193 protein-coding genes, 1 tRNA gene, 2 pseudogenes and 1 riboswitch (1 of these 197 running past the window's edge) are annotated in these 212,566 nt (G+C 64.6%); of the genes and pseudogenes, 57 read left to right on the top strand and 139 right to left on the bottom strand.

What is annotated here, in order from left to right:
• A protein-coding gene (typA, locus tag O3684_RS01785) for a GTP-binding protein TypA/BipA (protein ID WP_500063037.1) crosses the window boundary here: on the bottom strand, nucleotides 1-73 show its start. 1,847 nt of this gene lie to the left of the window's left edge; the window shows 73 of its 1,920 coding nt (coding positions 1-73); the start codon lies at nucleotides 71-73; its stop codon lies off the left edge, out of view.
• Between the two features lie 237 nt (nucleotides 74-310).
• Here typA and O3684_RS01790 point away from each other — a divergent pair, with 237 nt between their 5' ends.
• The 3 genes from O3684_RS01790 to O3684_RS01800 are packed head-to-tail and all read left to right on the top strand — an operon-like array spanning nucleotide 311 to nucleotide 2,732.
• A complete protein-coding gene (locus tag O3684_RS01790; protein ID WP_500064657.1) occupies nucleotides 311-1,165 on the top strand; it encodes a D-hexose-6-phosphate mutarotase in 855 nt (284 codons plus the stop codon).
• A 47-nt stretch (nucleotides 1,166-1,212) separates the two neighbouring features.
• Nucleotides 1,213-1,791, top strand: a complete 579-nt coding sequence (locus tag O3684_RS01795; protein WP_500064658.1) for a 1-acyl-sn-glycerol-3-phosphate acyltransferase — start codon at nucleotides 1,213-1,215, stop codon at nucleotides 1,789-1,791.
• Entirely contained in the window at nucleotides 1,788-2,732 is a 945-nt protein-coding gene (locus O3684_RS01800; RefSeq protein ID WP_500064660.1) for a hypothetical protein, read from the top strand. Before O3684_RS01795 ends, O3684_RS01800 begins: the two co-directional genes overlap by 4 nt.
• A 61-nt stretch (nucleotides 2,733-2,793) precedes the next feature.
• Here the strand turns inward: O3684_RS01800 and O3684_RS01805 are convergent, their stop codons facing one another.
• Nucleotides 2,794-4,287 (bottom strand): glutamine synthetase family protein, encoded by a 1,494-nt coding sequence (locus O3684_RS01805; protein ID WP_500064662.1) that lies wholly within the window; start codon nucleotides 4,285-4,287, stop codon nucleotides 2,794-2,796.
• A gap of 187 nt (nucleotides 4,288-4,474) precedes the next feature.
• Here O3684_RS01805 and O3684_RS01810 point away from each other — a divergent pair, with 187 nt between their 5' ends.
• A complete protein-coding gene (locus tag O3684_RS01810) occupies nucleotides 4,475-5,641 on the top strand; it encodes a family 20 glycosylhydrolase (protein ID WP_500064664.1) in 1,167 nt (388 codons plus the stop codon).
• A 91-nt stretch (nucleotides 5,642-5,732) separates the two neighbouring features.
• Here O3684_RS01810 and O3684_RS01815 read toward each other — a convergent pair whose 3' ends face one another.
• Together O3684_RS01815 and O3684_RS01820 are read right to left on the bottom strand one after the other, a co-directional pair.
• On the bottom strand, nucleotides 5,733-6,197 hold the full coding sequence (locus O3684_RS01815) for a MerR family transcriptional regulator (RefSeq protein WP_500064665.1): 465 nt from the start codon (nucleotides 6,195-6,197) through the stop codon (nucleotides 5,733-5,735).
• A 137-nt stretch (nucleotides 6,198-6,334) separates the two neighbouring features.
• Nucleotides 6,335-6,922 (bottom strand): GNAT family N-acetyltransferase, encoded by a 588-nt coding sequence (locus tag O3684_RS01820; protein WP_500064667.1) that lies wholly within the window; start codon nucleotides 6,920-6,922, stop codon nucleotides 6,335-6,337.
• Nucleotides 6,923-7,203: 281 nt separating this feature from the next.
• Between O3684_RS01820 and O3684_RS01825 the strand changes: the two genes are divergently transcribed.
• Nucleotides 7,204-10,083, top strand: coding sequence for a hypothetical protein (locus O3684_RS01825; RefSeq protein ID WP_500064669.1), 2,880 nt, complete (start codon nucleotides 7,204-7,206; stop codon nucleotides 10,081-10,083).
• 15 nt (nucleotides 10,084-10,098) lie between these two features.
• Here the strand turns inward: O3684_RS01825 and O3684_RS01830 are convergent, their stop codons facing one another.
• Entirely contained in the window at nucleotides 10,099-11,187 is a 1,089-nt protein-coding gene (locus O3684_RS01830; protein ID WP_500064671.1) for an EcsC family protein, read from the bottom strand.
• An 85-nt stretch (nucleotides 11,188-11,272) separates the two neighbouring features.
• Nucleotides 11,273-12,361 carry an EcsC family protein gene (locus O3684_RS01835; protein WP_500064672.1) on the bottom strand — a complete coding sequence of 363 codons (1,089 nt, stop codon included), beginning with the start codon at nucleotides 12,359-12,361 and terminating at the stop codon, nucleotides 11,273-11,275.
• 107 nt (nucleotides 12,362-12,468) lie between these two features.
• Here O3684_RS01835 and O3684_RS01840 point away from each other — a divergent pair, with 107 nt between their 5' ends.
• A complete protein-coding gene (locus O3684_RS01840) occupies nucleotides 12,469-13,287 on the top strand; it encodes a YbjN domain-containing protein (protein ID WP_500063026.1) in 819 nt (272 codons plus the stop codon).
• 65 nt (nucleotides 13,288-13,352) lie between these two features.
• On the opposite strand, the gene O3684_RS01845 is transcribed toward O3684_RS01840, so the two are convergent.
• Together O3684_RS01845 and O3684_RS01850 are read right to left on the bottom strand one after the other, a co-directional pair.
• Nucleotides 13,353-14,840: an alpha-amylase gene (locus O3684_RS01845; protein WP_500064673.1), complete on the bottom strand. Its 1,488-nt coding sequence runs from the start codon at nucleotides 14,838-14,840 to the stop codon at nucleotides 13,353-13,355.
• A gap of 130 nt (nucleotides 14,841-14,970) precedes the next feature.
• Nucleotides 14,971-15,981 carry a hypothetical protein gene (locus O3684_RS01850; protein WP_500064674.1) on the bottom strand — a complete coding sequence of 337 codons (1,011 nt, stop codon included), beginning with the start codon at nucleotides 15,979-15,981 and terminating at the stop codon, nucleotides 14,971-14,973.
• Nucleotides 15,982-16,127: 146 nt separating this feature from the next.
• Here O3684_RS01850 and O3684_RS01855 point away from each other — a divergent pair, with 146 nt between their 5' ends.
• A complete protein-coding gene (locus O3684_RS01855) occupies nucleotides 16,128-17,000 on the top strand; it encodes an EamA family transporter (RefSeq protein WP_500064676.1) in 873 nt (290 codons plus the stop codon).
• 21 nt (nucleotides 17,001-17,021) lie between these two features.
• Here the strand turns inward: O3684_RS01855 and O3684_RS01860 are convergent, their stop codons facing one another.
• The 3 genes from O3684_RS01860 to O3684_RS01870 form a co-directional block, all read right to left on the bottom strand.
• Complete coding sequence (locus O3684_RS01860) at nucleotides 17,022-17,495, bottom strand: hypothetical protein (protein WP_500064678.1); 474 nt, start codon at nucleotides 17,493-17,495, stop codon at nucleotides 17,022-17,024.
• A 448-nt stretch (nucleotides 17,496-17,943) separates the two neighbouring features.
• Nucleotides 17,944-18,822: a DUF6318 family protein gene (locus tag O3684_RS01865; protein WP_500064679.1), complete on the bottom strand. Its 879-nt coding sequence runs from the start codon at nucleotides 18,820-18,822 to the stop codon at nucleotides 17,944-17,946.
• Nucleotides 18,823-19,085: 263 nt separating this feature from the next.
• Nucleotides 19,086-22,016: an AAA domain-containing protein gene (locus O3684_RS01870; protein ID WP_500064681.1), complete on the bottom strand. Its 2,931-nt coding sequence runs from the start codon at nucleotides 22,014-22,016 to the stop codon at nucleotides 19,086-19,088.
• Nucleotides 22,017-22,138: 122 nt separating this feature from the next.
• Between O3684_RS01870 and O3684_RS01875 the strand changes: the two genes are divergently transcribed.
• Nucleotides 22,139-23,338: a DNA recombination protein RmuC gene (locus tag O3684_RS01875; RefSeq protein ID WP_500064683.1), complete on the top strand. Its 1,200-nt coding sequence runs from the start codon at nucleotides 22,139-22,141 to the stop codon at nucleotides 23,336-23,338.
• On the opposite strand, the gene mcrC is transcribed toward O3684_RS01875, so the two are convergent.
• The 4 genes from mcrC to O3684_RS01895 all read right to left on the bottom strand — a co-directional run bounded on the left by mcrC (nucleotide 23,310) and on the right by O3684_RS01895 (nucleotide 28,069).
• Nucleotides 23,310-24,395, bottom strand: a complete 1,086-nt coding sequence (mcrC, locus tag O3684_RS01880) for a 5-methylcytosine-specific restriction endonuclease system specificity protein McrC (RefSeq protein ID WP_500064685.1) — start codon at nucleotides 24,393-24,395, stop codon at nucleotides 23,310-23,312. The genes O3684_RS01875 and mcrC overlap by 29 nt on opposite strands.
• Complete coding sequence (locus O3684_RS01885) at nucleotides 24,362-26,533, bottom strand: DUF8426 domain-containing protein (protein ID WP_500064687.1); 2,172 nt, start codon at nucleotides 26,531-26,533, stop codon at nucleotides 24,362-24,364. The genes mcrC and O3684_RS01885 overlap by 34 nt, the downstream gene beginning before the upstream one ends.
• Nucleotides 26,534-26,847: 314 nt before the next feature.
• Nucleotides 26,848-26,973: a hypothetical protein gene (locus O3684_RS01890; protein WP_500064688.1), complete on the bottom strand. Its 126-nt coding sequence runs from the start codon at nucleotides 26,971-26,973 to the stop codon at nucleotides 26,848-26,850.
• A 283-nt stretch (nucleotides 26,974-27,256) separates the two neighbouring features.
• Nucleotides 27,257-28,069: a hypothetical protein gene (locus O3684_RS01895; RefSeq protein ID WP_500064690.1), complete on the bottom strand. Its 813-nt coding sequence runs from the start codon at nucleotides 28,067-28,069 to the stop codon at nucleotides 27,257-27,259.
• Between the two features lie 61 nt (nucleotides 28,070-28,130).
• Here O3684_RS01895 and O3684_RS01900 point away from each other — a divergent pair, with 61 nt between their 5' ends.
• Nucleotides 28,131-28,688, top strand: a complete 558-nt coding sequence (locus O3684_RS01900; protein WP_500064692.1) for a terminase — start codon at nucleotides 28,131-28,133, stop codon at nucleotides 28,686-28,688.
• 78 nt (nucleotides 28,689-28,766) lie between these two features.
• Complete coding sequence (locus O3684_RS01905) at nucleotides 28,767-29,069, top strand: S-adenosylmethionine synthetase N-terminal domain-containing protein (RefSeq protein WP_500064693.1); 303 nt, start codon at nucleotides 28,767-28,769, stop codon at nucleotides 29,067-29,069.
• Here O3684_RS01905 and O3684_RS01910 read toward each other — a convergent pair.
• The 4 genes from O3684_RS01910 to O3684_RS01925 form a co-directional block, all read right to left on the bottom strand.
• The gene (locus tag O3684_RS01910; protein WP_500064694.1) at nucleotides 29,027-29,398 is read right to left on the bottom strand and encodes a type II toxin-antitoxin system VapC family toxin; all 372 of its coding nucleotides are present in this window, start codon (nucleotides 29,396-29,398) and stop codon (nucleotides 29,027-29,029) included. The two genes, O3684_RS01905 and O3684_RS01910, sit on opposite strands and share 43 nt — an antisense overlap.
• The gene (locus tag O3684_RS01915; protein ID WP_500064696.1) at nucleotides 29,395-29,589 is read right to left on the bottom strand and encodes a type II toxin-antitoxin system VapB family antitoxin; all 195 of its coding nucleotides are present in this window, start codon (nucleotides 29,587-29,589) and stop codon (nucleotides 29,395-29,397) included. The genes O3684_RS01910 and O3684_RS01915 overlap by 4 nt, the downstream gene beginning before the upstream one ends.
• A gap of 149 nt (nucleotides 29,590-29,738) precedes the next feature.
• Nucleotides 29,739-30,107 (bottom strand): HigA family addiction module antitoxin, encoded by a 369-nt coding sequence (locus tag O3684_RS01920; protein ID WP_500064697.1) that lies wholly within the window; start codon nucleotides 30,105-30,107, stop codon nucleotides 29,739-29,741.
• A complete protein-coding gene (locus tag O3684_RS01925; protein ID WP_500064698.1) occupies nucleotides 30,034-30,315 on the bottom strand; it encodes a type II toxin-antitoxin system RelE/ParE family toxin in 282 nt (93 codons plus the stop codon). Before O3684_RS01925 ends, O3684_RS01920 begins: the two co-directional genes overlap by 74 nt.
• A 396-nt stretch (nucleotides 30,316-30,711) precedes the next feature.
• Between O3684_RS01925 and O3684_RS01930 the strand changes: the two genes are divergently transcribed.
• From O3684_RS01930 to O3684_RS01950, 5 genes are read left to right on the top strand one after another with little or no spacing between them, the layout of a single operon-like run.
• A complete protein-coding gene (locus tag O3684_RS01930; RefSeq protein WP_500064699.1) occupies nucleotides 30,712-31,155 on the top strand; it encodes an Asp23/Gls24 family envelope stress response protein in 444 nt (147 codons plus the stop codon).
• A gap of 32 nt (nucleotides 31,156-31,187) precedes the next feature.
• Entirely contained in the window at nucleotides 31,188-31,364 is a 177-nt protein-coding gene (locus tag O3684_RS01935; RefSeq protein ID WP_500064700.1) for a hypothetical protein, read from the top strand.
• Nucleotides 31,361-31,783, top strand: coding sequence for a hypothetical protein (locus tag O3684_RS01940; protein WP_500064701.1), 423 nt, complete (start codon nucleotides 31,361-31,363; stop codon nucleotides 31,781-31,783). The genes O3684_RS01935 and O3684_RS01940 overlap by 4 nt, the downstream gene beginning before the upstream one ends.
• Complete coding sequence (locus tag O3684_RS01945) at nucleotides 31,780-32,328, top strand: DUF6286 domain-containing protein (protein ID WP_500064702.1); 549 nt, start codon at nucleotides 31,780-31,782, stop codon at nucleotides 32,326-32,328. The genes O3684_RS01940 and O3684_RS01945 overlap by 4 nt, the downstream gene beginning before the upstream one ends.
• 13 nt (nucleotides 32,329-32,341) lie before the next feature.
• The gene (locus O3684_RS01950; protein ID WP_500064703.1) at nucleotides 32,342-32,983 is read left to right on the top strand and encodes a hypothetical protein; all 642 of its coding nucleotides are present in this window, start codon (nucleotides 32,342-32,344) and stop codon (nucleotides 32,981-32,983) included.
• 173 nt (nucleotides 32,984-33,156) lie between these two features.
• Here the strand turns inward: O3684_RS01950 and O3684_RS01955 are convergent, their stop codons facing one another.
• A complete protein-coding gene (locus O3684_RS01955; protein ID WP_500064705.1) occupies nucleotides 33,157-33,465 on the bottom strand; it encodes a HigA family addiction module antitoxin in 309 nt (102 codons plus the stop codon).
• Between the two features lie 57 nt (nucleotides 33,466-33,522).
• The gene (locus O3684_RS01960; protein WP_500063357.1) at nucleotides 33,523-34,233 is read right to left on the bottom strand and encodes a hypothetical protein; all 711 of its coding nucleotides are present in this window, start codon (nucleotides 34,231-34,233) and stop codon (nucleotides 33,523-33,525) included.
• 745 nt (nucleotides 34,234-34,978) lie between these two features.
• On the opposite strand from O3684_RS01960, the gene O3684_RS01965 reads away from it, so the two are divergent.
• The 8 genes and pseudogenes from O3684_RS01965 (at nucleotide 34,979) to O3684_RS02000 (ending at nucleotide 41,357) form a co-directional block, all read left to right on the top strand.
• Entirely contained in the window at nucleotides 34,979-35,281 is a 303-nt protein-coding gene (locus O3684_RS01965) for a helix-turn-helix domain-containing protein (protein ID WP_500064707.1), read from the top strand.
• Nucleotides 35,278-37,029, top strand: coding sequence for a DNA primase family protein (locus O3684_RS01970; protein WP_500064709.1), 1,752 nt, complete (start codon nucleotides 35,278-35,280; stop codon nucleotides 37,027-37,029). The genes O3684_RS01965 and O3684_RS01970 overlap by 4 nt, the downstream gene beginning before the upstream one ends.
• 58 nt (nucleotides 37,030-37,087) lie before the next feature.
• A complete protein-coding gene (locus O3684_RS01975) occupies nucleotides 37,088-37,402 on the top strand; it encodes a hypothetical protein (protein WP_500064711.1) in 315 nt (104 codons plus the stop codon).
• Complete coding sequence (locus O3684_RS01980; protein ID WP_500064713.1) at nucleotides 37,399-38,100, top strand: hypothetical protein; 702 nt, start codon at nucleotides 37,399-37,401, stop codon at nucleotides 38,098-38,100. Before O3684_RS01975 ends, O3684_RS01980 begins: the two co-directional genes overlap by 4 nt.
• Before the next feature lie 134 nt (nucleotides 38,101-38,234).
• Nucleotides 38,235-38,516 (top strand): annotated as a pseudogene (locus tag O3684_RS01985) (relaxase/mobilization nuclease domain-containing protein); the annotation flags it as partial.
• Between the two features lie 409 nt (nucleotides 38,517-38,925).
• Nucleotides 38,926-39,879 carry a hypothetical protein gene (locus tag O3684_RS01990; RefSeq protein ID WP_500064947.1) on the top strand — a complete coding sequence of 318 codons (954 nt, stop codon included), beginning with the start codon at nucleotides 38,926-38,928 and terminating at the stop codon, nucleotides 39,877-39,879.
• 105 nt (nucleotides 39,880-39,984) lie between these two features.
• Entirely contained in the window at nucleotides 39,985-40,497 is a 513-nt protein-coding gene (locus O3684_RS01995; protein WP_500064714.1) for a transposase, read from the top strand.
• A gap of 32 nt (nucleotides 40,498-40,529) precedes the next feature.
• Nucleotides 40,530-41,357 (top strand): IS3 family transposase, encoded by an 828-nt coding sequence (locus O3684_RS02000; RefSeq protein ID WP_500064716.1) that lies wholly within the window; start codon nucleotides 40,530-40,532, stop codon nucleotides 41,355-41,357.
• 64 nt (nucleotides 41,358-41,421) lie between these two features.
• On the opposite strand, the gene O3684_RS02005 is transcribed toward O3684_RS02000, so the two are convergent.
• The 6 genes from O3684_RS02005 to O3684_RS02030 all read right to left on the bottom strand — a co-directional run bounded on the left by O3684_RS02005 (nucleotide 41,422) and on the right by O3684_RS02030 (nucleotide 49,130).
• Nucleotides 41,422-41,955 carry an antirestriction protein ArdA gene (locus O3684_RS02005; protein ID WP_500064718.1) on the bottom strand — a complete coding sequence of 178 codons (534 nt, stop codon included), beginning with the start codon at nucleotides 41,953-41,955 and terminating at the stop codon, nucleotides 41,422-41,424.
• A 568-nt stretch (nucleotides 41,956-42,523) separates the two neighbouring features.
• Nucleotides 42,524-44,065 (bottom strand): recombinase family protein, encoded by a 1,542-nt coding sequence (locus O3684_RS02010; RefSeq protein ID WP_500064719.1) that lies wholly within the window; start codon nucleotides 44,063-44,065, stop codon nucleotides 42,524-42,526.
• A 250-nt stretch (nucleotides 44,066-44,315) separates the two neighbouring features.
• On the bottom strand, nucleotides 44,316-45,884 hold the full coding sequence (locus tag O3684_RS02015; RefSeq protein WP_500064721.1) for an Eco57I restriction-modification methylase domain-containing protein: 1,569 nt from the start codon (nucleotides 45,882-45,884) through the stop codon (nucleotides 44,316-44,318).
• Nucleotides 45,871-46,752 (bottom strand): XamI family restriction endonuclease, encoded by an 882-nt coding sequence (locus tag O3684_RS02020; RefSeq protein ID WP_500064723.1) that lies wholly within the window; start codon nucleotides 46,750-46,752, stop codon nucleotides 45,871-45,873. Before O3684_RS02020 ends, O3684_RS02015 begins: the two co-directional genes overlap by 14 nt.
• A gap of 172 nt (nucleotides 46,753-46,924) precedes the next feature.
• The gene (gene ychF, locus O3684_RS02025; protein ID WP_500064725.1) at nucleotides 46,925-48,025 is read right to left on the bottom strand and encodes a redox-regulated ATPase YchF; all 1,101 of its coding nucleotides are present in this window, start codon (nucleotides 48,023-48,025) and stop codon (nucleotides 46,925-46,927) included.
• A gap of 37 nt (nucleotides 48,026-48,062) precedes the next feature.
• Nucleotides 48,063-49,130, bottom strand: a complete 1,068-nt coding sequence (locus O3684_RS02030) for a 4-hydroxy-3-methylbut-2-enyl diphosphate reductase (RefSeq protein WP_500064727.1) — start codon at nucleotides 49,128-49,130, stop codon at nucleotides 48,063-48,065.
• A gap of 208 nt (nucleotides 49,131-49,338) precedes the next feature.
• Between O3684_RS02030 and xseA the strand changes: the two genes are divergently transcribed.
• From xseA to O3684_RS02045, 3 genes are read left to right on the top strand one after another with little or no spacing between them, the layout of a single operon-like run.
• Nucleotides 49,339-50,667 carry an exodeoxyribonuclease VII large subunit gene (gene xseA, locus O3684_RS02035; protein ID WP_500064728.1) on the top strand — a complete coding sequence of 443 codons (1,329 nt, stop codon included), beginning with the start codon at nucleotides 49,339-49,341 and terminating at the stop codon, nucleotides 50,665-50,667.
• Between the two features lie 56 nt (nucleotides 50,668-50,723).
• The gene (locus O3684_RS02040; protein WP_048677678.1) at nucleotides 50,724-50,954 is read left to right on the top strand and encodes an exodeoxyribonuclease VII small subunit; all 231 of its coding nucleotides are present in this window, start codon (nucleotides 50,724-50,726) and stop codon (nucleotides 50,952-50,954) included.
• 43 nt (nucleotides 50,955-50,997) lie between these two features.
• Entirely contained in the window at nucleotides 50,998-51,933 is a 936-nt protein-coding gene (locus O3684_RS02045; protein WP_500064729.1) for a carbohydrate kinase family protein, read from the top strand.
• A gap of 79 nt (nucleotides 51,934-52,012) precedes the next feature.
• Here the strand turns inward: O3684_RS02045 and O3684_RS02050 are convergent, their stop codons facing one another.
• On the bottom strand, nucleotides 52,013-52,774 hold the full coding sequence (locus O3684_RS02050) for an isoprenyl transferase (RefSeq protein WP_500064731.1): 762 nt from the start codon (nucleotides 52,772-52,774) through the stop codon (nucleotides 52,013-52,015).
• A gap of 186 nt (nucleotides 52,775-52,960) precedes the next feature.
• Here O3684_RS02050 and trhA point away from each other — a divergent pair, with 186 nt between their 5' ends.
• Together trhA and greA are read left to right on the top strand one after the other, a co-directional pair.
• A complete protein-coding gene (gene trhA / locus O3684_RS02055) occupies nucleotides 52,961-53,644 on the top strand; it encodes a PAQR family membrane homeostasis protein TrhA (protein ID WP_500063367.1) in 684 nt (227 codons plus the stop codon).
• A gap of 113 nt (nucleotides 53,645-53,757) precedes the next feature.
• Nucleotides 53,758-54,237 (top strand): transcription elongation factor GreA, encoded by a 480-nt coding sequence (gene greA / locus O3684_RS02060; RefSeq protein ID WP_016460188.1) that lies wholly within the window; start codon nucleotides 53,758-53,760, stop codon nucleotides 54,235-54,237.
• Nucleotides 54,238-54,336: 99 nt separating this feature from the next.
• On the opposite strand, the gene O3684_RS02065 is transcribed toward greA, so the two are convergent.
• Complete coding sequence (locus tag O3684_RS02065) at nucleotides 54,337-55,821, bottom strand: AI-2E family transporter (protein WP_500064733.1); 1,485 nt, start codon at nucleotides 55,819-55,821, stop codon at nucleotides 54,337-54,339.
• 100 nt (nucleotides 55,822-55,921) lie between these two features.
• Between O3684_RS02065 and msrA the strand changes: the two genes are divergently transcribed.
• Nucleotides 55,922-56,548, top strand: a complete 627-nt coding sequence (gene msrA / locus O3684_RS02070) for a peptide-methionine (S)-S-oxide reductase MsrA (protein ID WP_500064735.1) — start codon at nucleotides 55,922-55,924, stop codon at nucleotides 56,546-56,548.
• Between the two features lie 73 nt (nucleotides 56,549-56,621).
• Here the strand turns inward: msrA and O3684_RS02075 are convergent, their stop codons facing one another.
• From O3684_RS02075 to galK, 12 genes are all read right to left on the bottom strand, one after another.
• A complete protein-coding gene (locus tag O3684_RS02075; RefSeq protein WP_500064737.1) occupies nucleotides 56,622-57,020 on the bottom strand; it encodes an FKBP-type peptidyl-prolyl cis-trans isomerase in 399 nt (132 codons plus the stop codon).
• Nucleotides 57,021-57,053: 33 nt separating this feature from the next.
• Entirely contained in the window at nucleotides 57,054-58,040 is a 987-nt protein-coding gene (locus O3684_RS02080; RefSeq protein ID WP_500064739.1) for a Bax inhibitor-1/YccA family protein, read from the bottom strand.
• 156 nt (nucleotides 58,041-58,196) lie between these two features.
• Nucleotides 58,197-58,270 (bottom strand) — tRNA-Leu (locus O3684_RS02085).
• Nucleotides 58,271-58,323: 53 nt separating this feature from the next.
• The gene (locus O3684_RS02090; RefSeq protein ID WP_500063372.1) at nucleotides 58,324-59,292 is read right to left on the bottom strand and encodes a Ppx/GppA phosphatase family protein; all 969 of its coding nucleotides are present in this window, start codon (nucleotides 59,290-59,292) and stop codon (nucleotides 58,324-58,326) included.
• A gap of 60 nt (nucleotides 59,293-59,352) precedes the next feature.
• Nucleotides 59,353-59,862, bottom strand: a complete 510-nt coding sequence (locus O3684_RS02095; protein WP_500064740.1) for a DUF501 domain-containing protein — start codon at nucleotides 59,860-59,862, stop codon at nucleotides 59,353-59,355.
• On the bottom strand, nucleotides 59,859-60,608 hold the full coding sequence (locus tag O3684_RS02100) for an FtsB family cell division protein (RefSeq protein WP_500064741.1): 750 nt from the start codon (nucleotides 60,606-60,608) through the stop codon (nucleotides 59,859-59,861). Before O3684_RS02100 ends, O3684_RS02095 begins: the two co-directional genes overlap by 4 nt.
• A gap of 107 nt (nucleotides 60,609-60,715) precedes the next feature.
• Nucleotides 60,716-61,993, bottom strand: coding sequence for a phosphopyruvate hydratase (gene eno, locus O3684_RS02105; RefSeq protein ID WP_034480333.1), 1,278 nt, complete (start codon nucleotides 61,991-61,993; stop codon nucleotides 60,716-60,718).
• Nucleotides 61,994-62,177: 184 nt separating this feature from the next.
• Nucleotides 62,178-62,768, bottom strand: a complete 591-nt coding sequence (locus O3684_RS02110; RefSeq protein WP_500064809.1) for a hypothetical protein — start codon at nucleotides 62,766-62,768, stop codon at nucleotides 62,178-62,180.
• A gap of 60 nt (nucleotides 62,769-62,828) precedes the next feature.
• Nucleotides 62,829-66,407 (bottom strand): transcription-repair coupling factor, encoded by a 3,579-nt coding sequence (gene mfd / locus O3684_RS02115; protein ID WP_500064810.1) that lies wholly within the window; start codon nucleotides 66,405-66,407, stop codon nucleotides 62,829-62,831.
• 57 nt (nucleotides 66,408-66,464) lie between these two features.
• Nucleotides 66,465-67,067, bottom strand: coding sequence for an aminoacyl-tRNA hydrolase (pth, locus tag O3684_RS02120; protein ID WP_500064812.1), 603 nt, complete (start codon nucleotides 67,065-67,067; stop codon nucleotides 66,465-66,467).
• On the bottom strand, nucleotides 67,057-67,920 hold the full coding sequence (locus O3684_RS02125) for an SGNH/GDSL hydrolase family protein (protein ID WP_500064813.1): 864 nt from the start codon (nucleotides 67,918-67,920) through the stop codon (nucleotides 67,057-67,059). Before O3684_RS02125 ends, pth begins: the two co-directional genes overlap by 11 nt.
• A 101-nt stretch (nucleotides 67,921-68,021) precedes the next feature.
• Complete coding sequence (gene galK / locus O3684_RS02130) at nucleotides 68,022-69,269, bottom strand: galactokinase (RefSeq protein ID WP_500064814.1); 1,248 nt, start codon at nucleotides 69,267-69,269, stop codon at nucleotides 68,022-68,024.
• Between the two features lie 133 nt (nucleotides 69,270-69,402).
• Here galK and O3684_RS02135 point away from each other — a divergent pair, with 133 nt between their 5' ends.
• On the top strand, nucleotides 69,403-69,951 hold the full coding sequence (locus O3684_RS02135) for a 2'-5' RNA ligase family protein (protein ID WP_500063382.1): 549 nt from the start codon (nucleotides 69,403-69,405) through the stop codon (nucleotides 69,949-69,951).
• A gap of 634 nt (nucleotides 69,952-70,585) precedes the next feature.
• Here O3684_RS02135 and O3684_RS02140 read toward each other — a convergent pair.
• From O3684_RS02140 to glyA, 3 genes are all read right to left on the bottom strand, one after another.
• Entirely contained in the window at nucleotides 70,586-71,413 is an 828-nt protein-coding gene (locus O3684_RS02140) for an exodeoxyribonuclease III (RefSeq protein WP_500064816.1), read from the bottom strand.
• A gap of 131 nt (nucleotides 71,414-71,544) precedes the next feature.
• Nucleotides 71,545-72,453: a bifunctional methylenetetrahydrofolate dehydrogenase/methenyltetrahydrofolate cyclohydrolase gene (locus O3684_RS02145; protein ID WP_500064817.1), complete on the bottom strand. Its 909-nt coding sequence runs from the start codon at nucleotides 72,451-72,453 to the stop codon at nucleotides 71,545-71,547.
• Nucleotides 72,454-72,455: 2 nt separating this feature from the next.
• A complete protein-coding gene (glyA, locus tag O3684_RS02150) occupies nucleotides 72,456-73,739 on the bottom strand; it encodes a serine hydroxymethyltransferase (RefSeq protein ID WP_500063385.1) in 1,284 nt (427 codons plus the stop codon).
• A gap of 39 nt (nucleotides 73,740-73,778) precedes the next feature.
• Nucleotides 73,779-73,863, bottom strand: a riboswitch (ZMP/ZTP riboswitch).
• 309 nt (nucleotides 73,864-74,172) lie between these two features.
• Between glyA and O3684_RS02155 the strand changes: the two genes are divergently transcribed.
• Entirely contained in the window at nucleotides 74,173-74,868 is a 696-nt protein-coding gene (locus tag O3684_RS02155) for a sugar transferase (protein ID WP_500064819.1), read from the top strand.
• Nucleotides 74,869-75,715: 847 nt separating this feature from the next.
• On the opposite strand, the gene O3684_RS02160 is transcribed toward O3684_RS02155, so the two are convergent.
• The 4 genes from O3684_RS02160 to O3684_RS02175 all read right to left on the bottom strand — a co-directional run bounded on the left by O3684_RS02160 (nucleotide 75,716) and on the right by O3684_RS02175 (nucleotide 85,262).
• Nucleotides 75,716-76,501, bottom strand: a complete 786-nt coding sequence (locus O3684_RS02160; protein ID WP_500064821.1) for a WecB/TagA/CpsF family glycosyltransferase — start codon at nucleotides 76,499-76,501, stop codon at nucleotides 75,716-75,718.
• Between the two features lie 5 nt (nucleotides 76,502-76,506).
• On the bottom strand, nucleotides 76,507-79,977 hold the full coding sequence (locus O3684_RS02165) for a fibrinogen-like YCDxxxxGGGW domain-containing protein (RefSeq protein WP_500064822.1): 3,471 nt from the start codon (nucleotides 79,975-79,977) through the stop codon (nucleotides 76,507-76,509).
• A 225-nt stretch (nucleotides 79,978-80,202) separates the two neighbouring features.
• Entirely contained in the window at nucleotides 80,203-83,658 is a 3,456-nt protein-coding gene (locus O3684_RS02170) for a fibrinogen-like YCDxxxxGGGW domain-containing protein (protein WP_500064824.1), read from the bottom strand.
• Nucleotides 83,659-83,774: 116 nt separating this feature from the next.
• Entirely contained in the window at nucleotides 83,775-85,262 is a 1,488-nt protein-coding gene (locus O3684_RS02175) for a flippase (protein WP_500064825.1), read from the bottom strand.
• A gap of 59 nt (nucleotides 85,263-85,321) precedes the next feature.
• Here O3684_RS02175 and O3684_RS02180 point away from each other — a divergent pair, with 59 nt between their 5' ends.
• Nucleotides 85,322-85,975 (top strand): hypothetical protein, encoded by a 654-nt coding sequence (locus tag O3684_RS02180; RefSeq protein WP_500064827.1) that lies wholly within the window; start codon nucleotides 85,322-85,324, stop codon nucleotides 85,973-85,975.
• On the opposite strand, the gene O3684_RS02185 is transcribed toward O3684_RS02180, so the two are convergent.
• The 7 genes from O3684_RS02185 to purU all read right to left on the bottom strand — a co-directional run bounded on the left by O3684_RS02185 (nucleotide 85,896) and on the right by purU (nucleotide 93,482).
• Nucleotides 85,896-87,413 carry an O-antigen ligase family protein gene (locus O3684_RS02185; RefSeq protein ID WP_500064829.1) on the bottom strand — a complete coding sequence of 506 codons (1,518 nt, stop codon included), beginning with the start codon at nucleotides 87,411-87,413 and terminating at the stop codon, nucleotides 85,896-85,898. The genes O3684_RS02180 and O3684_RS02185 overlap by 80 nt on opposite strands.
• Nucleotides 87,410-88,753: a glycosyltransferase family 2 protein gene (locus O3684_RS02190; RefSeq protein WP_500064830.1), complete on the bottom strand. Its 1,344-nt coding sequence runs from the start codon at nucleotides 88,751-88,753 to the stop codon at nucleotides 87,410-87,412. Before O3684_RS02190 ends, O3684_RS02185 begins: the two co-directional genes overlap by 4 nt.
• Nucleotides 88,750-90,159 (bottom strand): YveK family protein, encoded by a 1,410-nt coding sequence (locus O3684_RS02195; protein ID WP_500064831.1) that lies wholly within the window; start codon nucleotides 90,157-90,159, stop codon nucleotides 88,750-88,752. Before O3684_RS02195 ends, O3684_RS02190 begins: the two co-directional genes overlap by 4 nt.
• Nucleotides 90,156-91,064: a glycosyltransferase family 2 protein gene (locus O3684_RS02200; RefSeq protein WP_500064834.1), complete on the bottom strand. Its 909-nt coding sequence runs from the start codon at nucleotides 91,062-91,064 to the stop codon at nucleotides 90,156-90,158. The genes O3684_RS02195 and O3684_RS02200 overlap by 4 nt, the downstream gene beginning before the upstream one ends.
• Entirely contained in the window at nucleotides 91,057-91,863 is an 807-nt protein-coding gene (locus tag O3684_RS02205; RefSeq protein ID WP_500063400.1) for a CDP-alcohol phosphatidyltransferase family protein, read from the bottom strand. Before O3684_RS02205 ends, O3684_RS02200 begins: the two co-directional genes overlap by 8 nt.
• Nucleotides 91,860-92,357 (bottom strand): FAD synthase family protein, encoded by a 498-nt coding sequence (locus O3684_RS02210; RefSeq protein WP_500063401.1) that lies wholly within the window; start codon nucleotides 92,355-92,357, stop codon nucleotides 91,860-91,862. Before O3684_RS02210 ends, O3684_RS02205 begins: the two co-directional genes overlap by 4 nt.
• A gap of 270 nt (nucleotides 92,358-92,627) precedes the next feature.
• The gene (gene purU, locus O3684_RS02215; protein WP_500064835.1) at nucleotides 92,628-93,482 is read right to left on the bottom strand and encodes a formyltetrahydrofolate deformylase; all 855 of its coding nucleotides are present in this window, start codon (nucleotides 93,480-93,482) and stop codon (nucleotides 92,628-92,630) included.
• Nucleotides 93,483-93,977: 495 nt separating this feature from the next.
• Here purU and O3684_RS02220 point away from each other — a divergent pair, with 495 nt between their 5' ends.
• Both O3684_RS02220 and O3684_RS02225 read left to right on the top strand, forming a co-directional pair.
• Entirely contained in the window at nucleotides 93,978-95,516 is a 1,539-nt protein-coding gene (locus O3684_RS02220; protein WP_500064836.1) for a hypothetical protein, read from the top strand.
• A 254-nt stretch (nucleotides 95,517-95,770) separates the two neighbouring features.
• Complete coding sequence (locus O3684_RS02225; RefSeq protein WP_500064837.1) at nucleotides 95,771-96,292, top strand: GNAT family N-acetyltransferase; 522 nt, start codon at nucleotides 95,771-95,773, stop codon at nucleotides 96,290-96,292.
• Between the two features lie 786 nt (nucleotides 96,293-97,078).
• On the opposite strand, the gene O3684_RS02230 is transcribed toward O3684_RS02225, so the two are convergent.
• Entirely contained in the window at nucleotides 97,079-98,068 is a 990-nt protein-coding gene (locus O3684_RS02230) for a malate dehydrogenase (protein WP_009057671.1), read from the bottom strand.
• Between the two features lie 202 nt (nucleotides 98,069-98,270).
• Here O3684_RS02230 and O3684_RS02235 point away from each other — a divergent pair, with 202 nt between their 5' ends.
• Entirely contained in the window at nucleotides 98,271-99,302 is a 1,032-nt protein-coding gene (locus O3684_RS02235; RefSeq protein WP_500064839.1) for a cation diffusion facilitator family transporter, read from the top strand.
• Between the two features lie 192 nt (nucleotides 99,303-99,494).
• On the opposite strand, the gene pgi is transcribed toward O3684_RS02235, so the two are convergent.
• The 4 genes from pgi to O3684_RS02255 form a co-directional block, all read right to left on the bottom strand.
• Complete coding sequence (gene pgi / locus O3684_RS02240; protein WP_500064841.1) at nucleotides 99,495-101,174, bottom strand: glucose-6-phosphate isomerase; 1,680 nt, start codon at nucleotides 101,172-101,174, stop codon at nucleotides 99,495-99,497.
• Nucleotides 101,175-101,326: 152 nt separating this feature from the next.
• Complete coding sequence (locus O3684_RS02245; protein ID WP_500064842.1) at nucleotides 101,327-103,582, bottom strand: 6-phosphofructokinase; 2,256 nt, start codon at nucleotides 103,580-103,582, stop codon at nucleotides 101,327-101,329.
• 171 nt (nucleotides 103,583-103,753) lie between these two features.
• Nucleotides 103,754-105,085 carry a dicarboxylate/amino acid:cation symporter gene (locus tag O3684_RS02250; RefSeq protein ID WP_500064844.1) on the bottom strand — a complete coding sequence of 444 codons (1,332 nt, stop codon included), beginning with the start codon at nucleotides 105,083-105,085 and terminating at the stop codon, nucleotides 103,754-103,756.
• Nucleotides 105,086-105,252: 167 nt separating this feature from the next.
• Nucleotides 105,253-105,522, bottom strand: coding sequence for a hypothetical protein (locus tag O3684_RS02255; protein ID WP_048674694.1), 270 nt, complete (start codon nucleotides 105,520-105,522; stop codon nucleotides 105,253-105,255).
• 225 nt (nucleotides 105,523-105,747) lie between these two features.
• Between O3684_RS02255 and pta the strand changes: the two genes are divergently transcribed.
• From pta to O3684_RS02275, 4 genes are all read left to right on the top strand, one after another.
• The gene (pta, locus tag O3684_RS02260) at nucleotides 105,748-107,226 is read left to right on the top strand and encodes a phosphate acetyltransferase (RefSeq protein ID WP_500064846.1); all 1,479 of its coding nucleotides are present in this window, start codon (nucleotides 105,748-105,750) and stop codon (nucleotides 107,224-107,226) included.
• Between the two features lie 96 nt (nucleotides 107,227-107,322).
• Complete coding sequence (locus O3684_RS02265; protein WP_500064848.1) at nucleotides 107,323-108,522, top strand: acetate/propionate family kinase; 1,200 nt, start codon at nucleotides 107,323-107,325, stop codon at nucleotides 108,520-108,522.
• A gap of 200 nt (nucleotides 108,523-108,722) precedes the next feature.
• Nucleotides 108,723-109,685, top strand: a complete 963-nt coding sequence (locus tag O3684_RS02270) for a DUF3800 domain-containing protein (RefSeq protein WP_500064849.1) — start codon at nucleotides 108,723-108,725, stop codon at nucleotides 109,683-109,685.
• Nucleotides 109,686-109,828: 143 nt separating this feature from the next.
• Nucleotides 109,829-110,584 carry an NAD-dependent protein deacylase gene (locus tag O3684_RS02275; RefSeq protein WP_500064850.1) on the top strand — a complete coding sequence of 252 codons (756 nt, stop codon included), beginning with the start codon at nucleotides 109,829-109,831 and terminating at the stop codon, nucleotides 110,582-110,584.
• A gap of 201 nt (nucleotides 110,585-110,785) precedes the next feature.
• Here the strand turns inward: O3684_RS02275 and O3684_RS02280 are convergent, their stop codons facing one another.
• Both O3684_RS02280 and O3684_RS02285 read right to left on the bottom strand, forming a co-directional pair.
• A complete protein-coding gene (locus tag O3684_RS02280; RefSeq protein ID WP_500064851.1) occupies nucleotides 110,786-111,691 on the bottom strand; it encodes a diacylglycerol kinase catalytic domain-containing protein in 906 nt (301 codons plus the stop codon).
• 2 nt (nucleotides 111,692-111,693) lie between these two features.
• Entirely contained in the window at nucleotides 111,694-112,704 is a 1,011-nt protein-coding gene (locus O3684_RS02285; RefSeq protein WP_500064852.1) for an SPFH domain-containing protein, read from the bottom strand.
• A gap of 100 nt (nucleotides 112,705-112,804) precedes the next feature.
• Between O3684_RS02285 and O3684_RS02290 the strand changes: the two genes are divergently transcribed.
• From O3684_RS02290 to O3684_RS02320, 7 genes are all read left to right on the top strand, one after another.
• Complete coding sequence (locus O3684_RS02290) at nucleotides 112,805-113,554, top strand: NUDIX hydrolase (RefSeq protein WP_500064855.1); 750 nt, start codon at nucleotides 112,805-112,807, stop codon at nucleotides 113,552-113,554.
• A gap of 21 nt (nucleotides 113,555-113,575) precedes the next feature.
• Nucleotides 113,576-115,657: an NAD(+) synthase gene (locus O3684_RS02295; RefSeq protein WP_500064856.1), complete on the top strand. Its 2,082-nt coding sequence runs from the start codon at nucleotides 113,576-113,578 to the stop codon at nucleotides 115,655-115,657.
• 489 nt (nucleotides 115,658-116,146) lie between these two features.
• Nucleotides 116,147-117,160: a siderophore ABC transporter substrate-binding protein gene (locus tag O3684_RS02300; RefSeq protein WP_500064857.1), complete on the top strand. Its 1,014-nt coding sequence runs from the start codon at nucleotides 116,147-116,149 to the stop codon at nucleotides 117,158-117,160.
• A gap of 57 nt (nucleotides 117,161-117,217) precedes the next feature.
• Nucleotides 117,218-118,270, top strand: a complete 1,053-nt coding sequence (locus tag O3684_RS02305) for an ABC transporter permease (protein WP_500064861.1) — start codon at nucleotides 117,218-117,220, stop codon at nucleotides 118,268-118,270.
• Nucleotides 118,267-119,352: an iron chelate uptake ABC transporter family permease subunit gene (locus O3684_RS02310; RefSeq protein WP_500064864.1), complete on the top strand. Its 1,086-nt coding sequence runs from the start codon at nucleotides 118,267-118,269 to the stop codon at nucleotides 119,350-119,352. Before O3684_RS02305 ends, O3684_RS02310 begins: the two co-directional genes overlap by 4 nt.
• Entirely contained in the window at nucleotides 119,349-120,104 is a 756-nt protein-coding gene (locus O3684_RS02315) for an iron ABC transporter ATP-binding protein (protein WP_500064866.1), read from the top strand. Before O3684_RS02310 ends, O3684_RS02315 begins: the two co-directional genes overlap by 4 nt.
• A 148-nt stretch (nucleotides 120,105-120,252) precedes the next feature.
• Nucleotides 120,253-120,609 carry a permease gene (locus O3684_RS02320; RefSeq protein WP_500064868.1) on the top strand — a complete coding sequence of 119 codons (357 nt, stop codon included), beginning with the start codon at nucleotides 120,253-120,255 and terminating at the stop codon, nucleotides 120,607-120,609.
• A 109-nt stretch (nucleotides 120,610-120,718) separates the two neighbouring features.
• Here the strand turns inward: O3684_RS02320 and O3684_RS02325 are convergent, their stop codons facing one another.
• From O3684_RS02325 to O3684_RS02395, 15 genes are all read right to left on the bottom strand, one after another.
• On the bottom strand, nucleotides 120,719-121,090 hold the full coding sequence (locus O3684_RS02325) for a cupin domain-containing protein (RefSeq protein WP_003790431.1): 372 nt from the start codon (nucleotides 121,088-121,090) through the stop codon (nucleotides 120,719-120,721).
• On the bottom strand, nucleotides 121,087-121,908 hold the full coding sequence (locus O3684_RS02330; RefSeq protein WP_500064872.1) for a class I SAM-dependent methyltransferase: 822 nt from the start codon (nucleotides 121,906-121,908) through the stop codon (nucleotides 121,087-121,089). The genes O3684_RS02325 and O3684_RS02330 overlap by 4 nt, the downstream gene beginning before the upstream one ends.
• Before the next feature lie 80 nt (nucleotides 121,909-121,988).
• Nucleotides 121,989-123,662 carry a phospho-sugar mutase gene (locus tag O3684_RS02335; RefSeq protein ID WP_500064873.1) on the bottom strand — a complete coding sequence of 558 codons (1,674 nt, stop codon included), beginning with the start codon at nucleotides 123,660-123,662 and terminating at the stop codon, nucleotides 121,989-121,991.
• 5 nt (nucleotides 123,663-123,667) lie between these two features.
• Complete coding sequence (gene deoC, locus O3684_RS02340; protein WP_500064875.1) at nucleotides 123,668-124,321, bottom strand: deoxyribose-phosphate aldolase; 654 nt, start codon at nucleotides 124,319-124,321, stop codon at nucleotides 123,668-123,670.
• Between the two features lie 20 nt (nucleotides 124,322-124,341).
• Nucleotides 124,342-125,049, bottom strand: a complete 708-nt coding sequence (gene deoD / locus O3684_RS02345; RefSeq protein WP_016460265.1) for a purine-nucleoside phosphorylase — start codon at nucleotides 125,047-125,049, stop codon at nucleotides 124,342-124,344.
• 112 nt (nucleotides 125,050-125,161) lie between these two features.
• Nucleotides 125,162-126,145, bottom strand: a complete 984-nt coding sequence (locus O3684_RS02350; RefSeq protein WP_500064877.1) for a sugar-binding transcriptional regulator — start codon at nucleotides 126,143-126,145, stop codon at nucleotides 125,162-125,164.
• Nucleotides 126,146-126,182: 37 nt separating this feature from the next.
• Nucleotides 126,183-127,469, bottom strand: a complete 1,287-nt coding sequence (locus O3684_RS02355; protein WP_500064879.1) for a thymidine phosphorylase — start codon at nucleotides 127,467-127,469, stop codon at nucleotides 126,183-126,185.
• Nucleotides 127,456-127,911: a cytidine deaminase gene (locus tag O3684_RS02360; RefSeq protein WP_500064881.1), complete on the bottom strand. Its 456-nt coding sequence runs from the start codon at nucleotides 127,909-127,911 to the stop codon at nucleotides 127,456-127,458. Before O3684_RS02360 ends, O3684_RS02355 begins: the two co-directional genes overlap by 14 nt.
• 8 nt (nucleotides 127,912-127,919) lie before the next feature.
• A complete protein-coding gene (locus O3684_RS02365; RefSeq protein ID WP_500064883.1) occupies nucleotides 127,920-129,200 on the bottom strand; it encodes an ABC transporter permease in 1,281 nt (426 codons plus the stop codon).
• A complete protein-coding gene (locus tag O3684_RS02370) occupies nucleotides 129,187-130,326 on the bottom strand; it encodes an ABC transporter permease (protein WP_500064885.1) in 1,140 nt (379 codons plus the stop codon). The genes O3684_RS02365 and O3684_RS02370 overlap by 14 nt, the downstream gene beginning before the upstream one ends.
• Nucleotides 130,323-131,888: an ABC transporter ATP-binding protein gene (locus tag O3684_RS02375; RefSeq protein ID WP_500064887.1), complete on the bottom strand. Its 1,566-nt coding sequence runs from the start codon at nucleotides 131,886-131,888 to the stop codon at nucleotides 130,323-130,325. Before O3684_RS02375 ends, O3684_RS02370 begins: the two co-directional genes overlap by 4 nt.
• A 92-nt stretch (nucleotides 131,889-131,980) precedes the next feature.
• Nucleotides 131,981-133,075 (bottom strand): BMP family lipoprotein, encoded by a 1,095-nt coding sequence (locus O3684_RS02380; protein ID WP_500064889.1) that lies wholly within the window; start codon nucleotides 133,073-133,075, stop codon nucleotides 131,981-131,983.
• A 152-nt stretch (nucleotides 133,076-133,227) separates the two neighbouring features.
• Entirely contained in the window at nucleotides 133,228-135,531 is a 2,304-nt protein-coding gene (locus O3684_RS02385) for a bifunctional metallophosphatase/5'-nucleotidase (protein WP_500064890.1), read from the bottom strand.
• Between the two features lie 68 nt (nucleotides 135,532-135,599).
• Nucleotides 135,600-137,894 (bottom strand): ExeM/NucH family extracellular endonuclease, encoded by a 2,295-nt coding sequence (locus O3684_RS02390; protein WP_500064892.1) that lies wholly within the window; start codon nucleotides 137,892-137,894, stop codon nucleotides 135,600-135,602.
• A 274-nt stretch (nucleotides 137,895-138,168) separates the two neighbouring features.
• Complete coding sequence (locus O3684_RS02395; protein WP_500064893.1) at nucleotides 138,169-139,293, bottom strand: GuaB3 family IMP dehydrogenase-related protein; 1,125 nt, start codon at nucleotides 139,291-139,293, stop codon at nucleotides 138,169-138,171.
• Between the two features lie 100 nt (nucleotides 139,294-139,393).
• Here O3684_RS02395 and O3684_RS02400 point away from each other — a divergent pair, with 100 nt between their 5' ends.
• On the top strand, nucleotides 139,394-140,146 hold the full coding sequence (locus tag O3684_RS02400) for an exonuclease domain-containing protein (protein ID WP_500064894.1): 753 nt from the start codon (nucleotides 139,394-139,396) through the stop codon (nucleotides 140,144-140,146).
• Nucleotides 140,147-141,367: 1,221 nt separating this feature from the next.
• On the opposite strand, the gene O3684_RS02405 is transcribed toward O3684_RS02400, so the two are convergent.
• From O3684_RS02405 to O3684_RS02430, 6 genes are all read right to left on the bottom strand, one after another.
• Nucleotides 141,368-142,057, bottom strand: coding sequence for a transaldolase family protein (locus tag O3684_RS02405; RefSeq protein WP_500064895.1), 690 nt, complete (start codon nucleotides 142,055-142,057; stop codon nucleotides 141,368-141,370).
• Nucleotides 142,058-142,145: 88 nt separating this feature from the next.
• Complete coding sequence (locus O3684_RS02410; RefSeq protein WP_500064897.1) at nucleotides 142,146-143,312, bottom strand: macrolide family glycosyltransferase; 1,167 nt, start codon at nucleotides 143,310-143,312, stop codon at nucleotides 142,146-142,148.
• Complete coding sequence (locus tag O3684_RS02415; RefSeq protein ID WP_500064899.1) at nucleotides 143,305-143,943, bottom strand: TetR/AcrR family transcriptional regulator; 639 nt, start codon at nucleotides 143,941-143,943, stop codon at nucleotides 143,305-143,307. Before O3684_RS02415 ends, O3684_RS02410 begins: the two co-directional genes overlap by 8 nt.
• Before the next feature lie 313 nt (nucleotides 143,944-144,256).
• On the bottom strand, nucleotides 144,257-145,780 hold the full coding sequence (gene guaB / locus O3684_RS02420; RefSeq protein ID WP_500064900.1) for an IMP dehydrogenase: 1,524 nt from the start codon (nucleotides 145,778-145,780) through the stop codon (nucleotides 144,257-144,259).
• A gap of 101 nt (nucleotides 145,781-145,881) precedes the next feature.
• Complete coding sequence (locus O3684_RS02425; protein WP_500064902.1) at nucleotides 145,882-147,156, bottom strand: AGE family epimerase/isomerase; 1,275 nt, start codon at nucleotides 147,154-147,156, stop codon at nucleotides 145,882-145,884.
• 117 nt (nucleotides 147,157-147,273) lie between these two features.
• Nucleotides 147,274-148,194, bottom strand: a complete 921-nt coding sequence (locus O3684_RS02430; RefSeq protein WP_500064903.1) for a MerR family transcriptional regulator — start codon at nucleotides 148,192-148,194, stop codon at nucleotides 147,274-147,276.
• Nucleotides 148,195-148,493: 299 nt separating this feature from the next.
• Between O3684_RS02430 and O3684_RS02435 the strand changes: the two genes are divergently transcribed.
• Both O3684_RS02435 and O3684_RS02440 read left to right on the top strand, forming a co-directional pair.
• The gene (locus O3684_RS02435) at nucleotides 148,494-148,790 is read left to right on the top strand and encodes a WhiB family transcriptional regulator (protein ID WP_003790481.1); all 297 of its coding nucleotides are present in this window, start codon (nucleotides 148,494-148,496) and stop codon (nucleotides 148,788-148,790) included.
• 89 nt (nucleotides 148,791-148,879) lie between these two features.
• Entirely contained in the window at nucleotides 148,880-149,692 is an 813-nt protein-coding gene (locus O3684_RS02440) for a DsbA family protein (RefSeq protein ID WP_500062628.1), read from the top strand.
• A gap of 1,194 nt (nucleotides 149,693-150,886) precedes the next feature.
• Here the strand turns inward: O3684_RS02440 and groES are convergent.
• Nucleotides 150,887-151,183, bottom strand: a complete 297-nt coding sequence (gene groES, locus O3684_RS02445) for a co-chaperone GroES (protein ID WP_003790486.1) — start codon at nucleotides 151,181-151,183, stop codon at nucleotides 150,887-150,889.
• A gap of 241 nt (nucleotides 151,184-151,424) precedes the next feature.
• Between groES and O3684_RS02450 the strand changes: the two genes are divergently transcribed.
• The 4 genes from O3684_RS02450 to O3684_RS02465 all read left to right on the top strand — a co-directional run bounded on the left by O3684_RS02450 (nucleotide 151,425) and on the right by O3684_RS02465 (nucleotide 158,247).
• Nucleotides 151,425-152,666, top strand: a complete 1,242-nt coding sequence (locus O3684_RS02450) for a THUMP-like domain-containing protein (protein ID WP_500064904.1) — start codon at nucleotides 151,425-151,427, stop codon at nucleotides 152,664-152,666.
• 65 nt (nucleotides 152,667-152,731) lie between these two features.
• Nucleotides 152,732-153,901: a glutamate--cysteine ligase gene (locus O3684_RS02455; protein ID WP_500064905.1), complete on the top strand. Its 1,170-nt coding sequence runs from the start codon at nucleotides 152,732-152,734 to the stop codon at nucleotides 153,899-153,901.
• 147 nt (nucleotides 153,902-154,048) lie between these two features.
• Nucleotides 154,049-156,679: a bifunctional lysylphosphatidylglycerol flippase/synthetase MprF gene (locus tag O3684_RS02460; protein ID WP_500064906.1), complete on the top strand. Its 2,631-nt coding sequence runs from the start codon at nucleotides 154,049-154,051 to the stop codon at nucleotides 156,677-156,679.
• Nucleotides 156,676-158,247 (top strand): alpha/beta hydrolase, encoded by a 1,572-nt coding sequence (locus O3684_RS02465; RefSeq protein ID WP_500064907.1) that lies wholly within the window; start codon nucleotides 156,676-156,678, stop codon nucleotides 158,245-158,247. The genes O3684_RS02460 and O3684_RS02465 overlap by 4 nt, the downstream gene beginning before the upstream one ends.
• A gap of 13 nt (nucleotides 158,248-158,260) precedes the next feature.
• Here O3684_RS02465 and tsaD read toward each other — a convergent pair whose 3' ends face one another.
• The 12 genes from tsaD to glmS form a co-directional block, all read right to left on the bottom strand.
• Entirely contained in the window at nucleotides 158,261-159,316 is a 1,056-nt protein-coding gene (gene tsaD / locus O3684_RS02470) for a tRNA (adenosine(37)-N6)-threonylcarbamoyltransferase complex transferase subunit TsaD (protein ID WP_500064909.1), read from the bottom strand.
• A 63-nt stretch (nucleotides 159,317-159,379) separates the two neighbouring features.
• Nucleotides 159,380-159,634, bottom strand: coding sequence for a hypothetical protein (locus O3684_RS02475; protein WP_500064910.1), 255 nt, complete (start codon nucleotides 159,632-159,634; stop codon nucleotides 159,380-159,382).
• 183 nt (nucleotides 159,635-159,817) lie between these two features.
• Nucleotides 159,818-160,561, bottom strand: a complete 744-nt coding sequence (locus O3684_RS02480) for a succinate dehydrogenase/fumarate reductase iron-sulfur subunit (protein WP_016460287.1) — start codon at nucleotides 160,559-160,561, stop codon at nucleotides 159,818-159,820.
• Nucleotides 160,558-162,537: a fumarate reductase/succinate dehydrogenase flavoprotein subunit gene (locus O3684_RS02485; protein WP_500062635.1), complete on the bottom strand. Its 1,980-nt coding sequence runs from the start codon at nucleotides 162,535-162,537 to the stop codon at nucleotides 160,558-160,560. The genes O3684_RS02480 and O3684_RS02485 overlap by 4 nt, the downstream gene beginning before the upstream one ends.
• Before the next feature lie 16 nt (nucleotides 162,538-162,553).
• Nucleotides 162,554-163,267: a succinate dehydrogenase cytochrome b subunit gene (locus tag O3684_RS02490; RefSeq protein WP_034474786.1), complete on the bottom strand. Its 714-nt coding sequence runs from the start codon at nucleotides 163,265-163,267 to the stop codon at nucleotides 162,554-162,556.
• A 231-nt stretch (nucleotides 163,268-163,498) separates the two neighbouring features.
• The gene (gene rimI / locus O3684_RS02495; RefSeq protein ID WP_500064911.1) at nucleotides 163,499-163,948 is read right to left on the bottom strand and encodes a ribosomal protein S18-alanine N-acetyltransferase; all 450 of its coding nucleotides are present in this window, start codon (nucleotides 163,946-163,948) and stop codon (nucleotides 163,499-163,501) included.
• On the bottom strand, nucleotides 163,945-164,640 hold the full coding sequence (gene tsaB, locus O3684_RS02500) for a tRNA (adenosine(37)-N6)-threonylcarbamoyltransferase complex dimerization subunit type 1 TsaB (RefSeq protein ID WP_500064912.1): 696 nt from the start codon (nucleotides 164,638-164,640) through the stop codon (nucleotides 163,945-163,947). Before tsaB ends, rimI begins: the two co-directional genes overlap by 4 nt.
• Nucleotides 164,641-164,649: 9 nt before the next feature.
• Complete coding sequence (gene tsaE, locus O3684_RS02505; RefSeq protein WP_500062638.1) at nucleotides 164,650-165,225, bottom strand: tRNA (adenosine(37)-N6)-threonylcarbamoyltransferase complex ATPase subunit type 1 TsaE; 576 nt, start codon at nucleotides 165,223-165,225, stop codon at nucleotides 164,650-164,652.
• Nucleotides 165,218-166,492, bottom strand: a complete 1,275-nt coding sequence (gene alr, locus O3684_RS02510) for an alanine racemase (protein WP_500064914.1) — start codon at nucleotides 166,490-166,492, stop codon at nucleotides 165,218-165,220. The genes tsaE and alr overlap by 8 nt, the downstream gene beginning before the upstream one ends.
• A 63-nt stretch (nucleotides 166,493-166,555) precedes the next feature.
• On the bottom strand, nucleotides 166,556-168,328 hold the full coding sequence (locus O3684_RS02515; RefSeq protein ID WP_500064915.1) for a bifunctional ADP-dependent NAD(P)H-hydrate dehydratase/NAD(P)H-hydrate epimerase: 1,773 nt from the start codon (nucleotides 168,326-168,328) through the stop codon (nucleotides 166,556-166,558).
• 123 nt (nucleotides 168,329-168,451) lie between these two features.
• Entirely contained in the window at nucleotides 168,452-169,351 is a 900-nt protein-coding gene (locus O3684_RS02520) for a GRP family sugar transporter (protein WP_500064916.1), read from the bottom strand.
• A gap of 329 nt (nucleotides 169,352-169,680) precedes the next feature.
• Nucleotides 169,681-171,594 (bottom strand): glutamine--fructose-6-phosphate transaminase (isomerizing), encoded by a 1,914-nt coding sequence (gene glmS, locus O3684_RS02525; protein WP_500064917.1) that lies wholly within the window; start codon nucleotides 171,592-171,594, stop codon nucleotides 169,681-169,683.
• 88 nt (nucleotides 171,595-171,682) lie between these two features.
• Between glmS and coaA the strand changes: the two genes are divergently transcribed.
• Nucleotides 171,683-172,723, top strand: a complete 1,041-nt coding sequence (coaA, locus tag O3684_RS02530; protein WP_500064918.1) for a type I pantothenate kinase — start codon at nucleotides 171,683-171,685, stop codon at nucleotides 172,721-172,723.
• Nucleotides 172,724-172,803: 80 nt separating this feature from the next.
• On the opposite strand, the gene O3684_RS02535 is transcribed toward coaA, so the two are convergent.
• From O3684_RS02535 to O3684_RS02555, 5 genes are all read right to left on the bottom strand, one after another.
• The gene (locus tag O3684_RS02535) at nucleotides 172,804-176,502 is read right to left on the bottom strand and encodes a cadherin-like beta sandwich domain-containing protein (protein WP_500064920.1); all 3,699 of its coding nucleotides are present in this window, start codon (nucleotides 176,500-176,502) and stop codon (nucleotides 172,804-172,806) included.
• A 159-nt stretch (nucleotides 176,503-176,661) separates the two neighbouring features.
• Complete coding sequence (locus tag O3684_RS02540) at nucleotides 176,662-177,594, bottom strand: carbohydrate ABC transporter permease (RefSeq protein ID WP_500064921.1); 933 nt, start codon at nucleotides 177,592-177,594, stop codon at nucleotides 176,662-176,664.
• A complete protein-coding gene (locus O3684_RS02545) occupies nucleotides 177,591-178,502 on the bottom strand; it encodes a carbohydrate ABC transporter permease (protein WP_500064922.1) in 912 nt (303 codons plus the stop codon). Before O3684_RS02545 ends, O3684_RS02540 begins: the two co-directional genes overlap by 4 nt.
• 106 nt (nucleotides 178,503-178,608) lie before the next feature.
• Nucleotides 178,609-180,021, bottom strand: coding sequence for an extracellular solute-binding protein (locus O3684_RS02550; protein ID WP_500062646.1), 1,413 nt, complete (start codon nucleotides 180,019-180,021; stop codon nucleotides 178,609-178,611).
• Between the two features lie 163 nt (nucleotides 180,022-180,184).
• Nucleotides 180,185-183,007, bottom strand: a complete 2,823-nt coding sequence (locus O3684_RS02555) for a glycoside hydrolase family 2 TIM barrel-domain containing protein (protein ID WP_500064924.1) — start codon at nucleotides 183,005-183,007, stop codon at nucleotides 180,185-180,187.
• Between the two features lie 111 nt (nucleotides 183,008-183,118).
• Here O3684_RS02555 and O3684_RS02560 point away from each other — a divergent pair, with 111 nt between their 5' ends.
• A complete protein-coding gene (locus tag O3684_RS02560; protein WP_500064925.1) occupies nucleotides 183,119-184,201 on the top strand; it encodes a LacI family DNA-binding transcriptional regulator in 1,083 nt (360 codons plus the stop codon).
• A gap of 101 nt (nucleotides 184,202-184,302) precedes the next feature.
• The gene (locus O3684_RS02565; RefSeq protein WP_500064927.1) at nucleotides 184,303-185,304 is read left to right on the top strand and encodes a hypothetical protein; all 1,002 of its coding nucleotides are present in this window, start codon (nucleotides 184,303-184,305) and stop codon (nucleotides 185,302-185,304) included.
• A 115-nt stretch (nucleotides 185,305-185,419) separates the two neighbouring features.
• Here the strand turns inward: O3684_RS02565 and O3684_RS02570 are convergent, their stop codons facing one another.
• Both O3684_RS02570 and O3684_RS02575 read right to left on the bottom strand, forming a co-directional pair.
• Entirely contained in the window at nucleotides 185,420-186,322 is a 903-nt protein-coding gene (locus O3684_RS02570) for a DUF4862 family protein (protein WP_500064928.1), read from the bottom strand.
• 5 nt (nucleotides 186,323-186,327) lie between these two features.
• Complete coding sequence (locus O3684_RS02575; RefSeq protein WP_500064929.1) at nucleotides 186,328-187,803, bottom strand: MFS transporter; 1,476 nt, start codon at nucleotides 187,801-187,803, stop codon at nucleotides 186,328-186,330.
• A 263-nt stretch (nucleotides 187,804-188,066) separates the two neighbouring features.
• Between O3684_RS02575 and O3684_RS02580 the strand changes: the two genes are divergently transcribed.
• Nucleotides 188,067-190,304, top strand: coding sequence for an exo-alpha-sialidase (locus O3684_RS02580; RefSeq protein WP_500064931.1), 2,238 nt, complete (start codon nucleotides 188,067-188,069; stop codon nucleotides 190,302-190,304).
• Between the two features lie 138 nt (nucleotides 190,305-190,442).
• Here O3684_RS02580 and glmM read toward each other — a convergent pair whose 3' ends face one another.
• The 36 genes and pseudogenes from glmM to O3684_RS02760 all read right to left on the bottom strand — a co-directional run.
• Nucleotides 190,443-191,795, bottom strand: coding sequence for a phosphoglucosamine mutase (gene glmM, locus O3684_RS02585; protein ID WP_500064933.1), 1,353 nt, complete (start codon nucleotides 191,793-191,795; stop codon nucleotides 190,443-190,445).
• Nucleotides 191,796-191,976: 181 nt separating this feature from the next.
• Nucleotides 191,977-192,468 carry a 30S ribosomal protein S9 gene (gene rpsI / locus O3684_RS02590; protein ID WP_016460311.1) on the bottom strand — a complete coding sequence of 164 codons (492 nt, stop codon included), beginning with the start codon at nucleotides 192,466-192,468 and terminating at the stop codon, nucleotides 191,977-191,979.
• A gap of 38 nt (nucleotides 192,469-192,506) precedes the next feature.
• On the bottom strand, nucleotides 192,507-192,950 hold the full coding sequence (gene rplM / locus O3684_RS02595; protein WP_009057965.1) for a 50S ribosomal protein L13: 444 nt from the start codon (nucleotides 192,948-192,950) through the stop codon (nucleotides 192,507-192,509).
• 203 nt (nucleotides 192,951-193,153) lie between these two features.
• Nucleotides 193,154-194,062, bottom strand: coding sequence for a tRNA pseudouridine(38-40) synthase TruA (gene truA, locus O3684_RS02600; RefSeq protein WP_500064936.1), 909 nt, complete (start codon nucleotides 194,060-194,062; stop codon nucleotides 193,154-193,156).
• Nucleotides 194,059-194,808, bottom strand: a complete 750-nt coding sequence (locus tag O3684_RS02605) for an ROK family protein (RefSeq protein ID WP_500064938.1) — start codon at nucleotides 194,806-194,808, stop codon at nucleotides 194,059-194,061. Before O3684_RS02605 ends, truA begins: the two co-directional genes overlap by 4 nt.
• Before the next feature lie 83 nt (nucleotides 194,809-194,891).
• Complete coding sequence (gene rplQ / locus O3684_RS02610; RefSeq protein WP_285098240.1) at nucleotides 194,892-195,476, bottom strand: 50S ribosomal protein L17; 585 nt, start codon at nucleotides 195,474-195,476, stop codon at nucleotides 194,892-194,894.
• Nucleotides 195,477-195,519: 43 nt separating this feature from the next.
• Nucleotides 195,520-196,515, bottom strand: coding sequence for a DNA-directed RNA polymerase subunit alpha (locus O3684_RS02615; RefSeq protein WP_016460316.1), 996 nt, complete (start codon nucleotides 196,513-196,515; stop codon nucleotides 195,520-195,522).
• 124 nt (nucleotides 196,516-196,639) lie between these two features.
• Entirely contained in the window at nucleotides 196,640-197,050 is a 411-nt protein-coding gene (gene rpsK, locus O3684_RS02620; protein WP_009057967.1) for a 30S ribosomal protein S11, read from the bottom strand.
• Nucleotides 197,051-197,111: 61 nt separating this feature from the next.
• Complete coding sequence (gene rpsM, locus O3684_RS02625) at nucleotides 197,112-197,486, bottom strand: 30S ribosomal protein S13 (RefSeq protein ID WP_016460317.1); 375 nt, start codon at nucleotides 197,484-197,486, stop codon at nucleotides 197,112-197,114.
• A gap of 148 nt (nucleotides 197,487-197,634) precedes the next feature.
• Nucleotides 197,635-197,748, bottom strand: a complete 114-nt coding sequence (gene rpmJ / locus O3684_RS02630; RefSeq protein ID WP_003790577.1) for a 50S ribosomal protein L36 — start codon at nucleotides 197,746-197,748, stop codon at nucleotides 197,635-197,637.
• A 40-nt stretch (nucleotides 197,749-197,788) separates the two neighbouring features.
• Complete coding sequence (gene infA, locus O3684_RS02635) at nucleotides 197,789-198,010, bottom strand: translation initiation factor IF-1 (protein WP_003790580.1); 222 nt, start codon at nucleotides 198,008-198,010, stop codon at nucleotides 197,789-197,791.
• A 1,133-nt stretch (nucleotides 198,011-199,143) separates the two neighbouring features.
• Nucleotides 199,144-200,052, bottom strand: coding sequence for a type I methionyl aminopeptidase (locus tag O3684_RS02640; RefSeq protein WP_500064940.1), 909 nt, complete (start codon nucleotides 200,050-200,052; stop codon nucleotides 199,144-199,146).
• Between the two features lie 3 nt (nucleotides 200,053-200,055).
• On the bottom strand, nucleotides 200,056-200,634 hold the full coding sequence (locus tag O3684_RS02645) for an adenylate kinase (protein WP_048676548.1): 579 nt from the start codon (nucleotides 200,632-200,634) through the stop codon (nucleotides 200,056-200,058).
• Nucleotides 200,631-201,923, bottom strand: a complete 1,293-nt coding sequence (secY, locus tag O3684_RS02650; RefSeq protein WP_500064942.1) for a preprotein translocase subunit SecY — start codon at nucleotides 201,921-201,923, stop codon at nucleotides 200,631-200,633. Before secY ends, O3684_RS02645 begins: the two co-directional genes overlap by 4 nt.
• Nucleotides 201,924-202,181: 258 nt before the next feature.
• Nucleotides 202,182-202,646 carry a 50S ribosomal protein L15 gene (gene rplO / locus O3684_RS02655; protein WP_500064944.1) on the bottom strand — a complete coding sequence of 155 codons (465 nt, stop codon included), beginning with the start codon at nucleotides 202,644-202,646 and terminating at the stop codon, nucleotides 202,182-202,184.
• 2 nt (nucleotides 202,647-202,648) lie between these two features.
• Complete coding sequence (gene rpmD, locus O3684_RS02660) at nucleotides 202,649-202,834, bottom strand: 50S ribosomal protein L30 (RefSeq protein ID WP_016460322.1); 186 nt, start codon at nucleotides 202,832-202,834, stop codon at nucleotides 202,649-202,651.
• Complete coding sequence (rpsE, locus tag O3684_RS02665) at nucleotides 202,834-203,523, bottom strand: 30S ribosomal protein S5 (RefSeq protein WP_009054680.1); 690 nt, start codon at nucleotides 203,521-203,523, stop codon at nucleotides 202,834-202,836. Before rpsE ends, rpmD begins: the two co-directional genes overlap by 1 nt.
• 28 nt (nucleotides 203,524-203,551) lie before the next feature.
• Nucleotides 203,552-203,923 (bottom strand): 50S ribosomal protein L18, encoded by a 372-nt coding sequence (rplR, locus tag O3684_RS02670; RefSeq protein WP_003790591.1) that lies wholly within the window; start codon nucleotides 203,921-203,923, stop codon nucleotides 203,552-203,554.
• On the bottom strand, nucleotides 203,923-204,465 hold the full coding sequence (gene rplF / locus O3684_RS02675) for a 50S ribosomal protein L6 (protein WP_500062659.1): 543 nt from the start codon (nucleotides 204,463-204,465) through the stop codon (nucleotides 203,923-203,925). The genes rplR and rplF overlap by 1 nt, the downstream gene beginning before the upstream one ends.
• Before the next feature lie 15 nt (nucleotides 204,466-204,480).
• The gene (rpsH, locus tag O3684_RS02680) at nucleotides 204,481-204,879 is read right to left on the bottom strand and encodes a 30S ribosomal protein S8 (protein ID WP_009054660.1); all 399 of its coding nucleotides are present in this window, start codon (nucleotides 204,877-204,879) and stop codon (nucleotides 204,481-204,483) included.
• 62 nt (nucleotides 204,880-204,941) lie between these two features.
• A complete protein-coding gene (locus tag O3684_RS02685) occupies nucleotides 204,942-205,127 on the bottom strand; it encodes a type Z 30S ribosomal protein S14 (RefSeq protein ID WP_003790603.1) in 186 nt (61 codons plus the stop codon).
• A gap of 3 nt (nucleotides 205,128-205,130) precedes the next feature.
• Entirely contained in the window at nucleotides 205,131-205,676 is a 546-nt protein-coding gene (gene rplE / locus O3684_RS02690; RefSeq protein ID WP_009058550.1) for a 50S ribosomal protein L5, read from the bottom strand.
• Nucleotides 205,677-205,678: 2 nt separating this feature from the next.
• Nucleotides 205,679-206,110, bottom strand: coding sequence for a 50S ribosomal protein L24 (gene rplX / locus O3684_RS02695; protein ID WP_009054686.1), 432 nt, complete (start codon nucleotides 206,108-206,110; stop codon nucleotides 205,679-205,681).
• A gap of 3 nt (nucleotides 206,111-206,113) precedes the next feature.
• Nucleotides 206,114-206,482 carry a 50S ribosomal protein L14 gene (gene rplN, locus O3684_RS02700; protein ID WP_003790609.1) on the bottom strand — a complete coding sequence of 123 codons (369 nt, stop codon included), beginning with the start codon at nucleotides 206,480-206,482 and terminating at the stop codon, nucleotides 206,114-206,116.
• Nucleotides 206,483-206,570: 88 nt separating this feature from the next.
• Nucleotides 206,571-206,837, bottom strand: coding sequence for a 30S ribosomal protein S17 (rpsQ, locus tag O3684_RS02705; RefSeq protein ID WP_500062660.1), 267 nt, complete (start codon nucleotides 206,835-206,837; stop codon nucleotides 206,571-206,573).
• A 5-nt stretch (nucleotides 206,838-206,842) separates the two neighbouring features.
• Nucleotides 206,843-207,076, bottom strand: a complete 234-nt coding sequence (rpmC, locus tag O3684_RS02710) for a 50S ribosomal protein L29 (protein ID WP_003790613.1) — start codon at nucleotides 207,074-207,076, stop codon at nucleotides 206,843-206,845.
• Nucleotides 207,076-207,495: a 50S ribosomal protein L16 gene (gene rplP / locus O3684_RS02715; protein ID WP_016460326.1), complete on the bottom strand. Its 420-nt coding sequence runs from the start codon at nucleotides 207,493-207,495 to the stop codon at nucleotides 207,076-207,078. The genes rpmC and rplP overlap by 1 nt, the downstream gene beginning before the upstream one ends.
• Before the next feature lie 5 nt (nucleotides 207,496-207,500).
• Nucleotides 207,501-208,310, bottom strand: a complete 810-nt coding sequence (gene rpsC / locus O3684_RS02720; RefSeq protein WP_500062661.1) for a 30S ribosomal protein S3 — start codon at nucleotides 208,308-208,310, stop codon at nucleotides 207,501-207,503.
• A gap of 1 nt (nucleotide 208,311) precedes the next feature.
• Complete coding sequence (gene rplV, locus O3684_RS02725) at nucleotides 208,312-208,683, bottom strand: 50S ribosomal protein L22 (protein ID WP_003790620.1); 372 nt, start codon at nucleotides 208,681-208,683, stop codon at nucleotides 208,312-208,314.
• Between the two features lie 29 nt (nucleotides 208,684-208,712).
• A complete protein-coding gene (gene rpsS / locus O3684_RS02730) occupies nucleotides 208,713-208,994 on the bottom strand; it encodes a 30S ribosomal protein S19 (RefSeq protein WP_003790621.1) in 282 nt (93 codons plus the stop codon).
• Between the two features lie 16 nt (nucleotides 208,995-209,010).
• Complete coding sequence (gene rplB, locus O3684_RS02735; RefSeq protein ID WP_009054709.1) at nucleotides 209,011-209,847, bottom strand: 50S ribosomal protein L2; 837 nt, start codon at nucleotides 209,845-209,847, stop codon at nucleotides 209,011-209,013.
• 22 nt (nucleotides 209,848-209,869) lie between these two features.
• The gene (gene rplW, locus O3684_RS02740; protein ID WP_003790626.1) at nucleotides 209,870-210,175 is read right to left on the bottom strand and encodes a 50S ribosomal protein L23; all 306 of its coding nucleotides are present in this window, start codon (nucleotides 210,173-210,175) and stop codon (nucleotides 209,870-209,872) included.
• Entirely contained in the window at nucleotides 210,172-210,816 is a 645-nt protein-coding gene (rplD, locus tag O3684_RS02745) for a 50S ribosomal protein L4 (RefSeq protein WP_009054699.1), read from the bottom strand. The genes rplW and rplD overlap by 4 nt, the downstream gene beginning before the upstream one ends.
• A gap of 2 nt (nucleotides 210,817-210,818) precedes the next feature.
• Entirely contained in the window at nucleotides 210,819-211,484 is a 666-nt protein-coding gene (rplC, locus tag O3684_RS02750; protein ID WP_500062662.1) for a 50S ribosomal protein L3, read from the bottom strand.
• A gap of 11 nt (nucleotides 211,485-211,495) precedes the next feature.
• Nucleotides 211,496-211,804: a 30S ribosomal protein S10 gene (gene rpsJ, locus O3684_RS02755; RefSeq protein ID WP_003790631.1), complete on the bottom strand. Its 309-nt coding sequence runs from the start codon at nucleotides 211,802-211,804 to the stop codon at nucleotides 211,496-211,498.
• 556 nt (nucleotides 211,805-212,360) lie between these two features.
• Nucleotides 212,361-212,566: pseudogene (locus tag O3684_RS02760) on the bottom strand (hypothetical protein); the annotation flags it as partial.

The raw sequence follows: 212,566 nt of genomic DNA on the forward strand, positions 1-212,566 counted from the left end.
CAACCAGCGTGGTCTTTCCGTGATCGACGTGTGCGACGATCGCGACGTTTCGCAGGTCGGGACGCGTGGACATATGTGGACTCCTCAAATGTGGATACAGATTTATGCGTGTTGGGAGGCGAGCACGTCGCGGAGGCGACCGGTTCGAATCGATTTCACGCACATACGTCTTCAAGAATATCGGCTCAACGACGGGCAATGCGATCCCCGCCCTGCGAATTCCACCACGTCACGGTCGACAGGTGGTCATCTCAGCGACCTCCGGCCGGTCTATTTGCTCGATAACAAGCGATGGCGTTTACTGAATACTATGACTGACATCGCGACGCTCAGCGCAGACGTTTCCGCGGCCTCGGCCCTTGTCACCCCCTTCGGCGCGCACCTCTTGTCATGGCGTCCCACCGGCTATTCCGACGTCCTGTGGCTTTCCTCCCGCGCGGTGCTCGATGGCACGAAGGCAATCCGCGGCGGCATCCCCCTGTGTCTCCCCTGGTTCGGCAGCCCCACCGATTCGCCGACGAGGCCGGGGGACGGCGCAGGTGCGCACGGCTTTGCCCGCACATCGCTGTGGACGCTGCGCTCGTCCGCCCTGCCCGCGGACGACGCCCCGGCCTCGTTCACCTTCGAGCTGCACCACACGGGCGAGACGTCCCCCCTCTACCCCCACTCGTTCTGCGCACGCCTTGACATATCCGCGGGGGACGAACTGAACGTCACCCTGACCCTCACGAACGAGGACGACCACCCCTTCGCGATCGAGGCGGCCCTGCACACCTACCTGCACATCGGCGACGTCAAGGACGTGACGGTGGAGGGATTGGACGGCGAACGCTACTACGACAAGGTCCGGGAGCGCTATGCCACCCAGAGCGGCGACATCACCTTTATCGGGCCGACCGACCGCGTCTACACCTCCACGGCGCAGGTCCAGGTCATCGACCCGAAGCTGGGACGGCGTATCGTCGTGGACAAGAACGGCTCGGGCTCGACGATCGTGTGGAACCCCTGGTCACAGGGCGCGGCCACCATGAGCGACATCGGTGAGGGCGAGTGGCAGAACTTCGTGTGCGTGGAAACAGCGGCAGTGCGCGAACGGGCGCTCACGCTGTGGCCGGGGCATCCCCACATCATGACGCAGACGCTCGCCGTGGAGTCACTGGACTGACCGCCCCACGGGTAGGATTAGCTCCAGCTACGACCAGAAAGGCCCCCATGGCTCTCACCTCCGCGATCGCGTCCGCATACCTGTCCGTTTCCCGGTGGAAGCTGACCACCCAGCCCCTGCCGGACAAGGTCATCGTCATCGGCGCCCCGCACACCTCGAATTGGGATGGCGTCTTCATGGCGATCTCCATGTGGAAGTCGGGGCGCACGTTCTCATTCTTGGTGAAGGATTCCGTCGTCAAGGCACCGCTGCTCGGCTGGTTCGTCAAGAAGATCGGCGCCGTCCCGGTGGAGCGCAGCGCCGCGCACGGCCTCGTCGACCAGGTCGCTTCGCGCATCCGCGAGGCGGATTCATTCACGCTGTGCATCACCCCGAAGGGCACGCGTTCGCACCGCGATTACTGGAAGTCCGGTTTCTACCGGATCGCGATGGAGGCGGGCGTGCCGATTCAACTCGGCTTTATTGACCGCAACACCCGCACCTTCGGCTGGGGTCCGACGTACCAGCTGACGGGCGACGTGCGCGCCGACATGGAGGTTATCCGCGCGTTTTACGCGGACAAGGTGGGGATCCGCCCGGAGAAGACGTCGGTTCCTCGCCTGCGTGCGGAGGACGAGGCCGCATGAGGTGTGTGCGAGCGTTGCTCGGTACCGCAGGGGCTCTCGCCCTGACCGCGGGCGGGGCTGCAACGCTCGCCGACAACCCGACGCAGATCCGCCTGGCCGAGGTCTACGAAATGACGCCGGGCGTCAGCGCGACCCATCAGGTGACGCTGGTGACGGATCAGGCGCTCATTGGCGAGCAGTGTCAGTCGATGGGCACGGCCGCCAAGGCGACGTCTTCCCTCCTCGTGACGGTCGACGGCGTGGACGGGTGCCGTTTCACGTGGGACCTTGAGGACGGCGGCGCTGAGGTCGTCTCGGTCGACGACGGCGGGGTCTTCCACTTCAAGTCGACGTCGACGCGTCTCCTGGAGGGCTTCGCAACGCCCGACGCTGTTGCGTCCATCGAGTCCGTCACTCTGATCGCGCACAGCTCCGTCATCGTCGATGCCTCGAACGACGGGCAGATCACCACCCCCGGGGCTTCGACGAAGACGGACGCGAGCACGGTCACCTGGCACGATGTCACCGGCAACGTGAGCGCGACGGGCACTGTTGACACCGATGCGCCCACCGCGGCGCCCTCCCCTAGCCCATCGCCGTCGGCACCCGTTGCAGCATCCTCCGACGGGCGGGTGCACACCTCCACTGCACGGTCGCTGACACCGATCGCGGCCATCACGGGCAGCGTCCTTGCGCTGGCTGTCATCACTGGTCTCGCGCGACGATCTGCGCGCTCGCGCCAGGTGGCTGCGGACGCGCAGTTCGAGCGTGACGCTACGCTGCGTGACGCGCAGCGACGCTCCGCTTCGACGCGCAAGAGCGCTGCCACCCCCTACGGGAGGCGGTCTCTCGCGCCGACCTCGTCAACGTCCGAGGAGAATGCACCCGCGAGTGCTCAGGCCTGCGACCGTCCTGACGCTCAGTCAGCCACTGAGCGCTTTTCCCCGCCCGACCACTCTTAGGCGTCCACGGACCACAGTGGCCCCGACCTCGGGGACGAGGTCGGGGCCACTTGTCGATGGATCAGCCGATGTGGAAGTAGCGCTCCACAAGTTCCTCGACTGACACGCGCGAGTCTGCCAGGTCATCACGCAGGTGTTCGTCTCCCAGGTCGATGAGGCGGGACGCCCACGAGTCGATGAGGCCTGCCGGGAAGACATCCTTCGCTTCATAGTCCGCGCGCTGAGCGAGAAGCCTGTCGGCAGCCTCGAAGCAGGAGGCCGGCAGCTGGTCGAGGCCGGGGGTCTGCGATGCGTCGCCGTCGACCTTGCGCTCGCGGGCGTACTCTTCCATGCCCGGCTGTGTCAGGCCGAGACGCGCGGCGACGGCGATGCCGGCGAGGAGCAGGTGGACTGCTGCGGACCCGTCAGGGCTGCGCAGCTCCACGGTCTGAGAGTCATTGGGCAGATCGACGATCGGCGGCTCGTTGGGGTTGGCATCACGGAACATCGAGTCGTCGATGTTCTGCCAGCCGAGTGGGACGCGCACGAGCACGGAACGGTTGCGGTCACCCCAGCAGATCGAGGTCGGTGCTTCCTGGTGGGGAACAAGACGCAGGAACGAGGTGGGGACCGTGTTGCCGAATGCGGTCAGTGATGCCGCATGCGACAGGTAGCCGCCAATCACCTTGAGCGCGGTGTCCGTCAGACCGGATCCTGTCGAGAACTGGTTGACGCCGTCCTTCACGATGCGGGTATGGAAGTGCATGCCGGAACCCGCCTGTCCCACGGCGATCTTCGGCGAGAAGGAGACATGGATGCCGTAGGAATGGGCGACTTCGCGCAGCACCCATTTGGCGAGTACCATCTGGTCGGCCGCGTCCAGGGCGTCAACGGGCAGGAACTCGATCTCCTGCTGAACCATCTGACGTCCGTCGGCAACGAAGTTACCGACCTCGGAATGGGCGTACTTCACCGAGGCGCCGATGGCAACGAGGTGTGCGAGTGTCTCCGTGCGCATGTCCTCCCACTTCGAGAAGGGACCGGACTCGTGGTAGCCGCGCTGGGGCTCGACGGGGAATAGTTCTTCTTCTTCCGAGAATAGGTAGTACTCGAGTTCGCCGAGTGCCTGCAGTTCGCAGCCCGTCTCCTCTTTGAGCGCACGCTGCGCCTTGCGCAGGATTTCCTGGGGCGCCGAGGCCAGGGGCTGGCCGTCAACATCGTAGAAGCCACACAGAATATCCACGGTCGGGATGTGCGCGAAGGGATTGAGGAACGCCGTGGCCACGCGCGGCACGACATACAGGTCCGAGGAGGTCGCCTCGACGAATGCGAACAGCGAGGAACCGTCGACGCGTTCTCCGAGCGTCAGCACCCGGTCCAGGTGAGCCTTGGATTGGATCGCGAAGTTCAGGGTCTTCAGACGCCCATCCCCTCCGACATAGCGGAGGTTGAGCATCTGGATGTCATTGTCTTCGATGTAGCCGATGATGTCGGCTTTCGTGAATTCCTTCGCGGGCTTTCCGAGGGCCTGCACCAGCGGGTTGGGGTTCAGAGACACTGTGTCAGTCGACAGCATAAAACACTCCTCTTCGAGTATGACTAGGTTCACATTAGCAGAGGTATTGTATCCCTAAATGACAAACCCGACAGTCGGAAGATATTCACCATTTCCCTTGAAACTGAAGAGATTGACACCCTTTAAACCGACCCTCAGCACAAGTGACGCTTGTTACACTTTAATAAGTCCACTTCTAGGAAACGCAATGGCGACATCACCCTCCCCCTTCCCTCACGATCCCACCAAGCCACCGGCATGCTCGTGGCGCGGCCTCCTCATTGACTCCGCACGCACATTCTGGTCAGTGCCCGTCATGGAGCTCATCATCACCGTCATGGCGCGTTACCGCCTGAACATCCTGCACTGGCATCTGACAGACAACGCAGGCTGGCGTCTCCCAGTACCCGGCTACCCGGCGCTCACATCTGTCGGAGCACAGATTCCACGAAATCCGGCACACTGGTACGACCGCACGTGCACACCCCAGCAATCAGGCTCATGGCGTACGTCACCCGCACGCACCACTCAGGGTTTCTATTCCGACGCAAACATTCGACACCTCGTTCGCTTCGCCGCGCTGCGGGACGTGCGCATCATTCCGGAAATCTCAATCCCATCCGCAGCCGGCGCTGCAATCCACGCATACCCGCACTTGGGCAACCCCGACCTCGTCTCCCCCCAAGAGGACAACTCAACGCTGTGGCCCCTCGCCTCATCCCTCCAATTCGTCGAGGCCGCCTTCCATCACGCCTGCGATCTATTCCCCTCCCCCATCATCCACATCGGCATACCCCGCACGGACTGGAGCCCATGGGAACGGGACCGACGGCTCGCACAGGCTGGCCTCGGCTCCGGACGAGACATTGAGCGCCTCTTCATCGACAGAGCCATGCGCGTCCTCCACTTCCACGGCCGGCGCGCGGCCGCATGGGACACGGCAATCCACGCCTACGGCGGCCCACCACCTGGGACGATCCTCCTCTCCTCACGCCACAGTGGAACCGAGAACGAGGACGCAGCCACGTCGGGTGCCTCATGGATACTCGCAGACTCCGACCTGCTAACCCTCAGCCACCCCTCACTCGATTCCTCGTCACCACAGCCCCCACTCACCGCGCACCAGATCGCCGAGCAGCTCCCGCCCATGCTTCACAGCGAGCGACTCAAAGGCGTCGAGGCCGTTGCCTGGTCCACATTGGTGACGACCCCCGACCTACTCTTCTACCACCTGCTCCCCAGACTCCTCGTCGTCAGTGAAATCTCATGGCACGGGGACGATGCGCTCCCCTTGGAGCACCTTGCCCGGGCGATCGAGCGAGAGATGGCCTACTTGAGGCAGCACATCCCCTACTGGACTCCGGGGCGATCATGAATGAGGGCCGCGCATCCACCCGGATACGCGGCCCCGTGCCCCCTAGCGGGGCGACGTTCGGAGCAGGCATGAAGACCGCCCCACTAGGCTTTCACGAACGCATTGACCACTTCTTGAGGCGCTCCGCGAGCGCGCGCGCATCGATATCCAAGCGCTCAGCTTCTGCGGCATCCTCGTGTTTGATCGCGCGCCAGTAAGCAATCTTTGTGCGCAAGAACTCACGACGAAGGTCAATAATCTGCGCCTCCTCCTGGAGGCGGGCATCCTGCTGTTCCAGCCGGGTCACGAACTCGGAGATGTCCCTGTCCCCACCCAGGCCGGAGCGGACATATTCGCGCATGTCCGCGATCGACATCCCGGATGCAGACAGGCACGACACCCAGGTCAGTAGCTCGAGATCATCCTCGGTGTATATGCGATGCCCGCTCGAGGCATCGCGAGCGATGGCAGGAATAACGCTGACATCCTCGTAATAGCGCAGGGTGGACGGGGGCAAGCCAACGAGCGCCGCTACCTCCTTAATGGAGTACGTGCGCCCGGAGCCAGTTCCTGCCATAGCTTCACCCTAAAAGACCTCAAGCCCTTGAAGTCAAGCGGAACTGCGGGACGTGCATCACGCGCTACGACCTGCGAAAAGACTAGGCTGCGGACGAAGGGCCGGAGCGCAACGCAATTGGCCCGTTGGATCGCTCATCAAAGACGCTCTGCGCGCCTCTGAAAGGACCAAATCGGACATGTTTCATCACGCATATGTATGTCGAATCGATCCAGAAGCTCACACCCACCATTGAGGTAAAAGCGCGCGTTCTCTTCGGTGGACGTCACAAATCCATACGCGCGCCCACCACGTTTGGCCACATAGTCCGGAAGAACCTGCGAGACGAGCCAACGACCGACACCACGCCCTCGCATCTGCTTATCGACGGAGAGCACCTCCAGATACCAGTCGAAGTCACCTTTCTCAGCCGTCACTTGGTCCCCTGAATCCACAGCGTCCGAGAACTCTTTCACGAGCAAGGGCGATGCATAGCGAAAGAACTCATACCCGCCACTGAGGAAGCTCCGGACAAATCCAACCTTGCGATCGTGCAGGAGTGCCGCGCCCACAACCCGCCCTTCATGCTCAACGACGAGGGCATGACGGACCCGCTGGTACGAATCCGCAAGCATGCGATTGATTACAGTGACGCATTCCGGGTAATGCTCCGACCGGTAGAGGTAGGGCTTCAGCATGATGTGCAAGGGATAGTCAAGGAATCCCTCGGTGATAATTCGTGTCATCTCGGGAATATCGGCACGCGTGGCAGGTCGACACTTCACAGGACCCCTCCTCAGTTCATTCAGCTTTTCACCTAACCGGCCATCGAAAACCTGACCTTAGGTAGATACCTGTCATACTACGTGACAGGGCACGATCTCACCTTGTCAATACGGAACACTCGCCTTTGACAGTCCCCTCAGCTTTATTTGACGACCGGTCAGGCTAGATCACTCCCGACGCCCCTCGTTGCTTTGTATCCACGAACAGACGATAATCGAGTGGTTCATACCAGGAGGACTGCATGCGATTCTTTCGCGCCCTGTGTGCCACGCTCGGGGCTTTACTCATCACGTCGACGGTCGTATTCGGCGCTCACGCAGCGGACGCCCAGACTCTGTCTGAGGCATACGTCCTCACCAAGGACGGCCAGCTCGTCGACACCTTGACCATCGTCGATCCCTCTCGGACGATGAGTGAATCCGCATGCACGCCCTATGCAGGTAGCTCCACAGACCAGCACGTCGAGTTTGTCACGCGCGACGACGCCACTATCTGCCACATGCAGTTGATGTACACGCGCGCCCAGGATGAATCCGAGTTCACCCTCCAAAACTCGGGGACATTCGTGCTCTCTGCTCGCACTGACCAGACCCTGGCCGCGTATCGAAAGACGTTCGGCGCTTCCCTCACTTTCGTCTCCGTGTCTCTCAGCGTCGAGGGCGAAGTACAGTCCGCAACATCGGGCGCAGCGACCTCTGCAACGACCTACGAAGGACGAGCTCTCTCCGTGTCGACATGGACCGACACTGTCCCGCAGGTCATCACAGTGAATGGAACACTTGCAGCCGGCGGGAATCCGGCCGCAGCGGCCGGCGCGAACGCGCTGAAGGATCCGTGGGGTGCAACCCCCGTGCCCGGAAGTAAAACAGCCTCCGACAACACAACCCCTGCCTCATCCGATTCCGATTCTTCTTCTGGTCCCTCCCTCGGACTCCTGATCGGCTTAATTGTCGGCCTCATCGTCATCGTGCTGGTCGTCGTCATCGTCATTTACGTGGTTCGCTCGAAGCGCTCGAAGGAGTCCGCGCAGGGCGTGGGACAGAGCACGCCTCCGTCCCGCGTGCGTCGCCCGAGCGCCCCTCAGGGGATGCAGGGCTCGGGGCCCTACGCTCCGGAGCGATCCGCAGACATGTCACCACGGACTGCCACCGCCCCGGCGGTGGATCAGGGCCGAGGAGCAACGGTTTCGTCCGAGGAGGCGCGACGCCCCTCCGCAGCCGATTCGTCTGCGCTCGATCTCGCCTCGCTCCCACAGCCCAAGCCGCGTGATACCGGCTTTGTCTGGCAGCACAAGTCGCGTCCCGAACCTGCGGCTCCCGCACCCGAGGCTCCCGTTCAGGCAGCGAAGCCTCCAAAGCGCAGGCGCTCGCGCAACGGGCACCGCCCCGCCGTTTTCCCTGCGCAGCCGACACAGCCGATGCAGCCGATGGCTCAGGGGTCGGATGCACCTGCTGCGAACTATGCTCCGGGGTTCCCCCAGGGGCAGGACGCCACTGCGATTGCAGGCACCCCCCAGCGTCGCTCCGATCGCTATGTGCCCTCAGCTCCCGCAGATCCTGCTCCTGCGCCCGCTCCTGCGCCCGCCCGGGACATCTCGGCTGAGCAGGTCTCGACGGCTAAGGCCGTCACGCGCGAGGCCGAGGTCTACCACGAGCACCCGGCAACTGAGCGTGCACATAGCGAGTCGCGCGTCTCGGACCCTGTGCCGGTGCCGCCCGCAGACCAAGATGATGCTCCTGCAACAATGCTGATCCCGAAGGTTCGGCATGCCGTCGCACCTGAGCCAGAACCCATCGTTGTTCCTCAGCCCGAGCCTAAGCCCGAAGCGATCGTCATCCCCCAGCCTGAACCGGAGCCGGAACCCATCGTCGTTCCTCAGCCCGAGCCTGAACCGATCGTCATCCCCCAGCCCGAACCGGAACCGGAGCCGGAACCCGTCCCCGTACCCGAGCCCGAGCCGGAACCCATCGTCGTTCCTCAGCCCGAGCCCGAGCCAATCATCATCCCCCAGCCCGAACCGGAACCGGAGCCGGAACCCATCGTTGTTCCTCAGCCCGAACCGGAACCCATCATCGTACCCGAGGCCGAACCCGAGACAATTCCGACACCGACGCGCATTCCAATTCCGCGACTCGCGCCGGTCACGATTCCTCAGGTCGCGCCTTCACCCGAGCCCGAACCCGAGCCGATTGCGGTTCCCGAGCCCGAGCCCGAGCCCGAACCGGAACCCATCGTCGCACCCGAGCCCGAGCCGGAGCCGATTGTGGTTCCCGAACCGGAACCCATCGTCGCACCCGAACCCGTCGTCGTACCCGAGCCCGAGCCCGAGCCGGAGCCGATTGTGGTTCCCGAACCGGAACCCATCGTCGCACCCGAGCCCGAGCCCGAGCCGATTGCGGTTCCCGAGCCCGAGCCGATTGCGGTTCCCGAACCGGAACCCATCGTCGCACCCGAGCCCGAGCCGGAGCCGATTGTGGTTCCCGAGCCCGAGCCCGAGCCGATTGCGGTTCCCGAACCCGTCATTGCGCCCGAGCCCGAATCCGCACCTACGCAGCAGGCCTCGTTCGTTCCCGTGATCGATGACGGCGAGCTACCGACCGCCCAGATCCCGCGTGTTCGCCGAGTGAATTCCTTCGATTGGTCTGCACCTTCACGTACGGAGGCCGCACCAGCCGCGCCCGAACAGGCGGCTGCTTCCGTTCCGCCGGCCGCGCCGTACACGCCTGCAACGCCTCGGGTCGCGCAGACACAGGAGCCTCAGACGTCCATGCCGCAGGCTCCGTTCGTGCCGCAGACTCCGGCCATGCCGCAGGCTCCCCAGGCGCCCGTCGCCCCACAGCCGTCCGTCACGCCCCAGGCACCGGCGGTACCCGCCCAATTCCAGGAAGATTGGAACTCCGAATTCTCGTGGAATGAGGAGGCGCGCCGCGAACAGGAGGGCGAGTCGAAGCGCCGCAAGCGCTGGGGTTGGGGCAAGCGCCGCAAGCAGCGCGAGGACCACAACGATGCCATTGAGGCGGAGAACGAGGACCAGGCCTCGTCCGCGCGTATGCCGATGATCTCGGTCGACGCTCAGGACGACGACTGGAACGACTGGCAGAACTGGAACTCGAGGAGCTGATCAGGGCGGGGACCGCTATCGGCGGCCCTCGGCCTCGGCCAGCTCCACGTAGCGGGTGACCTCCGCATCCAGATCATCTTCGTTGGATTCCCCCGTAGCACCCGCTGCGGGGGAATCCTCATCCTCCCCCTGCGCGTAACGCTCCATCAGAAGGCGTTCACGGTAGAGGTGATCCGCGGTCACGCCGATCGTACGGATGAGGGACGCGTTGAGGCTCACGCCCACGATAATGCCGACAATCGGCACAATCTGGGCCATCTTCAGGCCGACGAGTCGCGCTCCGAGAGCCGCGAACAGGGAGTTGACCGACGCGGTGAGCGCATTGTTCCCGATGGTCTCCATCGATCCGCGCCGAGCGAGCTTGCGCATCACCTTGTTGAGGAGGAGCATCGACGTCTCTTTCTCGACGACGAAGGTGCGCCCCTCGCTCTCCGGAGATATCGCCTGGGACAAAACCATCGCGGCGAAAAGGTCTTCCGCGGGGTCTGCGGTGTCGTACCCGTAGTAGGCAGCCGTGTGAGAAACCAGGCGCGTCGCGGATGCCAGGAACGTCATAATGTCGAGTCCGATCGCGCCCGCCACCACGCCGACGCCGGGGGCCGAAGCAACGCCTAGTCCGGCAAGTGCAGCGACCGATCCTCCTGACGCGACGATGCTGCTGATTGCTCCCTCAGTAGCCGCGACTCCGCAATAGCCCACCTTCAGGTGCGGCTTCACTGAGCGAATCTGCGCCAGGCTCAGGTGTCGGATGTCCTCGAGACACTCGATATCACACCCAGCCCGACGGAAAGCCCTCACGATTCGCGCGCGGTTGATCGAAGACTCGGCGGCTGATGTCCCGAGCTCGACGAGCCTGAGGATCCCGGAGGCCACCGCACCAGTGACAGCTGCCCCACCGGGCACCTTGCGGGCAAGAGAAACGGCCTTCGCCAGGGGCGCGAGCAGATACGAGCGAATACGCTGCGAGATCACACGAGGCCTGATGGGGCGAATCTGCGCGGCTTTCCATTCCTGGATTGCGTCCCACTGGGCGAGATCGTCAGTGCTCATGCGCGCACGCATCTCGTCGATCGCGTCGTTCATCTCCTCCGTACTTTCGCTCATGACCATCCCTGCGCACCATCAGGCGGCGGCGTTTTCGCATCCGCAAGCAACGCCGAAGTCTTTCGCCTGATAGAGAGCCACCGCTCTACGCACGGCTCTCAGCCTCGGTCAGTTCGAGGTAGCGAGCGACGTCCTCGTTCAAGTCTCTTCCCTGCGTGGCAACCACGAGGGCAGTCGACGGCTCGCCATTGCCCATCGCGCGACCGTAACGCTCCGCGAGGAAACGTTCCCGGTAGAGGTGATCCGCCGTTTCCCCGATGGTGCGCATGAGCGCCGCGTTGAGCCCTGCGCTCACGACGATTCCTGCGACGGGAACGATCTGCGCGAGCTTGCGGCTGGCCAGACGAACGCCCATCGCGGAGAAGAGTGTTTTCATGGCGCTCACGATCGCGCTTCCGCCGAGCGACTCGAGGGATCCCTTGCGCGCGAGGTCGCGCATCACCTGGTTGAAGGCGAGCATTGTCGCTTGCTTTTCGACGATGAAGTCACGCCCGCTGCCGGCCGGGTCGATCGCCTGGGAGAGCACCATCGTGGAAAAGAGGCGCTCTGAGGGATCCTCGGAGTCGTAGCCGTAGTAGGCCGCGGTGTGCGCGACGAGACGCGTGGCCGCTGCCAGAAAGGTCGTAATATCGACGGCCATCGCCGAGGCCGTGACACCCACGCCGGGCGCCGACGCGACCCCCATGCCGAGCACAGCGGCGAGAGAGCCCCCGGAGGCGAACACGCCGCTGACCGCCCCCTCCGCGGCTGCCGTACCCGAGTATGCGAGGCTCAGGCGAGGCTTGACCGCGAGCACCTGGTCGAGGGGCAGAGAGCGGATGTCTCGCAGGCTTGTCACGTCGTGTCCGGCCGCGCGATAAGCCTTGAGGATGCGCGTGCGGCGCACCGAGGCCTCGGATGCGGAGGCAGCCAGCTCGACCAGTCCGAGGGCTGCGGATGACATAGTTCGGGTCAGTGCTTCCCCGCCGGGGACCTTGCGTGCGATGGACACTGCTTTGCCTACCGGTGCGAGGGCGGCGGACCTCACCTTGTGCGTGATAGCACGGGGGCGTTTGTCACTCAGCTGAGAGGCTTTCCACTGCTGGATTTCGTCCCACTGGGCGGCGTCGGCCTCGCTCATACGCGCACGCAGGTCGTCGTTCACGCGGTCCTCATTCATGCCGGTCTGGTCCATCCTGTCAGCCTACACAGCGAGCGGTCCATCAGCGGCTCGGAGCCGACACGCGCCCTGTTATGCTTGTGATCAGGCAGTCACATTCGGCATCGTTTGAAGGAGATTCCGTGGATTCTCGCTCGTCGCTCATCGACCAGATTAATCTCTTGCACGAGGAGAAGGAACACCAAAAGATCATCGCGCTCATCGAGGGGCAGCCCCCGTCGGTGATGGATTACGAGCTGACGAGTCTGCTGGCGCGCGCCTACATCAACTACGCGCAGCCCTACATGGATTCGTTCCGCGATCACATCACGCACGCGATCGAGCTGCTGCGCAGCGTCGAAGCTGAAGGAATGGCGGACCCTCGCTGGTACTACCGGATTGGCACGGCCCTGTACTGGCAGGACGAGGAGGAGAGCGCGCTGACGTACCTGGAGCAGTGCGTCGCCATGGATCCGACCAACGAGGACGCGCCGGAAATCATCGCCGAATGCAAGGCTGCCATTTCGCGCCGCACCATCGTGCGTCCGCTCAACGTGCAACGGCTAATCGATTACTTCGACCGTAACGACTTCAACTACAGGGTGGAAGACCAGAGCCTGCACATGGGCATCGGGCGCGGCTACTTCATCTTCTCGATCGCGAACGATGGCACGGACCTGAGCATGTGGGCCGCGATCCCCGAGGACGTGTCGATGGAGCTTCGTCAGCGCCTCATTCAGGCGTGCAATGACTGGAACGGGGCGACCACGTGGCCGAAGGTCTACGTGGCGTCGCTGGACGACGGCCGTCAGCGCCTGTGCGCCGAGCAGTTCGTCACCGCCCGCTACGGGCTCACGGACGCGCAGGTCTCGACCAGCATCGAGCGTTTCGTCGCGTCGGCCGAGGCCTTTTTCAAGGATCAGATCGAACGCATTCCCGCCCTGGGTGGGACCCAGGAGTAGCGCTCGTACGCACACGTTTCCCGGCCTCGTCGACATCATGGACGAGGCCGGGGCGTGTGATGCGCTCACGCGCGCGGCGCGTAGACGCTGAGGCCTCCGTCGCTCACGGTGCCGGTGAGGGTCCCATCGTCCGCGACGCGCACGCTCGGGTGGCCGCCGATGACGCATTCCCATTCCTCGCCCACGTGACGCGTTCCCACGTAGAGGGTCTTCTCGGCGGCCATCCGATCGGAGAGGATGACGGCGCAGCCGGAACCGGGGATCTCGTCCTTGCCTTCACGTGCGAAGCCGACCACGTCGGGATCATCGAAGGCATTGTGCTGCGGGCCGACGGCCGCGCGGGCACGGATCCCCATGAGGATCGGCAGCTCGCGCACGGCGGGCAGGTCGTCAGAATCAGGAGAACCGAGGAGGTCACCCCAGAAGACGCAGGGAACCCCGGCCTCGTGGAAGAGGATGAGGGCGTAGGCGGCGGCCTTGAACCAGGGGGCAACCGTGGAGGCCAGGGACTGTCCGGGCTGGGTGTCGTGGTTCTCGACGAACGTGACGGACTGGTCGGGGTGGGACGCTGTCAGCGTGTTCTCCCACAGTCGGGACAAGTCAACGTTGCCGTCCGAAATCGACGCGTCGTGGAGGTGGTAGTGCAGGGGTACGTCGAAGAGCATGGCGTTGGGGACCTCGCGCAGGTATGCCTCGAGTTCGCGCACGTCGCCGCTCCAGTACTCGCCGACGGCGGGTAGGAGGCGGCCCGTGGAGGTGCGCAGGTCGCTCAGCCAGCGCGCGTAGAAGTCGGAGCCGACGTGCTTGACGGCGTCCAGGCGCAGCGCGTCCACGCCGGTCGTCTCGACGTACCAGCGACCCCAGCGGTCCAGCTCCTCGCTGACGCGCGGATCGGTGACGTGCACATCGCAGCCCATGAGGTAGTCGAAGTTGCCGAACTCAGTGTCGACGGACTCGTTCCAGTGCTTGCCTTCGAAGAGCCACAGACCCTTGCGCTGCGTAGCTTCATCCCAGTCGATGCCGTGGAAGCACGTCCAGTCCCACGTGAAGTCTGAGTATGCGCCCGCGCGCCCCGGGAACGTGAAGCGGGTCCACGCCTCAATCGTCTCGGGCTCGCCGATCGCCTCGTGACGGTTCTGGGGGTTGATCGGGGTGGCTCGCACGGTCTCGGTCGCGTCGGCACCCATGCGGTGGTTGAGGACGATGTCGGCGCACACCGCGATACCCGCCTCGTGCAGGGCCTCGATAGCGGCCAGGTACTCGTCCTTCGTCCCGTACTTCGTGGGCACGGAGCCCCTCTGGTCAAACTCGCCCAGGTCGTACAGGTCGTAGACGCCGTAGCCGACGTCATCGATGCCCTCGTGGCCCTTGTAGGCGGGTGGCAGCCAGATGATGGTGACGCCCAGGTCCGCGATCTCTTGGGCGTGCTGGGCGAGGTAGCGCCAGTGGCTGGCGTCCGGTGCCATGTCCCAGGCGAATGCCTGCAGGATCAGGGGGCCCGCCTCAGTCTGGGACGAGGCCAGTGCCGGTTTCGTCGTCTCATTCACCCGCATATGGTGGCAGGTTTCTCCTCCCCCGGGCGCGTGAGGAAGGCAAACAGTGGCGGGGTATACACCGTAACGAGGTCCGGGCTGGGTACTGCTGATGAGCGCGGTCCCAGCCCGGGCCTCGTCGGTGATGTCGTTACTTGCGGCGCCCGAAGATGCCCCTGACACCGCTGGTGACACCCGATGCTGCGCTCACCACACCAACTGCAGCAACCCCAACTCTTCCTTGGAATGCTGCATCGGTAGCCGCCAAGAAACTCTGTTCGTGTTCAACAGAGTCTGCCGCAGCAAGTACTTGCTTCCACATTTCACTGTCGATACCGGGAGGCGGAAGCTCTCGCAGGTGTTTTTTCAATCGAGATGACTGCGACTGAAGCGACATAAAAGTCAAACCGCTCGACACAACGCCGCCAATGACAGGGAGTACCTTTGAGAATCCCTGATTGAAGGCTTTCTTGGTGAGATTGACGCCGATCGAGCGCAAGGTCTTTTTGACAGCCCGATACCACGAGGTCTTCACAAGAAGCTGCTTGGTCACTTGTTTTTTAACAGTGTTCATCACGGTCGAACTCGCGAAAGACGCGAGAGACATGGCCGCGTTTTCAACGTCGAGCATGACGCCAAAGAAGATGGCAATGACACCGATCGTCTCGTCGTCCACATCTTCCTTCGCCCTGAGCAGTTCACGCCAGCCGTAGAGGTAGGCGAGCTTCTGCACAATCCTGAAAGCATGCACGTAGTACTGCGTAAGATCCGCGGGGATTGTCCCAAGCATCGCAAATCCACCGGGGATGCCCGCAGCAAAGGATATTGCTGCGGACTTGTTTGTCTCGTAGGAGATAACTTGCTCAGCCAGCCTATCGAGTTCAGCTAGCGGGATGCCAGCGAACGCAGGGTTGGTGTCGATCGCCCTCCGAATCACCTCTTCGGGCACGCCACGCTCACGCAGTTCCTGGCGCAGGAAATCGTCGCGGCTGATGCGGACACCGGGCACACGTACGACCTTCTTCAGGAATTCGACCGCTTGCTGTTCAGCCTCGCTCCGTTGAGCTGCTGTCAACTCCCCACCACTTGTTTGGCGCTGCAGGTCTCGCCCATTTCCGACGTTTTCACCGTGAGCGCCAGGTTTGTTGAGACTGCCCCACATGCCATTCCTTTACACTCCATTGTCGCCTCAGTACGAGGTCTGGATACGCGACAACTATAACCTAGTTTTCCTCCATGCTGGCGCTCGTGACACACCGTCATTGTGCTCAGGTGTGAGAACGTCAGGAACGGACATACCCTGGTCGTATGTGGATCCTCGCCGCCTGCCTGTCAGCCCTGTTCGCGGGACTGACTGCCATCCTCGCGAAGGCGGGCGTCGCATCGACGAGTTCGACGGTCGCGACGGCGCTGCGCACGGTCGTCGTGGCTGCGGGGGCGTGGGGTATGGCGGCGCTGACGGGAACAGCTTCCGGCGTTACCTCTATCGACGGGACTTCTGCGCTGTTCCTGGTGTTGTCCGGGTTGGCGACGGGGGCCTCGTGGCTGTGCTATTTCGCGGCGCTGTCTCGAGGGGACGTGTCCCGCGTGGCGCCGATCGACAAGCTGTCGACGGTCCTGGCAATCATCCTCGCGCTCATCTTGCTGGGCGAGCCGGTGAGCGTGTGGGGCGCAGCCGGGATTATCGCGATCACGGCGGGGACGCTTCTGATGGTGGAACCCTCTGAGCTATCGGGCCTTCCTCGGGCGCTGCGCGGGGGCGGGAGCTGGCTGACGTTCGCGCTTGCATCCGCTCTGTTTGCCGCGCTGACGTCGATCCTCGGGAAGGTCGGCATTTCGGGGGTTGATCCGACGCTGGGGACGGCGGTGCGCACGCTGGTGGTGCTGGCGATGGCGTGGGTGATCGTTGGCGCGCAGGGGCGGATGGGCGAGGTCCGGTCGATCCCCCGCCGCGAGCTGGCGTTTATCGTCGCCTCGGGCGCTGCGACGTGCGCGTCGTGGCTGGCCTACTATCACGCGCTGAAAGATGGGCCAGCCTCCGTCGTCGTGCCCATCGACAAGCTGTCGATTCTCGTGACCGTCGCGGTGTCAGCCGCCGCGTTTCACGAGCGTTTCACGCGGCGCTACCTGCTAGGCCTCGCTCTCATGTGCGCGGGAACTGCGGCGATGGTGGTGACGTAAGGCCCTTACCCGCACGGCCATCTAGTGGCCTTGTTTTTCTTCCCAGGTGTCGGTGTTGGAGACGGTGAGGTGGTTGAGGGGGAAGGGGCCGGTTGTTTCTGTCGTGGTGACGAGGCCGTTGATGATTTGGGTTTCTCCGGTGAAGGGGTTGGTGGCCGTGCCGCTCCACGTGGTGGTCAGGGTGATGGTGCGGGTGGCGTCGGGGTAGGGGCCGTCAAAGCGTGAGCGCCACCCGTTGGGCGGGGTGTAGTAGTGGCGGATGAGCCTAGGGTCCTTGTTCAGGTCCATGCCCTTCTCGTATGGCATTCCCTGGTAGGCGGTGACGGTGTTCGGGGTGCCGTCACCCCAGTCCCATTCGTAGCTGGTGGCCGTCAAGGTGATGGTGATGTCGTGGCCCAGCAGGTTGATCGTGTGGGTCTGTGTGGGGTGGGTGGCTGCCACGATCGTGGGAATGTACTTGTTCGTAAACGACACCTTCGACGGCCGCTTATGCAAACCCGCACCGTCAGCATGGATGAGAGTGGCTGCGGCCAGCAGGATCTCGCGAGTCGTCGGGACGCGTTGAGGATTGGCGTCCTCTCCATGTTCTGGCGGAGGGTAGGCACATATCGCGACGCGTAAGTAGTCAGGGACATCCGGGTCTTGCGAGTCAGCAGCACAGTGAGCCCAGTCGACGTAGTGATCAGCCTCAGCTGTGGGCGTTCTCGTATTGGACTGACGGATTGTGTCATCCTTCGGAGTAAACACGGGGGACGATTGGACGCTACTCATCAGCGTACTGCTCTGATAGTCCCATAGGGATGTCATGACACCACTTCCGGCAGCATCTGAGTGGTAACCAAATCTTCCCTCAGTCTCACTGTCAGCAAGAGCGATAGAAGGCGCGCTTACAAGCGTGGCAGCCAGAGAAACTGTCACAATTGAGGATACGAATGTTGAGCGTTTATTTTTCATTTTCGCTGATCATCCGTCCTTGTGTTTCGATCCAACGTCCATCTTTCCAGGTCATGAACAGTGATAGAGTGGACGTATATTCATGTTTATTGACGGTTATCTTCTGCCCTTGGCAAGTCACACCTTCGACCGAGGAAATCTGAAGCTTCACACCGATCGTGTTAGCTTGAACATTGCCCTGTTCTTCTCCAACCGGCTCAAGGCGAAATACATGTAGAACTTTTGATTCCGTCCCATAAATCCATCCGTTTTCATAGGCAGTATCAATATCGCGGATGTACGAGGAAGCAAATTCCGATGAAGGATCCGACATGTCCGCCAGTGGTTGCGTATCTCCGGTGTTCCAGGCGTAGATCAGGAGCGCGAGGTAGTGTTCTGCGGCCGCTTCGGCTCCTCGTTCTGTGTTTTCCTTGGCTTCCTCAGGTAACTCAGGCTTGGTGTAGGTGTCTGCCGCAAACTGAGCTGGCCGCACGAGGACGCCGTCTGGACCAACCTGGTAGCCGCCCGACATGGCCGCCTCGCCTGATGCCGACGCGGATGCGGTGGGTGCAGGGGGTGCGGCGGGGGTTGTGGCCGCGACGCTGGGTTTCTCGCCCCAGGCGTGCCACCATCCTTCGGCGACGCCGTTGATGTAGACAGCGAAGACGGCTCCGGCGGCGAGGCACACGTAGACCACGCGCATCGTCCAATAGAACGGCTCGACGTGCAGCCACGCCCAAAGCCGGGGATGAGCCCCCGCGGGCGGGTTGTCGTCACCAACCCCCGGCCCGCTACCGGCCTCAAAGAGCGCATCCCGCGGTGCGGCGTCGTGCCGCAGCTGATCCTCGTCCTCGGTGTCGAGGTGGTCGAATAATGGTGGAACCGTCATGGCGTTGTACTCCTCCACGGTGAGGTGCCCTGCAGCGTACCCCCGTCCTTGGAGGTGCGCCCTACTGTTTCAGGGTACGCGCAGAACCAGCACGAAAAACTAAGAATGCTGCGCAACCATCACGCACATCCTCCCACCCACATTCCCGAAACCGCACGGATGTGCATGAACCAGCCCCGGCCTCGTCCATTCCTGTAGACGATCACGACGGGAGGCCGCCGAGTCAGTTACGGGGTGAACCCACCGAGTGCATCAGACGTTTCCTAAAGGAGCCGATCCAACGCCTCGCGGATCTTCTGCTCCTCCCCGGATCCGATCGTCGGCAGACGCAGGACGGGCACTCCATACGCGGACATGATCGAATCTTTGAGGCCGTCGCGCTTCTGCTGTTTCTGGCTCATGCCGTGGAACGTCCACCCGTCCACCTCGATGGCAAGGAGAAGGCGCTTCGTCACACGCGAGTACACCCCGAAGTCGAGCGCGCTGTCCCGGAACACGAAAACTCGCTGTTCCTCGTTCAAGCGGCGCGTATTCGGCAATGCATCCCGCAGAAACACTTGGGTCTGATAGCCAAAGCGCGCATACCTGGGTTCTGCGAGCACGTCTCGCAGGCATTGTTCCGCAACATTTTCTGCGGGCGAGCGCCGACGATCAGCCCACTTAACCTGAGAATACCGCTCGAGCGACTCGCTATACGCGTTGTAGAGGACGTCGAAAATGGACACGATGTCCGACTGGACGACGGCGCTCGGATCGTACATCTCGATGTACTCGAGCAAGGCTCTCACGTTGTGGCTGAGCCGGACTCCCCCATGCGTGGTCACGACGACGAAGCGGTCTTTGGCTCGCGACACAATCACGTTCGTCAGGGCATCCGCATCGTAGAAGTCTTGCGCGGCCGAGCGGTCGTTGGCGTTGAGGACCGTGGACAGGATGATCGTGCCCGCACCGCGCCCCTGGAATTTGTGCGCGGTCTCAGCCAGCCATCGGGGATGAGCCCCATCGCCGAGGTCGCTACGAATCTGCTTGCTGAGGTTCGTTGCCTGCGCCCGAAACGGAGTCACGACGCCCAACACGAAGTCGCCCGACTCGTCTGCCCCCTCGAGCTCGACGCCGTCCCGGATGCTGCGCATATCCTCAAGGTCGGTGACGATATCGATTTCCCTCTGCGAGAAGAAGCCACTGCCGTGCGATGGGCGTCGCGCGTGGTTTCCGGGCGCAGCATAGACGATCGCGAGCGGATCGGGGGCATCGTCGGCAGGGACGCGCATCGGAATGAGCTGACCGCCGTAGTACATGCGGTTGCAGAACTCGATGATCGCGGGGTGACACCGGTAATGTTCCTTGAGCAGAGTGCTCGGCACCTGCGCAGACTCCGGCATCATCTTGATGGAGTCGAGCAGCGAGAGCGAACGGACGTCGAAGCGCGGCGCGGGCGGCTCCTGCTTGCTCTCATCCCACCCCTGGAAGATCGGGCCGAGCTGCTTGTCGTCACCAACGATGACAGCGTTACGGGCCTTGCTCAGCGCCGCCATCCCCTGGGGGAGCAGCACCTGGGAGGACTCGTCGATGATGATCCAGTCGAGCAGCGCTTCCTCGGCCAGGTTGTTCCGGATCGAAAAACACGTGGACGCCACGATGGGGTAGGTGCGTAGCAGGATGTCCGTCTGTCGCTTGAGCCGCTCGGTTGGACTGAGGCGGCTCGGACGCTCGCGCGTGAATCGCCTGAGCAAGGCGGCATCGAGGACCTCTCGGGAGTGGCGGCGATACTGCGCGCTCACTTCGACGAGGCCGTGGCGGGCAGCGCGGGCCTCGGCCTCCTCGATGCGGTCGGATAGTTCTTGCTCGTGGGCCCGGTAGAAGGCGAGTTGGAGCGCCGACTGGACGTGCGGGTCTCCCAGGTCAACGCCCTTCAAGGAGCCGTAAGCAAAGTAGCGACGCACCCGCTCGATGAAGCCCCGAGGACCACGCCCCACCCTCGGCGCGCAGCGAGCGAGGGCAAGCAGGTCACCGATGACCCCAGAGCGGCGCCTCGAGATAGCCAGATGAGAGATGTCCACAATCGGGCGGCGACTCTCCTGTACCTTTTCCTCAAAAAGACGCCGCTCACGCTGAGCCGCCGTCAGCTGCGCGCGGATCTTCGGAATGTCTCGAGCATCCTCCCATAGAGCGACGAGGCGATCTTCTTCGACCCGCAGCGCAGCTTCGTCGGCTCCGGCAGGCACATCCAACGACGCAGCGGACGCCTTGCGAGCCCAGGCCTCGCGCCTCTGTTCAAGGACACCCTCACGCTCGTGGAATTCCTTGACGCGCTTCGTTTTCCCGAGGTTCGCGACGAGGAAGCCGTAGCCTTCCTCCGTCAGCTTGTCGACGACGTTGTCGACCGCAGAGTTCGCCCCCGCGACGACGCCGACGGTCTTGCCTTGCGCGACCAGGGAGGCGATGAGATTGAGGATCGTCTGCGTTTTACCCGTGCCGGGAGGCCCGTCGATGATGGACAGTTGGTGTGTGAGCGCGGCTCGAATCGCGTTGCGTTGATCGATGTTGGAGGGGAAGGGCATGATCAGTCGATCGCTCGCGCCCGTCTTCGTGGAGGACGTACCGGCGAGGAACGCTTCCAGGGCGGAACGGCGCGGCGCCTGAGGGAGCCACTCCCACACGTTCGCGAGGATCGCCTCGGGCAGCATCTTCTCACCGCCCACCCAGCGGGGATAGTGGGCTGTGGGATCGAGCGTCGCCCCGGCTCGCCCTGCCTGCGCGCGCACTTCCTCGCGGACGTAGTTGAGGGTGGCGGCGTTTTGCCGATCCTCCGCTGTCGCGTACCTTACCCGCACCTCATCGTGTCCGTAGCGATGAAGTTTGAGTGTGCCCTCAGCCGTGCGGTACGCGAGCGTGTAGCGGGGATCGCGCGGGTGGCCGGAGCGGCGGAGCGTCCAGATGATTTCGACATTGGTCCGGCGTTTGCCGCCAACACGAACCTCGTCGAGAGCGTCGACTGTTCGACGCTCGACCTGGTCGTAGAGGCGCGCCCTCTCCTCGCCGTATGGAAACTCTTTGCTGCTGGTGGCGTACCTGACGACGATGCGGTCGCCGTCGCGGCGCGCCTTCGCAATTTTCCAGGTCTCGTCCTGCCAGGTCAGCGTTTCTTTATCGCGAATCAGTACGTGCATCGTGCGCGGATCGACGGGCTCCATGCCACTCCCCCTTGAGGTTTACACCCAGGATAGGCGACTTATCAGACCGGCGGTAGGTTGTTGAACACCCACGTTGAGCCGGGCCGGACGCAGATGTGCATGGTCGTTCATAGACTGCACACATGGGTATATCGCTTGTTTTTCTCCTCGTTGGTCTAGTGGTTGGCGCGCTCCTCGGGTACGCGGGCGCGGTGGCGCGCCGAGCGTCGACGCCTGACCAGGCAGGCACGCTGCGCGCGGAGGTCGCGCGCTGGCAGGCGCGCGCGGAAGAGCTCTCCCGGCGCGTCGATTCTGCCGAGGCACGCTCACAGGGCGATGCTTCCGTCTTGCAGGCGCTCGCCCCCGTCCGAGCGCAGTTGGAGCAGATGACACAGCGGGTTGATCAAATGGAGCAGATCCGCGCGCGTCAGCACGGCGCCCTCGCCGAGCAGCTGCGTGAATCCGCGAGACGCGAGACCGAGCTGGCTCGCACGACCGCCTCACTGGAGGGCGCTCTGCGGTCACGTAGCGCACGCGGCACATGGGGTGAGGTCGAGCTCGCCCGCATCCTGGAGGCTTCCGGCATGACGCCGCACGTGGACTTCGCGGAGCAGCGTTCGATTGGCACGCTCACTCAGGGACGAGGCCGGGGCGCAGTTTCATCGTCGGGCGACCTCGGCCGTCCCGACGTCACGATTCACCTGCCCGGGCAGGGGTTCCTCGCGCTCGACGCGAAGGCCCCCATGGACGCATACCTGCGGGCGTGCGCCATTGAAGAGAGCGGAGAAGACGCCGAATCTCGACGCCGCGCCCAGCTGTCGGCACATGCGAAGGCACTGCGCGCTCACATCGAGGCGCTGGCTGGACGCGACTACGCGCGGTCGCTGGGTGCGTCACCCGAGCTGGTCATCTTGTTTGTCCCATCCGAGGCTGCCCTGTCGGCAGCGCTGCGCGCGGACGCGTCGCTCCTAGACGATGCGATGGCCCGAGGCGTGGCCCTGTGCTCCCCCGTCACGCTTCTGGCGGTCGCGCGCACGTGCGCTACCGCGTGGGCTCGGACGTCGATTAACGAACAGGCGGACCAAGTCATCGCACTTGGCCGCGAGCTATACGAGCGCCTCGGCGTCGTCGCTGGGCACATGGAAAACCTGGGAAAGCACCTGGCCAAGACCGTGGACTTCTACAACAAGACCGTGTCGTCCATGGAAAGCCGCCTCCTGGCCAGTGCACGGTCCGTGAGCGCACTCGAGGAGGCCTCGAAAAAGACCATGACCGTCACGCCCATCGACCCGGACGCCGCCCAGGTCCGTGCTTTCACGAAGCCGGAGTTGACGGACCAGTAAGCATGTCGGCGATCCCATCCAACTGCGCGCGAATCTCCTCGAAGGGGCGGTCCAGGTCGAGCGTCGTCGCGCTGATGCGGTTGCCGCTCATGCGGTAGGTGGCGTCGGGCTGAATGTCCTCGTCGGTCGCAGCGTAGAGCAGCATGCCCGACACCTCGGCGCACTCCCCCGCGCGTTCGAGCGCAATCTGCTTGTTCTTCACGTACGCGAAAATCTGGTACAGGTTCCCCGAATGCACGGTCCTCTTGTCGAAGTTGCTCTGCATCGCGGACGCGTAGTACTTCGCGTCGATGATGAGCACGCGGCCGCGAGCGCTCAGCGTGATGTCACTGCGCATGGCGGGCAGACCCTCCGAGGCCTCGTCGTCCAGTGCCCACTCAATGAAGGAGGCGCTGGCGCGCAGCTGCGGGTGTTCCCTGCGGTAATACTCGAGGATGAACTTCTCGTAGAGGCGGCTCATGCGCTGCTCGTCGAAGAAATCCATCATGCGCGTGGTGCCGTTGCTTTGTGTTTGGAGCAGCCCCTTGACGACCAACCAGCACACCGCCATGAGCATTCGGTACGTGCGGTTGTTGCGGTCGTATCGCATGTTCCAGTCGACCGTGTGCAGGTCGATCTCGCGCACGTCCGCGAAGAAGACCATGAGCTTCTTCAGGCTCTTCTTGCGTGCCCGGGAGATGTCTGTGCGCACGAGCAGCGCGACCGTTGCCTTGATGACGCGGTTCATCGTCGTGTCGACACTGAACTCGTCGTAGGAGCACACCAGCTGGCGGCGCAGAATCGCCTGCGATTTCACGGACTCTGTGACCTCGATCTTGCCGCGCAGGGAGGAGCGCGCCTCGGTTCGACTCACGTACTCCTGTCCGAGGCCTCGTTTGAGTTGCGCTGACACGCCTCGCTCGAGGATGGCGGCGCACAGCTCGGCCGCGTTGTCGAAATCCTCCGTGGCCACGGAACGGTAGCCCTGCTCGGTGAGCGCCGAGAAGGCGTAGGCGAGCATGTGGAAGACGTTGCGGACGCGAATCACCGCAGCGACCTGCGCAGCCTGTCGGTCCACTCGCGGACCTTGCTGGGCTCGTCGAACCAGTATTCCTTGAGCATCGGGATGAGCTCGTAGTCCACGATCGAGGCCAGGGCCGCGTCGGTGCAGTTCTCGTGTTTCATGTTGCAGAAGTAGCTGTGTCCGATGCAGAAGCCCTCGCCGAGGGACTCATCCTCGGCGATCGCACGGTTGAGGGATTCCACCTCGCGCACCAGGGCCTCGAACCTCGGATTGCCGAGGCCGGCGCAGTAGTCGCGGAAGCCGTCGGAGTCGAAAGCGGGGCGCAGTTCCACGAAGGCAAAGCGGCGGCGCAGCGCGTAGTCAAGCATCGCGAGGCTGCGGTCAGCCGTGTTCATCATGCCGATGATGTGGACGTTAGCGGGAACGCTGAACAGTTCGCGGGAGTAGAGGAGCTGGAGTTCATTTCCGCGTTTATCGTTCTCAATGAGCATGAACAGCTCGCCGAAGATCTTGGAGAGGTTGCCGCGGTTAATCTCGTCGATGATGAAAAAGTAGTCGTTCTCCTCATCCTCAGCTGCCTTCTTGCAGAAGGAGTAGAAGGCACCCTTGACCAGCTCGAACCCCGCACCCGAGGGACGATATCCCTCGATGAAATCCTCGTAGGAGTAGCTCTGGTGGAACTGAACGAGCTTGACGCGCGAAACATCCTTGACGCCCATCATCGAGTATGCGAGGCGTTTGGCGACGAATGTCTTACCGACACCGGGCGCACCCTGCAGGATGATGTTCTTCTTTGCTTTCAGCAGGCCCACGATCGCGTCGTATCGATCGCGGTCCATGTAGACGGACATTAAGAACTCCTCAGCGGAATACTCGGGGAATACCGCCGTCGATTCCTCGATGTCAACAGAATCATCACTGTCCAGAAATGAGGTCTCAATTCGCTTAACGAGTTCCTGGTTGTAGGTGATATCGGTGAGTGTCTTCATCGGCAAGCGCTCATCAAGGGGCCACTGTCCCGTGTGTGTCCAGCGAACCTCGCGGATGTTCGGGTAGTGACCGCCGTCCGCGTCGTAGACGTAGTCGCCCGTGACGATACCGCGGCCGATGATCTCCGTGGTGCCTTTCTTGACGAAGACGACGTCGCCCGGCTTCATCTCGTTCGCGAACTGCCACAGGGCGTGGATGTCATTCTTTTGAGTGCCATTTTCGGGGTAGGTCTGAAGCATCTGTTGCTTCAGACCTTGTTTAGTCGCATAAGAGCTGAGATCCCCGACCTCACCCCACGCCAGCCCCATGATGCCGCGCGCGTAGAACTCGTCCCACATGCAGGCTCCTTCTCCGGGGGCGTAGAGCCAGTAGCGCACGGTCTGCACGCCATCGTCGCCGAGAGCCGTCGTCTGAGTTACGCCTTCCTCGTCTTTTTCTTTGTCGACCTCTTTACTCTCACGGTTGACTTGTTCAGCAACTCGCCACGCGCGCTCTGAAAGCTCAGGGAAGGACGAGTACTCGTAGGTTTGGGAGTTCAGCACCGACAGGATACTGTCGCGAATCACCAGATATTCAGCGGCTTCGGGCACTTTCTTTGTTGCCGCGAGCACAGAGCGAATCGATGAAGGCATCCGGTCGGGCAGCGCGAGGAACCAACGGTCACGCGAACTTAGGTTGACGTAGGTGTAGGGGCGAATCCAAAAGAGTCCCATCGTAACGTTCCAGCTGGCGTTGCGTTGTTGGAGAACAGCATCGTAGGCGCGACGGAATACTGCTTCTGTCTGACCAGTCGGCTGATCCGCGTAGGCCAGGGCTGCCGCGAACAAATCCCACAGCCTTTCGATATCTCCATCATCCCGGCGGGCTTGATCATAGAAGGTCGCGTTGATATTGAGCAGGACGGGGACGCCGACGAAATCATCATTGAGCGGAGCGCGTACGCCGAGGGCACCACCGATCCCGTTTGCAACCGCCCGACGCTTGGTATCAGCGAGGCGTCGATTGAAGAGTCCGTAGACCGTAAAGGGATCGATATCCGTCGGATCACCACTGGAATCGAGCGTCGGCAGAGCCATTCCGATTTCCGCGTAGACCTGCCGCAGAGTTGCAATGAGAGCCTGCCGATCGTCCTTGAAGGCGAGCAGTTTGTCCGCTAGTTCCATAAAAAAGCGCGGCCATGAGTACTGGCTATCCGTCGTCATGACGACACCCTACCACCCAGGTGATCGACGACACGATTCGCACTCGTACTCACACAACAGCAAAGCCGGTCCACGCCCTCGCGCGACCCGGCCACTGCCTCGTTCAGGAGTCGCCTTTTAGCGGCACGAGCCATTCCCGTGCTTTCCTGCAGGTCATCCGGAAGCGTGGATGGTCTTGCACGATTTCACGTTGTCGTTCTGCTGGTAACCCAAGTTCATGGAGAACATTGAGAATCACGACAGCGCTTGTCGTATCAACAATGGCAATCAGCTCATCGATGGAATGGCTTGGGGTCTTTCCCTCGTGTGCGAGGTCATTGCCGGATCGTGCTGCAAGCCAAGCAAAATATCACTGTCTTTCCCTCGTGTGCGAGGTCATTGCGAGCTCGCGTCGTTTGCTTCGCCCAATGATCAACGTCTGGCACAAGCTGCCCGATCACTTCCTGATCAAGCCGAGCAGCTAGGGCGAGAAGCCTGTCCCGAACGCTGAGGAGCTACTACAACAATCCAGTTTCGCTATTGCAGCGATTCAAGGCGATCTCTGAGAGTGTTGGTGCAAGCGACGGAGGAACCGCGAAGGACAAGTTCTTTGCAGAAATTGATGGCCCATTGGATGACAGATACGTTGGCCTTCTCACAGACGGTTCCAATGGGCATACGGCTACTCGGGCGTTGAGCCTAGCGAAGAAACCAAGAGGGCAGCATGTCAAGCTCTAGCTGAATTCAGCTACTGAGTTTGTCATCTGCTTCGTGGCTGGGGCCAGGCGTAAGATACCTGGCCCCAGCCACTGCGGCATAAAGTGCCCAAGCACCCACGAAGAAGACCAGGTTTTCCTGCCAGTCCCCGACGACAATCTCGTGTGTGTGAGTACTGCGATAGAACGAGTTCGTGACAACAAGTAGTAATGCTGCTGCCCCGCTTGACAAGAGTCGTATCCACAGTGCCTTCACTCGCGGTTGCGGCCATCGTCGTGGCGGGTCAACTATCAAAAGAACCAGGCCGGTGAGGAAGGTTCCATAAAGCGGAAGAACCATCAAAAGAGTGCCAGCTGCGGAGAGTCCCGCGGCAGGGATATAGAAAATCCCGAAGCAGATTCCTATCCATGTCGTGTAGGTACGGATCGCGCCCCTGATCGTGTGAGCAGGTGTGCCAAATCGGGCGGAGCTGCTCATGAGCATGTGTCCTGCCACTACCGTGAAGACAATCCAACCGAGACCGAAAGATAGGAGCGTCTCACTCCAGTGTTGAGGTCCATAGTGGGTGGAAGCAACTGCATCAAACGCGATGAGCATGGTGGCTGCAAATCCTACACCCAATACTCGGATCAGTAATGCTCGCCAGAGCGGCGGCTCCCATGTTGATGGCCGATCAATGACAAAAAGCAGCAGCCCGGCGAAAGGTGCAAGCCACAATGGAATGTTCACCGGGGCGACTTCAGCAGTGAAGAGCAGAGAACCGGGCACTATCGCGAAGCCGAGGATGAGCCCTACCCAATACACGTAGGTCCGAACGAATAGTTTTAAAGACTCAACCACTCACACCTCCCATGGACTTCAGCACCGAAACCATGATGATTCTACGGCGGGGAGGCGACCCATGGCCAAAGACGGCACCAACAGGGGTGGACGCCGCGTGCGTGCAGGCGCGAAGCCCGGCCCGCTGGGCGAGAAACTCGCCGCCGGACGCCCCGCCACCCGCCTGGAAGACCCGATCAACGAACCCTTCGACTTCGCAGGTAATGGCATTGGCGATGGTGCGCTGCGTGCCGGGGAGACGATACCCGAACCATCGGACTATCTGTCGGAGATTCAGCGTGACGGCAAACCGCTTGGCGCTGACCTCGTCTATTGGGAGGCGTGGCAGTGGCTCGATCAACGTGGCTGTTCCCAATTCGTGGTGCCTCGCCTGATTGACGCGTATGCGCAGGCGTTTGCCCGGTATGTGCAGTGCGAGCAGGCGATCTCCAAGTTCGGCCTGCTCGGCAAACACCCCACCACCGGTGCCGCCATCGCCAGCCCGTTTGTCGCCATGTCCCAGAGTTTCGTGTATTGGTACGAGATTTACGAGATCGTGCGCGCCACCTGCACCACCGACTACGCGGACACCACGCCCGGCGACGAGGTGATGGAGCGGCTGCTCAACGCCCGCTCATAACCGCCCCTCATGATCTTCGCGTCCACCCTCTAGTGGGGTGGACGCTTTCTTGTACCCCTCCGATTCGTGGAAGCGAGTATGCTTATGTGTTCGATTCGTACTGCCGAGTCTGTGTGTGCTGGTCATCCGGACAAGTTGGCCGATCAGATCGCCGACCAGATCCTCGACGACATCCTCTACGACGACACGGCCGCACGGGTGGCGGTGGAGGTGATGGCAGCCGGTCGTCGGATCATCGTCGCCGGCGAAATCACCACCAACCACCGCCCGCATATCCGGGAGTCTGTGCGCACCGCCCTCGCGCGACCCGGCCGCAGCCTCGTCAGAGTTCTCCGACCTCACTCAAAGTCTGCCAACACGCCCACGTCGCGCGCTGCCTGACGCAGGCGCTTATCGCGTGTCCACAGCGAGACACCGGGGGTTACGACAGCGCTTGCTAGGAGTGAAGCGTCGACAGCACTGAGTCCTCTGCCCCACAAGCGCCTTTCCTCGACGAGGTGCCTCACGCCTTGGTCGTCGACGTTGCGAACGATCATGAGGCGCTCAAGCGCTTTCAGAAAGACCGAGCGATCCTTGAGATTCCCCAGCGCCAGCTCGGTGATAACGCTCTGATGCACGCACACCTGGTCGCGCTCAAGCAGATCGACCAGAACCGGCTCAGTTTTCCGCAGGTGATCGATCCAGATGTTCGTGTCAACGAGGACTCTCATGCGCGCTGCCGACTCCGAGGCGCGGCCTCCGCCGCCGGATCACTGCCGCCGAGCGCAGCGAGCTGCCGTCCGGTCTCGATACGAACGAGGAGCTCTACCGCATCCCTAATCAAAGCGGATCGTTCGCTGACCCCTGTCAGCTCCTCTGCGCGCGCAAGCAGGTCATCATCGAGTGTCACTGTGGTTCTCATGGCTACCTCCACATTCAGGATAGCATCGCGAGCGTCATCATTTGATTCAACTATTGATGCTCACTCACGCTCACGTATCCTCTGCCCAACAGCAAAGCCGGGCCACGCCCTCGCACGACCCGGCCACTGCCTCGTCAGACTGAGTTGATTCAGGCGACTTCCACCGTCGAGAGGGGCACGATTCCACTCAACGTATCCCCTAGCGCGTCTTCGGCGCGATCGAGCTCGTATCGCATCTGCAGGTTCATCCAAAATCCCGGGGTCGTACCGAAGTAGCGGGACAGCCGGATCGCGGTATCAGCCGTAATTCCACGCTTCCCATGGACGATTTCATTGATACGGCGGGGTGGAACACCGATAGCGATGGCGAGCTTGTGCTGCGTAATTCCGAATCCCTCGATGAAGTCTTCCATAAGGACCTCGCCCGGGTGAATCGGTGCAATTTTAGTGGTAGTCAACGATCTCAACCCCTTCTGGACCAGCGTCGCCCCACCTGAAGCAGATACGCCACTGATCATTGATTCGAATACTGTACTGCCCCGCACGATTACCGCGCAGACGCTCGAGTCGGTTACCCGGAGGAATCCGGAGGTCTTCCAGACGGCACGCAGCGTCAATCTGACGCAACTTGCGCAGCGCGACGCGCACGATGCGTGCATCGAGGGAAGGAACAGGCTCCCTCTCAAACAAGCGCTCAGTCTCACGATCCCCGAACGACTGGATCATGACGCACACAATATATCGGGATGCGTTATTAACGCAAGGCGTTAAGTTACATTGTCGTCAGAACCTCATTTTCCGCACGCCAGATGACCGGCAACAGCAAAGCCGGGCCACACCCCCGGACGACCCGACCACGGCCTCGTCGTGAAGAAAATTCTCGTGACCTCGCATCACTATTTGTCACGCGCCGGTGACGCATCTCATTTAACGATGTCACAGCGGTTTTTCAACCGACATCATCCGACAAACCACGCAAGAATGGTTGCGGGGAGCAATACCAGAGCGATCAGCAGGGCACACAGGCTAATCGCGGTGCCTACGACGACACGTCACTGACCCGTTGCTTGAGCCGCGCATCACCCAGCGGCCCCCACCTCCGATTCAATGAAAGAGGCTCACATGAGCGACAACAACGAGAACATTGACCAGGACAAGCCCCCCCAGGGCCCCCTCCAGACAGACCATGGCACGACCACCATCGAGGAGAATGTCGTCGCCAAGATCGCCGGCATGGCTGCTCGCCAGGTGCCCGGCGTCTACGACATGGGTAACGCCGTGCGCCGCGCGTTCAGCGCAGTGACTGACCGCATCCCCACCGGCCAGACCAACGTCACCGGCGGCATCAGCGTCCACAAGGGCGACACCCAGGCTGCCATCGACGTGACCGTCGTCGTTGAGTACGGCTACTCCATCCTCGACGTGTGCAACAACATTCGCGAGAACATCATCCAGCAGATCGAGGGCACCACCGGCCTGGAGGTCGTCGAGGTCAACATCGACGTCACCGACGTTCACCTGCCCGAGGAAGAGACCTCCACCTCCGACTCAGTCAACCTCAAGTGACCTATCCCACCGTCTGGATCTGAGGAACACTCATGAAGACAACGCACCTGGCCCTCCTCGTGGGCCTGTTCATGGGAGCCATACTCGCGTTCGGTTCCTTTGCTGACTTCATCCTTGTCACCCTGTGCGGAGTGGTTGGATGGGCAGTGGGTCTCTACCTGGAGGGCCGGGTCGATGTCCAAAGCATTCTGAATTGGCGAAAGAAATGACGACCGCGACCGCGCCTGACTCCGCAGTCACGCAGTCGAAGCCTGCCCGCGACAACGATTCATCCTTGACGCAGCGCGGCACCACGACTATTCCGGCCAATGTCGTCGCCCGAATCGCCGCTCAAGCCGCGTCTGAATTTGCCGCCGTCGGCTCGAACGCAGGTGGAGTCCTCGGGATTAGCTCCCGCCGAAACTTCGGTTCCCGGCCCGCGGCCCAGTGTGAGCTCTACGGGCAACGCGCGATTCTTCACCTGGATCTAGGCCTCATATTTCCCACTCCGCTGACCTCAACCATCGAGGATCTGCGCGCGCACGTGAGCGCTCGAGTCGAGAAGCTCTGCGGGATGAGCGTTGGCAAGATCACCATCGACATATCGTGGCTCAACCCGAGCAACCACGTCAGGAAGAGCCTGAGATGAAAGCCCCCATTCCTCAACTCGTTTATCGCCCGTCACGCAGCGTACCTGCCACGATTCTGGCACTGCTGCTACTCGTGGTCGGGGGGCTCGGAGCGTGGCTGACGGGGTATCGCCTCGTCGTGGGATCCTGGCCGCATCGCACCGTTACCACGCTCGATGCCATCGGCGCGCTGTCTCTCAGCTCCATTGCAGTGCTCATTGCCGCTGGATTGACAGCCGCCTTCGGACTGTTCATTCTGCTTGCTGCCCTGTGGCCAGGTCGCTGTGAGCACGTCGAGGTCCTTCCCGACGCAATTCCCGGTCAGACTGCGGTGCGCCGCTTGGACCTTGCCAGCCTCGTGAAGACACAGGTCATGCAGGTCGCCGCCATTCGTTCCGCATCTGTCACGACGCTCCCTTCAAGGGTCGACGTTGTGGCCTACAGCGACCTCGATGATTTAGAGGCGGTACGCGACGCGGCTTCACAGAGGACCGACGAGGCGCTGAAGATTTTTCAGCCCGTGGGCATCACCCATAGCCGCGTCCGCGCCAAACGCGTGAACTAAAGGAGAGTCGATTATGCGCAGAGTTTCTGCTGCTCTCAACAGGGCACTCCTGGCTGTTTTCGGCCTGCTCGTCGCCTGCGCAGCGATCTGGGTGCTTGCGTCCGGCCTTGACGCCGGTCACTATGTGCGCGGGATGAGCGACTATCTCGCTTCGGCGCAGGAAGATATCGGGGCATTCCTCTCGCCCCGCGCGCACTGGCTCGTACCGTTGGTCCTTCTGGCATCCGTGCTCGCCTTTCTCCTTGGCCTGCTGTTGCTTCTCATGCAGGTGCCTCGCAGGCCTGCGAATTCCTCTTTGAGGATCAGCGGCTCCGACGGCACCCTGTTAGCTGTCCTCTCCCCAGAGGTCCTGTCGCAGGCCCTTTCGGAGCGGGCGCAGGGCATTCCCGGTGTCGAGCGATGCACCGTCTTTGTCACCGGTTCCCCGAGCAAGCTCTGGGTTCAGGCAGATACGAGCGTCGCGCCGGACTGTGAGATCGAGTGGACTGTCGCTGAACTGCGCAAGCAGCTCAATAGCGACGTGGAAATGTCTCTCGGTGTTCCTCCCAAGCAGCTCGATGTCCTCGTGCGGCTGGCGCGCTCCGTGAGTGCGGAATCCACATCGAAGGCCGTGACGGGCCAGCCATCGCCTACAATCACCGGAACAGGCGCGTGAGGCGTGGGGCAGGGCGGGCGTCGCCTTGCCCCACGTTTTCATTGGACAGAGCAGCTACATTCACGAGGCGGGGGCTGAGTTCAACCTGAACGCTGACGCCCCGAAAGCTCCCAACAGCAAAGCCGGGCCACGCTCTCGCGCGACCCGGCCACGGCCTCGTCGGGCCCCTCACCTCAGGCGATTTCCACCATCGCAAGCGGAACGATTCCACTCAACGTATCCCCCAGCGCATCTTCGGCACAGTCGAGCTCGTAGCGCATCTGCAGGTTCATCCAGAACCCCGGGGTTGTGCCGAAGTAGCGGGAAAGCCGCATCGCGGTATCGGCCGTAATTCCCCGCTTCCCATGGACGATGTCGTTGATACGACGGGGCGGAACACCGATAGCGACAGCGAGCTTATGCTGCGTAATTCCGAAGCCCTCAATGAAGTCTTCCATAAGGACTTCGCCCGGGTGAATCGGAGCAAGTTTAGTGGTAGTCAACGATCTCAACCCCTTCTGGACCAGCTTCGCCCAGGCCGTCACGCATCAGGACTGCATTCACCACGAGCGGCGAGGGTCTGTCCGAACAAGCGAGCGCACTCGATTGCCCTGCATCGCAAGATCAGGCAGCTTCGGATCTATCAATGCAAGAATGCCAAGCATGTCCCGCAGCCGCCAACGGATGTCGACGGACAACAAGTTCTCATGATGAGCCACACGATTCCTCAGCTTCCTCACTCGATCGAGCTGATCAGCCAGCCTCTCACGGCCCAAGTCGGAAGGGTCCGCATAGGGAAACGCATCCGACAAACATTCTTGCCACAACTGTTGACACTGCTGAGGCTGATTCCAAACCCTCGGCTTAATGAGATAGACCCAGGTTCCGAACATAAAATGCGACACAACATCATCGTGCGTGACGGCTGCCAAACGACGCGGATGAGTCTTTGGACGCAAGCGCGATTGCTCACGCGCAAAGTTCTGGGCGACCGCAAGGCTCTTGTGGGTGACAAGGTCATACAGCAAGGGCGCCGCCCCCTTGCCTAGCGCCCAATCCATCCTATATTCAGGCCCCTGTTGATCATTCCACACCCGCAGCTTGCGATCCATTGAGTTTCGCAAACCGACCTCAACAAACGCGATAGTCGAAAACAACGCCCCCGCGAGATCTGTAACCCACAAGTAAAGTTCACAAGCACGCTCGTCATCTCCATCCGCTTCCTGGAGGTATGGAGCAAGCCTCGCCGAACCAGCTAGGTCTAAGATCACACTTCCCTCTACCACACTTTAATGTTACCTTACTGGTAATCGCGTTGGGCTTGGACCAACGCAGTCTACTACGGGGATCCTCGCCATCACGGCGAGGATCCCTTGGTATTCCAAGAGCATCGCACACTTCGTCACGCAGATGGAGCTGTTACTCTCGCCATAAGCAAGTGGCCGGGCCACGCTCTCGCGCGACCCGGCCACTGCCTCGTTCAGAAATGATTAAACATTAAACCTGAACTCAACCGCATTTCGTATATGGCTAACATTATAGCGACCGCATTTTCGTGTGTAACTAACACCGCATAGCGCTCTAAGTTGACAAGGATTTGACAAGGGGACTAGGATCGCAAATTAGGAACCTAGGTGCGATCAGAAAGAAAGCCTAGCACCAAGGTTGGGATCACCCCTGCGACGATGAGTTAGTCGGGCCTCCTTAACCAGGAGGCGTGGAGGTAGGCACTCCATATCGCGCCCAGATCTACGTGTGGGGTCTCGTAAGCCCCTTAGGAGAATGCAATAGGCGGTCTCGCCCACCGCCCCCTCTGATCTCAAGTTTTCAGAGGGTGCTTAGATCGGTTGGTTACCGGTCGAGGCTGAGTCACCCGAAATTAGGGCGGGACAGGCGGATGTTGAATCCGTAGCGGATCCCTTTCTGGCTGTTTGGGCGCCATATGAGCGCGCCGTCTATGAGCAAGCGGACCAGAGGACAGACGCACGTTTAGCGTGCCTTTCTCTGGAGGCTCTCATGCCAGAAAGTTCTTTTACTACTACCCCGCTTGAAAACTCTCATTACCTCACGCTCCAAGAAGCACAGCAGCTTGGTTATGGCGCGTACTCAACCCTTCGCTCGTGGATTGCCAAGGGCAAACTCCCTGCTTACAAGACAGGTGCGCGCATCAAGGTGCTTCGTAAGGACCTCGAAACGCTTGTTCAACCGGTCCATGCTGATCCGGTTGAGTCGCATATTAAGGCGCTTGTCGATGCCGCGCCTCGCCTGAGCGATGATCAGATCGCACGCCTCCGCTTCGCGCTTGGAGGTGTGCTATGAGCGACACAAACGAAAGCCCCCGCATCCAGGGGGACACGGGGGCCGTCGAGTTCAACGTCCATCCTACCATCGAAGACGACGCCATCGAAAGCCTGATGCACCTCATCGACAAGGGCGCGTTGATCACCCCAAGCGAGTTCTACAGTCTCATCTCCGAGACGGTGATCCGCTGGGCGAACGACCGGGGACTCATAGGCCGTAACCGTGGTCGGCAGATGGATCGCAAGGCGTTCGACCTGATCCGTAACTTCCTCGTGATTATCAAGGCGAACAAGGGCAGTTGTGTGGTGAAGTGTGCGCCGGAGAACCTGCCGCCGTTCATGCTCGCTCAGTTCATTGCCGCAGAGCATTGCGTCGTGCTGGTCGGTGAGGAGACTGATGAGGTAGCGAAGATGCCGCTCATGCGGTATCACACCTCTGGCCGCTTCAAGGGCACGTACCGCGAGGTTACCGAGCGCGAGGGCGTGTATGAGTTGCTGGCGCCGTACACGAGGATGATGAATCGCTATCTCGTCTCCGAGGTGTACGTCCAATTGCGCTCGCTTGCGCCGCTCGTGGCTGAGTGTACTGAGCCTCACCTTGTCCCGGTGGACAACGGCATCTACAACGTTGAGACTCGCACGCTCGAAGCGTTCTCGCCAGATCGCGTGTACCTGACCAAGTGCATGACCGCCTACAACCCAAACGCTGTATCTCCGATGCGCACGTTGAAGGACGGCTCGCCCTGGGAGTTCAACTCGTGGTTGGCGGATCTCTTTACGGGCGACATGGAACGGGTCGCGCTCGTCTGGCAGACGATCACGGCGGCTCTTCGAGTCCACAAGAACTACGACAAAGCCGTGTGCTTCTACTCGTCTAAGGGCGAAGGTGGGAAGGGCACTCTGCTCGTCCTACTCAAAGAGCTCGTGGGAGCTGGCAACTGGGCATCTGTGCCGATCAAGAAGTTCGGCGACCGATTCGGTACCGAGCCGCTCTTCGGTAAGTCTGCGGTTTTCACCGACGAGAACTCGGTGAGCGTCTTCACCGAGACGGCGAGCGACTTGAAGCAGTACATCACCCATGAGGTCATCACGATCGACCGAAAGAACCAGCGTGCTGTCCAGTGGCGACCTCGCGGAATCATGGTCCAGTGCTTAAACGACCTTCCCGAGTTCGCGGATAAGACCGACTCGTTGTGGCGACGGTTCGTGTTTCTGCCGTTCGACAAGTGCTTCACGGGAGCTCGGGATTCGTCCATTAAAGACAAGTTCATGCGTGATCCTGAGGTCCTGGAATACGTCCTCAAAGTCGCGCTGGAGCTGCCCGACTCCGACGATTTCATCGTCGGAGCGAAGGCCGTCGAGCTCGGCGAGGACGTCAAGCTCAACAACGATCCGGTTCGCGTTTGGTGGGGCGAGAACACACACCGACTGGTGTCCAATGTTCTACCTGTCGAGTTCCTGTTCGCGACGTACGTCGCTTGGTTCAGACAAACCAATCCCTCGGGTCGAGTGATCTCCTACCGGAAGTTCCGAGAGCGTCTGAAGGTGATCCTCGACGGCGAGAGTGCACCCCAGTTCCGCCTTATGGGACGCGACGAGAACCCCGTCATGTGGGGGCGGTACTGGGACGACGAACCGCTTGCCAAAGAGTACGGGTACGCGCTTGGAACCGAATGGGGAGACACGTCCGCTGGACACCCCCTGTTCTTTGAGAACCACCCTCGTGGCCGTGGCCTCGTTCGTCTTCAGCCGATCACCACAATCTAGCCCTCTCGCCGTCTGGGCAGCGGCATCAACACACAAAATGAAAAGGAGGACATGAACAATGTCTAACGTCAAGGAACTCGAGAAGGCAGCTAAGAAGAAGTATCTTGCTGAACTCAAGGAGATACACGAGCAGGAGGCTCGGAAGGAGGAGCAACTCCTCGCTCGTGTTGCTCGCCTTATAGAGCAGTATGAGCCTGAGCGTTTCGCTCAGTACCGTGAGCGAGCTGCCTCGCTTATCGAGCAGGAGGAGAAGGAGCAGAAGGAGCAGGAGGAGCAGCGGCGTGCTGCTCGTGCCGCGCGCGCGAAGGCTGCTCGTGCTCGTCGGAAGGCGCAGTCGGAGGCTGTGCATGACGACGGAGGCGAGGCGCAATGACCGGCTACGAAGTGAGGTCAGCGCGCTTCGTCTCGCAGGGCATGAAGCCTTACATCTCTGCTCGTGCGACCAGCACGGAGCAGAGCGTGAAGGCGCGTCCTGCGCAGCCCTCGGTCACCTCGTCTGCTGCTGTGCAGCACGGGGTGACCTCCCCCTCGCCCGCAGTGAGCAACGCGAACGAGGACGTGGGCCAGCTGCATGTTGGAGGACAGAGGAGCTTGCTCCGATCGTCCGACAACAGGCCTGCTGGCAGTGTCGTATTGCCGCCTCTCAATGTGCTTGAGGAGGAGGGCGGTAATACGAATGCATCTGCCCCGGCGACAGAGGAGACAACACAGGGGGCAGATGCGCGCGTCATCCTCGATGCACATATCGATGTGAGGGTGACGCGTACCGAGCTTGGCGCTGTAAAGCGTGAAGCTCGGGAGTTCGGCGTGAAGCCGAGCACGTGGGTGCGTGCTGTCCTGCGTGATGCGCTGGACGCACGTAGCCACGCGGTGGAGGCACTCGCTGCTCAGGCAGCGGTGCCGATGCCGTCGCCCGAGAAAGCGAGGGCGGTTGAGCAGTTGCGTCGTGTCGGTGTGACTCTGTATCAGGTTAAGCGATCTGGATCTGCTGTTAACGATGATCTTCTTCTTAAGGTCATTGACAGGGTGGATGAGGTACGTGCGGCGTTCAGAGACGAGGTAAGTCTATGAGCACGGTCAACGTACAGCCGACGACGAATGCGCGATCAGCTGTTGCGTACGCGTTGTACGGCAGAAGTGGGGATCGTTATCAGCGCTTTGAGGATGAGGATAAGGACACCCGTACTGAGTGGTACACGTGCTCGATGGGTGGACCGAAGGCGATTGTTGCGCGTGCTGAGCAAATCCGTGCAATTGGTCGTCGCAACGAGATGTACACCTACACGCAGAACTTCTCTCCTGAGGAGTTCGATGTGAATAATCCTGAGCACATCCAACGCGTGCATGACCTCGGTGTGAAGCTTGCCAAGCGCATGAACAGTGCAGACTTTCTTGTCGTGACGCACACCGATAGTGCGGGTGGGCACTTGCACAACCACATCTACGTTGTGAATCACGACAACCTCACTGGGAAAGCACTGTCTCGATGTCGCTCGTGGTCTCGTGGTCTTCGGCAAGTTAATGACCAACTCATGCGTGATGAGGGCTGTCAGGTGCTTCCTGATCCACAGATGCCCAAGCCTGATTGGGATCTGCGTCGCGGCGCGTTCAAGGACGGCGGTTTCGAGCAGAAGCTCGGAGACATAGTGATGGAGGCGCTCTTCGATCAGCGCTCGGTTGATCGTGAGTCGTTCGAGCAGGTGCTCGCTGAGCATGAGGTACGTTTGCGCGTCACGGATCGGGATGGTTGGACGTACTCCATGCGACGTGAGGATAACGGTAAGTGGGGACGGCGTAAGGCATCGTCGCTCTGCGATGAGTTCACAGCGAAGGGTGTTGGAGAGATCTTCGCATTCCGTCAACAGAATAAGACTATTACACAGAAGGGAGAGCAGCATGAGCGCTCTGGACAAGATCATGCAGGAACAACAAGACTCGGAGACGTTAGCGTCCTTGACGTTGAGGCTCGACGCCGTAGAGGCTCAGTCACGCAAGTTGACGGAGGCAAACAATGCGACGAGCGACTTTCTCGAGGGGATGGACGAGGCGCTGACCGCAGCGATCAATCAGGTGAAAGAGTTGAGCTCGCAGCAGCACGAGCAGCCCTCGCAGACGCAGCTCGACGACGAGACGAAGAACAGGCTGAACGAGATCGAGAAGACACTAGCCGAAGTCGCGAAGCAGCGGAGCCTAAGCGGAGCAGTGAAGCTGAGCGATGGAAGCACAGTGACGCAATCCGATCTGCAAGCATTTTCGATGACAAAGCAGATCAACGAAAAGATGACGACTATGACTACGGCCTTTGAGGATCTCACTAAGGAGGTACATGCGAAATCGAGAGTACTTGACGATGAGAAGGCAAAGCGTTGGCTTGATGATGTAGGTCGTTGGATTGCGGATAAGGTTGACGAACGCTTCGACCAGGCCGTTCAAGAACCCGTAGACGGCCTCAGGAGCGATCTTGAGGGCTTCCGTGAGGATGTATCCACCCTAGGGGCTGAAAGGCTCTCAGAAGCCCGTACAGAGCTTCAAGGGCTCCTCAGTGAGATGAGGGGGGTAGAGGAAACAGTTAAGCGTTACGAACGTCAAGTAAATTTTGTGAGTGTTTCGCGGATTGCGCTTGCTCTTATCCCCCTTTTGATTGCCCTGATCCTTGTGGGTGGCCTCGTGTGGGGCGTTGGGAACATGTTCGGCATCGGCCCGCTCTTTGGCTGGGCATGGGGCTTGTTCACGGCGGCTTCGGTGTGGTGGCATAAGGTGTTGATCGCGCTGGCAACACTTGGCGGTGCTGCATTCTTTGTCTGGGCAGTGTTGAGAGTGAGTCAGTGGGTGTACAACGAACTGAGGTGAGTGCTTGGGCCGTGACATGTGAGGAAACAATACCCCGGTTACCAGTTGAACTGCCTCCCGTTTCTTGGACATCGAAATTGAAGTCCAGGGAATGGGAGGCTTTTCGTGTCTGTGGATCTGGGGTTGAGGCATGATCGTTTGCTTCGGGAGCAGGCGGTGGAGATGTTTGAGAGGGGATGTGGCTATGGTTTGACCGCCAAGAGGCTGGGTGTGTCTGCTGAGGCCGTGCGACACTGGCAGAAGACGTACCGCGCAATTGGGAAGGATGGGCTTCTTGCCATGGGAGTAAAGCAGGCCAGATACGACTATGAGACCAAGGTCGCCGCAGCGAGCGCCGTGGTTGATGGCGGGATGAGTAAGCCTGAGGCGATGGTGCGTTTCGGTATTGCGAGCGCGACACCGTTGAAGCAGTGGTGCAGGTTGTACCGTGAGGGCGGCGCGCAGGCCCTCATGCCTAAGCCTAAGGGCAGGCCGAAGGGGTCGGTGCGGGCGGTGCTCCCAACGCGTGAGGAGGAACTCGCCGAGCGCGTGCGCAAGCTTGAGGCGCAGGTGGCGTACCTAAAAAAATCGATTGCCCTGAAGGCACAGAGGCGCTCCCAAACCGGGACAAAGCCCTAGTGGTCGCTGAGCTTTCAGGGCGTGGACACGCGGTGGGTGATCTCCTCGAGGTTGCTGGTCTTGCCAGGTCGAGCTACTACTACGCGCTGGCTCACCCCAAGGGCGTGACCCGGGCGCAGCTACGTCCCAAGGTCGCGCAGATCTTTTCGCGAACCCCCAACGGGTGCGGTCACAGGCAGGTCGCCATGTGCCTGCGCGCTGAGGACGGGGAGCGCATCGCCGACAAGACGGTCTTGAAGATGATGCGTGAGATGGGTTTGCGCTGTGGCATACGCCGCGAGAGGGCTTACCACAGGTACAACTCCTACAAGGGGGACGTGGGGCAAAGCTTCGCAAACATTATCGGCCGCGACTTCAAGGCGACCGGTCCCTGGCAGAAATTGGGTACCGATGTCACCGAGTTCAAGCTCTCCTTCGGTAAGGCCTACCTCGCTCCGGTCTACGACTTTGCCAGCAAAGAGATCGTCGCCTACTCCATCTCTATGTGCCCTAACCTCGCCCAGCAACAAGAGATGCTCCAGATGCTCATGGACGCCAAACCAGCAGGGGTCGAGCCGATCTTGCACTCGGACATGGGGTGGCAGTACCAACACGAGACCTACATCAGCACGCTCGCCGATAACGGTTTCATCCAGAGCATGTCACGCAAAGGCAACTGCATCGACAACGGCGCCACTGAGCAGGTCTTCGGCCACCTCAAGGACGAGTTCTTTCGCGGCCAAGACTGGCCAACCTTCGAGACCTTCAAAGCCGACCTCGCCACCTACATCACGCACTGGAACACAACAAGACGCCAAGTAAAGCTCAAGGGCCTGACCCCGGCAGAATACCGGGATCAGGCCCTACGGGAAGCCGCATAACGGCTACCATTAAACGCGTCCAAGTTTCGGGGCGCAGTTCAAGTGAGGTAACCGGGGTATTGTGTCATAACGATCTGTAGACGAAGACGCCGCCATCAGGCGCGTCGGTGATGGTGTAGTCGAATTCTTGGTCATGGATCCATGCGTCCCAGTCGAAGAAACGCTTAGCTTCCTCAGGCCATCCTTCCATCAGGCAGATGTCTTCAGCGAGCTGCGTAGCGTAGTCCTCGAACGAGTCCCAGCAGCCGCAATAGCGCTCCTCGAAGTCGGAGACGCTTGGTAGATCATCACCTTCTGCAACATAACAGCCGGAATCTACCCAAGCGAGCAGTGCAGGCCACTGTTCCTCTCCGACCTCATCGAAGACCTCACCCCAAAGCTGTGCGGTATCGGGTGACATTTCACCTGTTCCGCGAGGGAACCCCTCATGATCGAAGATCCATAGCTCTTCGTGAGCTGTGGGGCCTTGGTGCAAGTCTTCAGGCGTCACTTCACCGGCTTCTTCTGCCGGGAACCATTTCCCGTTGAGTATGCCCTGGTTGTAGCAAGGTAGACAGCCGATCCAGACCGATGGACGAACAGTAGTTTGCGTAATCATTCCAACCTCCCGAGTAGGTGGAGGTGAGGCCGGGCACTCCAGCTTTGGAAAGGACGCACATGGACGACCCCACCTCCAATGAGTAGCTCGAGGTCGCATTGCGACCTGAGTTCCGAGAATGAGCGGGAGGAGGATATTTACCGCTTAGGGGGGGATGATCTTTATCGTTTTTGTATTCCTCGTGGAGGTGGAGCAGCGTAACTGCACACATCATGTGTGCATGTGTGCAGCGATGTGTGCAGCGACTTTTCACTGCTATCTCAATGAAACGTCCTTATTCTGCACACATGCACACACCTCAATACATATTTACTGAGGTAGAGAACATACGCCATATTTTCTCCCCTATAGAAGAAGTTGGGTTCCGTGTGTGCATGTGTGTAGCAGCCACTTTCGCCTGTCATATCAACGAAAAGTGGTGCACACACCATGTGTGCAGATGTGTGCAGTGTGTGCAGGCGTTTTCCCTTGCGAGCCCGACGTTCGTTGATGATGACCTCCGCGCCCCGTAGGGGCGCTGAGCGATAATCCTTCTTCTTCAAGTGATTTTTAATGGTCCAAAGGCCCTCTATTTCCATTCGATGGTGACGGAATCGGGGTCAAATCCTTTACGGCCTTGTGCTGCTTTCTTGAGGGTCACGGTCATGAGCGTGTCAATGAGAGTTCGTTGCACCGCGATTGACGCATCTAGAAAGCTTTCTGCAGGGTTTTCTACACCGAGGATGTGCCCGAGTACTACCCCGGTGCCCGACGCGAGTCTCTCAGCCTCTAGACGCTGTATTTCATCTCGTGCAGCCTTTCGGATACGAGCAAGGTCAGCACCTTCGATAATCTCAGCGTCATAGTCGTGTTCTGCGCGTGCAATTCGTGCTCGCTGTTCAGCGATACGCTGGGAAAAAGCGTCTTGAGCCTGTGGGTCCAGCTGCTTCTTGCGCCTATTGAGGTCTTTTCGTTTAAGTCGCTCAATGACAACGGCTCTCACGTAGTCGTCAATGACCGTGCGGCTACGGTTCAGGTGTCCTTCTTTGCAGCTGTAGTACCGAGCGCGTGTAATGACGGGTTTTCCGCACACTTCGCAACGGTAAAGCCCTGCGCCTAGATGCTTGCGTACGGTTGATCCGGTGCGGTTAGTTACTCGCGTGGGGTCGTCAAGCAGATTTTGGACAGTCCACCATGTGTCAGGCTCTATGATTGCTTCCCACTGCCCGAGCACGGGTTCATTGTTCGTGTCGCGCACAATGTTGTCTTTGATCGCTTTTCGGCGACTTTCTCCTGCTGGGGCCTTACGATCTCGTATGTTTGTGTAGACGGAATAGCCCGCATAGCGAGGGTTTCTCAGGATTGACAGAATTGTTGAAGCGAGCCAAGGCTTTTGAGCGGGCAGCGGACGAGGCGTTTTACCTTCGGCAATTCGCCTCTCATTCCTCTCAATGACGAGCGTGCGACTGTGCAAGGGGAACTGTGCCAGTCCCGTTGCCACGTCATCGCCTTCCACACCGCTTAAAGCACGGGCGATGGAGTTGAGTGAGTTACCGCGTAGGAACGCAGCGTAAATACCTCTGACAACTTCCGCTTCGGCGGGGATCACGCTGCCGTCAATCATGTAGCCGAGAGGCCGAACACCTTTCGGAGGTCTCCCCTGCTCGGCACGTTGACGTTGAGCACGAGATTGTCGAGCGCCTTTACGCTCGACTTCGGCTCGGGCTACTGCTGCCTTGATACGCGCGTACATACGCCCGCCGTCAGCACTGAGGTCGGCATCGCCGTTGGCGGTGACGAGGAGAAGGCCATGCCGTTCAGCTCGGTCGATCCAGTCCTCCAACTCCCGAGGTTGGCGGGTGAGACGATCAAGGTCATAGGAGATGATCGCGTCGAGGAGACCTGCCTCGTAGTCTTGGACCATACGTTCGTAGGCTGGCCGTCTCTTTGTCCGGTCTGAGGCAGAGATCGACTGATCAACGTAGGTCTCAACGACTTCCCAGTGACGGTTTTTCGCGAGTTCCTCACAGTCTTCACGTTGGCGGTCGATGGCAAGGCCGTCCATCTCGCGGTCAAGGGAGATGCGCAGGTAGATGGCCGCACGGATTGGTTGGTTGGAGGTAGGTTTCATACCTCAAGTTTAACGCTTAGATGTAAGCCCCGTGCGAAACTCAATTTCGCATCCGCCTAACGATATATGGAGGCGTAAACCCTAACCGATGAGATAGATCTACCCTAACCAGCTAACAGGGGCTTCTCACCAGAAGAAACACGACCTGAGCGCGATCATCAATTCAAGCATCCCGTCCGAGAAGTTCTCATTCAGTGGGCCTCGGTGCGAAAAAGTATCAGCATACGATCTTATATGCCAGAACTTACCGTTAGAAGAGCTGAGGATCAGGCTCTGCGAGACGATACCCCGGAATCATGTGCGCAATAGCGCGAGCGTCCATTGAAGCAAGTTCTCCAGGTTCGATTTTTCGCAGACCCCCTCCATACACTCTCCCACCATCAAGTAGCTCTTCGGCACTGATAGATAAAAGCGTCTCAAAGACAGACTCAATCGAAATCTGATTAAGTTCAATGGCATCCGCGAGCGCCCCGATTGGATACAACATCAGGTACATATTTGTGGCGATGGCTTGCGATTTGTTGAGAATAAAGCGGAACGGTTTATTACTCTTCACAGAGCCTCGTCCCATGTATGTCAACAAGATAGGCGCTGGATCGCGTCGCTCGATCTTAAACCACACTCTTCGAGACTTCACGAGATAGGCATTAAGGATCTTCTCGTCAGCTTGCCCGAGATAGTCAGCGAGGGCAGGGTCTGACTCTCTCAACTCACCTACACTGTTCGCGGACGGTTGCAATACGGCGAGCTGATGATCGAGCATTGGATACCCCTCCAACGATGACTCGACGATTTCCTGTCGCACGTATCGAGGAGCAGGCATTATCGGTGTCACATTATCTCGCCTAATCCCCAGTGCCTCAATGCGCTCTCGAGGCAAAATGAAAAAATCGTTGTTACCTGTGGCAATACCTCGTCGAATTTTAAAGAATTCATCGAATCGCGGAAAAGTTCCCAGTTCACGATTACCGTGATCGAAAAATAAAGGACCCCACTTTCGGCTAAAATCTAGGGACTGCTGGCTGTAATACCGAACCTGCTGAGGTTCACAGACTGTCCCCCCTCGACTAAACGCAACCTTGTGATCACCAATCGGACGCTCGTTAGTAAAAACAACCACCGATGAAGTCACCAAAGCATCACTGAACTGCATTTCCTCAGGATCGAAACGATGAATTCTATTGAGCGTAACCTTCTCGACTAAGTATTGGCGTATCACTCTTCCATAATTCGTGTCTAGAAACTCGGAAGGAATCAACCACGCGCTCACCGCGCCGGGCGCTAGCAGTTGATGGGATAAAAGCATGAAGTAAACATAAAGTCCCGACAAACCACTCACTTTAAGATTTAACTCTTTTTGAATTCTTCTTTGTCCAGCGAGCTTCTGGGAAGGATCAAGATGATGGTGTCGGACATACGGCGGGTTAGCCACTAAAAGATTAAAGCTATTGCCTAACTGAGCAGAAACGGCCAAGAAGTCGCCTTCAACTACTTTAAGACCAGCCTCACCCCACAAATCTCTAGCAGCAGTGGCGAAACGGTTATCCAGCTCAACCCCTACCGCTTCAGCTAACTCCGCATTCTGGTTTTGTTCGAGCAAAGCTGAAAAGAACGCGCCCGACCCACATGAAGGCTCCAGGAATCGCACCTCTCGTCTTCCATGCAAGCTTAGGGCGAAACGCATTACATCTTCAGCTAGCTGCGGCGGCGTTGCAAACTGACCTGTCTCATTCCGTTGCTTGGCAGAACGCTCTGCGTCAAGCAACTGCTGGATTGAAAGTCGACGAGACTCTAGATCTATTCTCTCAAAGTCCAGCAAGGGCCAAATCCTCGACTCGATGTTCCCAAACCCAGTCAATCCGTTCACTCGCCTCATAACCAAGGTAACCTGGCGAGAAATAACCGGTTAAAAACAGTACTAAATCGACTTCATCTCCGTAAGAAGCTCTAAGTTGGTGAACCTTTTGCGCTTCCTCTTTACGTCGTTTGTTTGTGTTTGTCTCATCGCCAGCACTTTTAGCTTCGATTAGCAATGGCATACCCGAGTCCAAAGCTTGTCGAGGTTGAATCACTACGTCGATAGGCATGTCCGTCCGAATCCCATTTTCACTGAACACTGGTACATTCTGATGGATAGCATATGTTCCAGGATCCATGTCACGAATGTCAGTCGCTGCGGGTATTTGACGATGAACATATCCCTTAGATTCCAGCCAGTTTCTAATGACCGCAATTTGCCTCGCCTCTTGGACATTTCGAATCACGGGATCAGTCAGAACATTAGTTCTTCGATCGCCAACAATGACGGCAGCAATCTCAATTTGTTGCGGCGTAGGTTCACTACCAGTAGCGAGCCACGGGAACAAAGTCAGGTCAAGCATATTTTCCACAACACGACAAATCCTGCTGAGATGCGCATTGAGTTCATGCGGTTTCATCCGCGGGGGAAGACGATTCTCTTTCTCAAGTGTCTCTAAGAAGCTTTTCTTAGACCCTGCGAGACCCATGAGTCGATCTCTGGCGATCGGCGGAGCTGTCGATTGTCGAAGCGTCGAAACGATACCAGGACTTTCCTTAATAACGTCGGGAGTTAATAAACGCATATAGTCAGTGGCCTTGAACAGGCGCTCGACATCATTAACTACTTCCGCGCGCGCTCGACGATATGCCTCAGGTGCCGCTTCCATAAACCACGTGTTATACAAGAGGACCGACCTCTGCCAATCCTCAGCCCATAGTGCCGTTCGTTCGCGGTTGATACTAACTGTCATAACCCCTGCTCAGCTACCTCTCCGGCCCTACTATCGCGGCAGTCTTGGTCTACGCTAAGGAGCAACCCAGATAGTCGCGTTGGGAGCCTCATCTCTTCCCACCAGACGTAAGCCCCGTACGGAACTCCACGACGTCACCGTCCGCCATCACATAGTCCTTGCCTTCCATGCGGACCTTGCCGGCGGCCTTCGCGGCGGCCATGGAGCCGGCTTCGACCAGGTCATCGAAGGAGACGACCTCGGCCTTGATAAAGCCCTTTTCGAAGTCCGTGTGGATGACGCCGGCGGCCTTGGGGGCGGTGTCGCCCTTGTGGATCGTCCAGGCGCGCGCTTCCTTCTCACCGGCGGTGAGGTAGGTCTGCAGGCCCAGGGTGTCGAAGCCGACGCGGGCCAGCTTGTCCAGGCCGGACTCGTCCTGACCGGACTCGGCGAGCATCTCGCGGGCGTCCTCCTCGTCCAGTTCGACCAGCTCGGCCTCGAACTGGGCGTCCAGGAAGATGGCCTCGGCGGGGGCTACGAGGGAGCGTAGTTCGTCCTTCATCTCCTCGTTGTCCATCTCGGCGGCGTCCATGTTGAACACGAAGATGAAGGGCTTGGAGGTCATGAGCTGGAAGGAACGCAGCGCGTCCTGGTCCAGCTTGGCGCCCTCGGGGCCGGACAGCAGCTCGCCGCGCTCCAGCAGCTCGAGAGCCGCTCGCGCGGTTTCGAGGACGATCGGCTCGGTCTTCTTGCCGCGCACCTCCTTTTCGAGGCGCGGGATCTGCTTTTCAATCGTCTGCATGTCGGCGAGGATCAGCTCGGTCTTGATGGTCTCGATGTCCGAGGCCGGGTCCACCTTGCCGTCAACGTGCACGACGTCGGGGTCGGAGAAGGCGCGCGTGACCTGGCAGATCGCGTCGGCCTCGCGGATGTTGGCCAGGAACTGGTTGCCCAGGCCCTCACCCTCGGAGGCGCCGCGCACGATGCCGGCGATGTCGACGAAGGACACGGTGGCGGGGATGATGCGCTGGGAGCCGAAGATCTCCGCGAGCGTGTTCAGGCGCGGGTCGGGCAGGGGCACGACGCCGACGTTGGGCTCGATGGTCGCGAAGGGGTAGTTCGCGGCGAGCACGGTCGCACGGGTCAGGGCATTGAACAGGGTGGACTTGCCGACGTTGGGCAGTCCAGCGATACCGATAGTAAGAGACACGCCCCCATCCTATCGGAGCAGGCCCGGTGACGTTGCCCTACTTCGTGTGGTTTGGCCCGGCGACACGGGGCGCGTGGGGGCGCGCGGGTGCCATGCCGGCGTTCTTGAGGTCGGCGCGCAGGTCGCGGGGCAGCGCGAAGGTCGTCGATTCGGTTTCGGTGCGGGCCACCTCGACGGTGGGGAATCCGCGCTCCTGCAGCCATTCGATGACGTCGCGCACGAGGATTTCGGGCACGGAGGCGCCGGAGGTGAGGCCCACGGTCTGGGCCCCCTCGAACCAGGCCTCCTGGAGCTCGTCGGCCTTGTCGACGCGGTAGGCGGCGCCCGCCCCGGCCTCGAGCGCGACCTCGACGAGGCGCACGGAGTTCGAGGAGTTCGCCGATCCGACGACGACCATGACGTCCACCTGGGGCGCGATGAATTTCACGGCGCCCTGGCGGTTCTGGGTGGCGTAGCAGATGTCGTCCGATGGCGGGTCGATGAGCTGCGGGAAGCGCTGGCGCAGGCGGTCCACGGTCTCGCGGGTCTCGTCGACGGAGAGCGTGGTCTGGGAGATCCACACGACGCGCGAGGGGTCGCGCACGACGACGCCCTCGACCTCGTCGGGGGTGCCGACGACCTGGATGTGGTCGGGGGCCTCGCCGAATGTGCCCTCGACCTCCTCGTGGCCCTGGTGACCCACCAGGATGATGTCGTAGTCTTCCTTCGCGAAACGCACGGCCTCGCGGTGCACCTTGGTCACGAGCGGGCAGGTCGCGTCGATCGTGGCGAGGTGGCGGGTGGCGGCGGCCTCGTGGACGGCCGGGGAGACGCCGTGCGCGGAGAAGACGACGCGGGCACCCTCGGGCACCTCGTCGGTCTCCTGCACGAAGATCGCGCCGCGCTTGGTCAGCGACTCGACGACGAACTTGTTGTGGACGATCTCCTTGCGCACGTACACGGGCGCGCCGTAGAGCTCGAGGGCCTTTTCGACGACGTCGACGGCGCGATCCACGCCGGCGCAGTATCCGCGCGGGGCCGCCAAGAGAATGCGGCCGCTGCCCTCGCCGTGGGAGGCGGGCAGGGGGGATTCGGCGCTGGCACGCAGGTCGACGTTTTCATTCATGCATCCACACTAGCGCCCGGGGACCGAGGCGTGCGCGAGCTCGTGGCAATCCCACACGCTCCTCATCGACGAGGCCGGGGCCACCCCCGCTCCCCGACCGCCCTGGGCGCGGGGCGGGCCCGGGCGCCCCCTCACGCTCACCCGACCGGGCGAGAGGGGCTGTCCACAGGGGCGGGGCGCGGCAGCGCGGAGGGGCTATTCGTGTGGCATGCTGAGGGACGTGACATTGCCTGCTACCCCTGCTGCGCCGCCTCCGAGCGGCACGCCCCAGCCTCGTCCGCCCGCCGCGAAGGCGGCCGACACGACGCGCGATAATCCGTGGCCGCTGCGCAGGCTGACGGAGAACATCAAGGTGTACGTGGACCGCATGAGCCCCCTGTGGGTGGAGGGCCAGGTCGTCGAGTACAAGGTGCGTCCGGGCGCGAAGATGCACTTTTTGACGCTGCGGGACCTGCAGACGGACACGTCGATGACGGTGACCGCGTGGGCGGGCGTCATGGATTCGACGCCGCTGACCGAGGGCGCGCGCGTGGTGACGCGCGTGAAGCCGGTGTTCTGGGAGCGATCGGGCCGCTTGAATCTGCAGGCCGCGGAGATTCACCTGCAGGGCGTGGGTGACCTGCTGGCGCAGATTGAGGCGCTGCGCGCCCGCCTGGCCGCCGAGGGCCTGTTCGCCGATGCGCGCAAGAAGCCTCTGCCTTTCCTGCCGCGCACGATCGGCCTGATCTGCGGGCGGGGCGCCAAGGCGAAGGACGACGTGGTCGTCAACGCGTCGGACCGTTGGCCGGCCGCGCGTTTCGAGATTCGCGAGGTCGCCGTGCAGGGTGACCACTGCGTGCCCGAGGTGGGCCGTGCGCTCCTCGAGCTGGACGCGATGGACGACGTGGACGTCATCGTGATCGCGCGCGGTGGCGGCGCGGTCGAGGATCTCCTGCCTTTCTCCGACGAGCGCCTCGTGCGCGCCGCCGCAAACGCCCGCACCCCCATCGTCTCCGCGATCGGACACGAAGGCGATTCTCCCCTGCTGGACCTGGTGGCTGACTACCGGGCGTCGACCCCGACGGACGCGGCTCGGCGCATCGTGCCGGACCGCGCCCGCGAGCGCGACGGCATCTCCCAGGCGCTGACCCGCATGCGCGGGGCGCTGGGGGCGCGTCTGGCGACGGAGCGCTCGAACTTGACGCTCATTGCGTCGCGCCCGGTGCTTCAGGGCCCCGAGGCGATCGTCGAGGGGCACCGGGTGGCCCTCGCGCAGAAGGTGAGCGCGCTGCGGGCGGCGATCGAGCGTCGGCTCGCGTCGGAGCGCCAGCAGCTGACGCGTTCGCGCGCGACGCTGACGGCCCTGTCCCCGCAGGCGACGTTGGACCGCGGCTACGCGCTCCTGAAGACCCCGTCGGGCACCCTCATCACGTCCTCGGCGCAGATCAAGAAGGGCGACCTCATCGAAGGCATCCTGGCGTCGGGCCGCATGGTCGCCCAGGTCGTGGGGGCTACGAACCCCACTCCCGCCCCGAACACCCCCGACACAGACGCCTGATCCGCAGGGCCCGCCCCGGCCTCGTCCCCAGACTTCTCACACAAAGGAACACTGTTATGACCACGAACGACCAGCTCCCCGATCCCCAGTCCCTCGGCTACGAGGAGGCGCGCGACGAGCTCGTGCGCATCGTCCAAACCCTCGAGGGAGGACAGGCGCCGCTGGAGGACACTCTCACAATGTGGGAACGCGGCGAAGCCCTGGCAGCGCGCTGTTCCCAGATCCTGGACGGCGCCCAGACGCGTCTTTCTGAACGCACGGTGACACCCGGCGCGGAAGCACGCTAATGTACATTCTGTAGATCCGCTCACACGCAGGTGAGGAGACACCATGACGGTGCAATCTGGCCCCCACATTCTCGCGATCGGCGAGGCGCTCATCGACGTCGTCATGACGTATGAGCAGCCCGACTTCCCCGTTGAGATCCCCGGTGGCTCTCCCGCGAACGTCGCCCTGACGCTGGGGCGCCTCGGCCGCCCGGTGGCTCTGGCGACGTGGATCGGTCTGGACGAGCGCGGCCGCCTCATCGACTTCCACATGAACGATTCCGACGTGCACGTCACCGCGGCCTCACGCGGCGCCTCGCACACGTCGACGGCCCTGGCACGCCTGGACGAGTCGGGCGCAGCCTCCTACACCTTCGACCTGGAGTGGGCGCCGACTCCGCCGATCAAGGTTCCGGCGACCGCTCAGATCCTTGAGGCCGGTTCGATCTCCGCGATCATCGAGCCCGGTGCTTCTGCGGTCCTCGATGCGCTGGCCCGTGGACGCGAGCACGCGCTCGTGTGCTTCGATCCGAACGCGCGTCCCTCGATCATGGGGGAGCCGGAGGCAGCACTGGCCGCCCTTGAGCGTTTCATTGCGCTGTCGGACGTCGTCAAGGTGTCGGATGAGGACATCGAGTGGCTGACGGGCGGCGCTCCCATCGACGAGGTCGTGGATCGTTGGCTGGGTATGGGACCGTCTCTCGTGGTGGTCACGCGCGGCAAGCACGGCAGCGAGGTCGCCACCGTCTCGGGCCTGCGCTTCACGAAGACCCCCGCGGACGTCCCGGTCGTCGACACGGTCGGCGCGGGAGACTCCTTCATGGGTGGCATCATCGACGCCATGTGGGGCATGGGGTTGCGTGGTGGCGAGGCTCGCGAGACTCTGCGAACCCTGCCCGAGGAGCAGGTCCGCGCTATCATCGACCGCGCGAGCGCCGTGTCCGACGTGACGGTGTCGCGCAAGGGCGCGAATCCGCCCTGGGCGCACGAGCTCGCCTGATTCCAACGCACACGTTCACGAGGCCGGTCCCCATCGGGGTCCGGCCTCGTTCGTTCGCAAGGTAGCGTTCGGCGCGTCCCTACTTGCCCATGCGGCGCTCGCGCTGCGCGTAGGAGCGTAGGGCGCGCAGGAAGTCGACGCGCCGGAAGTCCGGCCAGTAGACCTCGCAGAAGTAGTACTCGGAGTGCACGGACTGCCACAGCATGAAGCCCGAGAGGCGCTGTTCGCCGGAGGTGCGAATGACGAGGTCGGGGTCGGGCTGGTCCTTCGTGTACAGGTGGGCCGCGATATCCGCGTCGGTGAAAGAGTCGGCGAGCTCGTCGAGGGTCTTGCCCTGGGCGGAGGCCTCGCGCATCATGGCGCGCACGGCCTCGGTGATCTCGTGTCGGCCGCCGTAGCCGACCGCGATATTGACGGTCATTCCCTGCACGTCGGCGGTGCGTGCGACGGACGCACGCAGGTCCTCGGAAACCTTCTCAGGCAGCAGAGACAGGTCGCCCACGACAGCCAGCTTCCAGCGCCCCTGGTCGGCCAGGAGCGAGACGGCCTCGCAGATGATGCGCAGCAGCTCGCCCAGCTCGCCGGCCTCGCGCGACAGGTTGTCGGTCGACAGGAGCCACAGCGTCACGATCGACACACCCGCGTCGTCGGACCACTGGAGGAACTCGCTGATCTTGCCCGCGCCCGCGCGGTGTCCCTGCGAGGCGGTTGCGCCCAGGGACTTTGCCCAGCGGCGGTTACCGTCCAGTATGACCCCGATGTGGGCGGGGACGGCGGCGTCAGACAACTCAGCTTTGAGGCGACGCTCATACATGTCGTAGAGCATGTTCCACTGGGCCATGGTGTCCCTCCTGATGCTGTCGCACCCCGCGGTGCAGCGTAGTCTTATGCCATCAAGGGTATCGCGCCCGGGGACGCAGGGAAACAGAAATACTCTCGGAGTGCGAGAACACGCCTGTCACAATAAGTTACGGCGTAGTAACCTACGGACTCGTAAGAAATGTTGACAGCTCGATCGGGGGAACGAATGAACATCGCATCGCTCACGCCCAAGGAGTGGTTCTCGGGCCAGCTCGTGCAGATCAAGCCGAAGCTGCGCGGATGGCTACACCTGGGCGCTACCCCGCTGTCTCTCGCCGCATCCATCGTCCTCGTCTGCCTGGCACCCACGACGGCGACGAAGATCGGATCCGCCGTCTACCTGGCATGCTCCCTCATCCTCTTCGGCGTCTCCGCCACCTACCATCGCTTCTACTGGGCGCCGCGCTGGGAGATCATGTGGAAGCGCCTGGACCACTCCAACATCTTCCTGCTCATCGCGGGTACGTACACGCCGATCACGATCGCTCTCCTTGAGCGATTCGACGCAACCGTCCTCCTGTCGGTCGTCTGGGGCGGGGCGCTCGTCGGCATCCTCCTCAACCTCTTTTGGCCCACCGCCCCGCGCTGGCTCACCACCCTCGTCTACGTCGCGCTCGGGTGGGTCGCGGTCTGGTATCTGCCCCAGCTGTGGGTGGGCGGCGGCCCGGTCGTCGTCTGGCTCATCGTCGCCGGAGGCGTCCTCTACACACTCGGAGCGATCGTCTACGGTACGAAGAAACCCGACCCCTCCCCCGCCTGGTTCGGCTTCCACGAGATATTCCACGCCTTCACCGTCGCCGCGTGGGCCTGCCACTGCGTCGCCGTCTACCTGGCAGTCTTGAATTCCTGACTCGCCACCCAGGTGCCCGACACCCGAGGCCTGGCGCAATGTTGCTACACTCGACACCATGCGCGCCGGCACCCGTGTCGGCGCTCGATTACTCACACGTCATTGGAGGAACCATGGCTGACACACAGTGGCTCACGCAGGCCCAGTACGACCTGCTCGCGAACGAGCTGAAGGAGCGCGTTGAGGTCAAGCGCGTCGAGATCGCACGCCTCATCGACGCCGCCCGCCAGGAGGGCGACCTGCGCGAGAACGGCGGCTACCACGCCGCGCGCAACGAGCAGTCCATGAACGAGACCCGCATCCAGGCCCTCCAGGAGATGCTTGAGCACGCCGAGGTCGGCGAGACCCCCGCCGACGACGGCATCGTCGAGCCCGGCATGGTCGTCACGGCCCTTGTTGCGGGCCGCGAGCAGAAGTTCCTGCTCGGTTCGCGCGACGCCGGCGGCGACCTGGGCATCCAGGTTTTCTCCGCCCAGGCTCCCCTGGGTGCCGCTGTCATCGGTCACAAGGCCGGCGACAAGCTCTCCTTCGAGGCCCCCACGGGCCGCATGATCGACGTCGAGATCATCGAGGCCGTGCCCTTCGAAGGCTGAGCCCAAGCGCAGGGGCTCACATGGCCTCGCCCCCTATCAACGTGTAGCGGGTCCTACCTCATGGTGGGACCCGCTCCTGCGTTTATACGCGTGGGATGCCTAGGCCTCGACGTGGGGCATCGGAGGCTCGCCAGGCTTCTCACTCTCGGTGTCCGCGGGTGCTTCCGCGGAAGCTCCCTTCTCAGCCTCCGCGTGGACCTCGACGTGAGCGTCCAGCGACGCCACGACCTCGTCCTCACCAGCCTCCTCGCGGGCCACGTACGGGCGCGTATCGGGCTTACCCGCGTAGGATGCCGCGATCTCTTCCTCAAGGGCACCAGGAGGGCCACCCGGGCGGTCCTCAGCCGTCGCCAGCTCAGGCATCGGGTCGTAGCCGTGCAGGTACATGACCGTCGCGTTGATAAAGGCCGCGATCGGCACTGAGAAGATCGCGCCCGCGATACCGGCAATCGCAGATCCCGCGGTGATGACCAGCATGACGGCCACGGGGTGCAAGGACACCGCGTTCGACATCATGAAGGGCTGCAGAATGTTGGACTCGATCTGCTGAACGACCAGGATGATCACCAGCATGATGATCGCCTTCGTCAGGCCACCATTAACGGCCGCGACCAGCACCGCGATCACGCCCGAGGTCAGAGCACCGAGGATCGGAACGAAGGCAGCAAAGAACGTGATGACACCAATCGGGATGGCCAGAGGTACGCCCAGGAAGAACGCGCCCAGGGCGATGCCGATCGCGTCGATGGCCGCCACCTGAATCTGCGTACGCACGTAAGAGCCGAATGTCGCCCATCCGCGGATCGCGCTCTCGTGGACGGGGACGCGCGCGGGGGCGGGCAGCAGGCGCACGCACCACAGCCAGATCGAGCGCCCCTCCTTCAGGAAGAAGAACAGGCAGAACAGCATCGTCAGGCCGGACGTGGCCAGCGTGCCCACCGAGGAGGTGATGTTCAGGGCGCCAGTCGCCAGCGTTTCCTTGTTCGTGTTGAGCCAGTTGACCAACTCGGCCCGCAGCTGTTCAGCCGCGGACGTCAGGACGGTCGTATCAATCTTGAGGGGGCCATTCTGCAGGAACTCGTTGTGCAGGATCGCATCGAGCAGGGCGCGGAAACCATCCGCGGCCTGCGTCGCCAACTGCGGGACCTGCTGAATGAGTTCGGCGGCCGCCTGGCTCAGCGCGCCGGCGACGGCCGCGAAGAAGACGAGTAGGCCGACGGTCGCAGCCAGCGACGCTGGGAGGTGCAGACGGCGCCGCATCCAGGACACGAGGGGTTCCAGAAGCACGGCCACCGTCAGCGCAATCGCCACCGGCATGATGACGATCGTCAGGCGCGCGATACCCCACAGGACGGCCATCACCAGGCCGGCAACGACCAGGGTGCGCCACGAGAACGCGGCGGCCACGCGCAGGGTCCGCGGGACGGCGAGGGTCACGTCGCGTTCATCCTCGTGTTCCTCACGCACGGACACCATGACGGGGGCGGGCGCGGGTCCGTCAGCGTGCTTTGTGGGCAGCGCGGCGGAAAGCCTGCCCATGAGGTCGGATAGTTTCCAGCGCGGCTGTTCCTGAGTTGCGGCCACGGTCCCTCCTTTTCGTTCACCCACAAGCGTACCCGCCCACTTCCCCATTTCCGTCCGCGCAGCGCGCCATGTACGCGGTTAGTGGCGCATACTGTCTTGCATGAACAACATCTTCACGCTCGCACGCACTGATGTAGCGCCCACGACGCACGCGGTCCTCGGCTCGAATATGAGGGCCGAGGCCGGGGCAGGCCAGGAGGTCATCTACCTGGCAGCGGGGTGCTTCTGGGGCGTCGAGAAGGCCCTGTGGAACGCGCCCGGAGTCGTCACCACCGCGACGGGGTACATGGGCGGGCATACCCCTGATCCCACCTATGAGCAGGTCTGCTCTCATACGACGGGCCACGCGGAGACCGTGCGCGTCGTCTTCGACACGTCACTGACGAGCGCGGCCGACCTGATTCGTCTCTTCTTTGAGATCCACGACCCCACGCAGGTCGGCGGCCAGGGCAACGACATCGGCGACCAGTACCGCTCGCAGATCTGGACGACGACGCCGGAGCAGCTGCGCGACGCGACCGCCCTGCGCGAGGCCTACCAGGACGTTCTGTCCGCACGCGGCTTCGGGCCCATCCAGACCGTTATCTCCACCGCACCCGACGCCGATTCCAACGCGCGATTCTGGTACGCCGAGGACTATCACCAGCAGTACCTGTTCAAGAATCCGGGCGGCTACGAATGCCATGCGCGCACGGGCGTCGCCTGCCCGGCTCTGCCCAGCGAGTAATGGGCATATCGGACCTCGAACATAACGGGGGCGGGTCGGCACACAAGCCGACCCGCCCCCGTCAACGATGAGATCAGTTCACACCGAGGATGTCGGTGACGAACACGAGGGTCGCGCCGCCGGGGATACCGGCCTGCGGGACACCGCGATCACCGTAGCCGAGCTCGGCGGGGATGGACAGCAGGACGCGGTCGCCCACGCGCTTACCCACGAGGCCCTCGTCCCACCCGGGGATGACCATGCCGACGCCAATCTGGAAGGACAGGGCGCCGCCGCGGTCGAAAGAGTTATCGAAGTCCACGTCGGAGCCGAAGACCGCACCGTAGTAGTGGCACGTGATCGTATCGCCGGCCTCGACGATCTGGCCGTCACCAGCGTGCAGGACCTCGACGACGAGCTCGTCGGAGGGGGTGCCGTCGAAGGACAGGGCGGGCTTGCGGCCGAACTCGCCGGCGACAGAGATGTTTTCCATGGTGTCTTTCCTTAGGGTCGGTGAAGCGGCACGTCAGTTGCGGCGCATAAGGTAGGACAGAATCTTAAGGATCTGGAGGTAGATCCAGATGACGTCGGTCATGATGGCGAAGGTGCACAGCCACGAGTACTTCTCGGGCACGTTGCTCGCGACGCCGACCTTGACGGCGTCGAAGTCGCGCACGAGGCATAGCACGCCGATGAAGACCGCGAGGACGCCGATGATGACGCCGAGCGGGATACCAAAGACGGTGGTGTTGTTGACGGCCCGCATGTCCACCATGCCGGTGACCGACAGCGCAAAGGTGACGAGGTAGTAGAAGAAGAAGGCAACGGAACCGATCCCCGCGACGCGGGTCAGCGTCGACGAGTTACGCACGAAGCCCATCATGAAGGCAGCCAAGGTCGTGCCGATGACGACGAGAGTCGCCAGAACCGCGCTGATGACAATGCCCGGGAAGAAGGCCTCAAAGGTGTAGGAGATCACGCCGAGGCTGAAGCCCTCAATGAGGGAGTAGGTGACGATGGCACCCGGGCGAATCTTCTTCGAGAACTGGATGAAGAGCGCCAGGCCCAGCGTCACGGCGCACGAGGCGAAGAACAGCACCAACGCGAGACCCATCGCAACGATGCCCGTCATCCACCCGGCCGTCGCACCCACAAGAAGCAGGCCGAAGCACATGATGGACTTGACCACGACGTCGTCGAAGGTCATCGTGCCGCGGTCCACGGCGTCGGCGGCGGGAGCGTTCATCATTGCCTCGTAGGAGGCCATGGAGTCGGCGTAGGCGCCCTGCTGCCCCTGGGGGACGCCGTACACGGGCGCTCCCTGGGGCGCCGGATAGGTGGTCTGCGCGGCGTCGCCGGCTCCGCCCTGCGCGTAGGGGTTCGTCGAACCACCGTAGGGATTGGGTGCCTGCTGCGAGGCGGGCTGGTACCCCGGCATCGCCGGGTATCCGGCGGGAGTCGTCTGCTGGGTCGACCAGTCTTTCACGATCGAATTCATCACCGGGTTGGCCATATTTCCTCCTTGGTCAGTGATGTGCTGCCACTAGTGTCGCACGTGGCACCCACAAGTGGGAAACGTTCCATTATGCGCGCAGCACAACCCTGCGTCCACGCGACGTCAGGTATGCCCGCACCGAGCCCCAGCCTCGTCGATGAGGCCTGCCGTCAGTACCCCCGGTGGGACTCGAACCCACAACACACCGATTTTAAGTCGGTTGCCTCTGCCAATTGGGCCACGGGGGCGCGCCGGGGCGCAGGTCCAGCCTACGGGAGGCTGGCGCTCACCTCAAGCTGCCTCAGATCATCGCCTGAGCGATACCGTCGAGGATGTCATGCTCGGAGGTAACGACCTGCTCGATCGGGTGCCCGGCCGCCTCGGCACGGTCAAGCACGCGCGTCACGATACGACTCCAGATGAGCGCGCCGGCGGCGATGACGTCCTCGCGGCCCTCAGGCATGAAGCCCAGGGAGGCCTTCACGGACGTCGGCTGATCGACCATGAAACGCACCGCCTCCTCGAATTGCGCGGCGCTCAAGCGGGCACCGTGGATGCGCTCGGGCTGGTAGGAGGTCAGGCCAAGCGCCTGAGCGGTCAGCGTCGTGACCGTGCCCGCGACGCCCACGAGGGCACGCACGCGCGCCAGGTCCACGGACTTTTCGGCGCGATCGAGCTGCTCGTCGATCCACGCAATCGCTCGCTCTTGATCCGCCGCCGGCACGCCGCCCGCGGGGTCCACGTCGGCGAGGAACTTCTCGGTGACGCGCACCGCACCCATATCGATCGAAATCGCCTGCTCGACGCGTGTCGCGCCCAGCACGAGCTCAGTCGAGCCACCGCCGATGTCGACGACCAGCATCGGGGCAGCGACGGATTCACCGAGCCCGCTCACCGCGCCGTTGAAGGACAGGGAGGCTTCCTCCGTGCCAACGACGACCTCGGGCTCCACGCCGATGACGGCCTTGATCTGGCGCACGAAATCCGCGCTGTTGGAAGCATCACGCGTCGCCGAGGTCGCCACGAAGCGGGTCTTCGTCGCGCCCAGGGCCTCGATCATGCGCTGATACTCGACGGTGGCCTCCACCGTGCGCTCAATCGCCGCAGGATCCAAGTAGCCGCGCGCGTCCACGCCCTGCCCCAGGCGCACGATGCGCATCTGTCGGGTCAGGTCGGCAAGGCGCGGGCGACCGCTTTCATCAATATGCCCGTCGGCGACGAGCAGTCGGATCGAATTGGTTCCACAGTCAATGGCAGCTACGCGGGTCATCGCTTCGTTTCTGGTCGTGTGAGTCCCGGACGAGGCCGGGGCGAACGTTGGTGGGGCCGCTCAGCAGGAGCAGCGCTCGGTGGAGAACAGGCCGCGCTCAGCGAGCATCGCGAGCGCACGATCACCGATGGGGTTGACGCCGGGGCCCGCGGCCAGGGAGTGTCCGACGAGAGCGTGCAAGCACTTGACGCGCGTGGGCATACCGCCCGCACTGACGCCAGAGATTTCGGGGACGTCGCCCAGGGTCAGGCGCGCCTGGATGTATGCCTCGTGGGCGCGCGCGTAGGCGGCGCGCAGCTCCTCGTCCTGCTCCAGCTCCTCGTTGAAGGTCTCCATGACGTGCTCGGCCTCAAGAGTCGAGGCACCCTTCACGGCAGCCGGGTGCGTCAGGTAGTACGTCGTGGGGAACGGCGTCCCATCGGGCAGGCGCGGCGCTGTGGCCACGACGGTGGGCCGACCGCACACGCATCGCGCGGCGATACCGACGACTCCACGGGGGACGCGGCCCAGCTGGCAGCGCAGGACCTCCAGGTCCTCTTCGGTGGCGTCGGTGGTGTTAACGAGGCTCATTCTCCGCTTTCTTGGCCGGTGGTCATCGCCTGTCCCGACTGGCTGGTGTCAGCCGACGGGATGGGCGTCGTCATGGGCGGCTGATCCGCCTTCCCCACTAGGATAGCGAGCTGCTGCACCCAGGGGCGCGCCGGTCCAGTCGAGGCCGCGGCGGCAGCCAAGGCGGAGTCCTGGTATTGCGGCCCCGGATCCACCACCGTGTATTGAGTCTCACCGGGGCGAACGTATCCGAGGCGTTCGCGCGCCTGCGTTGAAATGTAGTCGGGGTCGTTCCACAGGTCCAGCTGTCGCTGCATGTCGGCGTTCTTCTGCTGCTGCTGGGCTACCTGGGCCTTAATCTGCGCGAGTTCACGCTCCTGCTGCCACCACTGGTACAGGCTCGGCACAAGCATGACGGACAGGATCGCCGCGACCGTGAGGACAACGATGAGACGCGTCGACACGTCGAGGCCGCCGATCGACAGGACGGAGCGTCCCTCCCCCGCCGATCGCCTCGCCGCCTGCTTGTCCTCACGCCGTTCAGAGCGGAAGAAACGGCGACCGGCCCCCTCCCGCTTCTCCGCCTTGGTAGCCTTCTCACGCTTCCTCGCCGAGGCCTCGGCCCCCTTCGAGGACTTCGCAGCCTTCGCAGCTGCCCTGCGCTGACGCGACTTTTCCGCGTTAATCTCACGCGTCGTACGCGCCGCCTCCGACGAGGAGGAGCGGCGACGCGAGGAGGGGCGGGAGGAAGGACGACGACTAGCCATTCTTCTATCGTGCCCTACATCGACACATTTGGCTGATCCCCACGCCGAAAAAACTCCGCGCGGACCCTTGCGGGCCCGCGCGGAGCTATGCGGCTAGTTGCCTAGACTCACTTGAAGCGAGGGAAGGCGGAGCGGCCGGCGTAAACGGCGGCCTCGCCCAGCTGCTCCTCGATGCGCAGCAGCTGGTTGTACTTGGCGACGCGCTCGGAACGAGCGGGAGCACCGGTCTTGATCTGGCCGGAGTTGGTGGCGACGGCCAGGTCGGCGATGGTGGTGTCCTCGGTCTCGCCGGAGCGGTGCGAGGTCATCGTACGGTAGCCGTTGCGGTGCGCTTCCTCGACGGCGTCGAGGGTCTCGGTCAGCGAACCAATCTGGTTCACCTTCACGAGCAGCGCGTTCGCAGCACCCAGCTCAATGCCCTTCTTCAGGCGGGCGGGGTTGGTGACGAACAGGTCGTCGCCGACCAGCTGGACGCGGCCACCGATCTCGGCGGTCAGGGCCTTCCAAGCATCCCACTCGTCCTCATCCAGCGGATCCTCAATGGAGACCAGCGGGTAGTTCGAGATGAGCTTCTCGTAGTACTCCACCATGTACTCGGTCGAGCGGCCTTCGCCCTCGAACTGGTACAGGCCGTCCTTGAAGAACTCGGAAGAGGCAACGTCCAGGGCCAGCGCGACGTCCTCGCCCGGCTTGAAGCCGGCCTTCTCGATCGCGGAGACGATCAGGTCCAGGGCCTCGGCGTTGGAGTCCAGGTTGGGGGCGAAGCCGCCCTCGTCGCCCAGACCGGTGGACAGGCCGCGATCCTTCACGACGCCCTTGAGCGTGTGGTAGACCTCGGCACCCCAGCGCAGGGCCTCACGGAAGGAGGGAGCGCCGAGGGGAGCGATCATGAACTCCTGAATGTCAACGTTGGAGTCCGCGTGGGAGCCACCGTTGAGGATGTTCATCATGGGGACGGGCAGGACGTGAGCGTTGGGGCCGCCCAGGTACTTGTACAGGGGCAGGTCCGCGTACTTCGCAGCGGCCTTGGCGACGGCGAGGGAGACGCCGAGGATGGCGTTCGCGCCGAGCTTGCCCTTGTTGGGGGTGCCGTCCAGGTCGATCATGGCCTGGTCGATGTAGCGCTGATCGTCAGCTTCCTCGCCGATGAGCTCAGGAGCGATCTGCTCGACGACAGCGTCGACGGCGTCCTGGACGCCCTTGCCGAGGTAGCGGCCCTTGTCGCCATCGCGACGCTCGACGGCCTCGAACGCGCCGGTGGACGCGCCGGAGGGAACGGACGCGCGCGCAGCGGTGCCGTCCTCGAGGACGACCTCAACCTCAACGGTGGGGTTACCGCGCGAGTCGAGGATCTCGCGTGCACCAATGCCTTCAATAACTGCCACGTCATTCTCCAATCGATGTTGTTGCGTGGAAGCGGTCAGTACAACGGTAATACGGACCGCCATATGTGGTCACCCCCGGCGAGGGGGACGTTGTGTTGTGCGGGGCTTTGCGCCCCACTTTTGCGCACCGACAAGCGACATTAGTCCCTGTCGAGAGCACTGTGAGCGAATACTCACACGTCCGTCAGTTGGCGCTGCCGCCGCCCATGAGCGACGCCAGGTTGTCCTTCTGACCGGAGACCGTGTCGCCGAACATCGGCGTCGTCGCGCCCTGCGCACCGCCCAGCGAGGGCTGGACGAAACGCGGGTTCACGCGCACGTCAGAGCCGTCGCGAGCATCAGCGATGACCTGGTTGAGCTGCTGCACGACCTCAGGATTGGCCTGCGCGACCTGGTTGAGGTTCTGGGTGAGCAGGATCGACTTCACGGTTGCGCGGGTGGCGGGACCCAGCGTGCCGAGAGACTGATCTCCCAACTGCTCGGACGCGCGCGCGGCAATCTGGTCGATCTGCTCGTCGGAGACTTCTGCACCCACGGAGGCACCGGCGGCCTCCAGGAGCGGCAGGTTCACGAGCTGCGAGCGAATCTGCGAATCGCTAATCTGCTGGCCACCGCTGAGCACAGACATCTGCTGGGCGGCCTGCGCCACCTCCTCGTTGGAGTACGAGCCGGACGAGCTGACGACGGCAGCGCCGGGATGGGCGGAGCATGCCCCCATTCCCAGTCCTGCGGCCACGATCAGGGCGGCGGTGGCGAGCTGGCGTGTGTAGCGCACGAGCGTTCCTTCCTCAGATGTGTTGCGACGCAATAGGACCAGTGTATTCCACCACAGGCACTACTCGCCAAAAGGCACAAGAATCTTGGTCACCAGAGTCTCCACCCACTCCAGGAGCGGGCCGTCGGTGAGCGGTGACCCGCCGACACGCGACGTGAGGGGCAGCGGCACGAGAACCTGGCGGACGGCGGCCTTGATGACCGTTCCGGGGTGCAGGCGCTTGAGGCGCATGACCTGGGAGTCGCGCAGCTCGACCGGGGAGACGCGCAGGTACTTGCCCTGCGTGACGACCTCGGTGATGCCTGCCCGGCGCACGATCTCGCGTAGCCTGGCGACCGAGAAGAGAAGGTCGACCTGGGGCGGGATGGGACCGTAGCGGTCGACGAGCTCCTCGCGCACGTCCGCTTCCTGTTCGGGTGTGGCAATAGCCGCGATCTTCGCGTACACCTCGAGTCGCAGGCGTTCGCCGCGCACGTAGCCGTCGGGGATGTGCGCGTCGACCTGCAGGTCCATGCGCACGTCCGTCTTCTCAGCCGGGGCGTCGCCTCGGTAGGCCGCAACGGCGTCGGAGACCATGCGCACGTACAGGTCAAACCCGACGCCCTCGACGTGGCCGGACTGCGCGCCCCCCAGGAGGTTGCCGGCGCCTCGGATCTCGAGATCGCGCTGGGCAACTGCCAGGCCCGCGCCCAGCTCGGTGTTCGCGGCGATCGTCTTCAGGCGCTCGTGCGCGGTCTCGGTGAGCGCCTTGTCGCCCGGGTAGAAGAAGTACGCGTAGGCGCGTTCGCGGCCTCGCCCCACGCGCCCGCGCAGCTGGTGGAGCTGGGACAGGCCGAAGGTGTCGGCACGATCAACGATGAGTGTGTTCGCGTTGGAGATGTCCAGGCCGGTCTCGACAATGGTCGTGCACACGAGGACGTCGAACTCGTGATTCCAGAAGTCCTGAATGACGCCCTCGAGCTGGTGCTCGTTCATCTTGCCGTGGGCGGTACGCACCCGGGCCTCGGGGACCAGCTCGGCGATGTGGGCTGCGACCGAGGCAATCGAGTCAACCCGGTTGTGCACGTAGAAGACCTGACCGTCGCGCAGGAGCTCGCGGCGGATCGCGGCGCTGACCTGGGCATCCGTGTAGGCACCGACGAAGGTGAGGACGGGCTGGCGTTCCTCGGGCGGGGTCTGGAGGATCGACATCTCGCGGATGCCGGAGATCGCCATCTCGAGGGTACGCGGGATCGGTGTGGCGGACATCGACAGGACGTCCACGTCGGTGCGCAGGGCCTTGAGGGTCTCCTTGTGTTCGACGCCGAAGCGCTGCTCCTCGTCGATGATGACCAGGCCGAGCTTCTTGAAGGAGACAGTGCCGGTCAGCAGCGAGTGGGTGCCGATCACCAGGTCGACCTCGCCCGAGGCCAGGCCCGCCTTGACCTCCTCGGTTTCCTTCGGGGTGGAGAAGCGCGACAGGGTGCCGATGTGTACGGGGAACCCGGCGTAGCGCTCGGCGAAGGTCTCGGCGTGCTGGGTGACCAGCAGGGTCGTGGGCACGAGGACTGCGACCTGGTAGCCGTCCTGGATGGCCTTGAACGCGGCGCGCACCGCAATTTCGGTCTTTCCGTAGCCGACGTCGCCGGTCAGCAGGCGATCCATGGGGACGGGTTTTTCCATGTCGGCCTTGACCTCGTCGATGGTGACGAGCTGGTCGGGGGTCTCGACGTAGGGGAATGCATCCTCGAGTTCGCGCTGCCAGGGGGTGTCGGGCCCGAAGGCGTGCCCCTTGGTCTGCTGACGCACCGCGTACAGGCGGATGAGTTCCTTGGCGACCTCGTTGACGGCCTTCTTCGCGCGTGCCTTCGTCTTCGCCCAGTCGGCGCCGCCCATCTTCGTCAGGGTCGGCTCGTCGGATCCCGTGTACTTCGAGATCTGGTCGAGCGCGTCGGTGGGCACGAAGAGCCGGTCGGCGGGCTGTCCGCGCTTGGAGGGCGCGTATTCGATGACCAGGTAGTCGCGCGTCGATGCGGCGTCTCCTCGCCCGATTGTGCGCGAGACCAGCTCGATGAAGCGTCCGATGCCGTGCTGGTCGTGGACGATGTAGTCCCCGGGATGCAGGGTCAGTGGGTCAACGCCCTTGCGCCTGCGCGAGGGCATGCGTCGCATGTCGCGCGTCGATGCTCCCGCGCGCCCGGTGAGGTCACCTTCGGTGAGGATCGCGATCTTCAGGTGCGGCGCGACGAATCCGACGCCCGCCTGCGCGGTCGTAATCGTCACGAGGCCGGGGTCGGGGCGCGCTTCCACGTTGTCCGCGAGCGCGGCCGGGCACGAGGCGTCGGTGAGGATGGATCGGATGCGCCTGCCCGGGCCGGGGCCTTCGGTGGTGACGACGATGCGCCAGCCGCCTCGGGCCAGGTCGGTGAGGTCGGCAGCTGCGCGGGCGAAGTCTCCGCGGTAGGGCTGCACGTCGCGGGCACCCACGCGCATGAGGGTGGGCGAGACGACGACGGGCGCGGGGCCGTCCGATGAGGGCGAGTCGGCCTCGTCGATCGCGGAGGCGAGGTCGGCGGGCGGCAGGTCAGTGAGCTCCCACCAGGGGCGCGTCCCGCTCCCCCACAGGTCGGCCAGGTCGAGGAACGAGGCCTTGGAGGCCTCGAGCGGTGTGTCCGCTCCCCCGGCGGCGGCGCTCCACGCGGCGGCGAGGAACTCCTCGGTCGTGGCCACGAGGTCGGCGGCGCGCGCACGGATGCGTTCGGGGTCGGAAGCGAGGATCGGCGAGCCTGCGGGCAGCAGGTCGAGGAGGGATTCCATGCCGCCCACCAGAATCGGAGCCAGGGACTCGATGCCGGGGGCGGCGATTCCCTCGGCGGCGAGGGTCAGCATCTCGGCAGCGCCGGGCAGGCGGTCGGCGGCCTCGCGGGCGCGGGCGCGCACGGCCTGGGTGAGGAGGAGCTCGCGGCAGGGCACGGCCCACAGACCGTCGGTGGCCTCGCCGAGGGTTCGCTGGTCGGAGACGGAGAAGGCGCGGATGTCGTCGACCTCGTCGCCCCACAGCTCGACGCGCAGCGGGTGGGGCTCCTGGGGCGGAAAGACGTCGAGAATCCCGCCGCGCACGCTCATCTGGCCGCGTCCTTCGACCATGTCGACGCGCTCGTAGCCAAGCTCGGCCAGTCGGTTCGTCACGTCGGTGAGGTCGAGGATGTCCCCGGTGCGCACGCGCACGGGTTCGAGGTCCGCCAGGCCTGAGATGATCGGCTGGAGGAAGGCGCGGATCGGCACGACGAGGACGGACAGCGGGCCCGCGCTCTCATCCCCTTCGATGGGGTGGACGAGGCGACGCAGGACCGCGATGCGACGCGCCATCGTGTCGACCTGGGGCGACAGACGCTCGTGCGGCAGGGTCTCCCACGCGGGCAGCATGGCCACGCCCGGGATCCACGAGGCCAGGGCGTTGGTCAGCGACTCGGCGTCACGCCCGGTGGCCGTGAGGACGACGAGCGGCGTGGCCGCGCGCGAGGCGACGGCTGCGAGGAGTGGCGGCCTGATGCCGACGGGTGCGACGATCGTGCCCGAACGGCCCGCCTCGATGGAGTCGGTGGCCGTCTCGATCGCGGGATCGGTGGAGATGTCCGGGAGGAGTCCGGTGAGTAGCACGCGCTGCCTTTCGCGGTGAGAGTGCACAGCGGCACCCAATGTGGGGTGCCACCTCGTTCAGGACCCGGTGTGAAGGGCCATCTGGGTGGGGGCGAATCCCTTGGTGACGATGTCTTCGACGACGTCAGCAGCCTGCTCGAAGGTGACGTCCCAGTCGGGGCGCTCCTTAGTGGGCAGGGCACCCAGCACGTAGTCGGCGGGGTCCATGCGCCCCGGCGGGCGCCCCACGCCGATGCGCAGGCGGGCGTAGTCGCGCGTTCCCAGGTGTTGGCTGAGGGACTTCAGGCCGTTATGGCCGCCTTCTCCCCCGCCGACCTTGAGGCGCAGCGTGTGCGCGGGCAGATCCATGTCGTCGTGGATGACGAGGATACGCGAGGGCGGGATCTTCAGGAAGGATGCGAGCGCGCTGATCGGCCCGCCGGACGTGTTCATGTAGCTGTCGGAGCGGGCCAGGACCACGCGGGGGCCGGGCACTCCACCGGGGCCGATCCCCAAGCGCACGTCGGCGGTGTGCGTACGCGAACGATGCGACGTCAGGGTCGCACCACCGCGCGAGGCGAGCACGTCGAGGGTCAAGTACCCGACATTGTGTCGAGTGGAGGCATACTGCGCGCCGGGATTACCTAACCCGACGACGAGCCACGGTCCGTCAGTCGTCATACTCCGATTGTGCCACCCGCGCCGAGAGCATGTCCCACTGGGGAGCGTCCTCGACGACGGGGGCTGCCTCACGTCGGGACTCGGCCCACGCGTCGGCGAAGAGCTGCGCCCACTTGGCGTAGGCCGCCGAGTTGGGATGGAAGAAGTCCGCCGCGTGGTAGGCGAAGGTGTAGGTCGGCAGCGAGTATTCCTGGGTGAGAGAACGCAGGTCAACCAGATGGGCGGCACTGTCGGCGACCGCTGCACCGATGCGGTCGGACATGTCCTGCGCACGACTTTCCTGCGGCATGATGCCGAAAGACGGGATGGTGGACACCAGGGCGTCAGCAGGCAGGGAGGCGAGAACGCGGCGCAGGCGTTCCTCGAACTGTCCGGGTGCCATGTCCTCGGCCATCACGTCGTTGCCGCCGATGGTCAGCGTGACCAGGTCGGGGCTATAGGGCCCATCCAGGAGGCCCAGGCCGCGCATCTGCGGGATCTGGGTGAGTTCGACAGATTCGATGGTCGCGCCCGACAGGGAGAGGTTGAGCAGCAGGACCTCGCGGCCGCGCTGGGCCTTGATCGCGGAGGCGACGCGCGCAGGGTAGGACTCGGTGATGCGCGAGGCCCCCATTCCCTGCACGGACGAATCGCCGAGGGAGACGATGAGGTAGGGACGCTCGCCCTCGGGGTGCTCATCACACTCGCGGAGGCGGTCGAGGGTCGCGAGGTTGTGGTCTTCCCAGGCCTTGCGGTAGTCACCGCGCTGGGAATCCAGCCGCAGCAGGCGTCCGATCGCCAGGCCGCCACCGAAGAGGCTCGCGCCGCCGGCTGCCGCGCCCGCTACCTGCCATGCTCGTTTGCTGATCCCCATCGAAGTGTCCTTCCCTCGTTTGTCCTGCCTCTCAGTGTAACGAGGCCGGGGCCGGTGCTTCAAATGCTGAAGCACCGGCCCCTCGGTTTGTCACAGATCGCTCAGCCTAGGCGTCCGGCGGGCGCTCCCGGGAGGGATCGGATGAAGTGCGGGGACTCCCATCCGCGCTGTGCGTAAGCAGCAGCGACGGCTCGCGCCACCGCCTCCACAGCGTGCCCGTCGACGAGCGCGATCACGCTGCCGCCGAAGCCACCACCCGTCATGCGCGCACCGTGAGCGCCCGCCGCCCGAGCGGCTTCAACGGCCACATCCAGTTCCTCGCAAGACACCTCGTAGTCGTCACGCAGTGAGTCGTGCGAATCGTTGAGGAGGGCGCCCGCGACCGCCAGACGCGTCCCCTCCAGCGGGCCCTCGTCCAGAAGCTCGATAAACGCGCGGGTACGCGCGATCTCGGAGACGACATGGCGCGTACAGGCGGCCAAGCGCTCATCACCCAAGGCGGCCGTGGCCTCGTCCAGGTCGGTGATGTCCACGAGCTGCCTCACGCCCAGGATGCGCGCAGACTCCTCACAGTCCGCGCGGCGCGAACCGTACTGGCCATCCGCCAGCGAATGCTTGGCCCGCGTGTCGATCACGAGGAGCTCGAGGCCGACCGCACCCAGATCAAAGGGAACCTGGCGCGTCGACATGTCGCGACAGTCGAGGGCCAGCGCGTGGCCTGCACTACAGCGCAGGGAGGCCGTTTGGTCCAGGCCACCGGTATTCGCGCCAGCCACCTGGTTTTCCGCGACGCGCGCGGCGTCCACGAGGACTTTGCGCCCCTCGTCATTGGGGTTCTCGACCGTGCCAGCGAGCCCCAGGGAGCACACCTCGTCAAGGGCAACCGCGGTCGCGCACTCGAGCGCGGCGCTCGACGAGAGGCCACCACCCAGCGGCACGCACGACCACAGGGCCGCATCAAAACCGGGCAACGGGCCATATCCGGCCTGTTCAAGCGCCCACGCGACACCCGCGAGGTAGGCGGTCCAATGATTCGTCACCTCGCCAGGGGTCCCCTTCGGACCGATCACATCGAGATCGAGCACGTCAATCGCCTCGCGCGTCTGCGGCGAAATCAGGCGAATCGTCCGATCCGCGCGCGGCGCCAGGGCCACGTACGCACGGTGCGGGAGCGCAATCGGCAGGCACGGCCCGCCGTTGTAATCCACGTGCTCACCGATGATATTGACGCGCCCGGGCGCGCTCCACACGCCCTGAGGCTCATATCCAAACGCGTCACGGAACAGATTTGCAGCCTGGGCTGCACCTTCTTCGGGAGTAGCGGCGTCGGCCCACACGAGATCACTCACAAGATCCTCCTTGGTCTCACTCCCTCAAGGCTACGTGAACGCCCTCACACCATTCAAGCGCTGCAGCCTCATCGCGCTCTCCCCACCACCTCGGTACAGTGGAGCCACAACAACCGCGACACAGGCAGGCCCCATGTTCCTCCCCCAACGACTCCCCGGCCAGGACTGGCTCGGCGTCGTCGTCGCAATCCCGGAACCCTGGGTCACCCAGCTCACTGACCTGCGTCTACGCCTCGGCGATCTGGCCGGCTCGCGCATCCCCGCGCACATCACTCTCATGCCCCCCACGCCCGTCGCGCGCGATGCTCGGGCCGAAGTCATCGACCACCTACGTTCCATCGCCTCACGGCATTCCCCCTTCCGCGTCACCCTGTCCGGCACGGATTCTTTCCGCCCAGTCTCGAACGTCGCATTCATGACGCTGGCAGAAGGAGCGTCAGACTGCACGGACCTCGCCGAGGAGATCCGCTCCGGCCCGCTCGATCACGAAACGCGCTTTCCCTACCACCCGCACGTCACACTGGCACAGGACGTCGACGACATCGCCCTGGACCTTGCTCTCGACATCGGCGCAACCATCGAAGCCTCGTGGATCGTCCCCGGCTTCCGCCTGGATCGCATCGACCCTTCGGGGATCTATTCCTCGATGGCGCTCTTCGATTTCGATGCCTCCGGGCACTAACTTCCCGCCTGCCAAGCTTTCACACGCTGGCGTTCCGGGTGCCGTCGGGCCCACCGGCGTCCCGGGCGGCGCAGCCAGCCCCCATTAATGTCGCATGCAATTCCCCTCCGACTACTTCAAATTTTGAAATCAGACTGTTGGAATTGCAACGTTTTCAGATATTATTGAAACTTCATCCAATCGAATTACATGCGAAATTTTAGGAAACAGTGCGACAGGCCACAGACCCGGTCACCCGCAGGCACGAAAGGCCGCGGCGTCCCGCAGCCCACCCTGGCCCTGCGGCCCCGCCGGCGCCCTCCACGCCGACATGCTCTGACTACTGCGCGCAGCTGTGCAAGATCGACACTCCCCATATCCCCCTCCACAATGGACTTCCAATTTCGCATGCAATTCCCCCGAACCTATTTCAAACCATGAATTTTCATCGTTGGAATTGCAACGTTTTCAGACGTTATTGAAAGTTCACCCAAGTGAATTGCACGCGAAATTTTAGGAAACAGTGCGACAGGCCACAGAAAACAGACCACAGACCAGGTCGCCCGTAGACGCGAAAGGCCGTCGTCGCCCGTAGACACGAAAAGCCGCGGCCCAGAACCCGATAGCCCCAGGCCACGGCCTCGTCGATAAAACGTCAGATCTCGTAGGTCACCGAGACCGGCGCATGATCCGAGAAGCGCTCCGCATATTCGTCGGCGCGGCCGATCTCGAAGGAACGCGCGCGCTCGCCCAGGGCCGGCGTCGCGTACTGGTAGTCAATGCGCCAGCCCGCATTGTTGACGAAGGCCTGACCGCGCCACGACCACCACGAGTAGGGGCCCTGCACGTCGCCGGCCAGGTCGCGCACCGTGTCGCGCCAGCCTTCCTCCACCCACTGGTTGAGGAAGGCGATCTCCTCGTCAAGGACACCGGCGCGCTTGTTGTGGTTCGGCTTCCAGTTCTTGATGTCGGCCTCCGAGCGCACGACATTGAAGTCGCCACACACGAGCGACGAGATGCCCCCGGCTACCTCCTCGGCGAGCAGCTCGGCCATGCGGGCACCGATACGCGGCAAGTGCGCCATCTTCGCCTCCTGCTTGGGAGTGTCCTTCTCGCCCGAATGGAAGTACGCCGAGATGACTCGCACGGGGCTCTCCCCGTCCTCGGAGCGCACGATGGCCTCGAGCCAGCGACCGGAATCCACGTCTGTCTCCGCGTCGTCGAGGACCACGCGAGGCTCACCCTCCAGACTCGCACGGCCGCGTCGCACGGCCACGCCGACGCCCGCGCGCCCCTTGATGCGGCAGGGAACCCACACGCTGTCCCAGGCATCGCCCATGATCTCGCGGGAGATCTCCTCAGGTGCGCGCACCTCCTGCATGAGCAGTACGTCCGTGTCGCTCCCCTCCAGCCACTCGAGGAAGCCACGCTTGTGGGCGGCGCGGATGCCGTTAAGGTTCACGGTCGTCACCGTCAGGGTCATCGTTTTCTCCTTACGCGAGTTTTTCTTCAGTCTAGAGGAACGAGGAGGCGCGGCGAGGAATGGATATCCTCACCGCGCCTCCGTTACGTTCGCGCGCGCCCGCCTCGTTTGCCGAGGCCGCGCACCGCGAGTCAGTTCGCGCTGACTCCCGCCTGGCGTTCGGCCGCCTCGACGACGTTGGTCACGAGGAGGGCCCGCGTCATTGGGCCGACACCGCCGGGATTGGGGCTCAGCCAGCTGGCGACCTCATCCACGCCGTCAGCGACATCGCCCATGAGACGAGCCTTGCCATCCTCGCCCTGCACCCGGCTCACGCCGACGTCAAGGACGACCGCACCGGGCGCCACCATGTCGCGCGTGATGATCCCAGCGGATCCCGCCGCGGCCACGATGACGTCCGCACGACGCACGTGATCAGCCAGGTTGGTAGTGCCCGTGTGGCAGACGTCGACCGTCGCGTTCACTTCCTTGCGCATAAGCAGTAGGCCGATCGAACGCCCCACGGTCACGCCGCGGCCGACGACACACACGTTCTTGCCGGCCAGATCGATCCCATGGCGTTCCATGAGTTCAATGACCGCGCGCGGCGTGCACGGCAGGGGCGAGTCGATGGGACCCGAGCCCCGCAGGACGAGGCGCCCGAGGTTCATCGGGTGCAGACCGTCCGCGTCCTTCGCGGGGTCGATGCGCTCTAGAACGGCGTTCGTGTCGATCCCGCGAGGCAGCGGCAGCTGCACGATGTAGCCCGTACAGGCGGGGTCCGCGTTGAGCTGATCAATCGCGGCCTCCACCTGTTCCTGCGTGGCGTCGGCAGGCAGGTCCACGCGGATCGACTCAGCGCCGATTTCCGCACAGTCACGGTGCTTACCAGCGACGTAGGCGACGGACCCGGGGTCTTCGCCCACGAGGATCGTGCCGAGGCCCGGGACGACCCCGGCCTCGCGCAGACGATCGACGCGTTCTTTCAGCTCCGCCTTGATCGCAGCAGCCGTCGCCTTTCCATCCAGGACCCCTGCGGGGCCCTCCCAGGGAGCCCTCACGATCAGAGCCCGGCGTACAGGGGGTGCTTATCCGTCAGCTTCTTGACGCGAGCGCGCAGGGCGTCCACCTCAACGTTGCCGCCGGACGCGCCCTGAGCCAGGGTCGTGCCGATGATGTCCGCGACCTCGGCAAAGTCCTCGGCGTCGAAGCCGCGCGTCGCGAGGGCAGGAGTGCCGATGCGCAGGCCCGAGGTGACGGCCGGCGGACGCGGGTCGAAGGGGACGGCGTTGCGGTTGACGGTAATGCCGACCTCGTGCAGGAGATCCTCGGCCTGCTGGCCGTTGAGCTCCGACTCGACGAGGTCAACGAGGACCAGGTGGACGTCGGTGCCGCCGGTAACCAGCTTGATACCCGCGTTTTTCGCGTCATCCGCACCCAGGCGCTCCGCAAGAATCTGCGCACCCTCGAGGGTGCGGCGCTGGCGATCCTTGAACTCCTCGGTCTGCGCGACCTTCATGGCGATGGCCTTCGCGGCGATCACGTGCATGAGGGGGCCGCCCTGCTGGCCGGGGAACACGGCGGTGTTGAGCTTCTTGCCCCACTGCTCGCCACGCGAGGACAGGATCATGCCGGAACGAGGCCCGCCCAGGGTCTTGTGGACCGTCGTCGTGACGACGTCGGCGAAGGGGACGGGGTTCGGGTGCAGGCCCGCGGCGACAAGGCCGGCGAAGTGCGCCATATCCACCCAGAGGGCGGCACCAACCTCGTCCGCGATGTCGCGGAAGGCCTGGAAGTCCAGGTGACGCGGGTAGGCCGACCAGCCGGCAATGATCACGCGCGGGCGCTCCGCGAGGGCCGCCTCACGGACCTTCTCGGGCTCGATGCGCATCGTCTCACGATCGACCTCGTAGGCGACTGCCTTGTAGTGCTTGCCCGAGAAGTTCAGGCGCATGCCGTGGGTCAGGTGACCGCCGTGGGCCAGGGACAGGCCGAGGATCGGGTCACCGACGTTCGCCATCGCCATGAGGGCGGCAGCGTTAGCCTGAGCGCCCGCATGGGGCTGAACGTTGACGTAGTCGCCGCCGAAGACCTGCTTCGCACGCTCGATGGCGAGTGACTCGGCAACGTCCACAAACTCGCATCCGCCGTAGTAGCGGCGGCCCGGGTAGCCCTCGGCGTACTTGTTGGTGAGGACCGAGCCCTGCGCCTCGAGGACTGCGCGCGGAACGAAGTTCTCCGAGGCGATCATCTCGAGGGTCTCACGCTGGCGGCCAAGCTCGGAGTCCAGAACGGCCTGAATCTCAGGATCCAGCTGGGCCAGCGTCATGTCATTGAGGGAATCCATGGGGTTCTCCTATTGATCATCCGATGATGGTTGGCAGTGGCCTCTAGCCCAGGCGGGCGGCTATCGATGCCGACGCGTCGCTCCCCGGTGGTGGCCCACCTATTCGCCAGTCACGACACGCTCATCAGTTTATCTCTCGGCGGATTTCTACGCATTCTGCCAAGGTGTCAGCAAGCTACCAGGCGGTCACGGCGCGTTCCGATCGCACGTGCACAACTCGCCAGGTGCACGAAATCACAGCGTTTTTTCGCTTGTACTTAACCCTTTGGTTAGCAACCAAGCTAACCATGTGGATAGACTAGGGTTAACACCTAACGGTGACTGAGTTGCGTCGGGAGCATTTACCTAGTAACTCTCCCGGTCTGGAGCGGTTTTCACCGCTCTAACCGACATGCAGCATTTGAGTTTGAGGAAGTAGAAGGAAGAGGCACAGATGACAACTTTGACGAAGCCCACTGCACGGGCCGCTTCGACGGCCCTCGCGTTCGAGCACGCGTCGGATCTTGCCGCGTCCGCCGACAATGCGATCAAGCGCATGGGCGACTTTTTCGCTGCGCTCATCGGCATTATCCTGCTGACACCGCTCTGGATCATCGTCGCCCTCATGGTGCGCCTCAACGACGGCGGCCCCGCTTTCTTCAAGCAGGAGCGTGTGGGCCTCGACGGAACGACTTTTACCATGTTTAAGTTCCGCACCATGCGAGTGGACGCCGAAGAGCTCAAGGCCTCCCTCATGGAGGCCAATGAAGCCGACGCATCGGCAGGAAATTCTGTCATGTTTAAGATGGCTAACGATCCGCGTATTACGCGCATCGGCTCCTTCCTGCGCAAGACCTCTATCGACGAGCTTCCCCAGCTGTTCAACGTCCTGCGTGGCGACATGTCGCTCGTAGGTCCGCGCCCCCCGCTCCCCAGCGAGGTCGCTCAGTATGAGCCCCGCGTCATGGGCAAGTTCGCCGTGCGTCCCGGCATCACGGGCCTCTGGCAGATCTCCGGCCGCTCGAACCTCTCCTGGGACGAGACCGTCCACCTGGACCTCTCTTACGCCCAGCACCGCTCCCTGACCCTCGACGCGTGGATCATGCTCCAGACCATCCCCGCGCTGCTGCGTCACGAGGGCGCCTACTAAGCCTTTCTCTCCGTGTGTGATTGGGTGTGGCCCGAGCCGATCGGCTCGGGCCACACTTTTATTTGGCGACACCGACAAACTATTCAGTCTCTCTCATCGCGAACTGATAGACACCCGTCGCGGCCACGTAACTACTGGTCATGCAGGTCTTTGGAGTTTGACACCTATATATAGGTAGGCACTCATCCCCAACTCGTATACAACATCGTCAGGCACGCGCTTGGCATTCTGAGGGCCCTACGTTCACTGCACAACCCTTTGCAAACATCTATGGAGGAGCACTGTGAGGCTCGTTGAGCCCCATGAATTCCCCAGCGCACTGAGCTCTCTTCAGCGTCAGAAGCCGTCCATTGCGCTCGCTCGCAAGAGACCCCCACTTGAGGGAACACATGTTCATAAGGACCTGCCCATGACCACCCTGCGAGACACGGGGCGCGCTACACCACCCGCCTTATCCGCCGGACGTGCACGTTCGCCCACCTGGTGGAGCGTGGTCGCACATGCCCGGCTGACGCCAACTGGCAGCGCGACTGATAGACCACCCCTATGCGGATAGGTTATGACGATGCGGATAGGTTAATAAGCTATCCACATACGCGTAACCTATCCACGTGCGCTTAGCCTATCCGCATGCTCGTCATCCATCCACGTGCACGCAGACTCCCTCATCGACGAGAGACCTGTCAGAACACAAGCAGCGCTGGGCATCAGCAGAGACCACCACACGCCAGCAATCGATAACAGCCCAGCAGTGGATGCAACGGAGGCCGCCCCCGCAGGGCCGGCCTCCTTGGCAGTGGCTCACGCCAAATGCCTCATGGACAGTGTCGCGTGAACAGCGTCGACGTCACTCCTCCGCGTCGGAGCGAGGTCCAACGACGAGTCCGAGATCGTCGAAGCTGCCCATGGCCTCGAGCCGAGAAATAAGCTCGGGGGCGTGGGCAACAAAGTCGAGTGCTTCGACGGTGTAGCGCTTGGTGAGGCGCTTGGGTTCGTGGGCGATTCGCCATGCCCAGCCGAGTCGGGCGGCGTGCACCCAGTCCGGGAAGTAGTCGTCTGCTGCCCGTGCGTACTGGTCGATCCACCCGCCCGCGGTGCACACGGAGGCCTCTGGCACGAGTCCGAGCGCAACGGACGCGACGACTTCCTGCAGGCCTGCGCCCAGGCCGACGATCACGAGACGCGGATCGAAGGCGGTGAGCACGGAAGGGTCTGCCTTGAAGCGGCGCAGGCCCTGGTACCCGTCGATGACCTGGACGTTGAAACGTGACAGGCGCTCGGCGGCGGCCTGGCCGGCCTCGGGAACGGCACCGATGAGCGTGATACGGGTGCCGTCGTCGAGGCGGTCGAAGACATGCGGCAGGACGAGGTCGGCGGAGGTGCGAGAGACCTCGTGCCCGGCCGCGCGCAGACGCATCTGCAGCAGGGTTCCATCGAAGCCGACGGTGTTCATGCGCGCGAGCGCACGGAAGTCGGCGTGCAGGAGCGACCAGTGGTTCAGCCATGTGGTGGCGTGCCCTGTGGTGAGCACGCGCTGGGCCATGGCGTCGAATGCGGGGTCGGTAGGGGTGCCGACCTCGCCGGCGGCCTCGCGGAATTCCGGGCCGCCAGCGGGGGTTAACTGGTCAGTCATGGCCTTCACCTCAGCAGGCTTGCTTTCATGTCGAAGGTGACGGATGCAGCGCCCGCGTAGTTGGCGTGCTCCTCGACGGCGATGCGGTTAACGCCGTCCTTGAGGACCTTGCGCGGGACCGTGATGCGCACGAGGTTATCCTTCGCCTTGGCCAGCCCCACGTTGGAGGAGGCTCGCGTGTTGGCGTCGATGGTGCCCTCGGGCATGTTGACTCGCTGGATCTCGGTGCCGTTGACGTAGATCACGGCGCCGTCGTCGACGCGGACGTTGAGGACGACCTCGAAGTCTGCGCTGAGGGTTCCGAAGTTGACGTCACGAACGAAGTAGTTCGTGATGGCTCGGTCCTTGGCGGGCAGATCGAAGGGCGTGCCTGCGTCGCGGTCGCCCCAGCCGAGCGGGCTGGCACCGTGCTTCCACTTGGACAGGTCGGCGGTGGAGTTCCACTTGGCGTCGGGCGCTTCCTTGGAGTTCCAGTAGTTCCAGTACATGCCCGAGTACAGGAAGGGTCCGAAGTTCAGCGCGGACACGTCGAGGACCTCGAGCGGCTTGTCCGGGTCGGGCGTGAGCGGCGGGTTGGGCTGCGGCTCGGGCTGCGGCTCCGGCTCCGGGTCGGGGGCAGGCGCGGGCGCGGGCTCATCGCCCTTGGCGACGACCTTGACCATGCCGTCGATGGTCATCGACGAGCTGGAGCGGTAGTTGAGGTGCGTTTCGACGGCGAGCGTATTCGTGCCTGCGACCAGGGATGACGCGGGAACGAAGACGAGCTGTCGGTCGGCTCGCGCTGCGGGCGTCGAAACGGACGCGGACGCGAAGGTGGAGGCGTCGACAGTTCCATCAGCCATGCGCTGGCGGACGACCTCGGTGCCGTTGACGTACACGACGGCACCATCGTCGGCCGTCACGGCGACGTTCACGCCGCCGATGGCGGCGGGGTCGGCGACCGTGAAGTTGACGCGCGCGTAGGTGGTGACGGGACGCGTCTTGGCTGCACCCGGGGTCAGCGTCGTGTTGAGGCCCGGACCGCCGTAGCCGATCGGAGAAGCGCCGCGGCTCCAGGCGGAGTCGTCGAACGAGGTCTGGGCCCAGTTCTCGGCGACCGGATCGGTCGACCAGTGGTACGCCCAGGTGTCGTCCTCGTCCACGAGCAGCGACGAGTCGTCGGGCTGGGCGGGCTTACCGTTGGAGTTGACCGTGTAGACGTGGGTCGAGGCGCCGCGCAGGCCATCGGAGGCGACGGCGCGCACGAAGAAGCGGTTGTTTCCGCCCAGCGGGACGCTCGCACTGGTGTCCGTGGTCGTGGCGACCGTGCGGTCGTCACGCAGGATCTCGTAGGAGGCAGCGCCGGGCACGCTCGACCACTTGAGGGTCACCTGCTGGGAGTCGCCGCTCGATGCGCGCAGGTTGGCGGGCACGGCGGGTGCGGTAGCGTTGCGCGCAGGCATACGCACGAAGCCGCCGGACCACTGTCCCGAGGTGAGCGACGTGTAGGAGTAGTTGAAGTCGCCGCCGGCCCACAGGGCGCCGTCGTCAGCCATTTCGAGGGCCCACGCGCCAGTGAAGCGCTGGGAAGCGAGGCGGTAGGGGGTCCAGCCGAGCTGGCGGCCCGTGGCCTCGTCCCATCCACCGACCCACTGGATCTCGTCGGCACGCGTCCAGGAGGTGCCCAGCGTCAGGTAGTGGTAGGCGTCCTGGAAGGCGAAGTCGGAGCAGTGGCACGAGGCGTAGACGACACCCGTGGCGGAGCGGGTGGACGCCTGGACGTCTCCGCCGTTCTGCATGGTGATGGAACCCGAGGTGCGGGTCATCGAGTCGGAGTTGTATCCGAAGAGCGAGTGCTGCGAACCACCGAAGTAGACGCGGCCGTTGGCGGCCGTCACGGTCTGCTGGTACTTGCCGATCAGGTAGGAGTGCTGGAAGGTCCAGGACGAGTCCAGCGCAGCGCCGGCGGCGGTGGACAGTCGACCCGCATTTTCGACGACACGGTTGTGGGCGCGGGTGAAGTAGCCGGCCGCGTAGTAGTAGGTCTCGTTTTCGTCGACATCGATATCGATGACGGTGCCGTTGAACTCGGGGTTCCACGTACGGTCGGGCTTGCCGTTGATGTCGAGGCGGGCGCCGTTACGGGCATAGGTCCACGATGCGCCGTTGCCCTTAAAGTGGGTGAAGATGCCGCCCAGGTAGATGTGATCATTGATGATCTTGATGGACTTCACCGAGACGCGGCCGCCGTTCGTTCCAGTGCGGGCCTGGAGGGTCCACGACGGATCGATCTGGCCGGTCGCGGGATCGATCAGGACCGTGCCGACGTGGGTCTCACCATTGACCCGCGTGAAGTCGCCGGCCACGAGGAGCTTACCGCCCGGCAGCTCGGCGAGGTCCTTGACCTGGTTGTTGAAGGAGAACGTCTGACCGTTCCACTCCCCCGTCGTCGCATCGAAGCCGGCGAGGCCGGAGGATGCGATCTCCTGGCCGTTCTTACCCTTTTGCACGCCGGTGAAGTTACCACCCACGTACATGGTCGAGCCGATCTGCTCGAAGGCCTGGACCTGGATATTGCCTTCCTTGTAGGAACCGTTGAGGTTACCGGTCACGCCCCAAGACATCGGGGAGGCGAACTCAGAAGCGGTGGCCTTCTGCTTCTTGGCGGGCGTGCCACCGTCACCGATGGCGCGGAAGCTGGCGTCCGTGGAACGCAGCTGCGGACGCACGTAGGCCTCGGCGTAGGGGTTGATGATCCAGCCGTTGTAGTGGAAGTACGACGTCGAGGAGGACGTGTCGGCCCACGACGTGGCGGCGGGGCCATAGCCCCAACCCATCGTGTACTTGTTCTGCGCGGAGGCGATCAGGTTGACGTATCCCCAGCCGGTGTTCGTGCCAAGTCCGGACCAGACAATGCCGCCGTTCACCCACCATTCGCGGTTGAACTTCACGTCCACGGGGTGGGCGCTCTTAAAGGGCCAGATGAAGTCGCGCATCTTCGGGAAGCGCATGCGCACCGTCTGGTAGGCGCTGCCCCTGTGGTTCCAGGCGCGCTGGACCATGATGCCGTCGTCGAGGTCGGAGACCGCGGTGCCGCCGAGCAGGCCGTTGACGGTTTCGTGCGAGGCCTGGACGACGTCGAAGTCACCGGCTGTGCGCGGGCGGGTCTTGAGTTTCTCCTGGTCGCCCTTCCCTTGGCTCCAGGTCTCCCAGCCTTCGCGGCCGCGTCCGATCATGACCCAGCCACCGCCCTCGGTGGTCTGGTCACAGAAGAACTGACCGGGCGCGTCCATGGTGGGCGTTTGCAGCCAGTAGGTTCCGTCCTTCGAACTGGGGTCATTCTGCTTGATTTCCCAGCACGAGGCCGCTGCTGTGGCCTCGCTCAGACCGTCGTGAAGCGGGTCGGCGGCTGCGTTGGCAGCCGGAGAAAATGCAAGCACGCCCAGACCGGTCACTGATGCCAGTCCGAGCGCCAAGCAACGGCGCATAAAGCTCATGGGGTCCTCACAGGTATTGCGTAAATGGTTACTTCTATAGTGTCACGTTAATCGCCCCCGCTCAACCACTTGGTTAGCGCAAAACGGGAGTGGTTGACCACATACAAGGGAGCCCCCGCCATCACGGCAGGGGCTCCACTTGTCAACCTGGTTCACGAGTTGTCAAGATGCGCTATCAGCAACTCCAACCCCTCGCAAACACAGGCGAAGAAGCACGGTTTTCCGCTATTTTACAAGAGTTGCGTTCAGATCGAAGGTCATCGAGGGCGTTCCCTTGTAGTTGAGATGCTCCTCGACGCCGATGCGATTGACGCCGCTCGTCAAGAGGCTCGCGGGGATGGTGACCTCAAGCAGATCGGAGGACGCCTTGGCCGCGCTCACGGCCGCGTTCGCGTAGGTCGTATGAGTAATGTTTCCATCGGTCATACGTTTCGTGTCGACGACCTTGCCGTTGACCCGCAGGACGGCGCCATCATCCGCGCGCACCTTCACGGTCAGAGAGGTGTTTGCGCTGATCGTACCCAGGTCGATGTCGCGTGCGAAGTAGTACGTGACCGCGCGGTCCTTCTTCGCAATGTCGAGGGCGGTCGCCGCGCCGTCGTCTCCCCAGCCGATCGGGCCGGAGCCGCGGTTCCAGCTCGCGAGCGAGCCGGTGGTGGCCCAGTCGGAGGCCGGCTCGTTCGTGGAGGTCCAGTAGTTCCACTCGGCGCCGGTGTCGATGACCGTGCCGGACTTGACGGTGGCCGCGTTGATCGGCTTCGTCGCATCGTCGGACTCAGTGTTGTGGTCGGAGGGAACAGAGCTGTTGTTCTCCGGCGTGCCATCCACGCGGACGATGGACGCCTGCATGGACACGGTCGGCGTACGCAGGTAGTTGACGTGCGTTTCCACTGCGATGACGTTGTCGCCGGTCTCAAGCGCGGAGGCGGGGACGAAGACCTCGGAGAGCGAAGAGGAGGCCGAGGCGTAGTTGGGCGCAGCGTCGGCTCGGGTCGTGTAGCTGACAGTGCCGGATCCCATGCGGGTGCGGTCCACCTCGACACCGTTGACGTAGACGACGGCGCCATCGTCGGCTAGGTACTTGACGGTGACACCCTTGAGGGCGTTCGCGTCGACCACCTGGAAGTGCGAGCGGTAGTAGGTCGTCACGGGGCGCGAGCCCTTGGTGGCGATCTGGGTCGCGATCGCAGCATCGCCGTAGCCCAGGGGTGCTGCGCCGGTCGGCCACGCGGAGTCGTCGAACGAGGTCTGGGCCCAGTTCTCGGGTGCGGCGCTGGCTTCGGCGCGGTAGCTCCAGGTGGCGCCCGCCCCGAGGAGGATGGGGTTGGCGGGATCGACCTGGCCGTAGGCCGGCGCGGTGTAGACCGGGGTGGTCGCGGAGCGGTTGCCCTCGGCGTCCACGGCGCGCACGAAGAAGCGGTTCTCGCCGCCGCGCGGCACCTCAACACTGGTGGTGTCGGAAGTGGCGATCGGACGATCGTCGCGCAGGACCTCGTAGGAGACGGCGTCCGAGACACCTTCCCAGGCGAGGGTCACGGTCGAGGCGGTGGCCGCAGAGGAACGCAGCAGGGTCGGCGCGTCGGGCGCGACGTTGTCGCGGTTGTCGTAGCGGGCGAAGCCGCCGTTCCACTGGGTGTGCGTGGCGTCGGTGTGGGAGAGGGTGAAGTCGCCACCCACCCACAGGTTGCCGTTGCTGTCAGTGGCCAGGGCCCAGGCACCGGTCTTGCGACGCGAGGACAGCTCGAAGGGAGTCCACTTGAGGCTTTCGCCGGTGGCAGCGTCCCAGGCTCCGACCCACTTGATCTCGTCGACGCGAGACCAGGACATGTTCATAGACCAGGTGTACATGTCCTGGTACGTCGCATCGGAGCAGTGGCAGGAGCCGTAGATGACGCCCTTCGCGGAGACGGTGCTGGCCTGCAGGTCGCCGCCGTTGCTGAACATCATGGCGCCGGAGAGGCGCTGGTTGCTGGCGGCGTCGTAGCCGAACAGGGAGTGTTCGGATCCGCCGATGTACACGCGGTCACCCGCCGTGGAGATGGTCTGCTGATACTTGCCCGCGGAGGGAGCCGAGGGCTCGAAGGAGAAATTCGTGTCGAGGGCAGCACCGGCCTGCGTGGAGAACTTGGCTGCGTACCAGGCGCGCTGGTTGCCATGCGCGGTGGTGAAGTGGCCACCCGCGTAGAAGGCGCTGTTAGCCTCGGACACACCGACTGCCTGGACGGAGCCGCTGATCTCGGGGTTCCACGAGCGATCGGGGCGTCCGCTCAGAGAGACGCGTCCGGCGTTACGGGCGTATACCTTGGAGCTGCCGCCACCCGAGAGGTGGGTGAAGGAGCCACCCAGGTAGACGTTGCCGTCGTAGTAGGTCAGGGCGCGCACGCTCACAGAACCACCGCGCAGCGCGTTGACGACCTGAAGGTCCCAGGAGGGGTCGATCTGGCCGGTCGAGGGGTTGATGACGACGGTACCGACGTGGGTTTCGCCGTTGACGCGGGTGAAGTCGCCGCCGACGAGAAGACGTCCGTCGGGCAGAGCCAGGAGGGCCTTGACCTGGGCGTTAAAGTCGAAGGTCTGGCCGGTGAAGTTACCGGTGTTCACGTCGAAGGCGGCGAGGCCACGCGAGGAGATCTCCGCACCCTTGTCGCCCTGCTTGACGCCGGTGAAGTTGCCGCCCACGTACATGGTGGAACCGACCTGAGCGAGCGCCTGCACCTGGATGCTGCCTTCCTTCACGGAACCGTTGAGGTTACCGCTCACGCCCCACGAGGTCTTCGCGGCGAAGTTGGAGACCGCTCCAGAGACGGTGGAGCCACTCATACCCTCGTCGGGGATGCGCGTGAAGGAGGACGAGTCCGAGGAAATGCGAGGACGCACGTAGACCTCGGCGTAGGGGAAGACCGTCAGGCCGGACTTGCGGAAGTAGGAGTTGGCGGAGGAAACGTCGCCGCCCCAGTTAGAGGCTTGGGCGCCGTAGCCCCAACCCATCAGCCAGCCCGTGGTGCGGGCGCTCGGGTAGGTCTGCAGGCCGTTCCACTCATTGTCATAGCCGGTCTGGCTCCACATGACGCCGGAGCGCCAGCCGCCCTTATCGAGCTGGATGTTGATCGGGTGGGCCATCTTGAAAGGCCACACGAAGTCCGTCATCTTCGGGAACTGCAGGTCGACCGTCTGGTAGGAGCGGCCCGACGCGCTCCACGAACGCATGACGCGCACGCCGTCAGCCTGGTCCTTGACCGGCTCGTTGTTGAGCAGCTCAGTGATGGCCTTGTTGGACAGCTGAACGACATCGAAGTCGCCCGGGGTACGCGAGCGGGAGGTCAGCTTCGCGGGATCACCCTTGCCGCCGCTCCAGGATTCCCATCCTTCGCGACCGCGGCCAACCATGACCCAACCGCCACCATCTGTCGTCTGGTCACAAAAGAACTGTTCGGGGTGATCCATCGCGGGAGTCTGGAGCCAGTAGGCTCCGTCCGTTGCCTCGGGATTCCGCTGTTTAATATCCCAGCACGACGCTGCGGCGGTGGCAGCACTCAGACCATCATGAACGGCAGCCTGACCGGGTGCAGAATCCCCTTGACCTGCACCAACAGCCTGTGCCATCGGAGCGAGTGCGAGGGAAGCGCAGGCGACAATCGGCGCGGTTGCAAGGATTGCAAGGCGCGAAAGTGCGGAAGCCATGACACGACCTTTCGGAGATAACCGGAACTTGTTGCATAAATAATTACACAACAATCCCTGTTAGATCAACCGGGTGGTCAAGACCCACTTTCACAGGCACATCATGCACCCCATTGTCAGCCCCGACGACTCCTCGCTAAGGACCCAAGTCCCGAGAGGTGGAGACGATCCCTGAACGCCCAGCAAACACAAGCAAAAGCGAGGATTGAGAGGGCAGAACCCACGACGGTCGCAACGAAGGAATCGCGCCCGAGCCACCACGCTATACACCCGCCCGGAATCACTGCGGACACGCCCACGACGAGGATCGGCTTGACCACTTCCGACAATTTGGGTGTCACACCGATAAAACGCGAGACCTGAACGGTTGCCATGGCCGCGTCAAGCACCATGCACACGGCCCACACGATGGCCGCAGCCACCATTCCTCCACGAGGAATAAAGATGATGTTACCCACAACGTTGAGCGTGAGGACCACGACCTTGTTGATTGCCGCCCACCCCGAGCGGCCGCTCATGATGAGCAGTGAGTGAATATTTCCCGCCATGAAAGTGACGATGGAGCCGATGCACAGCACGACGAGGACGTTCGCACCGGGGGCGAAGCCGTCGCCGAGGATGCGCATGAGCGCGGGCGCGTAGATCGCCATGAGCGCGTAGATGGGGGCGGCGAACAGGACGAGCCAGATCGAGGCGGTGCTGTACAGGTCGCGCAGTTCCTTGGTCTTGCCCTGGTGGAGGAGCTTAGAGAACTGCGGGGAGACGACGACGCGCAGGGCCGTGTCGACGACCATACCTGCCTGGATGAAGCGGATCGCGCCGCCGTAGATACCCGAGGCCGCGTCCCCCGCGAGGAGGCCGACGAGGAGGACGTCCAGCCATTGCAGCGCCTGCTCGAGGCCGGCGGTGAGGGTTCGAGGCAGAGCAAAGGAGATGACCTGGCGGCGGCGGCGCGCACTCGGCCAGCGCCCCACGGAGTCCGCGGCCGAGGGCATGTGGCGCAGCAGGAGCCACCACGAGGCCACCAGGACGACGACGAAGGGCAGCGCCCACGCGACCGACACGAAGGCCAGGGACCCAGTGAACGCAGCCGCGAGCGCGACGAGGAGCGGGCGCAGGCCGGGCAGGAGCAGGTTTTGGACGAGGACGTACTCGCGCATGTTGCCGAGCGCCCGCAGGGCGGCGGAGGCAACCAGGGTGAGGGCGCCGATCGGCACGAACCAGAGCACCGCTCGGGTGGATGCGGCGACGTCAGCGTTCCAGATCAAGGGAGCCACGGCCTCGAGAATGAGGACGCACACGGTGGACACACCCACCGTCATGGAGGCCATGAAGGACAGGGTCGCGCGGATCTCCTCGGGCGCGTCCAGGGAGAGGCGAGGCATCAGGTAGATTGCGGTGGAGTCGAGGCCCACCTTAGCCAGAGCCATGACGATCGCGAAGACGCCTGTCGCCTGGGTGACGATGCCCGCACCCTGCGCACCGAGCATGCGCGAGAGGATGATCGTGAATGCGAAGCCGAGGACCGCCGAGGCGGCCGCTCCGACGAAGCCGACGATGCCCCCGCGCGCGAGGGAACGCCTGGCTTGATTTGCCTCACTCATGATTAACCTTCCCGCTACCACGCGGTAGCCTTTCTCTATAACCTACCGATGGGATAGACATGGACTTCATCAACTCGCTCTCCCCTGCGCGCAAGAAGATTCTGCTGGCAGCCGCCATCGCGCTGATCATCGCGCTCGTCATCGTCGGCTTTGTGCGCCTGACGGATTCGTCCGACACCGACGCGGCGGCCTCCGCTGCCTCCGGCGCGCAAAGCCCCGACGACGGGGCACAGTCCGACATTCCGCAGTCCGTTCCCAAGACCATCGCCCCGCAGTCGGGCGGCCCGGCCAACGTGTCCGGCTCGCTGGCCACGGATTCTGAGGCCGCCGGACAGGCCAGCTTCGTCATGAACACCCTGTGGGACGCGTACGCGGATCCCGCGCAGGCGCGCGCCACCGACCTCTCCTCCGTGCTCACCGCTTCCGCGCTGGAGGAGTTCGACGCGCAGGCCCTCGAGTGGACCAGGGACGGCACCCACGCCACGGGAACGCCCACCCTTGAGGACGTCCACATCATCAGCGATGACGGGGCGGGAAACATTACGGTCTCGGCGTGCGTCGACTCCTCTAACGTTCGCGTCCTCAACGACGCGGGCACTACGCTGACGGACGACACGACCATGACCCGCGCCCTCACCTATTTTGAGTTTGTGAACGACGGCGGCGCGTGGAAGCTGTCCGGCTTCTCGTTCCCCGACGATCCGACTTGTTGAGTCGCTCAAGCATCGCAGTGGCAAAAGCCCCGTCGTTCGCGGCGGGGCTTGTCCATTGCCCCATGCGCACGGCGCGCTCGGCGCGGACGGTTCCCGCGACGCCGCCGGTGCTCACGACGCCCTCGCGTTCGGCCTGGGCGCGCTTGATCGGGTCGTTTTCCTCCTCCAGGTGACGCGACAGGAGCGCGACCGCCACGACGGAGATCATGAGACCCGTGTTCATGCCGTAGTAGAACTGCTCGACCAGCGTCGCCAGGATGATGCCGCCCAGGATTGAGCCGTACACGTCCGTGGCGCGCCAGATGCGCGGGACCATGCGCCCGAAGAAGGCGAGGAACAGGGCCAGGCCGACCAGGCCGTAGGAGAAGATAACCGTCCAGAACTGTCCCTGCGTGCCCAGGGAGGGCAGCCAGGGCGAGGCCGACGGGCGCGGGGCACCGAAACCCAGGAGCGGGGACTGCTGGAGCTCGTACAGGGTCTCCAGGTAGTTGGAGGCGCGGTCCTCCGTCGAGGAGGAGGCCGCGACGCGCTCGAGGAGCGACTGCGAGGCCGGGGTCGCCAGCCACGCGCCCACGCCCACGCCGATCGCCGCGATAATGCCCAGGACGGTCCGCCAGGCACCCGCGCGCAGGCGCTGGAAACCCACCCACACGACGATGACAATGAGACCGATGTACATGCCGCGGTTGAGCGTCGCCGCGGCCGGGATGATCGACAGGGCACACACGGCGGCCACGATGAAACGCCACTTGTTGCGCTCACGCCACAGCACGTAGGCGAAAATGAGCGCGAGCGGGAAGATCAGCGAATAGACGTTGCCGTAGGTATTGGAATAGATGAAGGGCGCCGACGGGCGCGGGTCGGACAGGATCCACGACGACGGGTTCCACTGGGTGGTCGCGCGCTTCGTGAACTCCTTGACGAAGTCGTTGGAGTGCAAGGCACGCGGCACCAGGTAGTACATGAGCGTCTTGAAGCGCAGCGTCGGAGCCGCCATGGCGATGAAGCCGCCAATGGTGGTCGAGGCCAGGAAGCCCCACATCGTGCCGACGATCGTGCGCACGCTCAGGGACTTGCGCGCGTTGAACGCGTATACCGCGAAGACACCGGGCGACAGCTCCAGCAAGAAACGGTAGAACGCGCCGATGACGCGCCCGCCCGTGTCCAGCATCGTCATCGAGGCGAGCACCCACGCCAGGAAAAACACCCACAGGATGGTTCCGGGCGGGAAGCGCAGGCCGTGACGACCGATCATGAACACGAGCATGACGGTCGCGAACAGCGGCCACATCAGGTCACCGGAGCCGAGCACCCACCACAGGAAATACGCCGAATAGGCCACGACGAAGGGCCACGCAGGTAGGTCCTGCGCGTCCTCTCTCAGCGGCCCGATGCGGGCGGGGGCGGGTTTGGCCCAGAGTCCTCGACGCGGGCTCACGCGTGTCCGTTCCCTTCGCCGGTCGTCTCGGTCGCGGACGAGGCCTGGGCCTCCTCAGCGCTGTTCGACGGGGTTGCGCCGCCCTGCGCGCTTGCCTGCTGGGCTTGACGCGGGGCGACGAGCTTGTTGCGGTTGCGCGAGGACAGGTACAGGAAGGGTCCCTCGAGGAAGCCCTTAATTTCGGAGGCGGTGAGCGAGCGGGGCACGTCCTCGTCGGTGCCGGCGACGCGGGCTCCTCCGGGCTTAATGCGGTTGAGAATGCCGGGTACGCGGGTCGCCAGGGTGCCGAGCACGGAAGGCTTCGCGATGATCGCCTTCGTCAGGAGAGCAGCCATACCGGAGCCGTTGCCTCGGATCTGCTTATCCAGGCCGGCCTCGTCGACGCGGTGGCGATGGTGCACGAGCGCGTCGGGCGTATGGACGATGACGTCGCCCGTGGCCAGGATGCGCGCGAACATGTCGAGGTCCTCGCCGCCGCGCGTCGAGGTGCCAGCGCCCAGAGCCGGGTCGAAGGGGCCGACCTCCATGAGGACGTCGCGGCGCATCGCCATGCACACGCCAGCTCCCACGCGGGCGGTCGTGATCGGGAACAGCGGACCACCGTCGCCCTTCTCGCCCAGGACCTCCAGGCCCTCGGGAATATCGCCGACGCACCACACGCGCGGGGACATGTCCTTGGGGAAGCCGCCGCGCGACTCAAACCACCGCTGGGGCGCGTAACGCTGCTCCAGGGGCAGGGCAATGCCCGTCGTCGCGGCCACGTACGGCGAGGCCGTAAACGGGTCGATCATGGCGGTCAGCCAATGCGGGTCGACGATCGCGTCATCATCCGTGAACACAATGACCTCGCCGCGAGCCGCGAGCACGCCGCGGTTGCGGGCGCGCGACAGGCCGGGACGCGACGCCGACGCGATGGTCAGGCGCGTGTCCTCGATGCCCGCGAGCTTCTCGCGAGTCAGGCCCGTCTCCGGCGCATTATCGACAACAACCAGCGTGAAACGCTGATGATCCTGCGCGAGGATGGCGCGCACCGCGTCCTCGAGCATGTCGCACGAGCCGACCGTGCACATAACGACGGTCGCATCCACGTCCGCACCCGCGCCCTCTTCCCAGCCGCGAGCGGGAGCCGCTTCGACCTCGAGCACACGCGGATCGGTCTCCGGATGGTCCGTGCCGTCAATCTCCACAAACGCGGAGTTGCGGCCGTTATCGCGCACGAGCACGAGCGCTCGAGGATCCGACGGGTCGCCCGAAATCAGCTGGGAGACGCGCGCCGTGCGGTCGACATGCCAGATGGAGGCCGCCTTTGCGTCGGCCACGGTGGTCTCCTCGGCGCTCACTTTGTCCCCTTCTTCGAGGAGGTCTTGCCCTTGTTGCTCGACTTCTTGGACTCGGCGGTGTCTTCCGTTTCCTTAGTCGGAGCGGACGCGGCGGATGCCTTCTCGGAGTCGGCGGCTTCCCGAGCCGGAGCCCGGTTGACGGTCTCAGTCACAGCCTGGTCCACGGGGACGATGACCTCGGCCGGGCGAGCGGGAGCCGCGGGAGCGGAGCCGGTGGACGCGACCACCTGGTCACCCAGGTAGATCATGCCGTTCACCTCGCGGTTGATGATGGCCAGCTCGTCGAGGAGGGCGTGCAGATCCTTGAGGTCATGACCCTTGCGCACGGCGACGAGCACGTGGCGAGAGGGGCGGACCTCGTCCAGCAGAGAGGCCAGCGGCTGCTTAATGTCGATGAGGCGCGGCGCGGGCACGCGGGTCTCGGCCAGCGAGGCGGACAGGACGCGGTGCAGGTCACGCGCCTGCGGGTCAGACGCGTCGACGATCAGGTCGACCCAGTGGTCACGGTCGATCGCCATCGCAAGCATGCGGGTGGGGGCGAGCCACGGCTCAGGCGTGCCCTCCTCGGCGCTCCACACGGGCAGAGCCGTCAGGTCGGCCAGCTGCGTGGGCGAGGCCAGCGAGCGGGCGCGCGTCTCGCGCAGGAGCACCAGCACGAGGCCGGCGAAGACGCCGACGACGGTGAAAATCAGGATGAGGCGAGCCTTGGAGGGCTCCACCGTGTCGCTCGAGGCGTCAGCGCTCGTAATCACGAGGCCGGCGCTGGCGTGGTACGGCTCCAGCTGGGCGACCTGCTCCTTGAGCTTGTTGATCTCCTTCGTCACCTCGTCGGCGCGCGGGTCCTCCGTCACCTTGCCGTCCTCGTCGACGGTGGGCTGCAGGGTCCCCAGCTCGGCCTCCAGGGCGGCGATGTCCTCGTTCGCGGCGGCGGCCATCTCGTCGGCGCGCTGCTCGACGAGGGCTGTGCGCTGCTGCAGGTAGAACTCGGCGATCGCGTCCGCGGCCGCGACGGCCTCGGCGCGGGTCGGTGCCGAATACTCGATCTTCACGATCGTGCCATTCGTGTCGCCCGACACGTCCATGTTGGAGCGCAGCTCGGAAGCGGTCACGCCGCCGCCGAGCTTCTCAGCCGCCGCATCCAGGACCGTCGCAGACTTCGCGATGCCCTGCTCGGTGACCATGTCCGTCGTATTCGACAGGGAGGCGCGCACGGCGGGGGCAGGAGTGATGGTCGGAGAGGTAACGGTCATCGACACCGTCGCCGTGTGCGTTGAGGGAATGCCGAAGGCAGCGGCGACGCCGAGAACCAAACCAGCCGCGGTCCCCGCAGCAATCGACCTCCAGCGGCGCGCCAGGGCGTGACGGAGGATCTGCTGGCCGCCCGTAGGCGGAGGGGTAAGGATCATGACTGTTCTCCTTGGAGGTGAGAGCGCACCCACGCGGCGCGCGCATTCAGCCTGCGCTCCAGAGCGCGGCGGGACTGTGCGGGTCGAGACGCGACCCCCTGAGTGTAGACCTGCACGAATCGGTCGAGCTCACGCTCGGCCTGTTCGCGAGGAAGCGAAACGAGCGAGACCAGGCGCGGCAGCTCCTGGCCCGTCAGAGACCGCGACAGGTCGGCGAAGGCCTGCGCCTGCTCGGGGTTCTTCCACGAATCCGAGCGCCACGAGGCGTTTCCCGTGACCTGGCCTGGGTGGATGCGGTAGAGCAGACCCCAGGGCGCAATGCGGCGGATGCGACCGCCCGCAGACGCGACGCGCATCCACAGGTCGTAGTCCTCGGCGGGAACCGAGCGGTAGCCGCCCACGCGGTCCATGATCTCGCGGGTGGCCAGCATGGTCGGGTGGCACACGGGGTTGGTGAGCAGCAGGTGCCAGCCCATGTCCTCGGGCGTGATCTCGTAGGGCATGCGCGGAACCGGGCGGGAGCCGCGCAGCTCGATCATCTGCGTGAAGACCATGTCGTCACCGCGCTCGATGGCGGCCGTCGTGCGCTTGAAGCGGCCCTTGAGGGACACGTCGTCGGCGTCCATGCGGCCGACGAGGCGGGAGTCGGTGCGGTCCATGAGCTGGGTGAGGACGCGGGACACGCCCCCCTCGCCCGGCGTGATGTCCTCGATGCGCAGGCGCGGATCGACCACTCCCCTGCGCGACGCGCCGCGGATGGCCTCGCAGACCGTCGAATCCGACGACGAGTCATTGCCGACGACCAGCTCCGCGTCGCGGGGCATAGCAGCCAGGGTCGAGGCCACGGCGCGCGTGATCGTACCCGCGGCGTTGCGCGCGGGTAGCAGGACGGACAGCTCAGGCACGGGACTCCCCCTGCTTGGCGGCCTGTTGGGCGTTCTGCTTGGCCTCCTGCTTGGCGGCCGCGTCCAGGGCACGCAGGTCGCGGAAACGACGACGCAACGAGATCGAGGAGTGCGCGACCGCGATGACGGCGAGGAACGTGTAGAGCACCATGAAAGGCACGCCGAAGCCCCACGCCGCGAAGGACCAGCACAGCACACCCGGGTCGGTGGGCAGCAGCACGAAGGAACGCAGGTTCCCGCCGCGCGTCTGCTTGCGGCCCGCCGCGCGCACAAACTGCTCGGCGAGGATCTGGCTCATGAACTGACCCGACGTCACCCAGCCGTAGACGAGTGCGACGACGGCCAGCCACCACGACTCGGGACGGTAGATCATGACCGCGGCGGCGGTGCAGAAGTGGATCGCCGGGGAACGGAACGCGTCGGCGACGTGATCCACCCACTCCCCCGTCTTCGAGGACGCACCCGTGACGCGCGAGACCTGGCCGTCCGCGGAGTCGAACATGAAGCCGACCGCGAGGGCCGTACCCACGATGAGGCCCGTCCACCACGCGGGCTCAAGCGCGACGAGAACGATAAGGCCCACCGTCGAGAAGCACACGGAGATGAAACTGACGAAGTTCGGGGTCCAGCCGAAAGCCGCGCACGCGGCGGCCACGACCCGCGCCGCACCGCGGTTGACCCAGCGCATGTACGCGGGAACGCCCGCGCCCGGCTTCTGGGCGGCGGCGAGCGCGCTTCGATACGCACTAAATCGAGTCCCCCAGGAGGAACCCGGCTCAAGCACGACGGGCAGACTCACTGCTGCTCTCCTTCCGGCGCCTTATCCGCATCCTGCACCGGGGCCTCGTCAGAGAAGTCCTCGGGCGCGATGAAGCGGCGCAGCTTCGTCGACGACGTCGACGGCGTGTACGGCAGGTAGACGACGCGCGCGCCCACCTCGGCCATTTCGGCCTCAAGCTGAGCGCCCTTCGGGGTGCCCTTCCAGTCGTCACCCTTGAAGAGGACGTCGAAAGGCTGGAGGCGCCAAGCGAGGCGCTTGTCCTGGTCCAGGTCAACGACAACCGCGTCCACGAAACGCAGCGACGACACGAGGTCGCAACGCTCCTTGAGCGGGATGACGGGGGCGCGGCCCTTCATGCGGATGAGGGCCTCGTCCGAGGTCACGCCGACGACAAGGCGATCGCAGCGCTCACGCGCGGCGCGCAGGATGTTGAGGTGTCCCTGATGGAACATGTCAAAACCCCCGGGCACGTAGCCGGTGATGGGGGTGCGATGCTGAGTCGTTTCGTCCACGTAATAAGTGTGCCATTTATCAGGCGGTCAATGCGACACTTACCCGCTAAATGACCGAAAGATCACGTCTGAGCGTTCCCCACCAAGTGACAAGAGAGTCCACGCGAGGCCGTTTTGGCGCGCAAATATGACCAGATGGCCGCATGTTGTCTTGTTACAGGGTGCGACACGCCAGCGGGGTGTCACGCGATCCAGGCGACAGGCGGGCGGTCAGGCTCAGCCCGCGCACCTGCCGAGCCCCTGCCTCGTTGCTGCGCGCACGAGAGGGACTCAGCGGGAGAAGACGACCGTTCGGTTGCCGTTCATGAGGACGCGGCGCTCCGCGTGGAAGCGGACGGCCTGGGCGAGGACGCGGCGCTCCACGTCCTGTCCGAGGGCCACCATGTCCGGCGTCGAATCGGCGTGAGAGACGCGGGTGACGTCCTGCTCGATGATCGGACCCTCGTCCAGGTCGGCGGTCACGTAATGGGCGGTCGCACCGATGAGCTTGACGCCGCGATCGTGAGCCTGCGCGTAGGGGCGCGCGCCCTTAAAGGACGGCAGGAACGAGTGGTGAATGTTGATGACGCGGCCCTGCATGGCGCGGCACACCTCGCCGGAGAGGATCTGCATGTAGCGGGCCAGGACGACGAGCTCCACCTTTTCGGAAGCGATCAGGTCGAGGAGCTGGCGCTCCGCCTGGGCCTTCGTGTCCTTCGTGACGGGGATGTTCAGGAAGGGGACGCCGTAGAACTGGGCGACGGGTGCCAGGTCCGGGTGATTGCCGACGACCGCGATGACGTCGATGGGCAGGCCCTGGGTTTGCTGGCGGTACAGGAGGTCGGTCAGGCAGTGCCCCTCGCGCGACACCATAATGATGGTGCGCAGCTTGCGGCCCAGGTCGTCGACGCGGTAGGTGGCGTTAAATTCTTCGGCGACGGCGGCCAGACCCTCGTCGATGGGCGCGCGGCCCCGCGGCGAGTCGACCTCGACGCGCATGAAGAATGTGCCCGTGTCGGGATCGCCGAACTGCTGGGACTGGATAACGTTGCCGCCGGACTCACCGATCACGCCGGTCACGGCATGCACGATGCCGGGGCGGTCCGGGCAGGACAGGGTCACAACAAGCTGCGCGTTTTCAGTCATGGGAGCCAGTCTAGCCAGGTTCATACCCACGAACGAGGCCGGGGCAGGGTTTGCGGGGGACGCCACGGGGTTGCGGGGCGGGGAGGTTTCGCAGCGGGGCGAGGTTGCGTCATTGCGGGCAGGGTGGTCGCCTGAGCGGGCAGCGCCACGGTTTCACGCATGTTTCACGCTTGTAGCCCACGCACATCGGCTCAGTATGGACTTCTCAGCCCGATGGGTGGCGGCTTGAACCCCTCAATACGCACGTTAACCCCGTAGGTGGCGGCCTGGGCGCGCCGCCAGTACTGCCACCAAGCGGGTTAACTCTCCAGTTAACGGGCCAAAGGCACCACCTTTTGGGCCCTAATGTCGCACTCCACGCTACAGAACGGCAAGACCAGGAACCTGCATGAGCATCCACTTGACACCAAAGCTGGTTTGACTAGCAGAGCAGAACCGTTCCCCCTGGACAGGCTGCTACGATGCAAAGCAGTGAACCAGAGCAAAGGAGCCATCATGGTCCCCGCCGACGATGACCACAAGGACACCAGCAGCGCGTCTACGAAACAGCGCAAGAGAAGAGGTCTCACTCCCATGCCCGACTGGCTGATGCACTGGTGGACTCCACTGCTCGTAGCAGCCATCCTATTTGGCCCGAGTCTCATCTTCGCGATCATCTGGGGAGGCCAACCTCATTGGCCGTCATCCAAAGCGATGAAACTCTGCATGACGATTACTGGCGCAGGCCTCGCATTCTCAGCCTGGCAGCAGAGAAGCCACGATAACGTGGTCAAAGAGAAGCAAGAACAGGCGACAATCGAACGCAACGAATATTGGAAGCGCCGCGAACAGATTTACCAGCTCCTCGGATCGAAGAATCCTGGTCTACGACTCAGCGCAGTTGCTCTACTCGCAGAACTGGCAGATTCTGCAGCCCATAGCTCCCTTCTCAACGACACTGAAAAACAACAGCTACAGCGCCACATCATCGACACACTGTGCCTTCAACTTCGGCACGAGGGATTGAACAAAACAGAGGAAGGCAATCACGAGGAACATGCTGAACTTCAGAGAACTATAATCAACACCATCATAATTCGCATAAATATGCAAGATCGCTCAGACAATCATGCCGACTGGTCGCAATATGTTATAAATTTGAGCGAAATTACAATGATAACACCAATCAATATTTCAAATATCAACACTAGCACACCATTAATCTTCAACTCCACAAAGTTTTTGAAGCCATTTAACATATCCGACTCAACTTTACTACAAATCTATTGGGAGACAGCTCAATTTTACAGCTACCTAAGTGTTTCCGGCAGATATTCAGCCTGCATAATAAGCATAGACGACTTGCCCACCTACGCACCCTCCATATCATTTAACAACTCCATAATCAAGATCAATAGACGCGCACTTTCTATAGACCTTAGTAACTTCAAGCAAAATACACCCTATCCAGCAATACGCTTCAATGAATGCTTATTTTTCACGAAAGATAACAGCGCAACGCGAAAGAGAAGCACTTATCTTCCGCAACCGAAACTCTATATTTACGCACACGCCGAAACAGATCCCACATACAGTACACCACAGGATCTAACCATCACAAAGTGCAAGTTCTCAGACATTGAGATCAGCTCAGAAAATCCAGAATCTCAAATTCGCATCAATGAATGCATCATCAATAATTTCATTGAAATTAAATTCGAAGATGCAGAAAACTCATTCACTCCCACCAGAGCACCCTCGAAACAACACAAGCACATACTACTTCATCAGAACACTCTTATATCTCCACCAAAGACCATCCCTGTCACAGTCACAAAAGCAACAGAACTTAGCATTGACACACTCATCGACTTTAGGCAAAATAGAATTTCAAGAAAGAACAATCTAGACAAGGTCAACATCCTAGATTACACGCTTGACATAAACAACCCTGAACCAATCCATTTCACTGAACGAACCGAACCTAATCAACCCGACTTCGAATGGCGGACCGGAGGAAACATCAAGGATCAATATGATGATATTGAAGAGTAGAAACCCTTAGCATATTGACACCAGGGAACCCCACCCACTCTCACTCACCCCAGAACTCTAGCCATTATTTCAATCTTCACACAGATACTTAGCTGCTGACGCGTTACACGAATAGCATTCGCCACTAGCAAACATACTAAACACAGGTAGGCAATACCATACACCGAATGAGCTAACGAAACTTCCATCTTCACGTCAGATGTATACAATAGCATTCTATTTGTTATAGTCGCTCCACAGTTATACAATTAGGCATGCAGATTCGAATTGCGTCCCCTGACAACCTCGAGTTCATTGCGGGCGCGTATAACCATGCCCGGGCGTTCATGCGGGCGAACGGGAACACCACCCAGTGGCCCGACGGTTATCCGAGCATGGACATCGTCCGGGCAGACCTCGAACAAGGGCATGCCTACATCGTGGCTGACGACGAGGGGCCTGTAGCCATCTTTTCTTTTGTTCCTGGGCCAGACGAAACCTACGCCCAGATCGATGGCGTCTGGCGTTCTGATGCCGAGTACCACGTGATTCACCGAGTCGCTGCGGTGCGCGGACGAGGCATTGCTCGGGCGATTTTCAGCTTTGCGGCCGAGCACGCGGACTATCTGCGCTGCGACACACACGAGGACAATGCGCCGATGCGGCGCGCACTTGAATCGTTTGGATTCCGCAAGTGCGGCACAATCACCGTTGCCAACGGCACGCAGCGCGTCGCCTACGACTGGCTCAAGGAACCACTAGACGGCGGCGCCCCGGCTAGCCCCACGACACGCTAGGCTTCTCATCCTTAAGTACTTACCCAACAATCTCGCATGCAATTCCCTACAGACACTGGTCCACGACGCCTCAGAAACCGCATGATTTCAACGTTTCGGTTTCAAAATCTGAAATACTGGTGGGGGAATTGCATGCGACTTTTGTGGAGCTGCACCCGTTATGGAGCATTACACCCGATCAGTGGGCATTACACCCGATCAGAGCGGGTGTATCGTCACTGATGAGGTGCACGATCTCATCGCAACAAACACGATCGCGGAAGCACACCACCGGAGCGCAGACACCACGACTAGGGCAGGCGCCGCACACCGGCACGAGGCCACTCACGATGCCACTCACCGATGCACGGCAGGCATCCGACCGCAATCACACTTGTTCCTAAGTGGTGTAACACCACTTAGCGGGGTATTACACCAGCTCGGAGCTAGTGCAATGCTCCCTAACTGGTGTAATGCTCCCTAACTGGTGCAGGGCTGCCCGGCATGGCTCGGCTGGAATCCTGTTGGGGCAGCCATCGAGCAGATCTTGCCGCATGCAGGCTTGTTGCTCAGTAGCATTGCACCACTTAGCGAAGCATTGCACTAGGTAATAAGCAGTGCAACGCCTCGCTATCTAGTGCACTGCTGCCACACCTAGTGAATTGCTCCATGATGTGGGTCTGCCGCGCGCCGCCGGAGCACCACGGCGCGCACGCTCACAGACGAACCCCCCATACACGCGGGCGCGCGCCCGGCCAATCAGCCGGGCGCGCGCCCTTCCCACCAACCGCCACGAGGGCGGTAGCCTCACTTGATGAAGCCGAGCGCCTTGACGGCGTCGTACTCTTCCTGCAGGGCCTTGATGTTGTGGTCGATTCCGGCGCGGGTCGCGTCGGAGATCTCGAGGCCGTCGACGACCTGCCACTCGCCACCGTCGGAGGTGACGGGGAAGCCGAAGTTCAGGCCGGCGGGGACGCCGTAGTGCGTGCCGTCGGACATGACACCGGCGGTGACCCACTCGCCCTCGGGGGTGCCGTGGATCCAGGAGTACATGTGGTCGATCGCAGCGTTCGCGGCGGAGGCGGCCGAGGAGGCGCCGCGCGCCTCGATGATGGCCGCACCACGCTTGGCGACGGTGGGACGGTAGTAGCTGGACAGCCACTCTTCGTCCACGAGCTCGGTCGCGGGCTTGCCGGCAACCTTCGCGAAGGAGACGTCCGGGTACTGGTCGGCCGAGTGGTTACCCCACACGACGACGTCCTTGATGTCGGCGTTCGCGGCGCCGGTCTTGTGGGCGAGCTGCGCGATCGCACGGTTGTGGTCGAGGCGCATCATCGCGGTGAAGCGCGACGCGGGGACGTCCGGCGCAGCGTTCTGGGCGATGGTGGCGTTGGTATTCGCGGGGTTGCCCACGACGAGGACGCGCACGTCATCGGCGGCGCCGTCGTTGATGGCCTTGCCCTGGGGGCCGAAGATGCCCGCGTTGGCTTCGAGCAGGTCGGCGCGCTCCATGCCCTTGCGGCGCGGCATAGCGCCCACCAGGTATGCGACGTTGGTGCCCTGGAATGCGCGGTTGACATCGTCGAAGATTTCGACGCCGGCCAGGGTCGGGAACGCGCAGTCGTCGAGCTCCATGGCGGTGCCCTCGGCGGCCTTGACGGCCTGGGGGATCTCCAGCAGGTTCAGCTTGACGGGCACGTCCGGGCCGAACAGCTGGCCGGAAGCAATGCGGAACAGGAGGGCGTAGCCGATGTTGCCGGCTGCGCCAGTGACGGTGACGATACGAGGTTCTGCCATGATTGGCGCTCCTTTACAGTTCCTGTGGGCGTGTGCCCTTCAGTCGCGGTGTTCCCCGCGCTCTGCATCCTAGGATACGTCGTCGGTCACAGTTCGACCCGGGCACCCAGTCCCAAGACAAGACAGCCGAACAGTGATCTGCGACATACACGGCATGCTAGGCTCTCCCGCACTCATACCACCCCGCCGTAAAGTAGGGCGTATGTCCGACAGCAACCCGACTGCCCCACACGAGCACCCACCATCCCGGGAATCAGCCCCTGCCTCGTCCCATATTGACGAGGCCGTGGCTCACTCCCACGAGCACGCGCACTTCGCGGGCGGCGGGCATGGCGGCCACGGCCACGATCACTCCCACGCGGGGGCCTCGGCCAAGCGCTTGGGGTGGGCGCTTGCGGTGACGGGGGCCGTCGTCATCGCGGAGCTGCTCGGCGCCTTCTGGTCTGGGTCCTTGTCGCTGGCGGCGGACGCGGGACACATGGTTGTCGACGCGTCCGGCTTGGTCGTCGCCCTCATCGCGGCTCGCCTGACGCGCCTTCCGCGCGACGAGAAGCACACGTGGGGGTGGGCGCGTTCCGAGGTCCTGGCCGCCGCACTGCAAGCCGGCATGCTCCTCATTATCAGCGTGATGGTCGCGTGGGAGGCAGCCTGGCGCCTTGTCTCTCCCCCGCCCGTCGAGGCCGGCCCGATGCTTCTCGTCGGCGTCATCGGCCTGCTCGCGAACGTCGTCTCTCTGGCGATCCTGGCGGGCGGGCGCGACGCGAACCTCAACATGAAGGCCGCGTTCCTGGAGGTCGCGAACGACGCGCTCGGATCCTTCGCGGTGATCCTGGCGGCAGGCGCAGAGTGGGCATTCGGGTGGGCGCGCGCGGACGCGATCGCGTCGCTGCTCATCGCGGTCCTCATGGCTCCACGCGCGCTTTCTCTCCTGAAGCGCTCCCTCGCGATCCTCATGGAACAGACCCCCGCCAGCGTCGATGTCACCAAGCTGCGCTCGCACATGATGGGCGTCGACGGCGTCCTCGACGTGCACGACCTGCACGTGGCCGCCGTGTCCTCACACCTGGTGACCGTCACGGCGCACGTGACCGTCATGCACGAGGCCGACGGGCCTTCGCGCGACCGCATCGTCCACGAGCTCGGCGAATGCGCGTGCCACCACTTCCCCATTGCCCACTCCACGTTCCAGCTCGAATGCCCCGAGCACGCACGCCACGAGCACATCGAGCACTAACCGCGGCGAGCCCGCCTCACCGAAGCCAACCGACGGACAGCGCGGCGGCGGGAATGTCATGCTCCCACCGTCTCACCACGCCTCCCCCACAAACAGCGAGGCGGCGGGAGCTTCGCGCTCCCACCGCCTCCCCCAGATACACGTCGGGGGCCACGCCAGCCGGCGCGGCCCCCGAGCTCAGCTCAGATGAGACTACTTCGTGCGGTTCGCGCGGTAGTACTCGATGAGAGCGCGGGTGGACTGATCCTGCGCGTCCAAGGCCTCGGACGAGCCCTCGATGGCGGGAAGGATCTGCTTGGCCAGGACCTTGCCCAGCTCAACGCCCCACTGGTCGAAGGAGTCGATACCCCACACGGCACCCTCCACGAAGGTGATGTGCTCGTACAGGGCGATCAGCTGACCCAGGACCGACGGGCTCAGGGCGGGGGCCATGATCGACGTCGTGGGACGGTTGCCGGTGAACACGCGGGCGGAGACGATGGCCTCGGGCGTGCCCTCGGCGCGCACCTCCTCGCTGGTCTTACCGAAAGCCAGGGCCTTGGTCTGCGCGAAGAAGTTCGACAGGAACAGCTCGTGCATGTCGGCGTCGCCGTCGCCCAGCGCCCACGTCGGGTTCGCAAACGCGATGAAGTCGGCGGGGACCATGCGGGTGCCCTGGTGGATCAGCTGGTAGAAGGCATGCTGGCCGTTGGTGCCGGGCTCGCCCCAGAAGACCTCGCCGGTCTCGTAGGTGACGGGGCTGCCGTCGCGGCGCACGGACTTGCCGTTGGACTCCATGGTCAGCTGCTGCAGGTACGCGGGGAAGCGGTGCAGGTACTGGGAGTAGGGCAGGACGGCGTGCGTGTCGGCCCCCAGGAAGTTCGAGTACCACACGTTGAGCAGGCCCATGAGGAGGGGCACGTTCTTCTCGGGCGCGGTCTCGGCGAAGTGACGGTCCATCGCGTTAAAGCCGGCGAGGAAGTCGGCGAAGCCCTCGGGGCCGATCGCGACGGCCAGGGAGGTGCCGACGGCGGAATCCACGGAGTAGCGGCCGCCCACCCAGCTCCAGAAGCCGAAGGCGTTGGCGGGGTCGATGCCGAACTCGGCGACCTTGTCCAGGGCGGTGGACACGGCGACGAAGTGCTTGGCGATCGCCTCCTTCTCGGAGGCCTCGTCGGTGACGATGCCGCGCTCACGCAGACCGTCCAGCAGCCAGGCGCGCACGACCTTGGCGTTCGTGATGGTCTCGAGCGTCGTGAAGGTCTTGGAGGCCACGATCACGAGGGTCGTCTCGGGGTCCAGGTCCTTCGTGGTCTCACCCGCGTCGGTGGGGTCAATGTTGGAGATGAAGCGGCACTCCAGGCCCTCCTGCACGTAGGGCCTGAGGGCCTCGTACGCCATGACGGGGCCCAGGTCGGAGCCGCCGATGCCGACGTTGACGACGGTCTTGACGGGCTTGCCGGTGATGCCCACCCACTCGCCGGAGCGGACGCGGCGGGCGAAGGCGTAGACCTTCTCCAGCACCTCGTGCACGTCGGCGATCACGTCCTGGCCGTCAACCGTCAGGGAGTCGGTCGCGGGGCGGCGCAGCGCGGTGTGCAGGACGGCGCGGTCCTCGGTGACGTTGATGTGCTCACCCGCGAACATGCGGTCGCGCAGCTCCAGGACGCCCGTCTGCTCGGCGAGGGCGAGGAGGTGGCCCACCAGCGTGGGACACACGAGGTTCTTCGACAGGTCGACGTGCAGGTCGGCCGCGTCGAAGGTGAAGGTCTGGGTGCGGTTGGGGTCATCCGCGAAAAGCTTGCGCAGATCGGGTTCAAAGTTGTCGGCCAGCTGGTCGAGCGTGTCCCACGCGGGGGTCATCGTCGGGTCGATCACGGGGATATCACTCATGGGGTCTCCTGACAGTAGAGATAGGTTCGCACTTTAGTTTAGCGGGGACTTGGCCCCTGGTCACCCCCGCTTCGCTCTCCTGAAACGACGAGGCCGTGGCCCGCGAGCGCTCACGGAGCCACGGCCTCGTACGCCGCGCGAATTCGGTCGGGTCAGGCGACCGGATCGTCGATGGGGATGGGCGTGGCCTCGATGCCCGGGTTCTGCAGCGACACGATGCGCTGGACGGGCACGAGGTCGAGCCACCACTGGTGGAAGGGACGACGATTCACCAGGTCGAGGTCGTCGAACATGTTCTTCACCGGACGCGCCTCCATCGCGGCGCCGACCTGACCGATGTAGTAGGCGCCGCGGTCGCCGCGCTCAAACTGGTCCACCAGCTGCTCGAAGGCGCGCGCCACGAGGCGCGTGGCGAGCAGGCGGTCGTACGGCGAGGGCGAGCCGCCCTGCTGCATGTGGCCGAGGGCCTGGTGGCGCACGTCGTAGATCCCCTCGGACTCGGCGTTAAACACGTCGGCCAGGAACTCCCGGTCGTAGTACTGGGACGCCGACTCGTTGAGGAGGGTCAGGAACAGGCGCCTGCCGGACTTGAAGGAGGCGACCATCCGCTCAGCGTCCGCGGCGATCTGCTCGAGGGAGGGGGACTCCTCGTTGATGTACATGTACTCCGCGCCGCTGGACAGGGCGCTCATGAGGGTCAGGTAGCCGCAGCGGCGTCCCATCGTCTCGGCGATGAAGCAGCGCTTGGAGGCCGCCGCGCTCTCCTTGATGCGATCGATCGCCCACGTCGCGTTGTTGATCGCCGTGTCCGTGCCGATCGCGAGCTCGCAGCCGGGCAGGTTGTTGTCGATCGAGGCGGGGATGAGCAGGATCGGGATCTGGAACGCCGGGTAGCGATCCTTCTCCGAGGTGATCGCGTGAACACCCAGGTAGGCGTTCATGCCGCCAATGACGAGGAGCGCGTCGATCTGGTTGCGCTCGATGGCGCGTCCCAGCGCGTAGAACTGCTCGACCGGCGGAATGTCGCGCTTCGTGCCGAGCTCGGCGCCGCCCTTGAAGGCCCAGCCTTCCACGTCGGACCAGCTCAGCTCACGCACGCGGTCATCCGCCAGGCCGCTCCATGAGCCGTCGACGCCGAGCATCGTCCAGCCGCGGGCGATACCCAGGCGCACGGCCACGCGGGCCGCCGTGTTCATGCCGGGGGCCAGGCCGCCCGCGTGCAGGATCGCGACGCGCTGGGACTCGCCCGTCGGCTCGGGGGTGAGCTGCGGGGGCGTAGACAGAATCTGGTTGATGCCCACCATCGAGGAGAAGGACGATCCGCGCGAGGCCTGGGCGGCCGCGTAGTCGCCGGCCGCGATCAGGTCCTTGACCGCGCGCGTGTCGTGGACGGCCTTCATGAGGGGGACGCGCGTGATGCGGTTGCGGCGCACGCCCAGGATGACGGGCTCGTCCTCGGCCGTGGAGGCGAGGATCTCCTGGACGGCGGCGTAGCCCAGCAGCGTCGACATCCAACGGTCGTACGCCGACGGTGTACCGCCGCGCTGCACGTGGCCGAGGATCGTCACGCGCGCATCCTCACCGGTGCGCTCCTGGATCGTGTCCGCGATCAGCTGCGTGGACAGCTCGTTGCCGTCACGGTCGTGCGCGCCCTCTGCCACCAGGACGATGGACTCGCGGCGGCCGGCCTCGCGGCCGAGGCGCAGGTGCTCAGCCAGGTCGTCCTGCCAGCCAGGACCCGCCGGGTCCTCGGGCGTGAACACGTAGTCGGCGCCACCCGCGACAGCCGCCATGAGGGGCAGGTAGCCGCAGTGGCGTCCCATGACCTCGACGACGAACGTGCGCTGGTGCGAGGCCGCCGTGCTGGTCAGCTGGTCGATGGCGTCCAGGATGCGGTGCAGCGCAGTGTCCGCACCAATCGTCATATCCGTGCCCACCATGTCGTTGTCGATCGAGCCAACGAGGCCGACGATGATGAGGGCGGGGTGAGCGGCCGCGGTCTCGGCCGAGATGACGCCCTCGGCGGCCAGCTCGGCGACGTGCTGCGCCCACTCGCCGCGGAACTCGTTCGTACCCGACAGGGAACCATCACCACCGATCACCACGAGGTGATCGATGCCGTGCTCAAGCAGGTTCGCGGCCGCGCGGTGCCGGCCCTCGTACGTGCGGAAGTCCGCGCTGCGGGCCGTGCCGATCACCGTGCCGCCCTCAGCGAGGATCGAGGACACGTCCGACCATTCCATCTTCTTAATGGAATCGCCGCCCGTGCAGGCCCCCTGCCAGCCTTCATAGATCGCGTAGGGCTGCGCGCCGCGCGCCAGCGCCGTGCGCACAACGGCGCGAACGGCCGCGTTCATTCCCTGGGCGTCACCGCCCGACGTGAGGACACCGATACGAACTGTGCTCATTTTTCTGCCATCTTTCGTTGACGGAGCGGGCCGCGAAGCCCGGTGTGCCTATCGTGTCCCATTCTACGTGACCTGCGCCTCCACCACTAGGGCCTAACTCCCATTTACCGAGGAAACGACAAGCGCGCGCCCGCCGAGGCGGCGGGCGCGCGCGAGCACAATCACAACAAACTAGGCGACCGGTTCGCTGCTATTGCGTGCGGCCGACTCCGCCAGCTCCTCGGGGCTCACAACGCCCTCGACGGACACACGGTCCAGGTAGGCCATGCCGTCAAACGCCAACTCGCGAGCGTTCTCCGGGTCACCCTCGTTGCCAATCGAACCGTGGGCCATACGGTCGACGATGAGCGCGATCGCGCCATCGCCCGTCACGTTTGTGGCGGTACCGAAGGAGTCCAGCGCAATGTAGGTGGCGATCATCAGCGCGACCTGCGCGTCGTTGAAGCCCAGCATCGAGCTCAGCAGGCCCGTGGCCGCCATGATGGCGCCGCCGGGGACGCCGGGGGCCGCGACCATCGTGATGCCCAGCATGAAGATGAAGCCCACCCACTGCAGGGAGGAAACCGTCAGGCCCTGCGTCAGGACGATGGCGAACGCGAAAGAGAAGATCTTCGAGGTCGAGCCAGCCAGGTGGATCGTCGCACACAGCGGAATCGTGAAGGACGCGACCGCGTCGGACACGCCGTTCTTTTTCGTCTGGCGCAGCGTCACCGGGATGGTGGCCGCGGAGGAGGAGGTACCCAGAGCCGTCAGGTAAGCCGGCATCATCGTCACCAGCGCCTTGAAGGGGTTACGACGCGCAACAAGGCCCGCGAAGCAGAACTGGGTCAGCAGAATGACGACCTCGAGGACCAGGACCACGACGACGACGCGCAGCAGCGTACGAATAACCGAGGCGGCCTCGCCCGTGTAGGTCAGGTTCAGGAAGATGCCGAAGATGTGCAGCGGCAGCAGCGGGATAATGATCGTCTCGATGAGGCGGGTAATGATGGCGCGGAACTCGATGAATCCCTTACGCAGCACGCCGCGCGGCACCATCGACAGGCCCAGGCCCACCACGAAGGACAGGAGCAGCGCCGTCATCACCTGCAGCGGCGCAGGCATCTCGATAGTGAAGTAGGACTCCAGGGCGCTGCCCGGCTCGGCCACATCGGCCAGCTGGGTCGAGGCGAGGAGGCGCGGAAAGAGCGACGCACACACCAGGTAGGTGAGGAAGCCCGAGAACAGCGTCGACGCGTAGGCGATCGCCGTCGTAATACCCAGCCACTTACCCGCGCCTCGGCCCAGGTCAGCGATAGCGGGGGTCACGAGGCCGATAATGATCAGCGGGATCGAGAAGGACAGGAACTGGCTGAAAATAGCCGAGAAGGTCGCAAAGATACGGCCAATCTCAACGGGAACCAAGTGGTTATCGCCGATACGGACGGATCCGAGGACGGTCGCGAGGATGATCGCAGCGATCACCCACACGAGGATTCCGGATTTACGCAGGAACTCGCGCATGTGTTTCACCTTGACAATAGGGATGATGGGTCACGCATAGCATGCCCGAACTTTACGCATTCTTGAAGCGGTAGCCAGGATACGGGATAGATGCGGCGCAAATCACGCGGCCGTCAGAGCGCAACGACGAGGCCATCCACCCCTCGCGCGGGCCACACTCCGCGGATTTAACGCACCGCGAGCGTCGACACGTACGGCGCGAACCACCAAATAATCGCGGCGAGAATCACGTACACCGCGACATCCATGAGACGCGCGCGCGACGCAAACCACGGGCGCCCCGGCGTCCACAGGCGCAGCGCCCCCATCCCGACGAGCACAGCGACCATCAGCATGACCGCACGGTGACGGTGATCCGTCACGGCCAGCGCTATCACGCCGAGCACCCCCACCGCACTGAGGGCAGCGCCAAGCCACGCACCCACTCGCGCGCGCATGGTCTTCTCCTCATCGTTCACGCCCCCTACCCTAGCGCACGAGCACACCCGACCATACGACCGCTCACATCCACCCCTCCGCCCCAGCCCCGGCCTCGTGCCGCACAGAACCGACCCCGGCCTCGTCCGAACGAAGGAATAGGACTCAGAGGGCGCGCGGGTTTAGTATTAGTCCAAAGGTCCCTGAGACCAGCAACATACTTCTCGCATCAAAGGAGCATTCGAGTGTCCCGCTTTATTGTCGTTGCCCCCGGTTCGTCGGAGGCCGCCGCCCTCGCTACTGACGAGCTGGCCCGCGTTCTCGGCGTCACCACGGTCGACGCCCTGGCCGGCACGACGGCCACCGACGCCGCCCTGCGTCCCGCCTCCGCCCTGCCCGCCGTGGTTGAAGCCGTGCGCGCTGCCGGCGACGACGCGCTCATCTCCCCCGCCCGCGAGGCCTCGAACCGCGCCTTCGACCACGTCGCCTGGAACCTGAACCTTGCCGCCGCCACGCGCGCCGGCGTCGTCCTCGCCTTCGACGCCGAGGGCGCCAGCGCCGAGCTGCTCGCCGAAGAGATCGCCGCCGCCCGCCTGCGCGCCGAGGCCGCCGCCGCTTCCGTCGTCGCCGTCGTCCTGACCGGCGGTGCCCCCGCACTCGAAGCCGACGTCCCCGTTCTCACCCTGCCCCTCGGCGAGGACGCCGCCACCACCCTGCGCGAGGCCCCCACCCCCACCGCCGTCACGCCGCTCGCCTTCCAGGCCGACCTCATCGAGCGTGCCCGCGCCGACCGCAAGCGCATCGCCCTGCCCGAGCCCGACGACGACCGCGTCCTGCAGGCCGCCGCCCAGGTCCTCGCCGCCGGCATCGCCGACATCACCTTCGTGGGCGACGCCGACTACGTCGCCAAGCGCGCCGGCGAACTCGGCCTCGACCTGAGCGCCGCCCAGGTCGTCTCCGTGGGCGACCCCGCATACCTCGAGCGCTACGCCGAAGAATTCGCACGCCTGCGCGCCAAGAAGGGCGTCACCCTCGAACAGGCCCGCGAAAAGGTCACCGACGTGTCCTACTTCGGCACCATGATGGTCCACATGGGCGACGCCGACGGCATGGTCTCGGGCGCCGCCCACACGACCGCGCACACGATCGTCCCCTCCTTCCAGATCATCAAGACCGCCCCCGGCGTCTCCGTCGTCTCCTCCATCTTCCTCATGGCGATGAAGGACCGCGTGTGGGCATTCGGCGACTGCGCCGTCAACCCCAACCCCACGCCCGAGCAGCTCGCCGACATCGCCGTGACCTCCGCGCGCACCGCCGCCCAGTTCGGCGTCACCCCGCGCGTCGCCATGCTCTCCTACTCCACCGGCACCTCCGGATCCGGCCCCGACGTTGACGCCGTCGTCGAAGCCACCCGCCTCGCACGCGAGAAGGCCCCCGAGCTGGCCATCGAAGGCCCCATCCAGTTCGACGCGGCCGTCGACGCGGCCGTCGCCTCCAAGAAGCTGCCCGGCTCCGACGTCGCCGGCAAGGCCACGGTCTTCGTCTTCCCCTCGCTGGAAGCCGGAAACATCGGCTACAAGGCCGTCCAGCGCTCCTCCGGCGCGCTCGCCGTCGGCCCGGTCCTGCAGGGCCTCAACAAGCCCGTCAACGACCTGTCGCGCGGCGCCCTCGTCGAAGACATCGTCAACACCGTCGCCCTGACCGCCGTCCAGGCCCAGGGCTGAACGGGAACGAGCCCCCGGGGTCCGGTTACCATTACACGTAAACGGGCCCCGGCCTCGTCCTTTATCCCCCAACCCCACAACACGAAAGGCGAACGCGTGACCTCGTCCTCCGTTCTCGTCATTAACTCTGGCTCCTCCTCCATCAAGTACCAGCTCGTCGACCCCGAGACCGGCGACGCCATCGCCAAGGGCATCGTCGAGCGCATCGGTGACACCACCGGCCTCATCAAGCATGAGCACGGCGACGCCGTCACCAAGGAAGAGCTCCCGGTTCCCGACCACACCGTCGGCATGCGTGAAGTCCTGCGCCTCTTCGACACGGAGGGCCCGTCACTGGCTGATGCGAACGTCGTCGCCGTCGGCCACCGCATCGTTCAGGGCGGCCGCTACTTCGACGGCCCGGCCCTCATCACCGACGAGGTCCGCAACCTGATCGAAGAACTGTGCCCGCTGGCTCCGCTGCACAACCCCGCCCACCTCAAGGGCATCGACGTGGCGCGTGAGCTCATGCCCGACGTCCCCCACGTCGCCGTCTTCGACACCGCGTTCTTCCAGCAGCTGCCCGACAAGGCCGCCCTGTACGCCCTCGAGACCGAGACCGCCGAGAAGTACTCGGTGCGCCGCTACGGTGCCCACGGCACCTCCCACCAGTTCGTCTCCCAGGAAATCTCCAAGATGCTGGGCCGCGACAACCTCAAGCAGATCGTCCTGCACCTGGGCAACGGCGCGTCCGCTTCCGCTGTCAAGAACGGCAAGCCGATCGACACCTCCATGGGCCTGACCCCGCTCGAGGGCCTCATGATGGGCACCCGCACCGGCGACATCGACCCCGCCGTCGTGTTCCACCTGCAGCGCGTCGCCGGCATGACCGTCGACGAGGTCGACACACTCTTCAACAAGAAGTCCGGCATGAAGGGCATGACCGGCGAGTCCGACATGCGCTCCGTGTGGGAGGTCATCAACAACACCTCCGACCCCGAGGCCGCCAAGCGCGCCCGTACCGCCATGGACGTGTACATCAACCGCCTGCTGAAGTACGTGGGTTCCTACGCCGCTGAGCTCGGCGGCCTGGACGTCATCACCTTCACCGCCGGCATCGGCGAGAACGACGACGACGTGCGCCGCGAGCTGGCCGAGGCCCTCGCCCCCTTCGGCGTCAAGATCGACGTCGAGGCCAACAAGGGCCGCGTCAAGGAGCCGCGCATCGTGTCCGCTCCCGACTCGGCCGTCACCCTCGTCGTCTACCCGACCAACGAGGAGCTGGCGATCGCCCGCCAGGCGCTGACCTTCGCCTGATCGGTTTTTCCGCCCGAGGCCGGGGTTCCCACGTGGGCCCCGGCCTCGGGCGTATCCACGTCCACTATTGACTGCACGCCAACACACCGACTACGATCAGAAGTGGTAACGGCGAGCAAGTCCTCGCAGAGTGCCGATCCGCGGGCCCACGAGCGCACACGTTGCGCCGTGGGTCTTTGCGTCTCTCAGTGAGGGGAAACATGCTCATCGCTTACATCGACGAAGTTGGCGAGGCCGGCGCTTTTATTTCAAAGGACCACAAGAGATTCAATACCTCACCTGTCTTTGGCTATGCAGGCTTCGTCATCCCTGAACAGCATGTCCATGCTTTATCGCGAGATGTCGCAGCAACCAAGAAGAAGTTCTACTCATTCCTCTGCGGCGAGGGCACAGAAGAGCCAGGAGATTACGCTCCTACGTGGGAACGCAAAGGGTCTGACCTCCTCAGCAAACACGCGATGGGGCGTGCAGGACGTCAGGAAGTAGTTGAACTGCGCTCACTTCTCGCACGAATCCCGAGTAGGTATGGCGGCAAGCTCTTCTACTTCGTGCGTGAAAAACCCATCGGCTCCCCCGGACAGGTGTGGGGAAAAGACACCGGCAATAGTTGGGAGGCCATGCGAGAAGAAAGAACGCTTGAGTGCCTGGGTGAAGCGATCAACCGGCTCTGCAGGCACGCCGAACACGAAGACCAGAACATACTCCTCTTCCAGGACATGATCAACGAGAAGCAACGCTTCCACCAGGTGACACGCAGCTACGCCCACATCTACAGTCGCATCAAGGATCACCAGGAGATGCTGAGAATCCTCGAAGCCCCCGCATATATCGACTCGGAGCTTTCGACGAACATCCAGTGCGCAGACTGGGTCGCGGCTCTCATTGGTCGCGCATGCGACTATCAACTGGTTCTCAACAGCTCCTACCGATGGGTAGCAGACAGTTTTATCGCTGATCTGCGTGGAGGTTTCACGTATGAATCCACCCTCCAGTTTCATCGACGCAGCATCGATAACATCCACCACATCCGGATTCTCGACAGGGCACGACCCCACCTCGATTCCCTGACCGGCATGTCTGCCGAGAATCTCTCTCGCCTCCAGCTCGTGCACGCTCGTGCAAGTGCACCGACCCCGAGCAAACCGTCGTCTTCAATCTGCTGACGTCAAGACACACCGGGAGCTGGCGATCGCCCGCCAGGCGCTGACCTTCGCCTGATCGGCTTTTCCGCACGAGGCCGGGGTTCCCACGTGGGGCCCCGGCCTCGGGCGTATCCTGGGAGAGTAGTTATGTCGAGGAGGGCCTCATGAACAGCGACGTTTCCACCCTGGCCGAGTGGATTGCGGATTCCCCGTCGACCGTGTTTTTCGGCGGCGCAGGCGTCTCGACCGAGTCCGGGATCCCCGATTTTCGCGGGGCGAACGGCTTCTACTTCCAGGAACGCGAGATCCCCCTCGAAACGGTCCTGAGCATCGACTTTTTCACCCAGCACCCCGAGGCGTACTGGGAGTGGTTCCACGAGATCTACCGCCCCGTGGAACCCAACGGCGCGCACAGGGCGTTGGCTTTATTAGAGGGAGCGGGACACCTCGACGCTGTCATCACGCAGAACATTGACGGCCTGCACCAGCGGGCCGGATCCCGCACCGTGTGGGAGCTGCACGGCAACTGGGAGCGGCTCGAGTGCACGCAGTGTGGGGCGGTCGCAGCGTTGCGCGATGCCGTCACCGTCGACGGGGACCCGGTGCCCGCGTGCCCATCGTGCGGCGGGCAGATGCGCCCGGACATCGTCATGTACGGCGAATCCCTCGACGAGGCCGTCATCGAGGCCGCCGTGTCAGCCATCGCGCGGGCGTCCACGCTGATCGTGGCTGGCACGTCCCTCGTGGTGTACCCGGCAGCTGGCCTCATCAACTACTTCTCCGGGGACCACCTGGTTCTCATGAACGCCACCCCGACCTCGGCCGATGCCCGCGCCGACCTGATTGTTCGCGAGCCGGTGGGTGCCACACTCGATCGCGTCATGGACCAGCTGCGCGCGGAGGGTGTTCTGCCCGCGTAGGGCTTGGAGCGCGCGGGATTCGCTCACAGGCCACGGCCCCAACGCACAGGTGCCACCTCCCCTGCGCACATGCGGATAGGTTGTGCGCATATGGATAGGTTGTGCGCATACGGATAGCTTATTTTCCTATCCGTATCTTCATAACCTATCCGGATGTTCGTAACCTATCCGCATATGCACGCCTTGCACCGCCCCGCAGGCTTACTCCTCCCCCAGGCCAGCGGGATCGACGAGGGCGAGGGCTCGCGGGGCGCGAGCGATCCGCACGCGTTGCCCCCAGGTGAGGGTCAGGCGGTCTGACTCCATGCCGTCGCCGAAGAGCACGAGGGATTCGGAGCCAACGACGAGGCTGAGATCCTCACCGTCGTCCAGGAGGCCCTCGGTGTGCTCGACTCCGGTGTAGGGCGAGGGCCACGCCTCGCGCACGAACCACGCGAGCGAGCGCGAGGTCGGGGCGGGCAGCTCCCCCATGTGGCGGCCTCGCTTAAGGGAGGCACCCCACCCGGTCGCCCCGGTTCCGGTGGAGACGACGACACCGGAGGAGGATTGGCGCTCGACGGATGAGCCCACGGACAGCTCGTAGCGGGCGCTCTGGTGACTGTGATGCCCGATAAAAACCTCGTTGAGGGCTGTGAGCGTGCGCGAGTCGTCGGCGCTCGCGCGCACCATCGTCAGCTGATCCACCCGCAGGTCCGCGCCCGCGTCGATGCGACCCAGGGCGGCGACCCCCTGGTCGGGCGTGCATCGCACGAGCACGCCTGCGTTGGACTGGGGCACCGAGTTGATGCCAACCACGGTCTGGTCGCCCGCGTACTTGGAGACGTTGGCGACCAGACCGTCGGGTCCCACGACGACAATGACATCCTCGGGGGCGAAGAGAAAACGCGAGAGGGAGTCGCGCTCCACGTCGGCGCTCGCCCACCCGTCCGGGATGCCTGCCCGCACGTGGGCCAGCGCGGACACGTGCGCCTCGTGAGCACGTTCGACGGACTCGAGGGTGCGTCCACGCGAGCGCAGGACGAATTCGACCTGGCCGCGCGTGGAGTAGCGGTCCATGAGCTCGTCGAACTCGGTGGGGCGACGGACGATGACGGCGCGGCGACGCATGGTTACTTGCCTTCCTTCGCGTGACCGGTGAACGCCGAGACGAGGTCACTCAACACGTCGGCGGTAATGGTGATGTTTCCGAAGGACGGCATGTTCTTGGCCATTTCCTTCAGGGCGAGGGCGCGCGCCACTTCGGGGCCGGCCTCGGCGAGGGCCTGGATGTAGGCCGCGTCGTTGGCGATGCGTGCGCGGCCCGCGGTGTTCCAGTCGATCTCGTATGCCTTGGCCTTCTCAGTGATGCGGCGGGCTTCCGATTCGACGGCGATCGCGTCGGCGGCGGCCTTCTCCTCGGCTTCGCGACGCGCGTTGTGACCTTCCTGATCGACCAGGTCGGCGCGCTTGCGGGCCAGGTCGAGCTTGGATTGCATCTCGTTTTCAGAGATCTGGGATTCGCGCTCGACGGCGAGTGCGCGGCGCTCGTAGAGGGCGCGGTCGGCCTCGGCCTGAAGCTGCTCAAGGAGCGGGGCGCGCAGGGAGGATTCGACGCCCTCGTCCGGGCGCAGGCTCAGCAGGCGCGCGTCGACGACGGCGACGCCGGTGGCCCGCAGCTGCTCATCGGAGGCGAAGGCTTGGGTCAGCACGCGGCCAACCCGTTCAAGGGATCCGGTGATGGCGTCGGTCAGCGTCATCTCCCCAATCGCCGAGGCCAGGGCGGAGAAAGCGATGCGGGTGACGGTTTCGTCGATCTGCCACAGGCCCTGGGCGTCCGCCCCGGCCTCGCGCGGGTAGAGCCCGAAGTCGTAGTGAGCCGCGGCGGCCTCGGCGTCCTCGATGTGGTAGGTGATGGCCACCTGCGCGTTGATGTTTTGCTGGTCGGAGGTCGTCGCCTGGACGAGGAAGCTGTGAGCGCGGTTGGCGGTGGGGACTTCCGCGAGCGCGCAGCGTCCGGCTCGTAGCCAGAAGGACTGGCCGACACCGGATCGGATGGTGCGTCCGGCGCGGATCTGGACGACATGGTCGCCGGCCCCGCCCTGGTAGCGGATGAAGAAGGGGTGGTGGTGAAGAGTTCCCATGATGGCTCCTTGGTTGGTGACCCACTTGTTTATGTCAGGATGACGATAACCCCGTCAGGTATTTAATGTCAACTCGACGCAAATTGGGTAGGATGACACCATGACACAGCCCCTCACTGTTCCGATCGCGGTCGACATCGTCGCCCTGACGGTCATCGACCACACCCTTCACGCCCTCGTCGTGCGTCGCGGCATCGAGCCCTTCAAGGACCACCTGGCCCTGCCCGGCGGCTTCCTGCGCGAGGGTGAACAAACCGAGGAAGCTGCAGCGCGCGAACTGGCGGAAGAAACCGGCATCACGCCCCCTGGCCACCTCGAACAGCTGTGTACCTACGGGCCGCAGGGACGAGACCCCCGAGGGCCGGTCCTCTCGGTTGCCTACCTCCTCCTCGCCCCATCTTTTGCGCCGGCCCGCGCGGGAGGCGACGCCTCGGGAGCGCTCTGGTGCCCCGTCGACGCCCTCCTTGCGCCCAATTCACCCCTCGCCTTCGACCACGCGAGCATCCTCGCGGACGGAGTCGAGCGCGCCCGCTCCAAGATCGAATACTCCCCCCTGGCCACGTCCTTCTGCGGCCCCGAATTCACGATCACACAGCTGCGCACCACCTACGAGGCCATCTGGGGCTCGGCACTCGACCCGCGCAACTTCCACCGCAAAGCAACAAAGACAGCTTCCTTCATTGAGCCGACGGGCGGCACCGTGCGCGAAGGGGCAGGTCGCCCGGCTGCCCTCTACCGCCTCGTTCCCGGCGTCGACGACACCGCTTTCGTCCTCGATCCTCCCCTGCGCCGCCCGCCCGCCCCGGCCTCGTCACCGAAGAGCGCGAGCGCGCCGAGTACGCAAGAATAAGCCCAGTACCAAAGGAGAACTATGAACTTCCATTCCCTCTACGATCAGGGCTTTGCGCGCGTCGCCGCCGTGACCCTGCCCGTACACCCTGCCCGCCCCTTCGAGAACGCGCGCGAGATCATCGACGCGGCCCGCCAGCTCGATGCGCGCGGCGTCGCCATGGGTGTCTTCCCCGAACTGTGCGTCTCCGGATACGCTATCGACGACCTCCTCCTGCAGGACGTGCTCCTCGACAACGTCGAGAAGGCCCTCGCACAAATCGTCGAGGCCAGCGCCGACCTACTCCCCCTCCTCATCGTCGGCGCACCCCTGCGCAAGGACAACGCACTGTACAACTGCGCGGTCGCGATCCACCGCGGACGCGTCCTCGCGATCGTCCCCAAATCGCATCTGCCTAACTACCGCGAGTTCTACGAGAAGCGCCACTTCGTGACCATGCCCCCGCGCGCCTGCGAGCGCATCGAAGTGCCATGGGGCGGCGTCGAAGAATTCAGCGGCGGCCCCGTGTGGGTCCCCTTCGGCCCAGTCCTCCTGTCCGCCGACGACGTGCCCGGACTGACCGTCGGCATCGAAGTCTGCGAGGACATGTGGGTGCCCGCCTCCCCGTCCACGGAGCTGGCACTCGCGGGCGCGACCGTCCTGGCAAACCTGTCCGCCTCCCCGATCACCGTCGGGCGCGGCGCGGATCGCGAGCTCATGGTGCGCTCGATCTCCTCGCGCTGCTGCGCGGCCTACGTGTACACGGCGGCCGGCATGGGTGAGTCCAGCACGGACCTCGCCTGGGATGGCGAAACCATGATTTACGAGGCCGGGGAACGCCTCGCGATCGGCGAGCGTTTCCAGGAGGGCGCGCACATTACGATCGCCGACGTGGACCTGGAGCGCCTGTGCACCGAACGCAAGCGCCAGAACTCGTTCACGGACAACGCACAGCGCTACTTCGCAGGTGACGAGCGCATGGCCCCGCAGGAGGTCGAGTTCACACTCGACCCGCCGCACACCGACCTAGGCCTGGAGCGCTCCGTCAACCGCTTCCCCTTCGTCCCCAACGACCCCACCCGCCTGGAGCAGGACTGCTACGAGGCCTACAACATTCAGGTGGCCGGCCTCGTGCAGCGCCTGCGAGCGATCGGCAACCCGAAGATCGTCATCGGCGTCTCGGGCGGCCTGGATTCGACGCACGCGCTGGTCGTGGCCTCCCGCGCGATGGACCTGCTGGGCCGTTCGCGCACGGACATCCTGTGCTACACACTGCCCGGTTTCGCCACCTCCGAGCGCACCAAGAAGAACGCGACCCTGCTGTGCGAGTACCTGGGCACCTCCTTCCAGGAGATCGACATCCGCCCGGCGGCCACGCAGATGCTCGCCGACATCGGCCACCCCTACGGCGAGGGCGAGGCCACCTACGACGTGACCTTCGAGAACGTCCAGGCGGGCCTGCGCACCGACTACCTGTTCCGCCTCGCCAACCACCTGGGCGGCATCGTGTTGGGCACGGGCGATCTGTCCGAGCTGGCGCTGGGCTGGTGCACGTACGGCGTGGGCGACCAGATGAGCCACTACGCGGTCAACACGGGCGTACCCAAGACCCTCATGCAGCACCTGATCCGCTGGGTCGTGGCCTCCAAGCAGTTCGACGAGCGCGTCGGCGAGGTCCTCCTGTCGATCCTGCACACCGAGATCTCCCCCGAGCTGGTTCCCGCCAAGCCGGGCGAGAAGATGCAGTCCACGCAGGACAAGATCGGTCCCTACAACCTGCAGGACTTCACGCTGTACTACGTGCTGCGCCGCGGCGCGCGCCCGTCGAAGATCGCGTTCCTCGCGGAGAAGGCCTGGTCGGACGCTTCCACGGGCTCGTGGCCGGTCGGCTTCCCCGAGGAGGACAAGGTCGCGTACTCGCTGGACGAGATCGTCAAGTGGGAGCGCCTGTTCCTGTGGCGTTTCTTCAGCCAGCAGTTCAAGCGCAGCGCGCTGCCTAACGGCCCGAAGGTCATGGCCGGCGGCTCCCTGTCCCCGCGCGGGGATTGGCGCATGCCGTCGGACGTGTCGGGCGCGGATTGGGTCGCCGAGCTCGACGAGGCCGTGAAGGGCCTGGTCGACTGACCTAGCGTTTCGCTCGGGAACCCATGCTGTTCTCTGAGGGGCGGTGCTCACGCGAGCACCGCCCCTTGGCATACTCACGATAACCGGCGACACGTCGCACACCTAATTTCGCATGCAATTCCCCAAACGCGTTACGAAGCCCCACGTTGAAAACGTTGAAAACAAGCCACTTTTCAACGTGTTAACAAATATTAGGAAAACCAAATTTCCTGCGCTTTTCATGGAATATGTGAGATTGACAGCAGGAATCTGCAGAAAGCTGTGACCAGCGAGAGAGGGCTGCAACCGGCGGGTGGCACGGCCGCCAAGAGGGGACCGTAGCCGACCGAGACACACGCAAACACGGGCCCCGACGAGGGCATCGAGGCGCGAAACTATGCGCGTATTCACACGCACGAGGCTCAAAATATCTGTATGGTTGGTTTGGCAGTTAGGTAAGCCTTGCTTTTCCTATTTAAGCCCAAGCACAGATACCTCTACGGAGAAATGATGTCTCGTACGACCACCTCCCTGGCCGCCATCGCCGCCATCGCCGCCCTCGGGCTGGCCGCATGCTCTTCCGGCGCCACCACTTCTTCCTCCCAGTCCTCCGCTTCGCCGAGCGAGACCACGCAGGCCACCCAGGCCTCGTCCGTGAGCATCGAGGCGAACGACGGCCCGGCCGAGATCAAGCTGCCCGTCACCCGCGCAGCCTCCCTTGACAACCGCACCTTCGAGGTCCTCGCGCAGTGGGACGTGCCGCTCGTCGCCGTTCCCAAGAAGCTGATCCCCTCCACCGTCACCGCGTACAACGGCGATGACATCGCCGACGTGGGCATGCACCGCGACCCCAACCTGGAGGCCCTGGTCGCCGCCGAACCCGACCTCATCATCTCCGGTCAGCGCTTCTCCAAGTTCGACGCTCAGATCAAGGAACTGGCGCCCGACGTCCCGCTCATCAACCTGGAGCCACGCGAGGGCCAGCCCTTCGATCAGGAGCTTATCCGCGAGGTCACCGACCTGGGCGAGATCTTCGGCAAGCAGGACGAGGCCAAGAAGCTCGTCGACGACTTCAACGCCTCGATCGAGCGCGCGAAGAAGGCCTACGACGGCTCCTCGACCGTCATGGCGGTGGACGTCTCCGGCGGCAACATCGGCTACGTGGCGCCCGGCAAGGGCCGCACGTGGGGCCCGGTCTTCGACCTGCTCGGCCTGAAGCCCGCCCTCGAGGTCGAGGGTTCGACCGACTCGCACACCGGTGACGACATCTCCGTCGAGGCGATTGCCGAGGCCAACCCGGCATGGATCTTCGTCCTCGACCGCGACGCCGCGATTACCAAGGATGGCTCCAACACGCCAGCCGAGACCGTCATCAACGGCAACGCTGCCCTGCAGAACGTCGCTGCGCTGCAGAACAAGCACGTTCTGTACGCGCCGAATGACACGTACACCAACGAGTCCATCATCACCTACACGGAGATCTTCAACTCCATCGCGGACGCCTTCGAAGCCGCGAAGAAGTGACCCTCTGACACACAAGCGGGTGCCGCCCAACGGGCGGCACCCGCACCCCGTTTTCCTATGACACACTCCCCCACCACCGCACCTCCCGCGGACACCGCAACGAGCGAGGCCTCATCCAGCAAAGCCCCCGCGCGCGAGGCCACCCCGGCCTCGTCGAAGCGTCGCCCCCTGGCGCTCGCCCTGGCCACGCTCGCCGTAGCTGCGCTTCTCGTCCTGTCGCTATCGACCGGCGAATACTCGATCCTCTCCCAGGACGACGGCTGGCAGATCTTCCTCGCCGTGCGCGTCCCTCGCACGATCGCGCTCATCCTGTCCGGGGCCGCGATGTCGATGAGCGGCCTGGTCATGCAGCTGGTCACCCAGAACCGCTTCGCAGAGCCCTCCACGACGGGCACGACCGAGTGGGCGGGCCTGGGTCTGCTCGTCATCATGATCGTGTGGCCCGGCGCCCCGATCCTGGTGCGCATGACCTGCGCGATCGTCTTCGCGTTCGTGGGCACGATGGTGTTTTTCGCCCTGCTGCGCCGCGTCTCGCTGCGTTCCTCGCTGCTCGTGCCGATCATGGGCATGATGCTCGGCGCGGTCGTCTCCGCGATCTCGACGTTCCTGGCCCTCGAGACGAACACCCTGCAGAGCGTGTCGGTGTGGTTCCAGGGGTCTTTCACGTCGGTGTACGAGGGCCAGTACGAGATCCTGTGGATCGTCGCCATCATCGTCGCAATTGTGTTCGTCATGGCGGATCGCCTGACGGCCGTGTCCCTCGGCGAGGACATCGCGGTGTCGCTTGGCGTCAACTATCACCGCATGATCCTCATCGCGACGGGGCTCGTGGCCGTGGCCACCGGCGTCGTCACCGTGGTCGTCGGTTCCCTGCCGTTCCTGGGCCTCATCGTTCCCAACCTCGTGTCCATGTCCATGGGCGACAACCTGCGCACGAACCTGCCGTGGGTGTGCCTGGCGGGCATCGCGCTCGTGACGGTCACGGACCTCCTGGCGCGCACGATCATCTCCCCCTTCGAGATGCCCGTGTCGGTCATCCTGGGTGTCCTCGGCGCTTTCGTCTTTATCGCGCTCGTGCTGCGCCAGGCCAAGAAGGGAGCCGTCCTGTGAGCGCCCTGACTTCCCCCGCACAACGCGAGGCCTCCTCCCCGGCCCCCGCCCCGGCCTCGTCCGCGCGCACGAAACACCCCACCCGACGCACCGGCGCCTTCACCTCCCCGGCCGCACGGCGTCGCTGGTGGATCCTCTTCGGGGTTGTGTGCGCGGTCGCGATCCTCGCCTGCATCGGCCTCATCGCCTGGAAGAATCCCGCACAGTTCGGCACCCCGGTGTTCTGGAGGCTCGCCCGCCGGCGCGCCTTCGCGGTCCTCGCGATCGCCATCGTCGCGGTGTGCCAGGGCATGGCGACGGTCGCCTTCCAGACGGTGGCGAACAACCGCATCATCACGCCCTCGATCCTCGGATTTGAGTCCCTGTACCGGGCGATCCACACCTCCACGATCTTCTTCCTGGGCGTCGCTGGCCTGGGCGCGTCGGCGACAGTCGGCAACTTCGTCGGGCAGCTCGCCCTCATGATCGCCCTGACCCTCGTGCTGTACTCGTGGCTGCTCACCTCGCAGCGGGCCTCGATGCACGCGATGCTCCTCATCGGCGTCATGTTGGGCGCGGGCCTCGGGTCGATTTCCACCTTCATGCAGAGGCTGCTCACGCCCTCGGAGTTCGACGTGCTGACCGCGCGCCTTTTCGGGTCGATCGCGAACGCCCAGAAGGAGTATTTCCCCATCGCGGTTCCCCTCGTCGCGGCTGCGGCCATCGCCCTCGTCGCCCTCACCCGCCAGCTGTCGGTGCTCTCGCTCGGGCGCGAGACGGCCACCAACCTGGGCCTGAACCACCGCCGCACGTCCGTGCTTGTCCTCGTCCTGGTGTCGATCCTCATGGCCACATCCACGGCCCTCGTGGGTCCCATGACGTTCCTCGGGTTCCTCGTGGCGACGCTGGCCTACCAGTTCTCGGACACGCACGATCACCGCTACATCTTCGCGATGTCCGTCGCCCTGGGCGCAGCGATCCTGGCCAGCGCGTACTTCGTCATGAATCACGTGTTCAACACGCAGGGCGTCGTCTCCATCATCATCGAGTTCGTCGGCGGACTCGCGTTCATCGTCACTATTTTGCGGAAGGGCCGCCTGTGATCTCCATCGATTCCGTCGTCAAGCAGTACTCCCCGTCCGTGCGCATCGGTGAGGTCTCCCTCGACATCCCCACGGGCGGCATCACGGCGCTCGTGGGCCCCAACGGCGCGGGAAAGTCCACGATCCTCACCATGATCGGGCGCCTCCTGGGCATCGACGAGGGCACGATCGAGGTCGGCGGCCTCAACGTGGCCACAACGAAGTCCTCCGAGCTGGCGCGCACCCTGTCGATCCTGCGCCAGGAGAACCACTTCATTTCGCGCCTCACGGTGCGCCAGCTGGTGGGTTTCGGGCGCTTCCCCCACTCGAAGGGACGCCTGAGCGCGCAGGATGAGACCATCATCGACCGCTACATCGGCTTCCTCGACCTGGAGGAGCTCGAAGGGCGCTACCTGGACCAGCTGTCGGGCGGACAGCGTCAGCGCGCCTACGTCGCCATGGTGCTCGCCCAGGAGACGGAGTACGTCCTGCTAGACGAGCCCCTCAACAACCTGGATATCGCGCGCAGCGTCGAGATGATGCGGATGCTGGAGCGGGCGGCGCGCGAGTTTTCTCGCACGATCGTCATCGTCCTGCACGACATCAACTTCGCGGCGCGTTACGCCTCCCAGATCTGCGCACTCAAGGACGGGAGGGTCGCCTTCATGGGCACGCCCGAGGAGATCATGCGCGACGAGGTCCTCACCGACATCTTCGACACCCCCGTCACCGTCGTGCCGGGTCCCAACGGCCCGATCGCCTGCTACTTCTGAGCGGAGCTGGGTCGCGCTTTTCTCGGAGGCCGCTGTTTCCGCCGCCGCTGCCCGCCCGCCTCAGCGGCGACGAGGCCGGGGCCGGGTAGAATGGGCGCGCGGCCCTTCGTGAAACGGCCGTGAAACGCTTATCTTTCGAGGGGTTCCCGTGCACGTCGGACTGATCGCCGCATTCCTGATTCTCGCCGTCGCTCTCATCGCGGGTGGGCTCTACCTGTTTGCGTCGGGCCTGACCGCGCGCGCCGGCGTGTGCCGTCCTCCCCTGGGGCTGCGCCTGGCGGGCATCGAGCCCGGCTCGCAGGAATGGGAGCGCGCACACCGCGCCGCCTGGCCCATCCTCTTCGGTGGCGGCGTCCTGGGCACGGCCCACGGCATCGCCCTGGCGGCCACCACCCTCATGGACGCGCGCATCTCCGTGCTCATCGTCTTCATCGTCTCAGGGCTCATTGTCGAGGCCGGCCTCTGGCTGGTTGCAAAGGGCGCCGGCAAGGCGTCACTGAAGTAACCCTCTGCGGGGCGCCTCCGCCCCAACCGCCCCGCGCGGATACGACAAACGGGCCCCGGCCTCGTGCATCACCTCACGAGGACGGGGCCCGCCGCACAGTGTCGGAGCCTCAGGCCTTGGGGCGCTCGCGGCGATCCAGCATGTACAGGGCCAGCTTCGAGGGCTCGAGCGCACGCACGGCGTGCGGCAGGCGCGTGCCGAAGTGGATGACGTCGCCGGGCTTCAGGACGACGGTGCGACCGTCGGCCTCGATCTCAAGGGCGCCCTCAAGCGTGTGCAGGATGACGGGCATCGCGGCGGTGTGCTCGCTGAGGATCTCGTCCTTATCGAAGCTAAACAGGACCAGGCGCACGCCCTCTGCGTGCATGACGGTGCGCGACACCGTGGCTTCCTCGTTGATCTGGATCATCGAGGCGATGTCCTGCAGGTCCGTCATGATGGGCGTGGGGACCTCGGTGTTCGATTCGGGCGACAGGCTCATTGGCTCTCCTTGGGTTTGCGCGCGACGATGGCGACGCCGCACAGATGTCGATCATATTTCTTAAACGTGCGCGCCATGGTGGTGACGCGTTCACGCAGGTCTTTGTCCCGCGCGACGTTGCGCATGATGCGCAGGGCTCCACGCACGCCCTCGTCGGCGATCATTCGACCGGGCTTGAGGAGGGCCATGGGGGCCGTGCGGGTCTCTTCCACGACGAGGCCGACCTCCTCGAGCGCACGCCTCCAGTCGGCGACCGTGAGGGGACGGGCGTTGACGTTGATGGCGCGGGCCAGCGCGCGGCGAATCTCGGTGGCGGGCTCTTCCGCGATAGCATCGGGGCGCATCGCCAGCTCGTGGATGACGTAGCGGCCGCCGGGGCGCAGGATGCGCGCGGCCTCGCTCATGATGGCTCGCTTGGCTTTCTCTCCCTGCATGGAGAGCATGGCTTCGCCGATGACGACGTCCGCGCTCTCATCCGGCAGGCCGGTTTCGGCCGCGTCGGCGTTCACGCAGCGCCCCACGCCCGAGGCGATGGCGTCCACGCGCGCGGAGGCGTTTGGATCGCGCTCCACGCCGACGTAGGAGGCGGGGCCTACCTCAATAATCGCCGAGGCCGTGACGCCCAGTCCGGGCGCGAATTCGACGACGTCCGAGCCGGGCAACACGGCGCGCTTGAGCGCCCACGTGCTGAGGGCGAGGCCGCCGGGGCGCAGCACCGTCTTTCCGGCGCGCGCGAGCACCCAGTGGCCGGGCACCTTCTCGACGGGCCGATCGGCGAAGGGAAGGGTCTCCGCCAGCGATTCATTGTGAGTTGCCATATACGCAAGTATAGCGTTATCTATTTCCTTACGCAGGGCTATACCCACAGAAAATACGCTGACGGAGTCCCGATTCACCTCTACAGACCGATAATCTCGGCGAAAGCTCCCTTAATCGCGTCGAGACGCTCACGCGCCTGCTCCCAGGGCAGCGGCTCCCCGCCTGCGACCGGCAGGATCACCTCGAGGTAGCACTTGAGCTTGGGCTCAGTGCCCGAGGGGCGCGCGATGACGCGATCCCCCGCCTCGGTGAGCACCAGGACGCCGTCCGTGGGCGGCAGGCCACGGTACCCCTGCGACAGGTCCGAAACCTCGACGACGGGAGAGCCGGCAAGGACGCTCGGCGGCTGGGCGCGCAGGCGCGCCATACCGCTGGCGATCTGCTCGATGTCGTCGACGCGGAAGGTCAGCGGCGAACTCACGTGCAAGCCGTGCAGTCGCGCCAGGCGCTCCAGCTCATCCCACACACTGCGCCCCTGCGCCTTTAGCGAGGCCACGAGGGAGGCGGCGACGACCGAGGTCGCGATGCCGTCCTTGTCGCGCACGTTGCCCGGATCGGGGCAAAAACCAATAGCCTCCTCGTAGCCGAAGCCGAGGCCCGGTGCCCGGGCGATCCACTTGAAGCCCGTGAGCGTCGTGTGATGGTCCAGGCCGTGAGAGCGGGCGATGCGCGAGAGCAGGCGCGAAGACACGATCGAGTTCGCGAGCGAGCCCTTCATGCCGCGCGAGGCCAGGAACTCGCCCAGCAGCGAGCCGATCTGGTCGCCGCTGAGCGGACTCCATCCCGTCTCCGAGGCCGGGTCGGGCACCGCGAGCGCGCAGCGGTCCGCGTCGGGGTCGACCGCGATGATGAGGTCTGCCCCCTGCTCGCGGGCCTGCTCGATCGCCATGTCGAGGGCGCCGGCCTCTTCGGGGTTGGGGAAGGGCACGGTCGGGAAGTCGGGGTCGGGATCGGCCTGGGCCGCCACGAGGGAGACGTTGGAGAAACCGGCCTCAGCCAGGACGCGCGAGGTGATCGCGGCACCCACGCCGTGCATGGCGGTCAGGACGATGCGCAGGTTCTCGCGCGCCGAGGCCTCGCCCGAGGCCAGGGCGGAGGCGCAGACCACGTATTCCTCGCGCGGGTCCACGGCCTCGATAAGGTCGTCGTCCATCGGGACCTCGTCCGCGGGCGGCGCGACCTCGATGGCCGCCGCGATCTCCGCGTCGAAGGGCGGGACGATCTGGACGCCGCGCCCGTCGCCCTGCACGACGCTACCGCCCAGGTAGACCTTGTAGCCGTTGTCCGGGGCGGGGTTATGGGAGGCGGTCACCATGACGCCCGCGTCCGCGTCGAAGTGCAGCATCGAGAAGGAGGTGAGCGGGGTCGGGTTGGCCTGGGGCAGCGCGAGGACGCGCACCCCTGCGGCCGAGGCGACGCGGCAGGCGGCCGTGGCGAACTCGGAGGACCCGTAGCGGGCGTCACATCCGACGACCAGCGTGGGGGTGCCGGTTGCGTGGCGCTTGACGACCTCGCACAGGCCTGCGGTCGCGCGGATGACGACCGCGAGGTTCATGCGGGACTCGCCCGGGCCGACGACGCCGCGCAGGCCTGCGGTGCCGAACTGGAGGGGGCCGTTCATGGCGGCGCTCACGCGGGCCGCCGCCTCCTCGTCGCCGCGCTCGGTGGCCTCAATGTCGGCGCTCAGGGCCGAGGCCGTGGCGGGGTCCGGGTCGTGGCTCGCCCACTGGCGGGCGCGCTCGAGCAGCTCCATCGTCTTTAGTCCTCCAGTCCTGCCAGGATGGCGTTGGTTGCGGAGATCCCCAGGCGGGAGGCTCCGGCCTCGATCATGGCCAGGGCCGTCTCGGCGTCACGGATGCCGCCCGAGGCCTTGACCCCCAGCGCGTCGCCGACCGTGGCGCGCATGAGGGCGACCGCGTGGGTCGAGGCGCCGCCCGCGGGGTGGAATCCCGTGGAGGTCTTGACGAAATCCGCGCCAGCGGCCATCGAGGCGGTGCACGCGGCGACGATCTCGTCGTCGGTGAGCGCGGCGGACTCGATGATGACCTTGAGGACGCGCGGGGCGGGGACGACGCGGCGCACGGCCGCGATCTCCTCCTCGAGGTCGTGGAGGCGCGCGTCCTTCACCAGCTCGATGTTGATGACCATGTCGATCTCGTCCGCGCCGTCGGCGACGGCCTGGGCGGCCTCGAAGGCCTTGACCTGGGGCTTGACCGCGCCCGAGGGGAAGCCGACCACGCAGGCGACCTTCAATCCCTCGGGAACGTCCAGGGGCAGCATCGAGGGGGACACGCACACCGAGAAGGTGCCGGCCGCGGCGCCCTCCTCGACGATGCGGGCCACGTCCGCCTTGGTGGCCTCAGGCTTGAGGATCGTGTGGTCGATGAGTGCGGCCACATCACGCTTCTTCATGGAACTTCTTTCTTGTCGCATCACAGCTGGGCCAGGGGCAGGGCCAGCTCCATCATGGTGGTAAAGGACGTCTGACGCGCCTGGGCGTCCGTGGCCTCGCCCGTCACCAGGGAGTCCGAGACGGTGAAGATACCCACGGCCTCGACGCCCGCGTGGGCGGCCGTCGCGTACAGGCCCGCGGACTCCATCTCGACCGCGAGCACGCCCATGCGCTGCCAGGCCTCGTTGAAGGTCGGGTTCGCGTTGTAGAACGTGTCGGAGGAGAGGATGTTGCCCACGTGGATCGGCACGTCGGCCTCGCGGGCGCGACGCACCACGTCCTCGATGAGGCGGAAGGAGCCGATCGGAGCGTAGGAACCAGGGATCTGGTACTGATCCAGGAACGCCGAGTTCGAGCAGGCGGCCTGGGCGACCACCACGTCGTACAGGTTGACGTCCGGCTGCAGGGCACCGCACGTGCCCACGCGCACGAGGCGCGTGCAGCCGAACTCGTGGATCAGCTCGTGGGCGTACAGCGAGATCGAGGGGATGCCCATGCCCGAGCCCATGACGGACACCGGGGTGCCGCGGTAGGTGCCGGTGTAGCCCAGCATGTTGCGCACGGCGTTGAACTGGCGCGCGTCCTCCAGGTAGGTTTCGGCGATGAACTTCGCGCGCAGCGGGTCTCCGGGCAGGAGGATCGTCGGCGCGATGGGGGCGGTGGGGTTGATGTGCGGTGTCGAGCGCATGTGTCCTCCTATGGTGTCGAGGAGCCCGGGGCTCCGTCGAGGCTTCTTTACCCTTGTCGCAAGGCTATGCCGTGCAATTGAAATGTGTCAACGAGTGGTTTGACAAATGTTCTCATCCACTTGGGGCGCGATCACGCACCCCGCGCGGGGTTGCCCCACGTGGCCGTTCCAGCAGCGCGAGGGCCAGGTCCTGGTCGACCACCAGGTGAGTGGCCAACCCCATGTGCAGCGCCGTGTCCAGCGCCTCCGCTTTCACACGCCCGCCGGCAACCAACACCCGCACGGGGCGGGCGCGCAGCTCCTCGAGCGTGATACCGACCGTCCTGCGGTCGACCGACGCCAGGGCGACGCCGCCCTCGCGCGTAAAAAAACGCGAACACGCGTCCCCGACCGCATCGCGCAGGAGCGCCTCCACCTCGTCGTCCTCGAGCTGGCCGAGGTTGAGCGAGAGGGCCTCACGCCCCAGGGAACCAACGGTAAACACCGCCACGTCCACACCGCGCCCCTCCTCCAGGATCCGCTCGATCAACCGGTCGCGGCGCACGATGGAGAGCATCGCCGTGTCCTGGAAGATCACGGGCAACGGCAGGTAACAGGGCTGCGCATTGAAAGCCTCGCAAAAAGCCCGCATGATCTCAAAATCGTGCGTCGCCCGCTCAGAAAACGACGTCCCGCCCTTGAGCTGGACGACGCGTACGCCCACGCGAGGGGCGCGGGGCAGGTGGGCCGCGAGCGCACTCATCGTGCGCCCCCAGGAAATCCCCACGCTCATGCCGTCGCGCACGAGCTGGGTGACGACATCGGCACCGACGCGGCCGACCTGCTCGATGGCCTCGCCCTCGGTCATATCGCGGCCGTGGGCGACGCGCACGCTCGCCAGGCCGAAGCGCTTCTCCAAGCGCAGGGCGATCTCCGAGGCGTCCTCGCGCGGATCGTGGATCTCGATGGTCACAAAGCCGCGCTCGCGGCCGTGGGCGAGGAGTTTGGCGACCGTGGGGCGCGACAAACCCATGCGGGCGGCGACCTCGGCCTGGCTCAGTCCCTGCTGGTAGTAGAGCTTGACGGCCTCAATCGACTGTTCGTCGCGCCTTTCCACGATTCCTCCTCCCCTCATGCTCGCGGTCGCCCGGGCTTTAAGACACGGTCTCCAGCACGACGCTGCGCGGCTCGGGGGTGACCCCGTCGGCGATCTCGATCGCGCCGGACAGGGACTCCAGTGCGCGCTCGATGCGCCACTCATCATCGGTGTGGAGCGTGAGCAGGGGTTGGCCCGCCGCGACGCTCTCCCCCGGCTTGGCGTGGATCTCGATGCCGGCACCCGCCTGGACCGGATCCTCCTTGACAGCGCGGCCCGCGCCCAGCCTCCACGAGGCCACGCCCACGGACAGGGCGTCCATGCCGACCACGGTTCCACGGGCCTCGGCGAGGACCTGGTGGGTGTGCGCGGCGCGCGGCAGCGGCGCATCCGGGTCTCCGCCCTGCTCGCGGATCATCGCGCGCCAGCGATCCATCGCACGCCCGTCCGCCAGCGCGGCCTCCACGTCGGCGTCGCGGACTCCCGCAAGGTCGAGCATGTTGCGCGCGAGCTCGCACGTCAGCTCAATGACGTCGGCGGGGCCGCCTCCAGCAAGGACCTCGACGGATTCCTCCACCTCGAGGGCGTTGCCGATCTTTCGTCCCAGCGGCACGGACATGTCGGTGAGCAGCGCACGCGTGGCGACCCCCGCGTCGCGGCCGAGGTCCACCATCGTGCGGGCGAGCTCGCGCGCGGCGTTCAGGTCCTTCATGAAGGCGCCCGACCCGACCTTGACGTCCAGGACGAGGGCTCCCGTGCCCTCGGCGATCTTCTTGCTCATGATGGAGCTGGCGATCAGCGCGATCGACTCGACGGTTGAGGTGATGTCGCGCAGGGCGTAGAGCTTCTTGTCAGCGGGCGCCAGGCCCGAGCCCGCCGCGCAGATGACCGCGCCGCAGCCGCGTCCCAGCTGGGTCATAATCTCGTCATTGCTCAGCTGCGCGCGCCACCCGGGGATCGCCTCGAGCTTGTCGAGGGTGCCGCCCGTGTGCCCCAGGCCTCGGCCCGACAGCTGCGGGACGGCCACGCCGAAGCACGCGACCAGCGGCGCCAGGGGCAGCGTGATCTTGTCGCCCACGCCGCCCGTGGAATGCTTGTCGGCGGTCGGCTTGCCGATGCCGGAAAAATCCATGCGCGCACCCGAGCGGATCATCGCGTCCGTCCAGCGGGCGATCTCGCCCCGGTCCATGCCGCGCAGGAAGATCGCCATCGCCAGGGCGGCCATCTGCTCGTCCTTGATGATGCCCTTCGTGTAGGCGTCGATCGTCCAGTCGATCTGGTCGGGGCTCAGTACTCCCCCGTCGCGCTTGACGCGGATGATGTCAACGGCATCAAAGAGAGCCATCGTGTCCTTCTTTCTCTACCGACGAGGCCGGGGTGGCCTGGGCGACGCTCGACAGGTCGTGGGGTCCGAACGCGCCGGGCAGCACCTCGGTCATCGGGGCGACGCCGTCAGGCATGAGGACCAGGCAGGAGGGCCCGCCGTGCTCGTAGATGAGCTGGCGGCAGCGCCCGCACGGGGCCACCGGCTCCTCGTTGCCGTTAACAGCGACGACCGCGACGAGCGCGCCGCCGCCGGAGCGGATGAGGTCTGAGACCATGCCGCACTCGGCGCACAGGGTCACGCCGTAGCCGGCATTTTCGACGTTGCAGCCGCTGACGATCCAGCCGTCGGCGGTCAAGCCCGCGGCCCCGACGGGGAAGTTCGAGTAGGGGCAGTAGGCGTGGCGCATGGCCTCGATGGCCTCGGCTATTAGCGCCTCCCAGTCAATTTCTGTTGGATCCATACGAGTTCTCACTTCACGTAGGGGATGTTCTCGGCGGCGGGCGCGCGCGACTTGCCGACGAAGCCCGCGACGGCCACGATCGTGACCACGTAGGGGATCATCGACACGAGGTCCGCGGGGATCGCGGGCTCAATGTTAGGCAGCATGCGCGCCAGGGCCTGCGCGAAACCGAACATGACGGCCGCGCCCATGGCACCCAGCGGATTCCACTTGCCCAGGATCATCGCGGCCAGGGCGATGTAGCCGTTGCCGGCGGAAATGTTATCCGTGAACGCCAGGCCGGAACCGATCGTGAAGAACGCGCCGCCCAAGCCCGCGAACGACGAGCCGAGGATCGTGTTGAGGGTGCGCGTGCGCCCCACGTTGATACCGACAGTATCGGCGGCGCGCGGGTGCTCACCGCAGGCACGCAGACGCAGACCCCAGCGCGAACGGAACAGGAAGAACGCCAGGGCGATGACGGCCGCGTACATCAGGTAGACGAGGATCGACTGGTTGAACAGGACCGGGCCGACGACCGGGATCTCCGAGAGCACGGGGATCTTGATGTCGGACAGCGAGAACTGGTTCGTGTTCAGGCTCCCGGGGGAGTTCTTCATGATCGTCCCGTAGAAGAACGTCGTCAGGCCCAGCGCCAGGACGTTCAGGACGACGCCGACGATAATCTGGTCGACCCCGTACTTGACGGAGAAGAGCGCGAGGAGAGCACCCAGGGCGGCGCCCGCGAGAGGCGCAGCGACGAGGCCCGCGTATGGGGTCTGGAAGTACGAGGCCGCCATCACGCCCGCGAACGCGCCGACCAGGAGATCGCCCTCAATCGCGATATTGACGACGCCGACGCGCTCCGAAACGACACCCGAGAGGGAACCGAAGATGAGCGGCGTCGAAATCGCCACGGTGGACACGAGGGTCGAGGTCAGGGTGACGACGCCCGTCGACCCGGAGCCCGCGTAGAACAGGAATCCCAGGATCGTCGACAACCCGACGACAGCCATCCCGACGACGCGCGCCCACGCGGGCTGGGCCGCGCGGCGCACGGTCGTGACAATCGTCCATGCGGTGATCGCGATCGTGAGGACGGCGAGCACCCACACGATGGGAGCACCCGCGGTGACGATGTCGGGGATCGCATAGGACTGCGACTTGTCGTACAGGCGCAGCGTCATGTCGCCTCGGGCAGCGGCCGCGAAGACGACGAGCAGCACGCAGGCCGCCACGTAGATACCGGGGAGCTTCCAGGAGCGCTTGGCTTCGACCTGCGCGACCGTGGTGGACTCACTTGTGCTCATCAGCGTTCCCCTTTCGCGTCTGCGCGGCCAGCGCGCGCACATCGGGCAGACGGAACAGCCAGCGCACCAGCGCCGGCGCGGCAATCAGGAGGACGATCACCGACTGCAGAATGAGGATCATGTCGATCGGCACGCCCTTGGCCTGCATCGTGTAGCCACCCGCCTTGAAAGCCCCAAAGAGGAGGCCCGCACCGAATGTTCCCCACGTCTTGTTGCGCCCCAGCAGGGCCACCGTAATCGCATCGAAACCGATCGAACCAGCCACATCGCGCGAGACATACCCGATGGTTCCCAGGGCCTCGTTCGCGCCAGCCAAGCCGAGGAACGCGCCCGAGAGAACCATCGTGATCGCCGTGATGCGCTCGACCGATATGCCTGCCGTACGGGCGGCTGCCGCGTTCGCGCCAACCGCGCGAATCTGGAATCCCAGCGTCGAACGCTCGATCAGCCACCAGAAGAACGCGAGCGCAACCAGAGCAACGATGAAACCGACGTGCAGCTTGAAGGGGGCGGGTAGCAGGCGCGTCAGAGCCGCGCTGTCCGCGACCTTCGGCGTCACCGGCTGGTTCGAACCGGGCACCTGCCACGCCTTCTGTGCCAAGACATATCCCAATCCCAGCGTCGCGATCGAGTTGAGCATGATCGTCACGATCACCTCGTTCGCGCCGGTCTTCGCCTTCAGGACACCCGCGATGCCGGCGTAGAGGCCGCCCGCGACAATCGCAACGAGGAGGGCCACCAAGGTATGCAACACAGGCGGCAAGTTCACCGCGAAGCCCACCCACACGGCCGCGAGCGCTCCGACGATGATCTGGCCCTTACCGCCGATGTTGAACAGCCCCGCCCTGAAGCCAAGCGCCAGGCCCAGGCCCGAAATAATCAGCGGGATCGAATAGAACAGGGAGTCCGTCAGCGGCTTGATCTGGCGGACGAAGGTCGCCGCGTTGGGGTCGATGATTGACCCGCGGAACATCGCGTAGTAGGCGTCCACCACGGACGCCCCCGACAGCGCGATGAGGACCGCACCGATCACAAATGCGATGAGGACGGCCAGCACCGAAACAAACCACTGCGAGCCGAAAACCCGGGTGAGGATGCCCGGCCCGCTACTGGTGCGCGCGCTCATTGTTCCTCCTTCCTGACAGCCCCGGTGTCCTTGGTAGAACCCGAAGAAGCGGCCACGGCCTCGTCCAAGGGGACGCCCACCATCATCAGGCCGAGGACGTCGCGTCCCGTGTCCGCCGGGACGATGCCCACGATGCGGCCGCGATACATGACGGCGATACGGTCCGCCAGCGAGACAACCTCGTCGAGTTCCGACGAAATAAGCAGGACCGCGCAGCCCTGGTCCCGCACGTCCACGATCCGGCGGTGAATGAACTCAATCGAGCCGACGTCGACTCCGCGTGTCGGCTGGTTGGCGACCAGCAGCGTCAGGTCGCGCGACATCTCGCGGGCAACGACCACCTTCTGCTGGTTACCGCCCGACAGGGAGGACACGGGATCCCCAATCGAGGTCAGGCGAATGTCGTATTCCGCTTCCTTATCGCGGGCGTTGCGCGCAATCGCGCCGCGCTTGAGGGAACCAAACGAGGCGAAAGCCGAGGAGCGGAACTGGTCCAACACCAGGTTATCCGCGATCGAAAACGAGGCGATGATGCCATCCGTCGAGCGGTCCTCGGGAATGAAGCCGACTCCCGCATCCAGGGACTGACGCGGCTTCGCACGCGTAATATCCGCATTCTCGAGACGGATGACGCCGCTGTCGGGGCTGCGCAGGCCCAGGATCACCTCCGCCAGCTCCGTCTGCCCGTTACCCTGCACGCCGGCGACCGCCAAGATCTCACCGCGGGGAACGTCGAAGGACACGTGGTCGAGGAGCGGCACACCACCCGCGCCGAGCAGGGACACGTCCTCGAAGGACAGGCCACCGCCAGCGGGACGCGCGGGATCCTTCTCCACGCGCATGAGCACCTCGCGCCCCACCATCTGCGTGGCCAGCGAGGCCTCGGAATCGCTCGGGGACGCCTGCCCAACGACCCGGCCGCGGCGAATGACCGTAATCTCGTCGGCCACGGCGCGCACCTCGCGCAGCTTGTGAGTAATAAACACGATCGAGGTCCCCGCGTCGGCGAGCTGACGCATGATCGTCATCAGCTCATCTGTCTCCTGCGGGGTCAACACGGCCGTCGGCTCATCAAGAATGAGGACCTTCGCCTGACGCGACAGGGCTTTGACGATCTCCACCCGCTGCTGCGCACCCACCGGCAGATCCTCGATGAGGGCATCCGGGTCCAAGTCGAAGCCGAAACGCGCCGACACCTCGCGCACCGTGCGCCGAGCGCGCTCACGGCTGATAATCCCGGCCGGGCCGGTCGGCTCAAAACCCAAAGCAATCGACTCCGCGACCGTGAAAACCGGGATCAGCATGAAGTGCTGGTGCACCATGCCGATACCCGCCGCGACCGCGTCGCCCGGCCCCTTGAACGTCACGGGCGTACCGTCGATGAGAATCTCACCCTCATCGGGTGCGTGCATGCCGTACAAGACGTTCATGAGCGTGGACTTGCCCGCGCCATTCTCTCCAAGCAGGGCGTGAATATGCCCCTCCTCGATCGTTAAATCAATCGAGTCATTGGCGATGAGGGGACCAAACCTCTTCGTGATCCCCCGCAGCTCTAATTTCATTCCTTCGACCTTCCCCAGCCGGTGGGCGCACCCCGCCCCGATGCCCGTGTGGGGCCGACAGCGTCACCGCCGCCAGCCCCACACGCATCGCATCACTTCGGGGCGTTCTGCGATTCGATCACAAGCTTGCCGGACTTGATGTCGTCCGTGAGCTTGCTCAGATCCGCCTTCAGCTCGGCGGACACCTTGTCGTCGAAATCGTGGAACGGAGCGATCGAGACACCGCCGTTAGCCAGGGTGCCCACGTACGGGGTCGCGCTGAACTTACCGTTCACGGAGTCCTGAATCGCCTGCTCGACCGAGGCACCGATCTCCTTCATGACCGAGGTCAGCACGATCGAGGAGTAGTCGGGGTTCGCCTCGTACCAGTCGGAGTCAACGCCGATGATCCAGGTGTTGCCATCCGCCTTCGCTGCCGCCGCAGCGCCCAGGCCGACCGGGCCCGCGACGGGCATGATGATGTCCGCGCCCTGAGAGATGAACTGCTGCGCCTGCTCCTTGCCCAGCGTCTGATCGTCGAAGGACTGGGTGAAAGAACCGTTCTGCGTGGCCTTGTCCCAGCCGAGCAGCTGGACGCTCGTCCCCTTGGCCTTGTTGTAGGCGGCGACCCCATCGGCAAAGCCATCCATGAACACCGTCACCGAGGGGATCTGGATGCCACCGAAGGTCGCGACCTTGCCGGTCTTCGTCATGCCGGCGGCGACGTAGCCCGCCAGGTAGGCGGCCTCGGCCGTGTTGAAGAGCAGCGGGCGCGCGTTCTCCACCGTCACCGTGTTGTTGTTGCCATCGTTGAAGCTGGAGTCGACGAGGGCGTAGTGCAGGTCCTTGTTCTCATCCGCAGAGGCGTGGATGGCCTTCTCCAGGTTGAAGCCAACGCCGATGATCAGGTTGCAGCCGTCGGAAACCATGGACTCCACGTTCGGGTTGAAGTCGGCATCCGAGTTGGACTCGGCCGTGTTGATCTGGATACCGAGGCTGGACTGGGAGGCCTTGAGGCCGTCATAGGCGGACTCATTGAATGACTTATCGTCCCAGCCGCCGGCGTCCGAGACCGCACAGGCCTTGAACGAGCTGGCGTCCTTCGTCCCCGTGGACTGGCTGGTGGTGGCCCCTCCGCCGCCACCGCAGCCGGCCAAGGCGAGGGTTGCGACTCCCGCCGCGGCGAGGAGCTTCGTGAGGTGCTTCATGAGTGTTTTCCTCCGTTGATGTGGATTCTTCCTTGAACCGGTGGCGGCGCGAGCCGCGGATCGTGTCCGCGCAGCCGTCGCGCGAACATTTGTCATGATCGACTTTTACGTCTGATCCGAGTGTCTCGCGCCGCCTCCGCGCCTGTCAAGGGCTACTTGTTCTCGCTTTGGTAACGATTGGCGCGGCGACGGGCAACCAGCCCAGCACCACCGATCGCTGCGACAAACAGCGCTCCGACCAGGCCCTCCATGTCCGCGCCCGTGCGGGCCAGGGAGCTCTTGGGAGCCTTCGCGTTCTTGTGCTGCGTCGGAGCTGGCGCCTGGTTGCCGGACTGGGAACCATCCGCAGCATTAGCCGAAGGGCTCGGGGCGGGCGCCGACGTACCGGCACAGGTCACCGGGATCGTCAGACCGTCCCCAGCCTCGACGACCGTCGCGAAGTCGGTGGCAACCGTGACGGGTACGTTCACGACCTCTCCGGCTGCCTTGCCCTCGCAGGCACCCACGACCGTCACGTCCACTCTCGCCTGGCCAGCGCCGTCCGTCGTGATGACCGAGGCAGCGTCGGAGGCATGCGCATCCACGAGGGAATTGTTCACCTCGGCCACGGCCTGCGCTCCCCCGGCGCTCACGCGCACCTTCGTGGTGATGGACGGCCCCTCGGAGAAGGACAGGCCACGCAGCGGGATCGTCACCGTCGAGCCGTCGGCGACCGCCTCGGTGGGTAGGGTCAGGCCGATCGAGGACTTCGCCTCGCGCGGCGTCAGGCCCCCCGCATCCTGGAGGGAGCGGGCCGCCGTCCCCGAATGCGCGCCCAGGTAGGCGTTGAAGGAATCGCGGTCCAGGTTTCCGTTCGTGGTGGCCGCTCCCCCGCGGGTCAGCGCGTCGAAGGAGTCGCCGCCAGCGAGCAGGAAGGTCACGGACCCAACCGTGTACGTCGCGTCAGCCTTCAGCGGCTCGCCGTTGATCGTCACCGACGTGATGCGCTCACCGTAGGGCTTCGCCGGATCGTAGGTGTAACGCACGTTCGAAGAGAGGCCGAGCTTGAGCATGGGCCGGGAGTTCTGCGAGTTCAGGTCCGTCTTCCACTGCTGCTCGAGCGCGTCCTTGACGTCCGCCCCCTTGAGCGTCACGTACCCCAGCTCGTTGGAGAACGGCTCCACCTCGTAGGTCTGCGCGTACGTGATCGTCCCATCCTCGTTCGGCACCAGGTCGGCGCGCAGGCCGCCCGCGTTGATCATGCCGATGTCGACGCTCTTTCCGTCCGGGGTGAGGATCGTTTCGCGCAGGGAGTCAGCGACCAGGTCGCCCAGGGAGGATTCGATGCCTCGGTTCGATCCGGGATCCGTCGCCCCCTCGGGGGTGGTGAAGACGCCGCGCCTGAAGGGCTCCGTGTACCCGGTGGCGACGACGCGCTTGCCGGCTTCCTTCGAGTCGGCCTCGGCCTTATCGACGATCGCCTGGGTGCCCGGGTCCGCACCGCACTGGGCGACCTCGGCGGCCGGGATGAGGATCGAGTCCGCGCTGGTCACTTGGCGCGTCGCGGGGTCGATCGTCAGGCGGATGAGGCCCAGGTTGTCCGTGTAGGAACCCGACGCGATGCCCGCCAGGCGCGGGTTCGCGGAGTTGAAGGCCTCGACCGAGTTGACATGGTCGAACTCGTAGGGCACGTGCGTGTCCCCACCCATGAGGCCGTCGACGTCCTTACCGACCTTCGTGTAGTTGTTCTTCACGTCGTCATCGAGCATGGCGATGACGACGTCCGCCGCTCCGCTGGTCTTCAGCTTGGCCGCCAGGGAGTTGATGCGCGCAATCGGGTCGCTAAAGGTCAGGCCCTCCGTCGTACCGGGGCTCAGCTTGTAGGGCACGTCCTGCGCGATCGCCCCGATGAAAGCAACCTTCATGCCCGAGGGCGACGTCCACACCTTGTAGTCCCCCAGGTAGGGGATGCCGTCCCCGTAGGTGCCCATGCCCTCAATGTTGGCCCCCAGGTAGGGGAAGGTCGCCTGCACGAACTCACTCGGGTTCGAGCCGTCGACGCGCTGCTTGAAGACGGCCTGCCCCATATCGAGCTCATGGTTGCCGATCGTCGAGGCCAGCGGATTCATCGTGTTGAGCGCCGCGATGGTCGGATTGTCCTTGAGCGCGCCCGAAATGTAGGGGGATGCGCCGATATTATCGCCCAGCAGCGTGAACGAGGAGTTGGGGTTCGTCGCGCGCGCCTTCTTCAGATAGCAGTTCATCGCGGGCAGCCCGGCCTCGCGCACGACGCCCTTCTTGGTGACCTGCTGGATGTGTCCGTGTACGTCCGTCAGGGTGTAGAGGTCGAGGGTGATCGGCGCGGCCTCGTCCTGTGAGGCCTCGTCCTGCCCGGCCGCGAGCGCTGCGGCTGGCAGGGACGCCAGGGAGAGGGCGGCCACCGAGGCGAGCGCGAGGCGAGTCCATGGTTTGCGCATGGGTGTGTTCCTTTCATTGGGGCAGCGCCGGCGGCGCGTCCTGCGTGGTGCGTGGGGGGTTCGTGGGGTCAGCCGCGGCGGCGAACGCGACGCGCGACGAGGAGGAGGCCGCCCGCTGCGGCGAGGAGGACACCCAAGCCCACCGCTCGGTCGGCACCGGTGCCGGTGCGCGGCAGGTTGCCTGGGGTGCCGGTATGGCGCGAGGGCGTCGTGCGGGGCGAGGCCGTGGCCCCCTGGGAGAGGCCGCGCTGGGACGCCGGGGACGGGGCCTGGGACGAGGCAGGGGCCGGGCTGGGGGTATCCGTGGGGGCGGCGGTTGGGTCGGCACTCGGTGTCGGGGCAGGATCCTCTCCGCCGCTCAGGGTGAGCCCGATGAGCTCGGGGTTGTGATCCGAGGAGCGGTAGGGGTTGTCGGCCTCGACGGACAGGAGGGCATTCATGCCGGCCCGCGAGTATTCGAAGGCGATGGACTCTTGGGCGTTGACGGCCCAGCTGGTCACCCCCGCGAGGAGCGGCTTGGCGGCCGCGTTGGCGAAGACGTGGTCGAGCGATCCCGAGCGCCCCGAGTAGACGTAGGAGGCCTCTCCCGCGCCGGACACGTGCACCCAGCCCGCGGCCTCGAGGGCCTTGATCGGGTCCTCCTGGGAGTAGGAGTTGAAGTCGCCGACGAGCAGGGTCGGCTTGTCCGAGAAGCGGGTGGCGAAGGACGCCAGCGCCTCGGCCTGGGCGACGCGGATCGCGTTCGCGTTGCCCTGCCCATCACCGTTGTCCGTATTGCCGGCGGGCGCGCCCTCCGGGACGGATCCCTTCGACTTGAAGTGGTTGGCGATGACCACGAAGGATGCGGGCGCGGATCGCTCGGCGGTGACGCGCGCGAACTCCTGAGCGAGAGGCTGGCGCGCCAGGCCCGTAAACGCCGGATCGTCGTCAATGAGCGACTCACCGACGGGTGCGACGGTCGCCGGCTTGTAGATAAACGCAACGCGGATGACGTCCTCGGCCGCGGGAACGGTCTGGGGCGAGGGTACGTACGCCCAGGTCCCCGCTCCCGCCGCCTTGTTGAGGGCCTCGACGAGGCGCGCCAGGGATGCGTCGCGGTCCGTACCAACGCCCACGGCGACGGGATTTTCGATCTCCTCCAGGGCGACCACGTCGGCCCCCAAGGCATTGATCGCCGAGACGATCTTGGCCTCCTGGTTCGCGAAGGCCTCGCGCGAGAACGCGCCGCGCACCTTGCACTTCTTCGCCACAACGAAGGCACCCGTACGGTCGGGGTAACCCGTGCATCCGGCCTCGTCCACGCCCAGGTCGGAGAAGTAGTTGAGGACGTTGAAGGTCGCCACGCGCGTGTCGCCTCCGACCGTGGGGGCGCTCGGACGCTGCCCCGTGATGGTCACGGGCGAGCGGTCCGGATGCCCGGCGACCATGGAGGTTGGCTGGAAAACGAATGCCCTTTGCCTGGGTTCGAGGACAACCGGCCCCGCGAAGGACACGTGGTAGCCGACGCGCGCGGGCGAGCCGTTAGCCAGGTAGGCGTAGGCGACCTCGGTGGCGGCCCCCTTCAGTAGGTTCGTGTTCGTTCCGTCGTCGAGGGCGATGACGCGTGCGGCGTTGGCCGCCTCGTAGTCGCGGGCCGCCTGCCCCGGAGCGACCACGTCGGTGGCCGAGCGCAGCGGGCTCTCACCCGGGGTGAGGGCGAGGGTGCCGTATTGGTTCGTCTGGTAGTTGTCGGTGATGGTCCACGTGCCCTGGGGCGCGAGGAGCATCGACTCGTAGGGTTCTGCCTGATCGGGGGTAGGGACGCCGGTCACCGGCGTAGGGGTCACGGCCTGACAGCCCTCGACGTTGCTCACGGAGGTCGCCGCCAACTGGGTAAGGCTCTGCGGGTTTCCCTTCGCGGTCGTCGCGGGGAACTCACCAACCGTTCCGGTGACGCGCACGCACGTTCCGACCGCTGGAACCTGGCCGTTCTTCCCCGCGTAGACAAACAGAGCGTCCGAACTCGCGCGTCCCTCATCCCACGCGCCGCCCGAGCCGGGGGTCTGGATCGTGTAGCCGTCCAGCGTCGCGCCCAAGCCGGACTCGGCGGCCGGGTACGCGGCCGTCACAACGCCGACCGTCGTCACTGTAGCCCCCACCATCGCGGAGTCATCCCCCGCACCCACGGCCTGAATATCGGGGATCGACGTATCGACGAGGCCTGGGCTGGCATCGCCCGACTGCTCGACCTGCGCGGCTCCCGACTGGCTTGCTTCCACCGCACCCGCTTGGCCCGCATCAGCCGCCCAAGCGGCGGGCACAAGCCCGATCGCGGACAGCGCGAGCGCGCCAAGTACAGCTAGTGATCGTGTCCCGCACTTCATCGGGATGTCCTCTCAACCTCACCTCACCGTGAGGGGCCGACGAGCCCCGTGCCGCAGGCGTTTTACCAACGGCAACACGAGTTATGACAAGTGTAAGCTCGCGCGCACGTGTGCGGAAGATGCTGAGAATATTCCCGAAAATACAAGGCGTTTCCGGGCGAGCGTGCACCCGACAGCGCGAAGCGGCCCCGACCTCGTCAAACTGAGCCGACGTCGCGGCGCTCCCCTGGCCTCGTCATACCCAGCCCCGGCCTCGTCGCTGAGCGAACGACGGTCAGGACGCCGAGTACGGGGAGACGACCACCTGGGCGCGCTGGAGGTCCTTGACCTCCGCGTACCCCGTCGAGGCCATGGTCCGCTTGAGCGCGCCAATAAAGTTCAGTGATCCATCCGCGCGGGTCGAGGGGCCATAGAGGATCTGCTCGAGCGTGCCCGTCGTACCCACGTGGACGCGCTGGCCGCGCGGCATATCCGGATGCGTCGCCTCCGACCCCCAGTGCCAGCCGCGCCCCGGAGCCTCCTCCGCGCGGGCGATGGCCGCACCCAGCATGACGGCGTCGGCACCGCACGCGATTGCGCGCGACAGGTCACCGGAGCGGCCAATGCCGCCGTCCGCGATGACGTGCACGTAGCGGCCGCCGGACTCGTCCATATAGTCACGCCGGGCCGCCGCCACGTCCGCGATCGCCGTCGCCATCGGCGCATGCACACCCAGGGACTGGCGCGTCGAATGCGCCGCTCCCCCGCCAAAACCGACGAGGACGCCGGCCGCTCCCGTGCGCATCAGGTGCAGGGCAGCCGTGTCCGTACACACGCCGCCGACGATGACGGGGACGTCCAGCTCGTAGATGAAACGCTTGAGGTTGAGCGGCTCGCTGCGCGAGGACACGTGCTCGGCGGACACCGTCGAGCCGCGGATGATGAACAGGTCGACGCCCGCGTCCACGACCGCGCGCCAGTACTTCTGCACGCGCTGAGGCGAGAGCTTGCCGGCCACGACCACGCCGGCTTCGCGCAGCTGCTTGAGGCGCGCGGTGATCAGCGAGGGCTTGATCGGCTCCGAATAGACGCGCTGGAGGGACGCGATCGATTCCTCCTCGCCCAGGTGAGCGATCTGATCAAGAATCGGGGCGGGATCCTCGTAGCGGGTCCACAGTCCGTCCAGATCCAGGACGCCGATGCCACCGAGGCGGCCGAAGGCGATCGCGGTTTCCGGGCTCATCACCGAGTCCATGGGGGCGGCCATCACGGGAATGTCGACGTGATAGGCGTCGATCTGCCAGCCGACGTTGACGTCCTCGGGGTCGCGCGTGCGCCGGGCGGGCACGAGCGCTATGTCGTCCAGTGTGTAGGCGCGCCGTCCGCGCTTGCCACGACCGATTTCCACTTCGTCGCTCATGACCCGATTCTACTGCCTACTTCCCGCTTCTACCGCCTCCGGGACGCAGATGTGCCCACCCTCTGCCACACTGGAGTCACCGGCAAGGCTAGGAGCAATCATGAGCTGGATCGACGACCCGTGGATGGGTTTTGACACCGAGACGACGGGCGTGCGCGCGCTCAAGGATCGCCTCGTCACCGCCGCGCTGGTGCTACGCATCGACGGCGCGTCCTACCGCAGCGGTGTCAGCGCCCCCGACCAGGTCGCCACGTGGCTGACCGATCCGGGCGTCGAGATCCCCGAGCAGGCCACGGCCGTCCACGGCATCACGACCGAGCAGGCGCGCCGCGATGGCCGCCCCATCGAGGAGGTCCTCCACGAGCTGGCCGGCTCCATCGTCGAGCACTGGCTGCGCGGCTACCCGGTCGTCGCATTCAATGCCACCTACGACATCACACTGGTCAACCAGGAGCTGCGCCGCCACCACCTGGGGTCCTTCGAGGAACGCCTGGAGGGCGCGCCGATGCTGGTCGTCGACCCGCTCGTCTTGGATCGTAAGCTCGACCGCTTCCGCAAGGGCAAGAAGACGCTGACGGAGATGGCGCCCGTCTACGGGGCGGTCGCTTCCCCGGACGCTCACACGGCCGAGGTGGACGTGGCCATGACGCTCGACGTGCTCGCCGGCATGGTGGATAAGTACCCGCAGCTGGCGTCGATGAGCGCCCTGGAGCTCATGGATTACCAGCTCCAGGCTCACCAGGATTGGGCCGAGGACTTCGAGAAGTACCTGCGCAAGCAGGGCAAGGACGCAACCATCGACCGCGAGTGGCCCCAGATCACGCCGCGAGGCCGCGGCGGCGACCAGGAGTAAGACCACGTCGGGCGGGGGTCGGCGCTTGCCGGCCCCCGTTTTCGTTGTGTCTGAGGTGTCCTCCGATCAGCGCATGCACGAGGCAGTGGCCGGGTTCGGCCGCGGCTAGGTGACGCGAAGGCTTGTGTGAGGTGAGCCTGGCCGAGCAACGCGCAACACGTCACCAGTACGCGCAACACGTCACCAGTGTGGAGGGCGCCGCGAGTAGCGCGGCCTGCCCCCAAAAGTCGCATGCAATTCAATTAAGTGAAGATTCAATAAAGCCTGAAAACGTTGCAATTCCAACGCATATCTTTCAATACCTGAAAGGTTGACAGGGAAATTGCATGCGACATTGTCGGGGAACTATCCCCACGCCCTACACAGGACCAGGCCAAGGGGTATGACACCAGTTAGGGAGGATTACACCAGTTCGGGAGGAATACACCCGAAAGGGAGCATTACACCAGTTAGGGAGTATTACACCACCTCCAAACTGGTGTAATACCCGGCTAAGTGGTGTAACACCACTTAGCAACAAGCCTAAATGCGGACCCACGCGAGTGGGGGCCCAAGTCGTCGGCCGCCAGCTCACATACGGATAGGTAACGAACATCCGGATAGGTAGGGAACATCCGGATAGCTTAATAACCTATCCAGATGCGCATAACCTATCCGCGTGCGCACAACCTATCCGGATAAGCCCAGGCAGAGAGCACCGGCGGCGCCACGAGGTCTGACCGGGCGCACACCACGCGCCACCAGTGTGGAGGGCGCCGACGAGTAGCGATGCCTGTTCGCCCACAAAAGTCGCATGCAATTCGATTAGATGAAGATTCAACAGAGTCTGAAAACGTTGCAATTCCAACGCTGTAAATTCATGGTTTGAAATAGTCACAGGGGAATTGCATGCGAAATTGGTGGGGATCAGCGGTGAAGAGGCGCGAGGGCTGCAGGTGACGTGGGCCTGGCCGGGCTTCGAGCCGACGCGCCGAGCGAAGCTCGTAGCGCGGACGGCGAGCGGGCGGACCCTACGGCGCACGGAACACCGGTGGCGCGGCCAACGGAACACCGGTGGCACAGTCACCAGAACCACCGGTGGCACAGTCACCAGAACCACCGGCGGCACAGTCACCAGAACCACCGGCGGCGCAGTCACCAGAACCACCGGTGGCACAGCAGCAATGCGGGTATGCGAGAGGCCCGGAGGCGAGTCGCCACCTCCGGGCCTCTACGCACAGCTCACTTTTCCTTGATGAGATCCAGCCACGTGCGGCGCTCGCCGACGAGGAAGCCGAAGTCACGGTTCTGGTCCGCGATGGCCGCGTCGGTCGCAGGGTTCTTGATGAGGGCGGCCAGGACGTCGGGTGCGGCGGTAATGGCACCCACGCCCTGGCGGACCAGTTCGAGGACCTGCTCAGAGTTCTTGAAGGATGCGGCCAGGACGTCGGCCTTCAGCTCGTAGGAGCGCAGGGTGCGGTGGATTTCGGAGGCGACGCGCACGCCGTCGATGCCGTAGTTGTCCATGCGATTGACGTAGGGGGCGACGTAGCGGGCGCCGGCCTTGGCGGCCATGAAGCCCTGCATCGAGGAGTGGATGCCGGTTGCGGTCACCTGCATGCCTTCGCGCACGATGCGCGGGATGGCGGCGAAACCTTCGCGCGTGACGGGGAGCTTGATGAAGAGGTTGCCGCCGATCTCGCCGCGCAGGGCGCGGGCCTCGGCGACCATGTCATCGGCGCGCTGGGAGACGATCTGGACGTGCAACTGAGCGCCGTCGGGCAGGAGCGACTTGATGGAGTGCAGGACCTCGAGGGGTTCCTTGCCCTCGCGGTACAGGATCGTCGGGTTGGTGGTCACGCCGTCGATGGGCAGGTATTCCAGGGTCTTGGCGATGGAATCGACGTTCGCGTGATCGATGAGGATGAGCATCTGAGCAGCTCCTTCGCGGTGTTGTGAGTTTTCGCACCCCTAGGATAGCGCGGGCGGGAGCAGCCCAGCGACTGCTCCCGCCCACAGTTCACGCTTGATCGAGCTGTTTAATGATGAGCTTCACCGCTTTTGCGTTGCCCCCTGCGTTCCGCGTCTCTTGGCGAAACTCGGACAAGCGCGCATGGCACTCACGATCCGATAGCACGCGCATTGCCGCCTCACGAAGGACATCGGGAGTTGCTTCGCGGATGTCCAGCGCTTCACCCAATCCCAGTTCCTCCACCCGCCGCGCCACAGTCGGCTGGTCATTACCAACAGGAACAACCAGCATCGGTACACCGTAGAAGAGTGCCTCATTGACACTGTTCATACCGCCGTGGGTAATAAAGAGAGATGCTCGCGAGAGCACCTCGAGCTGCGGAACCCTGCGGCGAACCATCATCGTAGGAGGAACGGGCCCTAGGCTCTCGGGGCGCACCGAGTCGCCGATTGCCATGACAACACGCATACCAGTGCTGCCGAAAGCTTCCACGCACCGACGGAAGAACCGTTCGGATTTGTTGAGTTCTGTTCCGAGAGATACGTAGACGAGAGACCCACTGCCCTCAGGAGGCTCAAATGGCTCACGGCAACGTCCATCGATAGATGCACCTACGAATGCATACCGTGATTGAGGAAATTCATTGGCGTACACCTGGAAGCTACGAGGCGTATAGGTGATGTTGAGAGCAGGGCTATTACGCACAATCTCAGCCTCAAGCTCTCGGAATCGCCAGCCATATTTCCTACTCATAGGTGCAGAGATGAACGATCTCAGGCGCGGAAAACGGAAGATTGAGGTTAGGTACAACCCGCCGTTTCGCCCGAAGTCTTCCAGCACATGCTCATTAAGCGCGAAGGTTGAAAATAGCCTAATGGGGACTATCCCCAAAAGGTCGGCGAGCGCCTTGCCTGATACAAAAAGCATTTCGTAGATCAGGCAGTCGTATTCTGCGCCAATACGCAGCACCGTCCGATAAGCCGCACGCCAGCAGCGCACGCGATCCTGGAATGGACTCGGGGAGATGGGATAGTCATCGTAAGGGACGAAACGTACGCCCGTATTTTCCACCGCTTCTCGCCACGTAGGCGAATGAACATAAGTGACACGATGCCCCATATCAGTGAGCATCCGTGCTAAGCCGAGCGTCGGGTTCGTGTGTCCAGAAAACGGCAAATTCACCATGAGAATGGAGTAGGATTTGCGTTCACTCATAGAAACGACCCACCCCGTTCTTGATAACTGCGATAGCGTCCTCACTGAGTACCTGCGCATCGAAACGCTCGAGGAACGCAGCGATGAAGTCCACCTTTTGACACATTCGCTCATACGTATCCGCAACGATCAGCGGATCGACCCACACATCGACAAGGAGGACCAACACTTCGGCGACTTCATGGGGGAAGATACAGCCGATTTCACCAGACTCCATTCCCTGGCGCAGCATTTGTTCCAGGTGGGGCGCAAGCTTCGTCAGCGAGTGACGCAATGATTCCAGTAAGGCTTCAGGAACCTCACTCACCCAGTTGGCGCGTCCGAGACCACTTTGCGGACTAGACGCGACCATGTGCGTCGCAAGGACCGTCATTCTATCGGTCACCGACGCATCAGATTGCGCAGCAAGGTCTTCGACAAATACGTTGAGATAGCGCCACTCTCCCTCTATAACGGAACGCAGCACCTCCTGCTTTGACGAGAAATGATGATAAATCGCCCCCTTCGACATGCCGCTCGTCCTGACGATATCTTGCATGGTGGTCGTGTCGTAGCCCCTCTCTGCGAAGAGCTGACGGGCGGCTACGCAGATCGCTTCCCGGGCACGCTCGGATTTCTCGGCCTGATTCATACAACCTCCATTCCAAACCGACGGTCGGTTTTACTTTAGTTTCCTCCTCCACCCCCAACAAGACAGCTCACTGAAGAGTCCGGATGACAAGACGGGCCACACTGCCACGACTTGACGAAAGAACCAGCTCCCCGTCCTCTTTACACAGCTCCCCACCCACACAGTCGCCACATAAACCCTTGAATGTTTCCAAGACACAACATGCCCGCTGCCAACTCAGACAGCGCATCTCCCCCGGTCGGCCTTGAAGACAAGAAGCGGGCGGGAGCAGCCCAGCGACTGCTCCCGCCCGCATTGAGCGCTCGACCTGCGACTACTTCGCCGAGGAGGAGTGATAGTTCGGCGCTTCCGTCGTCATCTGGACGTCGTGCGGGTGCGACTCGCGCAGGCCCGCGCTGGTGATGCGCACGAAGCGGCCGTTGGCCTTGACCTGGGCGATCGTGGAGGCTCCCAGGTAGAACATGGTCTGGTGCAAGCCGCCGACGAGCTGGTAGATCACCGAGGCGAGGGAGCCGGTGTAGGGCACCTGACCCTCGATGCCCTCGGGGACGATCTTGTCGTCGGAGGTGACGTCGGCCTGGAAGTAGCGGTCCTTGGAGTAGGACTTGCGCCCGCGCGAGCTCATCGCGCCCAGCGAGCCCATGCCGCGGTAGCGCTTGAACTGCTTGCCGTTGGTGAACACGACCTCGCCCGGGGACTCCTCGCAGCCGGCCAGCAGGGAGCCGAGCATGACGGTGTCGGCGCCGGCCACGAGGGCCTTGCCGATGTCGCCCGAGTACTGCAGGCCGCCGTCCGCGATGAGCGGGACTCCGGCGGGACCGCAGGCCTGGGCGGCCAGGTGGATCGCGGTGATCTGGGGGACGCCGACGCCGGCGACGACGCGGGTGGTGCAGATCGATCCGGGGCCCACACCGACCTTGACGGCGTCGACGCCCGCGTCGATGAGCGCCTGCGCGCCCTCGGTCGTGGCGACGTTGCCGCCAATGATGTCGATGCCCTCAAACGTCGGGTCGGCCTTGATGCGGCGGATCATGTCGAGGGCCAGCTGGGCACCGCCGTTCGCGGTGTCGACGACCAGGACGTCCACGCCGGCCTCGGCCAGGGCGGTGGCGCGCTCCCAGGTGTCGCCCCAGTAGCCGACGGCCGCGCCGACGACGAGGCGGCCGCGCGAGTCCTTCGTGGCGTTGGGGTATTGCTCGGTCTTGACGAAGTCCTTGACGGTGATGAGGCCGGTCAGGTGGTCGTTCTCGTCGACGATGGGCAGCTTTTCGACGCGGTGTTCGGCCAGCAGGTGCTTGGCGTGTTCACGGGAGATGCCGACCTGTCCGACGACGAGGCGGTCGCGCGGGGTCATGCAGTCGCGCACGCGCAGGGTGGCCCACTCATTCTGGGGGACGAAGCGCAGGTCGCGGTTGGTGATGATGCCCAGGAGGGCGCCGTCCTCGTTCACGACGGGCAGGCCGGAGACGCGGTAGTGGCCGCAGAGGCGGTCGAGTTCATCGATGGTGGCGTCGGGGCCGACGGTCACCGGGTCCTCGACCATACCGGATTCGCTGCGCTTGACCTGGCGGACCTGCGCGGCCTGTTCCTCGATGGAGAGGTTGCGGTGGAGGATACCGATGCCGCCCTGGCGGGCCATGGCGATGGCCATGCGCGCCTCGGTAACGGTGTCCATGGCGGCGGACAGGAGCGGGACGCGCAGCGAGATGTTTGTCGTCAGGCGACTGCTCGTGTCAACGGATGAAGGAACGACGTCCGTGAGCTCGGGAAGGAGCAGGACGTCGTCGTAGGTGAGGCCGGTCAGGCCGAAAGGATCATGTGTTGCGAGTTCTCCCATGGGCCAATTGTAGGCGGTCGGTGACGCTTTCGCGTCCTCGCCTCCACGCATATCCCACAGCCGGGCATGAATGGAACGAGGCCGGGGCGCCCGCGCGGCCCTCAGGAGGTCACGCTGGGGGCGGGCTGGGAGGCGTAGCGGGCGGCGGTTGCGCCGGTGACTGTGAGATGGATCGGGGCGGCGCCTCGTGCCAGCATGCGGGCGGCGGTGAGGGCGTCGGGGCGCCCCTCCCACACGAGCATGGAGACGGAGCCGTCGGGTGCGACTTCGTGGATCCAGCGTCCCATCCCGGCGCGGGCGTGGGAGTCGGCCCAGGCGACGGCGCGGGCGTAGTCGACGGCGAGGTCCTCGGCGCGCGAGGGGTCCACGACCTCGGCGAGGACGCGGGCGGCGCTGGCGGCCTCGCAGACGACCCAATGCATGCGCTGGGGGGCGGCGACAACGCCTATGGGGTCGAGGGTGTAGACGATGCCACCCACGCCCTCGTCCGTCCACCCGTCGGCGAGGGCGCGGTCGTAGAGCGCGGTCGCGGTGTCGATCATCCAGGGGCCGGGCTTGTCGCCCATGTGGGTGAGAATGGCATGCACCTGCCCGATGAGGCGGGCGGCCTTGAATCCGAGGCCGGGGAGGGTGTCTCCGGGACGGATGAGCTCGACGGGGGCTTGGTCGGCCGAGGCGGGCAGGGGGCGCCATTCCGCGTCGTAGAGGTCGGGCAGTGCGAAGCCGCAGCGCGCGGCGATCTCGCCGACGAGACGCAGGATCGAGCGCGCGCGGTCGAACCAGACGCGCTCCCCCGTCGCTTCCCAAGCGGCCAAGTAGGCCTGCGCGGTGTCGAGGTTGGTGGAGAGGCGACGCAGGGGCGAGCGCTTGCCAGTCGCGGCCTCGATCTCCTCGCGCACGGCACCGGCGCACGGGTCCCACCAGCGCTGATCCTGGTCCGCTTCAAGGTCGGCGAGCAGATCGCGCGCCTCATTGTGTCCGACCATCAGGGCTGCGGCGGTAGCGCCGATCATCGCTGATTGGGCGCGCTGAGAGAAGATCGCCCGAGGAACGGGGGTTGCACTATTTTCCGAGGTGGGCACGACCTCGGCGTACCAGGATCCGTTCGGGGCGCGCAGGGGTCCGGCGAGGGCGGCGAGGCCGTGGCTGACCAGGTGCGCGGCCCCCTCAATGCCTCGCATCTGTGCGAGGGCGAAGACGTGCGTCATGCGCGCGCTGATGCGCGCGTCGAGCGGGCGTCCGAGGTCCACCTGACCGTCGGCGCGCAGGAAGGCGAAACCGACCCGCGCCTTCGACCGGGAAGCGAAGGCGACGAGCGCGTCAAAATCGGCGTCGAATGCGCGGCGCAGGTCTTCGTTGTTCCAGGGGGCGTTCATGACTGTTCTCCTGCCGGTACGTGCCTTCACGGTATCACCTGACCAGGCGCTGCGGGCGGAGACGGGGGCGCTGAGCGCGCAGTTGAGCGGGCAATTGCGCGTGGACCGCCGCCCGCGTTAGGAGCGGCCGACCAGCTGCAGATCCGCTTGGGGTGCGAGGAGCGCGAGGGCTTCTTCGACGCAGGCGCTGATCGTTCGCACGCGCTGGACGTGTGGAGAGAGGACGTCGGGGGCGTCCGTGCCCACCATGATCGTGGGAACGCCGTAGCGGGCGACCAGGCTTTCGACGGTGTGCGCGCAGGAGGGACCGCAGCCCAGGACGACGGTCAGTGCGGGAACGCCGCCACGCACGTATTCGCGGAAGCGATCGGCGGCGGCGACACCTCCGTATTTTTCGCTCGATAGTAGGCGAACGTCGCATCCGTACCAGGCCAGGGCGACGCCGACGACCTGAGCCGGGGTCTCGTGGAGGGCGTCGCTGACGATTGCGATGCGGTCCCCGCCGATGAGGGCGCGCGTAGGCCGCGACTGGTAGGCGCAGCGGCACACGCGCTGGAAGGCGTTGACGAGCATGATGGCGGGCGAGGATCCGACCGGGTCGCCGCCGGGTGCGGATCGCAGGGATTTGAGGGCGGGTTCGACGAAGCGCGACCACGTATGGACGAGGCCGTGGCTGGCGACCGCCGATTCGAGCACTTCCTCGAGGCGCTCGTAGTCGTCGGCGAGGACCACGGTGCGCAGCTGTGCGGCGTTGTCGGGGCCGGATTGGGGCAGGCGTGCCCGTTCGGCCAGGGCACGTTTGGCCGCCTCGGCGGCGGGCAACCCGGCGCGCACGTGGTGGATCATGGCACGCAGGCGTTCAACGTCCTCGGGCAGGTAGCGACGGCGCGCTCCGGCTTCTCGTTGTGCGGGGCCGAGGCCGTAGCGTCGTTCCCAGGTGCGCAGCGTCGACGCTGACACGCCGAGTTCGTCGGAGACGGAGGAGACGTTACGGGAGCGGTCGGCGAGAGCCGACTGCTCGATGATCGCCCGTGGCATGCCTGCTCCTCTCCGCGGTGTGTCGGCGCTTGTCCGGTACCCCGATTCTTGCGTGTTAGAAGCTGACACGCCACAGGAAAGACCCGACGCACACGCGAAAAGTTGTTCACAAAGTTATTCACTGCTCGTTCAACTCGCGCACCTGAGTTTTATCGGGGTTTTAACAGTCCAGACCCCCACGCGCTGAGAACTGGATCATAATTCGAGAAAGATCCTTGAATAACTACCGCGCAAGTGTCTATTCTTGCCGACATCGTGTGCCGAAAATGTCGGCACGACAGACATGAAGGAGGCACCCAATGACTGACGTCTCCCGTCTGCCCGGACCCATGATCGATGCGTGGGAATGGCAGTACGAAGCGGCGTGCCGTGACCTGGACACCGAGCTGTTCTTCCACCCCGAGGGCGAGCGCGGCTCCACACGCCGACGCCGCGCGGCGAACGCCAAGGCGATCTGCGCAACCTGCCCGGTGATCGAGCAGTGCCGGTCCTACGCTCTGGCCGCCCAGGAGCCCTACGGCATCTGGGGTGGAATGACCGAAGAAGAACGACGCGAAGAGATCCGTTCCTCCGGGCGCGGTCGCCGCGTCTCCTAACGCGCATCCATTGTTCGGTGCGGCATCGCCACCGCGGTGCCGCACCTTTTTACTGCCCGCCCAAACGCCCATCCTCTCCGGGAGCTCGCATGACCGACAACGACAACAAGGCCTCGCAGAACAAGGCCGAGGACGCCCCGACCAACCTGTACAAGACGCTCTTCTTCGTGACCGCGCCGATCACGGCGATCCTTGCGGGCGCTTGCGTGTGGATGGGCGTCCAGCTCTCCTCCACCTCTCCGGCGAGTCAGGCCACCCCTGCGGCGACGCCCACAGCGGCCGCTCAGATGCCGCAGAATTCGGAGACTGCGGCTCCCAGCCAGACGAACGCGAACAACCTGGAGATCATGAAGTCTTTCGTGCGTCACCAGGCCGATGACCCGCAGGCGAAGGGTGATATCAACGCCCCGGTCACCATGGTTCTCTTCTCCGACTTCGCGTGCCCCTACTGCACGAAGTACGCCCAGGAAGTCGACCCCGCGCTGGCCGACCTCGTTGCGGATGGGACGCTGCGCGTGGAGTGGTACGACCTGGCGCAGATCACCGAAACTTCTCCCCTGGCGGCCCAGGCAGGCATCGCGGCCGGTGAGCAGGGTAAGTTCTGGGAGTTCCACGACGCGGTCTACGCAGCGGCCGACCCGACCGGTCACCCGCAGTACTCCGAGCAGGCACTCGTCGATTTCGCAGCCCAGGCGGGCGTGCCCGACTTGGACAAGTTCCGCGAGACGATGCTCTCCGACCACACCGTTTCCAAGGTGAAGGCAGCCAAGGAACAGGCTCACCAGGCGGGCATCAGCGGCACGCCCACAATGTTCATCAACAAGGCGTTCGTCAGCGGCTACCGTGACGCTTCCTACATCCGCAACACGATCCTCGAACAGGCGGCACAATCCGCTTCCTGACGCGAGGACCCGCGCCACGATGATGGGATTATTGGACTCACTGTGTTGGTCGCGGCTCGGTCCCAGACATCGTCGAGGGCGGTGTCGTTGGGCTAGCGCGCTCGCGCCACAGCTCCTCCGATAGGATGCGCCCCATCGGGAGGATTCCACCTGATCGGAAGCATTCAACCCGTTCGGGAAGCTTCCACCCGATCAGAACGGGTGGACTCTTCCCGATCAGGTGTAACACTTCATCGGGCACAAGCGTTCTCGCGGAGCCGGCCGACCGCGCCCCTGCCCGTCATTGCTGGCGACACCCTAATGGCGTTTATCGGCACACCGTCGGGCAACCCTGTACCAGTGAGGGGCCTTGCAGCCGTGAGGGAGCCTGACACCACCGGTAATGGTGGGGGGTTTTGCAGCATGAGGAGCCTCCTTTCGGCGTGTCGCCGGCATGTCGCGCCCCTAGTGATGCAAATCCCCCTGTTTGGTAGCGGTGAGGTCGTGATTCAGGGCGGTGAAGTCACGGTTCGGGGCGGTGAAGTCACGGTTCGAGGCGCTCAGGTCGTGATTCAGAGCAGTGAGGTGCCCAAATCGCAGACCACCTCGGCGAAAAACGTTGAAAACGGTCTGTCGTGGGCGAGGTGGTCTGCGTTTTGGGCACAACGGTGCCTGGCCTCATGTACAGCTTGCACGCGAACCCGCTCATGCAAGCGCTAACCCGCGGTATCGCACATCAACCCTCTATTTGGAGTATGGGCGGGCTGCCCAGGCGTGATTTAGCGGGCCCACGTGCGCATTAGCGGGCCCACGTGCGCGGCGAGGAGCGCAGGCAGCTAGCACGCCGGCGAACTGCACCCCTGAACCTGAGTACCCAAACCAGGCCACGCGTTCGCCCACACACCGGGCATGCGGGGGTATTCATAACCCCACGACGAAACAACCACCTTCAATGTTAATTTTCGACAACCAGCAAACCGAAAAGTCACCACGAAACCAACGCGTTTGTCTATCCTTCACGTTGGCTCACGCCACCTTCAATACCGATTTTTCCGCACTAACAAGCCGAAAAGTCGCCACAAAATAAATACATTTTGTCCTTTAACCCTTTATCCTTTACCCCCGATGACGAGCGGCGCGGGGAACACAAACAAAAAGGGCGGCCCGGAAGGATTCCTTCCGGGCCGCCCCTGTAGCGTTCAGTATGCGAAGCGCTCAGCGCTCCACGACCGCCAGCACGTCACGCGAGGACAGGATCTGGAACTCCTGGCCGTCGTACTTGACCTCGGTGCCGCCGTAGCGCGAGTAGATGACCACGTCGCCGACCTTGACGTCGACGGGAATGCGGTTGCCGTTGTCGTCCACGCGGCCGGGGCCCACGGCGATAACTTCGCCTTCCTGCGGCTTCTCCTTGGCGGTGTCCGGAATGACCAGGCCGGAGGCGGTGGTCTGCTCGGCCTCAACCTGGCGGATGACGATGCGGTCCTCGAGGGGCTTGATGGAGATCGACATTGTCGCTCCCTTTCTTTTTTGTCACGAAGGTGCTCGTCCGTTCCCTGCCGTCGCGGGGGTCAGGTGCGGGACCGGTCGCGGGTTTTCCCGCGCTTCCTCCACGAGTGTAGGCGCGGTCCTGGCACTCGGGCAAGCCGAGTGCCAGGCGCGTTCACCCTGGGCGAGACTCGGCCCGCACTATCCGCACCCGACCGCACACCCACAGACGACCTCGCCGCCGAAGAGATGGGACAATGAGCAGGTGAGCGCCCTGACCCCAATTCTGTCCTCCCCCGGCTGGGAGCTGCTGGAATCCCTGCAGGCCAAGCAGGCCACCAACCCGATTCCCCTGCCGGAGCTCGGCTCTGCCCTGCGAGCCTCCGGCCTCGACGCGGAGCTGGTGGTCGCCGTCCTCACCCAGCTCGCCCTGCGCCAGGCTGCGCGCGCCAAGTTCGGCCCCTTCGCCTCGCACATGGTGTTCACGCGCGACGGCCTCGAGCAGGCCACGCGCCTCGTCGTGGCCGCCCGGCATGCCCAGCGATTCCGGGACTGCGGGGCGAGCCGCGTCGCGGACCTGGGCTGCGGCATCGGATCGGACGCCATGGCGATCGCCGGCCTCGGCATGGACGTGCTAGCCGTCGACATCGACCCCGACGCCGCGGGGGCCGTCGCCGCGAACCTGCGCGCCTTCGAGGGATCCGAGGTGCGCCTGGGGGACGTCACCGACCTCGACATGGGCGAACTCGCCGCCGAGGGCATCGACGCAATCTTCGCGGATCCCGCCCGACGCACGGGAGCCTCGCGCGGATCGGCGCGCATCACGGACCCGGAGCAGTGGTCGCCTCCCCTCTCTCTCGCCCTCGGCTGGGCCTCCACGATCGACCGCGTCGGCATCAAGGTGGCGCCGGGCATCGCCTACGAGCACATCCCCTCCTCCTGGCATGCACAGTGGGTGAGCGTGGGCGGTGACCTCGTCGAGGCCTCGCTCTGGTCTCCCGCGCTGTCCCCCGAGGGGCGGGGCCGTTCGTGCCTCCTCCTCGACGAGGCCGGGGCCGCCCATTCGCTTTCCACGCCCGAGGGCTTCGCGCCGAACGCGCCCGCGCCCCGCGTTGAGGTCGCTCCCCTGGGCGCGATGGTTGCCGAGCCCGACAGCGCGGTCATCCGCGCGGGGCTCCTCGGACGCCTCGCACAGGACGTCGGAGCCGGCATCGTCTCCGACAAGATCGCCTACCTGACAGGGGATGACCTGCCCGACTCCCCCTTCTTTGACCGTTTCGAGGTCCTCGCGGTGACCAACCTGCGGGCAAAGGCAATTTCTGTCGAGCTGCGCTCGCGCGGGGCGGGCAGCGTCGAAATCAAGAAGCGCGGAGCGGACATCAACCCGGACGACCTGCGTAAATCCTTGAAATTGGGCGGCGGAGGCGAGCAGCTGACCGTCATCGCGACGCGCGTCGACGGGCGTCACCGCGCGATCATCTGCCGACGGTTGGCTAAAAACCTGTAAGGAAGCTCTCGGCCGCCACTGGGTCCCTGCCTGCCAGAATGGAGGCAGCCAGCGAAAGGATCGACATGTCTTTGCCCTTCGGTTCCTCCCAGCGCTCCACGATTGGTATCGAGTGGGAGCTCCAGCTCGTTGACCGTGATTCCCACGACCTGCGTCAGAGCGCGGACGCCATCATCGACCGCGCGACGAGCGACGGCAAGCTCTACCCGGGCGTGCACCGCGAGATGCTGCTCAATACGATCGAGGTCGTCTCGAAGCCACGCGCGACCGTCGCCGAGTGCATGGCCGACCTCATGGATTGCGTGAACTACCTGACTCCGCTGGCCTCGGACCTGCGCATTGACCTGGCGACCGCCGGCACGCACCCCTTCGCACGCCCCGGCCGCCAACGCGTCACCGATTCGCAGCGTTACGCGCAGCTGGTCGAGCGCACCGCCTACTGGGGACACCAGATGCTCCTGTACGGCGTCCACGTCCACGTCGGCGTCGAGGACCGCGCGAAGATCCTGCCGATCCAGGCCGCCCTCACCGCGCACCTGGGCCACCTGCAGGCCATCTCCGCGTCCTCCCCCTTCTGGGCGGGTGAGGACACCGGCTACGCATCCAATCGCGCGATGGTCTTCCAGCAGCTTCCCACCGCCGGCATCCCGCGCCAGTTCGCCACGTGGGAGGACCTTGAGGCCTACACGGACGACATGATCCGCACGGGTGTCATCGAGGGATTCGACGAGGTCCGCTGGGACATCCGCCCCTCCCCTGCCTTCGGCACGATCGAGAACCGGGTGTACGACGCGGCGACGAATGCGACCGAGGTCGGCATTTTCGCGGCCTTCACCCACGTCCTCGTCGAGCACTTCTCGCGCCTGTACGACGCGGGCGAGCCGCTGCCCGTCCTGCCGGACTGGTTCGTCGCCGAAAACAAGTGGCGCTCCGCCCGCTACGGCATGGATGCGACCCTCATCGTCTCGCGCGACGGCACCACCGAGAGCGCCCGTGACGGCATCGCACGACTGAAGGAGGAACTGGCCCCCGTCGCCGAGGACCTGGGATGCGCGCGCGAGTTCGCGGGCCTCGAGACGATCCTGGCGATCGGCGCGTCCTATGAGCGTCAGCGCGCCGTCGCCGCGGCTGCCCGCCCCGGTCAGGGCCTCGACGCAGTGGTGGATCTCATGCGCGCCGAAATGAGCGCTGGACGCCCCCTCGCCCTCGCCGAATTCGCGACTCTGAACGCCTGAACTCAGCCGACATGTGCCCCACGCCTCCACCCGGGCGTGGGGTTTGTCATCATCGCCACACGTTCCCAGCACACTGTCAGCGCACTCCCAGAACACCGCCGTATCCTTAAAGCGGCCGTTAAACTGAAGCTGAGAGGACACTCGCCCGTGGTGCAGGAAGCAACGCAGTCACCCGAATCTGAACACGAACCATCTGCGCTCGCCAAGGTCCTCGCCCCAATCGGCGCCACCCTGCAGACACTCTGGCTCCTACTCTCCTCACTCACGCGACTCACCGTCCGCTGGCTCTCACGCTGCCCCGCCACTGCGGTCCTGACTGTCGCGCTCATGATCACCTCGGCGTCCTACTGGGTGTGGCGCGGCCAGTTCCAGGCCCTCGAAGCCGACCCGTCCAGCCCCCACTGGTGGGCCATCCTCTCCTCCGTCGGCGCGGTTCCCGGCAGCTTCATCGCGACGGCCGTGCTCGGCATCATCGTTATGATCGTCGCGGGCGGTGCGGCCGAGCGGCACCTGGGTACCCGCGCGTGGATCGCCGCCGCCGCGGCCGGACAGGTCGTCGGCGTCGCCGCCACCTGGCTGACGCTGCCGCTCCTCACCCGTTTCTTCTCCACCTGGGGACACACCATCGACGCGGGAAGCCTGTGGGGCACCAGCCTCGTCCTCGTCGCGCTCGTGGGTGCGGCCGCGCAATCGCTGGCCTCCCACTGGCGCTGGCGCGCCCGTTTCCTTCTCATCGGCATCCTCGTCCTGTCTGCCGCAATCCTCGGGTCCGCGATCTCCTACGCGCGCGTGTGGGCTCTCCTCGCGGGCATGGTGGCCGCGCGGCTTGCTGGCGTGCGCGGCCCGCACACCGACTCCCTCGACGACATCACGATCGGCCGCCAGCTCGCCTCCGTCTCCGCCCTGTGCTGGGCGTGCGCGGCCACCCTGACGGTCGTAGCCTCGTCCCCCGAGGGCCCCCTCGGGCAGATGCGCTGGTCGCTGGGACCCGCATGGTGGCTCGAGGGCCGCACGGGCATCATCGCAACCCTCCTGTGTCTGGCACCCATCACACTTCAGCTCATCTTCGCCTACGGCTTGCGTAAGGGTCGGCGCGCCGCCTACTACGGCACCCTCATCCTGCAGCTCGTTCTCGGCCTCTCGACCGTCGCGTCGACGGCTACTGCCCTCGCCCAGGGCACAGACGAGAACGGCATGGCCCGGCCCGAGCTCGTGACAACAGCGTCGCTCCTCCTCGTCCCCGTCATCCTCAACATCGCCCTGTGCGCCATCACGTGGTCGGTGCGCCGCTCCTTCACCATCCACGCGGTGCCCTCCACGACCTCGACCCTGCTGCGCCGCTGGCTGATCCTCATGGCGGCCTGCGCGGGCGCCGTCCTCGTCCTCGGTTTCCTCACGAGCGACTCGTTCGTTCCCCTCGACGCTATCAACTCCGGCGACGATCTGACATCCGCCTACTACGCTTCGCCGTTGCAGATCTTCCACGATTACGTGCTCGCTCTGCTCCCCACGGCAACCGCCTCGATCTTCGAGCCGTCCCTCGTTCCGATGACCCTCTTCGCCGAGGCACCGGTCCAGTGGGTGCCTCTCGTCGCCTGGGTGGGCACGCTCGTGATCATCCTGAGCGCGCTGCTGGCCAGGCCTCGTATCCCGCAGTCCTCGCCGCTCGAGCGCCTCACGCCGCTCCTGCGCGCCCACGGCGGCGGCACGCTCGGATGGATGCAAACGTGGGCGGGCAACCAGGTGTGGGTGTCTGAGTCGGGCGAGGCGGGGGCCGCCTACCGCGGGTCGGGCGGCGTCGCGCTGACGGTCACCGACCTCGCGTACGAACCGGGCAAGGCCACCGAAGCCATCGCACAGTTCGCGTCCTTCGCGTCCTCCGCGGGCCTGACCCCCGCGCTCTACTCGGTCCACGAAGAACTCGCGCAGGCCGCGCGTGAGGAGGGCTGGACGATCATGCAGGTCGCTGAAGAATCCCTGCTCGACCTGCCCGATCTTGCCTTTAAGGGCAAGGCCTACCAGGACGTGCGCACCGCCATGAACCACGCGACCCGCGAGGGCGTGTCGGCTGTGTGGACCACCTGGGACGAGTGCCCGGCGGGGTGGCGCGACCAGATCACCGCCATTTCCAACACGTGGAGCGCCGACAAGGCCCTGCCCGAGATGAGCTTTACGCTCGGCGGTGTGCGCGAGCTCGCGGTTCCCGAGACGCGCATCCTGGTCGCCATCGACGAGGAATCGACGATCCACGCCGTGACCTCATGGCTGCCGATCTACCGCGACGGAACGGTCATCGGCCTCACCCTGGACGTCATGCGTCGGCGCACGAGCGGGTGGCGCCCCGCGATCGAGTTCCTCATCGGCAAAGCGGCCCTGGCCGCACAGGAGGAAGGCCTGGAGATTCTCTCCCTGTCGGGCGCTCCCCTGTCACGCTCGGCCGACGACACCTCGGCGTTCGGGCCTCTCACCGACGCACTCGCGGCGATCATGGAGCCGCTCTACGGCTTCACATCGCTGCACGCGTTCAAGCGCAAGTTCAAGCCCCGCACACAGTCCCTCTATCTAGCGGTGCCGGATCCGGCCTCACTCGCAACCGTCGGCCTGGCCATCTCGCACGCATACGTGCCCCACGTATCCCCCGCGCAGACCCTCACGCTTCTCGCTTCGGTCAGCGGCGGACTGACCAAACTCGCCGCGAAGGGCGTCGGCGATCTGCGGTCCACGCGCGCGGCCTCACGCGAGGGCGCGCAGGCCCAGGCCGGAAAGGACAAGCAATGAGCGTTATTGGAAACATCCCGCTGACCTCGCTAACAACACTCGTCGTTGTCGGAGCGCTCGCCCTCGCCGCCCTGCTGGGAGGGGCGGCCCTGCTGGCGCGCTCTGAGCCCTCGCGCTGCCCGGGACGCGCGAGGCGATGGCTGGGTCGCACCGCCATCCTCCTCGTCCCCACAATCCTCCTCGCGTCGGCGGGTGGGCTGGTCTTCAATCGTTCGCTCGTCCTCGTGAAAACCAGCGGCGACCTGGGAAACCTCATCATGTCGACCGTCGTCGGCTCAACCACCCAAACCGGCGGTGAAGCCGACGTCGAGGCGCAGTCGGCTCCCGCATCCGAATTCGATGCAACCTTCACGACCGCCGACGACGGAATGCTGGAAACCACCTGGACCGGCCCATCGAGCGGTATTACCCAACCGGTTGACGTCATTACACCGACCGGCTATTCAACGAACGATGGCAAGAGCTACGGCGTTATCGAGCTCCTGCACGGTTACCCGGGCGGACCCGACGGAATCCTGCAAGGCCTCGGTATCCAACAGGAACTGGACAAGGCCATTGCCGCCGGCATCATCCCGCCGGCGATCGTCGTCGCCCCCGGTCTCAACGTCGATGAAGAAGCGCACGACTGCGCTGACATCGAAGGGCGCCCAGCCGTGTATACGTGGGTCTCCCACGATGTCCCCGAGATGATTCGGCACAACTTCCCCAACACGACGTCCAACCGCGATGGCTGGATGATCGGCGGCTTCTCCGCAGGCGCCTACTGCGCGATCTGGACCGCTCTGCGTACCCCGCAGACCTACGGGGCTGCCGCGTCGCTGTCCGGCTACGACACGCAGATCGAGGGACAGATGACCAACCAGGGGGACCAGTACCTCGCTGACAACACGCTGTCGACCATGCTGGCGAATCGTACGCCGGACGGGCTGCGCATCTACGCGATGGCAGCCGGAGACGACGCGGTTGGCGGCGCCTACACCGCTCTCAAGATGGCTTCGGCCGTCAAAGATCCTGACTCGGTCACCACGGATGTCCCGCCGACCGGCGGACATACGGGCCCCCTCTGGAGCGAACACATCCCCAACCTGCTGGCCTGGTGGGGTTCTTCTGATCGCGTCGCCCGCGCCGTAGGTTCCACGCCGACGGCGGCTACCGCTCAGTCATCCGAGGCCTACGAATCCGTCGTTCCGGTCACCACCGTGACCCACGAAGTTCGGCCAACCGCCCCGAACGGCTACGTGACGCTCGGCATCCTCATCGTCGGGGTTCTGATCTCCCTCGTACTCGCCTGGCACTTCGCGCCGAGCTGGCAGCCGCAGCGCCACGAGGAAAGGACCGACGAGGAGCACGGCGAGCACCACGCGCGTCACCGCGCGCAGCGCTCGGATCGGTTCAACGCACTCCCCGCCCCAGCACTGAGCGCGCTCGCATACCTGGCACGACTCACCGCGCTGGGCACCGCAGTCGGGAGCGCCGCGGCACTCATCGGCATTGCCTCCAACATGGTGGGTGGCTTCTACACCTCGTGGAGCTCGATCGCCGAAAGCTTCGTGGCCGGCCTGCGCTAACAGCGCGCCAGCTTCAGGCGCGGGGCGCCATGTAGGTCGTCGTCAGCTCCATGCCCGAGTCCGGAGAGAAATCCCAATCCGAGGGCGGTAGGCCTGCCGCGACCAGCTCCGAGCCAATCGCAGCGATCTGAGCGCCATTGTCCGTGCAGAAGCGCAGCGGAGGCATACGCACGGCGACACCCGCGGCCTCGGCTCGCTCCGTCAGGAGGGCGCGCAGACGCGAATTCGCGGAGAAACCACCGCCCACGACGATCGTATTGCACCCGGTGTCCAAGGCCGCTCGCACAGCCTTCGCCGTCAGAGAGTCGTTAACTGCCTCAGAGAACGCCGCGCAGACGTTTTCCTTGCTGACACTCTCGCCTCGTGCGGTCGCACCCTCGATGTAGCGGGCGACAGCCGTCTTCAGTCCCGAGAACGAGAAGTCGTACTTGTGGCGTTCCTTGTCCTTGCCTGCGGCCAGGCCGCGCGGGAAACGGATTGCCTCGCGGTCCCCCTGCTGGGATAGGCGGTCCACGTGCGGGCCGCCCGGGTAGGGCAGGTTGAGGAGACGCCCGACCTTGTCGAAGGCCTCGCCGGCAGCATCGTCCAGGGTCCCGCCGAGCTCGACGACGTCCGTCGCGATATTACGGATCTCGAGGATGTTCGAGTGCCCACCCGAGACGACGAGGCCGATAAAGTGATCGGGCAGCGGTCCTTCGGCGAGCTTATCGACCGCGAGGTGGCCGATCACGTGGTTGACGCCGTACAGGGGCTTGCCCAGGGACGAGGCCAGGGCCTTCGCCGCGCAAATGCCAACCGTCAGAGAACCGACCAGACCCGGTCCGGCAGCAACCGCAATCGCGTCGATATCCGCGAGGGTAACGCCCGCCTCGTCGAGCGCAGCGTGCAGTGTCGGCAGGAAAGACTCCAGGTGCGCGCGCGAAGCAATCTCGGGGATGATGCCGCCGTAGCGGGCGTATTCATCCATCGACGTCGCCGTACGGTCGACGAGCAGCTGCGTACCGCGTACGAGGCCGACGCCGGTCTCATCGCAGGTTGACTCAATACCAAGGACCAGGGGTTCACTCACGTCCCTAGTTTATGCCTCGCGTGCGACCGCCGCCGCACACGCGCTCCGCCTTGGCGCCGCGAGTCAGGAGTCGGCGTCGATCTGGTCGCTGGAACGCGCGTTCGCAACGAACATCGCGACGCCCGCAATGGCAAAGACCAGCAGGCTCCAGGGGAAGAGCGAATCCGCAATCGGCTTGATCTGCGCAGAGCCAAAGAGAACGCCCAGGAGCAGGAGGACCGACAGGATCGCAAAGACGATCATCGCCGTGATGCCGATGGTCGCGCTGACCCAATAGCGCCGTGTGTGCGTGTTCGGGCCGTTTTCATCGAATTGCATGGCAGGACTCCTCTCTGAGCCGATGACCCTTTCATCATACGCCGCAAGCCGCGGCGCTACTCGTACTTTGGACAAGGCCGCGGCGTGCCTGTGACGACGACCAGACAATGCTACGAAGGCCGACAACAGCGGGAGGGCCCGGCGCATACGCGCCGGGCCCTCCGTGAGGCCACTCCAGATCGATCAGACGCCCTTGAAGGCAGCCTTGCCGAGCTGGCGGTTGAGGTTTGCGATCACGTCGAGCGGGATCTGCTTGGGGCAGACCGCCGCGCACTCACCGATGTTGGAGCAGGAGCCGAAGCCCTCCTCGTCCATCTGGTTGAGCATGTTGACCACGCGCTTGTAGTTCTCGGGCTTGCCCTGCGGAAGCAGGCCGAGGTGCGTGACCTTCGCGGAGGTGAACAGCATCGCGGACGCGTTCGGGCAGGCAGCCACGCATGCACCACAGCCGATGCAGGCGGCAGCCTCGAACGCACGATCCGCATCCTGCTTCGGGACCGGGGTCGCGTGCGCGTCGGGGGCTGCACCCGTGTTCACGGAAATGTAGCCTCCGGCCTGGATGATGCGATCCAGCGCGGAGCGGTTGACCACGAGGTCCTTGATAATCGGGAAGCCCTCTGCACGCCACGGCTCGATCGTGATGACGTCACCATCGTTGAAGGAACGCATGTGCAGCTGGCAGGTCGTGGTGACCTCCGGGCCGTGCGCGATACCGTTGATGACGATGCCACACTGACCGCAGATACCCTCGCGGCAGTCGGAGTCGAAGGCGATGGGTTCCTCGCCGCGCGCGAAGAGCTCTTCGTTCAGGACGTCGAGCATCTCCAGGAACGAGGACTCTTCCGAGATTCCCTTCACCTGGTATTCATGAATTGCGCCCTTGTCTTCGGGACCGTTTTGGCGCCAGATCCTCAGTGTCAGGTTCACTTGTAGCTCCGCTGCTTCAGCTCGATGTCGTTGTAAATCAGGTCTTCCTTGTGGAGGATCGGGGGCTCGCCGTCGCCGGCAAACTCCCAGGCCGCCACGTACAGGAACTTGTCGTCGTGACGCAGGGCCTCGCCCTCGGGAGTCTGGGACTCCGCGCGGAAGTGGCCGCCGCACGACTCTTCGCGGTGCAGGGCGTCGATGCACATGAGCTCGCCCAGCTCCATGAAGTCAGCCACGCGGCCGGCCTTCTCGAGGGACTGGTTGAGTTCGCCGATCGACTTGCCGGGAACGCGAACGTTCTTCCAGTAGTCGGCGCGCAGCTCACGGATCAGACCGATGGCCTTCTTCAGGCCCGCCTCGGTGCGCTCCATGCCGCAGTACTCCCACATGATCTTGCCCAGCTCCTTGTGGAACGAGTCCACGGAGCGCGTGCCATTGATCGACATGAGGGTGTCGATGCGTCCCTGAGCGGACTCGAGAGCTTCCTTGACGGAAGGCGAGTTCTCGTCCAGCTTGGGCAGGTGGAAGCAGTGCGCCAGGTAGTCGTTGATCGTGTTGGGCAGGACGAAGTAGCCGTCCGACAGGCCCTGCATGAGCGCCGAGGCACCCAGGCGGTTTGCGCCGTGGTCGGAGAAGTTCGCCTCGCCGGCCACGTACAGACCGGGCAGGTTCGACTCGAGGTCGTAGTCCACCCACAGGCCACCCATGGTGTAGTGGACGGCCGGGTAGATGCGCATCGGCACCTCGTAGGGGTTGTCGCCCGTGATGCGCTCGTACATGTCGAAGAGGTTGCCGTACTTCGCGGAGACGGCCGCCTTGCCCATGCGGGAGATGGCCTCGGAGAAGTCGAGGTAGACGCCGCGGGCGACACCGTCGATCTTCGGGCCGACGCCACGGCCCTCGTCGCACATGTTCTTGGCCTGACGCGACGCGATGTCGCGGGGCACGAGGTTACCGAAGGAGGGGTAGATGCGCTCCAGGTAGTAGTCGCGATCCTCTTCGGGGATGTCGCGCGGGTCCTTCTCGCAGTCCTCGGCGCGCTTCGGCACCCAGATGCGGCCGTCGTTACGCAGCGACTCCGACATGAGGGTCAGCTTCGACTGCTGGTCGCCGTGCTGGGGGATGCACGTGGGGTGGATCTGCGTGAAGCAAGGGTTGCCGAAGTAGGCGCCCTTGCGGTACGCACGCCAGATGGCGGTCCCGTTGCAGCCCATCGCGTTGGTGGACAGGAAGAACACGTTGCCGTAGCCGCCGGTGGCGAGGACAACCGCGTCGGCAATGAAGGTTTCGAGCTTGCCGGTGGACATGTCGCGGGCGATGATGCCGCGCGCCTTGCCCTCGTCGACAATGAGCTCAACCATCTCGTGACGCGAGTGCTCGGTGACGGTGCCCGCGGCGACCTGACGCTCGAGCGCCTGGTAGGCGCCGATCAGGAGCTGCTGGCCGGTCTGGCCACGCGCGTAGAATGTACGGGACACCTGCACGCCACCGAAGGAGCGGTTGTCGAGGAGGCCGCCGTACTCGCGGGCGAAGGGAACGCCCTGCGCGACGCACTGGTCGATGATGTTGGCGCTGACCTCGGCGAGGCGGTAGACGTTGTCCTCACGGGCGCGGTAGTCGCCGCCCTTGACCGTGTCGTAGAAGAGACGGTAGACGGAGTCGTTGTCGTTGCGGTAGTTCTTCGCGGCGTTGATACCACCCTGCGCGGCGATGGAGTGCGCGCGGCGGGCGGAGTCCTGGTAGAAGAACACGTCGACGTTGTAGCCCATTTCGCCGAGAGAGGCGGCGGCAGCGCCGCCCGCGAGGCCGGAGCCGACGATGATAACGCGCAGCTTGCGGCGGTTGGCGGGGTTGACCAGCGCGGCGGTGAACTTACGCTGCTCCCAGCGCTGCGCGATCGGGACGTCGTGGGGGGCCTTCGCGTCGGCGATCTTCTCGCCTTCACGGTAGAGGCCGTGGATGAGTGTATCGGTCATGATTGCGTGCCCTTCCTCAGTGGATCAAGCCGGTGACGATGGCGACGGGCGGGGCCATGAACATCACGAAGATGACCAGACCGACCAGGCCCGAGAGGACAACCAGAGGCTTGCGGGTGGCGGGACGCACCCAGCCGAGCGACTGGAACATGGACCAGAAGCCGTGGGAGACGTGGATGCACGCGCAGCCGACGAACACGGCGTAGAGGATCACGAGGACCGGCGACTGGAAGGACGCGATCATGCGGTCGTAGGGGGTGGTGACGTCAGCACCGAAGTTCGCGACCTTCGCGGGCAGGCTCACGGTGGTGAAGTGAGCGATGTGGAAGATCAGGATCAGCAGGATGAGGACACCGCTCATGCGCATGGTGCGGGCCGCGTAGGAGTCCGTGACGGACTTCTTGACGACGTAGCGGGTGGAGCGAGCGCGGCGCGAGCGCTTCCACGTGTAGGCGGCGGCCCACAGGTGGATCACGAGCATGAGCACCATGGCGGCGCGGAAGACCCAGATGAATCCGCCGTGCGGGAAGATCGGCACGAAAGCCTCTTCATGCAGCCAGTGCGCGTAGTCGTTGTAGACCTGCGCGCCCAGGAACATCTTGAGGTTGCCGTAGGAGTGGAACAGCAAGAAGAAAACGAAAACGAAGCCCGAGACGGCCATCAGCTGCTTAATAAAGACGCTGGTGGTCCACGCGCGGCGCTTCTTCGTTGCGACATTTTGAGTGGCCATGGAATGAGCATATCGACGCTTTTCGTCCGCCTCGTAGGACCATGGCACGAGGACCCGCGCACCCCTTGTCGACACGCTGTCATTTTCCGCTATTTTCCGCGGTTATCTGGCGCTCGTTGCCCCGCGATTGCAAGGAAAACACCTAGGACCATCGGCCCCATAAACAGGGGTCGAAAGGCACGAATTTTGATACACCGACCGCACCTATTTGGTGGTGGTGATCGCATCTCCTCAGGTCAGGGGTGCCCTCATCTCGATGGCCTCTTCGACCGGATTGCGGAAGTAGCGGGGACGGCGCCCAATTTCGGCGAATCCACGCGATTCGTACAGGCCGATTGCCCCCTCGTTTGAGGGACGAACGTCGAGGAAGATCTCGCGCGCCCCCGCCTCGCGCGACCACGCCAGAAGGGTGTCCAGGATGGCCCCGCCGTAGCCTTGCCCGCGCGCGTGGGAACGCACGCCGATCGTCATGACGTCGGCCTGGTCTCCCCCGACTTTGACACCGCCGTATCCGACGACGTCTCCGGAGGCATCCGTGGCAATCCAGTATCGTGAGGCCGGGGACGAGAGTTCTTCGGCGATCATGAAGGGGGTCCAGGGGTCTTCCGCGAAGATCTCGGCCTCGAGGGTGGCGACAAGGTCGAGGTCGCCTCGTCCCGCGACGCGCAGCGCGGCGTTCACAGGCGCGCGGTGGGCTGGCCCTGAATGTCCGGGCGACGCAGGTAGAGGGGATCGGTGCGCAGGCGGTCCTCCTCGCCGCGCGACAGGCGCGTGGCGACGATACGGCTCATGACCGCGGGATCGAGGCTCACCTGGGGGCCGAGGTCGGCGCGAGCGAGCGCGTCGGCGCTGTGCGCGGGGATCGGCGCTCCGGCGACGACGAGGCCGGGGGCGGAGCGCATGGCGCTCAGCAGCGTGGAAACGTCGCCCACCTCGAGGCGTCCCTTGAGGGTGACGTCGTCGGGTCCGGCGGCGACAAAGGCCCCCCAGTAGAGTTCGCGGCGGCGCGCGTCGGCGATCGCGTAGACGCGGGCGTCGGGGGCGAGCAGGTCGAGGCCCTGGCGGGCGATGACGTCGAGGGCGGACACGCCGTACGCGGGCACGCCTGCCACGGCGGCGAGGACGCGGGCGGAGACGAGGCCCGCGCGCAGACCCGTGAAGGGCGCGGGGCCGGTGCCCACGAGGATGCGATCAATGCCGGCCTGCGTGAGCTGGGCGGGCAGTCCGGCGGCCTCAAGGGCCTCGCGCACGAGCGGGGTGATCGATTCGGCGTGGTGACGCCCGGAATCGTTGTGGGCGCGGGCGATGACGCTGCCATCGTCAACGATGGCGACGGTGGTGGCGGCTTGGGTGTCCAGGGCTATCTCTCGCACGATGTGATCCTACTCGTCGGTGTCGGGCTCGTCGATGCGACGACCGCCGTGGGCAGCGACAATGCCGTCGAGCACGCCGTCCCAGCGGTGGCCGTGGGCACGCAGGACGATGACGCGTGTGCCGTCGTCCATGTGCTCCAAGTCGATGATGTCGCCGTCGGTCTCAGCCTGCCCGCCGGACGCGCGGCCCACCTCGATGGAGAGGCGTTCGTCGCTCATGGCCTCGGTTTTGCCCTCGCCCCACTCGACGACGGTGACGGCCTCGTCGAGGGAGGAGTCGAGGTCGAGGGTCTCAAGGTCGCTGAGGTCCTTGATGCGGTAGGCGTCGGCGTGGATCAGGTCGGGGCCGCCACTCAGGGAGGGATGCACGCGCGCGACGATGAAGGTCGGCGAGGCGACGCGTCCGCGCACGCCCATACCGACGCCGATGCCCTGGGTCAGGGTGGTCTTGCCCGCGCCGAGGCCTCCCGAGAGCATGACGAGGTCTCCGGCAGCGAGAATGCGCCCGAGGTCTTCGCCAAGCGAGCGCGTCTGGTCGGCGTCGCTCGTTGACACCTGGAACGTGGCGGTGATTGTGTCACTCATGCGTGTTCTTCTCCTGAGTGTGCGCTGTGTGGTCCCGGTAGGCACGCGGGATGTGGGCGCCGAGGTTGGTGACGATCTCGTAGTTGATGGTAGAGGCAGCGTCCGCCCATTCATCGGCCAGGGGTTCGCCGAGCGCGCCCGTGCCAAACAAGACGGCGGTGTCGCCCACGGCTGCGGGTGCGGTGCCGCTGCGCGCGGTCGGGGTTCCGGGCTCTCCCTCGGCGGGACCGAGATCAACCATGAATTGGTCCATGCACACGCGTCCGACGAGCGGCGCGTTGAGGAGGCCGGCCTCGGTGCGAACGACGACGCGAGCCTTATTGGATGCCGCGCGGAAGATGCCGTCGCCGTAGCCGAGGGGCACGAGGCCGATCCAGCGGCGCGTGGGTGCCACCCAGGTCCCCCCGTAGGAGAGCGGGGTTCCCTCTTCGATGACTTTGACGGACGTCAGCGGGGCGCGCAGCTCGAGGGCGGGGACGAGGTCGAGTACGTCGGCCGTCGCTACCGCGGGGTCGGGGCTTAGGCCGTACAGGCCGATGCCGGCGCGGACCATGTCGTAGTGGGCCTCGGGATGCCACAGGATGCCCGAGGTGGCGGACAGGTGACGGATGCGCGGGGTAATGCCGGCGTCGGCGAGGATCGCCAGGCCCTCCTCGAAGATGCGCACGTGGCTCGCGGTCGAGGCATTGCCCGCCTCGCTGGGGTCATCGGCGCGGGACATGTGGCTCCACGCGCCCACGACGTCGACGAGGCCGTCGTCTGCGGCCATACGCAGGGCCGAGGCCAGGGCGGGCAGGTCGGCCAGGGTGGAGCCGGCGCGCGACATGCCCGTGTCGATCTTGACGTGGACGCGGGCGGGGCGACCGACCGATCGGGCGGCGGCGCAGATGTCGGCGAGGACCCAGGTCCACGACACGGACAGGTCGATGTCGGCCTCGATCGCGGCCGCGAAGTCGGAGGATGAGGTGGAGATCCACGCAAGGATGGGCGCGTCGGCTCGGGCGACCCCGGCCTCGTCGAGGCCGCGGCGCAGTGCGAAGGCCTCGGCCAGCTGGGCAACCCCCAGCCAGTCGGCACCACCGTCCAGGGCCGCGAGCGCGACGGGAACGAGCCCGTGCCCGTAAGCGTTCGCCTTCACGGTGGCGAGCTGGAGCGCGTCCGGGGCTGCGGCCCGCAGGACGCTCAGGTTGTGCTTGATGGCGGCCAGGTCGACGGCTGCCTGCGACGGGTATCCCCGTCCCTCGCTTTGAATGTCTGTGACAGTCACTCCCCTAGTATCTCACGCGAGTCAGACCGCGCAGCGCAGCGGAAGCCAGCGGCGTCTGACGTGTTACGGCCTGCGGTCGGCCAGGACGGAGGGAATTGCGGCCGCAATGTCGCTGGCCTGAATGGGGGCGCCGCCGTCGTGTCGATTCGCGGCGCTGTCGGCCGCGCGGGCGTGCAGACACACGGCTGCCGATAGGCGCGCCGAGGTCACGCACTGCGAGCGAGAGCCAGCGCTTGCTCGCGCACTGGCGCGCGCCAGGATTCCCGCGATGAAACCTGCCAGGACGTCACCGTTGCCTGCGATGCCGGCCCAGGACGTGCTTGTCGCGCTGACCGTGGGTTCGTAGACGCGCGTGAGCTCGGGGCGCGCGTCCGCGCCGCTGTCGGTCCCGTCAACGCGGGTAGCCGAATTTTCCTCCGCGTCGACGGCGACGTATTCGAACGAATAGACGATCGTCACGGGGCCCTTGAGGACGATGTGGCAGCCCGTGGCCTCGTGGAGGGCACGAGCGTAGTGCAGGGGGGCGGCTGCGACCTCGCGCTTCGTGATCGGCGTTCCGAGCGCGCTCAGCAGGCGCGCCGCCTCGCCGTAGTGCGGGGTGAGCACGGTGGCGTCGGGGGTGAGCGAGCCGAGAAGCTCGGGGACGAGGTCGAGTGCCCACGCGTCGATGACGAGCGGCATGCCCGACTGTCCGCAGAACTGGGCGAGTTTGAGCGCGTCCTCGCGGCGCTCCTCGTCCAGGCCGGGCCCGATAAGTGCCGCCTGAATGCGTCCGCCGGCCATGACGACGCCCGGCTGGTCGGCCAGCACGAGATCCTGGACGCGCCGGGTCGAGTTGAGGCGAGCCATACCCACACCCGCGGCGAGGGCCCCGCGCGTGGCGAGAATACCCGCGCCCGGATAGGTGTCGGAGCCGGCAACGAGGCCAACAACGCCGCGCGCGTACTTGTCGTCCGAGAATGCGGGAACGGGCACGGCGCAGTGGGCGCGATATTCATCGTCGTAGTAGTAGATGTCGCCCGCACCGATCGTTCCGTCAGCGTCGGGACGCGTGCTGGTGGCCACCTCGCTCCAATACATTCGCATCAGCCTCACCTCGCCGGAGTATTCGACGGCGGGCGGCAGGATCTGTGCGCGCTTGTAGGTGCCAACCGCGAGGGTGTGCGTGGCCCGCAGAATCGGACCGCGGACCGCGCCGTCGTCATCGGTGAGGCCCGACGGTACATCGATGGCAATCACTTTCTTCGGGTGCGCACGCATTGCGTCGTTCAGGCACGTCACCGTATCCGCGAGCTCGCCCGCGAGGGGCCCACGTGAACCGATGCCCACGATTCCGTCGATCCACAGGCGTGCACCGCAGATGGTGCCCCACTCGGGTGTTCCTTCGATGGAGCGCAGGGAGCGCCCGCCCAGTTCCACGATACCGACGCCCGCCTCTCGGGCGGCAGCCAGGCCTCGCGCATGACACGTGGGTTTGAGCAGAAATGCTGTGACAACCATCCCCTGCTCCGCCAGCAGCGCGCACGCGTACAGGGCATCACCGCCGTTGTCGCCTCCGCCAACGAAAGCGACCACGCAGGTGTCCAAGTCTTCGATGCGGGCCGCCGCCTCGTCAAGACCGATATCGTCTCGCAGCCTGGAGATGGCGGCCGCCTCCGGTATATTCCACAGCCACGCGAGCGGATCGGACAGGTAGCGGACACGATCGGCGACCTTCTCGGCGACCTGGCGCATGTAGCGGTCGGGGTCCCCTTCCGCCGCGGCGGCTTCCACGTGCTGACGTTCAATGTCTCGTGCCTGCGCGAAAGACAGGGCGCGACCGTCCAGAATCAACATGGGGCAATTCTCCCACACGTGCCGACCCTCGCAGGGCAGCGGGTGAGGGGGAAGAGGCTAACAAACACGGCGGCGAGGCACACGCCCCGCCGCCGTCAGATGTTCAGATAGTCGCCGCGCCGATCAGGCGACGTCGAGGGTCTTCGCGACCCCCGCGAGGACCGCGCCCACGATGACGAGGGCGACGCCGATGATCGTCCAGCGCAGCTCCTTGCGCGAGCGCGTCTCGTGGAGCCAGAGGATGCCCAGCGGCGTGGAGATGAGGATTCCGAGCTGGGAGAGGGTAAAGCCCGTGCCCGCGCCCAGGTTGTTGGAGTTGAGCTGGAGCAGCAGGATGGCGGTACCCCACAGGACGCCGTTAAAAATCGAGGGGAACATGCGGCGGTGACGCAGCGAGTCCTCGGGGGCCACGCCGCCGCGGCCCTGGATCGCGAAGAAGATCGCGCAGTACACGGTGTAGCCGACTGCCTGGGGCAGGAGGAACTCGGCGGGCGCGATCGCGAACCGCTTGATGATGAGCGGGAAGGCGACGAGGCCCAGCGTCGAGGTGGTCAGCAGGAAGGTGCCGCGTTTCCAGTCGAGGGAGGCCGCGTCGGAGCCGGACTCGGAGCGCGACAGGAACCAGATGCCGACGATGAGGACCACGATGGCGGCGATTCCGTAGGGCAGCGCGCCGCCGTGGAGCCATTCGCCGAAGATCGCGATGCCCGCCAGGGACATGAGGACCAGCTGGCCGCCGGTAGACAGCGGCATCGTGCGGCTCATGCCCAGGACCGTGTAGGAGCGCAGCTGATCGCACACGCCGACGCCGAGGAGCAGGCCGGTCAGGAAGGACACGCCCAGGTTCAGGGGCGTCCAGGCGGGGTGCAGGAAGGGGGTGGCGACGGCGGCCATGAGCAGGCCGCCGAGGACTGCGCCCATGACTCGCTGGCGGTCTGATCCGCCGGTCTTTCCCATCAGCGTCGTGGCTACGCCGAAGAAGACAGAGGGCAGGATTCCGATAAGGATCATGGACAGGGTCATGTGCGCACCTCCTGGGGTGGTTACGGCCGTCGCGACACGAGGCCGGGGCAAACGTGCGTTGTTGGGTGCGGCGCGGATGTCGCCGTGGTTTCCACGCTAGTCTTCCCCTCCCCCTCGCTTGCAAACACATGAGCCGTTTTGGCTACTGTTTCACAGGGCTATCGTGAACGCATTCACGCTTTGGGACGCATCCGATGACGCAGCACACCCGCACACGTTTCTATCCGACGCCTCTATCGGCGCCGGTCCGCAAACGCGGCCCGGGCCTCGCCCCTCTATCAGGAACGAGGCCCGCCGCGTTCACGAGGCGCTAGCCCCGCACCGGTGGTTCACTCCACCGTCACGGACTTGGCTAGGTTGCGCGGCTGGTCGACGTCGAGGCCCTTGACGGAGGCGAGCTCGCAGGCGAAGATCTGCAGCGGCACGACGGTCAGCAGCGGCGCGTACAGGGTCGGCACGGGGGGCACGCGGAAGACGACCTCGGCGAACTCGTCGACGGAGGAGTCCCCCTCCTCGGCGATGACGATCGTGCGGGCACCACGGGCCCGGACCTCAGCGATGTTGGCCAGGACCTTACCGTGCAGCTCGGGGCGGCGCGGGGTCGGCACGATGACGATGACCGGCTGGCCCTCGTCCACGAGCGCGATCGGGCCGTGCTTGAGCTCGCCGGCAGCGAAGCCCTCGGCGTGGATGTAGCAGATTTCCTTGAGCTTGAGCGCTCCCTCGAGCGCGACCGGGAAGCCGACGTGGCGGCCCAGGTAGATGACCGACGTCGCGTCCTGCATCGTGCGGGCGAACTGGCGGACCGTCTCCCCGCTCTCAAGGACGCGGGCGATAGCCTCGGGGACGCGCGCGAGCTTGTCCATGTAGTCGGCGATCTCATCGGCGTACTTGTTGCCGCGCACCTGCGCCAGGTACAGGCCCAGGATGTAGCAGGCGGTGACCTGCGCGGTGAACGCCTTCGTGGAGGCGACCGCGATCTCGGGGCCCGCGTGCGTGAGGATCACCGCGTCGGACTCGCGCGAGATCGTCGATCCAGGCGTATTCACGATGGCGACGACCTTCGCGCCCTGCTCGCGGGCGTGGCGGATCGCCTGGATCGTATCCATGGTCTCGCCGCTCTGGGAGATGGCGACAACCAGCGTCTTTTCACCCACAACCGGGTCGCGGTAGCGGAACTCGCTGGAAAGCTCAACCTCGACGGGGATGCGGCACCAGTGCTCGATCGCGTAGCGGGCGACCTGTCCGGCGTAGGAGGCGGTGCCGCAGCCGATCATGATGACCTTGTCGACGGAGCGCAGCACGTGCTCGGGGATACGCACCTCGTCCAGAGCCAGGTGTCCGTGAGAGTCGATGCGATCCGCCAGGGTCGCGCCCACGGCCTCGGGCTGCTCATGGATTTCCTTCTCCATGAAGGTCGGCCAGCCGTTCTTGGTGGCGCGATCAGAGGAGAAGTCAACCTCGTAGGGCTTGCGCTCGACGGGGTTTCCGCTGGGGTCGATGACGGTCACGCCGGTCGCGGAGACGACCGCGACCTCGTCCTGGCCGACCTCGAGCGCGCGGTTCGTGTGTTCGACGAAGGCCAGGACGTCGGAGCCGAGGAAGTTCTCACCCTCGCCCAGGCCGATGACCAGCGGGGAGGAGCGGCGGGCCGCGACGATGACGTTCGGAGACTCGGTACTCACCACCAGCAGCGTGAAGGTGCCGTGCAGCTGCGCGGTCACACCGCGCATCGCGACGACGAGGCGACGCGCCACCTCCTCGTCCGCACCCGTCAGTGCGGCGACTCCGCCGGTGTACGAGGCCGCCTCCGCCTCGTTGTAGGCGCGCGCCAGCAGGTGGACAACCACCTCGGTGTCGGTCTCGGAGGAGAAGAACTCGCCGTCGGCGATGAGGGCGGCGCGCAGGGCATCCGCGTTCTCGATGATGCCGTTGTGGACGAGGGCGAAGCGCCCGTCCGGGCTCGTATGGGGATGGGCGTTCGCGACCGTCGGGCGCCCGTGGGTGGCCCAACGGGTATGCCCGATACCGGCCATGGCGTCGGCGGGGGCGTCCGCGTCAACTTCTTCGACGAGGTTGACAAGCTTGCCGACCGCACGGCGCACGTAGAGGCCGTTGTTCGAGGTCAGGGCAATACCCGCCGAGTCGTATCCGCGATATTCGAGGCGCGCCAGGCCACCGAGGACAACCTCGCGGCTACGCTGGGACGCCTTGCATGCAATATGTCCAACAATTCCGCACATACCACCCATTCCAACACACCAAACCCCCCTATCGGTCAGTAACGTGTGTCGCTTCACGCGGTGAACAAGTGCACACGACCACAAACAAGTGGGGCACAATGGGGTCGTGAGCACCACCGAGAGCCCCTCGACCGTCCCATTTCCGGCCTCGCCGAACGCCTCGTCCAACGAGCACACGCAGGCCTCTAGGCGCGGCGCGCCTAACCCCTACGCGCGCTTTGATCGCTGCGAGTGGGACAGCCTCGCCGATCGCACTCCCCTGCCGCTCACCCAGGAGGACATCGACCGCATCGCGTCGCTGGGTGATCCCATCGACATGACCGAGGTCGACACGATTTACCGTCCCCTGAGCGCGCTGCTGCAGCTCTACATCGACGGTCGCCGCCGCACCGCCGCCGAGCGCCACGCGTTCCTCGGCGAATCCGAGGCCCACTCGACCCCCTTCGTCATCGGCATCGCCGGCTCGGTCGCCGTCGGCAAGTCGACGGTCGCGCGCCTGCTCCAGCTGCTGCTCTCCCGCTGGGACTCCACCCCGCGCGTGGACCTCGTGACGACCGACGGGTTCCTCTACCCGAACCGGATCCTGCAGGAACGCTCCCTCATCGCCCGCAAGGGCTTCCCCGAGTCCTACGACCGCACGGCCCTCATCTCGTTCCTGGCCTCGGTCAAGGCGGGCAACCCGCACGCCCAGGCACCCGTGTACTCCCACGTCACCTACGACATTGTGCCCGATGCCTTCATCGACGTGGATCGACCCGACATCCTCATCGTCGAGGGCCTCAACGTGCTCCAGCCGCCGCGCTCGGCACCCGGCTCCGTGTCGGTGGCCGTCTCGGACTATTTCGACTTCTCCATCTACGTCGACGCCGACGAGACGTTCATCGAGCGGTGGTACGTCGACCGCTTCCTCAAGCTTCGTGCAACCGCGTTCTCGCGCGAAGACTCCTACTTCAAGACCTACGCATCCCTCACCGACGACGAGGCCGTCTCCACCGCGCACGTCGTGTGGAACGCGATCAACCTGCCGAACCTGCGCGAGAACATCCGCCCCACCCGCGAGCGCGCAACCCTCATCTTCACGAAGGGCGCCGACCACCGCGTCGAATCGCTGTCGATCCGCAAGGACTGACGTTCCTGCCCCGATCATGCATGAGACGAGGCCGCAGCCGGAAAACCCAGCCACGGCCTCGTCTCATGTCAAGCTAACGGTTAGCCGATCCACGCGCCCGAGGGGGCGAAGTGGTACCAGGACCACCCGATCAGTTCCCAACCGGTGGCCATGGAGCCATTACCGCGCAGGTAGAACCAGGTCGGGCCCTCCTGGTACCAGCCGGTGGTCATCGCGCCGTTGGTGCCCAGGTGGTACCAGGTCCCGCCGAGGAGCAGCCAGCCGGTGACCATAGATCCGGAGGGCGACAGGTAGTACCAGGCGCCACCATCCTTGACCCAGCCGGTGCGCATGACGCCGGAGGAGGACAGGTAGAACCAGGTTCCACCGATCTGGGTCCAGCCGGTGGCCATCTGCCCGGTCGCGGGGTCGAGGTAGTACCAGGAGCCGCGGTCCTGAATCCAGCCGGACTGCTGGGCGCCGCTGGGGCCGTGGTAGTACCAGTGTCCGCCGTCGTAGACCCAGCCCATCTTCAGGTAGCCGCTCGCGTCGAAGCGGTAGGTGAAGCCATCGATGACCAGAGTATCGTTGGCGGCGTAGGTGCCGTCAGAGTAGGCGTACCACCAGCCGAAGTATCCGGACTTCCACTGGCCGCTGCGAGGCTGGGGCGTGGGATCCGGGGTCGGAGCCGGGGTGGGATCCACGGTGGGCTGCGGCACCGGGGTGGGATCCACGGAAGGCTGTGGGTCCGGGGTCGGCTGCGGGTCCGGCGTGGGAGCCGGGTTCTCGATCGTCACCCAGTACAGGAAGCGCGAGTCGCCGCCACCAACGGCGTGAAGCACAACCTGCGAGGTCTCACCATCGCCGAGCTCGACTTCCTGCGTCGTCTTGTCGGCAGGGTTGACGAGCATCAGGTGCGCGTTCGCGCTCGGCTTCTTGACGGTCAGGGTGATGTCCTGAGCGGTCTCGGCCAGCGAGCCGTTATCGGTGCGCGGGTCGAGGAGGTAGGACGGGTAGTGCGTCTGGCCGGTCAGGGCGTTGACGACCATGAAGCCCTTGGGGGCCGTCGTCGAGTCGCCGAAGATCTCGGCGGACTTAGCGCCATCCAGTCCCTTCAGCTGTTCGAAGTAGCCGACGACGACGTCGCCGGGCAGACCGTCGTTCACGGAGCCGACGTTGGTCACCGACATGTCGACCAGGCCGACGGCCGCGTTGGCAGCCATGGCCTCGTCGCCGGAGGCGAAGTCACCGTACTTGTAGCCACTCAGCGAGGGGGTCGCCCCGCGAGCCGCGTACTGGCCGGGCTTGTAGGCGACGAACGTGGAGTTCATGGCCTTCGTGTAGTTACCGATGTAGCTGACGTTTCCAAAGATGTTGGAGAACTCGTAGAATGAGCGCGTCGGCGCACCGTCGTGGTCGATGATCGAGGAACGGTCGTAGCCGTTGTACTCCATGCGGAACAGGCCGAACCACTTCTGGCCGGTCGCTAAGCCCAGGGAGGGGACGATCGACTTTTCGGAGGCGGACACGTTCGCGTCCCAGTTGTAGTCCAGGTACTGGCCGTACAGGATCGGGGCGGAGCCGTCACCGGTGGTGCCCTTGAGGCCGTATTCGCGCTGCTTCTTCCAGGTGTTGGTGTTCAGCAGGTCCATGACGACCCTGCTCGGAGCCGGGCCACCGTTGGCGCCCCAGTAGTACTTGTCCCAGCTGAGCAGGTCGGGCTTGGCGTTCTCGACGTAGTAGCTCAGGTTCGCATCGCGGTACCAGGAGGGGTCGTCCCAGGAGTTGGCGTGAACGACGGCGCCGGGGATGTTTTGCTTGGACCAGGAGAACCAGTTCTTGAAGCACTCCGACTCGACGCGGTTGAAGCCACCCTCATCGCCGTACTGGATGTCGACGAGCGTGGAGGCGTAAGGCTTCATGTATTCGTTCATGAAGTCGTGGGGATCACCCGCGTTGCACATGCTGTTCTTGCCGGTGGGGGCCTTGGCGAGGGCCCACGGCGCGCCCTTGCCCAGGGACTCCATCATGGGGGTGTTGAACATGGGCAGGTCGTAGAACATGGGGAAGGCGCCGCCCGTCAGGTCACGCTCGTTGGCGTTAAAACCGCCGCGGCCGTAGCCCTCGGAGGGAACCCACGCGGGCATCATGACGCCGTACTGCAGCGCGAGGGCCTGGGCACGGTTGACGCCCCACTTGCCCTCTCCGGGGTCAAAGCCGGAGTAGCGCTCGTACATGGAGTTGTCGACAGCCGGAGTCACCGGGGTCTGACCGGCGGGCAGACCCCACACCTCGACGTCGTTGAAGGTGACGGCGGTGGCGATATTGCGCGGAGTCTGGGGCTCGGTCTCGTCGTTCATCCAGATGCGGATGTTCTTGGCGAGGTGGTAGGCGTTGAAGTCCCAGTACCACAGGCCGCGCGCGTCGCGTGTGAGCGAGCCGTGGGTGACAATAGTCTTCCACGGCCCGCCGTCGGCCTCCTGAACCGCGATGGCGACGGAGTTACCACCGTGCCAGGACGGCGCGCCAGCGGGCAGGGTCGGAGTGCCCCATCCGTTCACGCGGTGCACGTAGCGGGCCTCGCCCAGGTGCAGCTCGATGCCAGTAACGCTGCTCGACCACTCGTTCGCGCGGACGAGCGGGTCAGAGGTCCACGTGGTGGCGGGGTCGAGGTCGGTGAGGGCCGCGTTGTCGGCCTCGGTGCCGCCGTTAGCTGTGGCGGTCACGGGGACCATGACATTGCCGCGGAAGTCGGTGTCCACCTTGGTGATGTTGACGACGTAGGTGGCCTCCTTGCCGTCTTTGGACACGGTCGCGGTGATGACGTTCAGGCCGGTGGCCAGATCGAGGTTGGACACGCGTCCGTCCGCGTCGGGGGTCGCGCCGTTGATGGTGACGGTGGCGCCGTCGACCGTGCGGATGCGGGCCGAGACGGTGGTGGCGTGGTAGTAGCCGGTGGCCGTGTAGGTGTGGGTGTCGGGGGCGAAGTCCACGGGCTTGCCGGGCTCGCCGTAGGGCAGCTGGTCGATGACGAAGTCGACGACGAGGTCGGACGCGCCGGATCCCTGCTCGGGGGCCTCGGGGTGGGGCACAACGGGACGGGTCGCGGTGTTGTTGCCGCTGTTGTCGTCGCTGCCGTAGGAGGTGATGGCGTTACCCTCGGCGTCGCAGGGCAGGAGCTTGATGTCGGACAGCGCCATGTCCTTCTTGCCGGGGGCGAGGGAGCGCAGGCCCGTCAGGGCAAAGACACGCTTCGTGGTCGCCGGGAAGGTGACGTACTGTTCCTTATTGCCGAACTGCAGGTCGCTTCCGTGCGCGACCTCGGTCCCGCCGTCCCAGGTGCCCGCGGCGACCTTGGTCTTCCAGTCGGCGAAGGAGGCTTCTGCAGCCGGGTTTCCGGGGTCCTCATCGAAGGCGAAGACGCGGTATTCACCCGGGAACTGGTCGTTGCCGAGCGTCGAATCGTAGGTGGGGCGCGGGGTCAGGCCGAGGCCGCAGACCTGCGTGCCGGGGGTGGGGTTCTGGACGGCGACGGCGTGAGGATATTCGTCGAGGCCGCCCTTCCACTTGGTGGTCCAGAAGGTCTTGGTCGCGTCGGTGCGGGTTGTGTCGTCGTCGACGAGGGCGGCGATGGTGCCGTTGGGGGCGCTTTCGCCGACCTTCTCTTCGGAGGTCGCCCACAGGACGGTTGGGTGATACGGGGTGTCGGTGGCGGCAACGGCCGCGGTCGGCGCGAGGCCAAGCATGGTGGCCGCAAGAATCGGGGCTGAGAGCGCACCGATGATGGGTCTAGTCCCCATGAGTTTAACTCCTTCGTCAGTATGGGGGTGATGGCAGGGATAGGCCGTTAGACGGCCAATAATAAACAATCCCTAACACGTGTTAGTTTTTTGTGAAAAAACCTCCTTTTAGGTAGAGAAGATCCCCGCGGGTGCGAGAAGCACCCGCGGGGAGAGAAATCAGAACTTCAGACCGCCGTCTTCGATGCCGCGGAAGAAGAACTTCTGGCTGAAGGCGAAGACCAGGACGACGGGGATCATCGCAACGACAGCGCCGGCCAGCACCAGCTGGTAGGTCACGCCCTGCGGCGAGTTCTGGATGGCCGTCAGCGTCAGCATCAGCGTCTGCTTATTCGGGTCCGGCAGCATGAGCAGCGGGAAGATGAAGTCGGACCAGGCCCCGATAAAGGACGTCAGGCCGACGACCGTCAGGGTGCCGCGAACCTGGGGCAGGAAGATCGACCAGAAGCGACGTAGTTCGCCCGCGCCATCAATGAGGGCCGCATCTTCAATCTCGTCGGGAATACCCATGAAGGCTGCGCGCATCATGAGAATCTGGAACGGACCGATCATGGCGACCATCCACACGCCGGGAAGCGTGTTGTACAGGTCCAGCTGCACCATCATCTTGAACAGCGAGAGCATGATCGACTCGAAGGGGAAGATCATGGCGGACAGGACCACGAAGTACATGATGTTGCGCCCAGTCCACCCGCGCCTCGACAGCATGTAGCCGCCGATGCACGACAGGACGACGTTCGAGGTGACCGTCAGGGTCGCGAGAATCGCGGAGTTTTTGATGGACAGGAGGATGTTCGTGCGCTCGAAGAGCACGTAGAAGGAGTCCAGTGACCAGTGCTGGGGCAGCATCGTCGCCCCTTGGCCGAAGACGGATTCGCCGGGAGCCTTGAATGCAGCCATGAGGGGCAGGACGAGGGGGCCGACCAGGATGAGGGCGACGACGACGAGGAGGACGTAGCGGGCAAACAGGGCCCCGCCGCGCATCTGACGCGACGCCGTGTTGCGCCCCTGGCGCTCGAGGCAGCGCTCCTTGCGCCACTGCGCGAAGCGCTCGCCGAAGGAGGAGGGAGTGGTAGGCGTTGCGGTGCTCATGATTCTTCAGCCTTCCTCTGCAGGCTCTGCGAAGCGATGATGAAGCCGAAGGTGATGAGGAAGAGGCACACCGAGGCGGCGTCGCCCTGTCCCAGCGATCCGAAGGTCGGGTCCACGATTCGGTCTCGGATGTACATCGTGAGGGTTTTCGTGGGTGATGCGGAGCCGCCCAGCAGGTACACCTCGGTGAAGATCTTCAGGCATCCGATCGTCGTCAGGGTGGCGACGAGGAACATCATGACCTTGACGCCGGGGACCGTGACGGTGAAGAAGCGACGGATGGGTCCGGCACCGTCAAGTTCGGCAGCCTCGTACAGGGACTTGTCGACGTTCGCGAGGGCCGACAAGTACAGGATCATGTAGTAGGGCAGGCCCTGCCACAGGGTGATGATCATGGCGCAGAAGAGGATCAACCACTGATTCGACAGGAATGGAATCGGGTCGAGGCCCCACGACGCCAGCAGGTTATTGATGGGACCGCGCTGGTCGAGAAGGTAGCGCCAGGCCAGGGAGATGACGACCAACGAGGAGATGGCCGGCAGGTAGTAGAGGGCGCGGAAGAAGCCAATGCCGGGCACGTGCGACTTGACGAGGAGGGCCAGCAGCAGCGGCAGGAGCACCATCAGCGGGACGACGCACACCGCGTAGATGAGGGAGTTCGTCAGCGACTGCCAGAACTCAGGATCTGACAGTACCGCGGTGAAGTTGTCAATACCAACGAAGCGACCGATGCGCCCCATCGGCTTGGTCTTCGTGAATGACACGTAGACGGTCGTGATGAAGGGGTAGATGTAGAAGGAGATGACCGCGAGGACCGGGAGGGTCACCCACAGCCAGGGAACCCAGCCCGGGCGGAATCGGGCGGCGCCATTGAGGGAGCGCACCTGCGCGCTCTTACGTGTCGGCATACCAAAATCCTTAATGAGGGGTGCGTGGGGTCGTGAGCCGACGGCCCGACGCTGGGCAAGGAATGCGTCGGGGGCCGAGGCCAGGCCTCGGCCCCCGAGCGGTCAATCAGTCTCCGAGAGCCTTGAGCTTCTCGTTCATCTGATCCTGAGCGGTCTTGAGGGCGGTCTTGGGATCGACCTCACCGCGGATGGCCTTGTTGACGTTCTCAATGAGGGCGTCCTTCACGGCGCCGGTCGCGTAGAAGACGTCGGTGTAGGCCTCGGCGTCCTTGGCGGCCTTAGCGGCCTCCTCGTAGGCGGCCTTGAAGACCGGGTCGTCGGCGATCTCCGGCGGGTTGGCGACGAGCTTGTCGAGGGCGTCGGTGGCAGCCGGGAAGATGATGGCGCCGCCGTCGTGCGTCCAGGCGTACTCGTTCTCAGCGTTGGTGATCCACTCGGCGAACTTCATGGCCAGCGGGGCGTTCTGCGTGGTGACGGAGACGCCGATGTACTGACCCTCGAAGACGGGCTTGATGCCAGGGTTGGTCGGGAACGGGCCGACGCCGGTGTTCTGGTAGACCGTCTCGTTGTTCTTCTTGACGGACTTGAGGAACGAGGCGTTGGGCGTACCGAAGGCGAGGTTGCCGTCGGTGTAGGCCTTGCCCGGGTCGGGCTCGCCGGTCAGGGAGTCCTTCGGGATGGCGCCGGAGGCGTAGAGCTCGGAGAGCTTGGTGACGTAGTTGATCGCAGCCTCGTTGTCGGCGAAGTCGAAGGCGGTCTTGTCGGCGTTGAGCAGGTTGACGCCCATGCCGTGCAGCTGAGCGATCATGTACCACTCGGGCGAGCCATAGATGCCGTAGTCACCCTGCCCGTCGGCACCGACCTTGGCGGCATCCTCGAACAGCTCATCCATGGTCTTGGGCGGCATGTTCTCATCGAGACCAGCGCGCTTGAAGACCTCCTTGTTGTAGGTGGTGATGTAGGGGCCGAAGTACCAGGGCAGAGCCGTGTGGTGGTCGTTCGCACCGAGGGCGGTGGAGTCCCAAATGGACTTCACGAACTTGTCGCCGATGCCGGGGGCCTTGACGTCGTAGTCCATGAGGAGGTTGGACTTGGACAGGGCGAGGATGGTGGAGGAGGGAACGTTGATGACGTCCGCCATCTTGCAGTTCGAGGCCTGAGCGGTGACGGTCTGGTCGAACTCGGCGCCGCCGCCCTGGTCGGTCCAGTTGATCGTCACGCCGGGGTTGGCGTCCTCGAATTCCTTGATCTTGGCCTTGAAGAAGTCGCCGAAGTCGTTCTGCAGACCCTGGGTCTGGAAGGTGATCTGGCCTTCGACCTTCGAGGTGTCGATCTTTGAGTCGTCAAGGTTGCCCGCGGGGATGTCGCACGCGACGTCGGGCTCAGGGATGGAACCGGCAGCGGTCGAACCGCCGCTCGAGGTGGTGGAGCCAGAGCCGCCGTCATTGCAGGCGGCCAGGCCGAGGGTGCTGAACATGGCGAGGGCGACGACGCCGGCAGCCATCTTCTTCTTCAACATGCGAAACCTCCGTTGGTCCGTTTTTGTTGGTCGATCGATGGGATCGAGTCACTAACTATCTCGTGTTAGTTGATGTCTGAATCATAGCGGCCTGTGACGCTTCGTGCATCATTTGCCAACAGCTTTGCGCATCGTTATCAAGCCGCAACATAACAGTGCTGGCTCAATCACCCCCGACCTGGGCAATCACGAATGTCATGTCGGCACGGCGCATGGTGCCAGCAAATTCGGGCCGAGAGTCGGGCCCGCATGACCGGGTACCAATACCGTCCTGGAAGGCATCGAGCCACAGGAACAGACGCTCACTGTCAGGCAGATCCTCCCAGTGCGCAGCCTGCGCCAGCTCGCGCTCGCTCCACGGCGACACGCTCCAACCGAGGGGCGAGGCGGGGAGGATGAGGAGCTCCCCAGCCTCGCCTCGCAGGGACAGCGCCTCCAGGTCGAGCCGCTGACCGCCTTCCTGCGGACGCACGCAGACGTCCCACAGGTCCGAGGCCTCGGCTCGCCCATACCCGCGAGCGCCGGGGACCCGCATGTCGGAGTAGCCGATGAGCGTGTCCCCCAGCCACGATGCCTCCCACGAGGACCCGCCCAGCTCGATGCGCACACCCAGTCGCGGCACCCGATCGGGCCACACGCCGTCGGGAACGACGCTCACAGACAGCGACAGGGCGGGGATGTCACCGACTCGCACCGGCCGGTATTCCCAGGTGAGGGTCACGCCGAATTGCGCGGCGGGAGGCGACCAACGCTCGACGACGCGCTGACAGCTCTCATCGCCCTCGACCGAGACGAGGCGGCGGCGCAGCAGGTGCAGGCGCGCGGCCGCCCAGCGCATGGCATGCGACGTGCCGTGCTCGCCGCGTCCGACACCCAGGGGGCCAAGGTCATCCGCGCTGATTCCCCAGTAGTCGACGGGGCCTCGACCCCGGTCATTGTCGGTGGGGGCACGGAAGACGCTCAGCTCGACGGACACCGGGAGGCCACCGATCCTCACGAGCCGCCCACGCGAGTCGAGCTCGTAGGGACGGTCGGCCGCGCTGAGGGGACGGATGGACTCAACCGGCGCCGAGGCGAGGGAACGCAGGCGCTCGTCGTCGCGACCGCTACCGGCGTCCTTGAGGGCTTGAGCGAGGGCTGGCGCGTCGGGCGCCATGGCCGCAGCCCACGCCCACGTGCCCGCGTAGGGGCGAGACAGCGCATCAACGAGGCCGTCGCACACGAAGTTGCCGTCGTGCACTTCCTCGCCGAAGTCGCCGCCGTAGGACAGGGCGCGGCGCCCATCCGGGAGGGCGCGCCACAGGGCATGATCGCGCCATTCCCACACGAAGCCGCCGGCGTGGCGCGGGTGGCTCATCTGCGCGGCGTATCCGGCGGCGTTTCCGGGGCCGGTTCCCATCGCGTGCAGGTACTCACACATGAGGTAGGGGGCGCGGCGGATACGTTCGCGGGCTGCGTCGTCAACATGGGCGGCGACGTGGGTGGGAACCGCGACTTCGGCATGGAGATCGCTGTCGTCGAGGACGGCCGCGACCTCCTCGAGCGTGGGGTACATGCGCGAATAGATGTCCGTGTATTCGAGGCCATGGTCGCCCTCGTAGTGAACGATGGCTCTGTTTCCCGTGCGCTCGTGGACCCAACGCGCGCAGGCGGCCAGGTTTGCGCCGGTTCCCGACTCGTTGCCCAGGCTCCAGATCATGATCGAGGGGTGGTTCTTGTCGCGCTCGAATGCGCGCGCGGTGCGATCCAGGTAGGCGTCGGCCCAACGCGGGTCGTCGGAGGGGTTGTCGATCCACTCCCCCGTTCCCTCGAACCCATGCGTCTCAATGTCCCCTTCGAGCATGACCCACAGTCCGATCTCGTCGGCCAGGTCGAGCACGCGGGGGTGCGGCGGGTAGTGGGAGGTGCGAATCGCGTTGACGCCCATGGATTTCATGAGAGCGAGGTCCTCGCGCACCCAACCCTCGTCGAAGACGCGTCCCTCGTCGGCACGCACCTCGTGACGGTTGACGCCGTTGAGCGTGAGGGGCTGCCCGTTCGCCATCAGGACGCCGTTCTCGATGCTCACTCGGCGGAATCCAATGCGCAGGGAGCGCATGCCATTGACGAGGCCGTCCTCGCCTTCGACGCGCACGCGAGCATCGTAGAGGGCGGGGTCGGCGGCACTCCACGGGCGCACGCTGCCGACCTCGATACGGTCGCTGCGGTAGCGCCCCTCGCCCACTCGCTCGAGGGAGTATGCGAAGGACCAGAGGCCGTCGATCTCCAGGTGACCGCGGAGGCGGGGCTCATCGGTACCACGCACCCGAGCCTCGATGGTCGCGTAGCCGACCCCGGCCTCGTAGTCGGTGTCGATCCACAGATCCTCGATCGCCCCGGATGCGAGGTGACGCAGGCTCACCGAGCGGAAGATGCCGGGCAGCCACCACTGATCCTGATCCTCGAGGTAGGAACCCGGGCTGAACTGGTGGACGCGCACGGTGACCCGGTTAACGCCGGGGCACACGGCCTCGGTCACGTCGAATTCGTGGGCCAGACGGGAGCCGCGGGCCATGCCAATCCACGTGCCGTTGACCCACACGCTGGCCTGACTCTCGACGCCATCGAAGCGCAGGGCGATGACACCACCCTCCCAGTCTGCCGGAAGCTCGAAGGTACGACTGTAGTCGCCAACCGGATTGTCCTCGGGCGGGAAGGGCGGATCGACGGGGAATGGGAAGTCGACGTTGGTGTAGGCGGGGTGACCCCAGGTGCCTTCGCCGCGCAGGACCCAGTGACTGGGCACGTCGATCGTGTCCGCGTCGTCGCCGACAGTTGGTTCATCCCAGGGTTCTTCAACGCTGACCCAGGGGGTCGGATCGGTGCGGTGATAGACGAAGGACCAGGTACCGTCGAGGCTGACAACGCCGGGATCATCGACCAGATGCGCGCGCGGCGGCAGGAGCGCTCCCGCACCGGGAGCATAGGAAGGTAGTATCGATATCACGTCTGTGTGCCTTTCGGATGTCATCGTCGAAACTCCGATCGTCAGAGATAAGACTAACACGTTATAGTTGTTGTGTTTCAACGAAACGCAACCGAGCATTGGGAGCCATGCATGGAGCGCGCAACTCGGGCCGACGTCGCCCGCGCGGCAGGCGTTGCACCGTCAACCGTCTCGCTCGTCCTCAACGGACGAGGCCGGGACGTGAAGATCGCACCCGCCACGATCGAGCGCGTCAAGCAGGCCGCACGCGCACTCAACTACATCCCCAACGCGGCCGCCCGCTCGCTGCGCCGCGGCAAGTCACACCTCATCGCCCTCCTCATGGCCGAGCTGCCGGATGACCCGTTCGTGCCCGTCGTCCACACGGTCCTCACGACCGCGATGATCGACATCCAACGCCGCGGCTACCTCCTCCTTCCCCTCTTCCAGTCCGGCGACGGCGCCTCCGACGCCGAGGTCATCCGCGGCGTCCTGGGCGACACCCAGCTCGCCGGGATCATCCGCGAGACCACGTCGGCCGAGGCCTTCACCTCGCGCCTGCTCGCGAACCTCGGCATTCCCGTCGTCGCCATGTCCATGATCGAGGCCGACCCGACCGGATCGGAATCGTCTCTCATTCGCATCGACGAGGGCGCCGGCGTGCAGGAGGTGTTGTCCGACTGCGCGCTCATCGACCCATCGACCGGGTCGGGCAGCGGTCGCGCCGTCTTCCTGGCGGGGCCGAACACTAACCACGCGCGCCAGAACCCGATCGCGAGCGCATTTTCCACGCACTTCACCCTCTATTCGCTGCCGGACTGGGAGGCATCGACGGCGTACCAGGCCGCCCTGCGCCTCCTCGACGAGGATCCGTCTATCTCCCTCATCGCCCTGGCCGACGACTCGCAGGCCCCCGGCGTCTTCCAGGCGGCCGCGGATCTCGATCTGTCGGTGCCCGGCGACCTGTCGATCCTCGGTTTCGGCAACCAGGACCGCCACAGCGCCGAGGCGCTCGGGCTGACGACGGTCGAATGGCCACTCAAGGACATGACCGAGGCCGCCGTCGCCTCGATCATCAACGTCATCGAGGGCCGCTCCCCCATGGCCGACGTTCACCCCAACGCCTCTCTCGAGGACGAGACCCCCGACGAAACCCCCATCGCAACAATCCCGACGCGCCCTGTGTGGCGCTCATCGGTCGCCAGGCGCGGCTAAAGAGCGTATCGTGGCACGGTATGCGCTCTGCGCGCAAAGCTGAGCCAATCACCCACAACAATGACACTAGCGCTATGTACCCCTCAAACTTCATGTTTCCAATGAGCACGTCAAACCTCATGTATCCAATGGGCACGATGTTTCCAGGGTACGTCGACTCCGCTCTCATTCCCCTCCTCGTACGCCAGCTGAAGAAAAAGGGACTCCACGTCGACGTGGTAATCGACCGCAACAACGCGCTGATGTATCTAGTCGTCAACAACGTATTGACTTGCAACCTGGTAGCGATTTTCTACGACCTGCTCAACGCGCCTCCAATTTCTCACAGGGGTATCCTCAACAATTGGGCCGATCGGATCTTCGATCAGATTCGCGTGGAGGCCGCAGAACTCTCCATCCCCGACGTGCTGCGTCGGCGCGTACGCACCGAGCTCGTCCCCACTTGCACAGTCCAACACCCCGACTTCTCCTATGCGCGTCCTTTCCCCGGTGGGCTCTCAATGATCCTGAGTATCGTCCATGCAGCCGGCACAACCAGGTGCACCACCGAGGGACTCCGTATTCGCCCTCTCAGCGTCGATGAGCTTTTCTACTACGGACAGCTGAACACTGACGCCATACCGATCACCATCACACAGAAATCCGGCCCGACAACATGCTTGTCCGGTCCGTCGCCTTTCATCGCAGCCAAAGCAGCAAACATGCCTGCGGTGATCAAGCAGCACGCGATCGAAGCGCCACACGGCCTCTTCGCAATTATCCCACAGCAGCATCTTCTCTTTGTTGCACCCGCAACCCCCAACGACCTCTATGGTCAGCTGCAAACACTGGTGGATTTTGCCCGATTCGCGATCATCGACGCACAGCGGAACAACCCACTTCACGCCGTTAGCCGCGATATTTTCTACTTCTCCCCAGAGGGCACCTGTGAGACCGTGACTTGCTCGAACGACCCCGCCGTTCAGGAGCTGCTGAGCAACCCTCAGATCAGCCCAGCCAACTACCACTTCAGCGCGCAGAAATACCTGTCTTTGCCCCCCGCTTTCGAGCAGCGGTTTTCTCGCGCTGGCCACGCCTCACCTGCAGAACAGAACGCGCAATAACACGAGGAAGGGGCGGATGCCGGTTGGTATCCGCCCCTTCCTCACGTGTGGGTCTCGTGCCGGGCGCTTCCCGCACGCTCACAAAATGCGGGAGGGACGCCCGGCGGCAACGCCGTTAGTCGCCGAGGCCGCAGGCCCGGTAGATGTTGGTCAGCATCTCCAGACGCTTCTCAAGGGACGCGTCCTTGGGCACGCACACCTTGGCACCGAGGTAGTTGGCACCGCCCTCGATGGCAGCCTTGGCGCAGCGAGCAATCTCGGCCTCGTTCATGAGCGAGGTCGGTTCGTCCGCCTGCGCGGGCAGGTGACCGTCGATCCAGGAGTAGCCGTACTGGGTTTCCTCCGGACCTGCACCCGAGAAGATGATGCCGTCCAGGACGCCGCGCTTACTGGCCTCGAGCACGTGCTCGTAGGCGGTATCCGCGCTGCGGCCTTCCACGGCGCAGCGGCCCCAGTTGAGGTGAATACCGATGCCGGCCTCGGAGACGATGTCGATCTCGGATTCGAGGGAGAGGAAGCCCTTTTCGGGGTTCTGCTCGGGCACGTACTTGTCGCAGTGCTCGATGACGAGGCGTGCCCCGCACCAGTCCCAGGTGGCCAGCTCGGCGAGTGAACGCTGGAAGGCGTCCGCCTGGGCCAGGCGCGTCGGCGCCGAATGCAGCTGCACGCGGGCGACCAGCTGCCGTCCCGCGCGATCGCACAGGGCGGCGAGGTCGTCGCGCAGCGCGCGGGTGAAGTCGAGCGCGGCGGCGCGTCCGGCCTCGTCGGGCGAGGCCAGGCCGAAGTTCTCGTTCTTCCACACGTTCTGCATTGTGCCGGGGATCGCGGTGATCGTGTTGAAGTCCCAGTGGGAGGCCAGGTGGCTGGCCAGGACCTCGCCCTGGGTGGCGAGCTGGCCCGGGTAGGGCATCTCGACGCCGCTGACCCACGGCTGGTCCGCGAGGAGACGGTAGTAGTCAGCCTCCAGCTCTGGCACCGGATGCGACGCATACGCGCCGATAACGAAAGGAAGTGTCATGGTGATCATCCCTCTTTGATGATGTCGTCGTTTCCATCTTCAGGACGAACATACTCCGGCCCCACGGCCTTCTGCAGCAGACGCGGGATATTCGCACCGATGGACACCATGACGATCGCGGCGAACCCGAAGGACAGGATCGCCAGGGCCATACCCAGACCCAGCTGATCGGCAATCGCAGCGCCGAGGACGGGGCCGACCGCACCACCGAGGGCACCGACGTTGTAGCAGAAGCCGAGGCCAGCAGCGCGCTTGTCGACCGGGAAGTAGGAGGACACCCACTTGGGCAGCAGGCCCGAGACGCCCTGGCCGAACATCTGCTGGAAGAAGAGCAGACCCGCCACGAGGGCGACGTACTTGCCGTCCTGCATGAACAGCGGGAAGACGATGATCTGCGAGAGCAGCAGCGAGATCGCGTACCAGCGACGCATACCAAACTTGTCGCCCGCAAAGCCGGCGATGATGTAGCCCGCTGCGTTGCCGAGGCCCGCGAAGGACACGACGTTCGCAACGACCTTCTGGTCCATACCAACACCGTGCAGGTAGGTCGGCAGAAGGCCCTGGATCGGCCAGGTGTACATGAAGGACGCGAAGATCGTCAGCATGATCGCGATGCCAATGATCCAGCGATTGGAGTCGAACTGGATGATCAGGTAGATGAAGACAACCGCGCAGACGAGGCCGACCAGGCCCACCGCAACAATGCCGCCCACCTGCTGAGTGAAGATGAGAAGCAGGCCGATAAATGCGATCACAACGACGATGTAGTTGAGGACCTTGCGCTGCCCGCCGAAGAGGACGGCGAGCATGTCATTCTTCTCATCGCCACCCTTCTCCTTGGCCTCGCTCCAGTCCGCGGCCTCGGGCAGGGTGCGCCGCATGTAGATGGCGACGACGATCGGGACGATGCCGGTGAGGAACAGGGCTCGCCAGCCCCAGCCGGGGTGCATCGAATCGACCCAGGTCACGAAGTACTTGTCGACCTGAGCGGCGGCAATAACGCCGAAGGCGTAGCCGGAGAGAAGGAAGCCCGAAGCCTTGTTGCGCATGTGCTTGGGCCACGACTCGATGACGTACGCGGCGGATGCGGAGTACTCGCCTGCCATTGCGAAGCCAATGATGAGGCGCAGGACGAACAGGATCCAGAAGTTCGGAGCGAGCGCACAGGCGATCGACCCGAAAGCGAACATGAAGATCGACAGGATCATCGCCGGCTTGCGCCCGTAGCGGTCACCGATTGCGCCGAGCACGAGGCCACCGATCCAGCGGCTGATGAAGGCCGCCGAAATCAGGGATGCGCTCTGGACGAGCGTCAGGCTGAATGCTTCCTTGATCGCGGGGAGTGCAAAGGAGATGAGGACGAAGTCGTAGCCATCAAGCAGGACGCCGATCCATGCGGCGAAGAAGGCCTTGCGATCTTCTTTGGTGAGGTATTGATACCAGGGCTTTTTCGGAAGCGCCTGTGTGGGGGACGTACTCATGATGAGTGCCTTCCTGAAATTTCATCGTCGAATAACGAGGGGCTTTGAGTCCAGATGTCTAACTAGCAAGTTGTCAGACAACTTGCGATTATGTTAGCTCTCTCTCACTCTAGAGTCAAGGGGAAATTTTGGCTCAATCTGCATATTGCCAACGAAATGTCGTAGTGATAATCTGTCTGACAACTTCACTATTGTGACTGAACACACCCTCCGCTTTGTAATGATGCGAGGCGGAATGAGCAACTAACAGAAAGGTGCCAAACATGAGTATTGACGCAGGTCACCCGGGAATTTCCTGGACCTTACAGTTCCGCGCACGCATCGACGGAGCAGTAATCGCCCTCCACGGCACGGATGACACGGGGTGGAAGCTGTTCATCCGCTCCAGCGCCCTCTTCCTCGAAGGCTCAACAAAAGCGATGACCTTCGCCCTGGACATGGAGGACACCGCCTCCGTCACGGATGGCACCTGGCATTCGCTCGCGCTCACTGCGACCGCTGCGGGTTCGAAGATCTTCCTCGACGGCTACCAGTGCTTCTCGACCACCGCAGACCTCTCTCCCGCCGCCAGCGGCCCCGACGCAGCGCTCGCACTGACCCCGGGAGCTGGCATCGAGATCCGCTCGTTTGCAGAGCACGAGTCCGTTCTTTCGGCGGAAGAGATCCTTGCCCTCTCCCCCGCCCCCACCCCTCTCATTGAGTTCGCCGCCGCCCACCTGTCGGATTACGACGTCGCCGAGCTGTCCGAACTCACCGCTGGCACGATCTTCGCCCGCTATCGAGTGCGCGGCCCCGGCCAGCACGGAACTATCCTCGCAGCCGGAGGTGCGGGCACTGAACAGCTCAACCTGTCGGTGACCGCAGACGGCATCGAGTACAAGGTTCTGGGACGCAGGGGCGAGTGGCGCACGTTTACGGCCCACGGCCACTGGGATCAGGGACACTGGCACGACGTCGTCGTACGCGTCGGACACGGCGCGGTACAGATCTACGTCGACGGCTACCTCGAGGCCCACCTGCCCGGGCAGGCGTTCTTCGCCGCCATCGATTCCCTCGACGAGGTCGTGATCGGCCAGGACACCTCCGGATCCCGACTCTTCGGCGAGGTCCGCAACGCCGCCCTCTTCTCCTCGGTTCTCAACGACTCGCAGATCAAGAAGCTATCCTCCGTCGCCCCACTCGACACGCAGTGCCTCTTCGATGCCGGGTTTCACGACTCCATCAGCTACCGCATTCCCTCGCTGATCACCCTGAAGTCCGGGGTCGTTGTCGCCGGTGCCGACCAGCGCGAGACCATCGCGAATGACTCCCCCAACTCGATTAACTTCACGGTGCGCCGATCCTTCGACGGCGGACACACTTGGGGCGACCTCCAGACGGTACTCTCCTACCCCGGTCACGGGGCGAAGGGCGCGTCGGTCATCGATTCCTGCGTCGTCCAGGACCGCCGTAACGGACGCCTCGTCGTCCTCATCGACCACTTCCCCGGCGGGATCGGTCAGCCCAACGCCGAGGCCGGCCTCGGCGTCGACGAGAAGGGACGCTACCTCCTGCACGACAGTCAGGGGGCCACCTACACCTGGAACGAGGACGGCAGCGTCACGGATTCCGATGGCGCGCCAACCCCCTATAGGGTGTCCGAGCGTGGCGACGTCACCGTCACCGAGGATGGACAGGAATCACCCGGTGGCAACGTGTTCCTCGCTGATGGGGACGATCCCCACCAGACGCTGCTCACGGCCCGCACCTGCTTCCTGCAGATGATCTACTCCGACGACGACGGCGAGACCTGGTCCGGTCCCGTCAACCTCAACCAGGACGTGAAGGAAGAGTGGATGTCCTTCTGCGGCACCTCCCCGGGCACGGGCGTGCAGCTGCGCAGCGGACGCCTCGTCATCCCGATCTACTACAACGGGGACCACAAGCGTCACTTCTCCGCTTCCGTCGTCTACTCCGACGATGGTGGCGCCACGTGGAAGCGCGGCAAGTCCCCCAACGACGGGCGTATTTTCGAGGGCCGCGAGATCAATTCGCGCACACTCGACACCGAAGCAGCCGCGACGCACGAGGCCACGCTCATCGAGCGCGCCGACGGTTCCCTCCTCATGCTCATGCGCAACCAGCACCCGAGCGGCAAGGTCGCCACAACCGTCAGCACCGACGGAGGCGAGACGTGGAGCGATGTCTCCTTCGCGCAAGAGATCACCGAGATCTTCTGCCAGCCCAACGCTGTGCCGTGGCCGACGGAGGATTGCCCCGAGCGCGTCGTCTTCGCGAACGCCTCGCAGATGCGCCCCTACCGCGGTCGTGGTGTCCTTCGCCTCTCCGAAGACGGAGGTCGCACGTGGATCGCGTCGCGCACCTTCAACCCGGCGCACTACGTCTACCAGTGCATGACGATCCTGCCTGACGGGACCCTCGGCCTCCTGTGGGAGCGTGAGATGCAGGGCCTGTACTTCACCCGCATCCCGCTTGAGTGGATCGAGGCCGCGAAGATCTGACGATTGGTCCCACGCTGACACGAGGCCGCCTGCCGCACTCTCCACGCAGGAGAGCGCCAGGCGGCCTCGTCTATCAGCAACACACACGCGAGGGCGGGCACCCACCGGTGCCCGCCCTCAGCTATGACCGGAGTGCGCTCAGAGAGCCAGGTTCTCCTTAACGATGTCTGCCAGCGACGCAGCGACGGCGTCGGCCTCGTCCTGGGTCGCGGCCTCGACCATGACGCGCACGAGCGGCTCGGTGCCCGAGGGACGCAGGAGCACGCGGCCGGTGTCGCCCAGGCGAGCCTCAGCGGCTGCCACGGCCTCGGCAACAGCCTCGTTCGTCGATGCGGCAGCGCGGTCCACGCCGCCCACGTTGATGAGGGTCTGAGGCAGCCTCTGAATGAACGACGTCAGATCAGCCAGGGAGCGGCCGGATTCCTTCACCATGCGCGAGACCAGGAGCGAGGACAGAATGCCGTCGCCGGTGGTCGCGTGATCGCGGGCGATGATGTGGCCGGACTGCTCGCCGCCGAGGCAGTAGCCGGACGCCAGCATCTCTTCGAGCACGTAGCGGTCGCCCACGCCGGTCTGCACGGTGTTGATGCCAGCCTCGCGCATGGCGATCAGCAGGCCCAGGTTGCTCATGACAGTGACGACGAGCGTGTCCTTGGCGAGGGTCCCGTGCGCCTTGGCGTTGACGGCCAGCGCACCCATGATCTTGTCGCCGTCAATGAGGTTGCCCTCGTGGTCGACGGCCAGGCAGCGGTCCGCATCGCCGTCGTAAGCGACGCCGAAATCGCAGCCGGACTCGACGACGGCGGCCTGCAGGGCCTCGGGGTGCGTCGAGCCCGCGTTCAGGTTGATGTTGCGCCCATCCGGGGACGCGTTGATGACGGTGATGTCGGCCCCGAGCTCGCGGAAGACCGCGGGGCCCAGCTCGGAGGCCGCGCCATTCGCGCAATCGATCGCGATCTTCATGCCGCGCAGGTCCGTGCCGATCGCGCCAACAAGGTGGGCAATGTAGGAGTCCTTGGCCCACGCATGATCGGCGTTGATCTCGCCGACGCCGTCACCGGTGGGGCGATCCCACTCGGTGTTCAGGAGGGCCTCGATCTCATCCTCGACGCAATCCGCGAGCTTGTAGCCGCCGTGCGCGAAGAACTTAATGCCGTTATCGGGCATCGGGTTATGCGACGCGGAAATCATGACGCCGAGGTCCACGGTGTCCTCGGTAGCGGTCAAATGCGCGACCGTCGGCGTGGTGACGACGCCGATACGGGTCACGTCCATGCCGGCGCTGGCCAGGCCAGCCGCGAGGGCGTGATCAAGGAACTCGCCCGAAATACGCGTGTCGCGTCCGATGATCGCGCGAGGCTTCGAACCGTCCGCGCGTCGGGATCCGCCGAACTGGCGGGCGGCCGCCTCGCCGAGCTGCAGCGCAAGGTCCGCAGTGATATCAACGTTCGCCAGTCCTCGCACGCCATCCGTGCCGAACATCCTGGGCATAGTCTCTCCGTTCAGTGGGTCGTATGACTGCACTAAGCCTACCGCGTTCGCGCCCGCTCATTTTCATGAAGCCGGGGCACGGACAGCGGGGACGCTCACATCGCGGCACACACGCGTCGGTAAACGAAGGTCGCGCCCCGCAGGAGCGGGGCGCGACCAACAGAAAATGTGCTGAATGAAATCAGCGCTTCGAGAACTGCGAAGCCTTGCGGGCCTTCTTGAGGCCTGCCTTCTTACGCTCGGTGGCGCGGGCATCGCGGGTCAGGAAGCCGGCCTTCTTGAGGGCCGGACGGTTCGCGTCGCGGTCGATCTCGTTGAGGGCGCGCGACACGCCGAGGCGCAGGGCGCCGGCCTGGCCGGAAATGCCGCCACCGTTGATGCGGGCGATGACGTCGAAGCGGCCGTCAATGTCGAGCAGCACGAAGGGGGACTTCACCAGCTGCTGGTGCAGCTTGTTGGGGAAGTAATCCTCAAGGGTGCGACCGTTGATGGTCCACTTGCCGGAGCCGGGGACCAGGCGAACGCGGGCGACGGCCTCCTTGCGGCGGCCCAGGCCCGCGCCGGGCGCGGTGATGGACTGACCGGCGCCGGCGGGAGCCGACTCGGTCTCGGACGTGTAGGAGCTGGGGACGACTTCCTCGTCCAGCTCAGCGGAAACGATGGTCTCAGCCACGGTTCTCCTCAGGGTCAAAGGCGTTCAGCGACCAAAGGTCACTGAGCCACCTGGGTCAGTTCGTAGGGAACCGGCGACTGGCCGGCGTGGGGGTGCTCCGGGCCAGCGTAAACGTGCAGCTTCTTGAACTGCGCGCGGCCGAGGGAGTTGTGAGGAAGCATGCCCTTAACGGCCTTCTCGACGGCGCGCTCGGGCGCCGCGGCGAGGAGGTCACGGTAAGCGGTCGCGGTCAGGCCGCCGGGACGACCGGAGTGACGGTAGGCCATCTTCTGGTCGAGCTTCTTGCCGGTCAGAGCGACCTTGTCCGCGTTGATGATGATGACGTTGTCGCCCATGTCCATGTGAGGGGCGAACGTCGGCTTGTGCTTCCCACGGAGAAGGGCAGCGGTCTGGGCTGCCAGGCGACCGAGGACGACGTCGGTGGCGTCAATGACGTACCACTTCTTGTCCGCGTCCCCGGGCTTGGGTGAATAGGTGCGCACGGGCGTAACCTTCAATTCTTGTTGGTCATGGGACGCCGCGCCGGTTTTTCCGGGGGCATCCGCGATGAAACGGTTCGCGCGAGGCGTCGGCGAGCGCTCCTAGCGAGTGGGAGACACTAGGTACTCTGCTGACGCACAGCACTAGCCATATTATCGGTGCGCAGCCCGGCGGTCAAAGCGCGACGAATACTGTGTCACATTCCTCAGCCGCCGCCACCGCAGCACGTATCACGCCTGGCCCGAGCCTGCTGCGCCCTCGCGCCCCACTGGGACGGGTCGGGATAGTCGATGCCCTCGAGGGTAAGTCCATGGGCAGGGGCGATCGGTGCGGCTTCAGCGCGCGAGCGGGCGCTCAGTATCTGCGCCGGGTAGTCCGTATCGCGCGCCCCTGAACCGACCAGGAGCAGCGCCCCGACCAGGGAGCGGACCATCGAATGACAGAACGCGTCCGCCTCCACCCGGAAAACGAGAGTCCCTTCGCTGTCGCGCTCGGCGTGCAGCGTCCGCAGCGTCCGAATCGTCGTGGCCCCCTCGCGCGGGCGGCAGAACCCGAGGAAGTCGTGCTCCCCGAGCAGGGAGGCCCCGGCCTCGTTCATGGCTGCCTCGTCGAGCGGGTCTTCCACCCACAGGCGGTCCCATCGGCCCAGCGGCCAGGGACGATCCGAGACCCGGTAGGCGTAGGAGCGGCCGAGGGCGGAAAAGCGCGCGTCGAAGCTGGGGTCAACGACGGCCACCGAGTAGATGCGCACATCACAGGTCCCGCGCGCGGCGGGCAGGTCGCGTCCACGCGCGCGCTCACCGTAGCGCCCGGAGAGAATCTTGTTCAGCCTGCGCACGATCGACGAGGCCGTGGCCCCCTGGGAGGACTCCCCTCCCCTGGGCGTCAGCCGCGCCCAGGCCTCGTCGCTCAAGTCGACATGGCAGACCTGGTGGCGCGCATGCACCCCGGCGTCGGTGCGCCCGGCAACGGTCGTCGTCATTTCCTCGCGCGAGGCCATGGCGAGCGCGGCTTCGATCTCGCCCTGGACGGTGCGCAAGCCGGGCTGGGCGGCCCAGCCTCGAAAATCGGTGCCGTCGTACCCCAGATCCAGGCGCAGGCGACGCGTGCTCACAGCTCCCACGCCCGCACGCCGCCGATAATCCCCGCGTCGTTGGGCACGACGATCACGTCGTCGCCCATGAGACGCAGGTTCGAGGCCGTGATGCGCTTCGAGTTCCCGCCACCCAGGTAGAGACGGTCCCACATGTACATCGGGCGCAGGCCGTCCACCACGCGGCGGATGCGACGCGACCAGTGCACGTCGCCGAGGCGCAGGCGCTCATGCTCGCCAATGTAGTCGTCGTAGGTGAGGCCCCAGCGAACCGGCCCCTGCGAGACCTCGACGTGGGGTGCCAGCTGGCCGCCGTCAAAGACCGCGTTACCCAGGCCAGTCCCCAGGGTGATGATCATTTCGAGACCGCGGCCGGTGATCGCACCCGCGCCCGCGACCTCCGCGTCGTTCAGGACCTTCGTGGGCAGGCCGAGCGCCTGCTCAATCGCGTGCCCCATGTCGAAGTGGTCCCAGCGTTCCACCAGCTCAGGCAGCACGCGCGAACGCGGCCCGTCGCGGGTGACGTAGTGAGGCGTAGCAATGACGACTCCGTGCCGAATCATGCCCGGCATGCCCATCGTCACGCGCGTCGCCGCGGGAAGCTCGCGAGCGAGGCCGACAACGGTCTCCACGAGGAGTTCCGGAGGCAGCGGGTAGGGGGTGGGCACCCGGCGAGGCGGGGCCATCATCGTCCCACGCTCATCAACGACAGATCCCTTGATGCCACCGCCGCCGCAGTCAATCGCCAACGTCATCTCACGAGTCATGACATCAGGCTACCGGATACGGCAAGGGCCGGACACCCCGGAAGGTGCCCGGCCCAATGCTCGAGCGAATCAGTGACCTTGCGTCACTTCTCCTCGGCGGCCTGCTCGGCGGCGTCTTCAGCCTTGCCGGCCTCCTCGGCGATCTCCTCGGCCTCGTTGGCCTTGGCGAGATCGCCTTCCTCGCGAGCCTCTTCGGCGCGCTCGGCTGCAGCCTCAGCGGCTTCCTCGGCCTCGGCAGCAACGGCCTTGGCCTCGGCGGCCTTCTCAGCCGTCTTCTCGGCAGCCTTCACGACGGCCTTCTTCTCGACCTTCTCCATGACGAGCTCGATGCGCATCAGGGGAGCGTTGTCGCCCTTGCGGTTGCCGACGCGGATGAGGCGGGTGTAGCCGCCAGCGCGCTCGGAATCCATCGCGGGAACGAGCTCCTCGAAGAGGATCGCGACGATGCCCTTGTTGGGGATCTTCTTCAGGACCGTGCGGCGGGCGTGCTGGTCGCCACGCTTGGCCTTAGTGATCAGCTTCTCGACGTAGGGGCGCAGGGCCTTGGCCTTCGCCTCCGTGGTCGTGAGGCCGCGGTGTTCGATGAGCTGAGCTGCCAGGTTCGACAGGATCAGCTTCTGGTGTGCCGGGCTACCGCCCAGACGAGCACCCTTCTTGGGGGTGGGCATTTGTTTCTCCTACGGATTCAATGCGTCCATCGGACGCACGGGGTCAGATGGACTGGTCGTCCGAAAAGATCGCGGCGGACTCCGAGTCACCGAAGCTCGGCATGACCGAGTCCTTCAGCGTCATACCAAGAGCCGCCAGGGACTCCTTGATCTCTTCGATCGACTTGGTGCCGAAGTTACGGATGTCGAGCAGGTCGGCCTCCGAGTGAGCAACCAGCTCGCCGACGGTCAGAATGCCGCGGCGACGCAGCGCGTTGTAGGAACGCGACTGCAGGTTCAGGTTCTCGATCGGGAGCGCCAGATCGGCTGCGAGGGTGGCGTCGGTGGTGGACGGACCCACCTCGATGCCTTCCGCTTCCTCGTTCAGTTCACGCATGAGGCCGAACAGCTCCACCAGCGTCTTGCCGGCCGAGGCCAGGGCATCGCGCGGGGTGATCGCCGGCTTGGTCTCCACGTCGATGACGAGGCGATCAAAGTCGGTGCGCTGCTCGACACGCGTCGCCTCGACCTTGTAGGTCACCTTGACGACGGGCGAGTAGATCGAATCAATCGGAATGCGAGAGATTTCGGCCTGCGGATCCTTGTTCTGAGCGGCCGACACGTAGCCGCGGCCACGCTCGACGGTCAGCTCGATCTCCAGCTTGCCCTTCTCGTTGAGGGTGGCAAGGTGCAGATCGGGGTTGTGGATCTCCACGCCGGCGGGAGGCGTGATGTCTCCGGCGACAACCTCGCCGGGGCCAGCCTTCCGCAGGTACATGACGACAGGCTCGTCGTTCTCGCTGGACAGGACGATCTGCTTGATGTTCAGGATGATCTCAGCGACATCTTCCTTCACACCTTCGATCGTGCGGAACTCGTGGGGGACGCCATCGATGCGGATGGACGTCACCGCTGCACCCGGGATCGAGGACAGGAGGGTACGACGTAGGGAGTTACCCAGCGTGTAGCCGAACCCGGGCTCGAGGGGCTCCAGGGTGAAACGGGAGCGCAGGTCGCTGACCTTTTCTTCGGTCAGGATGGGTCGCTCTGCAATGAGCACGTCTATTCCTTTCTGGCCGGTGCCCGCTATATGACACCGGATATGGGAACCTGCTGAAGCAGGCTAAGGGAGTAAGAACCCGAAGGTTCAGACGTGGGGAGGGCAGGGCCCTCCCGTCCGCAAGTCAGCCGCGGCGGCGCTTCGGCGGGCGGGTGCCGTTGAAGGCCTGAGGCGTGACGTCCTGGATCGAACCGATCTCGAGGCCGGCGGCCTGGAGGGAACGGATCGCGGTCTCGCGGCCGGAGCCGGGACCCTTCACGAAAACGTCAACCTTCTTCATGCCGTGCTCCTGGGCGCGACGAGCCGCAGCCTCGGCCGCGAGCTGCGCGGCGAAGGGGGTGGACTTACGCGAACCCTTGAAGCCAACCTGGCCGGAGGACGCCCAGGCGACAACCGCGCCCGTGGGGTCCGTGAGGGAAACGATGGTGTTGTTGAACGTCGACTTGATGTAGGCGTGGCCGTTGGTGACGTTCTTCGAAATCTTGCGACGCGGCTTGCGGGCACCGCCCGTGCGCGAGGTCTTTGCTGCTGCCATTTCTGGTTCAGTTCCTTCTTGTCGCGGAAAGCTACCCCGAGGGGCTGGGCTTCCCTAGGCCTTACTTGGCCTTCTTCTTGCCTGCAACGGTGCGCTTGGGGCCCTTGCGGGTACGCGCGTTGGTCTTGGTGCGCTGACCGTGGACCGGCAGGCCACGACGGTGGCGAAGGCCCTGGTACGAACCGATTTCGATCTTGCGACGAATGTCGGCCTGAACCTCACGGCGGAGGTCACCCTCAACCTTGAAGTTTGCCTCAATGTAGTCACGAAGCTTGACGAGGTCCTCTTCCGTCGCGTCCTTCACGCGGACGTCCGGGCTGACGCCGGTGGCGGCGAGGGTCTCTGCCGCGCGGGTGCGGCCGACTCCGTAGATGTATGTGAGCGCGATCTCGAGCCGCTTTTCGCGGGGGAGGTCGACGCCGGCAATACGTGCCATGGTGATGTTGCTCCAGTTGTTCATCGGAGGTCGTCATCGCTCAGTCCGGGCGAGCAGCCCGGCCTCGGCCTCCGAACCGAGGGTCACCCATGTGTGGGCGCTTAGAGTGATGCTGTGGGGCTTGTTGCCCCGCGGGTCGCAGCGGGACTCAGCCCTGGCGCTGCTTGTGCCTGGGGTTGTCGCAGATGACCATGACGTTGCCGTGGCGACGAATCACCTTGCACTTGTCACAGATCTTCTTGACACTCGGCTTGACCTTCATGGTTGTTACCTCCACTGCCCGTCGGGCAGTTTGTGTCGGGTCACTTGTAGCGGTAGACGATACGGCCTCGAGAGAGGTCGTAGGGGCTCAGCTCGACGACAACTCGATCCTCGGGCAGGATGCGGATGTAGTGCTGACGCATCTTTCCCGCAATGTGGCCGAGAACCACGTGGCCATTCTTCAGTTCCACACGGAACATTGCGTTAGGCAGGGCCTCAACGACCGTGCCTTCCATCTCGATGACGCCGTCTTTCTTCGCCATATCCTCCGTTTATCCTCTACATGTCTCGGATAGGTTGCGGCGGATGCCGCCAGGCATAGTGCACCGACGAGTGCCGGATGCAGATACGCCCAAGGAACTACTCTACGGCATCGATACCCTTCGGCGGTAGTCAGGGTCCCTGTCGGTTCGCTCACGTTTAATGCGTCACATTTTACGTACACGCCGAGGGGCGTCCACGTCGCTCGTGCCGAGGCCGCACCAGCGCACCGCACGCCATGAGGCACCCGCGCGAAGGACACCGGCGGGCCCTCGGCCTGGCCACTCACCACGCGCCAGATACCGCGTACCGCAGACCATTCACCACGCACCAAGCGCTATCCACCACGTGCCCCAATGCGGCACACGCTTGAGGGACCGCAGGGCCTACCCGGGTAAAAGTCGCATGCAATTCGATTCGGTGACGATTCAACTAAGTCTGAAAACGTTGCAATTCCAACGCTGCGATTTCAAGTTTTGAAGTAGCGACAGGGGAATTGCATGCGACATTGCCTAGAAACCATGCGCACGACCGTTTCCATGCGCCACGCAAGATCAGACCTGGAGCATGACACCACTGATCAACAAGACTCAACGCGGTTCCGCCCGCATACGAAGCTGCAGCCCCAGCCACCAACACACTTCCGGATAGGTAAGGAACATCCGGATAGGTAACGAGCATCCGGATAGCTTAATAACCTATCCGGATGTGCATAACCTATCCACGTGGCCACAACCTATCCAGATACGCCTAGGCAGAGGGTATGGCAGGGAACGTAGGCACTGGCCAGGCACCACGCGCCACCTGTGAGGAGAGCGCCGGCTGGGCCGCGGCCTGGCCGGGCAACGCACACCACACGCGCCACGCGCCACCTGTGAGGAGAGCGCCGGCTGGGCCGCGGCCTGGTCGGGCTTCGAGCCGACCCGCCGAGCGAAGCTCGCGGCGCGGACGGCGAGCGGGCCCGACGGCGCTCGGAACACCGGTGCCGCAGCCAGCAGGAACACCGGTGGCGCAGCCAGCAGGAACACCGGTGGCGCAGCCAGCAACAACACCGGCGAAGCAGCCACGGCCTCGTCGATAGAAGCCTCGGGCCCGGCACCTTCGTGAGGTACCGGGCCCGAAACCGTTCGAGACGTCAGTCGAGCGAGACAGGAGTGACACCGTAGAGCGCCAGGCCAGCCACTCCCCCATCGCGCGCCGTCAGGACGGAGACTCCGTCCTCGGTGATCGCGATCGAGTGCTCCCAGTGGGCGGCATCGCGGCCGTCTACCGTGCGCACCGTCCACTCATCGTCATCCGTGCTCGACGCGATATCACCACGGGTGAGCATCGGCTCAACCGCCAGGACCATACCGGGCTTGAGTCGCGCCTGGATGCCGCGGACGTTGTAGTTGAGGACGTCGGGAGGCATGTGCATCTTCGTGCCGATGCCGTGACCCACGAACTCTTCGATGATGCCGGCCTCCCAGCCGTTGATGAGAGCGTTCTCCGCGACGACTTCTTCGACAGCGTGGCCAACCGCGCTGATGCGCTTCCCGTTGGCGAGGCCTGCGAGCGCGGCCCACAGGGACTCGCGCGTCACCGCGTCCAGCTGGCGGCGCTCACGCAGCAGTTCCTCGTCCACTCCGGCGATCGGTCCGCTCGCACGCTCGCCAGCGGCAAAGTCCGCGTCGGACACAAAGGCTTCGCCGACGATGATGCTGAAAGCCGCGTCGCCGTGCCACTGGCGGCCGCCACGTTCGACGTACGCGCCGCAGTCAAAGGACACGAGGTCTCCGGGGGCCAGCTCGTAGTCATCGGGAATCCCATGAACAATGACGTCGTTCACGGAGATGCACACCGTGGCCGGGTAGCCGTAGTAGCCCTTGAAGTTCGAGGTCGCTCCCCCTTCGGCAATCGCCTGGGCGCTCACTTCGTCAAGCTCGCGCGTCGTAATGCCGGGGCGGACAGCGCCGCGCAGGGCCTCGTGGATCGACGCGACGACCAGACCGGCCTCGCGCATCCATCGAAGCTCCTGCGCGGACTTCAGTTCAATGCGCGGCATCGTTTAGTTCTTCGCCACCGAGTCGAGGATCGCGAAGATGCGAGCCGTGACCTCGTCGATCGTGCCACTACCATCGACGACCTCAAGGAGGTCCTGGTCGACGTAGTAGGTGGCAACGGGTTCCGTCTGCTGGTGGTAGACCTCCAGGCGGTGACGCATGACTGGCTCGGTGTCGTCCGTACGATGCTGCTCCTGGGCGCGCTTGAGCATGCGCTCCACGACCTCGTCCTCATCCACCTGGATCTCGAGGACGACGTCGATGGACTTACCCAGGTCGAGGAGCATGTCGCGCAGCACGTGCGCCTGTTCCACCGAACGCGGGTAGCCGTCAAGGAGGAAACCGTCGGCAGCGTCGGGGGCGGCCAGGCGAGCCTTCACCATGGCGTTCGTGACAGAGTCCGGGACAAACTCGCCGCGGTCCATGTAGGCCTGCGCCTGCTTGCCGATCTCCGTGCCCTCCGCCATGTTCGCGCGGAAGATGTCGCCCGTCGAAATGGCCGGAATACCGAGGCGCTCAGCGATGCGCGAGGCCTGGGTGCCCTTGCCAGCTCCGGGAGGGCCGAGGAGGATAACGACTGTCATTTCAGGAATCCTTCGTAGTGATGCTGCTGCAGCTGCGTGTTGATTTCCTTCACCGTCTGCAGGCCGACGCCGATGATGATGAGCAGCGTGGTGCCACCGAAGGGCATCTGCGAGCTCGACAGTTTCAGCGGGATGATCGCGAGCGACGGCAGGAGGGCGATGATCACCAGGTAGAGGGCGCCCGCAGAGGTGATTCGGTTGATCACGTAGCGCAGGTACTCAGCCGTGGGGCGACCCGCACGGTAACCGGGGATGAAGCCTCCATACTTCTTCATGTTGTCAGCGACCTCGTCCGGGTTGAACGTAATGGCCGTGTAGAAGAAGGTGAAGAACAGAGTCATGAGGGCGTAGATCGTCAGGTAGAACGAGCTGCCCTGCGTGAAGTGCGCCGAGATCCACTGGACCCATGCGTCGTCAGGCTTACCGAACTGCGCCGCCATCGGAGGCAGGGCAAGAATCGACGACGCGAAGATGACGGGGATAACGCCCGACATGTTGATCTTCAGCGGAATGTAAGTGGTGGTGCCGCCGTACTGGCGGCGCCCAATCATGCGCTTGGCGTATTGGACGGGGATTCGGCGCTGCGCCTGCTCGACGTAAACAACGGCAATAGCGACGAGGAGCAAAAGGGCGACGATAGCCGCAACGGAGCCCCACTTACCGGCCTGGCCGATCGACAGGAGCTGCTCGGGCAGACGGGCGGCAATAGAGGTGAAGATCAGAAGGGACATGCCGTTGCCGATGCCGCGCTCCGTGATGAGCTCGCCCAGCCACATGATGACGCCCGTACCGGCCATCATGACGATAATCATCATGATGAACGTGAGAATCGAACGATCCTTAATAACGTCCTGGTTGCAGGACTGGAAGAGCTGCCCGCTGCGTGCCAGAGAAATGGTGGTGGTGGCCTGCAAAATACCCAGGAAGATCGTGAGATAACGCGTGTACTGCGTCAGCTTCGCCTGGCCCGTCTGACCCTCCTTGTGGAGGTCATCGAAACGAGGAATCACGACCCGCAGCAGCTGGATGATGATCGACGCGGTGATGTAGGGCATGATGCCCAGCGCAAAGATCGACAGCTGAAGGAGCGCTCCACCCGAGAACAGGTTGACGAGGTCGAGCAGCGACGCCTGCGACTCCTGCGCTATGCACTTCTGGACGGCCTGCGAGTCCACACCGGGCGTCGGAATGAACGAGCCCAGCCGGAATGCGGCCATGATGAACAGGGTAAAGAGCAGCTTCCGACGCAAGTCGGGGGTACGGAACGCCTGGGCGAATGCACCGAGCAAGGCTTCCTCCTACGAATGATGGGCAAGCGGGGCGAAGCCCCTAGACTGATCCAGCTTACCCGACACGGGTAGTGGTTGGCGATATCCAATCATTAAAAAAGCGCTTTGCCGCGTATTTAACGAGACGCGGAGCGCTGGTGCCCCGTGCGGCGGGGCGAGCCGCTTTCGCGGGTGAAAAGCTATTTGACAGCTTCTCACCCACGATAACGGCAGACACGTAACGGGGGTGGTCCCTGGCGGGACCACCCCCGTTCACTGTCAGCGAGCCGAGATGGACCCGCCGGCAGCCGTGATCTTTGCCTCGGCGGAGGACGACCAGGAGTCGACCTCAACCTCGAGCTTCACGTTCAGCTCGCCGGTACCGAGCACCTTGACGGGCGCGGAGTCGCGAACGGCGTGCTTAGCGACGAGGTCCTCAACCGTGACCTTGCCGCCCTCGGGGAACAGTTCCCCGAGCTTGCCAACGTTCACGACCTGGTACTCAACGCGGAAGGGGTTCTTGAAGCCGCGAAGCTTCGGCAGACGCATGTGGATCGGCATCTGGCCACCCTCGAAGCCAGCAGCAACCTGGTAACGGGCCTTGGTGCCCTTGGTGCCACGGCCAGCGGTCTTACCCTTCGAACCCTCACCGCGACCCACGCGGGTCTTCGCGGTCTTGGCTCCGGGGGCAGGACGCAGGTGATGCAGCTTAACGATCTGCGTCTTGTTCGTGGAGTCCGCCATTGTCAGTCGACCTCCTCAGCGGTCACCAGGTGACGCACGGTGCGGACGGCGCCGAGGACGGCATCCGTCTGCTCACGCACGACGCTCTGGCCGATCTTGCGCAGCCCGAGGGTGCGCAGCGTGTCCTTCATGTTCTGCTTCGCGTGAGCGGAGGACTTGACCTGGGTGATCTTGATGTTCTTCGCCATCACTTAGCCTCCCCTGCAGCGGCCTTGTCGGCCTCGGCGGCCTCGGCAGCCGCGCGCTTCTCAGCCTCGCCCTCTGCGCGAGCGCGCAGCATGGACGCGGGAGCAACGCGCTCGAGGGGCAGGCCGCGACGAGCGGCGACAGCCTCGGGCTGCTCGAGCTGCTTGAGTGCGTCAACCGTCGCATGGACGATGTTGATCGCGTTGGACGAGCCCAGCGACTTGGTGAGCACGTCGTGGACGCCCGCGGCCTCCAGGACGGCGCGCACCGGACCACCGGCGATAACACCGGTACCGGGAGCGGCCGGACGGAGCAGGACGATACCGGCGGTATCGCGGCCCTGCACCACGTGCGTGATCGTGCGGCGGATCATCGGGACGCGGAAGAAGTTCTTCTTCGCCTCCTCGACGCCCTTGGAAATGGCCTGGGGAACTTCCTTGGCCTTTCCGTAGCCGACGCCCACCGTGCCTTCGCCGTCACCCACGACAACCAGGGCGGTGAAGGAGAAACGACGTCCACCCTTCACGACCTTGGAGACGCGGTTGATCGTAACGACGCGCTCGATGTACTCGTTCTTGTTCTCGTTGTTCCGGCGGTTATCGCGATCGTTGCCGCGGCCGGAGCGGCGCTCACGGCGATCGTTGTTCTCGCCCGCGCCCGAACCGTTCCTGTCTCGCTGCTGTGCAGCCATCAGATGATCTCTCTTTCTTTCGGCTCGTTCACAGCTCGAGTCCGCCCTCACGGGCGGCCTCGGCAACGGCCGCAACGCGACCTGCGTACTTGTTACCACCACGGTCGAAGACGACAGCGGAGATACCGGCAGCCTTCGCACGCTCGGCAATCAGTGCGCCGACCTTGCGAGCCTTGTCGGTCTTCGTGCCCTCCGAACCGGCGACCTCGGTCTCGATGTCGGAAGCCGACACCAGGGTGTGGCCGACCGTATCGTCGATGACCTGAGCCACCATGTGGCGGTTCGAACGGGTGACGACCAGACGGGGACGCTCGGGCGTGCCGTTGATCTTCTTGCGGAGGCGGAGGTGACGGCGCTTGCGAGCGACGAACTTGCCCTTGCCCTTGATCGAGTAAGCCATCACTTACCAGCCTTTCCGACCTTGCGACGGATGGTCTCGCCCACGTAGTGGATGCCCTTGCCCTTGTAGGGCTCCGGCTTCTTCAGCTTGCGGATGCGAGCAGCGGTCTCGCCGACGAGCTGCTTGTCGATTCCGGACACCGTGAACAGCGTCTGGGACTTCGGAGCGATAGTGAACTCGATGCCCTCAGGCGGGGTAACGGTGATCGTGTGGGAGAAGCCGAGGGAGAACTCGAGGTCCTTGCCCTTGGCGACCACGCGGTAACCGGTACCCGTGATTTCGAGATCCTTCTTGTAGCCCTCGGTCACGCCGACGATCATGTTGGCGATCAGGGTGCGGGACAGTCCGTGGAGCGAACGCGAGGTGCGCTCGTCGTTCGGACGCTCGACGACAACCTGGCCATCCTCGATCTTCGCGGTGATCGGCTCGGCGACAACGTGGGAGAGGGTGCCCTTGGGGCCCTTCACGGTCACGTTCTGGCCGTCGATCGCAACGTCGACGCCGGCGGGGATAGCGATGGGATTCTTACCAATTCGCGACATTGTTCAGCCTCCTCATCACCAGATGTAGGCGAGGACTTCCCCACCCACACCCTTCTCGGCTGCCTGACGGTCGGTGAGCAGGCCGGAGGACGTGGACAGGATCGCCACGCCGAGGCCGCCGCGGACCTTGGGCAGGTTGGTGGACTTGGCGTACACGCGCAGACCGGGCTTGGACACGCGCTTGAGCCCCTGGATGGCGGCTTCGCGGTGCGAGCCGTACTTCAGGTTGATCGTCAGGGTCTTGCCCACGCGGGCATCCTCGACGGAGGTCGAGGCGATGTAGCCTTCCTCGACCAGGATGTTCGCAATCGCGTTCTTGAGCTTCGAGTACGGCATGGAGACCGCATCGTGGTGCGCACGATTCGCGTTGCGCAGACGCGTCAGCATATCTGCAATCGGGTCTGTCATTGTCATGGGGGTTTATTCCCCTTCCTCGTCGCGGTTTCTCCGGTTACCCGGGACCTGCGACGTTCGTTTTACCAGCTGCTCTTGGTGACACCGGGGAGCTCGCCACGGTGGGCAAGCTCGCGCAGGCACACGCGGCACAGTCCGAACTTGCGGTACACCGAGTGCGGACGACCGCAACGGTTGCACCGGGTGTAGGCACGCACGCCGAACTTCGGCTTGCGGGCAGCCTTGACCTTCAGGGATGTCTTGGCCATGGGTCAGTCCTCCTTGAACGGGAAGCCGAGGTGACGGAGAAGGGCGCGACCCTCTTCGTCGGTGGTGGCCGAGGTGACAACCGTGATGTCCATGCCGCGCACTCGGTCGATCGAGTCCTGGTCGATCTCGTGGAACATCGACTGTTCCGTGAGACCGAAGGTGTAGTTACCGTGACCGTCGAACTGCTTGGAGGACAGTCCGCGGAAGTCACGGATACGGGGAAGCGCCGTCGAGAGGAGGCGGTCCAGGAACTCCCACATACGGTCGCCGCGAAGCGTCACGTGCGCACCGATCGCCTGGCCCTCACGCAGCTTGAACTGCGCGATGGACTTCTTGGCGCGGGTGGTCACGGGCTTCTGGCCGGTGATCGCGGTGAGGTCGCGGATAGCGCCCTCGAGTGCCTTCGAGTCGCGAGCGGCCTCGCCGACACCCATGTTGACGACAATCTTCGTCAGTCCGCCGACCTGCATGACGTTCTCGTGCTTGAACTCAGCACGGAGCGCCTCGCGGATCTCGGAGACGTACTTTTCCTTCAGACGCGGGGCCATGCTCAGATCTCCTTGCCCTGCTCAACGCCGCGCTGCGCGCCGCCGCGAGTCACGCGGACTCGGACGGTGCGGGTGCGGCCGCCGCGCTCGACGGTGTCCTCGCGGAAACCGACGCGAACGCGCTTCTTGGTCTCGGGGTCGACCAGAGCGACCTTCGACAGGGCGATGGGGGCTTCGATGGTCTCGATGCCGCCGGCGCTGCCCTGCTGGCCCTGGCGCACGTGGCGCGTCTTCAGGTTGATGCCCTCGACGAGGACCTTGCCCTCGGCCGGGAACACCTGGATGACGCGGCCCTGCTTGCCCTTGTCGCCGGGCTTGAGGGGCTCGAGGCCCTCCTCAGCGCGACGGGCGTTGCGCTTGGCCAGCGCCTTCTCGTCGGACGTGCGTCCGCGAACGACCTCCACGAGGTCATTCTTACGAATCTTGGCTGCCATGGATCAGATCACCTCCGGAGCGAGGGAGACGATACGCATGAACTTCTTGTCGCGCAGCTCGCGGCCCACGGGGCCGAAGATACGCGTGCCACGCGGCTCGCCATTGTTGTTGATGATGACGGCCGCATTCTCGTCGAAACGAATGTAGGAACCGTCGGGGCGGCGGGTTTCCTTACGCGTGCGAACGATCACTGCCTTGACGACTTCGCCCTTCTTGACGTTGCCGCCGGGGATGGCGTCCTTCACGGTAGCGACAATGGTGTCGCCGATACCCGCGTAGCGCCGACCCGAGCCACCGAGAACACGGATGGTCAGGATCTCCTTGGCCCCTGTGTTATCGGCGACCTTCAGTCGCGACTCCTGCTGGATCATTTTCTATTGACTCCTGTCGTCGTGCCGGTTCTCTTCCGGATTGTACCGGTCGAGCCTTGCCGAACGGATTTCGGTCTGTGAGCGAAGGTCACTTCGCCTTTTCGAGGATCTCCACAACGCGCCAGCGCTTGGTGGCCGACAGCGGGCGGGTCTCCATGATGAGGACGAGATCGCCGACACCGCACTCGTTGTGCTCGTCGTGAACCTTGACCTTCTTGTTCTTGCGCATGACCTTGCCGTAGAGGGCGTGCTTGACGCGGTCCTCGATCTGGACGACAACGGTCTTGTCCATCTTGTCGCTGACGACGTAGCCGCGACGGACCTTACGCTCGTTACGAGCGGTGCTTTCTGCCATCAGGCTCACTCCTCAGTGCTCGGGGCGGTGCGGTAGCCAAGCTCCCGCTCACGCGCGATGGTGTAGATCCGGGCAATGTCGCGACGCACGGTCTTCATACGACCGTGATCCTCGAGGTTGCCAACGGCCTGCGCAAAACGCAGGTTGAACAGCTCGGCCTTGGCCTTCTCGAGCTCCTTGGACAGCTGGGAGTTGTCCATGGCGTCGAGCTGCTCGGTGGTCAGACCCTTATCTGCCATCAGATGTCACCACCCTCTCGGACCACGAAGCGGGTCTTGATAGGAAGCTTGTGCTGGGCACGGCTGAGGGCCTCGCGAGCGAGCTCCTCGGGGACGCCTGCCAGCTCGAACATGACGCGTCCGGGCTTGACGGGGGCAACCCACCACTCCGGAGCACCCTTACCGGAACCCATTCGGGTTTCGGCGGGCTTCTTCGTCAGCGGACGGTCCGGGAAGATGTTGATCCAGACCTTACCGCCACGCTTGATGTGACGGGTCACGGCGATACGAGCCGCCTCAATCTGACGGTTGGTGATGTACGCCGGCTCGAGAGCCTGGATGCCGTAATCGCCGAATGCCAGTTCGGTGCCACCGGAGGCAAAGCCAGTGCGGTGAGGACGGTGCTGCTTGCGGTACTTAGTCCGACGGGGAATGAGCATGGGGCTCAGGCCTCCGATCCGGTCGTGGGCGCAGCGGCCTCGGAGGACGAAGCCTCACGGGGTGCCTGCTGCGCGGCGGTCTCCTGGTTGGGGCGTCCACCGCGGCGGGGGCCACGGCGGCCATCGCGACGTCCGCCGCGCTGGGCCTGCTCGGCCTGCTGGCGAGCGAACTCGCGCTCGGTGATGTCGCCCTTGTAGATCCACACCTTGACGCCGATGCGACCGAAGGTCGTACGGGCCTCGTGGAATCCGTAGTCGATGTTCGCGCGGAGGGTGTGCAGCGGCACGCGGCCCTCACGGTAGAACTCGGAGCGGGACATTTCAGCGCCACCCAGACGGCCGGACACCTGGACACGAATGCCCTTGGCGCCAGCGCGCTGTGCGGACTGGATGCCCTTACGCATCGCACGACGGAAGGACACGCGGGCAGCGAGCTGCTCGGCGATGCCCTGCGCAACGAGCTGCGCTTCGAGATCGGGGTTCTTCACCTCGAGGATGTTCAGCTGAACCTGCTTGCCCGTCAGCTTCTCGAGCTGCACGCGCAGGCGATCGGCCTCGGCGCCGCGGCGGCCGATGACGATGCCGGGGCGAGCGGTGTGCAGGTCGACGCGAACGCGGTCACGCGTACGCTCGATGTCGACCTCGGCAATACCAGCGCGCTCGAGGTTGTCGGTCAGGAACTTGCGGATCGCGACGTCTTCCGCCACGTAGTCCGCGTAGCGCTGTCCCTTGGTGGTGGAGTCGGAGAACCAGCGAGACCGGTGGTCAGTGGTGATTCCCAGACGGAACCCGCGGGGGTTGACCTTCTGACCCATATCAGCGGTCTCCCTTCTTCTTGTCTTCCTTGGTCCCCACCACGATGGTGATGTGGGAGGTGCGCTTCAGGATACGACCGGCGCGCCCCTGTGCACGGGGACGAATACGCTTCATGGTCGGACCCTCGTCCACGTATGCCTCCAGGACGAGCAGGTCGGCCTCGTTGAAGGTCTCTCCGGCGTTCTCAGCCTTGACCTTCGAGTTGGCGACGGCGCTCAGGAGCACCTTGCGGACATCGGTGGCGACGGCCTGCGGGGCGAACCGCAGAATGTCGGCGGCCTCCAGAACACGCTTGCCGCGAACCTCGTTCACAACACGGCGGGACTTCTGGGGCGTGACGCGGATGAATCGCGCCTGCGCCTTGGCTTCCATGTATCTGCCTCTTCTTCCGTGGGGCCGGCTCAGCGCCGACGTCCCTTACGATCGTCCTTGTCGTGGCTACGGAAAGTACGCGTGGGAGCGAACTCGCCGAGCTTGTGGCCCACCATCGACTCGGTGACGAAAACGGGCACATGCTTACGGCCGTCGTGGACGGCGATGGTCAGGCCCAGGAAATCCGGGGTGATGACCGAGCGACGCGACCAGGTCTTGATGACGTTCTTCGAGCCGGATTCGTTCGCGGCGTCGACCTTCTTGAGCAGGTGGTCGTCGACGAACGGGCCCTTCTTCAAACTACGCGGCATTTCAATCGACTCCTACTCAGCGGTTCTTGCCGGTCTTGCGACGGCGGACGATCAGACGATCGGACGCCTTCTTCGGACGACGCGTACGGCCCTCGGGCTTGCCCCAAGGCGACACGGGGTGACGACCACCGGACGTGCGGCCTTCACCACCGCCGTGCGGGTGATCAACCGGGTTCATGACGACACCACGGACGTGCGGGCGCTTGCCCTTCCAGCGCATGCGGCCGGCCTTGCCCCAGTTGATGTTCGACTGCTCGGCGTTACCGACCTCGCCGATGGTGGCGCGGCAGGTGGCCTCAACGTTGCGGATCTCGCCGGAGGGCATACGCAGCTGGGCGAAGCGGCCTTCCTTAGCGACGAGCTGCACGGAGGTGCCAGCGGAACGAGCGATCTTGGCACCGCCACCCGGGTAGAGCTCGACGGCGTGCACAACGGTACCCAGGGGGATGTTGCGCAGCTGCAGCGAGTTGCCGGGCTTGATGTCAGCGCCGACGCCAGCCTCGATCTGATCGCCCTGCTTGAGGCCGGTCGGAGCGAGGATGTAGCGCTTCTCGCCATCCGCGTAGTGCAGGAGGGCAATGCGGGCGGTGCGGTTGGGGTCGTACTCGATGTGAGCGACCGTCGCCGGGACGCCGTCCTTATCGTGACGACGGAAGTCGATCACACGGTACTGACGCTTGTGGCCGCCGCCGCGGTGGCGGGAGGTCACGCGGCCGTTGTTGTTACGGCCACCGGTCTTGTGCAGCGGGCGCAGCAGCGACTTCTCGGGGGTGTCGCGGGTGATCTCGACGAAGTCAGAGACGGACGAGAAGCGACGGCCCGGAGTCGTGGGCTTGTACTTGCGAATTCCCATTGTTCAAATGTCCCTTCGGTCCTCAGGCCTGATCGCCGAAGATGTCGATGGTGCCCTCACGCACGGTGACGATGGCACGCTTGACGTCCTTGCGCTTACCGATCCCGTTGCGGGTGCGGTAGGTCTTGCCCTTGCGGTTCTGGGTCGCGATGGAACCGATCTTGACGCCGAAGATACGCTCCAGGGCAATCTTGATCTCGGTCTTGTTCGCGCGGGGGTCAACCTCGAAGGTGTACTTGCCCAGGTCCATGAGGGCGAGCGACTTCTCGGTGGTGACCGGCTTCAGGATGATGTCGCGGGGGTTCTTACCCGCTTCGATCGTGCTCACTTGGTCTCCTCCTTGGTGCCGAGGAAGGACTCAAGGGCGGCCTGCGTGAAGACGATGTCATCGGCGTCCAGGACGTCGTACGTGTTCAGCTGGTCGGCCCACAGAACGTGAACCTCGGGAACGTTGCGCAGGGACAGCGCGGTCAGTTCGTTGCCACGCTCGAGGACGACGAGAGCCTGACGGTCCTCGACGATCGCGCGCAAAGCGGCGAGAGCAGCCTTGGTCGAGGGCTTGTCGCCTTCGAACAGGGCGGTGACAACGTGGATGCGGTCGGCGCGCGCACGATCGGACAGAGCGGAGCGCAGAGCGCCCTGCTTCATCTTCTTGGGGGTGCGCTGGTCGTAGTCACGCGGCTGGGGGCCGTGGACGATGCCGCCACCGGTGAAGTGAGGCGCACGGATGGAGCCCTGACGGGCGTTACCGGTGCCCTTCTGGCGGAACGGCTTCTTGCCGCCACCAGCGACCTCACCGCGGGTCTTCGTCGCGTGCGTGCCCTGTCGGGCGGCCGCAAGCTGAGCGACGACAACCTGGTGCATCAGCGGAATGTTGGTGGGGACGTCAAAGATGGACCCGGGGAGAACGACGGAACCCGCCTTCTTGCCCTTGAGGTCGATGACGTCAACGTTACGATCGTCAGCCATGATCACGCACCCTTCACGGAGGAGCGAACCAGGACAACGCCGTTCTTCGGGCCGGGGATGGCACCGCTGATGAGCAGCAGGCCCTTCTCGGTGTCGACGGCCTGGATCGTCAGGTTCTCAACAGTACGACGGTTGCCACCCATGCGGCCGGCCATGCGCAGGCCCTTGAAGATGCGACCGGGCGTCGCGCAGGCGCCGATCGAACCGGGCTTGCGGTGGTTGCGGTGCGCACCGTGGGAGGCGGAAACACCAGCGAAGCCGTGACGCTTCATGACGCCGGCGAAGCCCTTGCCCTTGGTGGTGCCGGAGACGTCGACAGCCTGGCCAGCCTCGAAGGTGGCGGCGTCGAGTTCCTGGCCGAGCTCGTAGGAGTCGTGCTCGGAGGTGCGGACCTCGACGAGGTGACGGCGCGGAGCAACTCCGGCCTTCTCGAAGTGGCCCTGCAGGGGCTTGGTGACCTTACGGGAGTCAATCTCACCGAAGCCAAGCTGGATAGCGGAGTAGCCGTCGACCTCTTCGGTACGAACCTGGGTGACGACGTTGGTGCCGACCTGCACGACAGTCAGGGGCACGAGGTGGCCGTCGGCATCCCAGACCTGGGTCATGCCGAGCTTGCGGCCGAGCAGCGCCTTGACGGGCGCGGCAGCGTGCTGCTTCTTCTTAGTCATTGCAGATGTCCTCAGAGCTTGATCTCGATGTTGACGTCCGCAGGCAGATCGAGGCGCATAAGCGAATCGACGGCCTTGGGGGTCGGGTCGATGATGTCGATGAGCCGCTTGTGCGTGCGCATTTCAAAGTGCTCGCGGCTGTCCTTGTACTTGTGGGGCGACCGAATGACGACGAAAACGTTCTTTTCGGTCGGCAGCGGCACCGGGCCCACGACCGTGGCGCCAGCACGCTGTACGGTGTCCACGATCTTGCGCGCGGAGCTGTCGATGACCTCGTGGTCATACGACTTGAGCCGGATGCGGATCTTCTGTCCCGCCATGCCGTCTTACCTCTTCTCGTACAGATTCGCCGCCGGTCCCCGCACTCGGGCGTGTCGCAGCCGTTGTGCGCGCGATTGCTCGCGCTGGACCGACGTCTTGTCCAAAGATCTTGGGCATATTGCCCGGTCCATGCGTGATGGCACGCATGGACCACCCCAGAGACGCTGGGGCATCCGTGCCATTCTGTCAGAGTTCCACCCGCGAGTACAAACCCGAAAGGGGGCTCTCGCATGTGAAACCACCGACAGAGTGGCAGCGATAACGCCCTGAGCTGACGGAAGCAGCTCGGACGATCACCAAGAAACTACCGTACCCCGCACTCGGGCGTGTCGCAAAGTCAGATCGGTCACTTCCCTGCTCCAGACGCCAATTTCGCCCCATTGCCGAGGCCGTGGCCTCGCGCGTGCCGAGTGGGAGCGGCACCGGGTGACGAGTGAACCCGCACTCGGGCGTGTCGTCCAAGACGGCCATGAGAGAGCGTGAAGTGCGTGTGGGGCACCGACTCAGGTCGATGCCCCACACGCGCGTGAGCGTTCAACAGAGACGCAGAGTGCCTCAGTCGCGCTTCTGGCGAACCGCAACTGCGCCAGCTGCAGCGAAGAGCATCCCGAGTCCGCCGACGAGTGCGCCGCTAAAGCCGGTCTTAGCTAGCGTTTGCGATGTTGAAGGCGTCTTCGTCGTGTTCTTCGTGGGTTCAGTCGGCTTGGTCGGCTCGACCGGGGCGGCCTTGTACTTCACGGTGTACGTGATACCCGGCTGAG

This window comes from Pauljensenia sp. 20925_1_27, assembly GCF_041432835.1.
Taxonomy (GTDB): Bacteria; Actinomycetota; Actinomycetes; order Actinomycetales; family Actinomycetaceae; genus Pauljensenia.

What these genes read in the sequence shown, in the direction of transcription:
- O3684_RS02385 (WP_500064890.1), bottom strand. Translation starts at nt 135,531, where the DNA reads ATGCGCAAACCATGGACTCGCCTCGCGCTCGCCTCGGTGGCCGCCCTC.
- rplF (WP_500062659.1), bottom strand. Translation starts at nt 204,465, where the DNA reads ATGTCGCGAATTGGTAAGAATCCCATCGCTATCCCCGCCGGCGTCGAC.
- rplP (WP_016460326.1), bottom strand. Translation starts at nt 207,495, where the DNA reads ATGCTCATTCCCCGTCGGACTAAGTACCGCAAGCAGCACCGTCCTCAC.
- O3684_RS02380 (WP_500064889.1), bottom strand. Translation starts at nt 133,075, where the DNA reads ATGAAGCACCTCACGAAGCTCCTCGCCGCGGCGGGAGTCGCAACCCTC.
- O3684_RS02020 (WP_500064723.1), bottom strand. Translation starts at nt 46,752, where the DNA reads ATGGAAGCGGCACCTGAGGCATATCGTCGAGCGCGCGCGGAAGTAGTT.
- O3684_RS02325 (WP_003790431.1), bottom strand. Translation starts at nt 121,090, where the DNA reads ATGAGCCTGTCGCCCGAATCGAACACCGAGGTCCCCACGCCCATCATG.
- O3684_RS02560 (WP_500064925.1), top strand. Translation starts at nt 183,119, where the DNA reads ATGGAGCGCGCAACTCGGGCCGACGTCGCCCGCGCGGCAGGCGTTGCA.
- glmM (WP_500064933.1), bottom strand. Translation starts at nt 191,795, where the DNA reads ATGCCCAGGATGTTCGGCACGGATGGCGTGCGAGGACTGGCGAACGTT.
- rplB (WP_009054709.1), bottom strand. Translation starts at nt 209,847, where the DNA reads ATGGGAATTCGCAAGTACAAGCCCACGACTCCGGGCCGTCGCTTCTCG.
- O3684_RS01830 (WP_500064671.1), bottom strand. Translation starts at nt 11,187, where the DNA reads ATGAGCGAAAGTACGGAGGAGATGAACGACGCGATCGACGAGATGCGT.
- O3684_RS01905 (WP_500064693.1), top strand. Translation starts at nt 28,767, where the DNA reads ATGCTTATGTGTTCGATTCGTACTGCCGAGTCTGTGTGTGCTGGTCAT.
- rpsC (WP_500062661.1), bottom strand. Translation starts at nt 208,310, where the DNA reads ATGGGTCAGAAGGTCAACCCCCGCGGGTTCCGTCTGGGAATCACCACT.
- O3684_RS01815 (WP_500064665.1), bottom strand. Translation starts at nt 6,197, where the DNA reads ATGGCAGGAACTGGCTCCGGGCGCACGTACTCCATTAAGGAGGTAGCG.
- O3684_RS02285 (WP_500064852.1), bottom strand. Translation starts at nt 112,704, where the DNA reads ATGGGAACTCTTCACCACCACCCCTTCTTCATCCGCTACCAGGGCGGG.
- rplO (WP_500064944.1), bottom strand. Translation starts at nt 202,646, where the DNA reads ATGGCGGACTCCACGAACAAGACGCAGATCGTTAAGCTGCATCACCTG.
- O3684_RS01845 (WP_500064673.1), bottom strand. Translation starts at nt 14,840, where the DNA reads ATGCGGGTGAATGAGACGACGAAACCGGCACTGGCCTCGTCCCAGACT.
- O3684_RS02400 (WP_500064894.1), top strand. Translation starts at nt 139,394, where the DNA reads ATGAGCTGGATCGACGACCCGTGGATGGGTTTTGACACCGAGACGACG.
- O3684_RS02140 (WP_500064816.1), bottom strand. Translation starts at nt 71,413, where the DNA reads ATGACCCTGACGGTGACGACCGTGAACCTTAACGGCATCCGCGCCGCC.
- O3684_RS02245 (WP_500064842.1), bottom strand. Translation starts at nt 103,582, where the DNA reads ATGAGCACAGTTCGTATCGGTGTCCTCACGTCGGGCGGTGACGCCCAG.
- O3684_RS02305 (WP_500064861.1), top strand. Translation starts at nt 117,218, where the DNA reads ATGACACACTCCCCCACCACCGCACCTCCCGCGGACACCGCAACGAGC.
- O3684_RS02535 (WP_500064920.1), bottom strand. Translation starts at nt 176,502, where the DNA reads ATGGGGACTAGACCCATCATCGGTGCGCTCTCAGCCCCGATTCTTGCG.
- O3684_RS01900 (WP_500064692.1), top strand. Translation starts at nt 28,131, where the DNA reads ATGGCCAAAGACGGCACCAACAGGGGTGGACGCCGCGTGCGTGCAGGC.
- O3684_RS02080 (WP_500064739.1), bottom strand. Translation starts at nt 58,040, where the DNA reads ATGGCCAACCCGGTGATGAATTCGATCGTGAAAGACTGGTCGACCCAG.
- O3684_RS01800 (WP_500064660.1), top strand. Translation starts at nt 1,788, where the DNA reads ATGAGGTGTGTGCGAGCGTTGCTCGGTACCGCAGGGGCTCTCGCCCTG.
- O3684_RS02545 (WP_500064922.1), bottom strand. Translation starts at nt 178,502, where the DNA reads ATGCCGACACGTAAGAGCGCGCAGGTGCGCTCCCTCAATGGCGCCGCC.
- rpsM (WP_016460317.1), bottom strand. Translation starts at nt 197,486, where the DNA reads ATGGCACGTATTGCCGGCGTCGACCTCCCCCGCGAAAAGCGGCTCGAG.
- O3684_RS01795 (WP_500064658.1), top strand. Translation starts at nt 1,213, where the DNA reads ATGGCTCTCACCTCCGCGATCGCGTCCGCATACCTGTCCGTTTCCCGG.
- O3684_RS02490 (WP_034474786.1), bottom strand. Translation starts at nt 163,267, where the DNA reads ATGGCCACTCAAAATGTCGCAACGAAGAAGCGCCGCGCGTGGACCACC.
- O3684_RS02230 (WP_009057671.1), bottom strand. Translation starts at nt 98,068, where the DNA reads ATGGCAGAACCTCGTATCGTCACCGTCACTGGCGCAGCCGGCAACATC.
- O3684_RS02375 (WP_500064887.1), bottom strand. Translation starts at nt 131,888, where the DNA reads ATGAAATTAGAGCTGCGGGGGATCACGAAGAGGTTTGGTCCCCTCATC.
- O3684_RS01855 (WP_500064676.1), top strand. Translation starts at nt 16,128, where the DNA reads ATGTGGATCCTCGCCGCCTGCCTGTCAGCCCTGTTCGCGGGACTGACT.
- O3684_RS01820 (WP_500064667.1), bottom strand. Translation starts at nt 6,922, where the DNA reads ATGACACGAATTATCACCGAGGGATTCCTTGACTATCCCTTGCACATC.
- greA (WP_016460188.1), top strand. Translation starts at nt 53,758, where the DNA reads ATGGCTGACACACAGTGGCTCACGCAGGCCCAGTACGACCTGCTCGCG.
- O3684_RS02330 (WP_500064872.1), bottom strand. Translation starts at nt 121,908, where the DNA reads ATGGCAACTCACAATGAATCGCTGGCGGAGACCCTTCCCTTCGCCGAT.
- O3684_RS02645 (WP_048676548.1), bottom strand. Translation starts at nt 200,634, where the DNA reads ATGACAGTCGTTATCCTCCTCGGCCCTCCCGGAGCTGGCAAGGGCACC.
- rpmJ (WP_003790577.1), bottom strand. Translation starts at nt 197,748, where the DNA reads ATGAAGGTCAAGCCGAGTGTCAAGAAGATCTGTGACAAGTGCAAGGTG.
- groES (WP_003790486.1), bottom strand. Translation starts at nt 151,183, where the DNA reads ATGTCGATCTCCATCAAGCCCCTCGAGGACCGCATCGTCATCCGCCAG.
- O3684_RS02360 (WP_500064881.1), bottom strand. Translation starts at nt 127,911, where the DNA reads ATGGATCCAACAGAAATTGACTGGGAGGCGCTAATAGCCGAGGCCATC.
- trhA (WP_500063367.1), top strand. Translation starts at nt 52,961, where the DNA reads ATGAACATCGCATCGCTCACGCCCAAGGAGTGGTTCTCGGGCCAGCTC.
- O3684_RS02550 (WP_500062646.1), bottom strand. Translation starts at nt 180,021, where the DNA reads ATGTTGAAGAAGAAGATGGCTGCCGGCGTCGTCGCCCTCGCCATGTTC.
- O3684_RS01910 (WP_500064694.1), bottom strand. Translation starts at nt 29,398, where the DNA reads ATGAGAGTCCTCGTTGACACGAACATCTGGATCGATCACCTGCGGAAA.
- msrA (WP_500064735.1), top strand. Translation starts at nt 55,922, where the DNA reads ATGAACAACATCTTCACGCTCGCACGCACTGATGTAGCGCCCACGACG.
- O3684_RS02465 (WP_500064907.1), top strand. Translation starts at nt 156,676, where the DNA reads ATGAGCGTTATTGGAAACATCCCGCTGACCTCGCTAACAACACTCGTC.
- O3684_RS02515 (WP_500064915.1), bottom strand. Translation starts at nt 168,328, where the DNA reads ATGTTGATTCTGGACGGTCGCGCCCTGTCTTTCGCGCAGGCACGAGAC.
- O3684_RS01870 (WP_500064681.1), bottom strand. Translation starts at nt 22,016, where the DNA reads ATGGAGCCCGTCGATCCGCGCACGATGCACGTACTGATTCGCGATAAA.
- O3684_RS02430 (WP_500064903.1), bottom strand. Translation starts at nt 148,194, where the DNA reads ATGCCACGGGCGATCATCGAGCAGTCGGCTCTCGCCGACCGCTCCCGT.
- deoC (WP_500064875.1), bottom strand. Translation starts at nt 124,321, where the DNA reads ATGAAGAAGCGTGATGTGGCCGCACTCATCGACCACACGATCCTCAAG.
- O3684_RS02335 (WP_500064873.1), bottom strand. Translation starts at nt 123,662, where the DNA reads ATGGAGCTGCTCGAGCGCGCCCGCCAGTGGGCGAGCCACGACCCGGAC.
- O3684_RS02390 (WP_500064892.1), bottom strand. Translation starts at nt 137,894, where the DNA reads ATGAAGTGCGGGACACGATCACTAGCTGTACTTGGCGCGCTCGCGCTG.
- O3684_RS01790 (WP_500064657.1), top strand. Translation starts at nt 311, where the DNA reads ATGACTGACATCGCGACGCTCAGCGCAGACGTTTCCGCGGCCTCGGCC.
- O3684_RS02165 (WP_500064822.1), bottom strand. Translation starts at nt 79,977, where the DNA reads ATGAGCTTTATGCGCCGTTGCTTGGCGCTCGGACTGGCATCAGTGACC.
- rplR (WP_003790591.1), bottom strand. Translation starts at nt 203,923, where the DNA reads ATGGCTTACTCGATCAAGGGCAAGGGCAAGTTCGTCGCTCGCAAGCGC.
- O3684_RS02075 (WP_500064737.1), bottom strand. Translation starts at nt 57,020, where the DNA reads ATGGAAAACATCTCTGTCGCCGGCGAGTTCGGCCGCAAGCCCGCCCTG.
- O3684_RS02250 (WP_500064844.1), bottom strand. Translation starts at nt 105,085, where the DNA reads ATGCGCGAGTTCCTGCGTAAATCCGGAATCCTCGTGTGGGTGATCGCT.
- O3684_RS02255 (WP_048674694.1), bottom strand. Translation starts at nt 105,522, where the DNA reads ATGCGCGCGCGAGTGGGTGCGTGGCTTGGCGCTGCCCTCAGTGCGGTG.
- O3684_RS02005 (WP_500064718.1), bottom strand. Translation starts at nt 41,955, where the DNA reads ATGATTACGCAAACTACTGTTCGTCCATCGGTCTGGATCGGCTGTCTA.
- O3684_RS02170 (WP_500064824.1), bottom strand. Translation starts at nt 83,658, where the DNA reads ATGGCTTCCGCACTTTCGCGCCTTGCAATCCTTGCAACCGCGCCGATT.
- O3684_RS02295 (WP_500064856.1), top strand. Translation starts at nt 113,576, where the DNA reads ATGAACTTCCATTCCCTCTACGATCAGGGCTTTGCGCGCGTCGCCGCC.
- O3684_RS02605 (WP_500064938.1), bottom strand. Translation starts at nt 194,808, where the DNA reads ATGACTCGTGAGATGACGTTGGCGATTGACTGCGGCGGCGGTGGCATC.
- guaB (WP_500064900.1), bottom strand. Translation starts at nt 145,780, where the DNA reads ATGGGAGAACTCGCAACACATGATCCTTTCGGCCTGACCGGCCTCACC.
- rpsK (WP_009057967.1), bottom strand. Translation starts at nt 197,050, where the DNA reads ATGGCAGCAGCAAAGACCTCGCGCACGGGCGGTGCCCGCAAGCCGCGT.
- O3684_RS02370 (WP_500064885.1), bottom strand. Translation starts at nt 130,326, where the DNA reads ATGAGCGCGCGCACCAGTAGCGGGCCGGGCATCCTCACCCGGGTTTTC.
- O3684_RS02475 (WP_500064910.1), bottom strand. Translation starts at nt 159,634, where the DNA reads ATGCAATTCGATGAAAACGGCCCGAACACGCACACACGGCGCTATTGG.
- O3684_RS01990 (WP_500064947.1), top strand. Translation starts at nt 38,926, where the DNA reads ATGAGCGCTCTGGACAAGATCATGCAGGAACAACAAGACTCGGAGACG.
- rpmC (WP_003790613.1), bottom strand. Translation starts at nt 207,076, where the DNA reads ATGGCAGATAAGGGTCTGACCACCGAGCAGCTCGACGCCATGGACAAC.
- O3684_RS02135 (WP_500063382.1), top strand. Translation starts at nt 69,403, where the DNA reads ATGTTCCTCCCCCAACGACTCCCCGGCCAGGACTGGCTCGGCGTCGTC.
- O3684_RS02270 (WP_500064849.1), top strand. Translation starts at nt 108,723, where the DNA reads ATGCTCATCGCTTACATCGACGAAGTTGGCGAGGCCGGCGCTTTTATT.
- O3684_RS02220 (WP_500064836.1), top strand. Translation starts at nt 93,978, where the DNA reads ATGGTCCCCGCCGACGATGACCACAAGGACACCAGCAGCGCGTCTACG.
- O3684_RS01915 (WP_500064696.1), bottom strand. Translation starts at nt 29,589, where the DNA reads ATGAGAACCACAGTGACACTCGATGATGACCTGCTTGCGCGCGCAGAG.
- rplV (WP_003790620.1), bottom strand. Translation starts at nt 208,683, where the DNA reads ATGGAAGCCAAGGCGCAGGCGCGATTCATCCGCGTCACGCCCCAGAAG.
- O3684_RS01885 (WP_500064687.1), bottom strand. Translation starts at nt 26,533, where the DNA reads ATGACGACGGATAGCCAGTACTCATGGCCGCGCTTTTTTATGGAACTA.
- pgi (WP_500064841.1), bottom strand. Translation starts at nt 101,174, where the DNA reads ATGAGTGATATCCCCGTGATCGACCCGACGATGACCCCCGCGTGGGAC.
- O3684_RS01935 (WP_500064700.1), top strand. Translation starts at nt 31,188, where the DNA reads ATGAAGACAACGCACCTGGCCCTCCTCGTGGGCCTGTTCATGGGAGCC.
- O3684_RS02415 (WP_500064899.1), bottom strand. Translation starts at nt 143,943, where the DNA reads ATGAATCAGGCCGAGAAATCCGAGCGTGCCCGGGAAGCGATCTGCGTA.
- O3684_RS02275 (WP_500064850.1), top strand. Translation starts at nt 109,829, where the DNA reads ATGAACAGCGACGTTTCCACCCTGGCCGAGTGGATTGCGGATTCCCCG.
- O3684_RS02235 (WP_500064839.1), top strand. Translation starts at nt 98,271, where the DNA reads ATGTCCGACAGCAACCCGACTGCCCCACACGAGCACCCACCATCCCGG.
- infA (WP_003790580.1), bottom strand. Translation starts at nt 198,010, where the DNA reads ATGGCGAAGAAAGACGGCGTCATCGAGATGGAAGGCACGGTCGTTGAG.
- rpsJ (WP_003790631.1), bottom strand. Translation starts at nt 211,804, where the DNA reads ATGGCGGGACAGAAGATCCGCATCCGGCTCAAGTCGTATGACCACGAG.
- O3684_RS02180 (WP_500064827.1), top strand. Translation starts at nt 85,322, where the DNA reads ATGGACTTCATCAACTCGCTCTCCCCTGCGCGCAAGAAGATTCTGCTG.
- rpsS (WP_003790621.1), bottom strand. Translation starts at nt 208,994, where the DNA reads ATGCCGCGTAGTTTGAAGAAGGGCCCGTTCGTCGACGACCACCTGCTC.
- O3684_RS02030 (WP_500064727.1), bottom strand. Translation starts at nt 49,130, where the DNA reads ATGAATGAAAACGTCGACCTGCGTGCCAGCGCCGAATCCCCCCTGCCC.
- O3684_RS02455 (WP_500064905.1), top strand. Translation starts at nt 152,732, where the DNA reads ATGTCTTTGCCCTTCGGTTCCTCCCAGCGCTCCACGATTGGTATCGAG.
- O3684_RS02010 (WP_500064719.1), bottom strand. Translation starts at nt 44,065, where the DNA reads ATGAAACCTACCTCCAACCAACCAATCCGTGCGGCCATCTACCTGCGC.
- rpsE (WP_009054680.1), bottom strand. Translation starts at nt 203,523, where the DNA reads ATGGCTGCACAGCAGCGAGACAGGAACGGTTCGGGCGCGGGCGAGAAC.
- O3684_RS01810 (WP_500064664.1), top strand. Translation starts at nt 4,475, where the DNA reads ATGGCGACATCACCCTCCCCCTTCCCTCACGATCCCACCAAGCCACCG.
- rplE (WP_009058550.1), bottom strand. Translation starts at nt 205,676, where the DNA reads ATGGCCCCGCGTCTGAAGGAAAAGTACGTCTCCGAGATCCGCGAGGCG.
- O3684_RS02565 (WP_500064927.1), top strand. Translation starts at nt 184,303, where the DNA reads ATGAGCACGTCAAACCTCATGTATCCAATGGGCACGATGTTTCCAGGG.
- O3684_RS02280 (WP_500064851.1), bottom strand. Translation starts at nt 111,691, where the DNA reads ATGCGTCGCCGCGCCGTCATCGTCCGTCGCCCCACCGAGTTCGACGAG.
- O3684_RS02100 (WP_500064741.1), bottom strand. Translation starts at nt 60,608, where the DNA reads ATGGCTAGTCGTCGTCCTTCCTCCCGCCCCTCCTCGCGTCGCCGCTCC.
- O3684_RS02540 (WP_500064921.1), bottom strand. Translation starts at nt 177,594, where the DNA reads ATGAGCACCGCAACGCCTACCACTCCCTCCTCCTTCGGCGAGCGCTTC.
- O3684_RS02175 (WP_500064825.1), bottom strand. Translation starts at nt 85,262, where the DNA reads ATGAGTGAGGCAAATCAAGCCAGGCGTTCCCTCGCGCGCGGGGGCATC.
- O3684_RS02090 (WP_500063372.1), bottom strand. Translation starts at nt 59,292, where the DNA reads ATGACCCGCGTAGCTGCCATTGACTGTGGAACCAATTCGATCCGACTG.
- O3684_RS02395 (WP_500064893.1), bottom strand. Translation starts at nt 139,293, where the DNA reads ATGAGCGACGAAGTGGAAATCGGTCGTGGCAAGCGCGGACGGCGCGCC.
- glmS (WP_500064917.1), bottom strand. Translation starts at nt 171,594, where the DNA reads ATGTGCGGAATTGTTGGACATATTGCATGCAAGGCGTCCCAGCGTAGC.
- O3684_RS02125 (WP_500064813.1), bottom strand. Translation starts at nt 67,920, where the DNA reads ATGGGGATCAGCAAACGAGCATGGCAGGTAGCGGGCGCGGCAGCCGGC.
- O3684_RS01975 (WP_500064711.1), top strand. Translation starts at nt 37,088, where the DNA reads ATGTCTAACGTCAAGGAACTCGAGAAGGCAGCTAAGAAGAAGTATCTT.
- O3684_RS01925 (WP_500064698.1), bottom strand. Translation starts at nt 30,315, where the DNA reads ATGATCCAGTCGTTCGGGGATCGTGAGACTGAGCGCTTGTTTGAGAGG.
- purU (WP_500064835.1), bottom strand. Translation starts at nt 93,482, where the DNA reads ATGACTGAAAACGCGCAGCTTGTTGTGACCCTGTCCTGCCCGGACCGC.
- O3684_RS01970 (WP_500064709.1), top strand. Translation starts at nt 35,278, where the DNA reads ATGAGCGACACAAACGAAAGCCCCCGCATCCAGGGGGACACGGGGGCC.
- O3684_RS02640 (WP_500064940.1), bottom strand. Translation starts at nt 200,052, where the DNA reads ATGCCGCGCATTGAACTGAAGTCCGCGCAGGAGCTTCGATGGATGCGC.
- O3684_RS01805 (WP_500064662.1), bottom strand. Translation starts at nt 4,287, where the DNA reads ATGCTGTCGACTGACACAGTGTCTCTGAACCCCAACCCGCTGGTGCAG.
- O3684_RS01930 (WP_500064699.1), top strand. Translation starts at nt 30,712, where the DNA reads ATGAGCGACAACAACGAGAACATTGACCAGGACAAGCCCCCCCAGGGC.
- O3684_RS02195 (WP_500064831.1), bottom strand. Translation starts at nt 90,159, where the DNA reads ATGATCCTTACCCCTCCGCCTACGGGCGGCCAGCAGATCCTCCGTCAC.
- O3684_RS01825 (WP_500064669.1), top strand. Translation starts at nt 7,204, where the DNA reads ATGCGATTCTTTCGCGCCCTGTGTGCCACGCTCGGGGCTTTACTCATC.
- O3684_RS02485 (WP_500062635.1), bottom strand. Translation starts at nt 162,537, where the DNA reads ATGACCGATACACTCATCCACGGCCTCTACCGTGAAGGCGAGAAGATC.
- O3684_RS02405 (WP_500064895.1), bottom strand. Translation starts at nt 142,057, where the DNA reads ATGCTCATCCTCATCGATCACGCGAACGTCGATTCCATCGCCAAGACC.
- O3684_RS01940 (WP_500064701.1), top strand. Translation starts at nt 31,361, where the DNA reads ATGACGACCGCGACCGCGCCTGACTCCGCAGTCACGCAGTCGAAGCCT.
- O3684_RS02520 (WP_500064916.1), bottom strand. Translation starts at nt 169,351, where the DNA reads ATGACCCTGTCCATGATCCTTATCGGAATCCTGCCCTCTGTCTTCTTC.
- O3684_RS02570 (WP_500064928.1), bottom strand. Translation starts at nt 186,322, where the DNA reads ATGACACTTCCTTTCGTTATCGGCGCGTATGCGTCGCATCCGGTGCCA.
- deoD (WP_016460265.1), bottom strand. Translation starts at nt 125,049, where the DNA reads ATGCGCTCGACACCGCACATCAACCCCACCGCCCCCATCGCGCCGACG.
- tsaE (WP_500062638.1), bottom strand. Translation starts at nt 165,225, where the DNA reads ATGAGTGACACAATCACCGCCACGTTCCAGGTGTCAACGAGCGACGCC.
- O3684_RS02365 (WP_500064883.1), bottom strand. Translation starts at nt 129,200, where the DNA reads ATGAGCACAAGTGAGTCCACCACGGTCGCGCAGGTCGAAGCCAAGCGC.
- O3684_RS02050 (WP_500064731.1), bottom strand. Translation starts at nt 52,774, where the DNA reads ATGGCCCAGTGGAACATGCTCTACGACATGTATGAGCGTCGCCTCAAA.
- rpmD (WP_016460322.1), bottom strand. Translation starts at nt 202,834, where the DNA reads ATGGCGAAGAACATCAAGATCACCCAGGTCAAGTCCTCCGCTCACGCG.
- O3684_RS02355 (WP_500064879.1), bottom strand. Translation starts at nt 127,469, where the DNA reads ATGGCTCTCTTTGATGCCGTTGACATCATCCGCGTCAAGCGCGACGGG.
- O3684_RS02580 (WP_500064931.1), top strand. Translation starts at nt 188,067, where the DNA reads ATGAGTATTGACGCAGGTCACCCGGGAATTTCCTGGACCTTACAGTTC.
- O3684_RS02440 (WP_500062628.1), top strand. Translation starts at nt 148,880, where the DNA reads ATGACCGACAACGACAACAAGGCCTCGCAGAACAAGGCCGAGGACGCC.
- rpsQ (WP_500062660.1), bottom strand. Translation starts at nt 206,837, where the DNA reads ATGGCAGAAAGCACCGCTCGTAACGAGCGTAAGGTCCGTCGCGGCTAC.
- O3684_RS02225 (WP_500064837.1), top strand. Translation starts at nt 95,771, where the DNA reads ATGCAGATTCGAATTGCGTCCCCTGACAACCTCGAGTTCATTGCGGGC.
- xseA (WP_500064728.1), top strand. Translation starts at nt 49,339, where the DNA reads ATGCTGAGGGACGTGACATTGCCTGCTACCCCTGCTGCGCCGCCTCCG.
- O3684_RS02155 (WP_500064819.1), top strand. Translation starts at nt 74,173, where the DNA reads ATGACAACTTTGACGAAGCCCACTGCACGGGCCGCTTCGACGGCCCTC.
- O3684_RS02435 (WP_003790481.1), top strand. Translation starts at nt 148,494, where the DNA reads ATGACTGACGTCTCCCGTCTGCCCGGACCCATGATCGATGCGTGGGAA.
- O3684_RS01875 (WP_500064683.1), top strand. Translation starts at nt 22,139, where the DNA reads ATGGGTATATCGCTTGTTTTTCTCCTCGTTGGTCTAGTGGTTGGCGCG.
- O3684_RS01835 (WP_500064672.1), bottom strand. Translation starts at nt 12,361, where the DNA reads ATGGACCAGACCGGCATGAATGAGGACCGCGTGAACGACGACCTGCGT.
- O3684_RS02040 (WP_048677678.1), top strand. Translation starts at nt 50,724, where the DNA reads ATGACCACGAACGACCAGCTCCCCGATCCCCAGTCCCTCGGCTACGAG.
- O3684_RS02290 (WP_500064855.1), top strand. Translation starts at nt 112,805, where the DNA reads ATGACACAGCCCCTCACTGTTCCGATCGCGGTCGACATCGTCGCCCTG.
- pth (WP_500064812.1), bottom strand. Translation starts at nt 67,067, where the DNA reads ATGACGACTGACGGACCGTGGCTCGTCGTCGGGTTAGGTAATCCCGGC.
- rplQ (WP_285098240.1), bottom strand. Translation starts at nt 195,476, where the DNA reads ATGCCCACCCCCAAGAAGGGTGCTCGTCTGGGCGGTAGCCCGGCACAC.
- O3684_RS02575 (WP_500064929.1), bottom strand. Translation starts at nt 187,803, where the DNA reads ATGAGTACGTCCCCCACACAGGCGCTTCCGAAAAAGCCCTGGTATCAA.
- O3684_RS02045 (WP_500064729.1), top strand. Translation starts at nt 50,998, where the DNA reads ATGACGGTGCAATCTGGCCCCCACATTCTCGCGATCGGCGAGGCGCTC.
- rpsH (WP_009054660.1), bottom strand. Translation starts at nt 204,879, where the DNA reads ATGACAATGACAGACCCGATTGCAGATATGCTGACGCGTCTGCGCAAC.
- O3684_RS02685 (WP_003790603.1), bottom strand. Translation starts at nt 205,127, where the DNA reads ATGGCCAAGACATCCCTGAAGGTCAAGGCTGCCCGCAAGCCGAAGTTC.
- O3684_RS01865 (WP_500064679.1), bottom strand. Translation starts at nt 18,822, where the DNA reads ATGACGGTTCCACCATTATTCGACCACCTCGACACCGAGGACGAGGAT.
- rplN (WP_003790609.1), bottom strand. Translation starts at nt 206,482, where the DNA reads ATGATCCAGCAGGAGTCGCGACTGAAGGTCGCCGATAACACAGGGGCC.
- O3684_RS01920 (WP_500064697.1), bottom strand. Translation starts at nt 30,107, where the DNA reads ATGATCAGTGGCGTATCTGCTTCAGGTGGGGCGACGCTGGTCCAGAAG.
- O3684_RS02410 (WP_500064897.1), bottom strand. Translation starts at nt 143,312, where the DNA reads ATGAGTGAACGCAAATCCTACTCCATTCTCATGGTGAATTTGCCGTTT.
- O3684_RS02300 (WP_500064857.1), top strand. Translation starts at nt 116,147, where the DNA reads ATGTCTCGTACGACCACCTCCCTGGCCGCCATCGCCGCCATCGCCGCC.
- O3684_RS02160 (WP_500064821.1), bottom strand. Translation starts at nt 76,501, where the DNA reads ATGACTGACCAGTTAACCCCCGCTGGCGGCCCGGAATTCCGCGAGGCC.
- glyA (WP_500063385.1), bottom strand. Translation starts at nt 73,739, where the DNA reads ATGGATTCCCTCAATGACATGACGCTGGCCCAGCTGGATCCTGAGATT.
- O3684_RS01850 (WP_500064674.1), bottom strand. Translation starts at nt 15,981, where the DNA reads ATGTGGGGCAGTCTCAACAAACCTGGCGCTCACGGTGAAAACGTCGGA.
- O3684_RS01965 (WP_500064707.1), top strand. Translation starts at nt 34,979, where the DNA reads ATGCCAGAAAGTTCTTTTACTACTACCCCGCTTGAAAACTCTCATTAC.
- rplD (WP_009054699.1), bottom strand. Translation starts at nt 210,816, where the DNA reads ATGGCTGACGATCGTAACGTTGACGTCATCGACCTCAAGGGCAAGAAG.
- rplX (WP_009054686.1), bottom strand. Translation starts at nt 206,110, where the DNA reads ATGGCAGCCAAGATTCGTAAGAATGACCTCGTGGAGGTCGTTCGCGGA.
- O3684_RS01980 (WP_500064713.1), top strand. Translation starts at nt 37,399, where the DNA reads ATGACCGGCTACGAAGTGAGGTCAGCGCGCTTCGTCTCGCAGGGCATG.
- O3684_RS02095 (WP_500064740.1), bottom strand. Translation starts at nt 59,862, where the DNA reads ATGAGCCTCGTTAACACCACCGACGCCACCGAAGAGGACCTGGAGGTC.
- rplC (WP_500062662.1), bottom strand. Translation starts at nt 211,484, where the DNA reads ATGACTAAGAAGAAGCAGCACGCTGCCGCGCCCGTCAAGGCGCTGCTC.
- O3684_RS01950 (WP_500064703.1), top strand. Translation starts at nt 32,342, where the DNA reads ATGCGCAGAGTTTCTGCTGCTCTCAACAGGGCACTCCTGGCTGTTTTC.
- O3684_RS01945 (WP_500064702.1), top strand. Translation starts at nt 31,780, where the DNA reads ATGAAAGCCCCCATTCCTCAACTCGTTTATCGCCCGTCACGCAGCGTA.
- O3684_RS02425 (WP_500064902.1), bottom strand. Translation starts at nt 147,156, where the DNA reads ATGAACGCCCCCTGGAACAACGAAGACCTGCGCCGCGCATTCGACGCC.